The sequence below is a fragment of the Edwardsiella sp. EA181011 genome (assembly GCF_000800725.1).
GTDB classification, from domain to species: domain Bacteria; phylum Pseudomonadota; class Gammaproteobacteria; order Enterobacterales; family Enterobacteriaceae; genus Edwardsiella; species Edwardsiella anguillarum.
Window position 1 is genome coordinate 862289 of the sequence record NZ_CP011364.1, and the last position, 230686, is coordinate 1092974.

The 230686-nt window shown below is 57.2% G+C and carries 212 protein-coding genes, 3 tRNA genes, 6 rRNA genes and 9 pseudogenes (2 of these 230 cut by a window edge); 145 read left to right on the forward strand and 85 right to left on the reverse strand.

Going from position 1 to position 230686, the window contains the following annotated elements:
- The 5 genes and pseudogenes from ugpB to ugpQ form a co-directional block, all read left to right on the forward strand.
- On the forward strand, window positions 1-798 hold the 3' portion of the coding sequence (gene ugpB, locus QY76_RS03870; RefSeq protein WP_034163945.1) for a sn-glycerol-3-phosphate ABC transporter substrate-binding protein UgpB. Its footprint begins 522 nt before the window's first position; 798 of the gene's 1320 nt are visible here — the last part of the coding sequence; its start codon lies beyond the left edge, outside the window; its stop codon occupies window positions 796-798.
- Between the two features lie 66 nt (window positions 799-864).
- Window positions 865-1749, forward strand: coding sequence for a sn-glycerol-3-phosphate ABC transporter permease UgpA (gene ugpA / locus QY76_RS03875; RefSeq protein WP_034163944.1), 885 nt, complete (start codon window positions 865-867; stop codon window positions 1747-1749).
- A complete protein-coding gene (ugpE, locus tag QY76_RS03880) occupies window positions 1749-2591 on the forward strand; it encodes a sn-glycerol-3-phosphate ABC transporter permease UgpE (protein ID WP_045426065.1) in 843 nt (280 codons plus the stop codon). Before ugpA ends, ugpE begins: the two co-directional genes overlap by 1 nt.
- Window positions 2592-2615: 24 nt before the next feature.
- Complete coding sequence (locus tag QY76_RS03885; protein ID WP_045426068.1) at window positions 2616-3719, forward strand: sn-glycerol-3-phosphate import ATP-binding protein UgpC; 1104 nt, start codon at window positions 2616-2618, stop codon at window positions 3717-3719.
- A pseudogene (gene ugpQ / locus QY76_RS03890) lies at window positions 3713-4461 on the forward strand (glycerophosphodiester phosphodiesterase). Before QY76_RS03885 ends, ugpQ begins: the two are co-directional and overlap by 7 nt.
- Window positions 4462-4483: 22 nt before the next feature.
- On the opposite strand, the gene QY76_RS03895 reads toward ugpQ, so the two are convergent.
- A complete protein-coding gene (locus QY76_RS03895) occupies window positions 4484-4777 on the reverse strand; it encodes a hypothetical protein (RefSeq protein WP_034163940.1) in 294 nt (97 codons plus the stop codon).
- A gap of 295 nt (window positions 4778-5072) precedes the next feature.
- Between QY76_RS03895 and glpE the strand changes: the two genes are divergently transcribed.
- The 4 genes from glpE to glpD all read left to right on the forward strand — a co-directional run bounded on the left by glpE (window position 5073) and on the right by glpD (window position 8892).
- Window positions 5073-5402 (forward strand): thiosulfate sulfurtransferase GlpE, encoded by a 330-nt coding sequence (glpE, locus tag QY76_RS03900; RefSeq protein WP_034163938.1) that lies wholly within the window; start codon window positions 5073-5075, stop codon window positions 5400-5402.
- Window positions 5403-5442: 40 nt separating this feature from the next.
- Window positions 5443-6273, forward strand: a complete 831-nt coding sequence (gene glpG, locus QY76_RS03905; RefSeq protein WP_045426072.1) for a rhomboid family intramembrane serine protease GlpG — start codon at window positions 5443-5445, stop codon at window positions 6271-6273.
- 63 nt (window positions 6274-6336) lie between these two features.
- Complete coding sequence (locus QY76_RS03910; RefSeq protein ID WP_034163934.1) at window positions 6337-7095, forward strand: DeoR/GlpR family transcriptional regulator; 759 nt, start codon at window positions 6337-6339, stop codon at window positions 7093-7095.
- A gap of 288 nt (window positions 7096-7383) precedes the next feature.
- The gene (glpD, locus tag QY76_RS03915) at window positions 7384-8892 is read left to right on the forward strand and encodes a glycerol-3-phosphate dehydrogenase (protein ID WP_034163933.1); all 1509 of its coding nucleotides are present in this window, start codon (window positions 7384-7386) and stop codon (window positions 8890-8892) included.
- 45 nt (window positions 8893-8937) lie between these two features.
- Here glpD and glgP read toward each other — a convergent pair whose 3' ends face one another.
- The 8 genes and pseudogenes from glgP to malP all read right to left on the reverse strand — a co-directional run bounded on the left by glgP (window position 8938) and on the right by malP (window position 25057).
- The gene (glgP, locus tag QY76_RS03920; RefSeq protein WP_034164078.1) at window positions 8938-11385 is read right to left on the reverse strand and encodes a glycogen phosphorylase; all 2448 of its coding nucleotides are present in this window, start codon (window positions 11383-11385) and stop codon (window positions 8938-8940) included.
- A gap of 148 nt (window positions 11386-11533) precedes the next feature.
- Window positions 11534-12967 (reverse strand): glycogen synthase GlgA, encoded by a 1434-nt coding sequence (gene glgA / locus QY76_RS03925; RefSeq protein ID WP_034163932.1) that lies wholly within the window; start codon window positions 12965-12967, stop codon window positions 11534-11536.
- A gap of 24 nt (window positions 12968-12991) precedes the next feature.
- Window positions 12992-14290 carry a glucose-1-phosphate adenylyltransferase gene (gene glgC, locus QY76_RS03930; RefSeq protein WP_034163931.1) on the reverse strand — a complete coding sequence of 433 codons (1299 nt, stop codon included), beginning with the start codon at window positions 14288-14290 and terminating at the stop codon, window positions 12992-12994.
- Window positions 14291-14344: 54 nt separating this feature from the next.
- The gene (gene glgX, locus QY76_RS03935) at window positions 14345-16324 is read right to left on the reverse strand and encodes a glycogen debranching protein GlgX (RefSeq protein WP_045426075.1); all 1980 of its coding nucleotides are present in this window, start codon (window positions 16322-16324) and stop codon (window positions 14345-14347) included.
- Window positions 16308-18518, reverse strand: a complete 2211-nt coding sequence (gene glgB / locus QY76_RS03940; protein WP_045426078.1) for a 1,4-alpha-glucan branching protein GlgB — start codon at window positions 18516-18518, stop codon at window positions 16308-16310. Before glgB ends, glgX begins: the two co-directional genes overlap by 17 nt.
- A 234-nt stretch (window positions 18519-18752) precedes the next feature.
- Window positions 18753-20069 (reverse strand): glucose-1-phosphate adenylyltransferase, encoded by a 1317-nt coding sequence (gene glgC / locus QY76_RS03945; RefSeq protein ID WP_045426081.1) that lies wholly within the window; start codon window positions 20067-20069, stop codon window positions 18753-18755.
- A gap of 480 nt (window positions 20070-20549) precedes the next feature.
- Window positions 20550-22642: pseudogene (malQ, locus tag QY76_RS03950) on the reverse strand (4-alpha-glucanotransferase).
- Window positions 22643-22651: 9 nt separating this feature from the next.
- Complete coding sequence (gene malP, locus QY76_RS03955) at window positions 22652-25057, reverse strand: maltodextrin phosphorylase (RefSeq protein WP_034163924.1); 2406 nt, start codon at window positions 25055-25057, stop codon at window positions 22652-22654.
- Window positions 25058-25533: 476 nt separating this feature from the next.
- Here malP and malT point away from each other — a divergent pair, with 476 nt between their 5' ends.
- Window positions 25534-28248, forward strand: a complete 2715-nt coding sequence (gene malT / locus QY76_RS03960) for an HTH-type transcriptional regulator MalT (RefSeq protein ID WP_045426084.1) — start codon at window positions 25534-25536, stop codon at window positions 28246-28248.
- Here malT and QY76_RS03965 read toward each other — a convergent pair whose 3' ends face one another.
- Window positions 28249-28854 (reverse strand): LysE family translocator, encoded by a 606-nt coding sequence (locus QY76_RS03965; protein ID WP_045426087.1) that lies wholly within the window; start codon window positions 28852-28854, stop codon window positions 28249-28251. It lies immediately after the preceding gene.
- Between the two features lie 99 nt (window positions 28855-28953).
- On the opposite strand from QY76_RS03965, the gene QY76_RS03970 reads away from it, so the two are divergent.
- The 4 genes from QY76_RS03970 (at window position 28954) to QY76_RS03985 (ending at window position 33273) form a co-directional block, all read left to right on the forward strand.
- Window positions 28954-29928 carry a hydrolase gene (locus tag QY76_RS03970; RefSeq protein ID WP_045426090.1) on the forward strand — a complete coding sequence of 325 codons (975 nt, stop codon included), beginning with the start codon at window positions 28954-28956 and terminating at the stop codon, window positions 29926-29928.
- 5 nt (window positions 29929-29933) lie between these two features.
- Window positions 29934-30158: a YheU family protein gene (locus tag QY76_RS03975; RefSeq protein ID WP_045426093.1), complete on the forward strand. Its 225-nt coding sequence runs from the start codon at window positions 29934-29936 to the stop codon at window positions 30156-30158.
- A 349-nt stretch (window positions 30159-30507) separates the two neighbouring features.
- Window positions 30508-31140: a cAMP-activated global transcriptional regulator CRP gene (gene crp, locus QY76_RS03980; protein WP_000242755.1), complete on the forward strand. Its 633-nt coding sequence runs from the start codon at window positions 30508-30510 to the stop codon at window positions 31138-31140.
- A gap of 60 nt (window positions 31141-31200) precedes the next feature.
- The gene (locus tag QY76_RS03985; protein ID WP_045426098.1) at window positions 31201-33273 is read left to right on the forward strand and encodes a YccS/YhfK family putative transporter; all 2073 of its coding nucleotides are present in this window, start codon (window positions 31201-31203) and stop codon (window positions 33271-33273) included.
- A gap of 18 nt (window positions 33274-33291) precedes the next feature.
- Here the strand turns inward: QY76_RS03985 and QY76_RS03990 are convergent, their stop codons facing one another.
- From QY76_RS03990 to ulaA, 6 genes are read right to left on the reverse strand one after another with little or no spacing between them, the layout of a single operon-like run.
- Window positions 33292-33981: an L-ribulose-5-phosphate 4-epimerase gene (locus QY76_RS03990; protein ID WP_034163903.1), complete on the reverse strand. Its 690-nt coding sequence runs from the start codon at window positions 33979-33981 to the stop codon at window positions 33292-33294.
- Complete coding sequence (locus QY76_RS03995; protein WP_034163901.1) at window positions 33969-34841, reverse strand: L-ribulose-5-phosphate 3-epimerase; 873 nt, start codon at window positions 34839-34841, stop codon at window positions 33969-33971. The genes QY76_RS03990 and QY76_RS03995 overlap by 13 nt, the downstream gene beginning before the upstream one ends.
- A gap of 10 nt (window positions 34842-34851) precedes the next feature.
- Window positions 34852-35508, reverse strand: coding sequence for a 3-keto-L-gulonate-6-phosphate decarboxylase UlaD (locus QY76_RS04000; protein ID WP_034163900.1), 657 nt, complete (start codon window positions 35506-35508; stop codon window positions 34852-34854).
- On the reverse strand, window positions 35505-35990 hold the full coding sequence (gene ulaC / locus QY76_RS04005; RefSeq protein ID WP_034163899.1) for a PTS ascorbate transporter subunit IIA: 486 nt from the start codon (window positions 35988-35990) through the stop codon (window positions 35505-35507). The genes QY76_RS04000 and ulaC overlap by 4 nt, the downstream gene beginning before the upstream one ends.
- Before the next feature lie 9 nt (window positions 35991-35999).
- Window positions 36000-36305 carry a PTS ascorbate transporter subunit IIB gene (ulaB, locus tag QY76_RS04010; protein WP_045426101.1) on the reverse strand — a complete coding sequence of 102 codons (306 nt, stop codon included), beginning with the start codon at window positions 36303-36305 and terminating at the stop codon, window positions 36000-36002.
- 17 nt (window positions 36306-36322) lie between these two features.
- Entirely contained in the window at window positions 36323-37720 is a 1398-nt protein-coding gene (gene ulaA / locus QY76_RS04015; RefSeq protein WP_045426104.1) for a PTS ascorbate transporter subunit IIC, read from the reverse strand.
- Window positions 37721-38099: 379 nt separating this feature from the next.
- Between ulaA and ulaG the strand changes: the two are divergent.
- A pseudogene (gene ulaG, locus QY76_RS04020) lies at window positions 38100-39163 on the forward strand (L-ascorbate 6-phosphate lactonase).
- Window positions 39164-39263: 100 nt separating this feature from the next.
- The gene (ulaR, locus tag QY76_RS04025) at window positions 39264-40019 is read left to right on the forward strand and encodes an HTH-type transcriptional regulator UlaR (RefSeq protein ID WP_034163892.1); all 756 of its coding nucleotides are present in this window, start codon (window positions 39264-39266) and stop codon (window positions 40017-40019) included.
- A 77-nt stretch (window positions 40020-40096) separates the two neighbouring features.
- On the opposite strand, the gene nfuA is transcribed toward ulaR, so the two are convergent.
- Together nfuA and QY76_RS04035 are read right to left on the reverse strand one after the other, a co-directional pair.
- Window positions 40097-40672, reverse strand: coding sequence for a Fe-S biogenesis protein NfuA (nfuA, locus tag QY76_RS04030; protein WP_005290532.1), 576 nt, complete (start codon window positions 40670-40672; stop codon window positions 40097-40099).
- 58 nt (window positions 40673-40730) lie between these two features.
- Window positions 40731-41411 (reverse strand): phosphoribosyltransferase family protein, encoded by a 681-nt coding sequence (locus tag QY76_RS04035; RefSeq protein WP_045426107.1) that lies wholly within the window; start codon window positions 41409-41411, stop codon window positions 40731-40733.
- A 44-nt stretch (window positions 41412-41455) separates the two neighbouring features.
- Here QY76_RS04035 and bioH point away from each other — a divergent pair, with 44 nt between their 5' ends.
- Window positions 41456-42232, forward strand: a complete 777-nt coding sequence (gene bioH / locus QY76_RS04040; protein WP_034163891.1) for a pimeloyl-ACP methyl ester esterase BioH — start codon at window positions 41456-41458, stop codon at window positions 42230-42232.
- Window positions 42233-42304: 72 nt separating this feature from the next.
- On the opposite strand, the gene QY76_RS04045 is transcribed toward bioH, so the two are convergent.
- The 5 genes from QY76_RS04045 to greB all read right to left on the reverse strand — a co-directional run bounded on the left by QY76_RS04045 (window position 42305) and on the right by greB (window position 48778).
- A complete protein-coding gene (locus QY76_RS04045) occupies window positions 42305-42553 on the reverse strand; it encodes a FeoC-like transcriptional regulator (protein WP_015462440.1) in 249 nt (82 codons plus the stop codon).
- Window positions 42554-42574: 21 nt separating this feature from the next.
- Entirely contained in the window at window positions 42575-44890 is a 2316-nt protein-coding gene (gene feoB, locus QY76_RS04050) for a Fe(2+) transporter permease subunit FeoB (protein WP_034163890.1), read from the reverse strand.
- Between the two features lie 99 nt (window positions 44891-44989).
- Window positions 44990-45277, reverse strand: a complete 288-nt coding sequence (gene feoA, locus QY76_RS04055; RefSeq protein ID WP_034163888.1) for a ferrous iron transporter A — start codon at window positions 45275-45277, stop codon at window positions 44990-44992.
- A 602-nt stretch (window positions 45278-45879) separates the two neighbouring features.
- Window positions 45880-48219 carry a Tex family protein gene (locus tag QY76_RS04065; RefSeq protein ID WP_034163885.1) on the reverse strand — a complete coding sequence of 780 codons (2340 nt, stop codon included), beginning with the start codon at window positions 48217-48219 and terminating at the stop codon, window positions 45880-45882.
- Between the two features lie 82 nt (window positions 48220-48301).
- Complete coding sequence (gene greB, locus QY76_RS04070; protein ID WP_012850079.1) at window positions 48302-48778, reverse strand: transcription elongation factor GreB; 477 nt, start codon at window positions 48776-48778, stop codon at window positions 48302-48304.
- A gap of 340 nt (window positions 48779-49118) precedes the next feature.
- Between greB and ompR the strand changes: the two genes are divergently transcribed.
- Together ompR and envZ are read left to right on the forward strand one after the other, a co-directional pair.
- A complete protein-coding gene (gene ompR / locus QY76_RS04075) occupies window positions 49119-49838 on the forward strand; it encodes a two-component system response regulator OmpR (protein ID WP_005290509.1) in 720 nt (239 codons plus the stop codon).
- A complete protein-coding gene (gene envZ, locus QY76_RS04080; protein ID WP_034163882.1) occupies window positions 49835-51220 on the forward strand; it encodes a two-component system sensor histidine kinase EnvZ in 1386 nt (461 codons plus the stop codon). Before ompR ends, envZ begins: the two co-directional genes overlap by 4 nt.
- 88 nt (window positions 51221-51308) lie before the next feature.
- Here envZ and pckA read toward each other — a convergent pair whose 3' ends face one another.
- From pckA to QY76_RS04125, 10 genes are all read right to left on the reverse strand, one after another.
- Window positions 51309-52928 carry a phosphoenolpyruvate carboxykinase (ATP) gene (pckA, locus tag QY76_RS04085; protein WP_045426115.1) on the reverse strand — a complete coding sequence of 540 codons (1620 nt, stop codon included), beginning with the start codon at window positions 52926-52928 and terminating at the stop codon, window positions 51309-51311.
- A 277-nt stretch (window positions 52929-53205) separates the two neighbouring features.
- The gene (locus tag QY76_RS04090) at window positions 53206-53628 is read right to left on the reverse strand and encodes a rhodanese-like domain-containing protein (protein WP_045426118.1); all 423 of its coding nucleotides are present in this window, start codon (window positions 53626-53628) and stop codon (window positions 53206-53208) included.
- A gap of 57 nt (window positions 53629-53685) precedes the next feature.
- Window positions 53686-54501, reverse strand: a complete 816-nt coding sequence (locus QY76_RS19155) for a cytochrome c3 family protein (RefSeq protein ID WP_235439443.1) — start codon at window positions 54499-54501, stop codon at window positions 53686-53688.
- A gap of 59 nt (window positions 54502-54560) precedes the next feature.
- Window positions 54561-55688, reverse strand: a complete 1128-nt coding sequence (locus tag QY76_RS19160; RefSeq protein WP_235439444.1) for a cytochrome c family protein — start codon at window positions 55686-55688, stop codon at window positions 54561-54563.
- Window positions 55689-55767: 79 nt separating this feature from the next.
- Complete coding sequence (phsC, locus tag QY76_RS04100) at window positions 55768-56553, reverse strand: thiosulfate reductase cytochrome B subunit (protein WP_034163877.1); 786 nt, start codon at window positions 56551-56553, stop codon at window positions 55768-55770.
- 9 nt (window positions 56554-56562) lie between these two features.
- On the reverse strand, window positions 56563-57198 hold the full coding sequence (locus QY76_RS04105; protein WP_045426125.1) for a 4Fe-4S dicluster domain-containing protein: 636 nt from the start codon (window positions 57196-57198) through the stop codon (window positions 56563-56565).
- A gap of 233 nt (window positions 57199-57431) precedes the next feature.
- Window positions 57432-58313 carry an Hsp33 family molecular chaperone HslO gene (gene hslO, locus QY76_RS04110; protein ID WP_034163875.1) on the reverse strand — a complete coding sequence of 294 codons (882 nt, stop codon included), beginning with the start codon at window positions 58311-58313 and terminating at the stop codon, window positions 57432-57434.
- Between the two features lie 23 nt (window positions 58314-58336).
- Window positions 58337-58747 carry a ribosome-associated heat shock protein Hsp15 gene (gene hslR / locus QY76_RS04115; RefSeq protein ID WP_034163874.1) on the reverse strand — a complete coding sequence of 137 codons (411 nt, stop codon included), beginning with the start codon at window positions 58745-58747 and terminating at the stop codon, window positions 58337-58339.
- Entirely contained in the window at window positions 58744-59445 is a 702-nt protein-coding gene (gene yrfG, locus QY76_RS04120) for a GMP/IMP nucleotidase (protein WP_045426128.1), read from the reverse strand. Before yrfG ends, hslR begins: the two co-directional genes overlap by 4 nt.
- Window positions 59446-59526: 81 nt before the next feature.
- Complete coding sequence (locus tag QY76_RS04125; protein ID WP_034163872.1) at window positions 59527-61641, reverse strand: IgaA/UmoB family intracellular growth attenuator; 2115 nt, start codon at window positions 61639-61641, stop codon at window positions 59527-59529.
- Window positions 61642-62097: 456 nt separating this feature from the next.
- On the opposite strand from QY76_RS04125, the gene nudE reads away from it, so the two are divergent.
- Window positions 62098-62655 (forward strand): ADP compounds hydrolase NudE, encoded by a 558-nt coding sequence (nudE, locus tag QY76_RS04130; RefSeq protein WP_034163871.1) that lies wholly within the window; start codon window positions 62098-62100, stop codon window positions 62653-62655.
- An 84-nt stretch (window positions 62656-62739) separates the two neighbouring features.
- Here nudE and mrcA read toward each other — a convergent pair whose 3' ends face one another.
- The gene (gene mrcA / locus QY76_RS04135; protein WP_045426131.1) at window positions 62740-65304 is read right to left on the reverse strand and encodes a peptidoglycan glycosyltransferase/peptidoglycan DD-transpeptidase MrcA; all 2565 of its coding nucleotides are present in this window, start codon (window positions 65302-65304) and stop codon (window positions 62740-62742) included.
- Between the two features lie 117 nt (window positions 65305-65421).
- Here mrcA and QY76_RS04140 point away from each other — a divergent pair, with 117 nt between their 5' ends.
- The 12 genes from QY76_RS04140 (at window position 65422) to trpS (ending at window position 75160) form a co-directional block, all read left to right on the forward strand.
- On the forward strand, window positions 65422-66252 hold the full coding sequence (locus QY76_RS04140) for a hypothetical protein (protein WP_045426134.1): 831 nt from the start codon (window positions 65422-65424) through the stop codon (window positions 66250-66252).
- Window positions 66240-66770 (forward strand): hypothetical protein, encoded by a 531-nt coding sequence (locus tag QY76_RS04145; protein ID WP_235439445.1) that lies wholly within the window; start codon window positions 66240-66242, stop codon window positions 66768-66770. The genes QY76_RS04140 and QY76_RS04145 overlap by 13 nt, the downstream gene beginning before the upstream one ends.
- Window positions 66763-67236, forward strand: coding sequence for a hypothetical protein (locus QY76_RS04150; RefSeq protein WP_034163867.1), 474 nt, complete (start codon window positions 66763-66765; stop codon window positions 67234-67236). Before QY76_RS04145 ends, QY76_RS04150 begins: the two co-directional genes overlap by 8 nt.
- Entirely contained in the window at window positions 67233-67544 is a 312-nt protein-coding gene (locus tag QY76_RS04155; protein ID WP_034163866.1) for a hypothetical protein, read from the forward strand. The genes QY76_RS04150 and QY76_RS04155 overlap by 4 nt, the downstream gene beginning before the upstream one ends.
- Window positions 67541-68806, forward strand: coding sequence for a secretin N-terminal domain-containing protein (locus QY76_RS04160; protein WP_034163865.1), 1266 nt, complete (start codon window positions 67541-67543; stop codon window positions 68804-68806). Before QY76_RS04155 ends, QY76_RS04160 begins: the two co-directional genes overlap by 4 nt.
- A gap of 287 nt (window positions 68807-69093) precedes the next feature.
- Window positions 69094-69612 carry a shikimate kinase AroK gene (gene aroK, locus QY76_RS04165; RefSeq protein WP_005290467.1) on the forward strand — a complete coding sequence of 173 codons (519 nt, stop codon included), beginning with the start codon at window positions 69094-69096 and terminating at the stop codon, window positions 69610-69612.
- Between the two features lie 45 nt (window positions 69613-69657).
- On the forward strand, window positions 69658-70743 hold the full coding sequence (gene aroB, locus QY76_RS04170; protein ID WP_045426137.1) for a 3-dehydroquinate synthase: 1086 nt from the start codon (window positions 69658-69660) through the stop codon (window positions 70741-70743).
- Window positions 70744-70804: 61 nt separating this feature from the next.
- Window positions 70805-71830: an SPOR domain-containing protein gene (locus tag QY76_RS04175; protein WP_034163860.1), complete on the forward strand. Its 1026-nt coding sequence runs from the start codon at window positions 70805-70807 to the stop codon at window positions 71828-71830.
- A gap of 89 nt (window positions 71831-71919) precedes the next feature.
- Window positions 71920-72738, forward strand: a complete 819-nt coding sequence (gene dam / locus QY76_RS04180) for an adenine-specific DNA-methyltransferase (RefSeq protein ID WP_034163859.1) — start codon at window positions 71920-71922, stop codon at window positions 72736-72738.
- Window positions 72739-72774: 36 nt separating this feature from the next.
- Window positions 72775-73452, forward strand: coding sequence for a ribulose-phosphate 3-epimerase (gene rpe, locus QY76_RS04185; RefSeq protein WP_012850057.1), 678 nt, complete (start codon window positions 72775-72777; stop codon window positions 73450-73452).
- Window positions 73445-74131 carry a phosphoglycolate phosphatase gene (locus QY76_RS04190; RefSeq protein ID WP_034163858.1) on the forward strand — a complete coding sequence of 229 codons (687 nt, stop codon included), beginning with the start codon at window positions 73445-73447 and terminating at the stop codon, window positions 74129-74131. Before rpe ends, QY76_RS04190 begins: the two co-directional genes overlap by 8 nt.
- 24 nt (window positions 74132-74155) lie before the next feature.
- The gene (trpS, locus tag QY76_RS04195; RefSeq protein ID WP_034163856.1) at window positions 74156-75160 is read left to right on the forward strand and encodes a tryptophan--tRNA ligase; all 1005 of its coding nucleotides are present in this window, start codon (window positions 74156-74158) and stop codon (window positions 75158-75160) included.
- A gap of 60 nt (window positions 75161-75220) precedes the next feature.
- On the opposite strand, the gene cysG is transcribed toward trpS, so the two are convergent.
- A complete protein-coding gene (gene cysG, locus QY76_RS04200; RefSeq protein ID WP_034163855.1) occupies window positions 75221-76606 on the reverse strand; it encodes a siroheme synthase CysG in 1386 nt (461 codons plus the stop codon).
- A gap of 285 nt (window positions 76607-76891) precedes the next feature.
- Between cysG and codB the strand changes: the two genes are divergently transcribed.
- Window positions 76892-78142 (forward strand): cytosine permease, encoded by a 1251-nt coding sequence (gene codB / locus QY76_RS04205; RefSeq protein WP_034163854.1) that lies wholly within the window; start codon window positions 76892-76894, stop codon window positions 78140-78142.
- Entirely contained in the window at window positions 78132-79415 is a 1284-nt protein-coding gene (locus QY76_RS04210) for a cytosine deaminase (RefSeq protein WP_045426141.1), read from the forward strand. Before codB ends, QY76_RS04210 begins: the two co-directional genes overlap by 11 nt.
- A gap of 63 nt (window positions 79416-79478) precedes the next feature.
- On the opposite strand, the gene tsgA is transcribed toward QY76_RS04210, so the two are convergent.
- Entirely contained in the window at window positions 79479-80663 is a 1185-nt protein-coding gene (tsgA, locus tag QY76_RS04215) for an MFS transporter TsgA (RefSeq protein WP_034163852.1), read from the reverse strand.
- 459 nt (window positions 80664-81122) lie between these two features.
- On the opposite strand from tsgA, the gene ppiA reads away from it, so the two are divergent.
- Entirely contained in the window at window positions 81123-81689 is a 567-nt protein-coding gene (gene ppiA / locus QY76_RS04220; RefSeq protein WP_034163851.1) for a peptidylprolyl isomerase A, read from the forward strand.
- Between the two features lie 55 nt (window positions 81690-81744).
- Here ppiA and QY76_RS04225 read toward each other — a convergent pair whose 3' ends face one another.
- Window positions 81745-82320 carry an aminodeoxychorismate synthase component II gene (locus QY76_RS04225; protein WP_034163850.1) on the reverse strand — a complete coding sequence of 192 codons (576 nt, stop codon included), beginning with the start codon at window positions 82318-82320 and terminating at the stop codon, window positions 81745-81747.
- A 3-nt stretch (window positions 82321-82323) separates the two neighbouring features.
- Here QY76_RS04225 and QY76_RS18600 point away from each other — a divergent pair, with 3 nt between their 5' ends.
- Both QY76_RS18600 and QY76_RS04230 read left to right on the forward strand, forming a co-directional pair.
- Window positions 82324-82554, forward strand: a complete 231-nt coding sequence (locus tag QY76_RS18600; RefSeq protein ID WP_144242804.1) for a hypothetical protein — start codon at window positions 82324-82326, stop codon at window positions 82552-82554.
- The gene (locus QY76_RS04230) at window positions 82517-83731 is read left to right on the forward strand and encodes an aspartate aminotransferase family protein (protein WP_034163849.1); all 1215 of its coding nucleotides are present in this window, start codon (window positions 82517-82519) and stop codon (window positions 83729-83731) included. The genes QY76_RS18600 and QY76_RS04230 overlap by 38 nt, the downstream gene beginning before the upstream one ends.
- 7 nt (window positions 83732-83738) lie before the next feature.
- On the opposite strand, the gene QY76_RS04235 is transcribed toward QY76_RS04230, so the two are convergent.
- Complete coding sequence (locus tag QY76_RS04235; RefSeq protein WP_045426147.1) at window positions 83739-85667, reverse strand: ABC transporter ATP-binding protein; 1929 nt, start codon at window positions 85665-85667, stop codon at window positions 83739-83741.
- A 159-nt stretch (window positions 85668-85826) separates the two neighbouring features.
- Between QY76_RS04235 and kefG the strand changes: the two genes are divergently transcribed.
- From kefG to slyD, 4 genes are all read left to right on the forward strand, one after another.
- A complete protein-coding gene (gene kefG / locus QY76_RS04240; protein ID WP_034163846.1) occupies window positions 85827-86387 on the forward strand; it encodes a glutathione-regulated potassium-efflux system ancillary protein KefG in 561 nt (186 codons plus the stop codon).
- Window positions 86377-88203 (forward strand): glutathione-regulated potassium-efflux system protein KefB, encoded by a 1827-nt coding sequence (gene kefB, locus QY76_RS04245; protein WP_034163844.1) that lies wholly within the window; start codon window positions 86377-86379, stop codon window positions 88201-88203. Before kefG ends, kefB begins: the two co-directional genes overlap by 11 nt.
- Window positions 88200-88382 (forward strand): YheV family putative zinc ribbon protein, encoded by a 183-nt coding sequence (locus QY76_RS04250; protein ID WP_034163842.1) that lies wholly within the window; start codon window positions 88200-88202, stop codon window positions 88380-88382. Before kefB ends, QY76_RS04250 begins: the two co-directional genes overlap by 4 nt.
- Before the next feature lie 108 nt (window positions 88383-88490).
- Window positions 88491-89147 (forward strand): peptidylprolyl isomerase, encoded by a 657-nt coding sequence (gene slyD, locus QY76_RS04255; protein ID WP_034163841.1) that lies wholly within the window; start codon window positions 88491-88493, stop codon window positions 89145-89147.
- A 70-nt stretch (window positions 89148-89217) separates the two neighbouring features.
- Here slyD and QY76_RS04260 read toward each other — a convergent pair whose 3' ends face one another.
- Window positions 89218-89451 (reverse strand): SlyX family protein, encoded by a 234-nt coding sequence (locus QY76_RS04260; RefSeq protein WP_034163839.1) that lies wholly within the window; start codon window positions 89449-89451, stop codon window positions 89218-89220.
- A 276-nt stretch (window positions 89452-89727) separates the two neighbouring features.
- Here QY76_RS04260 and fkpA point away from each other — a divergent pair, with 276 nt between their 5' ends.
- From fkpA to zntR, 39 genes are all read left to right on the forward strand, one after another.
- Window positions 89728-90546: an FKBP-type peptidyl-prolyl cis-trans isomerase gene (gene fkpA, locus QY76_RS04265; RefSeq protein ID WP_034163838.1), complete on the forward strand. Its 819-nt coding sequence runs from the start codon at window positions 89728-89730 to the stop codon at window positions 90544-90546.
- Between the two features lie 209 nt (window positions 90547-90755).
- On the forward strand, window positions 90756-91472 hold the full coding sequence (locus tag QY76_RS04270) for a transcriptional regulator (protein WP_012850038.1): 717 nt from the start codon (window positions 90756-90758) through the stop codon (window positions 91470-91472).
- Window positions 91473-91475: 3 nt separating this feature from the next.
- Window positions 91476-91865, forward strand: coding sequence for a sulfurtransferase complex subunit TusD (tusD, locus tag QY76_RS04275; RefSeq protein ID WP_034163837.1), 390 nt, complete (start codon window positions 91476-91478; stop codon window positions 91863-91865).
- 8 nt (window positions 91866-91873) lie between these two features.
- Window positions 91874-92233, forward strand: coding sequence for a sulfurtransferase complex subunit TusC (gene tusC, locus QY76_RS04280; RefSeq protein ID WP_034163836.1), 360 nt, complete (start codon window positions 91874-91876; stop codon window positions 92231-92233).
- Window positions 92234-92249: 16 nt separating this feature from the next.
- A complete protein-coding gene (gene tusB / locus QY76_RS04285; protein ID WP_034163835.1) occupies window positions 92250-92540 on the forward strand; it encodes a sulfurtransferase complex subunit TusB in 291 nt (96 codons plus the stop codon).
- 174 nt (window positions 92541-92714) lie between these two features.
- Window positions 92715-93089, forward strand: a complete 375-nt coding sequence (gene rpsL, locus QY76_RS04290; protein WP_012850034.1) for a 30S ribosomal protein S12 — start codon at window positions 92715-92717, stop codon at window positions 93087-93089.
- Between the two features lie 96 nt (window positions 93090-93185).
- Window positions 93186-93656 carry a 30S ribosomal protein S7 gene (gene rpsG, locus QY76_RS04295; protein ID WP_012850033.1) on the forward strand — a complete coding sequence of 157 codons (471 nt, stop codon included), beginning with the start codon at window positions 93186-93188 and terminating at the stop codon, window positions 93654-93656.
- A 95-nt stretch (window positions 93657-93751) separates the two neighbouring features.
- On the forward strand, window positions 93752-95860 hold the full coding sequence (fusA, locus tag QY76_RS04300) for an elongation factor G (protein WP_034163833.1): 2109 nt from the start codon (window positions 93752-93754) through the stop codon (window positions 95858-95860).
- Window positions 95861-95928: 68 nt separating this feature from the next.
- Window positions 95929-97113 (forward strand): elongation factor Tu, encoded by a 1185-nt coding sequence (tuf, locus tag QY76_RS04305; RefSeq protein ID WP_038631315.1) that lies wholly within the window; start codon window positions 95929-95931, stop codon window positions 97111-97113.
- 290 nt (window positions 97114-97403) lie between these two features.
- A complete protein-coding gene (rpsJ, locus tag QY76_RS04310; protein ID WP_001181005.1) occupies window positions 97404-97715 on the forward strand; it encodes a 30S ribosomal protein S10 in 312 nt (103 codons plus the stop codon).
- A gap of 32 nt (window positions 97716-97747) precedes the next feature.
- Window positions 97748-98377, forward strand: coding sequence for a 50S ribosomal protein L3 (rplC, locus tag QY76_RS04315; protein WP_015872767.1), 630 nt, complete (start codon window positions 97748-97750; stop codon window positions 98375-98377).
- A 10-nt stretch (window positions 98378-98387) separates the two neighbouring features.
- Complete coding sequence (gene rplD / locus QY76_RS04320; RefSeq protein WP_012850030.1) at window positions 98388-98993, forward strand: 50S ribosomal protein L4; 606 nt, start codon at window positions 98388-98390, stop codon at window positions 98991-98993.
- Window positions 98990-99292, forward strand: a complete 303-nt coding sequence (gene rplW, locus QY76_RS04325) for a 50S ribosomal protein L23 (RefSeq protein WP_005290397.1) — start codon at window positions 98990-98992, stop codon at window positions 99290-99292. Before rplD ends, rplW begins: the two co-directional genes overlap by 4 nt.
- 19 nt (window positions 99293-99311) lie before the next feature.
- Window positions 99312-100136, forward strand: coding sequence for a 50S ribosomal protein L2 (gene rplB / locus QY76_RS04330; RefSeq protein ID WP_012850029.1), 825 nt, complete (start codon window positions 99312-99314; stop codon window positions 100134-100136).
- Between the two features lie 14 nt (window positions 100137-100150).
- The gene (gene rpsS, locus QY76_RS04335) at window positions 100151-100429 is read left to right on the forward strand and encodes a 30S ribosomal protein S19 (protein ID WP_005290393.1); all 279 of its coding nucleotides are present in this window, start codon (window positions 100151-100153) and stop codon (window positions 100427-100429) included.
- Window positions 100430-100443: 14 nt separating this feature from the next.
- Window positions 100444-100776, forward strand: coding sequence for a 50S ribosomal protein L22 (gene rplV, locus QY76_RS04340; RefSeq protein ID WP_012850028.1), 333 nt, complete (start codon window positions 100444-100446; stop codon window positions 100774-100776).
- A 17-nt stretch (window positions 100777-100793) separates the two neighbouring features.
- Window positions 100794-101495 carry a 30S ribosomal protein S3 gene (gene rpsC, locus QY76_RS04345; protein WP_005290389.1) on the forward strand — a complete coding sequence of 234 codons (702 nt, stop codon included), beginning with the start codon at window positions 100794-100796 and terminating at the stop codon, window positions 101493-101495.
- A 12-nt stretch (window positions 101496-101507) separates the two neighbouring features.
- On the forward strand, window positions 101508-101918 hold the full coding sequence (gene rplP, locus QY76_RS04350; RefSeq protein WP_005290387.1) for a 50S ribosomal protein L16: 411 nt from the start codon (window positions 101508-101510) through the stop codon (window positions 101916-101918).
- Window positions 101918-102109, forward strand: a complete 192-nt coding sequence (rpmC, locus tag QY76_RS04355) for a 50S ribosomal protein L29 (protein WP_005290385.1) — start codon at window positions 101918-101920, stop codon at window positions 102107-102109. Before rplP ends, rpmC begins: the two co-directional genes overlap by 1 nt.
- Window positions 102109-102363 carry a 30S ribosomal protein S17 gene (rpsQ, locus tag QY76_RS04360; RefSeq protein WP_012850026.1) on the forward strand — a complete coding sequence of 85 codons (255 nt, stop codon included), beginning with the start codon at window positions 102109-102111 and terminating at the stop codon, window positions 102361-102363. The genes rpmC and rpsQ overlap by 1 nt, the downstream gene beginning before the upstream one ends.
- A 166-nt stretch (window positions 102364-102529) precedes the next feature.
- Window positions 102530-102901 (forward strand): 50S ribosomal protein L14, encoded by a 372-nt coding sequence (gene rplN, locus QY76_RS04365; protein ID WP_005290380.1) that lies wholly within the window; start codon window positions 102530-102532, stop codon window positions 102899-102901.
- An 11-nt stretch (window positions 102902-102912) separates the two neighbouring features.
- Window positions 102913-103227, forward strand: coding sequence for a 50S ribosomal protein L24 (gene rplX / locus QY76_RS04370; RefSeq protein ID WP_005290378.1), 315 nt, complete (start codon window positions 102913-102915; stop codon window positions 103225-103227).
- A 14-nt stretch (window positions 103228-103241) separates the two neighbouring features.
- Window positions 103242-103781, forward strand: coding sequence for a 50S ribosomal protein L5 (rplE, locus tag QY76_RS04375; RefSeq protein ID WP_005290377.1), 540 nt, complete (start codon window positions 103242-103244; stop codon window positions 103779-103781).
- A gap of 13 nt (window positions 103782-103794) precedes the next feature.
- Window positions 103795-104100 carry a 30S ribosomal protein S14 gene (gene rpsN, locus QY76_RS04380; protein ID WP_015872764.1) on the forward strand — a complete coding sequence of 102 codons (306 nt, stop codon included), beginning with the start codon at window positions 103795-103797 and terminating at the stop codon, window positions 104098-104100.
- 33 nt (window positions 104101-104133) lie between these two features.
- Entirely contained in the window at window positions 104134-104526 is a 393-nt protein-coding gene (rpsH, locus tag QY76_RS04385) for a 30S ribosomal protein S8 (protein WP_005290373.1), read from the forward strand.
- Window positions 104527-104538: 12 nt separating this feature from the next.
- Entirely contained in the window at window positions 104539-105072 is a 534-nt protein-coding gene (gene rplF, locus QY76_RS04390) for a 50S ribosomal protein L6 (protein WP_012850021.1), read from the forward strand.
- A 9-nt stretch (window positions 105073-105081) separates the two neighbouring features.
- The gene (gene rplR, locus QY76_RS04395) at window positions 105082-105435 is read left to right on the forward strand and encodes a 50S ribosomal protein L18 (RefSeq protein WP_012850020.1); all 354 of its coding nucleotides are present in this window, start codon (window positions 105082-105084) and stop codon (window positions 105433-105435) included.
- 14 nt (window positions 105436-105449) lie between these two features.
- A complete protein-coding gene (rpsE, locus tag QY76_RS04400) occupies window positions 105450-105950 on the forward strand; it encodes a 30S ribosomal protein S5 (RefSeq protein WP_005290366.1) in 501 nt (166 codons plus the stop codon).
- A gap of 6 nt (window positions 105951-105956) precedes the next feature.
- Window positions 105957-106136 (forward strand): 50S ribosomal protein L30, encoded by a 180-nt coding sequence (gene rpmD, locus QY76_RS04405; protein WP_005290362.1) that lies wholly within the window; start codon window positions 105957-105959, stop codon window positions 106134-106136.
- A 3-nt stretch (window positions 106137-106139) separates the two neighbouring features.
- On the forward strand, window positions 106140-106574 hold the full coding sequence (rplO, locus tag QY76_RS04410) for a 50S ribosomal protein L15 (protein WP_005290360.1): 435 nt from the start codon (window positions 106140-106142) through the stop codon (window positions 106572-106574).
- Window positions 106575-106581: 7 nt separating this feature from the next.
- On the forward strand, window positions 106582-107913 hold the full coding sequence (gene secY / locus QY76_RS04415) for a preprotein translocase subunit SecY (protein WP_005290357.1): 1332 nt from the start codon (window positions 106582-106584) through the stop codon (window positions 107911-107913).
- A 33-nt stretch (window positions 107914-107946) separates the two neighbouring features.
- Window positions 107947-108063, forward strand: coding sequence for a 50S ribosomal protein L36 (gene rpmJ, locus QY76_RS17590; protein WP_008815462.1), 117 nt, complete (start codon window positions 107947-107949; stop codon window positions 108061-108063).
- Between the two features lie 146 nt (window positions 108064-108209).
- Window positions 108210-108566, forward strand: a complete 357-nt coding sequence (rpsM, locus tag QY76_RS04420) for a 30S ribosomal protein S13 (RefSeq protein ID WP_012850017.1) — start codon at window positions 108210-108212, stop codon at window positions 108564-108566.
- Between the two features lie 16 nt (window positions 108567-108582).
- Complete coding sequence (gene rpsK / locus QY76_RS04425) at window positions 108583-108972, forward strand: 30S ribosomal protein S11 (protein ID WP_002919257.1); 390 nt, start codon at window positions 108583-108585, stop codon at window positions 108970-108972.
- Window positions 108973-109002: 30 nt separating this feature from the next.
- On the forward strand, window positions 109003-109623 hold the full coding sequence (rpsD, locus tag QY76_RS04430) for a 30S ribosomal protein S4 (RefSeq protein WP_005290355.1): 621 nt from the start codon (window positions 109003-109005) through the stop codon (window positions 109621-109623).
- 25 nt (window positions 109624-109648) lie between these two features.
- The gene (rpoA, locus tag QY76_RS04435; RefSeq protein ID WP_005290354.1) at window positions 109649-110638 is read left to right on the forward strand and encodes a DNA-directed RNA polymerase subunit alpha; all 990 of its coding nucleotides are present in this window, start codon (window positions 109649-109651) and stop codon (window positions 110636-110638) included.
- A gap of 40 nt (window positions 110639-110678) precedes the next feature.
- Window positions 110679-111065: a 50S ribosomal protein L17 gene (rplQ, locus tag QY76_RS04440; RefSeq protein ID WP_015872763.1), complete on the forward strand. Its 387-nt coding sequence runs from the start codon at window positions 110679-110681 to the stop codon at window positions 111063-111065.
- A gap of 121 nt (window positions 111066-111186) precedes the next feature.
- On the forward strand, window positions 111187-111561 hold the full coding sequence (locus QY76_RS04445) for a DUF1992 domain-containing protein (protein WP_034165757.1): 375 nt from the start codon (window positions 111187-111189) through the stop codon (window positions 111559-111561).
- Between the two features lie 2 nt (window positions 111562-111563).
- Window positions 111564-112025, forward strand: coding sequence for a Zn(2+)-responsive transcriptional regulator (zntR, locus tag QY76_RS04450; protein ID WP_034165756.1), 462 nt, complete (start codon window positions 111564-111566; stop codon window positions 112023-112025).
- A 34-nt stretch (window positions 112026-112059) separates the two neighbouring features.
- Here the strand turns inward: zntR and mscL are convergent, their stop codons facing one another.
- The 6 genes and pseudogenes from mscL to def all read right to left on the reverse strand — a co-directional run bounded on the left by mscL (window position 112060) and on the right by def (window position 118344).
- Entirely contained in the window at window positions 112060-112467 is a 408-nt protein-coding gene (gene mscL, locus QY76_RS04455) for a large-conductance mechanosensitive channel protein MscL (protein WP_034165755.1), read from the reverse strand.
- A 76-nt stretch (window positions 112468-112543) separates the two neighbouring features.
- Complete coding sequence (locus tag QY76_RS04460; RefSeq protein ID WP_045428257.1) at window positions 112544-113989, reverse strand: TrkH family potassium uptake protein; 1446 nt, start codon at window positions 113987-113989, stop codon at window positions 112544-112546.
- Between the two features lie 8 nt (window positions 113990-113997).
- Window positions 113998-115373 (reverse strand): annotated as a pseudogene (gene trkA, locus QY76_RS04465) (Trk system potassium transporter TrkA).
- 52 nt (window positions 115374-115425) lie between these two features.
- The gene (gene rsmB / locus QY76_RS04470; RefSeq protein WP_045428254.1) at window positions 115426-116718 is read right to left on the reverse strand and encodes a 16S rRNA (cytosine(967)-C(5))-methyltransferase RsmB; all 1293 of its coding nucleotides are present in this window, start codon (window positions 116716-116718) and stop codon (window positions 115426-115428) included.
- Between the two features lie 143 nt (window positions 116719-116861).
- Window positions 116862-117809: a methionyl-tRNA formyltransferase gene (gene fmt, locus QY76_RS04475; RefSeq protein ID WP_034165752.1), complete on the reverse strand. Its 948-nt coding sequence runs from the start codon at window positions 117807-117809 to the stop codon at window positions 116862-116864.
- A gap of 19 nt (window positions 117810-117828) precedes the next feature.
- On the reverse strand, window positions 117829-118344 hold the full coding sequence (def, locus tag QY76_RS04480) for a peptide deformylase (RefSeq protein ID WP_034165751.1): 516 nt from the start codon (window positions 118342-118344) through the stop codon (window positions 117829-117831).
- A 122-nt stretch (window positions 118345-118466) separates the two neighbouring features.
- On the opposite strand from def, the pseudogene dprA reads away from it, so the two are divergent.
- The 6 genes and pseudogenes from dprA (at window position 118467) to QY76_RS04510 (ending at window position 122295) form a co-directional block, all read left to right on the forward strand.
- Window positions 118467-119578 (forward strand): annotated as a pseudogene (gene dprA, locus QY76_RS04485) (DNA-processing protein DprA).
- Entirely contained in the window at window positions 119550-120020 is a 471-nt protein-coding gene (locus tag QY76_RS04490) for a DUF494 family protein (protein WP_015462408.1), read from the forward strand. Before dprA ends, QY76_RS04490 begins: the two are co-directional and overlap by 29 nt.
- 37 nt (window positions 120021-120057) lie before the next feature.
- Window positions 120058-120618: a type I DNA topoisomerase gene (locus tag QY76_RS04495; protein ID WP_034165748.1), complete on the forward strand. Its 561-nt coding sequence runs from the start codon at window positions 120058-120060 to the stop codon at window positions 120616-120618.
- Window positions 120619-120628: 10 nt separating this feature from the next.
- On the forward strand, window positions 120629-121198 hold the full coding sequence (tsaC, locus tag QY76_RS04500) for an L-threonylcarbamoyladenylate synthase type 1 TsaC (protein WP_034165747.1): 570 nt from the start codon (window positions 120629-120631) through the stop codon (window positions 121196-121198).
- Between the two features lie 3 nt (window positions 121199-121201).
- Window positions 121202-122017, forward strand: coding sequence for a shikimate dehydrogenase (gene aroE, locus QY76_RS04505; RefSeq protein WP_045428251.1), 816 nt, complete (start codon window positions 121202-121204; stop codon window positions 122015-122017).
- Window positions 122014-122295 carry a DUF1488 domain-containing protein gene (locus tag QY76_RS04510; RefSeq protein WP_045428250.1) on the forward strand — a complete coding sequence of 94 codons (282 nt, stop codon included), beginning with the start codon at window positions 122014-122016 and terminating at the stop codon, window positions 122293-122295. Before aroE ends, QY76_RS04510 begins: the two co-directional genes overlap by 4 nt.
- On the opposite strand, the gene QY76_RS04515 is transcribed toward QY76_RS04510, so the two are convergent.
- On the reverse strand, window positions 122259-122813 hold the full coding sequence (locus QY76_RS04515; protein WP_045428264.1) for a gamma carbonic anhydrase family protein: 555 nt from the start codon (window positions 122811-122813) through the stop codon (window positions 122259-122261). The genes QY76_RS04510 and QY76_RS04515 overlap by 37 nt on opposite strands.
- Before the next feature lie 494 nt (window positions 122814-123307).
- Here QY76_RS04515 and QY76_RS04520 point away from each other — a divergent pair.
- From QY76_RS04520 to QY76_RS04575, 12 genes are all read left to right on the forward strand, one after another.
- Window positions 123308-124851: ribosomal RNA gene (locus QY76_RS04520) — 16S ribosomal RNA — on the forward strand.
- An 83-nt stretch (window positions 124852-124934) separates the two neighbouring features.
- A tRNA-Glu gene (locus QY76_RS04525) sits at window positions 124935-125010 on the forward strand.
- Window positions 125011-125200: 190 nt separating this feature from the next.
- Window positions 125201-128108: ribosomal RNA gene (locus QY76_RS04530) — 23S ribosomal RNA — on the forward strand.
- 91 nt (window positions 128109-128199) lie between these two features.
- Window positions 128200-128315 (forward strand): 5S ribosomal RNA (gene rrf / locus QY76_RS04535).
- A 419-nt stretch (window positions 128316-128734) separates the two neighbouring features.
- Window positions 128735-130278: ribosomal RNA gene (locus QY76_RS04540) — 16S ribosomal RNA — on the forward strand.
- Window positions 130279-130347: 69 nt separating this feature from the next.
- A tRNA-Ile gene (locus tag QY76_RS04545) sits at window positions 130348-130424 on the forward strand.
- Between the two features lie 55 nt (window positions 130425-130479).
- A tRNA-Ala gene (locus QY76_RS04550) sits at window positions 130480-130555 on the forward strand.
- A gap of 161 nt (window positions 130556-130716) precedes the next feature.
- Window positions 130717-133624 (forward strand): 23S ribosomal RNA (locus QY76_RS04555).
- A 90-nt stretch (window positions 133625-133714) separates the two neighbouring features.
- A 5S ribosomal RNA gene (rrf, locus tag QY76_RS04560) occupies window positions 133715-133830 on the forward strand.
- The 16S, 23S and 5S rRNA genes sit together here with 3 tRNA genes alongside, the layout of an rRNA operon.
- A 445-nt stretch (window positions 133831-134275) precedes the next feature.
- Window positions 134276-135436, forward strand: a complete 1161-nt coding sequence (gene ampC, locus QY76_RS04565) for a class C beta-lactamase (RefSeq protein WP_071844107.1) — start codon at window positions 134276-134278, stop codon at window positions 135434-135436.
- A 186-nt stretch (window positions 135437-135622) separates the two neighbouring features.
- Window positions 135623-136552 carry a homoserine O-succinyltransferase gene (gene metA / locus QY76_RS04570; protein ID WP_034165228.1) on the forward strand — a complete coding sequence of 310 codons (930 nt, stop codon included), beginning with the start codon at window positions 135623-135625 and terminating at the stop codon, window positions 136550-136552.
- 149 nt (window positions 136553-136701) lie between these two features.
- The gene (locus QY76_RS04575) at window positions 136702-138966 is read left to right on the forward strand and encodes a YgiQ family radical SAM protein (RefSeq protein ID WP_045427067.1); all 2265 of its coding nucleotides are present in this window, start codon (window positions 136702-136704) and stop codon (window positions 138964-138966) included.
- 50 nt (window positions 138967-139016) lie between these two features.
- Here QY76_RS04575 and dkgA read toward each other — a convergent pair whose 3' ends face one another.
- A complete protein-coding gene (gene dkgA, locus QY76_RS04580; protein WP_034165230.1) occupies window positions 139017-139847 on the reverse strand; it encodes a 2,5-didehydrogluconate reductase DkgA in 831 nt (276 codons plus the stop codon).
- A gap of 242 nt (window positions 139848-140089) precedes the next feature.
- Between dkgA and QY76_RS04585 the strand changes: the two are divergent.
- The 3 genes and pseudogenes from QY76_RS04585 (at window position 140090) to QY76_RS04595 (ending at window position 142213) form a co-directional block, all read left to right on the forward strand.
- Window positions 140090-141294 (forward strand): annotated as a pseudogene (locus QY76_RS04585) (aromatic amino acid transaminase).
- 153 nt (window positions 141295-141447) lie between these two features.
- Window positions 141448-141876, forward strand: coding sequence for a secondary thiamine-phosphate synthase enzyme YjbQ (locus QY76_RS04590; protein WP_034165232.1), 429 nt, complete (start codon window positions 141448-141450; stop codon window positions 141874-141876).
- The gene (locus tag QY76_RS04595; RefSeq protein WP_034165233.1) at window positions 141869-142213 is read left to right on the forward strand and encodes an MmcQ/YjbR family DNA-binding protein; all 345 of its coding nucleotides are present in this window, start codon (window positions 141869-141871) and stop codon (window positions 142211-142213) included. Before QY76_RS04590 ends, QY76_RS04595 begins: the two co-directional genes overlap by 8 nt.
- An 85-nt stretch (window positions 142214-142298) precedes the next feature.
- Here QY76_RS04595 and uvrA read toward each other — a convergent pair whose 3' ends face one another.
- A complete protein-coding gene (gene uvrA / locus QY76_RS04600) occupies window positions 142299-145130 on the reverse strand; it encodes an excinuclease ABC subunit UvrA (RefSeq protein ID WP_045427073.1) in 2832 nt (943 codons plus the stop codon).
- Window positions 145131-145357: 227 nt separating this feature from the next.
- On the opposite strand from uvrA, the gene QY76_RS04605 reads away from it, so the two are divergent.
- Window positions 145358-145918, forward strand: coding sequence for a single-stranded DNA-binding protein (locus QY76_RS04605; protein ID WP_034165235.1), 561 nt, complete (start codon window positions 145358-145360; stop codon window positions 145916-145918).
- A gap of 128 nt (window positions 145919-146046) precedes the next feature.
- Entirely contained in the window at window positions 146047-146376 is a 330-nt protein-coding gene (locus QY76_RS04610) for a hypothetical protein (protein ID WP_034165236.1), read from the forward strand.
- A gap of 37 nt (window positions 146377-146413) precedes the next feature.
- Here the strand turns inward: QY76_RS04610 and QY76_RS04615 are convergent, their stop codons facing one another.
- The gene (locus tag QY76_RS04615) at window positions 146414-148198 is read right to left on the reverse strand and encodes a sigma-54-dependent Fis family transcriptional regulator (protein ID WP_034165237.1); all 1785 of its coding nucleotides are present in this window, start codon (window positions 148196-148198) and stop codon (window positions 146414-146416) included.
- A gap of 546 nt (window positions 148199-148744) precedes the next feature.
- Between QY76_RS04615 and ygeW the strand changes: the two genes are divergently transcribed.
- The 5 genes from ygeW (at window position 148745) to arcC (ending at window position 154949) form a co-directional block, all read left to right on the forward strand.
- A complete protein-coding gene (gene ygeW / locus QY76_RS04620) occupies window positions 148745-149932 on the forward strand; it encodes a knotted carbamoyltransferase YgeW (protein ID WP_034165238.1) in 1188 nt (395 codons plus the stop codon).
- 72 nt (window positions 149933-150004) lie between these two features.
- Window positions 150005-151204, forward strand: a complete 1200-nt coding sequence (gene dpaL, locus QY76_RS04625; RefSeq protein WP_034165239.1) for a diaminopropionate ammonia-lyase — start codon at window positions 150005-150007, stop codon at window positions 151202-151204.
- Window positions 151205-151270: 66 nt separating this feature from the next.
- Window positions 151271-152488 (forward strand): YgeY family selenium metabolism-linked hydrolase, encoded by a 1218-nt coding sequence (locus QY76_RS04630; RefSeq protein WP_015462397.1) that lies wholly within the window; start codon window positions 151271-151273, stop codon window positions 152486-152488.
- A 59-nt stretch (window positions 152489-152547) separates the two neighbouring features.
- Window positions 152548-153933 carry a dihydropyrimidinase gene (gene hydA / locus QY76_RS04635; protein ID WP_034165240.1) on the forward strand — a complete coding sequence of 462 codons (1386 nt, stop codon included), beginning with the start codon at window positions 152548-152550 and terminating at the stop codon, window positions 153931-153933.
- Between the two features lie 83 nt (window positions 153934-154016).
- A complete protein-coding gene (arcC, locus tag QY76_RS04640) occupies window positions 154017-154949 on the forward strand; it encodes a carbamate kinase (RefSeq protein WP_045427076.1) in 933 nt (310 codons plus the stop codon).
- 64 nt (window positions 154950-155013) lie between these two features.
- Here arcC and yqeB read toward each other — a convergent pair whose 3' ends face one another.
- Both yqeB and yqeC read right to left on the reverse strand, forming a co-directional pair.
- Window positions 155014-156606, reverse strand: coding sequence for a selenium-dependent molybdenum cofactor biosynthesis protein YqeB (gene yqeB / locus QY76_RS04645; RefSeq protein WP_045427078.1), 1593 nt, complete (start codon window positions 156604-156606; stop codon window positions 155014-155016).
- 28 nt (window positions 156607-156634) lie between these two features.
- The gene (gene yqeC, locus QY76_RS04650; protein WP_045427212.1) at window positions 156635-157438 is read right to left on the reverse strand and encodes a selenium cofactor biosynthesis protein YqeC; all 804 of its coding nucleotides are present in this window, start codon (window positions 157436-157438) and stop codon (window positions 156635-156637) included.
- A 178-nt stretch (window positions 157439-157616) separates the two neighbouring features.
- Here yqeC and QY76_RS04655 point away from each other — a divergent pair, with 178 nt between their 5' ends.
- The 9 genes from QY76_RS04655 to QY76_RS04695 all read left to right on the forward strand — a co-directional run bounded on the left by QY76_RS04655 (window position 157617) and on the right by QY76_RS04695 (window position 173133).
- Window positions 157617-158210, forward strand: a complete 594-nt coding sequence (locus tag QY76_RS04655; protein ID WP_034165244.1) for an NTP transferase domain-containing protein — start codon at window positions 157617-157619, stop codon at window positions 158208-158210.
- 343 nt (window positions 158211-158553) lie between these two features.
- The gene (gene ygfK / locus QY76_RS04660) at window positions 158554-161661 is read left to right on the forward strand and encodes a putative selenate reductase subunit YgfK (RefSeq protein ID WP_045427081.1); all 3108 of its coding nucleotides are present in this window, start codon (window positions 158554-158556) and stop codon (window positions 161659-161661) included.
- A gap of 2 nt (window positions 161662-161663) precedes the next feature.
- Window positions 161664-162992, forward strand: coding sequence for a putative aminohydrolase SsnA (ssnA, locus tag QY76_RS04665; protein ID WP_045427084.1), 1329 nt, complete (start codon window positions 161664-161666; stop codon window positions 162990-162992).
- Between the two features lie 56 nt (window positions 162993-163048).
- The gene (ygfM, locus tag QY76_RS04670; protein WP_045427087.1) at window positions 163049-163828 is read left to right on the forward strand and encodes a molybdopterin-dependent oxidoreductase FAD-binding subunit; all 780 of its coding nucleotides are present in this window, start codon (window positions 163049-163051) and stop codon (window positions 163826-163828) included.
- On the forward strand, window positions 163825-166695 hold the full coding sequence (locus QY76_RS04675) for a molybdopterin-dependent oxidoreductase Mo/Fe-S-binding subunit (RefSeq protein WP_045427088.1): 2871 nt from the start codon (window positions 163825-163827) through the stop codon (window positions 166693-166695). Before ygfM ends, QY76_RS04675 begins: the two co-directional genes overlap by 4 nt.
- A 204-nt stretch (window positions 166696-166899) precedes the next feature.
- Entirely contained in the window at window positions 166900-168318 is a 1419-nt protein-coding gene (locus QY76_RS04680; protein ID WP_034165249.1) for a nucleobase:cation symporter-2 family protein, read from the forward strand.
- A gap of 30 nt (window positions 168319-168348) precedes the next feature.
- Window positions 168349-169665, forward strand: a complete 1317-nt coding sequence (guaD, locus tag QY76_RS04685; protein ID WP_045427089.1) for a guanine deaminase — start codon at window positions 168349-168351, stop codon at window positions 169663-169665.
- Between the two features lie 239 nt (window positions 169666-169904).
- The gene (locus QY76_RS04690; protein WP_034165251.1) at window positions 169905-171272 is read left to right on the forward strand and encodes an NCS2 family permease; all 1368 of its coding nucleotides are present in this window, start codon (window positions 169905-169907) and stop codon (window positions 171270-171272) included.
- A gap of 214 nt (window positions 171273-171486) precedes the next feature.
- Window positions 171487-173133: a Na+/H+ antiporter gene (locus QY76_RS04695; RefSeq protein ID WP_034165252.1), complete on the forward strand. Its 1647-nt coding sequence runs from the start codon at window positions 171487-171489 to the stop codon at window positions 173131-173133.
- 89 nt (window positions 173134-173222) lie between these two features.
- On the opposite strand, the gene QY76_RS04700 is transcribed toward QY76_RS04695, so the two are convergent.
- A complete protein-coding gene (locus tag QY76_RS04700) occupies window positions 173223-174164 on the reverse strand; it encodes a LysR family transcriptional regulator (protein ID WP_045427090.1) in 942 nt (313 codons plus the stop codon).
- A 130-nt stretch (window positions 174165-174294) separates the two neighbouring features.
- Here QY76_RS04700 and QY76_RS04705 point away from each other — a divergent pair, with 130 nt between their 5' ends.
- On the forward strand, window positions 174295-174720 hold the full coding sequence (locus QY76_RS04705; RefSeq protein ID WP_034165254.1) for a CidA/LrgA family protein: 426 nt from the start codon (window positions 174295-174297) through the stop codon (window positions 174718-174720).
- Complete coding sequence (locus tag QY76_RS04710; protein WP_034165255.1) at window positions 174720-175409, forward strand: LrgB family protein; 690 nt, start codon at window positions 174720-174722, stop codon at window positions 175407-175409. Before QY76_RS04705 ends, QY76_RS04710 begins: the two co-directional genes overlap by 1 nt.
- A gap of 183 nt (window positions 175410-175592) precedes the next feature.
- Here QY76_RS04710 and QY76_RS04715 read toward each other — a convergent pair whose 3' ends face one another.
- From QY76_RS04715 to QY76_RS18605, 4 genes are all read right to left on the reverse strand, one after another.
- Complete coding sequence (locus QY76_RS04715) at window positions 175593-176027, reverse strand: CesT family type III secretion system chaperone (RefSeq protein WP_034165256.1); 435 nt, start codon at window positions 176025-176027, stop codon at window positions 175593-175595.
- A gap of 182 nt (window positions 176028-176209) precedes the next feature.
- Window positions 176210-177907 (reverse strand): protein-tyrosine phosphatase family protein, encoded by a 1698-nt coding sequence (locus QY76_RS19665; RefSeq protein WP_081854117.1) that lies wholly within the window; start codon window positions 177905-177907, stop codon window positions 176210-176212.
- A gap of 32 nt (window positions 177908-177939) precedes the next feature.
- The gene (gene sctD / locus QY76_RS18390) at window positions 177940-178719 is read right to left on the reverse strand and encodes a type III secretion system inner membrane ring subunit SctD (protein ID WP_049703897.1); all 780 of its coding nucleotides are present in this window, start codon (window positions 178717-178719) and stop codon (window positions 177940-177942) included.
- A 14-nt stretch (window positions 178720-178733) separates the two neighbouring features.
- Window positions 178734-179207 (reverse strand): hypothetical protein, encoded by a 474-nt coding sequence (locus QY76_RS18605; RefSeq protein ID WP_144418092.1) that lies wholly within the window; start codon window positions 179205-179207, stop codon window positions 178734-178736.
- Between the two features lie 75 nt (window positions 179208-179282).
- Here QY76_RS18605 and QY76_RS04735 point away from each other — a divergent pair.
- From QY76_RS04735 to QY76_RS04760, 7 genes and pseudogenes are all read left to right on the forward strand, one after another.
- Window positions 179283-180313 (forward strand): annotated as a pseudogene (locus tag QY76_RS04735) (TyeA family type III secretion system gatekeeper subunit).
- 69 nt (window positions 180314-180382) lie between these two features.
- Window positions 180383-180952 (forward strand): secretion protein EspA, encoded by a 570-nt coding sequence (locus QY76_RS04740; RefSeq protein ID WP_117026449.1) that lies wholly within the window; start codon window positions 180383-180385, stop codon window positions 180950-180952.
- 251 nt (window positions 180953-181203) lie between these two features.
- On the forward strand, window positions 181204-182133 hold the full coding sequence (gene sctE, locus QY76_RS04745) for a type III secretion system translocon subunit SctE (protein WP_144418093.1): 930 nt from the start codon (window positions 181204-181206) through the stop codon (window positions 182131-182133).
- Window positions 182134-182151: 18 nt separating this feature from the next.
- Window positions 182152-183174 (forward strand): hypothetical protein, encoded by a 1023-nt coding sequence (locus QY76_RS04750; RefSeq protein WP_045427092.1) that lies wholly within the window; start codon window positions 182152-182154, stop codon window positions 183172-183174.
- A 3-nt stretch (window positions 183175-183177) separates the two neighbouring features.
- The gene (locus tag QY76_RS17605) at window positions 183178-183588 is read left to right on the forward strand and encodes a hypothetical protein (RefSeq protein WP_034165259.1); all 411 of its coding nucleotides are present in this window, start codon (window positions 183178-183180) and stop codon (window positions 183586-183588) included.
- Between the two features lie 22 nt (window positions 183589-183610).
- A complete protein-coding gene (gene sctF / locus QY76_RS04755) occupies window positions 183611-183835 on the forward strand; it encodes a type III secretion system needle filament subunit SctF (protein ID WP_045427098.1) in 225 nt (74 codons plus the stop codon).
- Window positions 183836-183837: 2 nt separating this feature from the next.
- Window positions 183838-184107 carry an EscG/YscG/SsaH family type III secretion system needle protein co-chaperone gene (locus tag QY76_RS04760; RefSeq protein WP_049648759.1) on the forward strand — a complete coding sequence of 90 codons (270 nt, stop codon included), beginning with the start codon at window positions 183838-183840 and terminating at the stop codon, window positions 184105-184107.
- 43 nt (window positions 184108-184150) lie between these two features.
- On the opposite strand, the gene QY76_RS04765 is transcribed toward QY76_RS04760, so the two are convergent.
- The 6 genes from QY76_RS04765 to QY76_RS18615 all read right to left on the reverse strand — a co-directional run bounded on the left by QY76_RS04765 (window position 184151) and on the right by QY76_RS18615 (window position 187939).
- Window positions 184151-184612, reverse strand: coding sequence for a SycD/LcrH family type III secretion system chaperone (locus QY76_RS04765; RefSeq protein ID WP_049648760.1), 462 nt, complete (start codon window positions 184610-184612; stop codon window positions 184151-184153).
- 20 nt (window positions 184613-184632) lie between these two features.
- On the reverse strand, window positions 184633-186144 hold the full coding sequence (locus QY76_RS17610) for an EscC/YscC/HrcC family type III secretion system outer membrane ring protein (RefSeq protein WP_071844110.1): 1512 nt from the start codon (window positions 186142-186144) through the stop codon (window positions 184633-184635).
- Window positions 186144-186575 carry a SepD gene (locus tag QY76_RS18610; protein WP_144418094.1) on the reverse strand — a complete coding sequence of 144 codons (432 nt, stop codon included), beginning with the start codon at window positions 186573-186575 and terminating at the stop codon, window positions 186144-186146. The genes QY76_RS17610 and QY76_RS18610 overlap by 1 nt, the downstream gene beginning before the upstream one ends.
- A gap of 31 nt (window positions 186576-186606) precedes the next feature.
- Window positions 186607-187170 carry a type III secretion system inner membrane ring lipoprotein SctJ gene (gene sctJ / locus QY76_RS04770; protein WP_049648761.1) on the reverse strand — a complete coding sequence of 188 codons (564 nt, stop codon included), beginning with the start codon at window positions 187168-187170 and terminating at the stop codon, window positions 186607-186609.
- Between the two features lie 7 nt (window positions 187171-187177).
- Window positions 187178-187570 (reverse strand): type III secretion system inner rod subunit SctI, encoded by a 393-nt coding sequence (sctI, locus tag QY76_RS17615; RefSeq protein WP_081854118.1) that lies wholly within the window; start codon window positions 187568-187570, stop codon window positions 187178-187180.
- Window positions 187571-187642: 72 nt separating this feature from the next.
- On the reverse strand, window positions 187643-187939 hold the full coding sequence (locus QY76_RS18615) for a hypothetical protein (RefSeq protein ID WP_144242802.1): 297 nt from the start codon (window positions 187937-187939) through the stop codon (window positions 187643-187645).
- A gap of 237 nt (window positions 187940-188176) precedes the next feature.
- Here QY76_RS18615 and QY76_RS18620 point away from each other — a divergent pair, with 237 nt between their 5' ends.
- The 7 genes from QY76_RS18620 to QY76_RS17625 are packed head-to-tail and all read left to right on the forward strand — an operon-like array spanning window position 188177 to window position 194026.
- Window positions 188177-188539, forward strand: a complete 363-nt coding sequence (locus QY76_RS18620; protein WP_144418095.1) for a hypothetical protein — start codon at window positions 188177-188179, stop codon at window positions 188537-188539.
- Window positions 188540-188541: 2 nt separating this feature from the next.
- Window positions 188542-190554: a type III secretion system export apparatus subunit SctV gene (gene sctV, locus QY76_RS04775; RefSeq protein WP_045427221.1), complete on the forward strand. Its 2013-nt coding sequence runs from the start codon at window positions 188542-188544 to the stop codon at window positions 190552-190554.
- Window positions 190547-191884, forward strand: a complete 1338-nt coding sequence (locus QY76_RS17620) for a FliI/YscN family ATPase (protein ID WP_117026452.1) — start codon at window positions 190547-190549, stop codon at window positions 191882-191884. The genes sctV and QY76_RS17620 overlap by 8 nt, the downstream gene beginning before the upstream one ends.
- 2 nt (window positions 191885-191886) lie before the next feature.
- Window positions 191887-192255 (forward strand): hypothetical protein, encoded by a 369-nt coding sequence (locus tag QY76_RS04780; RefSeq protein WP_034165263.1) that lies wholly within the window; start codon window positions 191887-191889, stop codon window positions 192253-192255.
- A complete protein-coding gene (locus QY76_RS18625; protein WP_117026446.1) occupies window positions 192245-192655 on the forward strand; it encodes a DUF1106 domain-containing protein in 411 nt (136 codons plus the stop codon). The genes QY76_RS04780 and QY76_RS18625 overlap by 11 nt, the downstream gene beginning before the upstream one ends.
- On the forward strand, window positions 192648-193541 hold the full coding sequence (locus QY76_RS04785; RefSeq protein ID WP_034171875.1) for a type III secretion system protein SepQ: 894 nt from the start codon (window positions 192648-192650) through the stop codon (window positions 193539-193541). Before QY76_RS18625 ends, QY76_RS04785 begins: the two co-directional genes overlap by 8 nt.
- A gap of 8 nt (window positions 193542-193549) precedes the next feature.
- A complete protein-coding gene (locus tag QY76_RS17625; RefSeq protein WP_071844112.1) occupies window positions 193550-194026 on the forward strand; it encodes a lytic transglycosylase domain-containing protein in 477 nt (158 codons plus the stop codon).
- Here the strand turns inward: QY76_RS17625 and QY76_RS04790 are convergent.
- From QY76_RS04790 to QY76_RS18640, 8 genes and pseudogenes are all read right to left on the reverse strand, one after another.
- On the reverse strand, window positions 194020-195057 hold the full coding sequence (locus tag QY76_RS04790; RefSeq protein WP_045427104.1) for an EscU/YscU/HrcU family type III secretion system export apparatus switch protein: 1038 nt from the start codon (window positions 195055-195057) through the stop codon (window positions 194020-194022). The genes QY76_RS17625 and QY76_RS04790 overlap by 7 nt on opposite strands.
- On the reverse strand, window positions 195054-195833 hold the full coding sequence (gene sctT / locus QY76_RS17630; protein ID WP_274554007.1) for a type III secretion system export apparatus subunit SctT: 780 nt from the start codon (window positions 195831-195833) through the stop codon (window positions 195054-195056). The genes QY76_RS04790 and sctT overlap by 4 nt, the downstream gene beginning before the upstream one ends.
- Window positions 195830-196099, reverse strand: coding sequence for a type III secretion system export apparatus subunit SctS (gene sctS, locus QY76_RS17635; RefSeq protein ID WP_071844113.1), 270 nt, complete (start codon window positions 196097-196099; stop codon window positions 195830-195832). Before sctS ends, sctT begins: the two co-directional genes overlap by 4 nt.
- Window positions 196099-196755, reverse strand: a complete 657-nt coding sequence (gene sctR, locus QY76_RS04800) for a type III secretion system export apparatus subunit SctR (protein ID WP_081926401.1) — start codon at window positions 196753-196755, stop codon at window positions 196099-196101. The genes sctS and sctR overlap by 1 nt, the downstream gene beginning before the upstream one ends.
- 212 nt (window positions 196756-196967) lie before the next feature.
- Window positions 196968-197378, reverse strand: coding sequence for a hypothetical protein (locus QY76_RS18630; RefSeq protein WP_158409686.1), 411 nt, complete (start codon window positions 197376-197378; stop codon window positions 196968-196970).
- Window positions 197379-197984: 606 nt separating this feature from the next.
- The gene (locus QY76_RS17390) at window positions 197985-198299 is read right to left on the reverse strand and encodes a type III secretion system filament chaperone (protein ID WP_034165269.1); all 315 of its coding nucleotides are present in this window, start codon (window positions 198297-198299) and stop codon (window positions 197985-197987) included.
- A gap of 210 nt (window positions 198300-198509) precedes the next feature.
- Window positions 198510-198899, reverse strand: coding sequence for an H-NS family nucleoid-associated regulatory protein (locus tag QY76_RS17640; RefSeq protein ID WP_045427118.1), 390 nt, complete (start codon window positions 198897-198899; stop codon window positions 198510-198512).
- Between the two features lie 347 nt (window positions 198900-199246).
- Window positions 199247-200349, reverse strand: a pseudogene (locus tag QY76_RS18640) (IS3 family transposase).
- 507 nt (window positions 200350-200856) lie between these two features.
- Here QY76_RS18640 and QY76_RS04820 point away from each other — a divergent pair.
- From QY76_RS04820 to QY76_RS17650, 3 genes are all read left to right on the forward strand, one after another.
- Window positions 200857-202446: a Tir intimin-binding domain-containing protein gene (locus QY76_RS04820; RefSeq protein WP_117026444.1), complete on the forward strand. Its 1590-nt coding sequence runs from the start codon at window positions 200857-200859 to the stop codon at window positions 202444-202446.
- A 104-nt stretch (window positions 202447-202550) separates the two neighbouring features.
- A complete protein-coding gene (locus QY76_RS04825) occupies window positions 202551-203021 on the forward strand; it encodes a CesT family type III secretion system chaperone (RefSeq protein ID WP_034164839.1) in 471 nt (156 codons plus the stop codon).
- A gap of 52 nt (window positions 203022-203073) precedes the next feature.
- Window positions 203074-207615 carry an Ig-like domain-containing protein gene (locus QY76_RS17650; protein ID WP_082171488.1) on the forward strand — a complete coding sequence of 1514 codons (4542 nt, stop codon included), beginning with the start codon at window positions 203074-203076 and terminating at the stop codon, window positions 207613-207615.
- A 384-nt stretch (window positions 207616-207999) separates the two neighbouring features.
- On the opposite strand, the gene QY76_RS04835 is transcribed toward QY76_RS17650, so the two are convergent.
- Window positions 208000-208335, reverse strand: a complete 336-nt coding sequence (locus tag QY76_RS04835; RefSeq protein ID WP_034164838.1) for a DUF2002 family protein — start codon at window positions 208333-208335, stop codon at window positions 208000-208002.
- Between the two features lie 187 nt (window positions 208336-208522).
- Window positions 208523-208915, reverse strand: a complete 393-nt coding sequence (locus tag QY76_RS04840) for a hypothetical protein (protein WP_225865122.1) — start codon at window positions 208913-208915, stop codon at window positions 208523-208525.
- Between the two features lie 368 nt (window positions 208916-209283).
- Here QY76_RS04840 and QY76_RS04845 point away from each other — a divergent pair, with 368 nt between their 5' ends.
- Both QY76_RS04845 and QY76_RS04850 read left to right on the forward strand, forming a co-directional pair.
- Entirely contained in the window at window positions 209284-209583 is a 300-nt protein-coding gene (locus QY76_RS04845; protein WP_225857362.1) for a DUF211 domain-containing protein, read from the forward strand.
- A gap of 2 nt (window positions 209584-209585) precedes the next feature.
- Entirely contained in the window at window positions 209586-210131 is a 546-nt protein-coding gene (locus QY76_RS04850; RefSeq protein WP_034164837.1) for a hypothetical protein, read from the forward strand.
- A gap of 37 nt (window positions 210132-210168) precedes the next feature.
- Here the strand turns inward: QY76_RS04850 and QY76_RS04855 are convergent, their stop codons facing one another.
- The 13 genes from QY76_RS04855 to QY76_RS04920 all read right to left on the reverse strand — a co-directional run bounded on the left by QY76_RS04855 (window position 210169) and on the right by QY76_RS04920 (window position 223039).
- A complete protein-coding gene (locus QY76_RS04855; protein WP_045427227.1) occupies window positions 210169-211656 on the reverse strand; it encodes a sulfatase in 1488 nt (495 codons plus the stop codon).
- A 712-nt stretch (window positions 211657-212368) separates the two neighbouring features.
- Window positions 212369-212665 carry a DNA-binding transcriptional regulator Fis gene (fis, locus tag QY76_RS04865; RefSeq protein WP_000462905.1) on the reverse strand — a complete coding sequence of 99 codons (297 nt, stop codon included), beginning with the start codon at window positions 212663-212665 and terminating at the stop codon, window positions 212369-212371.
- Complete coding sequence (gene dusB / locus QY76_RS04870; RefSeq protein ID WP_012849962.1) at window positions 212647-213651, reverse strand: tRNA dihydrouridine synthase DusB; 1005 nt, start codon at window positions 213649-213651, stop codon at window positions 212647-212649. The genes fis and dusB overlap by 19 nt, the downstream gene beginning before the upstream one ends.
- 714 nt (window positions 213652-214365) lie before the next feature.
- Window positions 214366-215247 carry a 50S ribosomal protein L11 methyltransferase gene (gene prmA / locus QY76_RS04875; RefSeq protein ID WP_034164823.1) on the reverse strand — a complete coding sequence of 294 codons (882 nt, stop codon included), beginning with the start codon at window positions 215245-215247 and terminating at the stop codon, window positions 214366-214368.
- Between the two features lie 13 nt (window positions 215248-215260).
- The gene (gene panF, locus QY76_RS04880) at window positions 215261-216715 is read right to left on the reverse strand and encodes a sodium/pantothenate symporter (RefSeq protein ID WP_045427133.1); all 1455 of its coding nucleotides are present in this window, start codon (window positions 216713-216715) and stop codon (window positions 215261-215263) included.
- Window positions 216705-216947 (reverse strand): YhdT family protein, encoded by a 243-nt coding sequence (locus tag QY76_RS04885; RefSeq protein WP_015872707.1) that lies wholly within the window; start codon window positions 216945-216947, stop codon window positions 216705-216707. Before QY76_RS04885 ends, panF begins: the two co-directional genes overlap by 11 nt.
- A gap of 141 nt (window positions 216948-217088) precedes the next feature.
- Window positions 217089-218438: an acetyl-CoA carboxylase biotin carboxylase subunit gene (gene accC, locus QY76_RS04890; protein WP_012849957.1), complete on the reverse strand. Its 1350-nt coding sequence runs from the start codon at window positions 218436-218438 to the stop codon at window positions 217089-217091.
- A 10-nt stretch (window positions 218439-218448) separates the two neighbouring features.
- Entirely contained in the window at window positions 218449-218913 is a 465-nt protein-coding gene (gene accB, locus QY76_RS04895) for an acetyl-CoA carboxylase biotin carboxyl carrier protein (RefSeq protein WP_034164819.1), read from the reverse strand.
- Between the two features lie 82 nt (window positions 218914-218995).
- Entirely contained in the window at window positions 218996-219445 is a 450-nt protein-coding gene (gene aroQ / locus QY76_RS04900) for a type II 3-dehydroquinate dehydratase (RefSeq protein WP_034164818.1), read from the reverse strand.
- 241 nt (window positions 219446-219686) lie between these two features.
- Window positions 219687-220286, reverse strand: a complete 600-nt coding sequence (gene msrQ, locus QY76_RS04905) for a protein-methionine-sulfoxide reductase heme-binding subunit MsrQ (protein WP_034164817.1) — start codon at window positions 220284-220286, stop codon at window positions 219687-219689.
- The gene (gene msrP, locus QY76_RS04910; RefSeq protein ID WP_034164816.1) at window positions 220286-221287 is read right to left on the reverse strand and encodes a protein-methionine-sulfoxide reductase catalytic subunit MsrP; all 1002 of its coding nucleotides are present in this window, start codon (window positions 221285-221287) and stop codon (window positions 220286-220288) included. The genes msrQ and msrP overlap by 1 nt, the downstream gene beginning before the upstream one ends.
- Window positions 221288-221402: 115 nt before the next feature.
- On the reverse strand, window positions 221403-222380 hold the full coding sequence (locus QY76_RS04915) for an oxidoreductase (RefSeq protein ID WP_034164815.1): 978 nt from the start codon (window positions 222378-222380) through the stop codon (window positions 221403-221405).
- Window positions 222381-222442: 62 nt separating this feature from the next.
- Complete coding sequence (locus QY76_RS04920) at window positions 222443-223039, reverse strand: HupE/UreJ family protein (RefSeq protein WP_034164813.1); 597 nt, start codon at window positions 223037-223039, stop codon at window positions 222443-222445.
- A 335-nt stretch (window positions 223040-223374) separates the two neighbouring features.
- Between QY76_RS04920 and csrD the strand changes: the two genes are divergently transcribed.
- The 7 genes and pseudogenes from csrD to yhdP form a co-directional block, all read left to right on the forward strand.
- Window positions 223375-225267 carry an RNase E specificity factor CsrD gene (csrD, locus tag QY76_RS04925; protein ID WP_049648764.1) on the forward strand — a complete coding sequence of 631 codons (1893 nt, stop codon included), beginning with the start codon at window positions 223375-223377 and terminating at the stop codon, window positions 225265-225267.
- 472 nt (window positions 225268-225739) lie between these two features.
- Window positions 225740-226783 (forward strand): rod shape-determining protein MreB, encoded by a 1044-nt coding sequence (gene mreB, locus QY76_RS04930; protein WP_045427138.1) that lies wholly within the window; start codon window positions 225740-225742, stop codon window positions 226781-226783.
- Window positions 226784-226938: 155 nt separating this feature from the next.
- A complete protein-coding gene (mreC, locus tag QY76_RS04935; RefSeq protein ID WP_045427142.1) occupies window positions 226939-227994 on the forward strand; it encodes a rod shape-determining protein MreC in 1056 nt (351 codons plus the stop codon).
- Window positions 227994-228481, forward strand: a pseudogene (gene mreD, locus QY76_RS04940) (rod shape-determining protein MreD). Before mreC ends, mreD begins: the two are co-directional and overlap by 1 nt.
- A 40-nt stretch (window positions 228482-228521) precedes the next feature.
- On the forward strand, window positions 228522-229115 hold the full coding sequence (locus QY76_RS04945) for a nucleoside triphosphate pyrophosphatase (protein ID WP_034164809.1): 594 nt from the start codon (window positions 228522-228524) through the stop codon (window positions 229113-229115).
- A complete protein-coding gene (gene rng / locus QY76_RS04950; RefSeq protein WP_034164808.1) occupies window positions 229105-230574 on the forward strand; it encodes a ribonuclease G in 1470 nt (489 codons plus the stop codon). Before QY76_RS04945 ends, rng begins: the two co-directional genes overlap by 11 nt.
- A 62-nt stretch (window positions 230575-230636) precedes the next feature.
- Window positions 230637-230686: the 5' portion of an AsmA2 domain-containing protein YhdP gene (gene yhdP, locus QY76_RS04955; protein WP_045427145.1), read on the forward strand. The gene runs 3733 nt beyond the window's last position; the window shows 50 of its 3783 coding nt (coding positions 1-50); the start codon lies at window positions 230637-230639; its stop codon lies off the right edge, out of view.

Below are 230686 nucleotides of genomic sequence, written 5' to 3' on the forward strand. Positions count from 1 at the left end.
GCGCAGTACGCCGCCATGCTGCGCCAGAGCGGGATGCGCTGCGGCTATGCCACCGGTTGGCAGGGCTGGGTACAGTTGGAAAACTTCAGCGCCTGGAACGGCCTGCCCTTTGCCTCGGAGAATAACGGCTTCGGCGGTCCGTCCGCGCGCCTGACCTTTAACCAGCCGCAGCAGGTGGCCCATATTCAGCGCCTAGCAGACATGCTGAAGCAGGGCGATTTTAGCTACTTCGGGCGCAAGGATGAGCCGACTGCCAAATTCTATAACGGTGACTGCGCGATGGTCACCGCCTCCTCCGGTTCGTTGGCCAATATTCGCGAGTACGCCAAGTTTGACTATGGCGTCGCCTTTATGCCCTACGACGAACGCATCGGCAGCGCGCCGCAGAATGCCATTATCGGTGGCGCCAGCCTGTGGGTCATGAACGGTAAGAGCCCGCAGATTTACCGCGGCGTCGCCGAGTTTCTTCACTTTCTCACCCGCCCGGAAAACGCGGCGGAGTGGCATCAAAAGACCGGCTATCTGCCGGTGACGACCGCCGCCTATGCGCTGACGCGGCAGCAGGGATTCTACGACCGTAATCCCGGCGCCGATACGGCGACGCGCCAGATGCTGAACAAAGCGCCGCTGCCGTTTACCAAAGGCGTACGCCTGGGCAACATGCCGCAGATCCGCACCGTGGTAGACGAAGAGCTAGAGGGGGTCTGGACCGGTAGACAGAGCGCCCAGCAGGCGCTGGATAACGCCGTGATGCGCGGCGATCGGCTGCTGGCGCGCTTTGAGCAGAGTACCCGTTAGTTTCATGGTGCGTTGGCCATGACGGCGCCGGGCGCGGCGTCATGGCATGAGATAGGCTGAGGTAAGATGAACTCCCCGATCCCCGTTTATGGCCGTAGCTGGCTGCCCTATGCGTTAATGGCGCCCCAGCTGGCGATCACCGCGATCTTTTTTCTGTGGCCCGCCGGCGAGGCGCTGTGGTACTCCCTGCAGCAGGTGGATCCCTTTGGTCTGTCCAGCCGCTTTGTCGGGCTGGCGAACTTTGTACAGCTGCTGGATGACCCCTACTACCTGGCATCGCTGCGTACCACCCTGTGGTTCAGTGCGCTGGTGACTGTCAGCGGCCTGGCTATTTCGCTGTTTTTTGCCGCGCTGGTGAACCAGGTGCTGCGCGGACGTCGCATTTACCAGACCCTGTTTATCCTGCCCTACGCCGTCGCCCCGACCATTGCGGCAGTGCTGTGGATGTTTTTGTTCAGCCCCGGCATGGGGCTGATCAGCCATGCGTTGGCCAGCGTCGGCTATGACTGGAACCATGCGCGCCACAGCGGGCAGGCGATGTTTCTGGTGGTGTTGGCCTCAGTATGGAAGCAGGTGAGTTATAACTTCCTGTTTTTTCTGGCTGCGTTACAGTCGGTTCCGCGCTCGCTGATCGAGGCGGCGGCCATCGACGGCGCCGGTCCACTGCGGCGCTTCTGGCATATCGTCCTGCCGCTGATCGCCCCGGTGAGCTTTTTCCTGCTGGTCGTCAATCTGGTCTACGCCTTTTTCGATACCTTTCCCGTTATTGATGCCGCCACCGGCGGTGGGCCGGGGCAATCCACCACCACCCTGATTTATAAGATCTACCGTGAAGGGTTCGCCGGGCTGGATTTGTCCAGCTCCGCGGCGCAGTCGGTGGTGCTGATGACGATGGTGATCGCGCTGACCCTGATCCAGTTTCGCTATGTTGAGCGTAAGGTACGCTACTGATGATAGAAAACCGTAGAGGGCTGACGTGGTTCAGCCACCTGATGCTCATCGCCGGGGCGCTGACGATCCTGTTTCCGCTGTATGTGGCGCTGGTGACGGCGACCCTGGATCGGGCCCAGGTCTTTCAGTCGCCGATGCCGCTGCTGCCCGGCGGCGAGCTGTGGAATAACATTCGTCACGTCTGGCAGCAGGGGATCGGCAACGGCGCCCCCTTTGGCCGCCAGCTGCTGAATAGCCTAGTAATGGCGCTGGTGATCACCGTGGGTAAGATCAGCGTATCGATGCTCTCGGCTTTCGCCATCGTTTATTTTCGTTTTCCGCTGCGTAACCTGTTTTTTTGGCTGATATTTATTACCCTGATGCTGCCGGTTGAGGTGCGTATTTTCCCGACGGTGGAGGTGATGGCCGGGCTGCAGCTGATGGACAGCTATACCGGACTGACGCTGCCTCTGATGGCGTCGGCGACCGCCACGTTTTTGTTCCGTCAGTTTTTTATGACGCTGCCGCCGCAGCTGGTTGAGGCGGCGCGCATCGACGGTGCTGGGCCAATGCGTTTTTTCCGCGACGTGCTGTTCCCCCTGTCGCGGACCAACCTGGCGGCGCTGTTTGTGATCACCTTTATCTATGGATGGAATCAATACTTATGGCCGCTGCTGATCGCCAGCGATCCGGGCATGGGGACGGCGATGGTGGGCATTAAAAGCGCCATCGCCAGCGGTGAGGGGGCGACCGAGTGGCAGCGCGTAATGGCGGCGCTGCTGCTGACGCTGCTCCCTCCGCTGCTGGTGGTGTTTACCATGCAGCGCTGGTTTGTGCGCGGCCTGGTCGATAGCGATAAATGATTGGATGAGAGAACGGATGACTCAATGGCGCGTTTAACATTACAGAATGTCAGTAAAAGCTATGATGGACGGCAGGCGATCATCAAAGGGATCGATCTGGAGGTAGAGGACGGTGAGTTTATCGTGATGGTCGGCCCCTCCGGCTGCGGTAAGTCCACCCTGCTGCGCATGGTGGCCGGTCTGGAGCAGGTCAGCGGCGGCGATATCTATATCGGCGATGAGCGGGTGACCCAGCGGGAGCCCAAAGATCGCGGCGTGGCGATGGTGTTCCAGAACTACGCGCTGTATCCCCATATGACGGTGGCGGACAACATGGGCTACGGTCTGAAGATCCGCGGGTTGGGTAAGCAGCAGATCCGGCGGCGGGTCGAGGAGGTCGCACAGATCCTTGAGCTGGGCACGCTGCTGGATCGGCGCCCCGGCGAGCTCTCCGGTGGTCAGCGCCAGCGCGTCGCGATGGGGCGGGCGATCGTCCGTGAGCCGGCGGTTTTCCTGTTTGATGAGCCGCTCTCCAACCTGGACGCCAAGCTGCGGGTGCAGATGCGATTGGAGCTGCAGCAGCTGCACCGGCGGTTGAAGACCACCAGTCTTTATGTCACCCACGATCAGGTGGAGGCGATGACGCTGGCCCAGCGGGTTATCGTGCTCAATAAAGGGGTTGCCGAGCAGATTGGTACCCCGACCGAGATCTATCACCGCCCGGCCAGCCGCTTTGTCGCCGGATTCATGGGGGCGCCGGTGATGAACCTGTTTGACGGCGCGCTGGCGGACGACGGACAGACCTTTTGCCTGGCGCAGGATCAGCGCATCCGGCTGCAGCGGCCGCTGCCGGGACTGGCCGGCCGATCGCTGACGCTCGGGATCCGGCCTGAACACCTGCGGCGCGCCGACGCGACGGAGGGCGAGACGGGGAATACGCTGACCATCGACACGCTGGAGCTGCTGGGTGCGGACAACCTGGCGCACGGGCGCTGGGGCGACCAGGGCGTCACCGTGCGTTTACCCTATCAGGCGGTGCCGGCTATCGGCAGCGTATTGCAGCTGGTGCTACCGCAGGATAACCTGCATTTCTTTGAACCTAGCGATGGGCGGCGTATCGCGCTGTCCGCAGAGGAACCATCATCATGAGTCACTGGCCTTATCCGGCCATCGTCGCCCACCGCGGCGGCGGCAAACTGGCGCCGGAGAATACCCTGGCGGCAATCGATGTGGGGGCCAGCCATGGCCATACCATGATTGAGTTCGACGCGAAGCTGAGCGCTGACGGGCAGATCTTTTTACTGCATGACGATACGCTGGAGCGAACCACCAACGGCTGGGGCGTGGCGGGGGAGCAGCCCTGGGAGCGGCTGGTGGGCCTGGATGCCGGGGGGGATTCAGCCGTCGCTTTGCCGGCGAGCCTCTGCCGCTGTTGAGCCAGGTCGCCGCGCGCTGCCGGCAGCATGGCATGATGGCCAATATCGAGATCAAGCCTACCCACGGCTGCGATGTCGACACCGGGCGGGCGGTGGCGCTGGCCGCCGCTGCCCTGTGGCAGGACGCCGCGGTGCCGCCGCTGCTGTCTTCCTTCTCGCAATCGGCGCTGGCCGAGGCTCAGCGCGTCGCGCCGCAGCTGCCGCGCGGGCTGCTACTGGAGGCGTGGGACGATGAGTGGCGGGCGCTGACACGGGCGCTGGGCTGCGTCGCGCTACATATCGATCACCATGCCCTGAACGCCGAACGCGTAGCGGCGATCCGCCGCGCCGGGCTGCATATCCTGGTATACACGGTGAATCAGCCGCAGCGGGCCCGCGAACTACTCGACTGGGGCGTCGATAGCATCTGTACCGATCGCATCGATCTTATCGGTCCTGACTTCGTCAAACGCTGAGGCGGACGGCGCCACGCGCCGGCTACGGCGCGCGCGGTGGGGTCGGCGCCGGCGTTACGCCCTGCGAGCTTTGCCACAGCGGATCGTTGCGCTGCATACGCTGATTCAGCTGCTGAATCTGCTGTGCCTGCGCGTCGCGCTGGATCTGCGTTTGGGTGTTGCGCAGGCTCTGCTGAGCGGCGTCGTTGCGCTGCTGCTGAAACTGCTGCTGCTGTTGCTGGATCATCTGCTGCTGCTGCTGCATCAGGGCGCTATCGGCATGGGCGGACAAGAGAGGCCCGCCCAGCAGGCTCAGGGTGAGGACGATGTATCTCATGGAAACGTCTCCGTCACGGCGGCACCGCCGGTATGGCCGCGCCTCTGCGTCAGTATAATCAACGGCGCGGCGGGGCGCGTGGCGCAAAGTGGGATGGCGGTGGGGGATTTTGCCCGTCGTCCGGCCGATCGCGCTTTTTGTGCTTGCTTTTTAATGTAAAAGCCGCAATCTCTGGGAGGCTTCAGCGAGCCTGCCCAGACACCTCTGTAGCGGGCGTTCGTGCACCGTTGTCGTATTCTGCATTTAACAAAACAGTTACAATGCGTCTCTTTTTGGGGAGAGGCAGAGGTAGAGTATGGAGCAGTTTGAGACGATCGCCGTCGCGCAGGCGCAGCACATGCTGGCGCAGAGGCAGGCGCTGTTGCTGGATATCCGGGATGCGCAGAGCTATGCCGCCGGACACGTGCCCGGGGCGTTTCATCTGACGGATGCGACGCTGCCCGCGCTGATGCGGCAGTATGACGGCGGTCAGCCGGTGATGGTGATGTGCTACCACGGCAATAGCAGCCGCGGCGCGGCGCAGTATCTGCTGCACCAGGGATTTGATGAGGTTTACAGTATTGACGGCGGCTTTGACGCCTGGCAGCGGGCTTACCCTGACGAGGTGGCTCGCGGCGGCGACTGAGGCGCGTACCGTCAGTGGTTATCGATATAAGCAGGTATTCATGGTTCGTGTGATCACATTGGCTAACCCGCGTTTGGCGCAGGCGTTTATTGACTATATGGCGACACAGGGCGTGCGTCTGGAGGCGGAGAGCGGGCAGCAGGGCGTGGCACTGTGGCTGGCCGATGATAGCCGTTTGGCGCAGGTCGAGCAGGAGCTGCAGCGTTTTTTGCAGGCGCCGCAGCACCCGCGCTATCAGGCCGCCAGCTGGCAAAGTGGCTCGACTCACAGCGGGCTGCGCTATGCCCGTTTTGGCTACCTGCGCAGCTTTGCCCGCCAGAGCGGCCCGCTGACGATCGGGGTGACGCTGCTGTGCTTCTTGGTGTATCTGCTGCAGCTGGCGCTGGGCGACGGTGCGGTGATGGCCTATCTGGCTTGGCCCGCGGATGCGGCGCAGCGCTATCAGCTGTGGCGCTACTTCACGCCGGCGCTGCTGCACTTTTCACCGCTGCACATCATCTTCAATCTGATGTGGTGGTGGTATCTGGGCGGCCAGGTTGAGAAGCGTCTGGGTGCCGCCAAGCTGGCGCAGATAGCGCTGGTTTCCGCGCTGATGAGCGCCTGGGCACAGTCGCTGTTCAGTGGGATTTTCTTCGGCGGCCTGTCCGGCGTCGTGTATGCCCTGATGGGCTATGTCTGGTGGTGCGGCGAACGAGCGCCGCAGTTTGGCGTCGCCATGCCGCGCGGCCTGATGCTGTTTTCGCTGCTGTGGCTGGTGGCCGGCTATTTCAACTGGTTTGGCCTGGCGATCGCCAATGCCGCTCACGCCGGTGGCCTGGTGATCGGTCTGCTGATGGCGTTTTGGGATATGCGCCATTTCCGCCGACAGTGAGGCTATTGCCCGCTGTTCCGTTTTAATGCTGCCGGGGGAGCCGGTAAACGCAGGGGAATTTTCGTGAAACAAACACAGCGCCATGAAGCGATTATCGATCTGGTCCGTCAGCGGGGCTATGTCAGCACCGAGGAGCTGGTCGAACACTTCGACGTGAGTCCGCAGACCATCCGCCGCGATCTGAATGACCTGGCTGAACAGAGTAAGATCCACCGCCATCACGGCGGCGCCGCGATGCCGTCGAGCTCGGTCAATGCGGCCTATCACGATCGCAAGGGAATGTGGTCGGAAGAGAAGGCGCGTATTGCCCGGCGGGTCGCCAGCATGATCCCCGACGGCGCCACCCTGTTCATCGACATCGGCACTACGCCGGAGGCCGTTGCTTATGCCCTGCTTAACCATCATAACCTGCGGGTGGTGACCAACAATCTCAACGTGGCCAGCCTGCTGATGGTGAAAGAGGATTTTCGCCTGATCTTGGCCGGCGGTGAAGTTCGCACCCGCGACGGCGGCATCGTCGGTGAGGCGACGCTCGACTTTATCTCCCAGTTTCGCCTGGACTACGGGATCCTGGGCATCAGCGGCATCGACATGGATGGCTCTCTGCTGGAGTTTGATTATCACGAGGTGCGTACCAAGCGGGCGATCATTGAGAACTCCCGCTGCGTGATGCTGGTAACGGATCACTCAAAATTTGGCCGCAACGCGATGGTGAATCTGGGGACCATGGAGCTGGTGGACTATCTGTTTACCGATCAGCAGCCGCCGCAGGGACTGCAAAAAGTGATCGAACAGCACAGCGTTCAGCTGGAGATCTGCTAGGAGATATCCCGTCACGCCGCATGGCCTCGAGGTCGATCCCATCACACCTCCGTCCGCAATGGGGACGCCGATAGCGTCCCCATTGGCCGGCCACCGCACCGCCCCCTCTTGTCTCCTCCGCCGACATGCCATTACCCATACCCAGTGTAATGATAATATCAACTTTGTGTTATCTGTATCGCGTAGCTGTGTTTTTATTTGGTTAACGGATGGTGTGTTTGTTGCTTATCGCATATTATAGTGCTCGAAAACGAACATTATGGCGTATGGCAGAGAGCGGGAGGAGTCGTGGACATCAAAGACGTAATCGTCATCGGTGGTGGTATTAACGGTGCGGGGATTGCGGCCGACGCCGCCGGTCGTGGGCTATCGGTCCTGATGCTGGAGGCGCGCGACCTGGCCTGCGCCACCTCGTCGGCTAGCTCGAAGCTGATCCATGGCGGCCTGCGCTATCTTGAGCACTATGAGTTTCGATTGGTGAGCGAGGCCTTGGCGGAGCGTGAGGTGCTGCTGAAGATGGCGCCGCACATCGCCTTTCCGCTGCGCTTTCGCCTGCCGCATCAGCCGCATTTACGCCCGGCCTGGATGATCCGCGCCGGCCTGTTTCTGTATGATCATCTCGGTAAACGCACCAGTCTGCCGGGCAGCTGCGCTCTGCGCTTTGGCGTTGGCTCCGTGCTGAAGCCTAGCCTGACGCGCGGCTTTGAGTACTCCGACTGCTGGGTGGACGATGCCCGCCTGGTGGTGCTGAACGCCATGGCGGTGGTGGAGCGCGGCGGCGAGGTACGCACGCGCACCGAGGTGACCCGCGCCTGGCGGGAGGCGGGCATATGGGTGGTAGAGGCGCGCGACATCGACAGCGGGGAGACGCTGACCTGGCGCGCCCGTGGTCTGGTCAATGCCACCGGCCCGTGGGTCAAGCAGTTGTTTGATGACGGACTGCAGCTCAAGTCCCCCTACGGCATTCGGTTGATCAAGGGGAGCCATATCGTGGTTCCGCGGGTGCATGACCAACCGCAGGCGTATATTTTGCAAAATGAGGATCAGCGCATTGTCTTCGTGATCCCGTGGCTGGATGCGTTCTCCATCATCGGCACCACCGACGTGGAGTATCACGGCGATCCGCGCGCGGTGCAGATTGACGAGGGCGAAATAGACTATCTGCTTCAGGTCTACAATAGCCACTTTGTGCGCCAGCTGAACCGGCAAGATATCGTCTGGACCTACTCCGGGGTGCGCCCGCTGTGCGACGATGAGTCGGATTCGCCGCAGGCGATCACCCGTGACTATACGCTGGATATTCACGATCGGGACGGCGTGGCGCCGCTGCTGTCGGTCTTCGGCGGTAAGCTGACCACCTACCGTAAGCTGGCGGAGCATGCGCTGGAAAAGCTGCGTCCCTACTATCCGCACTGCGGCGATGCCTGGACCAGGGGGGCTGTGCTGCCCGGCGGGGAGATGGGCTGCGATCGGGACAGCTATGCCGTCGCGCTGCGTCAGCGCCACGACTGGCTGCCGCAGGCGCTGGCGCGCCGCTACGCTCATACCTACGGCGCGCGCAGTGAGGCGTTAATCGGCGCCGCGGCGTCGCTGGCCGACTTAGGCGAACACTTCGGTCATGGGCTGTATGCGGCGGAGCTCGACTATCTGGCGGCGCACGAGTGGGTCGCGACGGCGGAGGATGCTCTGTGGCGCCGCACCAAGCTGGGGATGTGGCTCGATGACGCGCAGCGTCAGCGGGTGGTTGAGTGGCTGGCGGCCCGGCGTCCGGCGGCGGAGACACCGTCGTCCTCCTGAAAATAGCCAAGGCCTCCTGCGGGAGGCCTTGGCACGCTGGGCTACTCAGAGCTTGACCGGTTTGATCTGCCAGATCTCGTCGGCATACTCACGAATGGTGCGGTCAGACGAGAAATACCCCATGTTGGCGATATTCAGCAGCGCCTTACGCGCCCACTCGTCGGGGTGCGCATACACCTCATCCACCTGATCCTGCATATCGACATAGCTGCGGTAGTCCGCCAGCAGCTGATAGTGATCGCCGAAGTTAATCAGCGAATCAAACAGACTGGCGTAGCGCCGCGGCTCCTCTGGGCAGAACAGCCCGGAGGCTATCTGGTTCAGCGCCTGGTTCAGCTCCGGATCGCGTTCGTAGTAGTCGCGTGGGTTATAGCCGTTACGCCGCAGCGCCTCCACCTCCTCGGTGGTATTGCCGAAGATAAACATGTTTTCGGCGCCGACTCGCTCGCGGATCTCGACGTTGGCGCCGTCCAGGGTGCCGATAGTCAGCGCGCCGTTGAGGGCGAACTTCATGTTGCTGGTGCCGGAGGCCTCGGTGCCGGCGGTTGAGATCTGCTCCGACAGATCGGCCGCCGGAATGATCAGCTGCGCCAGGCTGACGCTGTAGTTGGGGATGAATACGACCTTCAGCTGACCGCCCAGCCGCTCGTCGGCGTTGATCACCCTGGCGACGTCGTTGATCAGGCGGATGATCAGCTTGGCATTGTAGTAGGCGGAGGCCGCCTTGCCGGCGAAGATTTTCACCCGCGGTACCCGCTCCGCGTCCGGCTCCTGCAGGATACGGTTATACAGCGTAATGATGTGCAGCACGTTGAGCAGCTGGCGCTTATATTCGTGAATGCGTTTGACCTGGACGTCAAACAGCGCCTTGGGATTAATCACCGTATTCAGGTGTAGCGCGACGTACATCGCCAGCTGGCGCTTATTGTGCTGCTTGGCCAGCTGAATTTCGCGGATAAAGGTGGGATAGTCGGCGTGCGGCAGCAGCTCGCTGAGCATGCTCAGGTCGGTGCGCCAGCGCTGACCGATAGCGCCGTCCAGCACCTTTGACAGGGACTGATTGGCCTGCGCCAGCCAGCGGCGGGGAGTGATTCCGTTGGTTTTATTACAGAAGCGCCCAGGGAACAGGCGGGCGAAGTCGGCGAACAGCGAGGTGACCATCAGCTCTGAGTGCAGCTTGGAGACGCCGTTGACCTTGTGGCTGGCAACCACCGCCAGCCAGGCCATGCGCACCTGACGGCCGTTGCTCTCATCGATGATCGACACCCGGCGCAGCAGGGCATCGTCGTCGGGGTAGGCGTTCTGCACCTCCTTGAGAAAGTGGTCGTTGATCTCAAAGATGATCTGTAGATGGCGTGGCAGAATACGCCCCAGCATATCCACCGGCCAGGTTTCCAGCGCCTCGCTCATCAGGGTGTGGTTGGTATAGGAGAATATCTGCATGACGGCCTGCCAGGCCTGCTCCCAGTCGTAGTGATGCTCGTCGATCAGCAGGCGCATCAGCTCCGGAATGGAGAGCACCGGATGGGTGTCATTCAGGTGGATGGCCACCTTGTCTGCCAGGTTGTCCAGCCGATGGTGGGTGAGCAGATGACGGCTGATGATGTCCTGTACCGTCGCCGAGACCAGAAAGTACTCCTGGCGCAGACGCAGTTCGCGCCCGCAGTAGGTCGAGTCGTCCGGGTAGAGTACGCGCGATACGTTTTCCGAGTGATTTTTATCCTCAACGGCGGCAAAGTAGTCTCCCTGGTTGAATTTACCCAGGTTAATCTCGCTGCTGGCGCGCGCCGACCACAGGCGCAGGGTATTGGTCGCGCAGATATCAAAGCCGGGGATTATCTGATCGTAGGCCAGCGCCAGGACCTCTTCGGTCTCCAGCCAGCGGCTGCGGTTGCCCTCCTGCTGGATACGGCCGCCAAAGCGAACCCGGTAGCGGGTATTGTGGCGGACGAACTCCCAGGCGTTGCCATACTCCAGCCAGTTGTCCGGTGATTCGGCCTGCTGCCCGTTGACGATATTCTGTTTGAACATGCCATATTCATAGCGGATGCCATAGCCGTTGGCCGGTAGACCCTGGGTCGCCATCGAGTCCAGGAAACAGGCCGCCAGCCGCCCCAGACCGCCGTTGCCAAGCCCCGGGTCCAGCTCCTCGTTCAGCAGCTCATCCAGATCGATGCCCATTTCATCGAGCGCTTTCTTGGTCTCGTCGTACACGCCGATCGCCATCAGGGCGTTGGAGAGGGTACGTCCCAGCAGGAACTCCATCGAAAGGTAGTAGACCTGGCGTAGATCCTGCGAGTACTGGGCGCGAACCGAGCGCAGCCAGCACTCAACGATACGGTCGCGAACGGCGAACAGGGTCGCATTCAGCCAGTCGTGCTGGTTGGCGACGGAGGGATCCTTGCCGACGGTAAACATCAGCTTATAGGCAATAGAGTGTTTGAGCGCCTCAACGCTGACCACGGGGGACGTATAGTTAAAGGGTGAGTTAATCATGACAGCTCCCGATCCTCGGTGCCGGGCCATGCCCGGTTATAGTAGTACGGCGTTGGCCCCCGCGCATATCCGTTTGCCGCCAGGGGGCGCTCCGCCAGAGGGCCGGCCTGCGCCGGCCTGCATCGTATGGCCGCGTAGGCGTCGCCTACAGCAGTTGGCGGTACAGCGCCAGATAGCGTTCGGCGGCCAAATCCCAGCCGAATGACTGCGCCATGGCCTGGCGCTGCACGTAGCGCCACAGGGTCGGACGGTTCCACAATACCAGCGCCCGACGGATGGCGCTGGCGAGGTCGGCGGCGTTGGCGTCATGGAAGACGAAGCCGGTGGCGCTGCCGTCGGCCAGGTTTTCCAGCGCACAGTCGCTGACCGTGTCGGCCAGGCCGCCGGTGTGACGCACCAGCGGCAGCGAGCCGTATTTAAGGCCGTACAGCTGGGTCAGCCCACAGGGCTCAAATCGACTGGGTACCACGATCACGTCGGCGCCGGCCATGATGCGGTGCGAGAAGGCTTCGTGGTAGCCGATCTGGACGCCGACCTGTCCGGGGTATTCTGCGGCGACGGCGAGAAACGCCTCCTGCAGCTGGGCGTCGCCGGCGCCGAGCAGCGCCAGCTGAGCACCGCCCTCCAGCAGCGTAGGCAGCGCCGCCAGCAGCAGATCAAGCCCTTTCTGACCGGTGAGGCGGCTGACCACAGCGAACAGCGGTTTGTCGGCGTCAACCTCCAGCCCCATGGCCGTCTGCAGATGCAGCTTGTTATCCGCCTTATCGCGCAGCGTCTCCCGCCGGTAGGTGCGGGCGATCAGCGCGTCACTGGCCGGGTTCCAAATGGTATCGTCTACGCCGTTGAGGATCCCGCTCAGGGTGCCCTCCCGGGCGCGCCACTGCAGCAGCCCCTCCATGCCATAGGCAAACTCGGGATGCGTTATCTCCTGCGCATAGGTCGGACTGACGGTGGTCACGTGGTCGGCATAGTACAGACCGGCCTTCATGAAGGAGATTTGGCCGTGAAACTCCAGCCCGTAAATTTGGAAGAAGTGATGGGGCAGGGCTAGCTCGTCCAGATGGCGGGCGTTGAACAGCCCCTGGTAGGCCAGGTTGTGTACGGTAAAGACCGAGCGGGCAGGGTTGCCGCGCGCCGCCAGGTAGGCACAGGCTAGACCGGCGTGCCAGTCGTGGGCGTGAACTACCTGTGGGCGCCAGAAGGGATCGCAGTTACAGGCCAGTTCGGCGGCGATCCAGCCGAGCAGCGCAAAGCGCAGGTGGTTGTCGCCATAGGCGTTCTGCCACTGATCGTGGTAGGGGCTGCCGGGGCGCTGATACAGATGGGGCGCGTCGATCAGATAGACCCCGACGCCGCGGTAGACCCCATAGCGCAGGGTTACTCGCCCAGCAAAGGTGTCCAGGGTAGCCACTTCATCGCTGTCCGGGATCCCGGCGCAGATGGCCGGGAACCCCGGCACCAGTACGCGCACGTTGGCGCCCTGGGCTATCTGGGCGGCGGGCATAGCGCCGACCACATCGGCCAGGCCGCCGGTTTTCAGCAGCGGAAAAAGTTCAGAACACACGTGTAAGACGTACATTATTGCTCCTGTGCCTGCGGCCGATCAGGCCGCAGGGGATGATGACAGACGCGCGAGCATTTCACGCGTGACCAATACGATGCCGCTTTCCGAACGGTAAAAACGGCGGCTGTCCTCTTCGGCGTTTTCACCGATGACCATGCCCTCCGGCAGATGGCAGGCGCGATCGACGATGCAGCGGCGCAGCCGACAGGAGCGTCCGATGTAGACATCCGGCAGCAGCACGGAGGAGTCGATGGTGCAGAAGGAGTTAATGCGAACGCGCGGGAACAGCACGGAGTGCACGACGACCGAGCCGGAGATGATGCAGCCGCCGGAGACCAGCGAGTTCATGGTCATACCGTGGCTCCCCGAGCGGTCCTGCACAAACTTGGCCGGCGGCAGCGACTCCATGTAGGTGCGGATCGGCCAGTGGTTATCGTACATATCCAGCTCCGGGGTGACCGATGCCAGATCGAGGTTGGCCCGCCAGTAGGCGTCCAAGGTGCCGACATCGCGCCAGTAGGGCGGGGTATCGGCGTTCCCGCTGGTGACGCAGGAGAGCGTGAACGGGTGCGCCCAGGCACGGCCCTGCGCGGTGGCCTTAGGGATCAAATCTTGGCCGAAGTCGTGGCAGGAGCCGGGGGTATGAATATCCTCCTCCAGCAGCTGAAACAGGTAATCGGCGTTGAATACATAGATCCCCATGCTGGCCAGGGACATTTCGGGATCGCCCGGCATGCCCGGCGGCTGGGCCGGTTTTTCTAAAAACTTGAGGATACGGTGGTCGTCGCTGACTTCCATCACCCCAAAGGCGTTGGCTTCGGCGCGCGGCACCGGGATACAGGCGACGGTGCAGCCGGCGCCGTTTTCCACGTGGTCGAGCAGCATGCGCGAGTAGTCCATCTTGTAAATATGGTCGCCGGCCAGGATCACCACGTAGTCCGCCTGATAGCGGCGGATGATGTCCAGGTTTTGGTAAACGGCGTCGGCGGTGCCGCGATACCAGGTTTCCGAGGCATCGCGCTGCTGGGCTGGCAGCAGATCGACAAACTCGTTCATGGATTCGTTGAGGATCGACCAGCCGCGCTGGATGTGCTGCACCAGCGTATGGGAGTGGTACTGGGTGATCACCCCAATGCGCCGAATGCCGGAGTTGATACAGTTGGAGAGCGCAAAGTCGATAATGCGGAACTTCCCGCCAAAGTGGACCGCCGGCTTGGCGCGGGTCTTGGTGAGATCTTTCAGGCGCGAGCCGCGGCCGCCGGCCAGGATCAGCGCAACGGACTGCTGCGGCAGCTGGCGGGCCAACATCAGTTTATTTTGATTGTCCGATTTCACCATTTCCGACTCCTTATAAAAGGCCGCTCGCGCCGTCAAGGACGCAGCGCCAGCGCGCTAAATGCGCATAAAAAGACAGCAGCTGCGCGCCGCAAGATGCTGGCATCCGCCCTGCATGTCTTCCCGTAATACGGCAAACGGCGGCGGAATATGCCAGTCGCCCGGCGGCAGGACGATCGCCTGCGCCTGTGGCCCGCCGTTGATCACTAATAACCACTGCTCCGCCAGCAGGATCTGCAGCGCCACGGGGGGCACCGCCTGCCACTGCGCCTCCGTCATGGGCTGGGCATCGGCATTCAGCCAGCGTACGCTGCCGTCATTCTCGTTCCACCAGCGATTGTCGGTCAGCGTCGCGATACGGCGGCGCAGGTGGATCAGCTGGGCGGTAAACTGCAGCAGTCCCTCGTCGGCCTGGCGCCAGTCGAGCCAGGTGATGGGGTTATCCTGACAGTAGGCGTTATTGTTGCCCTGCTGGCTATGGCCAATCTCATCCCCGGCCAGCAGCATTGGCGTCCCCTGCGCCAGCAGCAGCGCGGTGAGCAGCGCTCGGGCGCTGGCTTGGCGCCGCGCCTGGATCTCATCCTCGGCATCAATGCCCTCTACGCCATGGTTGTGGCTGTAATTGTGGGTATTACCGTCGCGGTTGTTCTCCCCGTTAGCCTGGTTATGGCGCTGGCTGTAGCTGAGCAGGTCGCGCAGGGTGAATCCATCATGGCAGGTGATGTGGTTGATGCTGGACGAGGGCGTGCGCCCGTGGTGACGAAACAGATCGCTGGAGGCGGCGAAACGGGTAGCGAAGAGGCCGTTGGGCAGATCGCTATGCAGCCAGAAACGGCGCATATCATCGCGGAAGCGATCGTTCCACTCGGCGAAGTATTGGGGAAAATGGCCCAGTTGGTAGCCGTTTGGACCGATATCCCAGGGCTCAGCAATAAATTTAACCCGCGCCAGCAGCGGATCCTGGGCGATGGCGACAAACAGGGGGGAGTGGCGGACAAAGTCCGGCGTCCGCCCCAGTACTGTTCCCAGATCGAAGCGGAATCCATCAACGTGACAGGTTTCTACCCAGTAGCGTAGGCAATCCATGACCCACTGCACGCTGTGGGTCTTGGTCAGCCGCAGGGTATTGCCGCAGCCGCTCCAGTTTTCCAAGGCACCCTGCCCGTTGCGCCAGTAGTAGCTGCGGTTATCGATGCCGCGCAGCGAGACCATCGGTCCGCGCTCGTCCAACTCTGCGGTATGGTTAAACACCACGTCGAGTATCACCTCGATCCCCGCACGGTGCAGGGTGTTGACGGCGGCGCAGAATTCGCTCAGCGGCGTGGTGCCGGGACGCCCGGAGTGGTAGCGCGGTTCAATGGCGAAGGGGGCCAGCACGTTGTACCCCCAGTAGTTGCTTAGCCCCAGCCGCTGCAGGCGGGGCTCATCCGCATGCAGCTGGATGGGGAGCAGTTCCAGGGCGGTGATCCCCAGACGGGCGTAATGCTCCAGCATGATGGGGTGGGCCAGCGCCGCGTAGCTGCCGCGCAGATCCGGCGGGATGCCGGGATGCAGCCGGGTCAGGCCGCGGACGTGGGCCTCGTAGATAACCGTGCTGCCCCAGGGCGTATTGGGCGGCGCATCCTCCCGCCAGGCATACTGCTCGTCGCTGACGATGCAGCGCGGTAGCAGGTCACGGTTGTCACGCCAGTCCGGATCGCTCAGGCCACCGCACAGGCGGTCGTCCGCCGGCAGCGTGTGGCTCAGCGCCCGCGCATAGGGATCCAGCACCATCTTGGCCGGGTTAAAACGCAGCCCTTTCTCCGGCTGCCAGGGGCCGTATACGCGGTAGGTGTACTCCAGCCCGGCGTATCCGCCGGGCAGTAGGCCGTGCCAAATATCGCCGCTGCGCGCCGGCAGTTCATAGGACTGTTGATGGCCGTCCCTATCGAACAGGCACAGCTCTATGCGCTGCGCGTGCGCCGAGTAGATGGCGAAGTTGACCCCCTGCGGCGTCAGATGCGCGCCCAGTGGGTAGGGTTTACCCGGCCTGAGCATCGTCTCCGTCCCCATTATCCAGACACAGATAGAGCGTCGACAGCGGCGGCAGGGTTAGCTGGATGGAGTACTCACAGCCGTGGCTGCCCACCGCCTCGCTGAGTACGCCGCCCTGATTGCCACTGTTGCTGCCGTGGTAGTGGCTGGAGTCGGTATTGAGAATTTCGCGATAGCGCCCCGGCAGATCGACGCCGATACGGTAGTGATGACGCGGAACCGGCGTAAAGTTACTGACCACCAGCACCTCATTGCCCATATCGTCGCGGCGGACAAAGGCGAAGACCGAGTTCTGATCGTCATCGACCACTCGCCAGCGGAAGCCGCGCGCGTCGCAGTCCCAGCGGTGTAGGGCGCCGCAGTTGCGATAGCAGAGGTTCAGATCCCGCACCAGTCGCTGGACGCCGTGGTGCTCGTTATCTTCGCCCTCCAGCAGGTGCCAGTCCAGGCTGGACTCGTGGTTCCATTCGCGCCCCTGGGCAAATTCCCCGCCCATAAACAGCAGCTTTTTGCCGGGATGCGCCCACATAAAGCCGTAGTAGGCGCGCAGGTTGGCGAATTTCTGCCAGGCGTCACCGGGCATTTTATCCAGCAGCGAGCCCTTGCCGTGCACGACCTCGTCGTGGGAGAGGGCCAGCACAAAGTTTTCGCTCCAGGCGTACAGCAGGCCGAAGGTCATCAGATTGTGATGGTATTTGCGATAGACCGGATCGTGCTTCATGTAGTTGAGGGTATCGTGCATCCAGCCCATGTTCCACTTGAAGTGGAAGCCCAGGCCGCCGGTGTCCGGCGGCAGGGTGACGCCGGAAAAGTCGGTGGACTCTTCGGCCATGCAGACGCTGCCGGGCTGCTGTTCTCCCAGGGTCCGGTTGGTATAGCGCAGGAACTCGATGGCCTCCAGATTCTGGTTTCCGCCGTGGCAGTTGGGAACCCATTCGCCCGCGGCGCGGCTGTAGTCGCGGTAGACCATCGAGGCCACGGCGTCGACGCGCAGGCCGTCGATGCCATAGCGCTCCTGCCAGAACAGGGCGTTGCCCGCCAGGAAGTTACGCACCTCATAGCGACCATAGTTGTAGATCAGGGTATTCCAGTCTTGGTGGAAGCCTTCGCGCGGATCGGCATATTCATACAGCGCGGTGCCGTCGAAGTTGGCCAGCCCCCACTCGTCGCTGGGAAAGTGGCCGGGAACCCAGTCGAGCAGGACGTTGATCCCGGCGGCGTGGGCGGCATCGATAAATTCGCGGAACTCCTGCGGCGTGCCATAGCGCCGGGTCGGTGCGTATAGCCCCAGCGGCTGATAGCCCCAGGAGCCGTCGAAGGGGTGTTCATTGATCGGCAGCAGCTCGATATGGGTAAAGCCCATCTCTTTGACATAGGGGATGAGCTGCTCGGCCATCTCCCGGTAGCTCAGCCAGTAGCCGTTGTCGCTGTGGCGTCGCCAGGAGCCGAGGTGCACCTCATAGATGGAGATCGGGGCGCTGAAGCCATTGGCGGCGCTTCGTTGGGCGCTGATGGCGCTTCTTTCCGGCAGCGGGGCGACCAGCGAGGCGGTATCCGGCCGCATCTGGGCTTCAAAGGCGTAGGGATCGGCTTTCAGCACCCGCTCGCCGCGGGCGTCGATCAGCTCAAACTTATACAGCTCACCCGCTTCTACGCCGGGGATGAACAGCTCCCAGATGCCGCTTTCCCGGCGCAGGCGCATCGGATGGCGGCGCCCGTCCCAGACGTTAAAGTTGCCGACCACCGAGATGCGCTGGGCGTTGGGTGCCCAGACGGCGAAGCTGACGCCGCGGATATCGGCCAGTTGGGTCAGGTGGGCGCCCAGCCGCTCATAGGGACGCAGATGGGTGCCCTCTTTAAGCAGCCAGTTATCGATCTCGCCTAACAATGGCCCGAAACGGTAGGGATCTTCCAGTAGCTGCTGATGATTGGCCCAGGTGACGCGCAGTAGATAAGGGAAGGGATTCTTACGCCGCGGCACTAGGCCGCAGAAGAAACCGCCCTCATGGAGCCGCTCCAGCGTAGCCAGCGTGCGCCCGTTTTTACGGTCGACCACCTGAACCGATTCTGCCTCGGGCATCAGCGCCCGCACGGCCAGCCCTTTGGCCGTCGTGTGCATCCCCAACAGAGCGAAGGGATCGGCGCACTGGCCGGCGAGCAGTTGTTGGATCTTGTGAGTGCTGGGAAGTTCGGACATGGCATTCTTCCTTTAATTGACGGCAGGGGGTGCGTTCTACCCTAAAAGCGACGGAGCAGGGGAACGGGGTGCATCCTCATGCCGGCCATTCAGTCTGGGCGCTGACAGGGGACATCGGCACCCCGCAGCGCAAAAATGTTTCCTTAATGCGCGATGGCGGGCTTTGGCCGCCGCGACCCTGATTAAGCATAGTCAGCTTTGGGCGGCGGATAAGGCCCGGCGCACTTTTTGCCGTCAGGCCGGTACGGCCATGATGGGCGCCGCCTGGCGCACCGCCGGCAGGTTGGCCAACGCCTCTTGCGTCACTAAGACGATCCCATTAGGGCTGCGGTGAAAATAACGCGCGTCCTGCTGGGGGTCTTCGCCGATGGTCAGGCCATCCGGCAGGCGGCAGCCGCGATCGATGACGCAGCGCTGCAGGCGGCAGCCGCGCCCGACATAGACCTCCGGCATCAGAACGCTGGCCTCAATTCGCGCCTCTGGGGCGACCTCGACACGCGCGGAGAGGATCGCGTTATGGATCTGGGCGCTGTCGATGACGCAGCCGCCGCCGATCAGGGCGTTTTCAATGACGTTACCGGCGTGGCGGGCCGACTGCTTGAAGCGGGCCGGCGCCAGCTGGGCATGTTTGCTGATGATGGGCCAGTTCGGATCGAACGGATCCAGGCGCGGCGGGGCGCTGATCAGATCGATGTTGGCTTCCCAGTAGGCGTCCAGAGTGCCGACATCGCGCCAATAGGCTTCGCCGTCGGCGGTAAACCCCATGCAGGAGCGGCCAAAGGGATGTGCATAGGCGACGCCTTCGCGTACTGCGGCCGGAATAATATCCTGGCCAAAGTCGAAGCTGGTTTCCGGATCGGTCTGCGCCTCTTCCAGCGCCTGATAGAGATAGTCGGCGTTGAAGATATAGATCCCCATCGATGCCAGCGAGCGCTGTGGGTTGCCCGGCATGGCCGGAGGGTGCGACGGTTTTTCTTCAAAACGGGTGATGCGGAACTGCTCATCGACCGCCATCACGCCAAAGGCGTGGGCCTGTTCGCGGGGAACCTCGATGCAGCCGACGGTGCAGCGTGCGCCGGACTTCACGTGATCCAACAGCATTTGGGCATAGTTCATTTTATAAATATGGTCGCCAGCCAGGATCACCACATATTCTGGCCGGTAATGACGCTGCATGATCTCTTTATTCTGGTATACCGCATCGGCGGTGCCGCGATACCAGCATCCCTCTTCCAGCTGCTGGCGGGCCGGCAGCAGATCGATAAACTCGTTGCGCTCGGCGTGCAGAAATGACCAGCCGTGCTGAATATGACGCAGCAGCGAGTGTGCCTTGTACTGGGTGATCACCCCTACGCGGCGCAGGCCGGAGTTAATACAGTTTGAAAGGGTGAAGTCGATGATGCGAAAACGGCTGCCAAAATAGACTGCGGGTTTGGCCCGGCCGTCGGTCAGGCCATTAAGACGGGTTCCCCGTCCGCCGGCTAATACCAGCGCCACCGTCCGTTGGGTTAATTGGCCGATCAGAGCAATATCTGTAACGCTATGAGTCATGGTCACTTCCTTTTTGACAATTCCATATGCCGCCCCGCCCGCCGCCAGGCAAGGGAAAGCGCGGATGGCGCCTGTCATCCGCAACAACAGTTTGGCGATCCAGTATTAGCGTACTGCGGTGTAATAATAACGGACATCATTGATATAAATGAAATAAACTGAATGCTTATTTAATACCAAAATAATACGTTAACTGCTCATGACAATCACACTGTGATCGATAATGTAAACTCACTCTTTTTTAAATTCAATGAGAGATTGTGCTATTGCGCAGGATGCCGGAATAAATGGATAGCGAGAGATATTACTTATATGGATAACATCTGCTAAATTAGCGTTAAATTTGAAGGTGGATATATATTGGTATTAAGTTGGGATGGGTTGATTTATAAGGAGGAATATTTTTTCTTAGCATAAAAAACGGAAGTTGCAAATAAATCACGGCTGTTTTTTAGCAGCCATGATTTATTGTTTTAGCCTCTAGCCCGCGGAAACTTTTTTACGGCGCTGATCCAAATCTTTTATCAATCGATTAATTTGCATATTATTAAACATATCCTCCAGCGTCACGCTCAGCTTGCGGCGCCAGTTCGGGTATTCATCACAGGTGCCGGGAACGTTGACCGGCGCCGCCATGTTCAGCCAATCCTCCGGCTGCAGTCCGAGCAGGGCGCTGGCGCTGTCGGCCACGTAGCGTTGGATCCCGCGGCTCAGGACGGGCGTCATCGCCATACGGTCCGCGTGCCGTCCGCTGCGCTGCGGCAGGCAGCCGTAGTGGTGCAGTCCGTCAAGCAGCCCCTGCTTGGCGGCGGCGCGGCCGCGGTACAGCCCGGCCAGAACCTCGGCGTCGGGATAGAGCCCCAGCCGCTCACCGAGCCGCAGATCGTCGGCCTGCCAATAGCCGTTCAGCGTCGGCAGGTCGTGGGTGGTCACCGTCGCCATGGCCTGTACGTTATAGGTCTGCGGCGCTCGAAAGACGTTTTCGCTATCGTGCTCAAAGTAGAGCACCTTGTAGGAGTACACGCCGTATTCGCGCAGCTTGGCGATGATTTCGACCGGTACGGTGCCGAGATCTTCGCCGATGACCATGCAGCGGCTACGCTGGCTTTCCAGCGCCAGAATGGCCAGCAGATCGTCGAGGGGATAGCCGACATAGGCGCCCTCTGATGCCGCCTCACCCTGCGGTATCCACCATAGCCGCAGCAGCGACATCACATGATCGATGCGCAGCGCGCCGCAGTGGCGCATGTTGGCGCGCAGCATGTCGATGAACGGTTGATAGGCGAGATCGCGCAGCGTATGGGGATCCATCGGCGGCAGTCCCCAGTTTTGCCCCAGCGGGCCGAGGATGTCGGGGGGGCGCCGACCGAGGCGCGCAGGCAGTAAAGCTCTGGTTCACTCCAGGTCTCCGCACCGCCCTCGGCGACGCCCACCGCCAGATCGCGGTACAGTCCGATCGGCATCGATTGGCGGCAGGCCTGCTGATAGCAGTCGGCCAGCTGGCTGTCTGCCAGCCACTGTAGCCACAGAAAAAACGTCACCTCCTGCGGATAGCGCTGACAGAAGCGGGCAACCTCCGGGCTATCGGCGCGGCGCAGGGACGGCGGCCAGACAGGCCACCCCCACATCTGCTCATCCTCACTGTGCAGGTGGCGGTGCAGGGCGTCAAACGCGGCCTGGTGGCGCAGGCTATCTCCCCCCTGGCGGACAAAGTGGCGGAAAGCGCTGGCCCGGGCATCGGCGCCCTGTGCGTCGAACGCGTGAAAGGCCAGGCGCAGCCCCTCCAGCTTCAGGGCGTATACGGCGGGATAATCGACCCAGTCGCTGGCGCGGGCGGCGTCCAGACGCTGACGGGTCGCGGGATCCTGCCACCATCGCTGGGCGGCGTCGCTGCGCTGGAACTCGTCGACCCGGTTGACATCAATATAGATGATGTTCAGCCAGCGACGTGATGACGGGCTGTAGGGGCTTATGCTGTGCGGGTTGGCGGGATACAGGGCATGGATGGGATTCAGGCCGACAAAGGCGCCGCCGCGCTGGGCGAGCTGTCCGATCAGCTGGGCCAGATCGCCGAAGTCACCGATCCCCCAGTTCTGCGCGGAGCGCAAGGTATACAGCTGTACGCAGGCGCCCCAGAGCTTTCGGCCGGTCAGCAGGGCGTCCGGCTCATGGCAGCGCGCCGGTGCAATAATGATCCGGCACGGCCACTGCTGCTGCCCGTCGCTGAGCAGCAGGCGGTGGTAGCCCAGCGGCAGGTCGTGCGGCAGCGCCAGATGCTTACGCCGGCTCAGTCGACCCTGATAGGCCGGCTGGGCGTCGTTTTCCAGCGTGAGGGACCAGTGGTAGTGGCCCCCCTGACGCAGGGCGATGACCGGCGTACTCCGCTGTCCGGCCACCAGGACGGCCGGTAGCGGCGCATCGGCGGGCGTACGCGGCGGCATGGCGTCGAGCAGGCGCCGTTTGGTCTGCGCGCTGATGGCCTGAACGCGGCCGTGCGCGTTGATATAGCTGTCGGCGATCCCCGCCTGGGCCGCCTGCTGCTCCAGGAGGGTGTGCGGCGTAGTGCGTTGCATGGCGACTCCTTAACGCTGGCGCTGCCAGATGCGCTGTTGATAGTCGCGGATGGCCCGATCGGCGCTGAACATGCCCACCCGTGCCGTGTTGAGGATGGTCTTCTCGGTCCACGCTTCGCTATCGCGGTAGAGGGTGTCCACCCGGGCCTGTGTCTGGCAGTAATCGGCGAAGTCAGCCAGCACCAGATAGGGGTCGCCGCCCTGCAGCAGGCTGTGCAGCATCATGTCAAAGGCGTGGCGGTCGCCCTGGCTGTAGTGGCCGGAGCCCAGCTCATCGATGATGGCCTTCAGACGTTTGTCCTGCCGATAGAGGCGGAGCGGGTCGTAGCCGGCGGCCAGGGTCGCCTTCACCTCTTCGACGGTCAGGCCGAAGATGAAGATATTCTCTTCTCCCACCTGCTCGGCGATCTCGACGTTGGCGCCGTCCAACGTACCCACGGTCAGCGCGCCGTTCAGGGCCAGCTTCATGTTACCAGTGCCGGAGGCCTCTTTCCCCGCGGTGGAGATCTGCTCTGATACGTCGGCCGCCGGGATCATCAGCTCGGCCAGGGAGACGCGGTAGTCGGGTAGAAAGGCGACCTGCAGGCGATCCTTGACCCGCGGGTCGCTGTTGATGACCTCTGCCACCCGGTTGATGGCATAGATGATGTTTTTGGCCAGGTAGTAGCCCGGCGCTGCCTTGGCCCCGAACAGGAAGACGCGCGGAGCTCGATCGGCGTTGGGATTGGCGCGCAGCTCATGGTACAGGGAGAGGATATGCAGCAGGTTGAGGTGCTGACGCTTGTACTCATGCAGCCGCTTGATCTGTACGTCGAAGATGGCGTCGGTATTCAGCGTCAGCCCCTGGGTCTGCCGAACGTAGTGGGCCAGCGCCGCTTTATTCTGCTGCTTGATCTGACGGTACGCCGCGCGGAACCCGGTCTGGCCGGCATAGGGCTCCAGCGCGCGGAGGGCATCCAGATCGTTGGCCCATTCGCGCCGTAGTGTATTGTCGATCAGCGTAGACAGGGCCGGGTTACACTGCTTGAGCCAGCGGCGCGGGGTGATCCCGTTGGTCACGTTATGGAATTTTTGCGGCCACAGCTGGTGGTACTCGGGGAACAGATCGCTTTTGACCAGCGCCGAGTGCAGCTGCGCGACGCCGTTGACGGCAAAGCCGGCGACGACGCACAGGTTGGCCATGCGCACCCGTCGATCGTGTACGATAGCGACGCGTTGCCACAGCGCCTTATCGCCCGGCCAGCGCTGCTCGACCAGCTCGCGGAAGCGGGCGTTGATCTGGCGGATGATGTCATGGTGGCGCGGGAGCAGGCTGCGGATCAGGCTTTCGCTCCAGCACTCCAGCGCCTCTGGCATCAGCGTATGGTTGGTGTAGGCAAAGGTCTGGCCGGTGATGGCCCAGGCCTGATCCCAGTCCATGCCGTGCTCATCGAGCAGAATGCGCATCAGCTCGGGGATGGCGATGGTCGGGTGCGTATCGTTGAGCTGGATGACCTCATACTGCGCCAGATCGTCGATACGGCGCCCGGCCAGATGGTGTCGGCGCAGGATATCGGCCAGCGAGCAGGCGCAGTGGAAGTATTGCTGCATCAGGCGCAGCCGTTTGCCGGCCGGGTGGTTATCGTTGGGATAGAGTATCTTGGTCAGCTTGGCGGCCTCTATTCCCTGGCGCTCGGCGCGCAAAAACTGCCCGCGATCAAAGCTGTCGAGATCGAAGGGATGATCGTGACAGGCGACCCACAGACGCAGCGGCTGGCTGATGCCGTTGCGGTAGCCGACTACCGGCAGATCGCGCGCGACGCCGCGCAGGGTTAGCGCCGGCTGCCAGCGCAGCGCGCCGTTTTCACGCAGCAGTTTGCCGCCCAGGCTGACGTGGACATCCCGCGCCCGATTGTGACGCATCCACGGGTAGTCGTCCCGCTCCCAGGCATCCGGGGCCTCCTGCTGCTGGCATGCCTGAAAGGACTGGCGGAACAGTCCATACTGGTAGCACAGGCCATAGCCGATGGCCGGCTGTTTAACGCAGGCCATGGCGTCGAGGAAGCAGGCCGCCAGGCGGCCGAGGCCGCCGTTGCCCAGCGCCGGATCGACCTCTTGCTCCAGCAGATCGCTTAACGCGATGTCATAGCGTTCAAGGGCCTGGGCGACGGCGGGATACCAGTCTAGATTGAGCAGATTATTGCCGGTCAGGCGGCCGATGAGAAACTCCATCGACAGATAGTTTACGCGGCGTTGGCCATCGTCGGACGCGCTGGCCGGGCGGGTTGCGGCCGCCAGCTGCGCCGAGCAGGCCAGGCTGACCGCCTGCCACCACTGATGCGGCGTCATTTGCGCTGCGCTCTCCATTCCCAATCCTTGCCAGTGGCGGGTCAGCGCCGCGTGGAAAGCCTGCTGATCGAACGGGGTATACGACATAGGCATCTCTCTCAAAGCGTCAAAATGAAAGTATTAAGTATGATGGCCATCCTGACGATCTCGCCGAGTGAAAACATCCTCCCGTCGTCGGCTGAGCTGGGGAGGAGCCACAGGGCGTAGTCAGAAGTGTGATCGGTGCCGCGCTATAGCAGGGCTATAATCACGTTACGTTACCGTTTCGCGCTGTACTGATCGTCGGGTTATAACAGCAAAATATGGACTATTAGCGGCGATTGAGCGGCAAATGAGATTAACTCGGTAAAAAATGTGATCAGCCGCAATTTCCTGTTATTGGGGGCTGAACCCCGGTTGCAATAGCGCGCGCATTGTCAGACCTTAAAGGACAGCTATTAATTACGAGGCGCAAAATAAATAGGCGCCCGTAGCGGCGATTTCTGGGGCAGGGTGTCGCTCCTGCGCGCGAACCGGCACGGGCCGAGCGCCGAGGAGGGACACCGGAAGGGGTACGGGTAACTATGCTGATTCCGTCGAAATTAAGCCGTCCGGCGCGGCTGCAGACTACGGTGGTGCGGGAACATTTACTGACCAGACTGGATGCGGCGCGTAATTACCGTCTGGTGTTGGTCAATGGCCCCGCAGGGTACGGTAAGACGACCCTGATGGCGCAGTGGGCGCAGGAGAAGGCACACCTGGGCTGGTATTCGCTGGATGAAAGCGACAACCAGCCGGAGCGCTTTGCCAGCTACCTGATTGCCGCCCTGCAGCAGGCCACCGGCGGCCACTGCGCTAAAAGCGAGGCGATGAGCCAGAAGCACCAGTATGCCACGCTGTCTGCGCTGTTCTCCCAGCTGTTCATTGAACTGGCCGATTGGCAGACGCCGCTGTATCTGGTGATCGACGATTATCATTTGCTCACCCATCCTCCGCTGCATGAGGCGATGCGCTTCTTCCTGCGTCATCAGCCCGATAATCTGACCCTGTGTCTGATGTCACGCACGCTGCCCCCGCTGGGGATTGCCAATTTGCGGGTGCGTGAGCAGCTGCTGGAGATCAATACCCGTCAGCTGGCCTTTAATCACCGCGAAGCCAGCCAGTTTTTTCATCAGCGTCTGAGTGCGCCGCTGGCCGATGACGAAATGCATGCGCTGTGCGATGAGGTAGAAGGCTGGCCGACGGCGCTGCAGCTGATCGCGCTGTCGGCGCGTCAGTCATCGGCCCAGGCTCAGGCATCGGCTCGCCGCCTGGCACGCATCAATGCTACGCATCTGGCGGACTACCTGGCGGATGAGGTGCTGGATCGGGTGGATGACGATACGCGCGGCTTTCTGCTGCAGTGTTCGGCGCTGCGTTCGATGAACGACGCGCTGATCTGCGCTCTGACCGGCGAGGAGGAGGGCCAGCTGCGTCTGGAGGAGCTGGAGCGGCAGGGGCTATTTATCCACCGTATGGACGGCGACGGGGAGTGGTTCTGTTTTCACCCGCTGTTCGCTCACTTCCTGCGCAGCCGTTGCCAGCGGGAGATGGCGAGCATACTGCCGCAGCTGCACCGCCGCGCGGCGCAGGGTTGGCTGGATCAGGGGTTTCCGGCGGAGGCGATCCACCACGCGCAGGCGGCCGGAGACACGGCGTTGCTGCGCGATATTCTGCTGCAGCACGCTTGGGCGCTCTTCCACCAGAGTGAGCTGGCGCTGCTGGAGTCCTGCCTGAATACCCTGCCGTACGACGTGTTGATCCAGAATCCCAGCCTGGCGCTGCTGCAGGCCTGGCTGGCGCAGAGTCAGCACCGCTACGGTGAGGTCAACACGCTGCTGGCGCGCGCCGAGCAGGAGATGGGGCTGCGTCAGATCTCGCTAGAGGCGGCGCTGCAGGCCGAGTTCGACGCGCTGCGAGCCCAGGTCGCGATCAATGGCGGGCGACCGCACGATGCCGAGCGCTTAGCGACTGAGGCGCTGCGCCATCTGCCGATCGGCAGCTATTACAGCCGGATCGTGAGCAGCTCCGTGTTAGGCGAGGTGCTGCACTGTAAAGGGGTTCTGGCGCGGGCGCTGCCGATGATGCAGCAGACCGAGCAGGTGGCTCGTCGCCACCAGACCTACCACTATGCTCTGTGGGCGCTGCTACAGCAGAGTGAGATCCTGATAGCCCAGGGGTTCTTGCAGGCCGCCTACGAGACCCAGGATAAGGCCTTTGAACTGGTCGACGAGCAGCATCTGCAGCAGCTGCCGATGCATGAGTTTTTACTGCGCATCCGCGCCCAGGTGCTGTGGTCGTGGATGCGGCTAGACGAGGCGGAGCGCGCGGCGCGCGATGGGCTGGCGGTGCTGGCCAACTTTGAACCGCAGCAGCAGCTGCAGTGTCTGGCGCTATTGGCCAAGTGCTCGCTGGCGCGCGGCGATCTGGATAACGCCGGACAGCATCTGCGCCGCTGCGAAACCCTGCTGCAGGCCGGAAACTATCACAGCGACTGGCTGGTGAATGCGGATAAGGCACGGGTGATCTACTGGCAGATTACCGGCGATCGTCAGGCGGCCAGTCGCTGGCTGCTGCAGGCGGTGCGCCCGGCGGCGTCGGATAACCACTTTTTACAAGGGCAGTGGCGTAATATCGCGCGGGTTCAGATCATGCTGGGACAGTATGATGAGGCTCAGGCGGTGCTAGAGCAGCTGAATGCGGCGGCGCGTCGGCTGCGCCTGGTCAGCGATCTGAACCGTAACCTGCTGCTGAGCAACCTGCTGTATTGGCACACGGATCGCAAAAGCGAAGCCCTGCGCGTGCTGATGGAGGCGCTGAGCCTGGCCAATCGCACCGGCTTTGTCAGCCACTTTGTCATTGAGGGTGAGGTGATGGCCCAGCAGCTGCGTCAGCTGCTGCAGCTCAATACCCTGCCGGAGATGGAGGTGCATCGTGCTCAGCGGATTCTGCGTGATATTAACCAGCATCACCGGCATAAGTTTGCCCATTTTGACGAACAGTTCGTCGAGCGTTTGCTGAACCATACCCAGGTGCCGGAGCTGATCCGTACCAGTCCGCTGACCCAGCGCGAATGGCAGGTGCTGGGGCTCATCTATTCGGGCTACAGCAACGAGCAAATCGCCGATGAGCTGGCGGTGGCGGCGACCACCATTAAAACCCATATCCGCAATCTGTATCAGAAACTGGGGGTGGCACACCGTCAGGAGGCCGTGCGTCAGGCGCAGGATATCATGCGTCTGATGGGCTATGGGGTCTGATCAGCGCCAGATCAGCAGTACGCAGGCGGCGGTCAGCGTCCCCATGGCCAGGTTAAAGGTGAACCAGGCGCGTCGGCTTTGCAGCAGGCGCCCGATCAGGGTGCCGAAGCCTAACCACAGCGCGCCGGCCAGCAGATTGACCAAGAGCATTCCCAGGCTGATGGCGGCGATGGTCATCAGATAGCGCTCGCCGGGCAGGCTAAAGCTGGTTACCGCGCCCAGGGCCATCAGCCAGGCCTTAGGGTTCAGAAACTGCAGCAGCCAGCCCTGTCGCCAGCTGACGGTGTCGTCTAAGGCGACGCTACCGTCGCTCAGGCGGGTATAGCGCGACGTCGCCACCTTCCAGGCGATATACAGCAGGTAGAGGCTGCCCGCGCCTTTGAGCAGGGTGTGCAGCGTCGGGTAGAGCAGCAGTAGGCTGCCAACGCCAAAGGCGATCAGCAGCAGCAGCGTTTGCATGCCTAGCATGATGCCGAGCATGAGCGGCAGCGAGCGGTAAAACCCCAGATTGGCGCTGGAGCTGGTCAACAGCATATTGTTGGGGCCTGGGGTCACGGCTGCAACCCACAGGAAACCCAGCAGGGAGAGAAACAGAGGGCTGTCCATGCTAAACCGGCTCCAATTTTGTGCCTAGGGGGTGTTTTGACCCTAACAGTGTGTTATTGATGGTACAAGTATTCCCCGGATGAATTTTCTTCACGCAGCATGAGTGTTTCCACCTTTTCACCGCCCCGCGCCCTACGCAATCCGCACCTGCAGACGATCTTGCCGCGGCTGCTGCGCCGGCGCGCCCTATTGACGCCGGTGTGGCAGCGTTTAACCCTACCGGACGGCGATTTTATCGATCTGGCCTGGAGCGAAGCTCCGCAGCCCGCCCGTCATAAACCGCGGGTGGTTCTGTTCCATGGTCTGGAGGGCAGCGTGCATAGCCCTTATGCCCACGGCCTGCTGCACGCCTGTCGGGAGGCCGGCTGGCTGGCGGTTGTGATGCACTTTCGTGGCTGCAGCGGTGAGCCCAACCTGACGCCGCGTTTTTACCACTCCGGGGAAACCGGGGACGCGCGCTTTTTTCTGGCGTGGCTGCGCCGCACTTTCGGTCAGGTGCCCACCGCGGCGGTCGGGTTTTCCCTGGGGGGTAATATGCTAGGTTGTTATCTGGCCGAAGAGCAGGCGCAGGCCCCGCTGGAGGCCGCGGTCATGGTCTCGGCGCCGCTGGTGCTGTCGGCCTGCGCGACGCATCTGGAGCACGGCGTGGCGCGGATTTACCAGCGTTACCTGTTACATGAGCTCAAGCAGAGCGCCCGGCGTAAGCTGCGCCGCTATCCGGAGATGCTGGATCTCGATCCGCTACAGCTGCGGCGTATGCGCAGGCTGCGCGAATTTGACGATCAGATCACCGCACGCCTGCACGGGTTTCGCGATGCGGATGACTACTATCGGCGCTGCAGTGCCCTGCCGCGGCTGCCGACGATCCGTCAGCCGCTGTTGATCATTCAGGCGCGCGACGATCCCTTTATGACGTCGGCGGTGATCCCGCCGCCGGGATCGCTGCCGTCCAATATCGAATACCAGCTGACGGCGTTTGGCGGCCACGTCGGCTTTATCGGCGGTACGCTGCGACATCCTCTTCCGTGGCTGGAGCAGCGCATTCCCGCCTGGTTAGCCCCCTATTTGGAGTAAAACGCGTGATCATTCCCTGGCAACTGATAGCCCCAGAGACGCTGGATAGCCTGATCGAGGCCTTCGTCCTGCGTGAGGGGACCGACTATGGCGAACAGGAGAGGTGCCTGGCGCAGAAGGTGGAAGATGTGCGGCGCCAGCTGAAGTGCGGTGAGGCGGTCGTGGTATGGTCCGAGCTGCATGAAAGCGTCAATATTATGCCGCGCAGCCAGTTTAAGGGCGCGGATTAGCGCACGTTGGCGTATTTTCCCCGCGGCGCCCGGCGCCGCACTGTGCAAATAAAAGGCAAAAGCGCCGCGAACGGAGAAAAAACGGCGGCGAACAGTGAGCTATTCCATGCTGAAGCGAGACAGTGCGAGACAGTAAGGCCAAGCTATGTTACAAACTAAGCCGACATGCACCTTTAATGGAATGAAGCGGGTATAGATCAAGATCGCCGGGGATCATCTCCCTTAGGCTATGGAAACTATATTCGACAAGTGCAGTGCTATAGCAGGTTACTAGGCAGTTTCCCGGCCCCGTCCGGCGGGGGTGCGTTTGGCGCACCGGGGATGCGATAACAACAGAGGATAATAGCGAATGGTTCTCGGCAAACCGCAAACAGATCCAACTCTCGAATGGTTCCTGTCCCATTGCCATATTCATAAATATCCGTCCAAAAGTACCTTGATTCACCAGGGTGAAAAAGCGGAGACGCTTTATTACATCGTAAAGGGATCTGTAGCGGTACTGATTAAGGATGAAGAGGGTAAGGAGATGATCCTCTCCTACCTGAACCAGGGCGACTTCATTGGCGAGCTGGGGCTGTTTGAGGAAGGGCAGGAGCGCAGTGCCTGGGTGCGGGCGAAGACCGCCTGTGAGGTGGCTGAAATTTCCTACAAGAAATTCCGTCAGCTGATCCAGGTTAACCCGGATATTCTGATGCGTCTGTCTGCCCAGATGGCGCGTCGTCTGCAGGTCACGTCAGAGAAAGTCGGTAACCTGGCCTTCCTGGATGTGACTGGCCGTATTGCCCAGACGTTGCTGAATCTGGCCAAGCAGCCGGATGCGATGACGCACCCAGACGGCATGCAGATTAAGATCACCCGTCAGGAGATCGGCCAGATCGTGGGCTGCTCCCGTGAAACGGTAGGACGTATTCTGAAGATGCTGGAGGATCAGAACCTGATCTCGGCACACGGTAAAACCATCGTCGTCTACGGGACGCGTTGATTTTGCGCCCGCGCCGCATGGGCGGCGCGGAATCTTCAACCCATCCCCAGGATGGTGCTCATGTGGCGGCGGTTTATCTACCACCCTGAAGTGAACTATGCACTGCGCCAGACGCTGGTTTTGTGTCTGCCGGTGCTGTTCGGGCTGATGGTAGGCCAGCTGCAGCAGGGGCTGCTGTTTTCTCTAGTCCCAGTCTGCTGCAATATCGCCGGTCTTGACACCCCCCATAAACGCTTCTTTAAACGCCTCGCGGTGGGCGGCACCCTGTTTGCGCTCGGCAGCCTGTTACTGCAGATGGCCCTGCTGTGGTCGGTGCCGCTGCCGCTAGCCATGCTGCTTTTGGCGCTGCTGTTTGGCGTCAACGGCGAGATCAGTCCGCTGCACGCCCGTTTACTGCCGGCAACGCTGGTTGCGGCCATCTTCACCCTCAGCATGGTGGGGATGGTGCCCGTCTGGCAGGGGCCGCTGCTGTATTTGGTCGGCACGATTTGGTATGGCGCCTTCACCTGGTTTTGGTTTGTCCTGTGGAAAGGGCAGCCGATCCGCGAAACTCTGAATCAGCTGTACCTGGAGCTGGCGGACTACATCGAGGCCAAGTATAGCCTGCTCACGCAGCACAGTGACCCGCAGACGGCGCTGCCGCCGCTGCTGAACCGCCAGCAAAAGGTGATGGACCTTATCAGCGTTATCTACCAGCAGATGCACATGCTGTCCCTGGTCCATAACCCGGAGTATAAGCGGTTGGTGCGCTACTTTCAGGTGGCGCTGGATTTACAGGAGCATATTACCGTCAGCCTCTCCCAGCCGGAGGAGGTACAAACGCTGGTGGCGCGGAGCCAGGCGGAGGCGATCATCCGCCGCAATGCGCAGGTGGTGGCCGGGCGTCTGCGGGTGCTGGCGGATGACATTCTGTACCACCGCTACCCACAGCATTTCTCTATGCGCAGCGAGGTGTCGGCGCTGGAAAAGCTGGCCAGCCGCTACCCGGAGAATCCAGTTGGGCAGTTCTGTCTGCACCACTTTAGCCGGATGGCGCGTTTGCTGGAGCGACAGCGTCCGCTCTATCAGCGTCAGCTGATGGCGACCCAGCAGCGGCTGCCGTTCTGGCCGGCGCTGCGCGCCTACTGCTCCCTGAGGTCGGGCGCGCTACGCAACGCGCTGCGTCTGGGGCTGACGTTGGCGGCCGGCAGCAGGCTGGGGATCCTGCTGGCGCTGCCTAAGCCCTATTGGATCATGCTGACCACCATGCTGGTGATCCAGAATGGCTATAACGCGACGCGGGTGCGTATTCAGCACCGGGCGATGGGCACCTTTGCCGGTCTGATCATCGCCGCCGGCCTGCTGCAGCTGACGCTGAGCGAATATGTGATGCTGCTGGTGATGCTGCTGGTGACGCTGGGCGCCTACCTGGTGCTGCGTAAGAATTACGGTCTGGCGGTGATTGGCTTTACTGTCAGCGCCGTATTCACCCTGCAGCTGCTGGCGCTGAACGGCTCGCACTTTCTGGTGCCGCGCCTGGTGGACACGCTGCTGGGCTGTATTCTGGCCTTCGCCAGCACTATCTGGCTGTGGCCGCAGTGGCAGAGCGGGCTGCTGCGTAAAAATGCCCATCAGGCGCTGGAGGCCTATCAGGATGAGCTGCGCCTGTTGCTCTCCGCCGAGCCGGGTGTCAGTGAGCTAGCCTATGCCCGGATGCGCAGCAATCAGGCACAGAACACGCTCTACTCCTCGCTGAGCCAGGCGATGCAGGAGCCGGGCTTTGATTCGCGCTACCTGGCGGACATGCGGCTGTGGATCAGCCACAGCCAGTTTATTGTCGAGCATTTGAATGCCATGACCATTCTGGCGCGCGAGCACTATATGCTGACGTCGCGCCTGGCGCAGGACTATCTGCAGTGCGGCGAGATCGCGCTGCAGCTGTGTCAGCAGCGTCTGGAGCACGATGGCCCGAGCAGCAACGACAGCCAGGCGGTGCCGATACCGGAGCCGTCGCAGGGGATGCCGATGACGCCGATGGAGGTGCATCTGCGCCGCATTCTGTCGCACCTGCGCACCATGCATACCATTTCATCTATCGCCTGGCGCCAGCGCCCGCATCATGGGCTGTGGCTCAGCCGTCGACTGCGTGACTGATCCGGGAGCGCCGGCGATTTAGCCGCGCTGGCCGTAGTAGGCCTCCGGCCCGTGCTTGCGCCGGAAATGCTTATCGCGCAGCGCCCGATCCAGCGGGGCGAGCCGTGGGTTCAGACTATGGGTAATCCAGGCCATTTTGGCCACTTCCTCCAGCACCACCGCGTTATGCACCGCCTGCGCCGCGCTCTCTCCCCACGCGAAGGGGCCGTGCTGGTGAACGACGATCCCTGGCATGTGGCCCGGATCGCGCTGCGCCAGCGTTTCGATGATGACCAGCCCGGTGTGATGCTCATAGTCGTGGTCGATCTCGGCGGCGCTCAGCGCGCGGGTGCAGGGAATATCGCCATCGAAGTAGTCGGCGTGGGTGGTGCCGAGCGCTGGGATTGCCCGCCCCGCCTGTGCCCAGGAGGTCGCATGGGTCGAGTGGGTATGCACGATACCGCCCAGCTGCGGGTAGCGGCGGTACAGCGCCAGGTGGGTCGGGGTGTCGGATGAGGGGCGCAGCGCGCCAGCGACGATCTGCCCGTCAAGATCGACGACGACCATCTCATCGGGGGTCAGCGCCTCATAGGCGACGCCGCTGGGTTTGATGACGACGTAGCCGCGTTGGCGATCGATGGCGCTGACGTTGCCCCAGGTAAAGGTGACCAGCCCGTGGCGCGGCAGGGCCATGTTGGCCTGGTAGACCTGCTGTTTCAGCCGTTCCATGAGGCCTCCCGCGTCACCGCCAGTCCGGCACGTCGCATCCGTTCCAGAACCCAGTCGCGCGCCTCGCGCACCGCCTGCAGGGGGTCTTGGGCGCTTTCGCTCCATATCTCGATCAGGTAGGGGCCGCGGTAGCCATGGCGATCCAGCGTGCGGAAACAGGCCTCAAAGTCGACCACGCCGCTGCCGAAGGGGACATCCCGAAACTGGCCCGGCCGGGTGTCTTTGACATGTACGGCGACGATGCGGTCGATGCCCGCCGCCAGCTCCAGTTCGACGTCATTATCCCAGGCCGAAAGGTTGCCGATATCCGGGTAGATCTGGAACCAGGGGCTGCGCAGATAGCGGCAGTAGCCGAGCGCTTTGCTGACGGAGTTGAGCAGCGGCGTGTCCATGGTTTCCATGGCCAGCGTGACCTGCGCCCGGCTGGCCAGGATGACGGCCTGGCTCAGCCCCTCGCGGAGCAGCTGGCGCGTCAGGGAATTGCCCTGCTGATAGTAGACGTCGTATCCCGCCAGCTGAATCACCCGGATCCCCAGATCCTGTGCGAGGGTAATCGCGTGGGCCAGCAGCCGCAGCGCCTGGCGTCTGACCTCCTGATCCTCGCTGCCCAGCGGAAACCGGCGGTGGGCGCTGAGGCACAGGGAGGGAATACGCACGCCGCTGTGCGCCATCGCCGCCAGCAGCTCCAGACGCTGCTGGCGTGACCAGGTCAGTCGGGCCAGGCGGCGATCGCTTTCATCGATAGACATTTCGACGAAGTCGAACCCGAGCTGCGCGGCCTGCGCCAGGCGTCGTGGCCAGTCTTCGCCGGCGGGCAGCGCCTTTTCATAGATGCCCAGCGGCACCGTGGAATGCAGCATGTCGCGCTCCTTAGCCCCACAGCTGGGCGATACGCTGTTGGAAATGGTGGGCGGCGGCCAGCGGATCGTCGGCCTCGCGGATGCTGCGCCCAGCGATGAAAACATGCACCGGGATCCCCTGAAACAGCGGCAGATCGTCCAGGGTGAGGCCACCGGTCACCGTGACGCGAAAGCCCATGTCGCTCAGGCGGCGTATGGCGTCGATATCCGCCTGCCCCCAGGCCACCCCCGTCGCCTGTGCGTCGCGGCTGCGGTGGTAGACCACCTGACCGATACCCGCCTGGCGCCAGGCCTGTGCCTGCTCCCAGGTCCAGTAGCCGGTCAGCTCTATCTGCAGATCGCCGCCGAACGCCTGCGCGACCGCCAGCGCGTTCTTGGTCGTAGCGATATCGGCGCAGCAGATCACGGTGATCCAGTCGGCGTTGGCCTCAAAACACATGCGCGCCAGGATGGCGCCGGCATCGGCAATTTTGGCGTCGGCCAGGATGATCTTGTGGGGATAGAGCGCCTTGAGATCGCGTATGGCGCGCACGCCCTCGCCGACGCACAGTATCGTGCCGACCTCGATGATATCGACGGCTTCGGCGATCTGCCGGGTAGTGAGGTAGGCCGCCTCCAGCGTCGGGTTATCCAGCGCGATTTGCAGCATAGGCAGGGACGGTATCATGAGGCGACTCCTTGGGGATGCGATGGGGTGGTTGCCGAATCGATGAGCGCCAGCACCTGCGCTGGCGTGCGGCAGGCGCGCAGGCGCGTAAAGTTGGCCTCATCCTCGAACAGGTCGACGATCTGACGGATACCGACCTCCTGATGGGTGTGGGCGTCGACGGCGGCCAGGGTGATCAGAATGTCCACCGGGTCGTTATCCTCATGGCCGAACGCGATCGGCGTACGCAGGGTGACCAGTGCAAAGCCGGTCTTGATCACACCCTCTTCCGGGCGCCCGTGCGGCATGGCCAGCCCCGGAGCCAGCACAAAGTAGGGGCCAAAGCGCGCGACGCTATCCAGGATGGCCCGGTAGTAGCGTGGCTCTACGACACCGGCGCTGACCAGGAGATCCACGCCGATCCTGACGGCCGCAGGCCAGTCCGCCGCCTCGGCCTGTAGGCGGATGCTGTGGTTTTCCTCCAGAGAGTCTCGCAGTTTCATCATGGCTCCTTAGCTGAGGTCCTGGGGGAAATGGGCGCGGATGACCTCCAGCAGCCTGGGGCCGAACTCTTCTGCCGACAGCATATTGCGCACCCCGACCACGTATTTATTGCCGCTGACGCTGATCTCGCCGGCGACGTGGGTGGAGGCAATGATGATATCTGCGCCGCTCAGCTCCGATTTATACTCGCCGACCGCGCAGCTGTTGATGCTGTGGTCAACGCCCTGCTGGGTTAGAAACTGATCCACCTTCATCTTCATGATCATTGAGCTGCCTTGGCCGTTACCGCAGACGGCGAGAATGCGTACTGTCATGATGTTTCTCCATGGAGTTAGTGTGTTGTGCCGCGCGCCGGATCGGTCTGCGCCGCCTCTTCTGCCCGCAGGCTGCGCCCGGCAACCAGCATGTAAGCCAGGGCGATCAGCAGCAGAACGCCCATAAACCACAGCCCCAGCGTCAGCCCCTGGATCATCGGCGGAGCCAGGATGGACCAGTCGGCCATCCCCATCCAGGCGCTGAGCCCGGTAAGTTTGACGGCCCAGACGCAGCCGAAGATTTCAATCATGCCCATGACCAGACAAATCTTGATGGCTGCCCGCCAGCCGCCGAAGTGGTTGGCAAAGACGCCGATCGTCGCGTTGGAGAAGAACATGGGGATAAAGCCGGGGATGATCAGGATAGGCGACCCCAGCAGGATCAGGATGCCGATGGCGATTAGCTGCCCGATGGTACCCCAGATAAATCCCCAAACGACGGCGTTGGGGGCAAAGCTGTAGATGGCCGCGCAGTCGATGGCCAGCACGGCGCCGGGGATCAGGCGCTGGGAGATGCCGGTGAAGGCCTCGGACAGCTCCGCGACAAACATGCGCACGCCCTGAACGATGATGAAGATCGCGACGGCGAACTGGAAACCGGTCTGCAGGATGTAGATACTCCAGTGGATTTTCCCCGCCATCAGCTGGACGGTGTCCAGCCCGAAAGAGCCGAGGATCAGCCCGAAGAACAGGGTCATCACGATCGCGGTCGAGACGATATTGTCGTGGAAGATATTCAGCCAGCCGGGCAGCCTGAGATCTTCCACGCTCTCCTCCCTGCGCCCCAGATAGGGGGCCAACCGATAGGCCAGCCAGGAGGCAAACTGCTGCTGATGGCCAATGGAGAAGCCGCAGCCGTCGGTGACCTCCTGAGAGGGGCGATACATCATGTTGGCGGTGATGCCCCAGTAGAGCGAGACCAGCAGCGCGCTGCACAGGATCGTGGTCCACATGGGATAGCCGAAGATATAGAACACCACGGCGATAAGCCCGGCCTGCTGAAACATGATGTGGCCGGTCAGCATGATGGTGCGGATGCCGGTGAGGCGGCGCAGCAGGACGTAGAGAATGTTCAGCGCCAGCGCCAGCAGCACGGTATAGCCTACCCAGCTGTAGGCGTCGCCCATGCGCTCGATGGTGGCCATCATCGAGGCGTAGGTGTCTGAAATGGCTCCGTTGATGTGATAGACCTCGGACATCTTGGCCACCACCGGTTTGAAGGTTGACGTCAGGATGCCGGAGCCCGCCTGCAGCAGCATAAAGCCGATGATGGTTTTGATCGTGCCTTTGATGATCACCGTCGCCGATTTACGCAGCAGCAGGTAGCCGAGGCAGGTGACAATCCCCAGCAGCAGGGGGGCATTGGTCATCACCTGATTGAAAAAAATCAGAAAGGCACGGTACAGAATATCCATAGCGTTCTCCGTTCGGCGTGGATCCTGAGCGCGGATCCGGGGGATCGCGCTCAGGGCTGTGTATAATTCGACCACTCTAGCAATCGTTAAAAATCACTTAAAGATTAAATATGATCATTTGTGATTGTGATCTCAACTTGTCGATCGCCTCGCGGGTGGGCGTTCCTTGGGCTTCATCGCACGTCGCTGTATTTTTATCTGCATGATTATAAATAATAATTTATTTTTTAGTGGCCGTTGCGCCGTAGTGCGGAGGGATAGCCTCTTGTATCGGGTATCCCTTGATCTCACGTCACTATGCTATTGCAATCAAAATTGATCTAAATATGATTAATATTGATTTTATGTGCTGCACTGGTGAGCCGATAGGAGGCCGACGATGAGTAAACTTGATGGCATTACCCGCGAGTCCTGGATCCTGAATACGTTTCCGGAGTGGGGAACTTGGCTGAACGAGGAGATAGAGCAGACGACGGTGGATCCCGGCAGCTTTGCGATGTGGTGGCTGGGCTGTACCGGGATCTGGCTGAAGTCGGAGGGGGGGCGAATCTGTGCGTCGATTTTTGGTGTGGAACCGGTAAGCGCAGCCACGCCAATCCGTGGATGGCGGCGGGGCACCAGATGCAGCGGATGGCTGGGGTGCAGAAGCTGCAGCCCAATCTGCGCACCTCGCCCTTTGTGCTCGATCCCTTTGCCATCCGCGAGATCGATGCGCTGCTGGCGACCCACGACCATAATGATCATATCGATATCAATGTGGCGGCCGCTGTGCTGCGCAATGCGGCGCCGGACGTCCCCTTCATCGGTCCGCAGCGCTGCGTCGATCTGTGGGTCTCTTGGGGGGTGCCGCGCGAGCGCTGCCGGGTGGTGGTCCCCGGCGATACGGTGCGAATCAAAGATACAGAGATCGTGGCGCTGGACGCCTTCGACCGCACCGCTCTGATCACGCTGCCGCCGTCGGAGCGGGCGCAGGGTACGCTGCCCGACGGTATGGATCTGCGAGCGGTTAACTACCTGTTTAAGACGCCTGCCGGTTCGCTGTATCACAGCGGCGACTCCCACTACTCTAACTATTATGCCAAGCACGGCAACGATCATCGCATCGACGTGGCGCTCGGCTCCTATGGCGAGAACCCGCGCGGGATCACCGATAAGATGACCAGCGCCGATGTCCTGCGGATGGCCGAGGCGCTGAAGGCCAAAGTGGTGATCCCGTTTCATCACGATATCTGGTCTAACTTCCAGGCCGATCCGCAGGAGATCCGGGTGCTGTGGCAGATGAAGAAAGATCGTTTGGGCTACGGCTTCACCCCCTTTATCTGGCAGGTGGGTGGTAAGTTTACCTGGCCACAGGATCAGGGGCGGCTGGAGTATCACTACCCGCGCGGCTTTGACGACTGCTTCACCCAGGAGCCAGACCTGCCCTTTAAGGCCTTTTTGTAGCCGGGCGGCGGCGGTATCTGCGGCAGGGATACCGCCCGATTTGTTTCCCCGCGGCTTTCAAATATACTCATGTTGTAATCATAACTGAGCCTGGATTTTCATGACGGAATCACAACGACATCAGACCCTGCTGGAGATGCTGCAGCAGGATGGCTTTGTCAGCGTTGAGCAGCTGATCGCGAGCCTGCAGATATCGCCGGCGACGGCGCGGCGCGATATCAATAAGCTGAATGACGCCGGTAAGCTGAAAAAGGTGCGCAACGGCGCGGAGGCCGTGAGCCCCAATCGTATGGCCTGGACGCCGATGAATATCCACCGGGCGCAGAATCACGATGAAAAGGTGCGCATTGCCCGCGCGGCCTCGCGGCTGGTACAGCCGGGTGAAAGCGTGGTGATCAACTGCGGCTCGACGGCGTTTTTGCTGGGGCGGGAGCTTTGCGGACGCGATGTGCAGGTGATTACCAACTATTTGCCGTTGGCTAACTACTTGATAGATCAAGAGCATGATAGCGTGGTGATCATGGGGGGACAGTATAATCGCACCCAGGCGATCACGCTGGCACCGGCGGACGGCGATGCCTCGCTGTATGCTGGACACTGGATGTTTACCAGCGGTAAGGGGTTGACCCCGGAGGGGCTGTACAAGACCGATATGCTGACGGCGATGGCAGAGCAGAAGATGCTGAGGTACGCCGGTAAGCTAGTGGCGCTGGTGGACAGCAGCAAGGTGGGACAGCGGGCCGGCATGCTGTTTGCGCGCGCCGGGCAGATCGACATCCTGATCACCGGTCATGATGCCCCGGCGGAGGTGGTCGCGCGCCTGCGCGAGTGCGGCGTGCGGGTTGAGTTAGTGTAAACGGGAAAGGCCAGAAAGCCGCGCGCCGCGCGGCAGATCACGCGATGGGGGCCGTCGTGCCGGCCCGCCTGACGGTATCAGTAGTAAGAGTGGTCGCCGCGCTGATGCTCGGTCAGATCGCGTACGCCCTTCAGCTCTGGGAAGCGCTGCAGCAGCTCTTTCTCGATCCCCTCTTTCAGAGTGTAGTCCACCATGGAGCAACCGTTGCAGCCGCCGCCGAACTGCAGAATGGCGTAGCCTTCATCGGTGATCTCCATCAGCGAGACGCGACCGCCGTGGCCCGCCAGCTGGGGGTTAATCTGCGATTGCAGAATATACTCCACGCGCTCGATCAGCGGCGCATCGTCGGCGACTTTACGCATCTTGGCGTTGGGGGCTTTTAGGGTCAGCTGCGAGCCGAGCTGATCGGTAACAAAGTCGATCTCGGCATCTTCAAGGAACGGGGCGCTGATTTCGTCGACATAGGCGCTCAGTTGCTCAAAGTCCAGCTTACGGTCATTGGCTTCTACGGCGTCCGGCGGGCAGTAGGATACGCCGCACTCCGCATTGGGCGTACCGGGGTTAATGACAAAAACGCGGATCTGGGTACCCGGCTCCTGGTTTGCCAGCAATTTGGCAAAGTGCTCTTGCGCTGCTTCGGTAATACGGATCATGGCATCTGCTCAATAGTTGACTTCTCCGGTCGGTTATAATACGCCGATCGTAAAATGCTCACAAGGTGCGGCATAGGCAGATCGTCTCTACCGACATCACACCCTGTGCTATCAGCAGGCGGGAGATTTCGCTCAGGGTACTGCCGGTGGTGATCACATCGTCGACCAGCAGCACCCGCCGCCCGGCCAGCGCCCGGTGCGCGGCGAAGGCACCGCGCAGGTTGCGCCGCCGCTGCGCCGCGCTGAGCCCCTGCTGGGGCGGGGTTCGCCGAGTGCGCCAGAGCCACTGCGGGCGGAACTCGGCCTGCAGCCAGCGCGCTAGCCAGCGGGCCAGTTCGGCGGCCTGGTTGTAGCCGCGCTGCCAGTGGCGTAGGCGGTGCAGCGGCACCGGCAGGATGATCTCGGGGCGCGCCCGCGGCGCGCTGCGGCGATCCTGCAGGTAGCGCAGCAGCATCAGCCGGGCCAACGGCACGGCCAGCGGCCATTCCGCGCGGTATTTCAAGCGCTGTACCAACGGCGCCAGCGGTGGTAGATAGCCGCTGACAAACGTCAGCCTCTGCCAGGGCGGCGGCCGCAGCAGGCAGCGGCCGCAGGGGTGATGGATATCTGCACTGGGCAGCCCACAGCGGGGACAGCAGGGCGGCGGCGCGGGCAGCGCCCGACGGCAGGCGCTACAGATACCGACCGGCGCCCGTAGGGGAAGGCGGCAGATCGCGCAGCGTCCGTGAAGTGATACCATAGGCACCGTCCTGAAAGGTCCAAGGTGAAAGGAGACCATAACCGATGAGTGCGCTGTTTTGGCATACCTGCGGCGCGGGTAAGCGCGATCTTGTGCTGCTGCACGGCTGGGGACTGAATGCCGAAGTGTGGCGTTGCATTGTCCCCCAGCTCTCTGCGCAGTTTCGCCTGCACCTGGTCGATCTGCCCGGCTATGGGCGCAGCGGCGGCGATACGCCGTATTCGCTGGCGGAGATGACGCAGCGGGTGCTGGCGCAGGCGCCGGAGCGGGCGCTATGGCTGGGCTGGTCGCTGGGGGGGCTCGTCGCGACTCAGGCGGCCCTGCATCACCCGCAGCGGGTCAGCGGTTTAATCACCGTCGCCTCTTCGCCCTGTTTTACGGCGCAGACGGCGTGGCCGGGGATCCGTGGCGATGTGCTGCATCATTTTCAATCACAGCTGCGTGATGATTTTCAGCGTACGGTGGAGCGTTTTCTGGCGCTGCAGACGCTGGGGACAGACAGCGCCCGGCAGGATGCCCGCGCGCTGAAGTCGGTGGTGCTGGCGCAGCCGATGCCGTCGGCGGCAGTCTTGAACGGGGGGCTGTCCCTGCTGCGCGAAACCGATCTGCGCCCGCAGCTGGCGACGCTGGCGCCGCCGTGGCTGCGCCTCTATGGCGCGCTGGACGGCCTGGTTCCGCGCCGGGTGGTGCCGCTGGTGGATGCGCTCAGCCCGCGCGGTCGCTCGCTGATTATTCCCGGTGCCGCCCATGCCCCCTTTATCTCTCATCCCGCGCCGTTTTGCGCCGCGCTGTGTGATTTTGCCGGCGGGGCGTCGGCATGATGGGATGAGACAAAAAAAAGCAGCCGTATCTGCGGCTGCCTGTCGAGGGGCGTCAATGGCTACGGCGCGCGTTTAGTGCAGCGTGCGTATCCGATAGACGACGGTTTCACATTTTTTCTGCGCTTCGGGGCAGCCTTTACAGCTGCCGCTCAGGCATCCGCTATCCATATCATCGACCTTTTCCACACATCCCATGTGCTCCAGGCGCTCCAGCATGGCGCGTACCAGGGCCGGCGTACCGCCGACCTCACGGCACAGGCGCTGTAGCTCAATGCGCCCATGCAGTGCGACGGTATCCCGGACTTGCAGTAAGGTAGTCATCATGGCGCTCCGTTAGGGGGATCAGTGGCAGCTGCCGCTATTATTGCAGCAGCAGCTGGCGCTGGCGGCGTTACTCAGGCGCACGGTAACCCGTTCGCGAGAGCGGCGCAGTACGATCAGCAGCGCCAGGTTAAATAGTATGACGATGCTGATGGCGATCAGGCTGTAGTCCGGATGGGCGCTGAAGTTGACCACCTGGTAGTACAGGGTCGCCAGTGAATAGGCTACGTTCAGCCCCCAGCCGATGGAGAACAGCATCCAGCCGCGGCTGCTTTCACGGGCGATGGCGCCCATGACCGATACGCAGGGGACGTACAGCAGCACGAAGATCAGGTAGGCATAGGCGGCGCTGGCGCTGCCAAATTTGCTGCTCATTACCCCCATGGAACCGCTGCCCATTTCACCGTCGCCCTTGCTGGCTTCGATGGGGTTGGAGAGGACGCTGATACTGAAGGTATCCTTCAGCCCCTGCCACGTCTCATCCAGCGCCTCTTTCAGGCCGCCGGCCAGGCTATAGCTCTGCGGATCGAACGTTTCTTCATTGATATGTTCGGCGGTATACAGGGTGTTCAGGGTGCCGACGACTACCTCTTTGGCCATGGCGCCGGTCACCAGACCGACGGTGGCCTGCCAGTTGTCCTCTTTGACGCCAATCGGCTGCAGCAGCGGCGTCAACACTTTACTGGTCGTGGCCAGCGCGGAATCGTTGAGGTCGCTGACCGGCTTACCGCTGAAGGAGAAGCTGTTCAGCGCGCCGATAAAGATACTGACGATGATGATCACGCGGCCGGCGCGGATCACAAAGCCCTTCAGGCGCTGCCAGGTCTGCAGCAGCAGACTTTTGAGATGGGGTACGTGGTAGACCGGCATCTCCATGACGAACGGCGAGGACTCCCCGCGCATCAGGGTATGCTTCAGCATCAGCCCGGTCAGGATGGCCATCACGATACCCAGCAGGTACAGCGAGAACACGACGAATGCGCCGTTCTGGCCAAAGAAGGCGGCGGAGAAGACGGCAAAGATGGCCAGCCGTGCGCCGCAGGACATAAAGGGTGCCATCAGTACGGTGATCAGCCGTTCACGCGGTGCATCCAGGGTTCGCGCCCCCATCACGGAGGGAACATTACAGCCGAATCCGACGATCAGCGGGACAAAGGATTTCCCGGGCAGCCCCAGCGCCTGCATCATCTTGTCGACGACAAACGCCGCGCGGGCCATGTAGCCGGAGTCCTCCAGAAAGGAGAGGAACAGGTACATCATGCCGATCTGCGGCACCAGCGGTAGTACGGTATTGATCCCGCCGCCGACCCCTTGGGCTAGGAAAATGGTCAGCCAGTCGGGGAAGTTCAGGGTTGCCCCCAGCCACTGGATCCCCTGAATAAACAGGGTGGCGGAGCCAATGTCAAACAGGGGCTGCAGTGCCCCGCCGATGTTGATGGCCAGCAGGAACATCAGGTACATCACCAGCAAGAAGATGGGGATCCCCAGCCAGCGGTTTAGGATCACCCGGTCGAGCTTTTCCGTCAGGTGGTTGGGCTGCGCCTGCTGGCTGTTACTGACGGCATCGCAGATATCGGTGATGCTTTGGTAGCGGGCGTTGGCGATGATCAGCGCCGGATCTTCGTTCAGGGTACGCTGCAGGGTGTCGCGCACCTCCGGCAGCAGCGCCAGCGCGTTGCTGGCCCGCGAGGAGCTGTAGATATCGCCCTCCAGCAGCTGCAGGGAAATCCAGCGGCGCTGCTGCATGGTCAGGGAGTCGGGCATCACCTGCGACAGGCGATCGACCTGGCTCAGCAGTAGCGGGGGATAGTCAACCAGCGCCTCCACCGCACAGACCGGCGGCATGTCGATGGCTCGCTTCAGGGCGCAGATCCCCTCGCTGCGGGTAGAGACCATCGGGATCACCGGGCAGCCCAGGCGCTTGGATAGGGCGTCGATGTCGATCTCAATCTGCTGGCTGCGGGCGATGTCCAGCATGTTGAGCGCGACGATGCAGGGGATACCCAGCTCCAGCAGCTGGAGCGTCAGGTAAAGGTTACGTTCCAGGTTTGCTGCATCCACCACGTTGACGATCAGGTCTGCGTCGCCGCTGAGGATGTAATGACAGGCGATCTGCTCATCCAGCGAGGTCTGTTCGGAGATGGTGGTCAGCGAATAGGTACCGGGCAGATCGACCAGCTTGACCTGATGCTGGGGCGTCGCGAACTGCCCCTCTTTACGTTCGACGGTGACGCCGGCCCAGTTGCCTACGCGCTGGCGCGCGCCGGTCAGCTGGTTGAACAGCGTGGTTTTCCCTGAGTTGGGGTTACCGATTAACCCGATGGTCAATTGTTTCATAATTTACTGTTTTTTTGGCGAAGACAGACACTGGCACGGGCGTGGCTCGCCCGCGCTATCCCTTGAGCATATGCCGATGAAGGTGGCTATGTGGTGCGTTCAGGCGCGCTGCTGCGCGCCGATGGTGGCGACGGCCGCGCTCTGCGGCGCAGGCTGCGGTTCACCCATCGGTTCAATATTCAGCAGTGCGAGATCTTTCTTACGCAGCACCAGGCTGACCCGGCGCGCCTTGACCTCAATGGGGTCGCCCAGCGGCGCGATACGCACCACCGTAAACGGCGAGCCGGGCAGGAATCCCAGCGAGAGCAGCTTTTGACGGTAGGCCGGACTGATATTCGGTGAAAAGCCCAATATTTTGTATTGATGACCCGGAAGAAGCCGATGCATATAAACCTTCTTACTGATTACGACAGTCATTGCGCTGAGCCTTCACTCGGGGACGCCGGCGGCATGGTGTTGGCTGGAGAGGGCGCCTGGGTGAACACGCAGTATAATAAAACTGATAATTGTTTTCATCTGTGTTTCAAGCCGAGCGTCACACGGCTTACGTCAACGGCGCCGTACGCTAAGGCGGCTACCGTCCTTACTATGGCTGTGTTTTAGCACTATTTTAAACAGTCCGCAAATGAGAATCATTCGTTAAAATGGTTAATGGAATGTGCCTATTTTTTGTATGGGATTGGGGGCGCCAGTGCCATCGTATGCTACCCGCCGTCGTGAGCGGCGGAGAAAGAGCGTCATTTCGACAATTTATTCAATAATATTATGTTGATATAGGATATTCATCCAGTGGATGAAAAGGCGCGCTGCGCGGGATGACGGTCAGCGCCGAGGCGGGGGCGCGCGGCGCTGGGTAACTTTGCGTAACACTTTCATTACATTTCCGCGCGGCGAGCGGAGGGCAAGATTATGAAATTGCGATGAAGTCTCATTTAGATTTGCATTATGTGATGAGCGTCACGCCCCACGGCGGGGGCATGACGTCGCTGTCAGCGCTTGTTTTTGCCCAGCGCTGCCGCCAGGGCATCCCCCATGGCGCTGTTGCCGCTGCTTCCCGGGCGCTCGGCGCGGCCGTGGCCCGTGCGCACCGGACGCTGCCCCGGCCGGGCGCGTTCACCGCTGCGATCGGCCGACGAGCGACGGCCGCCGCCTTCGCCGGGCTGCTCATCCAGACGCATCGTCAGGGCGATGCGTCGGCGGGCCTGATCGACCTCGAGGACTTTCACCTTAACGATGTCGCCGGCTTTAACCACCTTGTGCGGATCGTCAACAAACTTATGGGCGAGAGAGGAGATATGCACCAGGCCGTCCTGATGTACGCCGATATCGACAAAGGCGCCAAAGTTGGTGACGTTGGTGACCGTTCCCTCTAGGATCATGCCGATGCTGAGATCGGCCAGGGTCTCTACCCCTTCGGCAAACGTGGCGGTTTTAAATTCCGGACGCGGGTCGCGCCCCGGCTTTTCCAGCTCACGCAGAATATCGCTGACGGTCGGTACCCCGAAACGCTCATCGGTGAAGGCTTTCGGGCTCAGGCCGCGCAGCGCATCGGGGTTCCCCATCAGCATCGCCAGGCTCTGCTCGGTTTTCGCCAGGATCCGCTCAACCACCGGGTAGGCCTCTGGGTGCACCGTAGAGGCATCCAGCGGGTTATCTCCGTGGGTGATCCGCAGGAAGCCCGCGCACTGTTCGAAGGCTTTGGGCCCAAGCCGGCTGACCTTAAGCAGCTGTTCGCGATTGGAAAAGCGGCCGTTGGCGTCGCGCCAGCTGACGATGTTCTGGGCCATCAGGCGGCTCAAGCCCGCCACCCGGGTCAGCAGCGCGACCGAGGCGGTATTCAGGTCGACGCCCACGGCATTGACGCAGTCCTCTACTACGGCATCCAGCTTGCGAGCAAGCAGGCTTTGGCTGACGTCGTGCTGGTACTGACCCACGCCGATGGATTTGGGATCGATCTTCACCAGCTCCGCCAGCGGATCCTGCAGGCGACGGGCGATAGAGACGGCGCCGCGCAGGGAAACATCCAGCTCGGGAAACTCCTGCGCCGCCAGTTCGGAGGCGGAGTAGACCGAGGCGCCCGCTTCGCTGACGATCACCTTCTGGGCCGTCACCTGCGGGAACTGACGCTGTACGTCGGCATAGAAGCGATCCGTCTCGCGCGACGCCGTGCCGTTACCGATGGCCACCAGTTCGACGCCGTGCTTTTGGCACAGGTTAGCCACGCTGACGGCTGCCTTGGCCGCCTGACCGGTATGCGGATAAATTGTGTCGGTGGCAACCAGCTTACCGGTGGCGTCGACGACGGCCACCTTGACCCCGGTACGCAGGCCAGGATCCAGGCCCATGGTCGCGCGCAGCCCGGCCGGCGCCGCCATCAGCAGATCGTGCAGGTTACGGGCGAACACGTTGATGGCCTCATCTTCTGCCCGCTCGCGCAGGGTGCCCATCAGCTCGGTTTCCAGGTGCAGCAGCACCTTGATGCGCCAGGTCCAGCTGACCACGGCCTTGCGCCAGGCATCCGCCGGCGCCTGCGTCAATCGTAGCCCGAGATGATCGCAGACAATCTGTTCGCCATAGCTCTCTTTCGGCGGCTCGTCGCACTGCGGGTCGGGGTTGAGGGAGAGCTGTAAAATGCCCTCGTTACGTCCGCGGAACATCGCCAGCGCCCGGTGGGAGGGCACGGCGGCGAGAGGCTCATGGTGGTCGAAGTAGTCGCGAAACTTGGCGCCTTCGTCCTCTTTGTCTTCATTGACCCGTGAGACCAGATGGGCATTTTTCCACAGGTAGTCGCGCACTTTGCCCAGCAGCGCGGCGTCTTCGGCAAAGCGCTCCATCAGGATATAGCGGGCGCCGTCCAGCGCCGCCTTGGCGTCGGCCACCCCTTTTTCGGCATCGACATACCGTAGCGCTAGGGTCTGCGGATCGTGCTGCGGCTGCTGCCACAGCGTATCGGCCAGCGGCGCCAGCCCGGCCTCAATGGCGATTTGTCCCCGGGTACGCCGCTTCGGCTTATAGGGGAGATAGAGATCTTCCAGTTCGGTTTTGCTTTGGGTGGTGCGGATGGCGCTTTCCAGCGGCGCATCCAGCTTACCCTGTTCTGCGATCGACTTAAGGATGGTGGCGCGGCGCTCCTCCAGCTCCCGCAGGTAAATCAGGCGGCTCTCCAGCTGACGCAGCTGTGTATCGTCCAGCCCGCCGGTAACTTCTTTGCGGTAGCGTGCGATAAACGGCACGGTATTGCCTTCGTCCAGCAGGCGGATGGCGGCGTCAACCTGCTCAGTACGCGCCTGCAGTTCTGTTGCGATAATACGGCTTAATGCGTCATTCATAGCGTTAGATAGTCTTGATGGATAAAAGCCAAGTCCCCGTTATACGGAGTCAGCCAAGAAAATACCAGCCCGCGCGGGCGGACTATGGCGTGACGTAGTCGATGGCATTGACATACCACTCTGCGTCACCCTGCGGCGTTGCCACGGTCGCGGCATCGCCCACCTCTTTTTTCAGCAGCGCGCGGGCCATTGGCGAGTCAATGGAGATATAGTCGTTACGGCCAAAGATTTCATCATAGCCGACGATGCGAAAGCGCTTGATATCGCCCCGTTCGTTTTCCACCTCGACCCAGGCGCCGAAGAAGACCTTACCGTCTTGCTGTGGGGAGTAATCGACAATTTTAAGTATACTCATGCACTTACGCAGATAACGTACGCGTCTGTCAATTTCGCGCAGGCGCTTCTTGTTGTACTGATAATCTGCGTTTTCGCTGCGATCGCCCAGGCTCGCTGCCCAGGTCACCTTTTTGGTGACCTCCGGGCGTTCTTCGCGCCACAGGTAATCCAGCTCCTGTTTGAGTTTTTCATAACCTTCTCGGGTAATCAGCGGGGTTTTCATCTGTTATAACCTGAAGTGGATGCCACATCGTCCAGTGCCGCGCCGTGCGGCCCTGTCATTACGCAGGCGCTGCGCGCGCGGCGGCGCAGCACAGCCTATCCCATTTTGCCCGCGTGGGCGAATAAATGGCGTGATGGTGCATTCAAGCTCGCGTAAGCATAAGATAAATAACCTTTGTAACAATTTAGGCTAGAATATAAACCATTATCTGCTGTCTGAATAAAGAGACTTTTCTGACAATAGATCGCTTGGGGTGCGCGCGATATCGGCGGCCCATAACCTGATTGCCATATACCGCTATACAGATAAGCACCGGGCTTTCTGCCTTTGGGAGTAAACCATGCAAGAAAATTACAAAATTCTCGTTGTTGATGATGATATGCGCCTGCGGGCTCTGCTGGAGCGCTATCTGACTGAACAGGGATTCCAGGTGCGCAGCGTCGCTAACGCGGAGCAGATGGATCGTCTGCTGACGCGTGAATCTTTCCACCTGATGGTGCTGGACCTGATGCTGCCGGGCGAAGATGGTCTGTCTATCTGCCGCCGCCTGCGCAGCCAGAGCAACCCGATGCCGATCATTATGGTGACCGCCAAAGGAGAGGAGGTGGATCGCATCGTGGGCCTGGAAATTGGCGCAGATGACTATATTCCCAAGCCGTTTAACCCGCGTGAGCTGCTGGCCCGCATCCGCGCGGTGCTGCGCCGTCAGGCCAACGAACTGCCCGGCGCGCCCTCCCAAGAGGACGCCGTGATTAACTTTGGCAAGTTCAAGCTCAACCTGGGTACGCGTGAAATGTTCCGTGACGATGAGCCGATGCCATTGACCAGCGGCGAGTTCGCCGTGCTCAAGGCGCTGGTGAGCCATCCGCGTGAGCCGCTGTCGCGCGATAAGCTGATGAATCTGGCGCGCGGGCGCGAGTACAGCGCTATGGAGCGCTCCATCGACGTGCAGATTTCCCGCCTGCGTCGGATGGTCGAAGAGGACCCGGCGCATCCGCGCTACATTCAGACCGTATGGGGTCTGGGGTATGTCTTTGTCCCGGACGGCAGTAAAGCATGAGACGACTGCGTTTCTCGCCGCGCAGCTCTTTTGCCCGCACCCTGTTGCTGATCGTTACCCTGCTGTTCGTCAGCCTGGTGACGACCTACCTGGTCGTGTTGAACTTTGCCATTCTGCCCAGTTTGCAACAGTTCAATAAGGTGCTGGCCTATGAGGTGCGGATGCTGATGACGGATAAGCTGCAGCTGGAGGATGGTACCCAGCTGGAGGTTCCGCCGGCGTTTCGCCGCGAGATTTACCGCGAGCTTGGTATTTCGCTGTACACCAATTCAGCGGCGGAGGAGAACGGGCTGCGCTGGGCGCAACATTACCAGTTCCTTAGCCAGCAGATGGCTCAGCAGCTGGGCGGTCCGACGGACGTGCGGGTTGAAATCAGCAAGAATACGCCGGTGGTCTGGCTCAAGACCTGGCTATCGCCTGATATCTGGGTGCGGGTGCCGCTGACGGAGATCCATCAGGGTGATTTTTCACCGCTGTTCCGCTACACGCTGGCGATTATGCTGCTGGCGATCGGCGGAGCCTGGCTGTTTATTCGGATACAAAATCGGCCGTTGGTCGAGCTGGAGCATGCCGCCCTGCAGGTTGGCAAGGGGCAGATCCCGCCGCCGCTGCGTGAGTATGGCGCCTCGGAGGTGCGCTCGGTGACCCGGGCGTTTAATCAGATGGCGGCGGGGGTTAAGCAGCTGGCCGACGATAGGACCCTGCTGATGGCCGGGGTCAGCCACGATCTGCGTACCCCGCTGACGCGTATTCGTCTGGCGACAGAGATGATGAGTCCGCAGGATGCCTATCTGGCGGAGTCGATCAACAAGGATACGGAAGAGTGTAACGCCATTATTGAGCAGTTTATCGACTATCTGCGCACTGGTCAGGAGATGCAGACCGAGGCGTGCGATCTGAACGGTATCCTGACCGAGGTCGTGGCGGCGGAGAGCGGCTATGAGCGCGAGATCGATACCGATCTGGCCGACGGTGAGCTGTTGATCGATGCGCATCCGCTGTCGATTAAGCGGGCCGTCGTCAATATGGTGGTGAACGCAACCCGCTACGGTAATGGTTGGATCAAGGTCAGCAGCGGCATGGAGGGGGTGCGTGCCTGGTTCCAGGTGGAGGATGACGGCCCAGGGATCGACGATGCGCACCTGGCCCATCTGTTCCAGCCCTTTGTCCGCGGTGAAAGCGCGAGAACCACCAGCGGAACCGGCCTGGGGCTGGCGATCATTCAGCGTATTATCGATGCCCATCACGGTTCGCTGGATATTGGTCGCAGCGAGCGCGGTGGACTGAAGATCCGTGCCTATTTACGACGGGTCAATATGATCGCGACCGCGGCGCCCGAGACCGCGCCGCGCAGCGGCGGGCGGCGTAAAGAGCGCGTCTGATGCACCGCCAGAGAGCCTCTGGACAGTAAAAAGGATGCCCTGGGGCATCCTTTTTTACGTCGGCGGCGTATCTCCGCGTGGGCGTGAGCTAGCGCTGGGGGCCAGCGTGAACCAGCGCGGCGCCCGCCGGCGTATCGGTGTACTTGTCAAAGTTGGCGATGAAACGCTGCGCCAGATCCTGAGCCTTCTCTTGCCATTGCTCGCGATTGGCGTAGGTATCGCGCGGATCGAGGATCGCCGGATTGACGCCGGGCAGCTCGGTCGGCACCGCCAGGTTAAAGATCGGCAGAGTAAAGGTTTCCACCCGATCGATATCGCCGTTGAGGATGGCATCGATAATGGCGCGGGTATCCTGGATGGAGATCCGTTTGCCGCTGCCGTTCCAGCCGGTGTTGACCAGGTAGGCCTGAGCCCCGGCCGCCTGCATCCGTTTGACCAGCACCTCGGCGTACTGGGTGGGGTGCAGCGTCAGGAATGCGGCGCCGAAGCAGGCGGAGAAGGTCGGCGTCGGTTCGGTTACGCCGCGTTCGGTACCGGCCAGCTTGGCCGTGAAGCCGGACAGGAAGTGATACTGCGTCTGATCCGCGGTCAGGCGGGAGACCGGCGGCAGGACGCCGAAGGCGTCGGCGGTAAGGAAAATGACCTTCTTGGCCGCCCCGGCTTTGGATACCGGCTTCACGATGTTTTTGATGTGGTAGATGGGGTAGGAGACGCGGGTGTTTTCGGTCTTGCTGCCGTCGTCAAAGTCGACGCTGCCATCCGCCCGCACCGTGACGTTTTCCAACAGCGCATCGCGGGTGATGGCGCCGTAGATGTCGGGTTCGGCGTCGGCGGAGAGTTTAATGGTCTTCGCGTAGCAGCCGCCCTCAAAGTTAAACACGCCGTCATCGTCCCAGCCGTGCTCATCATCGCCGATCAGGCGGCGCTTGGGATCGGTTGAGAGCGTGGTTTTCCCGGTGCCGGAGAGGCCAAAGAAGATCGCCACGTCGCCCTGTTCGCCCACGTTGGCGGAGCAGTGCATGGAGGCGATGCCCTTTAACGGCAGCAGGTAGTTCATGATGGAGAACATCCCCTTCTTCATCTCGCCGCCGTACCAGGTTCCCCCGATCAGCTGAATGCGTTCGGTCAGGTTAAAGGCGACAAAGTTTTCGGAGTTCAGCCCCTGCGCCTGCCACTGCGGATTGGTGCATTTGGCACCGTTCATCACGATGAAATCGGGTTCAAAACCGGCCAGTTCATCCGCCTCTGGACGGATGAACATATTTTTGACGAAGTGGGCCTGCCAGGCCACCTCGGTAATAAAGCGGACCTTCAGGCGGCTGTCCGGGTTGGCGCCGCAGTAGGCATCGACGACGAACAGGCGCTTGTTGGAGAGCTGGCGGGTCACCAGCCCCTTCAGATGCTGCCAGACTTCCGGCGACAGCGGGCGGTTGTCATTCTTGCCTTTGCCCTGATCGGACCACCAGACGGTATCGCGGGTGGTGTCGTCGCGCACCAGGTACTTATCCTTGGGGGAACGGCCGGTAAAAATACCGGTATCCACGGCAACGGCGCCCAGAGAGGTAACGGTACCGCGTTCATAGCCCTGTAGGCCAGGGGCGGTTTCTTCCTTGAATAAGAGGTCGTAATCGGGATTATGGACGATTTCAGTAACGTCAGAAATGCCGTAGGAGGCGAGATCAGCTGCGGTTAAGCCTTTGGCATGCATTGAACTACTCCTTGTAGGTTATTTTTATCTGCGTTTACTGTATGTGGTCGCTTTTTTGTTAACCGAGATAGTCATCAAAAAAACAAAAATTCAGCGGAATCCATTTTGTGGTAGATCCTTCCATTTTGATAATCCCTGCCGGGATCAATTATTAGTTGATCTCCCGTGGTGACACGCCGCCCTGACGCGGCATCGGCCGCAGATCATCGGCCCCGCTCTGGAGAGCCTCCGCGGCCCAGCGTCCGGGGGCGGAGATGCCCCGCTGGCGACCCTGACGCTATGCGGTATCCGCCTTTTCGATGGCGCGGCCGGAGGTGATCCAGCCGAAGATACCGTCCGCCATATGAAAGACCTGCCGATAGCCGAGGCTCATCGCCGTGCCGGCGGCATCGTAGCTGGCCATACACAGCCGGTTGGCACAGTAAAAGATCAGCGTGGCCCGGCGATCGGCCGGCAGCAGCACCGGCCAGTTGGCCTGGTTGATGTAGATCGCACCGGGAATATGCCCCTGTTGCCAGATCTCCGGCGTGTTGGCGTCAAGGAAATAGACGTTGGGTTTGCCCAGCAGTGCCTCGGCTGCCCGCATACTGATAACGGATGGCTCATGGGCCTCCGGCGTTGGCGCATCGGCGGCGCAGACCGTGCCGGAGACGATGGTCAGCACCAGCAGCATCGCGGTCGGTGACGGGGAACGTATCATGATGATCTCCTTGGTGATGGGTGTCGCCGGGCGGCGCGGGGCCTCCGGCGACCGACCTTATTTGGGCGCCTTGCCTTCATTGAGGATCGTTTCAGCCTGTTCGATATACAGCAGGGCCTCTTCCATACGGGTCTTGGCGTAGTTGGGCGCGTGCAGTCCCCAGGAGCCGTCTTTTTCGATCAGATCTGCCTGCGAACGCGCCTGACCGCTGAGCAGCCGGATTTGTACCCTATCGCTCAGAGCCAGCGTGGGTGCCTTCGCCAGACGTTTTTCGATGCGTGCCAGCCCGCTGCGAATACGCACGTAGCCGTCCCTGACCGGCGTTTGCCACTCCACCACCTTGGCATAGATGCTCTCCTGATCCTTAAACTGCAGCCGCTCAGAAAATACCGTCTGCACCGGGCTGTGGCATCCGCCGCCTTCGACCACGTCGCTATCGCTGAACGCTGTCCGTCCGCAGGACCACATCAGATCCAGGTAAGGTTTGCCATCCTGTTTGGCGATGCTCCAGCCTTTGATATCGGCGGTACGGGGTTTTCCCTCCGGGGGATTGAGGGTCTTTGCCGTCTCGTCTACCCGGATTTTCCAGATATGGGCGCGCCGTACGTTGTCGAATCCGGCCATATCGGGGAACTGGATCGTGGCAAAGTTTTCACAGCTTCCCATGTTGGGCATATGACAGGCGGTACAGCTGCTTTGCCCGTGGGTATCGCCCTGAGCGAAGAATTCGGCCTGCTCGGTGTGGCAATCCTGGCACTGCTTTTTCAGCGTGGTCTTGGTAAACCCCTCCTTCCAGTCATTGGCTGTGACGGCATGGGGATCGTGGCAGGTACTGCAGCGCATGCCTTTCTCATAGTGGACGGTGCTGTACATCTGCGAACCCTCGGTGCCGCAGGAGGGGCAGGATGATTTGAAATAGCTGTTAAATGGTTTTAGCGGGTTGGCCTCGGCATCGGCCTCATTGTATGCGAAGCGCTGATGGCAGCGCTCGCAGTTCGAGGGGATACCGGCCCCGCGGGCGCCGTACAGATGGGCGCCCGCGCCATGGCACTCTTCGCAGCTAATCCCTTGGCGATGGTATGCTTGCGCAGCTCCTCCGGTTTGCCCAGCGCGGCGATAAACTCCTCGCTGCTGTTGAAGTCAAACTTCATGGAGTGGCACACCTCACAGTAGGCGCTGGCAGGCTGAAACAGCATTCGGGTGCGGTTGGATGCTCCGTAAGAGGTCATCCCCCAGACGCTGGACCCCTGGGAGCCGAAGTCCTCCAGCTTGGTGGGGAATCCCGGGACGAAGCTGGCGATCTTTTTCGCCATGTCCGGCGTGATGAACTGGGCCCACCCGCGGGAGAACTGATTACCGCCGGCAACCATGGTGCCGGTGCCGTCCCTGAGCAGTCCGTCCTCGATATGGTAGGTTCCGCGGACCATCCAGCCGTCGATAAACCCATATTTGGTCCGCGGCGTTCCGATCACTGCGTAAATGGCGTCTGCCGTAATGCCCTGGGGTAAGACGGAAGCCTTGCTACCGTACAGTCCACGGTTCAGATCGCCGTCGGGAATTTCAACCATTTCGCTGGGGAATCGGACGGTTTTGGCGTGGCGTGAACGTTCCCAGGCTTGGTACTGGGCTGGGTGGCACTCGCCACACTTCTCCGGGCCGACATATTTATTGGGGAAGTCGAGGATAGACTCAAAGCCGAGCCGGTAGGTGATCGCGGTTGGGCGACCCTGCTTGGCGGCATATTTATCGCCGCCGCCGAAGTCGACAAACTCCTCCTGGCGATCGCTGATGCTGTATTGTCCAACCAGGCGCCCGGCGGACTCGTACTTGAACATCGGGTGATGTTCACGCAGATAGGCGAAAAAATCCTTTTCTTGTCCTACGTACTCCAGCAGAGTACGAGGCTTTTCTGGAATACCGTCGTTGCGGTTGAGGTCGATACGCGCCGTCGATGCCGTCTCGGTCTGCGGTGACGGTTGGGCGACCAGCTCTGACGCCGCCATTAATGACGTACAGCACATTCCTATAATGAGACAGATTAAGCGGGTGGGTATTTTCATCGTCAGCTCCTTGACTTAATAAAGCGCGGTGCGATGGAGAGTTATATTCAGCGGTGTGGTGTTTTTTATTTTCCGCCATTTATTCATTTTCTGTTGCATGGTGGCGGTGATAGCCATCCACCATGGCCATAAAAATTTCTCCGGGCGTGTCACCCAGCGTGCAGAGATAAATATGTACGCTAATAAACATTAAAATAAAGAATGAGAGTAAAAGGTGTCCCTGTAATACCCAGTAGGCGGTTCCTTCGGGCAGGAATAGGGGATGGGCGAGACCGAGACCGCTGAGCAATAGCGCAGGCACCATGAGATACATCACCGCGCAGTAGCCTAGCTGCTGTAGCGGGTTAAACTTTTGCGTTGGGCTGGCGTGGAAGGGGTGCGGTGCGGCGCGAAAAATACCGAACAGGTAAAAGTAGGCCTGGCACCGGCAGCGCGCCGCGATCCCCCGCCAGCGGATGCGGTAGTGAACGCCGTTGGCTCCCAGCGCGTTGAGCAGGATAAAGCCGCACCATAGCCCCAGCAGTAGATAGCCCGCGTAGGGATGCCAGCGCACCAGCCAGCGGGTGGCTGCCAGGGGGAGCGGGGCCGCGTGGAGCAACAGCCCGCTGAACAGCAAAAACAGGAACAGCAGCGCATTGAGTAGGTGCCACAGCCGCAGGACACGCGGGTAAAGATAGAGGCGCTCAGCGTCGCGCCGCTGCGCTGGCGGGGGGCAAAGACGGCGGTGTAGCAGGGCGTGCAGCGTCAGCAGCGCGCACAGCCCAAGCCAGGCCAGAGTCAGCGCTATCAGCCATCCGGGCCACGCATCGGGCGAATCGGCGACGGTGCGTTGCATGAGGTAGGATTGCAGTTGTTCGGCGGTCATCGGCGGCTCCTAGTCATCGGCGGTGAGGCGGTAGACGCGGCTGTGACGCGTGCCAGCCAGGTGGTGCTGATAGTGGGGCGCCAACGCCAGCTTCAGATCGAATGCCGCGGAGCCCATCTCACCGAAGCTGAGCGCATGATAGGGGCAGATGCGTACGCAGATGGGGATATAGCCATGGCGCAGGCGCGTCGCGCTGCAGAAGTCGCACTTATCGGCGACGCGGCGCTGCGGGTGCAGATAGCGCGCCTGGTAGGGGCAGGCGCGGATACAGTAGCCGCAGCCTGAGCAGCGTCGGGCATCGATTTGTATCAGACCATGCGCATCGCGGTAGGTCGCCTGACTGGGGCAGACCTCCTGGCAGGGTGCCGGATCGCAGTGCTGGCAGCCGTGGCGAAAGTGGGGCGGCGTGGTCGCATGCGGATCATCGGCGGGCAGCGGGATGATGGCCAGCCGGGCATAGCCGGGGGCGACCCGGTTGAGGCGGTTGCAAGCGTGGATACACTCATTGCAGCCGACGCACTTTGACTGATCGTGGATCAGGGCAAACTGCTGCTGTTTGCGCGTGGGGCTGGATAGCAGTATGCCAGGCGCTAGCAAAATAAATCCGGCGCCAGCAATAATGCTGCGGCGTGAATAATATTTCATAGATTATCCCATTAAATATAAATATAAATATATTCTGTTTTTATTTTTATTTTCTGGCAGGCGGATTAAATTCTAGGTGGCGTGGGCGTAGAGAACAGAGAGAGGGATCAAAAAATGGCGGATCATTAAAAAGAGGTAGGGGATAATCTGCGTTTAATATTATTTGGCTTAATCAAAATAAAATAATGAATAAAAACGGGGGATAATTCCCCCGTGGAAAGGTGATGAGATGATTAGTGCAGCGGGCCCGCTTCGCCCGGCTGTGCACCGGCGCGTAACGCGTCGATATCGACCCGATCGAACAGGTAGTGGCTACCGCAGTAGTCGCAGTGGATATCGATGCTGCCGCGCTCCGCCAACAGCTCTTCCAGCTGCTGGGGCGGCAGGCTCATCAGCGCGCTGGCGCTGCGCTCGCGGGAGCAGCCGCAGCGGAAGGTGATCGGCTGTGGTTCAAACAGGGTTACCTGCTCCTGATTGTACAGGCGGTACAGCACCTCGTCGGCGGGCAGCGTAAACAGCTCCTGCGGGGTTACGGTCGCGGTCAGGTGCGACAGGTGAGTCAGGTCGTCGAGGTTATTGGGCTGCGTCGGCAGGATCTGCAGCAGCATACCGGCCGCCGCCGGTTGACCGTCCTGCTCCCCGGTGAACATAAACAGGCGGGTCGGCAGCTGCTCGGACTGCATGAAGTAGGCCTCCAGGCAGCTGGCCAGCGTCTCGCCCTCCAGCGCCACGACGCCCTGATAGCGCTCCCCCTCTTTCGGCGTAATGGTGATCACCATTACGCCATTGCCCAGCATGTGCTTCAGGCTGCTGCCGTCGGCGATATCGCCCTGCAGACGGGCGACGCCGCGCATCTCCTGACGATGGTTGCCATTGATCACCGCCAGCTTCAGCGGGCCGTCACCCTGCAGCTGTACCGTGATATCGCCGTCGAACTTCAGGGTGGCGGTCAGCAGACTGGTGGCGACCAACAGTTCGCCCAGCAGCACGCGTACCGCGGCCGGGTAGTCGTGATTTTCCAGTATGCGAGTATAGGTGGCGCTGGCGTTGACCAGCTCGCCGCGTACGGCCAGATGGTCAAACAGGTAGCGATGTAATTGGTCGTGATGGGACATAGTTATCTCTCTTCAGGCGCCGGTCATTCCGACTGGCCGTGTTTAAATTTAAGCAGATTGCGACGCTCTTTTTTATCGGGACGCCGATCCGGGTGCGGCATGCTCAGCGCGTTCATCTTGCGGGCCTGGGCAATCGCCTCGCGCTTGGCAATGCTCTGCGCGGTCTCTTGATACAGCAGACGAGCCTGCTCCGCGCCGCCGCGCTGGGCGCTGAGGGCGGTCACGATGATCGTACGATCGTCATTGCCCTGACGCAGGCGGATCTCGGCGCCGATCTCTACGCTGCGGCTCGGCTTGCCGCGCACCCCGTTGTAGTGCACCTTGCCGCCATCGATCATGTCGCGGGCAACGGCGCGGGTTTTATAAAAGCGGGCCGCCCACAGCCATTTATCCAGGCGGACGCCCTCCTGCTCCTGTTGGGCGCTGGCTTTCATTGTGCCCTCCTGTCGTTCTCGGGCCCACCGGCGGTGATGGCCGGCAGTAGGGCGCGGTAGTCGCTCATCGCCGGATGGCGGGCAAAGCGTTTTTCCGGCCTACCGGAGTCGGGATTACTGACGCCCAGGCAGTAGCGGATACCGAACTGGTGCGCGGCGTCGAGGATCGGTTCGGCATCGTCAATAAACAGCGTTCTGGCTGGATCCAGCCCGCACTGATGCTGTACCGCTCGCCACAGGCGCTGATCCTCTTTGGGATAGCCAAAGCGGTGGGTGGAATAGAGTATATCAAGGTGGCTATCCAGCCCGGTCTGCGCCATCTTCATCGCCAACCCGTGCGGGTGGGCGTTGGTCAGCAGAATGGTACGGCGCCCGCTGGCGCGCAGGGCATCCAGGAACGGCAGCGTATCCTGACGCACCCGTACCCGCGCGCCCTGCTCAAGGGTCATGCGGTGAATATCCAGCCCCAGGCGCTCACGCCAGTAGTCGAAACAGTACCAGTTTAGCGTATGGGCTACCGCCTGGTACTCCCGCAGGATCAGCGCCTGAGCATCGGCGCGGGAAATGCCGCGCGTCTCGCTTAAGGTCTGCGGTACCAGCGTTAGCCAAAAGTAGTTGTCAAAGGCCAGATCGATCAGCGTGCCGTCCATATCCAGCAGGACGGTGTCGATGTCATTCCAGTCGAGGGTGGGAACCATGGGCGTACTCCGGAAAACGCATGTAGGGCGGGATCGCGTCGCCCAGTATATTTTCCTGGCGCCACCTTGTCATGCCGCACGTTAAGGGCGCGGCGGCAGATCGAACGGCATGATCTTATGATTGATGCACTGCTCGTAGTAACGTTGGATCGCCGGAATACGCGCCAGCGCGCCGCGTAGGCGTCGCACGAACAGCGTGGCGTTGACCGCCAGGGTCACGCAGAGCGCCAGCAGTAGCGGCGTCATTAACAGATAGCGCCACAGGGTTAATCCGTCCGGCTGGCTGTGCAGCATGATACGACGCGTGCCGTTGGCATCCGTGCTGATCTCCGTGATCACGCCGTGGGCCCGGAAAGGGGTATTCAGCAGCAGGCGCGACAGATTTTCCAGCTCGCGCCACTGATCGACCGGACTGTAGTCATACAGTGAAACGCTGGGCTGTGGGTGAGATACCCACTGATGGCCCTCATCGCTGCTGATTAAAAATCCCCCCGGCGGCGTAACGGCTAGCAGCTGCGCCGCCTTATGGGTTTCACGATAATAAAATGAAGATACCGCGCTGTTGACGATATTGGTCAGCTGGCGGGCGCTGGCCGGTCGCATGAGAACATTGACCCCCTCCAGTCCTCCGCCGTGCGCTTTTTTCAGCAGCGCGGGCCATGATTTGCTGTTGCCCAGGTTCACCAGTGAGTTCTTGAGCCGGGTACATTCATTTTTCTGCGCGCACAGGGCCTCGGTCTTGAGGACGATCCCGGCAAAGTCATCCAGCAGGATCATCCCCGATTTCTGAATGGCGCTGGCCAGGGCCGGACTCACCTTGCTATCGCTGTCGCTGGCGGTTAGCTGGCGGGTGACGGTAGACTGCAGCGCGGCGGCATTATTGATGGTATCGGAGCTCGGATCCGCCATCGGCGAGGCGGTGCCCCAATAAATGGTGCTGCAGTCGAAGGGCATGAAGGGGTAGCGTTCGCCCTCTTGATAGAAGGCGGGTACGTGGCACATTCCGTTGCCGCGCAGATCCAGGATATCCCCGACCTGCAGCGGCATCTCCGTCAGCTGCTTCACGCTGGTGGCGGAGAGGGTTTGGGCGCCGTGTAGCCAGGCGGAGCTGATCTTCAGGGGGATACTCAGCGACTGCGTGGTCAGCAGGAGCAGCAGCGCGATCAGCGCAGCGGCCCCCAGCAGCGCACTGCGCCCCCACGGCTGTAGCGGAAACTGGGTGGCCTCATCGCTGAGGGAGAGGAAGCGCCCCTGGCGTACCACCTGACGGTTTTGGTAAATCTCGATATCGGTCGGATGACCGATATCCGGGTGGATATAGGGCTGCCAGTGGGGCGGATACAGGAGATCCAGGGTGCCGACGGAGACGTTGCTCAGCTGTTCGCCGCAGGATTCGCCAAACAGCCCCCAGCGCTTGGGGGTCCCGCGCAGCAGGTGGATCTCTTTACGCTGCTCGGCGCCGGGTTTGCGGTATAGGCACCAGAGCCCCCAGCCCAGAAGCGGCACGGCCAACGCCAGCAGCCATGGCATCAGGGTCGGGGGAACGATCAGGGCCACGCTGAGCAGAATCAGGGCCAGCGCCGTCGGGATGGCGCGGCGGGCACCGCTGCGCTGGTGCAGCTGATATTCGGCCAGGGTTTCTCTGCGTACGCCGCACAGATCGACCTGATCGCCTTCGCTGCGGCGGATCGAGGCGGTGCCGCTCTGCGTCGGCGTCGGGAGCTGCTGGCTGTGCAGGCTCTCGGCTAGCGTATGGCCATTAATGGCTATGACCAGCGGCAGCGTTGCGGTTTTGATCAGCTCCAGGCTGTTTTCATCGGCGATGTACTTTTCCCAGAACGCGGGCAGGTGGATTTCTTGGTTATCCAAGAAGTAGCGGTGCTGGCTGGGCGTATCGCCAGCCAGGGCATAGCGGGTGATCGCGTGGGTCACGGAGTACACCCGATCCCCTTGCGGCATCAGACGTTGGTGCAGCAGCGTCAGCGCCGGGTCGGCGCTCTCTGTCGCGGTATCCAGTCCACGCAGGTAGGCCGCAATCGCCTGGCGCTCTTCCGGATTCAGTTTACGCTGTTTGGTTTTGACAAAGGGAAAGGATGCAGACAACCGCGACGCTCTCTTCGTTGTGTACCAATAGATATACCCGATAATAACCGCTGTGGGGATAAGATACAGGAGTGCTGCGATGGATACATTCACGCCGACTCTCCCACGGTGATCATCGCGCTGCTGTCTTGCCCTTTCTCTGCCCGGCAACGCGGATATGGCCGCGAAGAACGCCGCGTACCATCGGAAGACGATAGAGAAAGTGTAACGGCAGTGATTATTGCGAATATAACTATATGTTATGGAATGAGTTTACTTTTTCTGGGTCGCTCGCTTTCCCATGACTCAGCCTAACATACCCGCCTGGCGATCATATCGGTATTGTCCGATTTTTCCTACCGCCGGGAAGGGATTATCGCAACAAATCTCCTGTCTGGCGGCGTTATGGCCCGACATCGCCGGTGAGGTAAAATAATGGCAACATATGTTGCGAAAATATGAGCATCTGCGCACAATGCCGCAAGGTGCCTTTGCGATCCCAAACGGTTTATCATGCCGGGCCCGCCGTCGGCCGGGGCGAACGCATATCTTTAGGATGTCGGGTTGAGTATGGATAGTTCCACTAAGAAGCCCAGGATCTTGGGCGTTGAAACCGTGGCGCACTCACGCTTATTTAACGTCGAGTCCGTCGATCTGGAGTTTAGCAACGGGGTGCGTCGGGTGTATGAGCGTATGCGCCCGTCGGGCCGCGAGGCGGTGATGATCGTGCCTATTCTAGGGGACGATCTGCTGCTGATCCGTGAATATGCCGTCGGTATTGAGGAGTATGAGCTGGGTTTCCCCAAGGGACTGATCGATCCCGGCGAGCGGGTGTTCCAGGCGGCCAACCGTGAGCTGATGGAAGAGGCCGGTTTTGGGGCGCAGCGTTTTACCCTGCTGCATAAGCTCACGATGGCCCCCTCCTATTTTTCCAGTCAGATGAACGTGGTGGTAGCGGAAGATCTTTTCGCTCAGCGCCTGCAGGGCGATGAACCTGAGGTGATGCCGGTGATCCGCTGGCCGCTGACCCAGATGATGGCACTGCTGCAGGAGCCCGATTTTCACGAGGCGCGCAACGTGAGCGCGTTGTTTCTGCTGCGGGAGTATCTACAGCGCCAGTGCGCCTAGGACGATGCGGGTCAGCGTTGGTAAAGTAAAAAAGGAGCCTGATGGCTCCTTTTTATTTGATGAAGACGAGGGGGAAGGCGGGTATCAGAATAGCTCCTGACTCTGCCCCTCATTGTTGATGATCACGGTGCCGGCATCCGGCGTGGCGTAGTCCGTCGGCTGGGTTCCCCCAATGAAGTACTCGCTGCGGCTGTTACCGCTGCCGGTGGCCAGCTTGCCGGTCACCCTGTCGATAACGACACTGACAATGCCCGGCGGCGGCGGCAGCGGCTGCTCGGGGATTCCGGTCAGCGCCGACTTCATGAAGTCGTCCCACGCCGGCTGGGCACTTTTGGCCCCGCCCTCGCCGCCGGAGATCTGATCCTTCAGAGCACCAGACACGGTGGTGCGTCCCAGATCGCGCCGATGATCGTCAAAGCCTATCCAGACGCTGGTGACAATGCCCGGACCGTAGCCGGAGAACCAGGCGTCTTTGGAGCTGTTGGTGGTACCGGTTTTCCCGCCGATATCATGGCGCTTCAGATCGCGCATCGCGCGCCACCCGGTTCCCATCCAGCCCGGCTCGCCCCAGATGTTGCTGCTCAGCGCATCGTGCATCAGGAAGGCCAGCGGCGTGCTGATAACGTGCGGCGCATAGCGCTGATCGCTATCTTGGCTGACCTGACCCGGCGTGACCTGCTCCAGCTCCGGCATCGGTACGCTGCCGTTCACGCTCGGGGTTGTCGAGACGGCGACGTTTTCTACGCTGTCGTCGCTTAATACCGCCGACTTCGGCGTCGGGCCATAGATAACCGGCAGGTTACAGCTGTCGCATACGACCTTCGGATGAGCTTCATAGATCGTCTGATCGCTGCCGTCGACGACCTTGGTGATGAAGTAGGGGTCGACCAGATAGCCGCCGTTGGCAAAGACGGCGTAGCCGCGCACCAGCTGCAGCGGGGTAAAGTTGGCTGAGCCCAGCGCCAGGGATTCGGTCTTCACGATGTTCTGCGCCGGGAAGCCGAAGCGCAGCAGATAGTCTGCGGCGTAATCGACGCCCATGGCACGCATGGCGCGCACCATCACCACGTTTTTCGACTCACCGAGCCCCTGACGCAGGCGGATGGGACCGGCATAGGTCGGCGGTGAGTTTTTCGGTCGCCAATCGGTACCGGCGCCGGCATCCCAACGGGAGATGGGTAGATCGTTGAGGATGGTCGCCAACGTCAACCCCTTATCCATGGCGGCGGTGTACAGGAACGGCTTGATATTGGAGCCGACCTGGCGTACCGACTGGGTGACGCGGTTGAATTTGCTCTGATTAAAGTCAAAACCGCCGACCAGCGCCTTGATGGCGCCATCCTGCGGGCTGATGGAGACCAGGGCGGAGTTGACGTCCGGCACCTGCGCCAGCCACCAACGCTTATCGCTGTCCTGACGCACCCAAATTTGCTGTCCCGGCTGCAGGACGTCGCTGACTTTCCGCGGCGTGGCACCCTGGACGCGATCGCTGCGGTAAGGGCGGGCCCAGCGCACGGTGGCCAGCGGCAGCGAGACGCCGTTGCCGTTGGCCAGCATAGCCGTGGCGCCGTCGGCATTGGCCGACATCACGACGGCCGGCAGCAGCGGGCCATAGGAGGGCAGGGCGTTGAGCGTATCGGCGATCCGCTGCTGGCTCCAGGCCGGCTGCCCGACCTTCCACAGTACGTTGGCGGGGCCGCGGTAGCCGTGGCGCATATCGTAGTTGATCACGTTATCGCGCAGGGCCGTTTGGGCGGCAACCTGCAGGTGTTTGGTGATGGTGGTGTAGACCTTAAAGCCGTCGGTATAGGCGTTTTCACCATATTTATCCACCATCTGCTGGCGCACCATTTCGGCCAGATAGGGGGCGGAGAAGTCGATCTCCGGCCCATGATAGCGGGAGACCAGCGGTTCGCTGCGCGCCTGATCGTACTGTGCCTGGGTGATGTAGTGTTCATCCAGCATCCGGCTAAGCACGACGTTGCGGCGGGCGACGGCGCGATCGTGGGAGTAGAGCGGATTAAAGGTGGATGGCGCTTTGGGCAGGCCCGCGATCATGGCCATTTCACTCAGCGTGAGCTGATCGACGGATTTGCCGAAGTAGACCTGCGCGGCTGCGCCGACGCCGTAGGCGCGGTAGCCCAGATAAATTTTATTGAGATAGAGATCGAGAATTTCGTCTTTATTCAACAGCTGCTCGATGCGAATGGCGAGAAAGGCCTCCTTTACTTTACGCATCAGCGTTCGCTCTGGGCTGAGGAAGAAGTTCCTGGCCAGCTGCTGGGTGATGGTGCTGGCGCCCTGCGAGGCATGTCCGGTAAACAGGGCGACGGAGGCCGCACGGAAGATGCCGATAGGATCAACGCCGTGGTGTTCGAAGAAACGGCTGTCTTCGGTGGCGATAAACGCCTTGACCATCAGCGGGGGGATCTGCGTGAGCGGCAGCGGAATACGGCGCTTTTCACCATATTGGGCGATGAGATAGCCGTCGGCGCTGTACACCTGCATCGGTGTCTGTAGCCGCACGTCTTTCAGCGTTGCAACGTCCGGGAGCTGCGGCTCAACGTATTTGTACAGTCCAAATACCGCAGCGACTCCCAGCAGAATGCAACAGACCGCGAGGATGATTAAATACTTTACGAACTTCACCTGGAATTTCCCATTACATGTCAGTTGGGCAGTTTATAAACAAACGGGCAGTAGTATAAAGGCTAGCAGACACAGAGGATACGTTCTTTTAGTAAGTTGATGATAAGGAGACGCGGCATGGGGAGCGGTCATTGGCGCTTGGGGATCGATATTCAGCCCGCTCAGCTGATCGCCGTGGCGCTCTCGGCGCGCCGCGACGGCATCCAGCTGCGCGGTTGGTGGCGATTGCCGCTGACGGCTGACCCGGATCGGGACGGGCTTTCCCCCTCGCTGCCCGCGGCGCTGGCTGCGCTGCGCGCCCGTTTGCCGCGTCGGCTGTCGGTGCGGGCGGCCTTTCCCGCTGAGCGGGCGATCCGCGATACGCTAGCGGGTAGCGCGCTTCCCCTGACACCTTGGCAGCGGCATCGCCTGCTGCTGGCGCAGGGAGAGCGCCAGCTGATGCTTCCCGCGCACCAGATGGTCTGTGACTTCGCCCCCGCGCCTGAGGGGGGCGGGCGCTGGCAGGTGTGTGCCGTGCACCGCGCGCAGCGCGATCGGTGGTGCGCGCTGTTCGACAGCGCGGGTTTACCGCTGCAGCGCTTAACGCTGGCGCCTTGCGCGCTGCACCGCTTGGCGCGTCTGGCGGGAGAGAGCCCCGCGGCGCCGCTGATCTACGGCGATGGGCGCCGTTTCTGCTGGATAGCGCCCTGGGGATCGCCGCTGCAGTATGGGTTTGTTTCCTTAGCCGACGGCCCGGAGGCGGCCTGTGCCCAGGCCGTGGCCGCGCTGCCGCCCGGTGTGGCCGACGGCGTTGCACCGCTGCGCTGCGGTAGCGATAGCGGCCGCCGGGGGTGGTCTGGCCTACGCGCTGTACGTCATCTCGTCTCTCCGCTGCCCACCGATCCCGCGGCGTTTAGCCTCGCGCTGGGGCTGGCCGTGATGCCGGAGTCACCGCCGTGGATGATATAGATCTGCTGCCCTGGCGCGAGGCCCGGCGTCGGGCGCGTCTTCGTATGCTGTGGCTGACGTTGGCGCTGGGAATCCCTGCGTTTGCTGCGTTGGGGATGAGCGCCGGGCGCCTGCTGTACCAGCGTAGGGCGCCGTTGATCGGGCAGATTGCTGAGCAGGCCCGTCTGCGGGAGGCCGCGTATCGCCAGCTTCAGCAGAGAATGGCCGCGCTGCCCGCGCCGCTGCGGCATGAGTCGGGGCCCGGGGCCTCGGGGGCGCCGTCGTCGGACGCGCCGGTAACGCGGTTGGCACAGCAGCTGCGTCTGGTGCAGGCCACGATCCCTGATGCGGTATGGCTGACGCGCCTGAGCCATCTACCGCCGTACTGGCTCTTGGAGGGGCAGGGCGTCTCCCGGCAGGTGGTGGCCGATTTTGCCCTACGTATGGCGGCGTGGCGCTGGCAGGGGCTGCATCGCGCCGCCGACGGTCGCTGGCAGTTTACGCTGCGCCTCTGTGCGACGGAGGCGTGCCGTGGCTGAGCTGCTGCTGTCGCTGCAGGGTAGGCTGTATACCCTCTCGCCCCGGGCGCTGCGTCAATGGCTGTGGGGGAGCACGTTGTTGCTTCTGACCTCGCTGCTGGCCGGGCTGTGGCTATGGCATACGCTGGAGCGGCAGAGGCTGCGCGTTCGATTGACGGAGGGCGCCGCGCAGATGGCGATGCTGCGAGTTCAGCGCTGGGCGACCGAACTGCGCCTCTGGCAGGCGGATATCGACGCGACAGCACAGGCCGTGCGCCAGGCGCGCTGTGCCCCAGAGCATAACGCCGCGTTTTCTTGGCAGATCCAGCGTGATGGGCAGCGTCATGTCTCTGCCGACATGACGTTCAGCGCCCTGCTGCAGACGCTGGATACCCTGTCCGACTGCGGTCAGCGCGTGAGTTCGCTGACGATCACGCCGCGCGCGCAGGGGGTGCATATAACCTGGGTGGAGCAGGAGGACGAATGAGGGCGAAAGGCGTCGGATGGGGAACGCTGCTGCTGGCGTGTGGCGGCGATGCCGCACGGGATCCATTTCAGCCTCCCGAACTGGCCCCGGCGGCGGCCAGCGCCGTCGGGATCGTCGGTCGGGCGCCTTGCTTTTCGCTGTGGCGGCGCGATGAACAGGGCCGCTGGCGTCCTGCGGCCCTGCCCGCCTCTCCGCGCCCCGCCGCGTTGGGCCCACCGGCGCTGCGCTTTACGCCGCTGGCGCTGTATCCCTTTCGCTGTCCGCGCCTTATCCCTTTGGCGGCGCGTCGGGAGGGGACGGAGAGATGAGATGCCACTCCGCGTATGCCGCGGCTATCGCGGCGCTGCTGGCCATGAGCCCGGCTGGACTGGCGATGCCTCTGACGCTCTGGTTCGATCGCGCGCCCCTGCCCAGCGTGCTGCAGGCGGTGGCGGAGTTTGCTGGGCTAAACCTGATCCTCAGTGAGGAGGTGCGCGGCGAGGCGACGGTGCATATTGCCCATACTCCGTGGCCACGGGTGCTCGACGCCCTGGCGGAGATCCACGATCTCAGCGTGATACGGCGCGATGGGATCCTGCTGATCCAAAGCCGCGCGCGCGCGGCGCGGCAGGCGGGGTCCGCCGCGGCGCCTGCGCCGCTCAAACCGCCGCAGATGCGGAGTCAGCGCGTGGTGCTGCGCCATGCCGACGCGGCGACGGTAGAGAAAAGTCTGCGTCAGCGCCGCGATTTGCTGGGCGAGACGGGCAGCGCGGTGGCGGACAGCCGCACCAATGCCCTGCTGCTGCGGGCGGAGGCAGCCCGTCTGGCGGCGCTGCGCGACTGGATTGCGCAGCTGGATGTGCCGCTGTCGCAGGTACAGCTGGCAGCCCATATCGTTTCTATCAGCCAAGAGGGGCTGCGTGAGTTGGGGATCCGCTGGTACAGCGGAGACGAGCGCTCACGCGGACAGGATACGCTACGCGGCGCGGCGGATGCCTATTTCAGCGCGGGGTTTCAGGTGGCCCGCATCGGGGGGCAGGCGCTGGCGGTGGCGCTTGCGGCGCTGGAGCGACAGGATAAGGTGACGATCATCGCCAGTCCGCATCTGATGGCAGCCCATGGGCAGACGGCCAGCATAAAACAGGGCAGTGAGCTCCCCTATGCCGTCTCCGGCGGCGAGCGCGGCGTGAGCACCATGGAGTTTAAGGAGGCGGTGCTGGGTATGTCGGTCACGCCGCGGGTATTGGCCGATGCGCATATTGAGCTGGCGCTGCAGATAAGTCAGAACATGCCCGGGCGAGTAGTGCGCCAGGGTGACAGCGAAGCGCTGGCGATCGATAAACAGGAGATTACGACCCAGGTCACGTTGAGCGACGGCGACACGGCGATGCTGGGCGGTATCTTTCAGTATCAGCGTCAAGTGGATAGCATCGGCTTTCCCTGGCTTGCCGAGGTGCCGCTGCTGGGCCATCTGCTGCGCAGCGACAGCCAGCGCAGCGGGCGGCGCGAGTTGGTGATTTTTATTACGCCGACCCTGCTTTCTCCCGCCTCTCCCACCTCCCAATCGCTGCGCCAGTCGGCGCGCGGCTAAAAATTTTTATCACATGAATGGTTTCCGCGTTTGACGCTGGGATGGATTTGGCATACAAGGTTAGCGGTTTGCGCCTTGTTCCGTCCCGTATTTCCCGCCGTACACCGGGTCTTCTTTGTGTATCGTGCCGCGCGGAAATTTATTCGGTTGCCAAACAGCCTTGAGTGTTGAGATAATTTTTCGTCTGATCTCGCACTATCTTCATGAGGTTTCAGTTTCGGTCCCGTCGCTAATTTGATTGGCGGGGCGGGTTATCATTAACGTATTGTCTTAGTAGTACCGAAAACATGGCAGAGAAACGCAATATCTTTCTGGTTGGGCCTATGGGTGCCGGCAAAAGTACTATTGGCCGTCAGTTAGCGCAGCAGCTGAACATGGAATTCTTCGACTCCGACCAGGAGATCGAACGTCGTACCGGCGCCGATGTGAGCTGGGTCTTTGACGTTGAGGGCGAAGAGGGCTTTCGCGATCGCGAAGAGAAAGTCATCAATGAACTGACGGAGAAGCAAGGCATCGTGCTGGCGACCGGGGGCGGCTCCGTCAAATCTCGCGAGACCCGTAATCGCCTGTCCGCGAGGGGCGTGGTCGTCTATCTGGAAACTACCATTGAAAAACAGCTGGCGCGTACGCAGCGTGACAAAAAACGCCCGTTGCTACAGGTAGATACGCCGCGCGAGGTGCTGGAGCAGCTGGCGCAGGAACGCAATCCGCTGTATGAAGAGATTGCCGACGTGACTATCCGCACGGATGAGCAGAGCGCCAAAGTGGTGGCCAACCAGATTATCCATTTGCTGGAAAACAACTGAACGGTTGGCTGAGGAACTAGCGTTGTAACAGGGGGCAGGCAGGCCGTGGAAAGGATCACCGTAACGCTCGGGGAGCGTAGCTACCCGATCAGCATCGCCAGTGGGCTTTTTTCACAGGAGGCGGCTTTCTGGCCGCTGCACTCCGGCGAGCAGGCCATGCTGATCACCAACGAAACCCTGGCTAAACTGTACCTGGCGCCGGTGCAGCGTACGCTGGAGCGGGCAGGCGTACGCGTCGGGCTGGTGATCCTGCCCGACGGTGAGCAGTTTAAGTCACTGAGCGTACTGGATCGGGTATTCAGCGCGCTGCTGGAGAACAACCACGGGCGGGATACCACGTTAGTGGCGCTGGGGGGCGGCGTGATCGGCGATCTGACCGGTTTTGCCGCCGCGTGCTATCAGCGCGGCGTCCGCTTCATTCAGGTGCCGACAACGCTGTTGGCGCAGGTGGACTCCTCGGTGGGCGGAAAGACCGCGGTCAATCATCCGCTGGGTAAGAATATGATCGGCGCATTTTATCAGCCGGCCAGCGTGACGATCGACATCGACTGTCTGCAGACCCTACCGCCGCGCGAGCTCGCCTCCGGGCTGGCGGAGGTCATTAAATACGGCATCATCATGGATGCCGATTTTTTCCGTTGGCTTGAGACGCAGATGGATGCGCTGCTGCGTCTGGAGCCGTCCGCGCTGGCCTACTGTATCCGCCGCTGCTGCGAGCTGAAGGCGCAGGTGGTGGCGGAGGATGAGCGTGAACAGGGCCGCCGGGCGCTGTTGAATCTCGGCCATACGTTTGGTCATGCCATCGAGGCTGAGATGGGCTATGGCAACTGGCTGCACGGCGAGGCTGTGGCCGTGGGGACGATGATGGCGGCCCGCGTAGCCTGCCGTCTGGGCTATCTGCAGCCGCCGCAGGCCGAGCGTATGTCGGCGCTGCTGACGCGCGCCGGGCTGCCGGTGCTAGGGCCGGCCGGTATGGCCCCTGACGCCTATCTACCGCATATGCTGCGTGATAAGAAGGTGCTGGGCGGAACCCTGCGGCTGGTGTTGCCGACCGCTATCGGCAGCGCGGAGGTGTTCGCCGGGGTAAGCCATGATGTCGTGCGGGATGCGATTGCGGACTGCCTGGCCTGAGCGGTTAATTTGCGAGTCTCCGGCGCGGTACGGCCGGCTTTGCCTCTAAGTGGAGGGTGAGATGGATCAAGAAGAGTTTAAAGCAGACGATGAGTTAAAACCGGACGCCAGCGATCGTCGTCCGCCGCGTGCGCGCGGCCGACGTCCCGCGACGCCGCGTCTGACGGTATCGCGTCAGCATCTGATGATCGGCGCCGGCGTCCTGGTATTGCTGGTGGTGATCGTGGCGATCGGATCGGCGCTGAAATCGCCCTCCAAGGGGAGCTCTGCCCAGTCTACGGCTACGGCGGGCAGTGCCAGAGAGATCAATCTGTCCGGTGCATCTTCCATGACTAACGGCAGCGCCGGAAGCAACGTGACCGACGTTCAGGACGGTAGTGGGGTCAATAACTCCGCGCAGCCAGGTCAGCCGCAGCCGATCACGATGCCCTCCGTATCGCCTACGCCAACGCAGTCTGCTCCGGCGCTTCAGGAGAGCGGGCAGCAGCGGATCGATCTGGCGGGGAACTCTGTTTCCGATGCGCTGACCCAGCAGCAAGGCGCGCTAGATGCGATGTCGCAGGCTGGCACGCTACCGACGGCCCCGGCAACGCTGGCCGGCGGCGCAGCGCGTATCGCGCCGAAAGCGGCGGTCGAATCGACGCCGCGGCCTAAGACGCCGACGCGTCGGGAGGAGCGGGCGCCGGTCCGCCACAGCGAGAAGAGCGTAGCGCAGACACCCAGCGCGCCGAAGCAAACGGCGCACCTGCCGGTGGTGGGCAGCAATGGTAAACCGGCGGCGCATCTGCCGCAAAGTGCCGGCAGCAGCGCTGGTGCGCTGAAGAGCGCCCCGGGCAGCCACTATACCCTACAGCTGAGCGGCGCCTCGCAGCCCACTACGCTGAACGCGTTTGCCCGTCGCCAGAGCCTGAGCCACTATTGGGTATATGAAACGTCCCGCAACGGTAAGCCTTGGTATGTGCTGGTAAGCGGCAGCTATGCGACGCCGGCGGATGCCCGGCGGGCGATTGCGACGCTGCCGGCAGAGGTGCAGGCGATGAAGCCCTGGGCTCGCCCGCTGAGCCAGGTGCAAAAGGATGCAAAGTAAGCGGTCACCCATAAAACGCGCGCGATGTGCTGTCTGAAAAGGTACGCCCTGGCGAATTGAAAGAGTAGAAATAACTGACTGGCGACGGCATGAAGAAGAAGCGCGCATTTTTGAAATGGGCCGGCGGGAAATATCCTTTGATTGAAGAGATCCGTCGGCACCTGCCGGCGGGCGAAAGACTGGTAGAGCCTTTCGTCGGCGCTGGCTCTGTGTTTTTAAACACGGATTACGATGAGTACCTGTTGGCGGACATTAACGCCGATCTGGTCGGGTTGTACAATATTGTGAAAGATGAGACGGATCGCTTTATCGGCGATGCCCGTCAGATGTTTTGCCCTGAACTGAACGTCTCGGAGGAGTATTACCGCATCCGTGAGGCCTTTAACCTGTGCGACGATCGTTACCAGCGGGCGCTGTACTTCCTCTATCTGAACCGGCACTGCTATAACGGTCTGTGCCGCTATAATGCCAAGGGGGAGTTCAACGTCCCCTTCGGGCGCTATAAAAAGCCCTACTTCCCTCAAGAGGAGCTGGAGTTTTTTGCCCGCAAGGCCGAGCGTGCGGTGTTTGTCTGCGAACATTATCAGCAGACGATGCTGCGCGCGCAGCCGGGTGCCGTGGTGTATTGCGATCCACCCTACGCCCCGCTGTCCGCTACCGCCAATTTTACCGCCTACCACGTCAACGGCTTTGGCTTTGCCGAGCAGGAGCGCCTGGCGGAGCTGGCCGGTGAACTGGCCCAGCGTCAGGTGCCGGTGCTGATCTCTAACCATGAAACCCCGCTGACGCGGGAGTGGTACGCGCAGGCCGATGCGCTGCACGTCGTGAAAGTTCGGCGCACCATCAGCAGAAAAACTGACGGGCGCAGCAAAGTGAACGAATTATTGGCGCTGTACGGCAAGCGCTAAGCGCGGCCGTCGGCCCCCCGAGCTCAGGAGAAACGGATGAACCCGTATTTAATTGCCCCGTCGATTTTGTCCGCAGACTTTGCCCGGCTGGGCGAAGATACTGCCAAGGTATTGGCCGCCGGTGCCGATGTGGTGCACTTTGATGTCATGGATAACCACTATGTGCCGAATTTGACTATTGGCCCGATGGTCTGTAAAGCGCTGCGGGACTATGGCATCACCGCCCCGATCGATGTTCACCTGATGGTGAAGCCGGTCGATCGGATCATCCCGGATTTCGCCGATGCCGGTGCCAGCATTATTACCTTCCATCCGGAGGCATCGGAGCACGTCGATCGCACTCTGCAGCTGATCCGCGCCTGTGGCTGTAAGGCGGGGCTGGTTCTGAACCCGGCAACGCCGCTGAGCTGTCTGGATTACGTGATGGATCGCCTCGATACCATCCTGCTGATGTCCGTAAACCCGGGCTTTGGTGGCCAGTCCTTTATTCCGTCGACCCTCGATAAGCTGCGTCAGGTGCGTCAGCGCATTGATGCCAGCGGTCTGGATATTCGCCTGGAGGTTGACGGTGGCGTGAAGGTGGACAACATCGGCGCTATCGCCGCGGCCGGCGCCGATATGTTTGTCGCAGGCTCGGCTATTTTCGGCCACGCTGACTATGCGGCGGTGATCACGGATATGCGTCGTGAAATTGCGCAGGCCTGCCATGAATAAAGGTATTCCGGTACAGGCACTGGCCTTTGATTTGGACGGCACGCTGGTGGATAGCGCGCCGGGTCTGGCGGCGGCTACGGACGCGGCGCTGCTGGCGCTGGGCTACCCGGCGCCGGGCGTGGAACGGGTGAAGCTGTGGCTGGGAAATGGCGCAGATGTTCTGATGCAGCGCGCCTTGAGCTGGGCCGGAGCCTCACAGGATGCCGCGCTGTGTCAGCGTGCGCGGCGTGCATTTGACGCGCACTACGCCGAGAGCGCCAATCAGGGATGTCAGCTGTTTCCCGGCGTCCGGGAGACGCTGGGGGTACTGGCGGCCCAGGGATTTCCGCTGGCGGTTATCACCAATAAGCCCTCGCCCTTTGTCCGCCCGATGCTGGAGAGCCTGGGGATCGATACGCTCTTCGGTCAGGTGATCGGCGGCGACGATGTCGCTAAGCGTAAGCCCCATCCGGCCCCGCTCTATCTGGTGCTGTCCCGTCTGGGGCTGCGGGCCGATGAGATGCTGTTTGTCGGTGACTCGCGCAATGATATCCAAGCTGGCCAGTCGGCCGGCTGTCCTACCGTCGGCTTGACCTACGGTTATAACTATGGCGAACCTATCGCTGCCAGCGAGCCCTGCCGCGTGCTGGATGATTTTGCCGGACTGCTGCCCTTGGTAGGGCTGGCGCCGCTGAACTGAATTGATAAGGACAGGAATGTGACCATGAGTAAGCCCATTGTTTTCAGCGGCGCGCAGCCGTCTGGTGAACTCACCATCGGTAACTATATGGGCGCGCTGCGCCAGTGGGTACAGATGCAGGATGAGTATGACTGCATTTACTGTATCGTCGATCAGCACGCCATCACCGTGCGTCAAGACGCAGAGAAACTGCGCAGCGCGACGCTGGATACGCTGGCCCTGTACCTGGCCTGCGGTATCGATCCGCAGAAGAGCACGATTTTTGTGCAGTCTCATGTTCCAGAGCATGCCCAGCTGGGCTGGGTTCTGAACTGTTACACCTATTTCGGCGAACTGAGCCGCATGACTCAGTTCAAGGATAAATCGGCGCGCTACGCAGAGAACATTAACGCCGGCCTGTTTGATTACCCGGTGCTGATGGCGGCGGACATCCTGTTGTACCAGACTCATCAGGTCCCGGTAGGGGAAGATCAGAAACAGCACCTGGAGCTGAGCCGTGATGTCGCGGCGCGCTTCAACGCGCTGTATGGTGACATCTTTAAGGTGCCGGAGCCGTTTATTCCCAAGTCGGGCGCGCGCGTCATGTCGCTGCTGGAGCCGACCAAAAAGATGTCTAAGTCGGATGAGAACCGCAACAACGTGATCGGCCTGCTGGAAGATCCCAAGGCGGTGACCAAGAAGATCAAGCGCGCGGTGACCGACTCCGATGAGCCGCCGGTCGTGCGTTACGACGTGGTCAATAAGGCCGGCGTCTCCAATCTGCTGGATATTCTTTCCGGAGTGACCGGTAAGCGTATCGAGGATCTGGAGGCCGAGTTTGCGGGCAAGATGTACGGCCACCTGAAGGGTGCCGTTGCCGATGCGGTCTCCGGGATGCTGTCTGAGCTGCAGGAGCGGTATCACCGTTTCCGCAATGATGAGGCCTACCTGCAGGAAGTGATGCGCGATGGCGCCGCCAAAGCGCGCGCGCGCGCCGCGCAGACCCTGGACAAGGTCTACGATGCGATCGGGTTTGTCGCGCGGCCGTAAGCGGCGCGGCGATCTGAACGTGAAGAGGAGGGCGATGGCCCTCCTTTTTTTTGCGCCGTGTTATGCGCTCGCCGCTTCGCTGCGGAACCAGTTGAGGTGTGGCCGCAGGGTGACGACGTCGCCGACGATGATCAGGCTGGGGCTGGCAACGCGCGTTGCCAGCGTCTCCAACTGAGTCAGCGTTCCGCTGACGACCCGCTGGCGAACCGTGGTGCCGTTTTCAACCAGGGCGACGGGGGTATCTGGCAGCATGCCGTGCTGTAGGAGGCGATGCTGAATGGTCGCAGCCTGGCTCAGTCCCATATAAAACACGAGCGTTTGTCCTGCGGCCGCCAGGCAGGACCAATCCAGTTGGCCATCCTGGCGGGTATGGCCGGTGACCAGGCGGACGCTTTGGGCATGGTCGCGGTGAGTCAGCGGAATACCGCTATAGGCGGAGCAGCCGGAGGCGGCGGTAATACCGGGCACCACCGAGAAGGCGATCCCCGCGGCGGCCAGCGCCTCAAGCTCTTCGCCTCCCCGGCCAAAGATGAAGGGATCGCCGCCCTTGAGGCGCACCACCCGTTTTCCATCACGCGCGTGATCCAGCAGGGTCTGATTGATCTCCTCCTGGGGAACGCAGTGATGACCGGCGCGTTTGCCGACGAAGATACGCGTTGCGTCGCGTCGCACCAGCGACATGACCTCATCGGATACCAGGCGATCATAGATGATCACGTCCGCCCGCTGGATCTGCTGTAGCCCTTTGAGGGTCAACAGCCCTGCATCCCCCGGCCCGGCGCCGACTAGCGTCACCTCGCCGCGATCCGCCGGCGCCGCGCTGAACAGCGCATCCACCTGTTGCTGTGTCTGTGCGGTGTCGCCGTTGGCCAGCGACTGTGCCAGACGATCTTGGGCGAACAGTCGCTCCCAAAAGCGGCGGCGCAGCGACAGGGTGGGAAAGTGCGCCTTGACGCGCTGGCGCAGGTGGCCAGCCAGGTGTGCCAGCTGGCCGAGATGCTGCGGTAGCTGCGCCTCCAGCTTTTCGCGCAGAATCCTGGCCAGCACCGGTGCGCTGCCGCCGGAGGAGACGGCGACCATCAACGGCGAGCGATCGACGATCGACGGCATGATGAAGCCCGTCTGTTGCGCGGCATCGACCACGTTACAAAAGATACAGCGCGCCTCGGACTGGGCCAGCACCTGCTGATTTACCCGGCTGTCGTCGGTGGCGGCGATAGCCAGCCACTTGCCCGTGAGCAGCGCGGGGTCGAAGTCGCCGGCGATCAGCGTCAGCTGACCATCCCGCTGCCACTGTTCAAACTGGGGCGTGAAGCGCCCGGCGTTCACCGTCAAAATCGCGCCCGCCTCCATCAACAGACGGGCCTTACGCTCGGCTACCTCGCCGCCGCCGACCAGCAGGCAGGGCTTAGTACGCAGCTGACAAAATATCGGAAAGTAATCCATCAGAGATCCTCAAGGGGGTTCCTGTTGTGGGGCGGTCATATACCGCGAGCGGGGATAGTACGCCAAGGGGCAGAGACTCTCCAGCTTGCCAGACTCGTTGCCAGCCTGCAGCGGACTTGTTTAAAGAAACGGCCACTGCGGGTTGGCGTCAGCGCCGGGGCGGGATCGCAGGGAATCCGTCCGACAGAATAAATAATCAGCAAAGAAAACGTTTGCTTTTTGGCGCGAACTCTTTAGAATGCGCCAGATTTTTTTGTCTACTGCACAGAGATTAAGGAGGATTGCGTGTCGCAGGATAACAATTTCAGTCAGGGGCCCGTCCCGCCATCGGCGCGCAAGGGGGTACTGGCATTAAGCTGTGTCATGCTGGGGCTAACCTTCTTTTCCGCCAGTATGTGGACCGGCGGCACGCTCGGCACCGGCCTTGGCTATCACGATTTTCTTCTGGCCGTATTCGTCGGTAATCTCCTCCTCGGTATCTATACCTCCACGCTTGGCTATATCGGTGCAAAAACCGGTCTGACGACGCACCTGCTAGCGCGCTTCTCCTTTGGTGTTAAAGGCTCTTGGCTGCCTTCGCTGCTGCTGGGCGGCACGCAGGTGGGATGGTTTGGCGTCGGGGTCGCCATGTTCGCGATTCCGGTCAGTAAGGCGACCGGTCTGAATACCGATCTGCTGATCGCGCTTTCCGGACTGCTGATGACCGTGACGGTGTTCTTTGGCATCTCGGCGTTGACGCTGCTGTCGGCGATCGCGGTACCGGCAATCGCGCTGCTCGGCGGCTACTCGGTGTGGTTGGCGATCGATGGTATGGGCGGGATGGATGCCCTGCGTGAGGTGGTTCCCGCGCAGCCGCTGGATTTCAATTTGGCGCTGGCACTGGTGGTCGGCTCCTTTATCAGCGCAGGCACGCTGACGGCGGACTTTGTCCGCTTTGGCCGCAGCGCCAAGGTGGCGGTGCTGGTGACGATGGTGGCGTTCTTTCTCGGTAACTCGCTGATGTTTATCTTTGGCGCGACCGGAGCCGCGGCGCTGGGGATGTCTGACATCTCCGACGTCATGATAGCTCAAGGGCTGTTGCTGCCCGCGATTGCGGTGCTGGGGCTAAATATCTGGACCACCAATGATAATGCACTGTATGCCTCCGGTCTGGGATTCGCCAATATCACCGGGTTGTCGAGCAAGACGCTGTCGGTTGCCAACGGGATCATCGGGACCCTGTGCGCGCTGTGGCTGTATAACAACTTTGTCGGCTGGCTGACCTTCCTCTCCGCCGCCATTCCGCCGGTCGGCGGGGTGATCATTGCGGATTACCTGATGAACCGGCGCCGTTACAGCAACTTTGCGGAGGCGGATAGGGTCGCGGTAAACTGGAACGCCATTGCCGCCGTCGCCCTGGGCGTCGCCGCGGGTCACGGGTTGCCGGGGATCGTTCCGCTGAACGCCGTATTGGGCGGCGCCCTGAGCTACGTGGTTCTCAGCCGCAGGGCGAGTCGTCAGAGAGAAAATAGACTGGAGATCAGCCATGCAGAATAACGTACTGCGCGCCGTGATCAATGCCCGCCTGCCCGCGCGCGACGGGTGGTGGCAAATTACCTTGGAGCATGGCCTGATCGCGGCCATTACGCCGCAGCCCGCGCTACGGGCTGCGCAGCCGGATGAGCTGGATGCACAGCAGGGGCTGGTGGTGCCGCCCTTTGTCGAACCGCATATTCATCTGGATACGACGCAGACGGCGGGGCAGCCAGCGTGGAACCAGTCGGGAACTCTGTTTGAAGGGATCGAGCGCTGGGCCGAGCGCAAGGCGCAGCTGACCCACGATGACGTGAAACAGCGTGCCTGGCAGACCCTAAAGTGGCAGATAGCGAACGGTATCCAGCACGTGCGCAGCCACGTGGACGTCTCCGATCCGTCGCTGACGGCGCTAAAGGCGATGCTGGAGGTACGCCAGGAGGCGGCGCCCTGGGTCGATCTGCAGCTGGTCGCTTTTCCACAAGAGGGGATCCTCTCCTATCCAAACGGCGAAGCCCTGCTGGAGGAGGCGCTGCGACTGGGCGCCGATGTGGTGGGGGCTATTCCGCATTTTGAGTTTACCCGCGAATATGGCGTGGAGTCGCTGCATAAGGCCTTCGCGCTGGCCGCGCGCTATGACCGCCTGATCGATGTTCACTGTGATGAAATAGACGATGAGCAGTCGCGCTTCGTGGAAACCGTGGCGGCGCTGGCGCACCGCGAAGGCATGGGGGCACGGGTGACCGCCAGCCATACCACGGCGATGCACTCTTACAACGGCGCCTATACCTCGCGGCTATTCCGGCTGCTGAAGATGTCGCAGATTAACTTTGTCGCTAATCCGTTGGTCAACATCCATCTGCAGGGGCGTTTCGACGACTATCCCAAGCGGCGCGGCATCACCCGGGTGAAGGAGATGCTGCAGGCCGGGATCAACGTCTGCTTCGGCCATGATGATGTGTTTGACCCCTGGTACCCGCTGGGCACCGCCAATATGCTGCAGGTGCTGCACATGGGGCTGCATGTCTACCAACTGATGGGCTACGCCCAGATTGACGAGGGGCTGGCACTGATCGGTTCGCACAGCGCCAAAACGCTCGGTCTGCAGGGATATGGGGTGGCGCCGGGCTGCCGCGCCAGTCTGCTGGTGCTGCCGGCGGAGAGCGGGTTTGACGCGGTGCGCCGACAGGTGCCGGTGCGTTACTCCCTGCGTGATGGCTGCCTGATCGCGGAGACCCGTCCGGCGCAGAGCCAGATTTATCTGCGGCAGGCGGAGCGCGTCGACTTCCGCCGCTGAGTTCGGCGCGCGCAAAAAAACGGGGCCTGCATGCAGGCCCCGTTGTTATGGGTATGGCGCAGTCTACTTGGCCGCGTGACCATGCAGGCGGTGCTTGGTGACAAACCCCAGCAGGACGCACATGACAAAAACGACCAGATAGAGACCGTTGGCCGTCGCCAGCGCGGCATGGGCTCCGCTGTGAGCGACGATGGGGCCGGTGACGACGAAGGTCAGCATGGTGCCGATGGTGCCGCAGGTCAGGATAAAGTTCACCAGCTTCGGCGAGGAGACCTTGGTCTGCTGCGATCCCAGCGTAATCAGCGTGGTATAGATAGCGCTGCTGACAAAGCCCAGGCCCAGAATATACATGCTCAGCATGGCGCCCTGCTGGCTGCTGACGAACATGTACATCATAAAGGTGGAAAGGGCGGCCAATACCGTGACGATGCGCTGCAGATCGAAGAAGCGCAGCGCGACGCTGAAGAACCACATGCCGACCATATAGGCGGTCCAGAAGTTACTGACCAGCCCGCCGCTCTCTTCAATGCTCATGCCGAAGCGCTTGGCGGCATACTCCGGTACCCACTGAATAAAGCCCAGCTGACCGAGGATGTAGCAGAGCGCCGCGATCGACAGGAACAGAACGCCGATCCCCCACTTTTCCTTGCTGACCGGCTGGCTGTCGCCGACGGCCTGCTTACCCAGCTGCGGGAAGTCAGAGCACAGCGTCAGGATAAAGATGGCCAGATACAGAACGCCGATGCAGGCGTAGACCCAATACCATGCCACGTGCTGTGCCAGCAGGGTGGCGGCGATGATGGGGAACACCATCCCGGCCATGCTGAAGAAGGAGTCGGTAAACAGCAGGCGAGAGCCGCGCTGACGCCCGGTATAGATATGGGTGATCAGGAAGGTTCCGATCGACATGGTGATCCCGCTGACCACGCCCAGCACGAACATGCAGGCGGAGAAGATGGCCAGATTGTGCCCGACCATCAGACCGGCGATGGCAAGGATCATCAGGATAAAGCCAAAAATGAGCTGACGTTTGAGCGGAATGATCTCCATCAGCCAGGCGTTAAGGAAAATGGAAACCAAAATCCCGGTGTTGAGGAACGTAAAGGTATTACTCATGCTGGAGATCGGCAGATTAAAGTACTCTGCGATATTTCCCATCACCATCCCGGTGACAATCACCAATGCGCCGGTAAGCGCATAGGAGAAGAAACTGATCCATGTTAGGCGGATGCGATTGCTGTCGGTCATAGCAAGGCCTGTATCAGTATATAAGGTAAAAAGAAGCGTGTTTGTGGGAAGATCCGACAAGAAGGGTCGATTTCACCAAGCGTGCGCATCCTAACATAGCCACGCCGACGTTTTGTGATATGAATCTTCTTTTTATTGCAATGCAATAATTTTTTGCTTAAAAAATGAGATCTTTTGCGAATTTGTCTCCGGATGGTCGCCGCTTCGGCAGCGTATGGGGGGCGTCGTCTCCTCAACGCGCCCGTTTGTTGCGGGTGGCGCTCGGTGATTCGGATTGGGAGCGCTTGTCCTGTGCGTCAATTCCGCTAATGTAGGGATAGGCCGGGCGCAAAACGTGGCGTGGCGGCTCGGTAAATCTGAGTAAATGGGTGGCGATTATGCTAAGGGCTATTTAGAATCGTTACGCCATTTTGTTGTTTTTACGCTTTTGACAAAGCCCGTCAGAGAAAGGAAGTTTTCATGTTCAAAAGAATCGTCATTACCCTGGTCACCCTCTTCTCGCTGGCCGTCATGGCCCCCGCCGCGCTGGCGGCCAACACGCGGGTCATGCTGACGACCAGCGTAGGCAATATTGAGCTGGAGCTGTATAACCAGAAGGCGCCGGTAACCGTTGATAACTTTCTTGGCTACGTTAACAGCGGTTATTACAACGACACTATTTTTCACCGTGTGATCCCGGGCTTTATGATCCAGGGCGGCGGTTTTACAGGTGATATGCAGCAGAAAGCGACACAGCCGCCGATCAAGAACGAGGCGGACAACGGGCTGCGCAACCTGCGCGGTACTATCGCGATGGCGCGCACCGCGGAGAAAGATAGCGCGACCAGCCAGTTTTTTATCAACGTGGCGGACAACGCCTTTCTCGACCATGGGCAGCGTGACTTTGGCTATGCTGTCTTCGGCAAAGTGATTAAGGGGATGGATGTCGTCGACAAGATCTCCCAGGCGCGTACCGAAAACGTCGGCCCTTATCAGAATGTGCCGGCCAAGCCGATTGTGATCACCTCGGCCAGCGTTATGAAGTAAGGCCGCGCGTCTCTGCACGGTTTCACACAGCGGGCGCCGGATGGCGCCCGCTGTGTTACTGACGCAGAAAGTTGCGCAGCAGGGCGTGTCCCTGCTCGCTAAGAATGCTTTCCGGATGGAACTGAACCCCCTCCAGGGCCATGCCGGTATGACGGATCCCCATAATCTCATCGACCGCGCCATCGCGCTCGCTCCAGGCGGTCACCTCCAGGCAGTCGGGCAGGCTCTCCTTATCCAGAATCAGCGAGTGGTAGCGGGTGACCGTTAGCGGGTTATTCAGCCCCTGGAATACGCCGCGATTGCGGTGGCGGATAGCGCTGGTCTTGCCGTGCATCACCTGTCGCGCCCGGATCACCCGCGCGCCGAAAACCTGTCCCAGCGCCTGGTGCCCCAGGCAGACCCCCAATAGCGGAACGCGCCCCGCCAGATGACGGATGGCCGCAAGGGAAATACCGGCCTGATCGGGCGTACCCGGTCCGGGAGAGATCACCACGTGCGATGGACGCAGGGCATCGATCTGCGCCAGCGTCAGCGCATCGTTGCGTTTGACCATGACCTCGGCGTCGAGCTGGCAAAAGTACTGGTACAGATTGTAGGTAAAGGAGTCGTAGTTATCGATAAGCAGCAGCATGGCATGGCACTGGCGTTACGGGAAAGCGGTGATGATAAAGCATACGCCGGACAAATTCAGCCCCGCCGGGCCGGACGCGAAGGGGCTTGCACGGCGTTGACGCTGAAAATAGGGTTGCCGCCAATTGATTTATTATTCATATTTTATGATTATAAAATCACTTTAACTTGGCCGATGCAAACGGAGATGACGCGGGATGACGCAGAAAAATACAGTGGAAAGGGGCAACTTTGAAAAGGTGATGTTGCCGGTTTATGCACCCGCAGAGTTTGTGCCAGTGCGTGGCCAAGGCAGCCGGGTGTGGGATCAGCAGGGGCGCGACTATATCGACTTTGCCGGCGGTATTGCGGTGACGGCGCTGGGGCATTGCCACCCGGCACTGGTGGCCGCGTTACAGGAGCAGGGGAGCCGCCTGTGGCATACCAGCAATGTCTTTACTAATGAGCCCGCGCTGCGCCTGGCGCAGAAGCTGATCGATGCCACCTTTGCCGAGCGGGTATTTTTTGCCAACTCCGGCGCAGAGGCCAATGAGGCGGCGTTAAAGCTGGCCCGCTACCACGCCGCGACGCGTATCAGTCCTCATAAAAGCCAGATTATCGCCTTCAAGCAGGGGTTTCACGGCCGTACCCTGTTTACCGTGTCGGTGGGAGGCCAGCCCAAGTACTCGGATGGCTTCGGACCGAAGCTGGCGGATATTGTACACTTGCCGTTCAACGATCTGGCGGCGGTGGAGGCGATTATCGGTGAACAGACCTGTGCGGTGATCGTCGAGCCCGTTCAGGGCGAGGGCGGGGTATTGCCGGCCAGCGCCGCGTTTCTGCAGGGGCTGCGAACGCTGTGCGATCGCCATCGGGCGCTGCTGATTTTTGATGAGGTACAAAGCGGGATAGGACGCAGCGGTAGGCTGTTTAGTTACATGCACTACGGCGTGACGCCGGACATTCTGACCAGCGCCAAGGCATTGGGCGGCGGTTTTCCTATCAGCGCCATGCTGACCACCGAAGCGATCGCCTCAGCGATGACGGTGGGCTGCCACGGCACGACCTATGGCGGCAATCCGCTGGCCTGTGCGGTGGCGGAAGCGGCGTTCGATATCATCAGCCAGCCGCAGATCCTCGCCGGGGTGGCGACGCGCCGACAGGCCATGGTTAGCCATTTGCAGGCCCTTAACCGGCGTCACGGGACGTTTAGCGACATCCGCGGACAGGGGCTGCTGCTGGGGGCGGCCTTGTCGCCCGCCTACCGTGGACGTGCCCGAGACATTCTGCACGCGGCGGCGGAGCAGGGGGTGATGCTGCTGAACGCCGGCGCCGATACGCTGCGCTTTACGCCGTCTCTGGTGATCGAGACGGCGGAGATCGACGAGGGAATGGCCCGCCTGGGGCGAGCGCTGGGTACGCTGGCGGCCTAGGCGACGCTCAGGCGTTATCGCTCTCCGTGAAGGCGCGAGACATCGCTTCGAGCTGCTCTTGCGCATCGAGCCAGCACAGCTCCGCCTCCTCCAGACCGAGCTTGGTCTGACTTTGGCGCTGCAGAATGTCGTTCAGCTCCTCTTTATGCGCCGGATCGTACAGCGCGCCGTCGGCGAGGCGTTCCTCCAGCGTATTGAGCTGGGCGCTCAGGGTCTCCATACGCTTTTCCTGCGCGGCGATCTGCTTGCGCAGCGGCTGAGTCTGGCTGCGGAACTCGGCCTCGCGACGCTTCTGATCCTTTCTGGCCTGGGCGCTGTTGGTCGTTTGCGCGCCATCCTGATCCGCCGGCGCCTGGTTTTCCTGGCGCTGCAGATCGATCATCCAGCGCTGGTAGTCGTCCAGATCACCGGCGAACGGCTCGACCTGGCCGTCGTGCACCAGATAGAGATCGTCGGTGGTGGATCGCAGCAGATGGCGATCGTGCGAGACTACCACCAGCGCGCCCTCGAAATCGATCAGCGCTTCGGTTAGCGCCTGGCGCATGTCCAGATCCAGATGGTTGGTCGGTTCGTCGAGCAGCAGCAGGTTCGGACGCTGCCAGACGATCAGCGCCAGTACCAGGCGCGCCTTCTCGCCGCCGGAAAAGCGCGCGGTCGCCTCGCTGACTTTATCGCCGTTAAAACCGAAGCCCCCTAAATAGTCGCGCAGCTGCTGTTCGCTCTCCTGCGGCGCCAGGCGGGCTAAGTGCTGCAGTGGCGATTCGTCGGCGCGAAGATACTCTAGCTGATGCTGGGCGAAGTATCCCAGACGAACGCCCTTGGCCAGCCCGACCTCCCCCTGCTGCGGCGCTAGCTCGCCGGCCAGCAGCTTGATCAGGGTGGATTTACCGGCGCCGTTACGTCCCAGCAGACCGATGCGCGAACCGGGTACCAGGTTGAGCTTAATCGAGGCGAGTACGGTGCGCTCGCCGTAGCCGGCGCTGACGTGCTCCATACGCAGCAGCGGCGTTGGTAGGCTTTCCGGCGCGCGGAAGCTGAAGTGGAACGGGTTATCGACGTGGGCCGGCGCGATGCGTTCCATACGTTCCAGCATTTTTACCCGGCTCTGCGCCTGCTTGGCCTTACTGGCCTTGGCCTTGAAGCGGTCGATATAGCTTTGCAGATGGGCGATACGCTGCTGCTGGCTCTGATACATCGCCTGCTGCTGCGCCAGTTTCCCGGCGCGCTGCAGTTCGAAAGAGGAGTAGTTTCCGCTGTATTCAAACAGCTGCTGCTGTTCGATATGTACAATTTTGTCCACGATAGGATCGAGGAAGTCACGGTCGTGTGAAATCAGGATCAGTGTGCCCGGATAGCTTTTCAGCCAGCGCTCCAGCCAGATCACCGCGTCCAGATCCAGGTGGTTGGTCGGTTCGTCGAGCAGCAGCAGATCGGAGCGGCACAGCAGCGCCTGTGCCAGGTTCAGGCGCATGCGCCAGCCGCCGGAGAAGGATTTCACCGGCTGCATGAGCTGTTCCTGGCTGAAGCCGAGGCCGTGCAGCAGACTGGAGGCTCGGGCGCGAATGGTCCAGGCGGCAATGGCGTCCAGCTTGCCGTGGATCAGCGCGATCGTGTTGCCATCGTTACGCTGGTTGGCATCATCGAGCTGCTGCTCCAGCTGGCGGAACTCGCGATCGCCGTCGAGCACATACTCCAGCGCCGGCGTTTCCAGCGCCGGCGTCTCCTGGTTAACCCAGGCCATGGCCCAGTTGCCGGGCAGGGTCAGATTACCGCCGTCGGCGCTCAGCTCATTTTTCAACAGCGCCAGCAGCGTTGATTTCCCACAGCCATTTTTGCCGACCAGGCCCACCTTTTGGCCGGGGTTGATCGTTGCCGAGGCATTGTCCAGCAGCACCCGGGTGCCGCGACGAATTTGGAGCGATGAGAAAACAATCATAAAGCGTCGTCTATTGAGTGTGTGTTAAATTGGCGTTGTGGCGACGTAAATAACGCGGCGGGCTAATGGCGATGTGCGGCGTTATTCCGTCATTCAGGGTCGCATGGTAGCTGAAAAGTCCGGCAATGACGACGTTCGGACGCACGAGGAGAAGGAAGCATGGCGCACCCGCCGAAGGTGTTACTGATTTATGCTCATCCCGAGTCACCGTCATCCGTGGCCAATCAGCTGTTGCTGCAGGCCGCCCGGCGCCTGAGTAACGTGACGGTGCATGACCTGTACGCCCACTATCCAGATTTTTTTATCGATATTCATCATGAGCAGCATCTGCTGCGCAATCATCAGGTCATCGTGTTTCAACACCCCCTGTATAATTACAGTTGTCCGGCCCTGCTTAAAGAGTGGCTGGATCGCGTGTTAGCGCGCGGTTTCGCCAGCGGCGTGGGGGGGTATGCCCTGCGCGATAAGTATTGGCGCTCGGTGGTCACTACCGGCGAGCCTGAGGGGGCCTATCAGTTGGGTGGCTATAACCATTACACCATGGGCGAGGTGTTGCGTCCGTTTGAGCTGACGGCGCTGCGCTGCCATATGCGCTGGCTGGCGCCGCTGACGATCTATTGGGCGCGGCGCCAGAAGCTGGAGATGCTGCACGCCCAGGCGCATGACTATGCCACATGGTTAGCGGCGCCGCTGCCCGCCGGAGATGATGATGAATGCTGAGCCCTCCCTGCTACCGGCGGTGGTGCTGTTTTTGTTTGCCGCGGTGCTGGCGGTGCCCATCGCCCGCCGTTTGGGCATCGGTGCCGTGCTCGGCTTTCTGATCGCCGGGATCGCCATCGGTCCCTGGGGTATCGGTTTGATCCGGGATGTGGAGGAGATCCTGCACTTTTCGGAGATGGGCGTGGTCTTCCTGCTGTTTATCATCGGGCTGGAGTTGAACCCGGGCAAGCTGTGGCGTCTGCGGCGGCTGATCTTCGGCGCCGGTGCCGCCCAGTTGCTGCTGAGCGCGCTGCTGCTCGGCGGGCTGTTGGTCGCCAGCGGGTTTGCCTGGCAGGCGGCGGTCATCGGCGGGATTGGTCTGGCCATGTCGTCGACGGCCATGGCGCTGCAGCTGATGCGCGAAAAGGGGATGAACCGCAATCAGGGCGGCCGTCTCGGGTTTGCCGTGCTGCTGTTCCAGGATATCGCCGTCGTGCCGGCGCTGGCTCTGATGCCGATCTTGGCCGGGGGGGCCGATCACGCCATCAGCTGGGGACACATTGCGCTGAAGCTCGGCGCACTGGCCGGTATCTGGATCGGCGGACGGCTACTGCTGCGCCCGCTGTTTCACTATATCGCCGCCACCGGTGTGCGTGAAATTTTTACCGCTGCGGCACTGTTGGTGGTGCTCGGCTCCGCGCTCCTGATGGATATGCTGGGCTTTTCAATGGCGCTGGGGACCTTTATCGCCGGGGTGCTGTTGGCGGAGAGCGAGTTTCAGCACGAGCTTGAGATCGCCATTGAGCCCTTTAAGGGACTGCTGCTGGGGCTATTTTTTATTTCGGTCGGTATGGCGCTCAACCTGGGCGTGCTGTATGCCTACTGGGCGCAGATCCTGGCCGCGGTCGTCGCGCTGGTGGTGGTCAAAAGTGCCGTGCTGTATCTGCTGGCGCGATTGTCGCGGATACGCAGCGCGGTGCGGCTGCAGTTTGCGGCGGTGCTCAGCCAGGGGGGCGAGTTCGCCTTTGTGCTGTTTTCCGCCGCCGCCGCCCAGCACCTGCTGAGCGCCCAACAGAGCGCGCTGCTGCTGGTGGTGGTGACGCTGTCGATGGTGACTACCCCGCTGCTGATGCAGGCGCTCGATCGCCTGCTGGCCCAGCGGTTGAACCCGGCGGAGGAGAGTGCGGAAAAACCCTATGTCGCCGATGATGAGCCACAGGTGATCCTGGTCGGTTTTGGCCGTTTCGGCCAGGTTATCGGTCGGCTGCTGATGGCCAATCAAACGCGGGTCACCGTACTGGAGCGCGACGTCAGCGTGGTCAGCATGATGCGCCGCTACGGTTACAAGGTGTATTACGGCGACGCCACCCACCTGGATCTGCTGCATGCGGCGGGCGCGGCGCGGGCAGAGGCTATCGTCATCACCTGCAACGAGCCGGAGGAGACCATGGCGGTGGTTCGCTTGTGTCAACAGCACTTTCCACGGCTGCGCATTCTGGCGCGCGCCCGCGGGCGGGTCGAGGCCCACGAGCTGCTGCAGGCCGGCGTGACGCAGTTTAGCCGGGAGACCTTTTCCAGCGCGCTGGAGCTGGGGCGTAAGAGCCTGATTGAAACCGGAATGCACCCGCATCAGGCCTACCGGGCCCAGCAGCATTTCCGCCGTTTGGATATGCGTATGCTGCGCGAACTGATGCCGCATCGGCAGGGGGAGATCGCGCAAATCTCCCGCATTCGCGAGGCGCGGCGTGAGCTGGAGGAGATCTTTCAGCGCGAGATGCTGCATGAGCAGCATCAAATGAATGGCTGGGATGATGAGTGGCCGGAGGATGAAGCGTGAAGAAGCGATTTATTGCCGGGGCGCGCTGCCCCGCCTGTCACGCCATAGATAGCCTGGCGCTGTGGCAGGCCAATGAGGATGAGCCGGTACAGGCGCAGTGTGTGCGCTGCGGCCATCGAATGACGCCATCGGCACCGGTGGGGGCGTCTGGCCGGATCATTGGCCGTTTTAAACCCTGAAGGGGCAAAGCGGGTGCGGCGGCGCAGCTTTTTTTATCCTGAACCGTACAGTGGCGCGAAATTCCGCTACAATCCGCTCGGATTTAGTTTCAAACGCTAGGAGATATCATGAAAGTAGCTAAAGACCTGGTGGTCAGTCTGGCCTATCAGGTGCGTACGGAAGACGGGGTATTGGTTGATGAGTCTCCGGTGTCAGCACCGCTGGACTACCTGCACGGCCATGGCTCTCTGATTGCCGGTCTGGAAAAAGCGCTGGAAGGTCACGTCGTCGGCGATCGTTTCGACGTGCATGTTCCGGCTAATGATGCCTACGGCCAGTATGATGACAACCTGGTACAGCGTGTACCGAAGGATGTCTTCATGGGGGTTGACGAGCTGCAGGTTGGCATGCGTTTCCTGGCGGAAACCGATCAGGGCCCGGTACCGGTTGAAATCACCGAGGTGGGCGATGACTATGTCGTGGTTGACGGTAACCACATGTTGGCGGGTCAGAACCTGAACTTCAACGTCGAAGTTGTCGCCATTCGTGAAGCGACCGCTGAAGAGCTGGAGCACGGTCATGTGCATGGCGCGCACGATCATGGTGAAGGCTGCTGCGGCGGCCACGGTCACGGCGAGGGTGAGTGCTGCGGCGGTCACGGTCATAGCCACGGCGAAGGCGAATGCTGCGGCGGTCATGACCACGATCACGAGCACGCAGAAGGCGATACCTGCTGCGGCGGCCAGGGCAAAGGTAAAGGCCACGGCGGCTGCGGCTGCCACTGATGCTTTTGTGCTTGCCCCTGTAAAAAAAGCGGTCAAATGACCGCTTTTTTATTGTCTGCGCCGCGCCGCCTCAGTAGTGGGGCGGCGGCGTCTCTTCTGACGGGTGCGCCATCATTGAGGGCTGCACGGCCCTGAACTTGTCGAGCAGCAGGCGCATTTGCTCGCGGTATTTCCCGAGCTCCAGCTGCAGTGCGATCACCGTCTGGTTAAGATCCTCAATGGTGATCTCCTGAAAAGCGATCCGGCTCTCCATCTGCTCCAGACGGCGCTCCAGCTCAGTCAGTCCGTTGGACGATGATTCCATAAAAAATTCCTCTATTTTCCGATTATTACATTCTTGCTCTTTTTTGATTACGCCAGGATGGGGCGATGAGCGGGCTATGGTAGCGCGAATTGTATGGATTTGCGTAGTCGTCTACCGCTATCAGCGCGTCGCGAGAAACTTTTTTACGTAACATAGGTCTGAATTTACACTGTATGCTGGCTTATTGATTGTTTTCTGGTAAGGGCGCCAGCTATAGTAGCCCAGTACTGTTGCTCATCGTGATTTAAGGCAAGTGCCTTAATTTTGGAGAAATGGATGAAATCTTTTTTTAAAGTTACCGCGCTAGCCACGACCATGGCTCTGGCGCTGAATGCCTCGGCGTTTGCAGCGGACGCAGCCAAGGCGGATACCGCTGCTCCGGCTGCCGCCAATAGCCAGTTCAAGAATGACGATCAGCAGGCCGCTTACGCACTGGGTGCCTCTCTGGGTCGTTATATGGACAACTCACTGAAAGAGCAAGAGAAGCTGGGTATCAAGCTAGATAAAGATCAGCTGATCGCCGGGGTACAGGATGCGTTTGCCGGTAAGAGCAAGCTCAGCGATCAGCAGATCGAGCAGACGCTGCAGTCTTTCGAGAGCCGTGTGAAGAGCGCGGCCCAGGCGAAGATGGAGCAGGAAGCCAAAGAGAACGCGGAGGCGGGGCAGAAGTTCCGCGCGGCGTTTGCCAAAGAAAAAGGGGTGAAAACCACCGCTAGCGGCCTGATGTATCTGGTCCAGAAAGAGGGGACCGGGCCAGTGCCGACGGATAGCGATACCGTGGTGGTGAACTATAAGGGTTCGCTGATCAATGGTACCGAGTTCGATAACTCCTACAGCCGCGGTGAGCCGCTCTCCTTCCGTCTGGACGGGGTGATCCCGGGTTGGACCGAAGGTCTGAAACACATCAAGAAAGGCGGCAAGATCAAGCTGGTTATCCCGCCGGATCTGGCCTACGGTAAAACCGGCGTTCCGGGGATCCCGGCTAACTCTACGCTGGTCTTTGAGGTTGAGCTGCTGGACGTGAAGCCGGCGGCGAAGGCGGATGCTGCGCCGGGCGCGAAAGACGAAGCAGCTGCTGCGACCTCTGCTAAATAAATCGCGCGCTGATTAGACAAACCCCCTGAGGGCACCGCTCTCAGGGGGTTTTTGTTGCGTGTCTGCATCGCCGGCGGGTAAAAAGACATTTACCTTGGCGCCATCAAGGATTTAAATAGAGCGTCTTTGCTAAAATTTTTTAAAAATTACGCTATTTTTTCCGGACCAGTCAGGGATGGGTGAGTCTGGTTCGACGATGGGAGTGGTTAATGTCAAATACGCTTGTTACGGCTGATATCAGTGAGCTGGATCTGTTGGATGAACGCCCTTTCACCCCGCTCGATCAGGCGATCCTTAAATCCTACGAGGCCGTGGTGGATGGCTTGGCGATGCTGATCGGCCCGCACTGTGAGATCGTTCTGCACTCGCTGGAGGATCTGAAGTGTTCGGCGGTGCGGATCGCCAACGGTGAACACACCGGGCGTAAAATTGGCTCTCCGATAACCGATCTGGCCCTGCGCATGCTGCACGATATGGCCGGGGAGGACAGCAGCGTCTCGCGCGCCTATTTTACCCGCGCCAAAAGCGGCGATCTGATGAAGTCGGTGACCATCGCCATCCGCAACCGAGAGCAGAGGGTGATCGGCTTGCTGTGTATTAACATGAATCTGGATGTGCCGTTTTCCCAGATCATGGAGACCTTTATCCCCAAAGCGACCCAGGAGGTCTCTTCGGCGGTGAACTTTGCCTCATCGGTGGATGAGCTGGTGGCCCAGACGCTGGAGTACACCATCGAAGAGGTGAACGCCGACCGGACGGTATCCAACAATGCCAAGAATCGCCAGATCGTGTTTACGCTGCATGAGAAGGGGATCTTTGATATCAAGGATGCGATCAACCAGGTGGCCGATCGCCTGAATATTTCCAAGCATACGGTCTATCTCTACATTCGCCAGTTTAAGAACGGCGACGTGCAGGGTAACTGAGCCATGCTGAGCTACTCACTGGTCGTGAATGGGCCGGCCTACGGTACGCAGGCTGCCAGCAGCGCCTATCAGTTTGCCCTCGCGCTGCTGGCGGCGGGGCATACGCTGCACAGCGTTTTCTTCTATCGCGAAGGGGTGCTCAACGCCAATCAGCTGACGCAGCCGGCGGCGGATGAGTTTGATCTGGTGCGGGCCTGGCAACAGCTCTCGCAGCAGCACGGCGTGACGCTGAATGTCTGCGTCGCCGCCGCGCTGCGCCGCGGCGTTGTATCGACAGCGGCGGCCGAACAGCGAGGGCTGACGTCGGGTAATCTGCAGCCCGGTTTTACGCTGAGCGGCCTGGGTGCGCTGGCGGAAGCGATGCTGGTGTGCGATCGCACCATGCAGTTCTAGGGGGAGAGATGAGACGGCTTGCCTTTGTTTTTACCCAGCCCCCCCATACGACGAGCGCCGGGCGAGAGGGACTGGATGCGCTGCTGGCGGCCTCCGCATTCTGCGAGGATATTGCCGTGTTCTTTATCGGCGATGCGGTCTTCCAGCTGCTGCCCGATCAGCAGCCGTCGGCTATTCTGGCGCGCGATTACGTCGCCACGTTTGGCGTGATGGCGCTGTATGATATCGAGCAGATCTACCTGTGCGCCGCGTCGTTGGCCGCGCGGGGGCTAAGCAGTGACGCCGGCTGGGTTATCCCCGCCGAGGCGCTGGCGGCCGATACGCTGCGCGCGCGTCTGGATGAGTGCGATGTCATTTTGACCTTTTAACGCTGGGGACTCCGCGATGTTACATACCTTGACCCGCTCACCGCAGGGGGGCGTCGATTTCACGGCGCTGGCGGCGCTGGTGCGCCCCGGCGATGCGCTGGTTCTGCTGCAGGACGGCGTTCTGTGCGCGCTGACGGGCAGCGCAGGGTTGACGGCGCTGAGCGCTCTGCCGGTGGCGCTGCATGTGCTGCGGGAGGATGTGCTCGCGCGGGGGCTGACGGCGTATGTCGCACCCGCGTGTCAGCTGATCGGCTATAGCGAATTTGTCGCGCTGAGCGAGGCGCATCCGCGTCAGATGGCCTGGTGACGGTACAGACCGTGTTTGTTGACAGTATCGCGCCGAATATCTTGTATATTTCTTGACACCCTTCCGACTCAGCCATAAAATTCTGCGTCCCCATATTTTGCCCTTGGTCTATCCAGTGTGCAGTATGGGGCGATTTATTACGTGTTTACGAAAAGCAAAAACCAGGAGCTTTTAATGGCAACTATCAACCAGCTGGTTCGCAAGCCACGCGCTAAGAAAGTTGAGAAAAGCAACGTTCCAGCGCTGGAAGCCTGCCCGCAGAAACGTGGCGTATGTACCCGTGTATATACCACCACTCCGAAAAAACCGAACTCCGCACTGCGTAAAGTATGCCGTGTTCGTCTGACCAACGGTTTCGAAGTGACTTCCTACATCGGTGGTGAAGGTCACAACCTGCAGGAGCACTCCGTGATCCTGATCCGTGGTGGTCGTGTTAAAGACCTGCCGGGTGTGCGTTATCACACCGTGCGCGGTGCTCTGGACTGCTCCGGTGTTAAAGACCGTAAGCAATCCCGCTCTAAGTACGGCGTTAAGCGTCCTAAGGCTTAATGGTTCTCCGTTAAGTAAGGCCAAACGTTTTAACTTTAATGTCAAAATAAACTCGTAGAGTTTTGGACAATCCTGAATTCACAACGGAGTATTTCCATGCCACGTCGTCGCGTAATTGGTCAGCGTAAAATCCTGCCGGATCCGAAGTTCGGATCAGAACTGCTGGCTAAATTTGTTAATATCCTGATGGTAGATGGTAAAAAATCTACTGCAGAATCAATCGTATACAGCGCGCTGGAGACCCTGGCTCAGCGCTCTGGCAAAACTGAACTGGAAGCTTTCGAGACCGCTCTCGAAAACGTGCGCCCGACCGTCGAAGTTAAATCTCGTCGCGTTGGTGGCTCCACCTACCAGGTTCCGGTTGAAGTTCGTCCGGTCCGTCGTAATGCCCTGGCAATGCGTTGGATCGTAGAAGCTGCTCGTAAACGCGGTGATAAATCCATGGCTCTGCGTCTGGCGAACGAACTTTCTGACGCTGCAGAAAACAAAGGTACTGCAGTTAAGAAACGTGAAGACGTTCACCGTATGGCAGAAGCCAACAAGGCGTTCGCTCACTACCGCTGGTAATATCATCGGTATGTTAGTCACCAAGCGGGCGCTTAGGCTTAAGCAGCCCGCTTTGGGTAACTTAACTTGAACGTCCTAGGATATAGAGGAATCAAATGGCTCGTACAACACCCATTTCGCGTTACCGTAACATCGGTATCAGCGCACACATCGACGCCGGTAAAACCACTACTACCGAACGTATCCTGTTCTACACCGGTGTAAACCACAAGATCGGTGAAGTTCATGATGGCGCTGCCACCATGGACTGGATGGAGCAGGAGCAGGAGCGTGGTATTACCATTACCTCCGCTGCGACCACCGCTTTCTGGTCCGGTATGGCCAAACAGTTTGAACCGCACCGTGTCAACATCATCGACACCCCGGGGCACGTTGACTTCACCATCGAAGTAGAACGTTCCATGCGTGTACTGGATGGTGCGGTAATGGTTTACTGCGCCGTTGGTGGTGTTCAGCCGCAGTCTGAAACCGTATGGCGTCAGGCAAACAAATATCAGGTTCCGCGCATCGCGTTCGTCAATAAAATGGACCGCATGGGTGCGAACTTCCTGAAAGTTGTTAACCAGATCAAAACCCGTCTGGGCGCGAACCCGGTTCCGCTGCAGCTGGCTATCGGTGCTGAAGACGGATTCACCGGTGTCGTTGACCTGGTTAAAATGAAAGCCATCAACTGGAATGAAGCCGATCAGGGCGTGACCTTCACCTATGAAGAGATCCCGGCTGATATGGCTGAGCTGGCTAACGAATGGCACCAGTTCCTGGTTGAGTCCGCCGCTGAAGCTTCTGAAGAGCTGATGGACAAATACCTGGGTGGTGAAGCGCTGTCTGAAGAAGAGATCAAAAAAGCTCTGCGTCAGCGCGTACTGAACAACGAAATCATCCTGGTTACCTGCGGCTCCGCGTTCAAGAACAAGGGCGTGCAGGCAATGCTGGATGCGGTCATCGAATACCTGCCGGCACCGACTGACGTTCCGGCGATCAAAGGTATTTTGGACGACGGTAAAGATACCCCGGCTGAGCGTCACTCTGACGACAACGAGCCGTTCGCGGCGCTGGCGTTCAAAATCGCTACCGACCCGTTTGTGGGTAACCTGACCTTCTTCCGCGTGTACTCCGGTGTGGTTAACTCCGGTGATACCGTACTGAACTCTGTGAAGTCTGCGCGTGAGCGTTTCGGCCGTATCGTTCAGATGCATGCCAACAAGCGTGAAGAAATCAAAGAAGTTCGCGCGGGCGACATCGCTGCAGCAATCGGTCTGAAGGACGTCACCACCGGTGATACCCTGTGCGACCAGAACGCACCGATCATCCTGGAGCGTATGGAATTCCCTGAGCCGGTAATCTCCATCGCCGTTGAGCCGAAAACCAAGGCTGACCAGGAGAAAATGGGCCTAGCACTGGGCCGTCTGGCCAAGGAAGACCCGTCTTTCCGCGTATGGACTGATGAAGAATCTAACCAGACCATCATCGCCGGTATGGGTGAACTGCACCTGGAAATCATCGTTGACCGTATGAAGCGCGAGTTCAACGTTGAAGCCAACGTCGGTAAACCGCAGGTTGCTTACCGTGAAACCATCCGTGACACCGTCAAGGATGTGGAAGGTAAACACGCCAAACAGTCCGGTGGTCGCGGTCAGTACGGTCATGTCGTTATCGACATGTTCCCGCTGGAGCCGGGTGGCGAAGGCTACACCTTCACCAACGACATCAAGGGCGGCGTGATTCCGGGTGAATACATCCCGGCAGTTGACAAGGGTATCCAAGAGCAGCTGAAGTCGGGTCCGATGGCCGGTTATCCGGTAGTAGATCTGGGCGTACGTCTGCACTTCGGTTCTTACCATGACGTTGACTCCTCTGAACTGGCGTTCAAACTGGCTGCTTCTCTCGCGTTTAAAGAAGCCTTCAAACGCGCTAAGCCGGTTCTGCTCGAGCCGATCATGAAGGTTGAAGTAGAAACTCCGGAAGATTACATGGGTGACGTTATCGGTGACTTGAACCGTCGTCGCGGCATGATCGAAGGTATGGAAGATACTGCGACTGGCAAGACTGTTCGTGCGCAGGTTCCGTTGTCTGAAATGTTTGGTTATGCTACTGACCTGCGTTCTCAGACCCAGGGCCGTGCTTCATACTCCATGGAGTTCCTGAAGTATGCTGAAGCACCGACTAACGTCGCTCAGGCCGTTATTGAAGCACGTGGCAAATAAGCCTCTGCTTTAACATATTGATCCCGCGCCCTCTCCTTCGGTGAGGGCGCAAGATAAGGAATATAACCGTGTCTAAAGAAAAATTTGAACGTTCTAAACCGCACGTTAACGTCGGTACTATCGGCCACGTTGACCACGGTAAAACTACCCTGACCGCTGCTATCACCACCGTTCTGGCTAAAACCTACGGCGGTAGCGCTCGCGCATTCGATCAGATCGATAACGCGCCGGAAGAAAAAGCACGTGGTATCACCATCAACACCTCTCACGTTGAATACGATACCCCGACCCGTCACTACGCTCACGTAGACTGCCCGGGGCACGCCGACTATGTTAAAAACATGATCACCGGTGCGGCTCAGATGGACGGCGCAATCCTGGTTGTTGCTGCGACTGACGGCCCGATGCCGCAGACCCGTGAGCACATCCTGCTGGGTCGCCAGGTAGGCGTTCCGTACATCATCGTGTTCCTGAACAAGTGCGACATGGTTGATGACGAAGAGCTGCTGGAACTGGTTGAGATGGAAGTGCGTGAGCTGCTGTCTCAGTACGACTTCCCGGGCGACGATACCCCGGTAATCCGCGGTTCTGCGCTGAAAGCGCTGGAAGGCGAAGCCGAGTGGGAAGCCAAGATCATCGAACTGGCCGAGACGCTGGACTCCTACATCCCGGAACCTGAGCGTGACATCGACAAGCCGTTCCTGCTGCCGATCGAAGACGTATTCTCTATCTCTGGCCGTGGTACCGTTGTTACCGGTCGTGTAGAGCGCGGTATCATCAAGGTGGGTGACGAAGTTGAAATCGTTGGTATCAAGCCGACTACCAAAACCACCTGTACCGGCGTGGAAATGTTCCGCAAACTGCTGGACGAAGGTCGTGCCGGTGAGAACGTTGGCGTTCTGCTGCGTGGTACCAAGCGTGACGAGATCGAACGTGGTCAGGTACTGGCTAAGCCGGGCTCCATCACTCCGCACACCAAGTTCGAATCCGAAGTGTATATCCTGAGCAAGGATGAAGGCGGCCGTCATACTCCGTTCTTCAAAGGCTACCGTCCGCAGTTCTACTTCCGTACTACTGACGTAACGGGCACCATCGAACTGCCGGAAGGCGTAGAGATGGTAATGCCGGGCGACAACATCAAGATGGTTGTTACCCTGATCCACCCGATCGCCATGGACGATGGTCTGCGCTTCGCAATCCGCGAAGGTGGCCGTACCGTTGGTGCGGGCGTTGTTGCTAAAGTTATCGAGTAATCGATAGCCAGCAATAACACCAGAAAGAGGGCGCTACGGCGCCCTTTTTCACGGCGTTTTGTCGCCTGTCGCTGGTTATTTTGCATCCGGCCTTGCTTCCTGGCCAGATCTAAGTATAATGCGCGGGCTGCCTAATATTGGCAGCCTGATTTCGATCAGCGGCGGCGCGTTCCGCCAAACAATACTCCCGATATGGGGGTTATGAAATGAACGATTACACTCCCCCGTCAATCGAAATGGGTGCGAGGAGTAATTTTCTACGTTTATAAAATAATTGGAGCTCTGGTCTCATGCAGAACCAAAGAATCCGTATCCGCCTGAAAGCATTTGATCATCGTCTGATCGATCAATCAACCGCGGAAATCGTCGAGACTGCCAAGCGCACTGGTGCGCAGGTTCGTGGTCCGATCCCGCTGCCGACCCGCAAAGAGCGCTTTACCGTTCTGATCTCTCCGCACGTTAACAAAGACGCGCGCGATCAGTACGAAATCCGCACTCACAAGCGTCTGGTTGACATCGTTGAGCCAACCGAGAAAACCGTTGATGCTCTGATGCGTCTGGATCTGGCTGCCGGTGTAGACGTGCAGATCAGCCTGGGTTAATCAGGACATTGAGCGATTGAGAGGTTGAAACAATGATTGGTTTAGTCGGGAAAAAAGTGGGTATGACCCGCATCTTCACTGAAGATGGCGTTTCTATCCCTGTAACCGTTATCGAAATCGAAGCAAACCGCGTTACTCAGGTCAAAGATCTGGACAACGACGGCTACCGCGCCATCCAGGTTACCACTGGTAGCAAAAAAGCTAACCGTGTAACCAAACCGGAAGCGGGTCACTTCGCGAAAGCTGGCGTTGAAGCCGGCCGCGTTCTGCGTGAATTCCGTCTGTCTGAAGGTGAAGAGTTCACCATCGGTCAGAACATCTCCGTAGAAATCTTCGCTGACGTTAAAAAAGTAGACGTTACCGGTATCTCCAAAGGTAAAGGTTTCGCCGGCACCGTTAAGCGCTGGAACTTCCGTACCCAGGACGCTACTCACGGTAACTCCCTGTCTCACCGCGTACCGGGTTCTATCGGTCAGAACCAGACTCCGGGCAAAGTGTTCAAGGGTAAGAAAATGGCAGGTCAGCTGGGTAACGAGCGTGTAACCGTTCAGAGCCTGGACGTAGTACGTGTTGACGCTGAGCGCAACCTGCTGCTGGTTAAAGGTGCAGTCCCGGGTGCTACCGGTGGCGACCTGATCGTTAAACCAGCTGTGAAGGCGTGAGGAGATAGCAATGGAATTAGTATTGAAAGACGCGCAAAGCGCGCTGACTGTTTCCGAAACTACCTTCGGTCGTGATTTCAACGAAGCGCTGGTTCACCAGGTTGTTGTGGCTTATGCAGCCGGTGCCCGTCAGGGTACTCGTGCTCAGAAGACCCGTGCTGAAGTTACTGGCTCCGGTAAAAAACCGTGGCGCCAGAAAGGCACCGGCCGTGCGCGTTCTGGCTCTATCAAGAGCCCGATCTGGCGCTCTGGTGGCGTGACCTTCGCTGCTCGTCCGCAGGACCACAGTCAAAAAGTTAACAAAAAGATGTACCGCGGCGCGCTGAAAAGCATCCTGTCCGAACTGGTACGTCAAGATCGTCTGATCGTCGTCGAGAAGTTCTCTGTTGAAGCGCCGAAAACCAAGCTGCTGGCACAGAAACTGAAAGACATGGCGCTGGACGATGTGCTGATTGTAACCAGCGAAGTCGACGAGAACCTGTTCCTGGCCGCTCGCAACCTGTTCAAGGTTGACGTACGCGACGTAGCAGGCATCGACCCGGTTAGCCTGATCGCCTTCGACAAAGTGGTTATGACTGCTGATGCTGTTAAGCAAGTTGAGGAGATGCTGGCATGATCCGTGAAGAACGTCTGCTGAAAGTACTGCGCGCGCCGCACGTTTCTGAAAAAGCGTCTATGGCGATGGAAAAGAACAACACCATCGTTCTCAAAGTTGCTACAGATGCAACCAAAGCAGAAATCAAAGCCGCAGTTAAGAAACTGTTCGAAGTTGAAGTTGACACCGTTCGCACCCTGGTTGTTAAAGGGAAAGTGAAGCGTCACGGTCAGCGTATCGGTCGTCGTAGCGACTGGAAAAAAGCTTACGTCACCCTGAAAGAAGGCCAGAATCTGGACTTCATCGGCGGCGCAGAGTAAGTCGGAGGAGTAGCGAACAATGGCAATTGTTAAATGTAAACCGACATCTCCGGGTCGTCGCCACGTTGTTAAAGTGGTTAACCCTGAGCTGCACAAGGGCAAACCGTTCGCCCCGCTGCTGGAGAAAAACAGCAAGACCGGTGGTCGTAACAACAACGGCCGCATCACCACCCGTCACATCGGTGGTGGTCACAAGCAGCAGTATCGTCTGATTGACTTCAAACGCAATAAAGACGGTATCCCGGCTGTTGTCGAGCGTCTGGAGTACGATCCGAACCGTTCCGCGAACATCGCGCTGGTTCTGTACAAAGACGGCGAACGCCGTTACATCCTGGCGGCGAAAGGCCTGAAAGCTGGCGATCAGATTCAGTCTGGCGTCGACGCTGCGATCAAAGCGGGTAACACCCTGCCGATGCGCAATATCCCGGTTGGTTCTACCGTTCATAACGTAGAAATGAAGCCGGGCAAAGGCGGCCAGCTGGCGCGTTCCGCTGGTGCTTACGTTCAGATCGTTGCACGCGATGGTGCCTATGTCACCCTGCGTCTGCGCTCTGGCGAAATGCGTAAAATCCCGGCTGACTGCCGCGCCACGCTGGGCGAAGTCGGTAACGCTGAGCATATGCTGCGCGTTCTGGGTAAAGCAGGTGCTGCACGCTGGCGTGGTGTTCGTCCGACCGTTCGCGGTACTGCGATGAACCCGGTAGACCACCCGCACGGTGGTGGTGAAGGTCGTAACTTTGGTAAGCACCCGGTAACCCCGTGGGGCGTTCAGACCAAAGGTAAGAAGACCCGCAGCAATAAGCGTACTGATAAATTCATCGTACGTCGCCGTAGTAAAAAATAATTAGAGGATAAACCATGCCACGTTCTCTCAAGAAAGGTCCTTTTATTGACCTGCACTTGCTGAAGAAGGTAGAGAAAGCGGTGGAAAGCGGAGACAAAAAGCCACTTAAGACTTGGTCCCGTCGTTCAACGGTCTTTCCAAACATGATCGGTTTGACCATCGCTGTCCATAATGGTCGTCAGCACGTTCCGGTATTTGTCGTCGATGAAATGGTCGGCCACAAACTGGGTGAATTCGCGCCGACTCGTACTTATCGCGGCCATGCGGCTGATAAAAAAGCCAAAAAGAAATAAGGTAGGAGGAAGAGATGGAAACTATTGCTAAGCATTGCCATGCTCGCTCTTCTGCTCAGAAGGTTCGCCTGGTGGCTGACCTGATCCGCGGTAAGAAAGTGTCACAGGCTCTGGAAGTTCTGACCTACACCAACAAGAAAGCGGCTGTACTGGTCAAAAAGGTTCTGGAATCTGCCATTGCTAACGCAGAACACAACGATGGCGCTGACATCGATGATCTGAAAGTATCCAAGATCTTCGTCGACGAAGGCCCGACCATGAAGCGCATCATGCCGCGTGCAAAAGGTCGCGCTGATCGTATCCTGAAGCGCACCAGCCACATTACTGTGGTTGTGTCCGATCGCTGAGACTCTGGAGACTAGCAATGGGTCAGAAAGTACATCCTAATGGTATTCGCCTGGGTATTGTGAAGCCTTGGAACTCTACCTGGTATGCGAATACTAAAGAATTCGCTGACAACCTGGACAGCGACTTTAAAGTTCGTCAGTTCCTGAACAAAGAGCTGGAAAAAGCGTCCGTTTCTCGCATCGTTATCGAGCGTCCGGCGAAGAGCATCCGTGTGACCATTCACACCGCTCGCCCGGGTATCGTTATCGGTAAGAAAGGCGAAGACGTAGAAAAACTGCGCAAGGGCGTTGCAGAGATTGCAGGCGTACCGGCACAGATCAACATCGCCGAAGTGCGTAAACCGGAACTGGACGCCAAACTGGTGGCTGACAGCATCACTTCACAGCTGGAACGTCGCGTTATGTTCCGTCGTGCTATGAAGCGTGCTGTACAGAACGCTATGCGTCTGGGCGCTAAAGGTATCAAAGTTGAAGTCAGCGGCCGCCTGGGCGGTGCTGAGATCGCGCGTACCGAATGGTACCGTGAAGGTCGTGTTCCGCTGCACACGCTGCGTGCGGACATCGACTACAACACCTCTGAAGCGCACACCACCTATGGTGTAATCGGCGTTAAGGTATGGATCTTCAAAGGTGAGATCCTGGGTGGTATGGCTGCTGTTGAACAACCGGAAAAACCGGCTGCTCAGCCTAAGAAGCAGCAGCGTAAAGGCCGCAAGTAAGGAGAGTCGCTGATGTTACAACCTAAGCGTACAAAATTCCGTAAAGTGCATAAAGGCCGTAACCGCGGTCTGGCGCAGGGTACGGATGTTAGCTTCGGCACTTTCGGTCTGAAAGCTGTTGGCCGTGGCCGTTTGACTGCCCGCCAAATCGAAGCAGCACGTCGTGCTATGACCCGTGCTGTTAAGCGTCAGGGTAAAATCTGGATCCGCGTGTTCCCGGACAAGCCGATCACGGAAAAACCGCTGGCCGTTCGTATGGGTAAAGGTAAAGGTAACGTTGAGTACTGGGTAGCCCTGATTCAGCCGGGTAAAGTCCTGTACGAAATGGACGGTGTGCCTGAAGAGCTGGCCCGTGAGGCCTTCAAACTGGCAGCAGCGAAACTGCCTATCAAAACCACCTTTGTAACTAAGACGGTGATGTAATGAAAGCAAACGAGCTGCGTGAGAAGAGTGTTGAAGAGCTGAACACCGAGCTGCTGAATCTGCTGCGCGAAGAGTTTAATCTGCGCATGCAGGCGGCGGGCGGCCAGCTGCAACAGTCTCACCTGTTGAAGCAAGTGCGTCGTAATATCGCACGTGTTAAGACTTTACTGAACGAGAAGGCGGGTGCGTAATGACCGATAAAATCCGTACTCTGCAAGGTCGCGTAGTTAGCAACAAAATGGAGAAATCCATGGTTGTTGCTATCGAGCGCATGGTGAAGCACCCGATCTACGGTAAATTCATCAAACGTACGACCAAACTGCACGTACATGACGAGAACAACGAATGCGGTATCGGTGACGTGGTTGAAATCCGCGAATGCCGCCCGCTGTCCAAGACCAAATCCTGGACGCTGGTTCGCGTTGTAGAGAAAGCGGTACTGTAATACAGTACACTCTCTCAGCAATGATAAACGGCTCAGATTTTGAGCCGTTTATTTTTTCTACCCATATTCTGGAAGCAGTGTTATAATGCTGCGCCCTCAATTATGGGGATTTTTAACGGCCCACACTGGGTCTCGAAGTAGTAGTTGACATTAGCGGAGCACTGAAATGATCCAAGAACAGACTATGCTGAACGTCGCCGATAACTCCGGCGCGCGTCGCGTAATGTGTATCAAGGTTCTGGGTGGCTCGCACCGTCGCTACGCAGGCATCGGCGATATCATCAAGATCACCATCAAGGAAGCAATTCCGCGTGGTAAGGTCAAAAAAGGTGATGTGCTGAAGGCGGTAGTGGTGCGCACCAAGAAGGGTGTACGTCGCCCTGACGGATCTGTCGTTCGCTTTGACGGCAATGCTTGTGTACTGTTGAACAACAACAGTGAGCAGCCGATCGGTACGCGTATTTTTGGGCCGGTGACACGTGAACTGCGTTCTGAAAAGTTCATGAAAATCATCTCTCTGGCACCAGAAGTACTCTAAGGAGCGAATCCATGGCAGCGAAAATCCGTCGTGATGACGAAGTAATCGTGCTGACCGGCAAAGACAAAGGTAAGCGCGGTAAAGTAAAAAACGTCCTGTCTTCTGGTAAAGTTGTCGTTGAAGGCATCAACCTGGTTAAGAAACATCAGAAGCCGGTTCCGGCCCTGAACCAACCGGGTGGCATCGTTGAAAAAGAAGCCGCTATTCAGGTTTCCAACGTTGCAATCTTCAATGCGGCGACCGGTAAAGCGGACCGTGTAGGCTTTCGGTTTGAAGACGGCAAAAAAGTCCGTTTCTTCAAGTCCAATGGCGAAACTATCAAGTAATTTGGAGTAGTACGATGGCGAAACTGCATGATTACTACAAAGACGAAGTAGTTAAAAAGCTCATGACTGAGTTTAACTACAATTCTGTCATGCAAGTCCCTCGGGTCGAGAAGATCACCCTGAACATGGGTGTTGGTGAAGCGATCGCTGACAAGAAACTGCTGGATAACGCAGCAGCTGACCTGGCAGCAATCTCCGGTCAAAAACCGCTGATCACCAAAGCACGCAAATCAGTTGCAGGCTTCAAAATCCGTCAGGGCTATCCGATCGGCTGTAAAGTAACTCTGCGTGGCGAACGCATGTGGGAGTTCTTTGAGCGTCTGATCTCTATTGCTGTACCGCGTATCCGTGACTTCCGTGGCCTGTCCGCGAAGTCTTTCGACGGCCGTGGTAACTACAGCATGGGCGTACGTGAGCAGATTATCTTCCCAGAAATCGACTATGACAAAGTCGATCGCGTTCGTGGTTTGGACATCACCATTACCACTACTGCGAAATCTGACGAAGAAGGCCGTGCGCTGCTGACTGCTTTTAACTTCCCGTTCCGCAAGTAAGGTAGGGTTACTAATGGCTAAGCAATCCATGAAAGCACGCGAAGTCAAGCGCGTGAAATTAGCTGATAAGTTCTTTGCCAAACGCGTTGAACTGAAAGCGATCATCTCTGATGTCAACGTATCCGACGAAGATCGTTGGAATGCGGTACTTAAGCTGCAGACTCTGCCGCGTGATTCCAGCCCAAGCCGTCAGCGTAATCGCTGCCGCCAAACTGGCCGTCCGCACGCTTTCCTGCGTAAGTTCGGGTTGAGCCGTATCAAGGTCCGTGAAGCCGCTATGCGCGGTGAAATTCCGGGTCTGAAAAAGGCTAGCTGGTAATTGTCACCAATTGAATCACGGGAGTAAAGACAGATGAGCATGCAAGATCCGATCGCGGATATGCTGACCCGTATCCGTAACGGTCAGGCCGCGAACAAAGTTGCGGTCACCATGCCTTCCTCCAAGCTGAAAGTGGCAATTGCCAACGTGCTGAAGGAAGAAGGTTTTATTGAAGATTTCAAAATCGAAGGCGACGCCAAGCCTGTTCTGGAACTGGTACTGAAGTACTTCCAGGGCAAGCCGGTAGTAGAAAGCATTCAGCGTATCAGCCGCCCTGGTCTGCGCATCTATAAGAAAAAAGATGAGCTGCCGAAAGTTATGGCCGGTCTGGGTATCGCAGTTGTTTCTACCTCTAAAGGTGTCATGACTGATCGTGCTGCCCGCCAAGCTGGCCTGGGTGGCGAGATTATCTGCTACGTAGCGTAATCGGAGGAAAGAATGTCTCGTGTTGCAAAAGCACCCGTCGTCATTCCTGCCGGCGTAGAGGTAAAACTCAACGGTCAGGTTATTTCGATCAAGGGTAAAAACGGCGAGCTGACTCGTACTATCAACGACGCTGTTGAAATTAAGCATGCTGATAACGCACTGACCTTTGGTCCGCGCGACGGCTTCGTGGACGGCTGGGCCCAGGCGGGTACCGCGCGTGCACTGCTGAACTCAATGGTTATCGGTGTTACCGAAGGCTTCACTAAGAAGCTGCAGCTGGTAGGTGTTGGTTATCGTGCAGCAGTTAAAGGCAACGTGGTGAATCTGGCCCTGGGCTTCTCTCACCCTGTTGACCATGAGCTGCCGGCAGGCATCACTGCTGAATGTCCGTCTCAGACTGAAATCGTGCTGAAAGGCGCTGATAAGCAGCTGATCGGTCAGGTTGCAGCGGATCTGCGCGCTTACCGTCGTCCTGAGCCGTACAAAGGCAAAGGTGTCCGTTACGCCGACGAAGTCGTGCGTACCAAAGAGGCTAAGAAGAAGTAAGGTAACACTATGGATAAGAAATCTGCTCGTATCCGTCGTGCGACCCGCGCACGCCGCAAGCTCAAAGAGCTGGGTGCAACTCGCCTGGTGGTACATCGTACCCCGCGTCACATCTACGCACAGGTTATTGCCCCGAATGGTTCTGAAGTCCTGGTTGCCGCTTCTACCGTAGAAAAAGCAATCAGTGAACAACTGAAATACACTGGGAACAAAGAAGCCGCAGCAGCTGTAGGTAAAGCTATCGCTGAACGCGCGCTGGAAAAAGGCGTCAAGGACGTGTCCTTCGACCGCTCTGGTTTCCAATATCATGGTCGTGTCCAGGCACTGGCAGATGCTGCCCGTGAAGCTGGCCTTCAGTTCTAAGGTAGAGGTGTAAGATGTCGCACATCGAAAAACAAGCTGGCGAACTGCAGGAAAAGCTGATCGCGGTAAATCGCGTATCTAAGACTGTTAAAGGTGGCCGTATTTTTAGCTTCACCGCACTGACTGTAGTGGGTGATGGCAACGGTCGCGTCGGTTTTGGCTACGGCAAAGCCCGTGAAGTTCCGGCAGCGATCCAGAAAGCGATGGAGAAAGCCCGTCGTAACATGATCAACGTCGCGCTGAACAGCGGCACCCTGCAGCACCCGGTTAAGGGCGCTCACACGGGTTCTCGTGTGTTCATGCAGCCGGCTTCTGAAGGTACCGGTATCATCGCCGGTGGTGCAATGCGCGCCGTCCTGGAAGTCGCTGGAGTTCGTAACGTTCTGGCTAAAGCATATGGTTCCACCAACCCGATTAACGTGGTTCGTGCAACTATCGACGGTCTGGAAAGTATGAAATCTCCGGAAATGGTCGCTGCCAAGCGTGGTAAATCCGTTGAAGAAATTCTGGGGTAATAGACCATGGCAAAGACTATCAAAATTACTCAAACCCGCAGTGCGATCGGCCGTCTGCCGAAACATAAGGCAACGCTGCTTGGCCTGGGTCTGCGTCGCATCGGTCACACCGTAGAGCGTGAGGATACTCCTGCCGTTCGTGGTATGATCAACGCGGTTTCCTACATGGTTAAAGTTGAGGAGTAACAGATGCGTTTGAATACTCTGTCTCCGGCCGAAGGCTCCAAGCACGCTTCCAAGCGTCTGGGTCGTGGTATCGGTTCTGGCCTGGGTAAAACCGGCGGTCGTGGTCACAAAGGTCAGAAGTCTCGTTCTGGCGGTGGCGTACGTCGCGGTTTCGAAGGTGGCCAGATGCCGCTGTACCGTCGTCTGCCGAAGTTTGGCTTCACCTCGCGTAAAGCGATGGTGACGGCTGAAATTCGTCTGTCTGAGATCGCGCTGATCGAAGGCGACGTTATCGACCTGAACGTGCTGAAAGCGGCTAACGTTATTGGCCCGCAGATCGAATTCGCCAAAGTTATGCTGTCTGGTGAAATCAATCGTGCAGTAACCCTGCGCGGTCTGCGTGTGTCCAAAGGCGCACGTGCTGCGATTGAAGCTGCTGGCGGTAAAATCGAGGAATAAGTAGCAGATGGCTAAACAACCGGGATTAGATTTTCAAAGTGCCAAGGGTGGACTGGGCGAGCTCAAGCGCAGACTGTTGTTTGTTATTGGGGCGCTGATTGTTTTCCGTATTGGCTCTTTTATTCCGATCCCTGGTATTGATGCCGCTGTACTTGCCAAACTGCTCGAGCAACAGCAGGGCACCATCATCGACATGTTTAACATGTTCTCCGGTGGTGCTCTGAGCCGTGCTTCTATCTTTGCTCTGGGGATCATGCCGTATATTTCGGCGTCGATCATTATCCAGCTGCTGACGGTGGTTCACCCCACCCTGGCGGAAATAAAGAAAGAAGGGGAGGCTGGCCGTCGCAAGATTAGCCAGTACACCCGCTACGGTACGTTGGTACTGGCCATATTCCAGTCGATCGGTATCGCTACCGGTTTGCCGAATATGCCTGGAATGCAGGGCCTGGTGATTAATCCGGGCTTTGCTTTCTACTTCACTGCGGTTGTGAGCCTGGTTACCGGGACGATGTTCCTGATGTGGCTGGGCGAACAGATCACTGAGCGTGGTATCGGTAACGGTATCTCGATCATTATCTTCGCAGGGATTGTGGCGGGGCTTCCGCCGGCGATTGGCCATACTATCGAGCAAGCGCGGCAGGGCGACCTGCACTTCCTTCTGTTGCTGTTGGTTGCAGTGTTAGTATTCGCAGTAACCTTCTTCGTTGTTTTCGTGGAGCGTGGTCAGCGTCGTATCGTCGTTAACTATGCCAAGCGTCAGCAAGGTCGTCGTGTTTACGCAGCACAGAGCACACATTTGCCGTTGAAAGTGAATATGGCAGGGGTTATCCCGGCAATCTTCGCTTCCAGCATCATTCTGTTCCCGGCCACGATCGCATCTTGGTTTGGGGGCGGTACAGGTTGGAACTGGCTGACTACAATTTCGCTGTATTTGCAGCCTGGGCAACCGCTTTATGTGTTACTCTATGCGTCTGCAATCATCTTCTTCTGTTTCTTCTACACGGCGTTGGTTTTCAACCCGCGTGAAACAGCGGATAACCTGAAGAAGTCCGGTGCATTTGTACCAGGAATTCGTCCGGGAGAGCAAACGGCGAAGTACATCGATAAGGTAATGACCCGTCTGACTCTGGTTGGTGCGCTGTACATTACATTTATCTGCCTGATCCCGGAGTTCATGCGTGATGCGATGAAAGTACCATTCTATTTCGGTGGTACCTCACTACTCATCGTAGTAGTCGTCATCATGGACTTTATGGCTCAAGTGCAAACTCTGATGATGTCCAGTCAGTACGAGTCTGCATTGAAGAAAGCGAACCTGAAAGGCTATAACCGCTAATCCAGGTGAGTTTGAGAAGTTACGGAGAGTAAAATGAAAGTTCGTGCTTCCGTCAAGAAATTATGCCGTAACTGCAAAATCGTTAAGCGCAACGGTGTTGTGCGTGTGATTTGCAGCGTAGAACCGAAGCATAAGCAGCGTCAAGGCTGATTATCTCGCATATTTTTCTTGCAAAGTTGGGTTGAGCTGGCTAGATTAGCCAGCCAATCTTTTGTTTGTTGCAACGGCGCCATTTGAGTATCCTGAAAACGGGCTTTTCAGAGTGGTGCCGTCGTATATTAATCTAGGAGTGCATAGTGGCCCGTATAGCAGGCATTAACATTCCTGATCAAAAGCATACCGTGATCGCGCTGACCGCGATCTTCGGCATCGGCAAAACCCGTTCACAGGCTATCTGCGCCGCTGCGGGCATTGCTGAAAATGTTAAGATCAGTGAGCTGTCTGAAGAGCAAATCGAAACGCTGCGTGACGAAGTCGCCAAATACACCGTAGAAGGCGATCTGCGTCGTGAAGTTACCCTGAGCATCAAGCGTCTGATGGACATTGGTTGCTATCGTGGTTTGCGTCATCGTCGTGGTCTGCCGGTTCGCGGTCAGCGTACTAAGACCAACGCACGTACCCGCAAGGGTCCGCGTAAACCGATCAAGAAATAGTCGGGGTGATTGAACAATGGCAAAAGCACCAATTCGTGCACGTAAGCGCGTAAGAAAGCAAGTATCTGACGGTGTGGCTCACATCCATGCTTCTTTCAACAACACCATCGTTACCATTACTGATCGTCAGGGTAACGCACTGGGTTGGGCAACAGCCGGTGGTTCCGGTTTCCGTGGTTCTCGTAAATCCACTCCGTTTGCCGCTCAGGTTGCAGCAGAGCGCTGCGCTGAAGCTGTAAAAGAGTACGGTATCAAGAATCTGGAAGTTATGGTTAAAGGACCGGGTCCGGGTCGCGAATCTACCATCCGCGCACTGAACGCGGCCGGTTTCCGCATCACGAACATCACTGATGTGACTCCGATCCCTCATAACGGTTGTCGTCCGCCGAAGAAACGTCGCGTATAACGTCGTTTCTCGGATAGTTGGAGAAAGAAAATGGCAAGATATTTGGGTCCTAAGCTCAAGCTGAGCCGTCGTGAGGGCACCGACCTGTTCCTGAAGTCAGGTGTTCGCGCGATCGATTCCAAGTGTAAAATTGAACAGGCACCTGGCCAGCACGGTGCGCGCAAGCCGCGTCTGTCTGACTATGGTGTTCAGTTGCGTGAGAAGCAAAAAGTTCGTCGTATCTACGGCGTTCTGGAGCGTCAGTTCCGTAACTACTACAAAGAAGCAGCACGTCTGAAAGGCAACACCGGTGAAAACCTGTTGGCTCTGCTGGAAGGTCGTCTGGACAACGTTGTTTACCGCATGGGCTTTGGCGCTACCCGCGCAGAAGCACGTCAGCTGGTTAGCCACAAGGCTATCGTAGTAAACGGTCGCGTTGTTAACATCGCTTCTTATCAGGTATCTCCGAATGACGTAGTCAGCGTCCGTGAGAAAGCGAAGAAGCAGTCTCGCGTTAAAGCCGCTCTGGAGCTGGCTGAGCAGCGTGAAAAGCCGACTTGGCTGGAAGTTGATGCTGCTAAAATGGAAGGTGTGTTCAAGCGTCAGCCTGAACGTTCCGACCTGTCTGCGGACATTAACGAACACCTGATCGTCGAGCTTTACTCCAAGTAAAGCTTAGTACCAAAGAGAGGACACAATGCAGGGTTCTGTGACAGAGTTTCTAAAACCGCGCCTGGTAGATATCGAGCAACTGAGTTCGACGCACGCCAAGGTGACCCTTGAGCCGTTAGAGCGTGGCTTTGGCCATACTCTTGGTAACGCACTGCGCCGTATTCTGCTTTCATCTATGCCGGGTTGCGCGGTGACCGAGGTTGAGATTGATGGTGTACTGCACGAGTACAGCACCAAAGAAGGCGTACAGGAAGATATCCTGGAAATCCTGCTCAACCTGAAAGGGCTGGCGGTGAAAGTTCAAGGCAAAGATGAAGTAATTCTTACCCTGAATAAATCTGGCATTGGCCCTGTGACTGCAGCCGATATCACCCATGATGGTGATGTCGAAATCGTCAAGCCGCACCATGTGATCTGCCATCTGACCGATGAAAACGCATCTATCAATATGCGTATCAAAGTTCAGCGTGGTCGTGGTTATGTGCCGGCGTCTGCCCGAATTCATTCGGAAGAAGATGAGCGCCCGATCGGCCGTCTGTTGGTCGACGCCTGCTACAGCCCTGTAGAGCGTATTGCCTACAATGTTGAAGCAGCGCGCGTTGAACAGCGTACCGACCTGGACAAGCTGGTCATCGAGATGGAAACCAACGGTACCATTGACCCGGAAGAGTCAATTCGCCGTGCGGCAACTATCCTGGCTGAACAACTTGAAGCTTTCGTTGACCTGCGTGATGTACGTCAGCCGGAAGTGAAAGAAGAGAAGCCTGAGTTCGATCCGATCCTGCTGCGCCCTGTTGACGATCTGGAATTGACTGTCCGCTCTGCGAACTGCCTGAAGGCAGAAGCTATCCACTACATCGGTGATCTGGTACAGCGTACCGAGGTTGAGTTGCTGAAAACGCCGAACCTGGGTAAAAAATCTCTTACTGAGATTAAAGACGTGCTGGCCTCTCGCGGTCTCTCTCTAGGCATGCGCCTGGAAAATTGGCCGCCGGCAAGTATCGCTGACGAGTAACTGGATCACAGGTTAAGGTTTTACTGAGAAGGATAAGGTCATGCGCCATCGTAAGAGTGGTCGTCAACTGAACCGCAACAGCAGCCATCGCCAGGCTATGTTCCGCAACATGGCCGGTTCTCTGGTTCGTCATGAGATCATCAAGACGACCCTGCCGAAAGCGAAAGAGCTGCGTCGCGTGGTTGAGCCGCTGATTACTCTTGCCAAGACCGACAGCGTTGCTAACCGTCGTCTGGCATTCGCCCGTACTCGTGATAACGAGATCGTGGCAAAACTGTTTAACGAGCTGGGCCCGCGCTTCGCGAGCCGTGCCGGTGGCTACACTCGCATTCTGAAGTGTGGCTTCCGTGCAGGCGACAACGCGCCGATGGCTTACATCGAGCTGGTTGATCGTTCTGCATCTGAAGCAGAAGCTGCAGCAGAGTAATCTGCTAATGCATAGGAAAGCCGGGCCTTGGCCCGGTTTTTTTATTGCCTGAATACCCACCCCGCTTTATTTTCCCACCGTCTGGCTTTACCCTGCATACAGATACCTAACCGGAATCACTATGTCGATTATCGATGATTGGGCTGAACGCCATATCGCCGACGCTCAGGCGCGCGGTGAGCTCTCTGCGCTGCCCGGCGAGGGAAGACCGCTGATCCTGGACGATGACAGTCATGTTCCTGCCGAGCTGCGCTCCGGCTATCGTCTGCTGAAGAATGCGGGCTGCCTACCGCCGCCGCTGGAGCAGCGCCGCGAGGCGATTACGCTGCTGGAGATGCTGCGGGGGATCGACGGCGATCATCCCGACTATCGTGCGCTGAGTAAGCGACTGACACTGCTGGAGCTGCGCCTGCAGCAGGCCGGCATGGATACCGCGTTTCTGCGCGGAGCCTACGGCGAGCCGCTGCGTCGGCAGCTGACACCGACGGGAGAGTAACCATGTACCGTATCGGTCAACTGGCGAAGCTGGCCGGCGTGACGCCGGATACTATCCGCTACTATGAAAAGCAGCAGATGATGTCTCACGCGGTGCGTACCGAGGGCGGCTATCGCTTATACGGCGACGCCGACTTGCAGCGCCTGCGCTTCATTCGCTATGCCCAGCGCCTGGGGTTATCGCTGGAGGCCATTCGGGAACTGCTCTCGATCCGGGTCGACCCGGCCCACCACACGTGTCAGGAGTCGAAGTCTATCGTCGAACGGCGTCTGCGTGAGGTGGAGGGTAAGCTGCGGGAGCTGGAGTATATGCGCGATTCTCTGCGGCGTCTGAGTGATGCCTGCTGCGGTACGGCGCACAGCAGCGCCTACTGCTCTATTCTCGAAGCGCTGGAGGCGGGGGCCGAGGCGTTTTTGCCACGGGTGGATTTACGGGGTTACTTTACTCCGCGCTCGGATCGCTAGCGGCAGAGAAGCCTGCCGCCCGGCGGTGTCCGGTTTATTTGTCTTGCTGCTGCGCTTTAAGCAAGTCGCGGATCTCCGTGAGCAGTACCGCTTCTGCGCTGGGTGCCGGCGGCGTTGCTGCCGCCTTTTGGCGCCGCAGTTTGTTCATCAGCTTGATCGCCATAAAAATGGCGAATGCGACGATGATAAAGTCGAAGATGGTCTGTATAAACTGTCCATAGTTGACGACCACGGCCGGGGTGCTGCCGACGGCCTCGTGTATCACCCAGTGAAACTGTTTAAAGTCGACGCCGCCGATCAACAGCCCGAGCAGCGGCATGACCACATCCCCGACCAGCGAGGAGACGATTTTGCCGAACGCGGCGCCGATGATAACCCCGACGGCCATATCCACGACGTTGCCGCGCATGGCAAATTCACGAAACTCTTTCAGTAGGCTCATAACTACCCCCTAAATTATTCATACTATAAGTGTAATCACTTACCGCCGCTTTGCTAGGCGAAGCGCGTTGGGAGTCTCAGCGCCGCCAGAAGCTGGGGAAGAACAGCACCAGCATGGTCATGACCTCTAGCCGTCCCAAGAGCATACCGAGCGCCAGGGCCCACTTGGCAACGTCGGGCAGCGGTGCAAAGTTGCCGCTGGGACCGATCAGCGGCCCCATTCCCGGGCCGACGTTGGCCATCGCGGTCATGGCGCCGGTGATCGCCGAAAGTGCATCGACGCCGCACAGCCCGAGGACGGCGGCAATCAGCATGGTGATCGCAATAAACGCCATCATAAAGGCGATCACCGAGCGGCTGACTTCGTTGGTAATTGGCCGGTTATTGTAACGGCGTGGGAATACGGCATTGGGATGGATCAGCTTGCGTACCTCTATATGCAGGCTTTCGAAGCCAATCTGTACTCGGAACATTTTGATCCCGCCGGCGGTAGAGCCGGAGCAGCCGCCCAACAGCATGACCGAGGCGAACAGCACCGTGGTGAATGGCGTCCACTGATCGAAGTTACCCAGCGAGTAGCCGGTGGTCGACAGAATATTGATCAAATTGAAAAACGCGATGCGCAGGCTATCTTCAAAATCAAAGATGTGCTTGTGCCATAGCCACAGCGTGAGAACCAGGCCGGTGATCAGCACAAAGCGGCTAAAGCCAACCAGCTGCTGGTCGCGCATCAGGGTTTTGAGACTGCGCTGACGCAGCGCCTGTACGAACAGCAGAAAGGGCAGGGAACCGAGGAACATAAACAGGATCGCGTTCCACTGTGCCAGTACGGAGTACGCCGCCATGGATTTGTCGTTAGTTGAAAATCCACCGGTGGAGATGGTTGCGAAGGCGTGGTTGACCGCATCGAAGTTGCTCATCCCCGCGTAGCGATAGCCGAGGTAGCATAGGAACGTCAGCACCGCATAGACCGCCATGATGCTTTTGGCTACGTCTTTCATCCGCGGCGAGGATTTCTCTGACCAATCGGAGGATTCGGTATGGAACAGGCGCATACCGCCGACGTCCAGAAACGGCAGAATGGCGACCGCCATCACGATAAACCCGACGCCGCCCATCCACTGCAGCAGCGAGCGCCACAGTAAGACGCTGGGTTCCATCTGGTTGAGATTGGACAGCACCGAAGAGCCAGTGGTAGTCAGCCCGGACATGGTCTCAAAGAAGGCATCGGTAAAGGTGATATGTTTGATGAACACAAAGGGCAGCGCGCCGAAGCAGCAGGCCGTCAGCCACGCCAGGGTCGTGGTCAGAAACATATCGCGGATACGCAGGTAGAATTTCTGGCTGCGCCCTTGGGCGATCAAAAACAGGGAGATCAGGTGGGTGATGATCACCGCCTGCAGAAATTCGTAAACCCCACCGGTGCCGGTGAGCAGGGCATACAGCAGCGGCACGTACATCAGCAGCGCCACTTTCGACAGCATCATCCCAAGGATGTACAGCACGGAGCGATAGTTGAGCATAGCCGTAGTTACAAAAAGAAAGGACTTGGCTGAAACAGGCGCTCCACGTCGGATATAAATTTCTTGTCCGTCAGGAACATGATCACGTGGTCTCCCTGTTCAATTTTGGACTCACGGCTGGCAATCAGCACGTCGTCCCCCCGTACGATGGCACCGATGGTGGTACCCGGCGGCAGCTTAATCTCCTCTACGCGCCGTCCGACCACCTTCGAGGTGCTTTCGTCGCCGTGCGCGATGGCTTCAATCGCCTCTGCCACGCCGCGTCGCAGGGAGGAGACGCTGACGATATCCGCCTTGCGCACATGGCCGAGCAGAGCGGAAATGGTGGCCTGCTGCGGTGAGATGGCGATATCGATAACGCTGCCCTGGACCAGATCGACGTAGGCGCTGCGCTGGATCAGTACCATTACCTTTTTGGCACCAAGGCGTTTGGCCAGCATAGCCGACATAATATTGGCTTCATCATCGTTGGTCAGGGCGATGAAAACATCCACCTGATCGATGTGCTCTTCGGTCAGCAGCTCCTGATCGGAGGCGTCGCCATAGAAGACGATGGTGTCATGCAGCTTCTCGGCCAGTTCGGCCGCGCGCTGAGCATTGTGTTCGATCAGCTTGACGCTGTAGTCCTTCTCCAGTCGCTGGGCCAACCCGGCGCCGACGTTGCCGCCGCCGACGATCATGATACGTTTATAGGGTTTCTCCAGCCGCTGCAGCTCACTCATTACCGCCCGGATGTTATGCGATGCCGCGACAAAGAAGACCTCGTCGCCGGCCTCGATCACCGTGGATCCCTGCGGGCGGATTGGCCGATCCTGACGGAAGATCGCCGCCACGCGCGTATCGATATGCGGCATATGCTCCTTCAGCGAGGTCAGGGCATTGCCCACCAACGGCCCACCGTAGTAGGCCTTGACCGCTACCAGGCTGACCTTACCCCCGGCAAAGTTCACCACCTGCAGCGCCCCAGGATATTCGATCAGCCGGTAGACATAGTCGGTGACCAGCTGTTCGGGCGCGATCAGGTGATCGATGGGAACCGCCTCCGGGTTGAATAACCGCTCGTGCTCGCGGATATATTCGGTCGAGCGGATGCGGGCGATCCGGTTTGGGGTGCTGAACAGGGAATAAGCGACCTGGCAGGCGATCATGTTGGTTTCGTCCGAGCTGGTCACGGCGACCAGCATATCGGCGTCGTCCGCGCCGGCTTCACGCAGTACCCGCGGATGGGAGCCATAGCCCTGCACGACGCGCAGATCGAACTTATCCTGTAGCTGACGCAGGCGATCGCTGTTGGTGTCGACGATGGTGATATCGTTATTCTCACCTACCAGGTTTTCCGCTAGGGTCCCCCCACCTGGCCGGCACCTAAAATGATAATTTTCATGATGCTGTTCTCTGCTTGGCGAGCGCCGGCCGCCTGGCGGGCGGCCTGCGGATTATGCTTTTATCAGCTTAGCGTAAAAGAAGCCGTCGCCCGCGTCGGGCTGCGGCAAAAACTGAAGGCCGGGCCGCTGTATATCGCCGCTGTCGCTCAGGCGCGCATCCGGGTGGCGAGACAGGAAGGCGAGGATCTGCTCCTGGTTTTCCTGCGGCAGAATGGAGCAGGTGGCGTAGACCATCACGCCGCCGGATTTCAAGAAAGGCCAGATGGCATCGATGATCTCGCGCTGCAGTGCGGCCAGCTCGGCGATATCGCTGTCGCGGCGCAGCCATTTGATGTCCGGATGGCGGCGTATGACGCCGGTCGCTGAGCAGGGGGCGTCCAACAGAATCCGGTCGAACTGCCGGCCGCTGGCCCATGCGTCAGGGGTGCGCCCATCGCCGCAGCGGATCTCGGCATGCTGCTGCAGCCGCTGCAGGTTTTCGCGGACCCGCTTGAGGCGGCTCTCATCGACGTCGACAGCCAGTACGTGGGCCTTAGGCGCCGCCTCCAGAATATGGGTGGTTTTGCCACCCGGCGCGCAGCACAGATCAAGGATCTGTTCGCCGTCCTGCGGATCGAGCAGATCCACGCTGTGCTGTGCGCTGGCGTCCTGCACCGTAACCCATCCCTGCTCGAAGCCCGGCAGGCGTGACACCGGCTGGGGATCCTGCAGGCGGAGGGCGTCAGGAAAAGTTTCGTGGGGGACGGCCTCAATACCGGCCTGCTGCAGCAGCGCCAGATAGGCGTCGCGGGCGTGGTGGCGCCGATTGACCCGTAGCCACATCGGCGGGCGCTGATTATTGGCGTCCGCGATACTTTGCCACTGCGCCGGATAGGCCTGCTGCAGACGCTTAAGCAGCCATGAGGGATGCAGCCAATGGCTGGCATGCTGCTGTGACTGTAAAAGCAGTGGCTGCTGCTGGCGCTGAAACTGGCGCAGCACGCCGTTGATCAGCCCCTTTAACTGCGGGCGCTTGAGCGCAACGGCGCCGTCAACGGTTTCTGCCAGCGCGGCGTGGGGAGGGATACGCGTATAAATCAGCTGATATAGCCCGACCAGCAGCAGATAGTGCAGCGGACGCTGTTTGCCCGTCAGGACCTTGGCCATCAGCTGCTGCACTATCCACTCCAGCTGCGGCAGTACCCGCAGCGTGCCAAAGCACAGCTCCTGTAACAGGGCTCGGTCTTTATCGCTGAGAGGCTGGGCGGCGCCGGGCAGTACACTGCTCAGGGACTGTCCTTGATCGAGGACTGCGCTCAGCGTGCGGGCCGCGATGGCACGCAGGTTATAGGGAGTATTTTTCATTGACACAAGGGACCGTCGCTGCGAGTAAATCGGATATTGTTCGAAGTTTATCACGGTTTGCGGGGGAAATACCCCACCGCCGCTGACGTCAGGGGACAGGAAAGTAGACGATCTCCGCCCGGACGGCGCCGGGCGGACGGAGCTTATGCCAGAACGGTGCCTGGCAGAAAGCTCTCTTTACGTGAGTTGAGCAGGTCACGGGCCGCCATGATTTTCTTGCCGGCCGGCTGCAGCTGGGTTAACAGCAGTATCCCCTGCGCAGTGGCGACGGCGATCCCCTGTTTGTCGGCGCTGACGATGGTTCCCGGTGCGGTGTTGGCATACTGGGAAAGCGCCGTTGCCTCCCAGACTTTCACCGGCTGCTCCTCCAGCATAAAGAAGCTGACCGGCCAGGGATTAAAGGCGCGTACGCAGCGCGCCAGCTGCTCGGCGGAGAGCGACCAGTCCAGCCGCGCCTCCTCCTTGCTCAGCTTCTCCGCATAGGTGCTCAGCGCATCATCCTGCTGCTGGGCCTTTGCGGTGCCGTCAGCCAGTTGGGACAGCGTGGTCAGCAGGCCCTGCGGTCCCAGCGCGGCCAGCTTATCGTACAGCGTGGCGCTGGTGTCGTCCTGGGTGATGGGGCAAGACAGCTTCAACAGCATATCACCGGTATCTAGCCCGACGTCCATCTGCATGATGGTGACGCCGGTTGCGCTATCGCCCGCCCATAGCGCCCGCTGGATCGGCGCCGCGCCGCGCCAGCGCGGCAGCAGAGAGCCATGTACGTTAATACAGCCCAGGCGCGGCATATCCAGCACCGCCTGGGGCAGGATCAGCCCGTAGGCGACCACGACCATGACGTCGGCCTGCAGTGAGGAGACCAGGCACTGATTTTCAGCCGGCCGCAGAGAGGCCGGCTGAAAGACCGGCAGATCATGCTGCAGCGCCAGGGCCTTGACCGGGCTCGGCGTCAGCTTGTTACCGCGCCCTGACGGTCGATCCGGCTGGGTAAAGACGCCGACGATCTGATGATCCGAGGCCAGGAGCGCCTCAAGATGGCGGGCGGCAAAATCGGGCGTACCCGCAAAAATGATACGGAGCGAATGAGACACGGGAGTATCCTGCCTTGGGTTAGTTAACGGCGCGGGCCTGCTGCTTATACAGCTTTTCCAGTTTTTGGCGGATGCGTTGACGCTTCAGCGGCGACAGATAGTCAATAAACAGCTTACCCATCAGGTGATCCATCTCGTGCTGAATGCAGATGGCGAGCAGACCATCGGTCTCCAGCTCAAAGAGCTTACCGTCGCGATCCAGGGCGCGCACTTTGATGTGTTCCGCACGGGTCACCAGCGCCCGCTGTTCAGGAACGGAGAGACAGCCTTCTTCGATACCGGCCTCCCCCTCATGCTGCAGCAGCTCCGGGTTGATCAATACCAGGCGCTGATCGCGATTCTCTGACACGTCAATGACGATAATACGCTGGTGAATGTCCACCTGTGTCGCAGCTAGGCCAATGCCCTCTTCCGCGTACATAGTCTCGAACATATCGTCCACAATACGCTGGATGTCGGGCGTAACGTCGTGTACCGGCTTGGCAATAGTGCGAAGCCGCTCATCGGGGAAATGTAATACCTGCAATACCGCCATAAATCTCTTTAAACGTCCTCTGAGCTAGGGAATGATTTTCACTCCTATTCTAGACAGTTCTCCCCCTGATTGACAGTATTGTTCACCTATTGAACACATCGGTCGAGAGCCGCGGGAGCGCAATGGAAGGTCACGAAATCTGGCTGCGTCTCGCGCAGGTTCGCGGGCTGGGGGCGCCCCATATCGTTAATGCGGCGAAGATATTGGCGCAGCAGGGCGTATCGGCGCAGGGGATGGCGTCCGGCGGGCTGACCTCTGCGCAGCAGCGGCAGTTTCATGGCGCTACGGGTATCGCTGAGGCGCTGGCGTGGTTGGACGGCGGTCGGGGGGGATGCTGACGCTGGCCGACGGTGCCTACCCCGATCGCCTGCGCCAGATCGCCGGCGCCCCTGCGCTGCTGTTTGTTTGCGGCGATCCCCACCTGCTGTCAACGGCGGCGCTGGCCATTGTCGGTAGCCGTGCGCCCAGCCGCTATGGCGATAGCCAGGCGTCGTTTTTTGCCCGGGTACTGGCGGCGAGCGGATTGACGATCGTCAGCGGCCTTGCGCTGGGAATCGATGGTCTGGCGCACCGCGGTGCGCTGTCGGCGCAGGGAAAAACCATCGCGGTACTGGGTAGTGGGCCAGACTGCGTGGCGCCGCGGACGCACCGCTGGCTGGCGCAGGCCATTCTAGAGGCAGACGGTGCGCTGGTGTCTGAGTTTTTTCCCGGGACAGAGGCGCGTCCCGCCTATTTTCCGCAGCGTAACCGTATCATCAGCGGGTTGAGTCTGGGGGTGCTAGTGGTCGAGGCGACGCTGCGCAGCGGTTCGCTGATCACGGCGCGTCTGGCATTGGATCAGGGGAGGGAGGTGTTCGCCATTCCCGGCTCGCTAGACAGCCCGCAGAGTGCAGGGTGCCATTGGCTGATCCAACAGGGCGCCTCTCTTATCGCGGCGCCGGCGGATATCCTTGAGCAACTGAACAGCCCGCTGCATTGGTTGGCACCGCTCACAGAAGGGAATATTTCTGCCGGTGAAGACGATGCTCAATTGCCATTTGCCGAGGTGTTGGCTAACGTAGGGGATGAGGTGACAACCGTTGACGCTGTCGCCGAACGCATCGGTCGATCTGTGCCAGACGTAGCAGTAGCCCTGCTCGAACTGGAGTTAGCAGGATGGATTAAGGTAGTGTCCGGCGGCTATGTCCGTGTGAAGAGGGCTGGCCATGTTCGATGTACTCATGTATCTGTTTGAGACCTATATCCACACGACGGCCGGGATGCACATCGATCAGGATAAGCTAACTGACGATTTGACCAGCGCGGGCTTTGAGCGTGGGGATATCTTTCGGGCGCTGAACTGGCTGGAAAAGCTGGCGATGATGCAGGAAGAGGGAGATGTAGTTCTGCCGGTGGACGATCCGCATGCGCTGCGCCTCTACACCGCGGATGAAATGGCCTGCTTGGACAGTGAGTGCCGTGGATTCCTGCTGTTCTTGGAGCAGATTCAGCTATTGACGCCGGAGATCCGTGAGATGGTTATCGATCGGGTGATGGCGCTGGAGATCGAGCAGTTTGAGCTGGACGATCTGAAGTGGGTGGTGCTGATGGTGCTGTTTAACGCGCCGGGACATGAGCACACCTACCGGCAGATGGAAGAGCTGCTTTTTGAGGTTCATGAAGGCTACCTGCATTGAGCGGGGGGCCAGTTCGTTTATTGAAAGAAATAAGATTATGACGCAAGGCCCATTATTTGGTGCCAAGAAAAGTGAGCCATGCCCCGAGTGCGGCGCCGAACTGGTGATCCGCAGCGGTAAGCATGGCCCTTTTCTGGGCTGTTCCCGCTATCCTGCCTGCCAGTATATCCGTGCGCTGAAGTCGGCCGACGGACATATTGTTAAGGTGCTTGAGGGACAGCGATGTCCACTGTGTGGCGATGTGCTGGTGCTGCGTCAGGGGCGCTACGGTATGTTTATCGGGTGCCACGGTTATCCTCAGTGTGAACATACTGAGGCTATCGATAAGCCGGATGAGACGCAGTTAGCGTGTCCCCAGTGTGGCAAGGGTAACCTGCTGCAGCGCCGCTCGCGCTACGGTAAAACATTCTATGCCTGTGAGCGCTACCCAGACTGCCAGTTCAGCGTGAATTTGAAACCCGTCTCCGGCGTTTGCCCACATTGCCACTACCCGCTCCTGGTGGAAAAGAAAAGCGCAGGCGGCGTGCGTCTCTATTGCGCCAGCAAGCTGTGTGGGAAAGCGGCCGAGCCGCCTGACGGTACCCCAATAGATCAATAATAAAGAAGCTATGGATACAGAACTGAGTGATTCACTGGCCGCCGCGGTGGCGGCCCTGCGCCAGCAGCGTGTTATTGCCTATCCCACGGAGGCGGTCTTCGGCCTCGGGTGCGATCCGGACAGCGAGCTTGCGGTGCAGGCTCTATTGGATCTTAAGCAGCGCCCGTGGGACAAAGGGCTGATTCTTATTGCGGCTGATTATCAGCAGCTATTGCCTTATGTCTGCGATGAGGCGCTGCAGGGGGAGCTTCGCGCTGCCGTTTTCTCCCGCTGGCCTGGGCCGGTGACCTGGGTAATGCCTGCCCGGGCGGATACGCCGCGCTGGCTGACCGGACGCTTTAGCACGCTGGCCGTGCGGGTCAGCGCGCACCCGCAGGTTCAGCAGCTATGCCGCTCCTATGGCAAACCTTTGGTTTCGACCAGTGCCAACCTCAGCGGGCTGCCCCCTTGCCGTACGGCCGCCGAGGTACGCCAACAGTTTGGCTCGGCTTTTCCGGTGCTGGATGCGCCGGTCGGCGGCCGCCAAAACCCATCAGAAATCCGCGATGCACTGAGCGGTGAACTGTTACGTCAGGGGTAAGCGATGCAGCAATTTGCCGTTTTTGGTCACCCGATAAAGCACAGCCAGTCGCCGCGTATCCATCGGCTCTTTGCTCAACAAACCGGCATTGCGCTCAGCTATGAGGCGATGCTGGCGCCGCTGGATGATTTCCCCGCCTTTGCCATAGCCTTTTTTCAGCAGGGCGGGCGGGGCGCTAACGTCACGACCCCCTTTAAAGAGCAGGCTTGGCAGATGGCGGATGTCTTGACGCCGCGGGCCCGTCTGGCCGGCGCGGTGAATACGCTGCATTGGCAAAACGCCCGTCTGCTGGGGGATAACACGGACGGGGTTGGGCTGGTCAGTGATTTACATCGGCTGGCGATGATCGGTGATGCGAGTCGGGTTTTGCTGCTGGGCGCCGGTGGGGCCGCTCGCGGCGTGATCCTGCCGCTGTTGGAACAGGGGTGCCGGATCGCGCTGGCCAACCGAACCCATGCTCGGGCACAGGCGCTGGCCGCTGCATTTCAGACGCAGGGGGCGATTGAGGCATTACCCTATGACGCGCTTGGCTCCCACACCTTCGATCTCATTATTAACGCGACCGCCTCAGGGCTGCAGGGTGAGGTACCGCCGCTGCCGCGCTCGATCATTCGCCCGGATTGTGCCTGTTATGACATGTTTTATCGCGCGGGGGTGACGCCGTTTCTGGCCTGGGCTCAGCAGCAGGGCGCGGTACGCTTGGCTGATGGCTTCGGCATGCTGGTGGCGCAGGCGGCACACGCCTTCTCGCTGTGGCATGGCATCATGCCGCAGATAGCGCCGGTGCTGATACAGCTACGCCAGGAGCAGGCGGGATGAATCAGTCGATCCTCTTTCCCGAACTGGAGCAGTGGCAGGCACCGTCATCGACCATCACCTTTCCGGCGATGGTCAACGGCTTTCAGATCACCTGTGCTATTCGGCTGGCGGATCTGCAGGTCTTGGCCACCCGCGCGGGGGCGGAGGGGGTGCATCAGGCGCCGCTGACGATGTTTCAGGCCCTGCGCTGGCAGCTGGAGGAGTATGCCGAGCGAGAAATTATCGCTGAAGCGTATGACGATCAGGGCTGGGTGTGGATTTCCGCCTGTGAGAGATAGTCGTTCTTCCAGTTAACGTAGTTGTCGGCCGACTGGCGCAGCCCTGCCCGCTCCCGCGTCGTCAGTGGCCGGATTTGGCGAGCCGGGCTGCCCAGATATAAAAAGCCGCTCTCCAGCCGTTTTCCCGGCGGAACCAGACTTCCCGCACCCAGAATGACCTCATCTTCTATCTGTACACCATCCAGAACGATGGCGCCCATACCGATCAGAACTCTATCGCCAATACAGCAACCGTGCAGCATCACCTTATGGCCAACCGTCACGTCGCTGCCGACAATGGTCGAGTGACCCTGGGTTGACGTGGAACGGTTGCCTACATGGATCACGCTGCCGTCTTGGATATTGCTGCGCTCGCCAATGACAATAGAGTTAACATCGCCACGGATCACGACCTGAGGCCAGATACTGACGTCATCACCCAGCGTGACCTGTCCAATCACGGTTGCGGTTGCATCTATAAAGAGGCGTTCGCCTAAGATCGGCATAAAAGAGAGATAGGGACGTACGGATAGAGACATGGTGACCGCCTGAAAAATGGAAGGGATGTTGGCGATACTAGCGCGCCGGTGGGGGAATTCAATCGATAACGTCTGCCGATATGTGGATAACTCTGTGCGTAATGAGGTATAAGCAGTTCAATTGCTGTGTAATGCGCCATTCGGTTCATTTGGGGCAAAATAGCGGTTGCGCCCGGTAAAACAGGCCCTATAATGCGCCTCCATCGACACGGCACATGTGAACAACATCACAGGATGAGCCGGGGAGAGTGAGAGTGAAACGGTAAATTAAACGTTGACTCTCACCGAGGAAAGCGTAATATACGCCACCTCGACTTGGTAAGGAGAACTTGCTAAGTCACTGCTCTTTAACAAATTATCAGACAATCTGTGTGGGCACTCGCAAGATTCGTATTAAGCATTCCTCGGAATGCCAAAATATTTAAAGTCTTGAAGAGTGACAGCAGTTAATTCATTACGAATAAACAGTTTAATTTCTTTGAGCATCAAGCTTTTAATTGAAGAGTTTGATCATGGCTCAGATTGAACGCTGGCGGCAGGCTTAACACATGCAAGTCGAGCGGTAGCAGGGAGAAAGCTTGCTTTCTCCGCTGACGAGCGGCGGACGGGTGAGTAATGTCTGGGGATCTGCCTGATGGAGGGGGATAACTACTGGAAACGGTAGCTAATACCGCATAACGTCGCAAGACCAAAGTGGGGGACCTTCGGGCCTCATGCCATCAGATGAACCCAGATGGGATTAGCTAGTAGGTGGGGTAATGGCTCACCTAGGCGACGATCCCTAGCTGGTCTGAGAGGATGACCAGCCACACTGGAACTGAGACACGGTCCAGACTCCTACGGGAGGCAGCAGTGGGGAATATTGCACAATGGGCGCAAGCCTGATGCAGCCATGCCGCGTGTATGAAGAAGGCCTTCGGGTTGTAAAGTACTTTCAGTAGGGAGGAAGGTGTGAACGTTAATAGCGCTCACAATTGACGTTACCTACAGAAGAAGCACCGGCTAACTCCGTGCCAGCAGCCGCGGTAATACGGAGGGTGCAAGCGTTAATCGGAATTACTGGGCGTAAAGCGCACGCAGGCGGTTTGTTAAGTTGGATGTGAAATCCCCGGGCTTAACCTGGGAACTGCATCCAAGACTGGCAAGCTAGAGTCTCGTAGAGGGAGGTAGAATTCCAGGTGTAGCGGTGAAATGCGTAGAGATCTGGAGGAATACCGGTGGCGAAGGCGGCCTCCTGGACGAAGACTGACGCTCAGGTGCGAAAGCGTGGGGAGCAAACAGGATTAGATACCCTGGTAGTCCACGCTGTAAACGATGTCGATTTGGAGGTTGTGCCCTTGAGGCGTGGCTTCCGAAGCTAACGCGTTAAATCGACCGCCTGGGGAGTACGGCCGCAAGGTTAAAACTCAAATGAATTGACGGGGGCCCGCACAAGCGGTGGAGCATGTGGTTTAATTCGATGCAACGCGAAGAACCTTACCTACTCTTGACATCCAGCGAATCCTGTAGAGATACGGGAGTGCCTTCGGGAACGCTGAGACAGGTGCTGCATGGCTGTCGTCAGCTCGTGTTGTGAAATGTTGGGTTAAGTCCCGCAACGAGCGCAACCCTTATCCTTTGTTGCCAGCGGTTCGGCCGGGAACTCAAAGGAGACTGCCAGTGATAAACTGGAGGAAGGTGGGGATGACGTCAAGTCATCATGGCCCTTACGAGTAGGGCTACACACGTGCTACAATGGCGTATACAAAGAGAAGCGACCTCGCGAGAGCAAGCGGACCTCATAAAGTACGTCGTAGTCCGGATTGGAGTCTGCAACTCGACTCCATGAAGTCGGAATCGCTAGTAATCGTGGATCAGAATGCCACGGTGAATACGTTCCCGGGCCTTGTACACACCGCCCGTCACACCATGGGAGTGGGTTGCAAAAGAAGTAGGTAGCTTAACCTTCGGGAGGGCGCTTACCACTTTGTGATTCATGACTGGGGTGAAGTCGTAACAAGGTAACCGTAGGGGAACCTGCGGTTGGATCACCTCCTTACCTGAAGATACGAAATTGTGTAGTGCTCACACAGATTGTCTGATAGATGTTCGAGCAAACGCGTCTGCGAAGCCGACCCTTGTGTCCCCTTCGTCTAGAGGCCTAGGACACCGCCCTTTCACGGCGGTAACAGGGGTTCGAATCCCCTAGGGGACGCCATTTGCGGTATCGGGTGAAAGACGGTGCCAACAGTATTGCAAAACGGACTTACGAGTCATGTTTGCAATATTTTGCTCTTTAACAATCTGGAACAAGTTGAAAATTCGAAAACAATCGAATTGCTTTTAATAAGTGATTCGAGAGTCTCTCAAATGCTTACAGCACGAAGTGAAACATCTTCGGGTTGTGAGGTTAAGTGACTAAGCGTACACGGTGGATGCCTAGGCAGTCAGAGGCGATGAAGGACGTGCTAATCTGCGATAAGCGTCGGTGAGCTGATATGAAGTGTTATTAGCCGGCGATGTCCGAATGGGGAAACCCAGTGCAATCCGTTGCACTATCGTTAAGTGAATACATAGCTTAACGAGGCGAACCAGGGGAACTGAAACATCTAAGTACCCTGAGGAAAAGAAATCAACCGAGATTCCCCTAGTAGCGGCGAGCGAACGGGGAAGAGCCCAGAACCTGAATCAGTTTGTGCATTAGTGGAAGCGTCTGGAAAGTCGCGCGATACAGGGTGATAGCCCCGTACACGAAGGTGCACAGCTGTGAGTTCGATGAGTAGGGCGGGACACGTGTTATCCTGTCTGAATATGGGGGGACCATCCTCCAAGGCTAAATACTCCTGACTGACCGATAGTGAACCAGTACCGTGAGGGAAAGGCGAAAAGAACCCCGGCGAGGGGAGTGAAATAGAACCTGAAACCGTGTACGTACAAGCAGTGGGAGCATCCTTCGGGGTGTGACTGCGTACCTTTTGTATAATGGGTCAGCGACTTATATTTTGTAGCAAGGTTAACCGAATAGGGGAGCCGTAGGGAAACCGAGTCTTAACTGGGCGTCTAGTTGCAAGGTATAGACCCGAAACCCGGTGATCTAGCCATGGGCAGGTTGAAGGTTGGGTAACACTAACTGGAGGACCGAACCGACTAATGTTGAAAAATTAGCGGATGACTTGTGGCTGGGGGTGAAAGGCCAATCAAACCGGGAGATAGCTGGTTCTCCCCGAAAGCTATTTAGGTAGCGCCTCGTGAACTCATCTTCGGGGGTAGAGCACTGTTTCGGCTAGGGGGTCATCCCGACTTACCAACCCGATGCAAACTACGAATACCGAAGAATGTTATCACGGGAGACACACGGCGGGTGCTAACGTCCGTCGTGAAGAGGGAAACAACCCAGACCGCCAGCTAAGGTCCCAAAGTCATGGTTAAGTGGGAAACGATGTGGGAAGGCATAGACAGCCAGGATGTTGGCTTAGAAGCAGCCATCATTTAAAGAAAGCGTAATAGCTCACTGGTCGAGTCGGCCTGCGCGGAAGATGTAACGGGGCTAAACCATGCACCGAAGCTGCGGCAGCGACGCTTAGGCGTTGTTGGGTAGGGGAGCGTTCTGTAAGCCGTTGAAGGTGGCCTGTGAGGGCTGCTGGAGGTATCAGAAGTGCGAATGCTGACATAAGTAACGATAAAGCGGGTGAAAAGCCCGCTCGCCGGAAGACCAAGGGTTCCTGTCCAACGTTAATCGGGGCAGGGTAAGTCGACCCCTAAGGCGAGGCCGAAAGGCGTAGTCGATGGGAAACAGGTTAATATTCCTGTACTTGGTGTTATTGCGAAGGGGGGACGGAGAAGGCTAGACCGGCCGGGCGACGGTTGTCCCGGTTTAAGCGTGTAGGTGTGATGACCTGGCAAATCCGGTCATCTTTAACACTGAGGCGTGATGACGAGGCACTACGGTGCTGAAGTGGTTAATGCCCTGCTTCCAGGAAAAGCCTCTAAGCTCCAGATAACACTGAATCGTACCCCAAACCGACACAGGTGGTCAGGTAGAGAATACCAAGGCGCTTGAGAGAACTCGGGTGAAGGAACTAGGCAAAATGGTGCCGTAACTTCGGGAGAAGGCACGCTGGCATGTAGGTGAAGTCCTTCGCGGATGGAGCCGAAGCCAGTCGAAGATACCAGCTGGCTGCAACTGTTTAATAAAAACACAGCACTCTGCAAACACGAAAGTGGACGTATAGGGTGTGACGCCTGCCCGGTGCTGGAAGGTTAATTGATGGGGTCAGCCGCAAGGCGAAGCTCTTGATCGAAGCCCCAGTAAACGGCGGCCGTAACTATAACGGTCCTAAGGTAGCGAAATTCCTTGTCGGGTAAGTTCCGACCTGCACGAATGGCGTAATGATGGCCAGGCTGTCTCCACCCGAGACTCAGTGAAATTGAACTCGCTGTGAAGATGCAGTGTACCCGCGGCAAGACGGAAAGACCCCGTGAACCTTTACTATAGCTTGACACTGAACATTGAACCTTGATGTGTAGGATAGGTGGGAGGCTTTGAAGTGTGGACGCCAGTCTGCATGGAGCCGACCTTGAAATACCACCCTTTAATGTTTGATGTTCTAACCTGGCCCCGTGATCCGGGGTAGGGACAGTGTCTGGTGGGTAGTTTGACTGGGGCGGTCTCCTCCCAAAGAGTAACGGAGGAGCACGAAGGTTAGCTAATCCTGGTCGGACATCAGGAGGTTAGTGCAAAGGCATAAGCTAGCTTGACTGCGAGAGTGACGGCTCGAGCAGGTGCGAAAGCAGGTCTTAGTGATCCGGTGGTTCTGAATGGAAGGGCCATCGCTCAACGGATAAAAGGTACTCCGGGGATAACAGGCTGATACCGCCCAAGAGTTCATATCGACGGCGGTGTTTGGCACCTCGATGTCGGCTCATCACATCCTGGGGCTGAAGTAGGTCCCAAGGGTATGGCTGTTCGCCATTTAAAGTGGTACGCGAGCTGGGTTTAGAACGTCGTGAGACAGTTCGGTCCCTATCTGCCGTGGGCGTTGGAAGATTGAGAGGGGCTGCTCCTAGTACGAGAGGACCGGAGTGGACGCACCGCTGGTGTTCGGGTTGTGATGCCAATTGCATTGCCCGGTAGCTACGTGCGGAAAAGATAAGCGCTGAAAGCATCTAAGCGCGAAACTTGCCTCGAGATGAGTCTTCCCTTGGACCTTGAGTCCACTGAAGGAACGTTTAAGACTAAGACGTTGATAGGCTGGGTGTGTAAGCGTAGCGATACGTTGAGCTAACCAGTACTAATGATCCGTGAGACTTAACCTTACAACACCGAAGGTGTTTTTAGAGAGACGAATTTAGCTTGTTCAAGATTGGAACCGATGGCCAGTGATGGCGGTTGGTAAAACAGAATTTGCCTGGCGGCGATAGCGCGGTGGTCCCACCTGACCCCATGCCGAACTCAGAAGTGAAACGCCGTAGCGCCGATGGTAGTGTGGGGTCTCCCCATGCGAGAGTAGGGAACTGCCAGGCACCCAATTTATGTTCTTGCGCAGAGTACGGTGCAGTCCGCTACTCGAAAGAGAGTAGGACAAACGCGTTAGCGTTTGAACGTCGCGAGCGACGGCCCGTAGTGTGGTTCATTTAGTGAACCATAAACTGCCAGGCATCCATTTCCAAAGATCATTGTTTAGTGATCTTTCGAAATGAGGTGAAACTGCTAAATTAGCGGTTGACACTCAGCGAGGAAAGCGTAATATACGCCACCTCGACTTGGTAAGGAGAACTTGCTAAGTCACTGCTCTTTAACAAATTATCAGACAATCTGTGTGGGCACTCGCAAGATTCGTATTAAGCATTCCTCGGAATGCCAAAATATTTAAAGTCTTGAAGAGTGACAGCAGTTAATTCATTACGAATAAACAGTTTAATTTCTTTGAGCATCAAGCTTTTAATTGAAGAGTTTGATCATGGCTCAGATTGAACGCTGGCGGCAGGCTTAACACATGCAAGTCGAGCGGTAGCAGGGAGAAAGCTTGCTTTCTCCGCTGACGAGCGGCGGACGGGTGAGTAATGTCTGGGGATCTGCCTGATGGAGGGGGATAACTACTGGAAACGGTAGCTAATACCGCATAACGTCGCAAGACCAAAGTGGGGGACCTTCGGGCCTCATGCCATCAGATGAACCCAGATGGGATTAGCTAGTAGGTGGGGTAATGGCTCACCTAGGCGACGATCCCTAGCTGGTCTGAGAGGATGACCAGCCACACTGGAACTGAGACACGGTCCAGACTCCTACGGGAGGCAGCAGTGGGGAATATTGCACAATGGGCGCAAGCCTGATGCAGCCATGCCGCGTGTATGAAGAAGGCCTTCGGGTTGTAAAGTACTTTCAGTAGGGAGGAAGGTGTGAGCGTTAATAGCGTTCACAATTGACGTTACCTACAGAAGAAGCACCGGCTAACTCCGTGCCAGCAGCCGCGGTAATACGGAGGGTGCAAGCGTTAATCGGAATTACTGGGCGTAAAGCGCACGCAGGCGGTTTGTTAAGTTGGATGTGAAATCCCCGGGCTTAACCTGGGAACTGCATCCAAGACTGGCAAGCTAGAGTCTCGTAGAGGGAGGTAGAATTCCAGGTGTAGCGGTGAAATGCGTAGAGATCTGGAGGAATACCGGTGGCGAAGGCGGCCTCCTGGACGAAGACTGACGCTCAGGTGCGAAAGCGTGGGGAGCAAACAGGATTAGATACCCTGGTAGTCCACGCTGTAAACGATGTCGATTTGGAGGTTGTGCCCTTGAGGCGTGGCTTCCGAAGCTAACGCGTTAAATCGACCGCCTGGGGAGTACGGCCGCAAGGTTAAAACTCAAATGAATTGACGGGGGCCCGCACAAGCGGTGGAGCATGTGGTTTAATTCGATGCAACGCGAAGAACCTTACCTACTCTTGACATCCAGCGAATCCTGTAGAGATACAGGAGTGCCTTCGGGAACGCTGAGACAGGTGCTGCATGGCTGTCGTCAGCTCGTGTTGTGAAATGTTGGGTTAAGTCCCGCAACGAGCGCAACCCTTATCCTTTGTTGCCAGCGGTTCGGCCGGGAACTCAAAGGAGACTGCCAGTGATAAACTGGAGGAAGGTGGGGATGACGTCAAGTCATCATGGCCCTTACGAGTAGGGCTACACACGTGCTACAATGGCGTATACAAAGAGAAGCGACCTCGCGAGAGCAAGCGGACCTCATAAAGTACGTCGTAGTCCGGATTGGAGTCTGCAACTCGACTCCATGAAGTCGGAATCGCTAGTAATCGTGGATCAGAATGCCACGGTGAATACGTTCCCGGGCCTTGTACACACCGCCCGTCACACCATGGGAGTGGGTTGCAAAAGAAGTAGGTAGCTTAACCTTCGGGAGGGCGCTTACCACTTTGTGATTCATGACTGGGGTGAAGTCGTAACAAGGTAACCGTAGGGGAACCTGCGGTTGGATCACCTCCTTACCTGAAGATACGAAATTGTGTAGTGCTCACACAGATTGTCTGATAGATGTTCGAGCAAATACCTTATGCAGGCTTGTAGCTCAGGTGGTTAGAGCGCACCCCTGATAAGGGTGAGGTCGGTGGTTCGAGTCCACTCAGGCCTACCAACTCCCTTCCTGGGTGAAGCGGACGGTGGTAATAAGGTATCGGCAGTAAAGTCATGGGGCTATAGCTCAGCTGGGAGAGCGCCTGCTTTGCACGCAGGAGGTCTGCGGTTCGATCCCGCATAGCTCCACCATATTTCAGAACATACTGAGAAATCAGCATGTTGTGAAATATTTTGCTCTTTAACAATCTGGAACAAGTTGAAAATTCGAAAACAATCGAATTGCTTTTAATAAGTGATTCGAGAGTCTCTCAAATGCTTACAGCACGAAGTGAAACACCTTCGGGTTGTGAGGTTAAGTGACTAAGCGTACACGGTGGATGCCTAGGCAGTCAGAGGCGATGAAGGACGTGCTAATCTGCGATAAGCGTCGGTGAGCTGATATGAAGCATTATTAGCCGGCGATGTCCGAATGGGGAAACCCAGTGCAATCCGTTGCACTATCGTTAAGTGAATACATAGCTTAACGAGGCGAACCAGGGGAACTGAAACATCTAAGTACCCTGAGGAAAAGAAATCAACCGAGATTCCCCCAGTAGCGGCGAGCGAACGGGGAAGAGCCCAGAACCTGAATCAGTTTGTGCATTAGTGGAAGCGTCTGGAAAGTCGCGCGATACAGGGTGATAGCCCCGTACACGAAGGTGCACAGCTGTGAGTTCGATGAGTAGGGCGGGACACGTGTTATCCTGTCTGAATATGGGGGGACCATCCTCCAAGGCTAAATACTCCTGACTGACCGATAGTGAACCAGTACCGTGAGGGAAAGGCGAAAAGAACCCCGGCGAGGGGAGTGAAATAGAACCTGAAACCGTGTACGTACAAGCAGTGGGAGCATCCTTCGGGGTGTGACTGCGTACCTTTTGTATAATGGGTCAGCGACTTATATTTTGTAGCAAGGTTAACCGAATAGGGGAGCCGTAGGGAAACCGAGTCTTAACTGGGCGTCTAGTTGCAAGGTATAGACCCGAAACCCGGTGATCTAGCCATGGGCAGGTTGAAGGTTGGGTAACACTAACTGGAGGACCGAACCGACTAATGTTGAAAAATTAGCGGATGACTTGTGGCTGGGGGTGAAAGGCCAATCAAACCGGGAGATAGCTGGTTCTCCCCGAAAGCTATTTAGGTAGCGCCTCGTGAATTCATCTTCGGGGGTAGAGCACTGTTTCGGCTAGGGGGTCATCCCGACTTACCAACCCGATGCAAACTACGAATACCGAAGAATGTTATCACGGGAGACACACGGCGGGTGCTAACGTCCGTCGTGAAGAGGGAAACAACCCAGACCGCCAGCTAAGGTCCCAAAGTCATGGTTAAGTGGGAAACGATGTGGGAAGGCATAGACAGCCAGGATGTTGGCTTAGAAGCAGCCATCATTTAAAGAAAGCGTAATAGCTCACTGGTCGAGTCGGCCTGCGCGGAAGATGTAACGGGGCTAAACCATGCACCGAAGCTGCGGCAGCGACGCTTAGGCGTTGTTGGGTAGGGGAGCGTTCTGTAAGCCGTTGAAGGTGGCCTGTGAGGGCTGCTGGAGGTATCAGAAGTGCGAATGCTGACATAAGTAACGATAAAGCGGGTGAAAAGCCCGCTCGCCGGAAGACCAAGGGTTCCTGTCCAACGTTAATCGGGGCAGGGTAAGTCGACCCCTAAGGCGAGGCCGAAAGGCGTAGTCGATGGGAAACAGGTTAATATTCCTGTACTTGGTGTTATTGCGAAGGGGGGACGGAGAAGGCTAGACCGGCCGGGCGACGGTTGTCCCGGTTTAAGCGTGTAGGTGTGATGACCTGGCAAATCCGGTCATCTTTAACACTGAGGCGTGATGACGAGGCACTACGGTGCTAAAGTGGTTAATGCCCTGCTTCCAGGAAAAGCCTCTAAGCTCCAGATAACACTGAATCGTACCCCAAACCGACACAGGTGGTCAGGTAGAGAATACCAAGGCGCTTGAGAGAACTCGGGTGAAGGAACTAGGCAAAATGGTGCCGTAACTTCGGGAGAAGGCACGCTGGCATGTAGGTGAAGTCCCTTGCGGATGGAGCCGAAGCCAGTCGAAGATACCAACTGGCTGCAACTGTTTAATAAAAACACAGCACTCTGCAAACACGAAAGTGGACGTATAGGGTGTGACGCCTGCCCGGTGCTGGAAGGTTAATTGATGGGGTCAGCCGCAAGGCGAAGCTCTTGATCGAAGCCCCAGTAAACGGCGGCCGTAACTATAACGGTCCTAAGGTAGCGAAATTCCTTGTCGGGTAAGTTCCGACCTGCACGAATGGCGTAATGATGGCCAGGCTGTCTCCACCCGAGACTCAGTGAAATTGAACTCGCTGTGAAGATGCAGTGTACCCGCGGCAAGACGGAAAGACCCCGTGAACCTTTACTATAGCTTGACACTGAACATTGAACCTTGATGTGTAGGATAGGTGGGAGGCTTTGAAGTGTGGACGCCAGTCTGCATGGAGCCGACCTTGAAATACCACCCTTTAATGTTTGATGTTCTAACCTGGCCCCGTGATCCGGGGTAGGGACAGTGTCTGGTGGGTAGTTTGACTGGGGCGGTCTCCTCCCAAAGAGTAACGGAGGAGCACGAAGGTTAGCTAATCCTGGTCGGACATCAGGAGGTTAGTGCAAAGGCATAAGCTAGCTTGACTGCGAGAGTGACGGCTCGAGCAGGTGCGAAAGCAGGTCTTAGTGATCCGGTGGTTCTGAATGGAAGGGCCATCGCTCAACGGATAAAAGGTACTCCGGGGATAACAGGCTGATACCGCCCAAGAGTTCATATCGACGGCGGTGTTTGGCACCTCGATGTCGGCTCATCACATCCTGGGGCTGAAGTAGGTCCCAAGGGTATGGCTGTTCGCCATTTAAAGTGGTACGCGAGCTGGGTTTAGAACGTCGTGAGACAGTTCGGTCCCTATCTGCCGTGGGCGTTGGAAGATTGAGAGGGGCTGCTCCTAGTACGAGAGGACCGGAGTGGACGCACCGCTGGTGTTCGGGTTGTGATGCCAATTGCATTGCCCGGTAGCTACGTGCGGAAAAGATAAGCGCTGAAAGCATCTAAGCGCGAAACTTGCCTCGAGATGAGTCTTCCCTTGGACCTTGAGTCCACTGAAGGAACGTTTAAGACTAAGACGTTGATAGGCTGGGTGTGTAAGCGTAGCGATACGTTGAGCTAACCAGTACTAATGATCCGTGAGACTTAACCTTACAACACCGAAGGTGTTTTAGAGAGACGAATTTAGCTTGTTCAAGATTGGAACCGATGGCCAGTGATGGCGGTTGGTAAAACAGAATTTGCCTGGCGGCGATAGCGCGGTGGTCCCACCTGACCCCATGCCGAACTCAGAAGTGAAACGCCGTAGCGCCGATGGTAGTGTGGGGTCTCCCCATGCGAGAGTAGGGAACTGCCAGGCATCAAACAAACGGAAAGACCCCATGCGCAAGCATGGGGTCTTTTTGTTTATCGAGGTTTTGCCGGGCAGTGGGTGACTCCTGAGGCGAACCGCGGCGCCGGCCGTGGAGCAGAACGGAACGTCTAGGAAGCGATGTCTGAAAGCCGGGGGCCTTGGGTTTATCCGCCCGGCGGCTTTTTGCCCTACCGTGGGCAGGGCTCCCCCGTAGGGTTAGCCCACCTGTCTCTGCGCACTGTCGCTGGCTTAAGGGAAATCGGTTGACCTAATACTATTCACACCGTTAAATGCAGCGGCGTACACTATGCGTTTTCCTATACGTATTCGATGGCCGTATCGCTATCGTGCTCGGTCAGACGCGCCGTTGGCGAGATCTGCCGCCGCATCTTCGCTGCAGTAGGATCTGCGTGATACGGCACTCAACGTTGGCTTTGATGATGGGTTGGTGATGATGAACACGCGATTATCCTGCACACTGGCGCTCTCCGCGCTGCTGCTCTCCCCGGTAACCCAGGCCTCTACGCCGCCGTCGGCAGCGATGCGGGTTACCGAGGCCGTGAGGCAGACGATCCCTGCGCTGATGCAGCAGCAGCAGATCCCCGGCATGGCCGTGGCCGTAATCTATCAGGGAACTCCTTACTATTTCAGCTATGGCGTCGCCGATAAGGCTACGCGGCGGGAGGTGACGCCACAGACGTTGTTTGAGCTGGGATCCGTGAGCAAGACCTTTACCGGCGTGCTGGGAGGCTATGCGCTGCAGCGTGGCGATATCCGCCTGCAGGATACGGTCGCGTCCCAATGGCCGGCGTTAAACGGCCCGCAGTGGCGGGCGATAACCCTGCAGCAGCTGGCGACCTACACCGCGGGCGGTCTACCGCTGCAGGTGCCCGATGCCGTTACCGATACGGCGCAGCTGCTCGACTTTTATCAGCGCTGGCAGCCACGCTGGGCTCCGGGAACGATGCGCAGCTACTCCAATGCCAGCATTGGACTTTTTGGCATGCTGGCGGTGCGGCCCAGCGGGATGGATTTTAGCCAGGCGATGACGCGCTGGGTGCTGCAGCCGCTAGGGTTGAAGTATACCTATTTCCGTGTACCGCCTGTTGCTGAGGGTGAGTATGCCTGGGGATACCGCGAGGGTAGGGCATTGCGCGTGAGCCCGGGCATGCTGGAACAGGAGGCCTACGGCATTAAATCCAGCGCGCAGGATATGGCCGTCTGGCTGCAGGCTAACCTGGATCCCGCCGCGGTACCGCAGGCTACGCTGCGTCAGGCCTTGCTGCGGGCGCAGTCGCGCTACTACCAGTCTGGTGAGATGTATCAAGGGCTCGGCTGGGAGATGCTCAGCTGGCCCCTGAAGGCGCAGACTTTGATAGACGGCAGCGATAATCGTGTGGCTCTGCAGCCCCAGCAGGTTCATCCGCTCGTGCCGCCTACGCCGCCGCAGGCGGCTTCCTGGGTACACAAGACCGGTTCAACCAATGGATTTGGCGCCTATATTGCCTTTATTCCCGGATCGCGGCTGGGGATCGTGATGCTGGCCAATAAAAACTACCCGAACCCGGCACGGGTTCAGGCCGCCTATACCATCCTGCAGCAGCTGCAGTAATGCCCGTTGAGGGCGGCGCCGTAACGCCCCCCTCAGCCTAGATGAAAATTTCTCAACGCGTCTGCGCTGTACAAACGGTGTAAAACTGATTAATTTGGCTATCCAGATGTCCAGATGTCCAGATGTCCAGATGTCCAGATGTCCAAATGGACAAGGATCGCCTTTGATCGCCGCAGGAGAGCGTTTATGCCAATCAGGATCCCCGACGCGTTGCCCGCCGTTAATTTTTTGCGTAATGAAAATGTCTTTGTCATGACCGACTCCCGGGCCGCGGTGCAGGAGATTCGTCCGCTGAAGGTGCTGTTGCTGAATCTGATGCCGAAGAAAATCGAGACTGAAAATCAGTTTCTGCGCCTGCTGTCGAACTCATCACTGCAGATTGATATTCAGCTGCTACGCATCGATCGGCGAGAGTCAAAAAATACGCCGGCGGAGCACCTGAATAACTTTTACTGCCATTTTGAGGACATTCAGCAAGAAAACTTTGATGGGCTTATCGTAACCGGCGCGCCGCTGGGACAGGTGGACTTTGGCGACGTTGCCTATTGGTCGCAGATCGTACGGGTTATTACCTGGGCACGGGCGCACGTGACGTCGACCCTGTTCGTCTGTTGGGCCGCGCAGGCGGCGCTCAATGTACTGTATGGGCTACCGAAGATGACGCGGACGCAGAAGCTCTCCGGAGTGTATGCGCACAAGACGCTCGATCCATTGGCGCTGCTGACCCGCGGCTTTGACGACGGCTTTTTGGCGCCGCACTCGCGCTATGCCGACTTTCCGTCGCAGGCGATCCGCACGCATACCGATCTGCAGATCTTTGCCGAGTCTGCGCAGGCCGGCGCCTACCTGTTTGCCAGCGCCGATAAGCGGACGGTGTTTGTGACGGGCCATCCGGAGTATGATGCCCATACGCTGGGCGCGGAGTATTGGCGCGATCTGCACGCGGGTCTGGCGCCGGCGCTGCCGTTTAACTATTTTCCCCGCGACAACCCAGACGATGCGCCGTCGGCGACCTGGCGCAGCCACGGTCACCTGTTGTTCAGTAACTGGCTGAACTACTGCGTTTACCAGATAACCCCTTACGATCTGCGTCAGATGAATCCCACTCTGGAGTAAGCTCTGCTCGCCATTTCCCCGGGCTAGCAGTAGACGGGGGAATGACAAATAACCCTCACATTTCTCCGCCGTAATGCGTATAATCGCCGCCCTGATCCTGATGATTTGTTCACCAGACCTGCCTGTCTTATCAATACAAGAGTACCGTCATGAGTAGTGTCAGCCTGATCCAACCGGAGCGCGATCTGTTCTCCTATACCCCTTATTGGGCCGAATGTTTCGGCACCGCGCCTTTTTTACCGATGTCGCGTGCAGAGATGGATAAGCTGGGCTGGGACAGCTGTGACATTATCATCGTGACCGGGGATGCCTACGTGGATCATCCCAGCTTTGGCATGGCGATTGTTGGCCGCATGCTGGAGGCGCAGGGTTTCCGGGTCGGCATCATCGCCCAGCCGGACTGGACCAGCAAAGACGATTTTATGCGTCTGGGTAAGCCGAACCTGTTCTTTGGCGTCACCGCCGGGAACATGGATTCGATGATTAACCGCTATACGGCCGATCGTAAGCTGCGCCACGATGATGCCTACACGCCGAACAACGAAGGCGGCAAGCGCCCGGATCGCGCCACGCTGGTATACAGCCAGCGCTGCAAAGAGGCTTTCAGCGATGTCCCGGTTATCCTTGGGGGCATCGAGGCTAGCCTGCGCCGCGTGGCGCACTATGACTATTGGTCGGATACGGTACGCCGCTCTGTGTTGGTGGATGCCAAGGCGGATATGCTGATGTATGGCAACGGCGAACGCCCGCTGGTTGAGGTTGCGCATCGTTTAGCGGCGGGTGAGCCCATCGCCTCTATCTGCGACGTGCGCAATACCGCCGTCATGCGCAAAGAGGCCCTGCCGGGCTGGAGCGGAGTGGACTCGACCCGTATCGATATGCCGGGGCGCATTGATCCCATTCCGAACCCCTACGGCGATGATTTGGCCTGCTCGCCCAAGGCCGCGGATGAGGCGACGCCGATCAGCGTACGCGCCCCTAAGCCAAAGCCGTGGGAGAAGACCTATGTGCTGCTGCCGTCGTTTGAGAAGGTGAAGGGCGATAAGGTGATGTATGCCCACGCCTCGCGTATTTTGCATCATGAAACCAACCCCGGCTGCGCACGCGCCCTGATGCAGAAGCACGGCGATCGCTACGTGTGGGTCAACCCGCCTGCGATCCCGCTGAGCACCGAGGAGATGGACAGCGTCTATGCCCTGCCGTTCCAGCGCGTACCGCATCCCGCTTACGGCAAGGCCCGCCTACCGGCCTATGACATGATCCGCTTCTCCGTCAACATCATGCGCGGCTGCTATGGCGGCTGTGCCTTCTGCTCTATCACTGAGCACGAGGGCCGCATCATTCAGAGTCGCTCTGAGGACTCCATCATTCGCGAGATCGAGGAGATCCGCGATAAGGTTCCCGGATTTACCGGCATCATCTCCGATCTGGGCGGTCCGACCGCCAACATGTATATGCTGCGCTGCCAGTCGCCGCGCGCGGAGCAGACCTGCCGCCGCGCCTCCTGCGTCTATCCGGATATCTGTCGTCATATGGACACCAACCATGAGCCGACCATTAAGCTCTACCGGCGTGCCCGCGATCTGCAGGGGGTGAAAAAGATCCTGATCGCCTCCGGGGTACGTTACGATCTGGCGGTACAGGATCCGCGCTATATCAAAGAGCTGGCCACGCATCACGTCGGCGGCTATCTGAAGATCGCGCCGGAGCATACGGAAGAGGGGCCGCTGTCCAAGATGATGAAGCCGGGGATGGGCAGCTACTACCGTTTTAAGGAGCTGTTTGACGCCTATTCGAAGCAGGCCGGGAAAGAGCAGTACCTCATCCCCTACTTTATCTCCGCGCACCCGGGGACCCGGGATGAGGATATGGTCAATCTGGCGCTGTGGCTAAAACAGCACCGCTTCCGCCTCGATCAGGTGCAGAATTTCTATCCATCACCGCTGGCCAACTCGACCACCATGTATTACACCGGCAAGAACCCGCTGGCTAAGGTGGACTATAAGAGCGAAGATGTGGTGGTGCCGAAGGGCGAGCGTCAGCGCAGGCTGCATAAGGCGCTGCTGCGCTATCACGATCCGGCCAACTGGCCGATGATCCGCACCGCGCTGGAGGAGATGGGGCTACAGCACCTGATCGGCAATCGTCGCGAGTGTCTGGTACCTGCGCCGACGCTGGAGGAGCAGCGCGCCGCGCGCCGCGGCTACCAGCGCAACATGACGCCAGCCATGACCAAGCATACCGGCGCACATCCTCAGGGTAGCGGACGACCAGCAACGCGCGGGGCCGCGAAGGGCGCCGCACAGCCTGCCGCCCGTCCGGGCGGAAAGGGAAATAATGGCCGTCCTGCTCGCCCCGAAGGGCGTAACGCCCGACCGGCGCGTCCCGCCGGACAGGCTAAAAAGCCGCGCTAACGCCCTTGCCGACAGCCTTGATGCTTTAGCATCAGGGCTGCGCTCACCGGCTACAGGCGCATATAGGTGGCGGGATCGGAGCCTAATCGCTTGCCGCACTCCAGGCGGGCGATCTGCGCCCGTTCGCTCGCCTCCAGCGTAAAGTCAAATACGTTGATATTTTCCCTCAGGCGTATCGCCGAGACCGTTTTGGGGATCACTATCCTCCCGCAGTCCAGATGCCAGCGGATCACGATCTGCGCCGGCGTCTTGCCATATTTGGCCGCCAAACGGCGGATCGGCTCCGCGTCAAATACGCCCTCTCCTCCCTGCGCCAGCGGGCTCCAGGCCTCCGTGGCAATACCGTGGTGATGATTCCATGACTGTAGCTCCCGCTGCTGCATCAGTGGGTGTAGCTCAATTTGGTTGATGGTCGGCACCACGCCGGTTTCATCCAGCAGGCGCTGGAGATGGTCAATATTGAAGTTGCAGACCCCGATGCTTTTCACCACTCCTTGGCGTCGCAGGTCGATCAGCCGACGCCAGGCGTGAACAAAGGTATCCTGCAGCGCCATCGGCCAGTGGATCAGGTACAGATCAACATACTCAAGGCGCAGCTTGTGCAGGCTGGCGTGAAAGGCCTGATCGACCGCCATGTGATCCGCGTTCCACAGCTTGGTGGTGATAAACAGCGACTCTCGTGCCAGGCCGCTGTGCTGCAGCGCCTGGCCGACGCCGCTCTCATTGCCATAGATCGCGGCGGTATCGATGGCGCGATAGCCGACGCGCAGCGCCTCGCTGACCACGTCACGGGCCAGCGTATCGCTGACCTGCCAGACGCCGAGCCCCAGCTGGGGAATGCGGTTACCGTCATTCAGCGTAATAAAGGGAGGGGTGGACATGGGGCATCTCCGTTGCGGATGGGTAGGGAATAGGCCGTCAGATTTTCACCTTAGCATATTCATCTCAGCGATGGAGCTCCGCGCAGAGGCGGCGCCGCGAGAGCGTGACCCCGCTGGTGTTTTCCCTTCGGTTAAGGGTATGTTATGACGAGGAGCGCGCCGACGTTCTGCCCCGGCCAGTGCCGGGCTGACCGTCGGTGATGGCTCCCTTACCGTAGGACCGTGCCAACAAGGAGCCCCCCGTGTTTGAACATGTAGATGACTATGCCGGCGATCCGATCCTCTCCCTGATGGAGAGCTATAAGCGGGACGCCCGCGCGCAAAAAGTGAATCTGAGTATCGGCCTGTACTATGACTCGCGGGGGGAGGTGCCGATGCTGGCCTCCGTCGCTACGGCGCAGGCCCGGCTGAACGCCGCGGCGCCGGCGGCGCCGCTCTATCTGCCGATGGAGGGGATGGCAGACTACCGCAGCGCGGTACAGTCGCTGCTGCTGGGGGGGATCATCCCGCGCTGCGCGCGCGGCGGGTGGCGACCATTCAGACTCTGGGGGGGTCAGGCGCACTCAAGGTGGGCGCAGACTTTCTGCGGCGATATTTTCCCCGTGCCGAGGTCTGGGTCAGCGATCCTACCTGGGAGAATCATGTCGCGATTTTCGAGGGCGCGGGTTTCCGGGTACATCGCTATCCCTATTTTGATCCCCAGACGCTGGGCGTGTGCTTCGATGCCATGCTGGAGACGTTGGCGCAGCTGCCGCCCCACAGCATCGTGCTACTTCCCCCCTGCTGCCATAACCCCACCGGTTCGGATCTGACGCCGGCGCAGTGGGATAGTCTGGTGTCGCTGCTGCGACGTCGGGCGCTGATCCCGTTTCTGGATATTGCCTATCAGGGGTTCGGCGGCGGCATGGAGCAGGATGCCTATGCTATCCGGACGATGGCCGCCGCAGGGCTGCCCTGCCTGGTCAGCAACTCGTTCTCTAAAATTTTCTCGCTGTACGGTGAGCGCGTCGGCGGTCTGTCGGTCATGTGCAGCGATGAGGTCGAGGCCGGGCGGGTGCTGGGACAGCTGAAGGCGACGGTGCGGCGCAACTACTCCAGCCCGCCGTTGCACGGCGCCGCCCTTGTGGCTACGGTGCTGAATGACGCCGATTTACAGCGCCAGTGGCGCGAAGAGGTAGAGGCGATGCGCCTGCGCATCATCGCCATGCGCGGGCAGCTGGCGTCGCGCCTCAACCTGGCGCTGCCGTCGCGTCGCTTTGACTACCTGTGTCAGCAGCGGGGCATGTTCAGCTATACCGGACTCAGTGCGCAGCAGGTCGGCGATCTGCGCCGGCGCGACGGCGTTTACCTGGTCGGCAGCGGGCGTATGTGCATGGCGGGACTCAACGAGAGTAACCTCGATCGCGTGGCCACCGCGCTGGTTCGCGTGATGGCGCCGCAGGAATAATGGCCGGCGCTGCGTAGATTCTGCGTTTAGGCACGCGTATCTCCCCGTGTCTACGCGTTACTGACGCGGCGTCTGGCTATCTTTACAGAACTTTCCGCTGCGTTTTCTTGCCGCCGGCTGTACAAAGAATATACTTATTGAGGACGTCGCAAGATGTGGTATCAGCATACCCTGGTTCTGCGGGCGAGAGCGCGTGGTTTCCACCTGATTACTGCCGAGATTATTGCCGGCCTGCCCGCGCTGCGTCAGGTGCGGGTCGGGCTGTTGCACCTGCTGTTACAGCACACCTCTGCGTCGCTTACCCTCAATGAAAACTGTGATCCCACAGTGCGCTATGACATGGAAGGTTATTTTTCGCGCACGGTGCCGGATGGCGCTCCCTATGCGCACGACGATGAAGGCGCGGACGATATGCCCGCCCATATTGCGTCGTCTCTGCTGGGCGTCTCGCTGACGGTGCCGGTGCGCCAGGGCGCGTTACAGCTTGGAACCTGGCAGGGTATTTGGCTTGGCGAACACCGCATACAGGGCGGCGCGCGCCGTATTGTAGCAACCATACAAGGGGATAGGATTGATGAATGATTCGGCTTTTATGCAATACTGCCTGTCAAAGCCCGGCGCGCAGCAGAGCCAGCAAAACCGCTGGCGGACGCACCAGGCGCGCGTCGGCGGTATTTTGTTCGCCATGGTTGAAAACGGCGAAGGGCGTCCGGCGGTCGCGGTGAAAACTAGCTGCGAGCAGGCCACCCGACTGCGCAGCCAGCATAAAGACATCGTGCCCAGCCGTCGGCTGAACAAGGCGCACTGGAGCACTGTGTTTCTGGACGGCGCTATCAACGACTCGCTGCTGTATCAGCTGGTGGACAGTTCCTATCAGCTGGCGCTGCACCAGGCCAGCGACGCGCACCCGCTGCAGTAGCCCCTCCGTCGGCGCCCCGTCGCCGGTGCGTGGCATCCGGCGTAGGGGCGGATGACAGCGTGTTTTTCCACGCCGTCAGGTTCCCTTAGGCATTGTCCAGGATCGGACGCAGGAAGCGGGCCGTATGGGAGGCTTCACAGCGGGCGACGGTCTCCGGCGTGCCGGCGACCAAGATCTCGCCGCCGCCGCTGCCGCCTTCCGGCCCCAGATCCACGATCCAGTCCGCCGTTTTGATCACGTCCAGATTGTGCTCGATAACCACGATGGTGTTGCCCTGATCGCGTAGCTGGTGCAGTACCGCCAGCAGCTGCTGAATGTCGGCAAAGTGCAGACCGGTGGTCGGCTCATCCAGGATATACAGTGTTTGTCCGGTGCCACGCTTGGAGAGCTCGCGTGAGAGTTTGACCCGCTGAGCCTCGCCGCCGGAGAGGGTGGTGGCCGACTGCCCCAGGCGAATATAGCCCAGGCCGACGTCCATCAGGGTCTGCAGCTTGCGCGCCAGCGCAGGAACGGCGTCAAAAAAGCTGCGCGCCTCCTCAATGGTCATCTCCAGCACCTCGTGGATGCTTTTGCCCTTGTACTTGATCTCCAGCGTTTCACGGTTGTAGCGCTTGCCCTTGCACTGGTCGCACGGCACATAGATGTCCGGCAGGAAGTGCATCTCCACCTTGATGACCCCATCGCCCTGACAGGCCTCACAGCGCCCGCCGCGCACGTTAAAGCTGAAGCGTCCCGGGGTATAGCCGCGCGCCCGCGACTCCGGCACCCCGGAAAATAGCTCGCGGATCGGGGTAAAGATGCCGGTGTAGGTCGCCGGATTAGAGCGCGGGGTTCGCCCGATGGGGCTCTGATCGATGTCGATCACCTTATCGAAATGCTCCAGCCCCTCGATGCTGCGGTAGGGGGCCGGTTCGCCCAGCGTAGCGCCGTTTAGCTGGCGCTGGGCGATGGGGAACAGCGTATCGTTGATCAGGGTGGACTTGCCGGAGCCGGAAACGCCGGTGATGCAGGTGAACAGCCCGACCGGCAGGGTCAAGGTCACCTCTTTCAGGTTATTGCCGCGTGCGCCGCTCAGCTTGAGCACCCGCGTCGGATCGGCGGCGATCCGCTCGCTGGGGATGGCGATCTTACGTTGTCCACTCAGATATTGGCCGGTCAGGGAGGCTGGCGTCGCCATGATCTGCTCCACGTTGCCCTGGGCGACGATCTTGCCGCCGTGCACCCCGGCGCCCGGGCCGATATCGATAACGTGGTCGGCGGCGCGGATGGCGTCCTCGTCGTGTTCGACCACGATCACCGTGTTGCCCAGGTTGCGCAGATGCATCAGCGTATCGAGCAGGCGTTCGTTATCGCGCTGATGCAGACCGATGGAGGGTTCATCGAGCACGTACATCACCCCGACCAGCCCGGCGCCGATCTGGCTGGCTAGACGAATGCGCTGCGCTTCGCCGCCGGACAGGGTCTCGGCGGAGCGGGACAGGCTCAGGTAGTTCAGGCCGACGTTGACCAAAAACTGCAGGCGCTCGCCGATCTCTTTCAGCACCTTCTCGGCGATTTTGGCGCGCTGTCCCTCTAGCGCCAGTCCGTGAAAGAAGCGCAGCGCAGCGCCGATGCTGAGGTCGGCTATCTGCGGCAGCGTGGTGTCTTCAATGAAGACGTTGCGCGCCTCTTCACGCAGACGCGTCCCGCCGCAGGTGGCGCAGGGACGGTTGCTGATGAATTTGGCCAGCTCCTCGCGCACCGCGCTGGACTCAGTCTCTTTGTAGCGACGCTCCATGTTGTGCAGCACCCCCTCGAAGGGGTGACGGCGTACGGTGGTATCGCCGCGATCGTTAATGTACTTGAATTCGATCTCGTCTTTGCCGGAGCCGTACAGCACCACGTGGCGTACCGTTTCATCCAGGGAGTCGAAGGGCGCCTCAATATCAAAATGATAATGGTCGGCCAGCGAGCGCAGCATCTGGAAATAGTAGAAGTTGCGGCGATCCCAGCCGCGAATGGCGCCGCCCGCCAGCGACAGTTCGCCGTTTTGTACCACCCGCTCCGGATCGAAATATTGCTGTACCCCGAGGCCGTCGCAGGTGGGGCAGGCGCCCGCCGGGTTATTGAAGGAGAACAGCCGTGGCTCCAGCTCCCGCATGCTGTAACCGCACAGCGGGCAGGCGAAGTTGGCGGAAAATAGCATCTCTTCCGCCTGGGGATCGTCCATATCGGCGACCACCGCGCTGCCGCCGGAGAGTTCCAGGGTGGTTTCAAACGATTCCGCCAGGCGCTGGGCCATGTCGGCCTTCACTCGGAAGCGATCGACGACCACGTCGATGCTGTGTTTTTTCTGCAGCTCCAGCTTCGGCGGATCGGAGAGATCGCACACCTCGCCGTCGATTCGGGCGCGGATGTAGCCCTGCGCCGCCAGGTTTTCCAGCGTCTTGCTGTGCTCCCCCTTGCGATCCTTGATGATCGGGGCCAGCAGCATCAGACGTTTCCCCTCCGGCTGGGCCAGAACGTTGTCCACCATCTGGCTGACGGTCTGCGCCGCCAGCGGCATGCCGTGCTGCGGACAGCGCGGCTCACCGACGCGGGCGAACAGCAGGCGCAGGTAGTCATGAATTTCAGTGATGGTTCCCACGGTGGATCTCGGGTTGTGGGAGGTGGATTTCTGCTCGATGGAGATGGCCGGAGAGAGCCCCTCGATATGGTCGACGTCCGGCTTTTCCATCAGCGACAGGAACTGGCGGGCGTAGGCAGAAAGGGATTCGACGTAGCGCCGCTGCCCTTCGGCATACAGGGTATCGAACGCCAGAGAGGATTTGCCGGATCCGGACAGACCGGTGATGACCACCAGTTTGTCGCGGGGGATAATCAGATTGATATTCTTGAGATTATGGGTGCGAGCACCGCGTATTTCTATTTTATCCATTACCTACTTCCCGGATTAACAGTTACCGATCTCACCGTGCACACGCTGGATCATTGATTATGACATATCCGAAACTGAATGGATATCCAGTATTCAATAACCGAAGTGGTGCGCCTTAAACCGGATCTCGAACGCCTGCACAAAACGATGATGAGTGCTCAAGCGTCGCTGGCGTGTTAGAATTTACGGTTTAGACTGAATAAATTTACTTCATCAGGAGAGTCGACATGGCCAGCAGAGGCGTAAATAAAGTGATTCTTATCGGGAATCTGGGTCAGGACCCGGAGGTCCGCTATATGCCGAACGGCGGCGCCGTTGCCAATTTGACGCTGGCAACTTCTGACAGCTGGCGTGACAAGCAGACCGGTGAGCAGAAAGAGCGCACCGAATGGCACCGTGTTGCGCTGTACGGCAAGCTGGCGGAGATCGCTGGTGAGTACCTGCGCAAAGGCTCTCAGGTGTACATCGAAGGTCAGCTGCGTACCCGTAAGTGGCAGGATCAGAGCGGCCAGGATCGCTACACCACGGAAGTCGTGGTCGATATCAGCGGCTCCATGCAGATGCTGGGCGGTCGCCAGGGCGGCGGTGCGCCGATGGGCAACCAGGGGCAGCAGGGCGGCTGGGGTCAGCCGCAGCAGCCGCAGGGCGCCGCGTTCAGCGGCGGCCAGGCGGCACCGCGTCAGCAGTCACAGCAGGGCGGCTATTCCGCGCCGGCCCAGCCGGCTCAGCCGGCAGCGCCGCAGAGCAGCGAACCGCCGATGGACTTTGACGACGATATCCCGTTCTGATAGCGCGCGGGTATTCCCCTTTAAAGCCCCGCAGCGCGGGGCTTTTTACTATTTTTCCGCCAGAGAGCGGACACCACCCGGCATAACCGTTCCATAAGAGACGGGCGACATGGGATGAGGGAGAACATATGGTATTACGACGGCTTTCCTGGATGGTCGGCAGCGGCGCCTGGCTGATGCCCTGGGTACTGCTGCTGTGGCAGTGGCTGGAGACCGGGCAGCATCAGGCGGCGATCTCGCCGCAGGCCTACAACGGCTGGAAGATGACGGTGCTGCTGGCCGATGCCGCCTTCGCCGGCGCGCTCTCGCTGCTGGCGCTGCTGGTCGGCGCGGTCGCGCTGGCGCGAACCCCGCAGGAGACGCTGCGTCCGCTGCAGCGAATGGTGGAGTTGCTGGTGCTGGCGCTGCCGCTGTTGTTTTGCCTGTTTGTCGCCGGTCTGTTCTGGGTGCACGGCTAAGCAGCGGGCGGCCCGGGTAAACGGGCCGCGCGGCGCATCAACCGGCCGTTAGCTCATACTTCTTTATCTTGCGGTAGAGGGTGGCAATACCGATACCCAGCTCCTCCGCTGCCTGCTTCTTATTGCTGTAGCGCGCTAGCGCCTCGCGGATCATCTGCTTTTCCATCTCCTCCAGCGCCGTGCTGCCGTGGTCGTCGCCGCAGGCTACGCTACTCTGATAGGCGCTGTTATCCTCCCGATAGTTCAGGGTAACCTGCCCATTGATCAGGTTGGGCGGCAGCAGCGCGGTGTCGATCACCTCGCCGCTGGGCACGACGTTGATCAGGTACTCCATCAGGTTACTCAGCTCGCGCACGTTGCCCGGCCAGCGGTAGCGCTTGAGCAGCATCATGACCTCCGGCGAAATGCCGGGATAGACCAGGCCGATGCGCTTGGTGTGCAGGTTAAGGAAGTAGTGGATCAGCAGCTCAATGTCGCCCTGCCGCTCGCGCAGCGGCGGCAGGGCCATCGGGATCACATTCAGGCGATAGTAGAGGTCTTCGCGGAACTTACCGTCGGCGATGTACTGCTCTAGGTTCTGGTTGGTGGCGGAGATAATGCGGATATCGACGGCGATGGGGCTGCTGGAGCCGATGGGCTGCACCTCGCGCGACTCGATGGCGCGTAGCAGTTTGGCCTGCAGGGTCAGCGGCATGTCGCCGATTTCGTCCAGAAACAGCGTTCCGTGGTTGGCGGCCTGGATCAGCCCCATTTTACCGTTGGCGGAGGCGCCGGTGAAGGCGCCCTTCACGTAGCCGAACAGTTCGCTCTCCAGCAGCTGATCCGGAATGGCGGCGCAGTTGATGGCGATAAACGGCTTGTTATTGCGATCGCTGAGCTGGTGGATGGCGCGAGCCACCACCTCTTTACCGGTACCGCTCTCGCCCACGATCAGCACGCTCGACGGGCTGGACGCGATGCGGCTGATCAGCCGCTTCAGGTTGCGCATCGGGCGGCACTCTCCGACCAAATGCTCGATGCGCGGATCGTCGGGGTTCAGTTCGACGTTCATCGGTGAATGGGACTGATGGAACGTCATCAAAAAGAGCTGGTGGTCCTGAATGTCATGCAGCTGGCCGATAATCAGCTCTTGGTGCTGATCGAAAGCGACAATATGCTGTAGATGACCGCTGAGGTAGTTCTGCTGATAGGTCAGGGGGCGAATATTAAATGTCTTACCAATAACTTGCTCATTAATGGCGTTCAGCTGTTTTAATGCCGTGGCATTGGCAAACTGCGCCTGGTTATTTTCATCCAATACCAATACGCCTTGATCCATATTCTCGATCAGACTGAGTAATATTTTGCTGACGCCATCGTTCCCTCCCTGGCTTTCCAAGAGTTTAGAAACAAATATGTTGGATATATGCCGGACATAATCGGAAAACTCATGTAAATTATCCTTTATTCGCTCCTGCTGCTCCTGGGTAAAGGCCACCAGGCTGATAACGCCGATGCAGTTCCCCTGGAACAGGATCGGCGTTCCGAGAAAAGCCTTTTCCTTACAGTTGTCCTTACTGTTGCATCCCTCGCAGACCGGATCGAAGCGGGAGCGGATCACCACTTTTTCCTGCTTGGTATCTAGCACATAGCGCAGCAGGCGCGAGTTGCTGTTGAGCTTGCGGCCAAAGAATTTACCGTAGGGGCCGGTGCCGGCGACGCGCGTCATGGTGGCATCGACGATCTCGACCTCCAGCTGCAGTACGCTGGAAAGCATTTTGGTAAAGCGCAGGATAGTAGGCTGGATCTGCATTAAAACGGATTGAGTGTTTGCGGGTGTCATAATTGAACCTTTCTTTAGCACTTAACCAGTTACCCTGCATTACGGGTATGTTGGCTGATGTTAGAACCTATTCCATTAGGCCATAAGCGTGTTCTTTTATCGCATGATACTAACTCAGCAATATTGAAGTTTGATAAGGAAGCGTTTCTTTTCGCTCGCGATACGACAAATATGTAAGAGCCATCACACTTTATTATCAAAATGAGAGATACGCCCTTAACGTTATCAATATGGGTTGAGGGTGGAGGGGGAATAGCGCGGAAATATTCCACGCGTGGTCGGTCATCTGTATATTTACTCTGCTGATAATATGCATTCAATAGATAAAAACCGTCGTTTCCCGCTGCTGGTAAGCGCTATTTTGTGATGGCTCTCGCACAATGTTATGGGATCTCCGTTGGCCCTTCTGCAGAAAACAAATTTGGCACAGTTATTGTTTAAGTATTGCCAGTCGCTGTTATCGGCTGTTTGCAGGTCGGACTCTCACCACCTGGGCGGCGTAGCAGGTTGTCAGGTAGCCAGTCACTTACTCATTAGGGCCATACGATGAAAACTGTTAATGAAATTATCAAGGATATCAACGCGCTCAAGTCTAACCTTCATGACAAGGACTTTCTGTTGACCTGGGAGCAGAGTCCGGAGGAGCTGAAGCTGGTGCTGGATGTCGCTGAGGCGCTGAAGACCATGCGCGCTGAAAATATCGCGACCAAAATCTTTAACAGCGGGCTGGGTATCTCCGTGTTCCGCGATAACTCGACCCGTACCCGTTTCTCCTATGCGTCTGCCCTGAACCTGCTGGGTTTGGCCCAGCAGGATCTGGATGAAGGCAAATCCCAAATCGCCCACGGTGAGACCGTGCGTGAAACCGCCAACATGATCTCCTTCTGCGCCGATGCCATCGGCATCCGTGACGATATGTTCCTGGGCGCCGGTAACGCCTATATGCGTGAGGTCGGCGCGGCGCTGGATGAAGGCTACGAGCAGGGCGTTCTGCCGCAGCGTCCGGCGCTGGTCAACCTGCAATGCGATATCGACCACCCGACCCAGTCCATGGCCGATCTGGCCTGGCTGCGCGAGCACTTCGGCAGCCTGGAAAACCTGAAAGGCAAGAAGATCGCCATGACCTGGGCCTATTCACCGAGCTATGGCAAGCCGCTGTCCGTGCCGCAGGGCATCATCGGCTTGATGACCCGCTTTGGGATGGACGTCACGCTGGCCCATCCGGAAGGCTATGACCTGATCCCCGACGTGGTGGAGGTCGCCCACAACAACGCCAAGGCGTCCGGCGGCAGCTTCCGTCAGGTGAGCTCCATGGAAGAGGCCTTCAAGGATGCGGATATCGTGTATCCCAAGTCCTGGGCGCCTTACAAGGTGATGGAGCAGCGCACCGAGCTGCTGCGCGCCAATGATCACGATGGCCTGAAGGCCCTGGAGAAACAGTGCCTGGCGCAGAACGCCAATCATAAAGATTGGCACTGCACCGAAGAGATGATGAAGCTGACCCGCGGCGGCGAAGCGCTGTATATGCACTGCCTGCCGGCCGATATCTCCGGCGTCTCCTGTAAGGAGGGTGAGGTGACGGAAGGGGTATTCGAGAAATACCGCATCGCTACCTATAAAGAGGCCAGCTGGAAGCCGTACATCATCGCCGCGATGATCGTCGCCCGTAAATTCCCGAAACCGGGCCTGGTGCTGGAGCAGCTGCTCAAGGAAGCCCAGAAGCGTATTAAGTAACACCGTCGGCCGGCCGAGTGGGCCGGCCTCTCCGCCAGCGCGGATTTCTTATTCGATGGATGAGGTTGGGTTATGTCTGTTTTCTCGCTGAAGGTGGATGTTGCGCAAAACCGTTTCTTCAATGGTGAAACGTCGCCACTGTTCTCCCGCGCCGAAGCGCAGAAAGCGCGGGCCTTTCATAAAAAAATCACCGGCTACCGTCCAACGCCGCTGTATGCCCTGGACGAACTGTCGCACCTGTTTGGCATCGGCAAGATCCTGGTGAAGGATGAGTCGCAGCGCTTTGGCCTGAATGCCTTCAAGATGCTGGGCGGTGCCTACGCCATTGCACGCCTGCTGTGCGAAAAGTATCACATGGATATCAATGACTTCTCCTTCGAGAAGCTCAAATCCACCCTGACCGAGCGAATGACCTTTGCCACCACCACCGACGGCAACCACGGTCGCGGCGTGGCCTGGGCAGCGCAGCAGCTGGGACAGCATGCCGTGGTGTACATGCCCAAGGGATCGGCGCGCGAACGCGTGGAGCATATCCGGAACCTGGGCGCCGAGTGCATCGTCACGGACATGAACTATGACGACACCGTGCGTCTGACCATGAAGACGGCGCAGGAGCGCGGCTGGGAGGTGGTACAGGATACTGCCTGGGAGGGCTACACCAAGATCCCGACCTGGATCATGCAGGGGTATGCCACGCTAGCGGATGAGGCGGTGGAGCAGATGACGCAGATGGGCATTGCCCGTCCGACCCACGTCTTCCTGCAGGCCGGCGTGGGCGCCATGGCCGGCGGGGTGCTGGGCTATCTGGTCGACGTCTACGGTGCACAGAACCTGCACTCGGTGATCGTCGAGCCGGATCTGGCGGACTGCGTGTTCCGCTCCGGCGTGAAGGGCGAGATCGTCAACGTCGGCGGCGATATGGCCACCATCATGGCCGGTCTGGCCTGCGGCGAGCCTAACCCGCTGGGCTGGCCGCTGCTGCGCAACTGCGCCACCCAGTTTATCTCCTGTCAGGACAAGGTGGCGGCGCTGGGGATGCGCGTGCTGGGCAACCCGCTGGGTCAGGATGCTCGCATCATCTCCGGCGAGTCGGGCGCCGTCGGCCTGGGGGTTCTGGCCGCCGTCCATCACCATCCGCGCCGCGAAGAGCTGATGAAGACGCTGGGGCTGAACCGTGACTCCGTGGTGCTGTTGATCAGCACCGAAGGGGATACCGACGTGAAGCACTACCGTGAAGTGGTTTGGGAAGGGAAATACCCGGCGTGTGAATAAGCGCGGGGGCATCGTTGAATTCATGCTCCCCGCCCAGCGGGGGGATCACCACTGGAGAAGAATATAATGGCTAAGCAAGTTCCGTTCGATATGATTCTGGAGAAGGCGCATCAGTATAAAGACGACATGTCCCGTTTCCTGCGCGACATGATTGCCATCCCCAGTGAAAGCTGTGATGAAAAGCGCGTCGTGCAGCGCATCAAAGAAGAGATGGAGAAGGTGGGCTTCGATCGGGTTGAGATCGACCCGATGGGCAACGTGCTGGGCTATGTGGGCCACGGTCCGCACCTGATCGCCATGGATGCCCACATCGACACCGTCGGCATCGGCAACATCAAAAACTGGACCTTCGACCCCTATGAGGGGATGGAGACCGACGATCTGATCGGCGGGCGCGGCGCGTCGGATCAGGAAGGGGGCATGGCCTCCATGGTGTATGCCGGCAAGATCATCAAGGATCTGGGGCTGGAGGATCAGTATACCCTGCTGGTGACCGGTACCGTTCAGGAGGAGGACTGCGACGGCCTGTGCTGGCAGTACATCATCGAGCAATCTAAGATCCGCCCGGAGTTTGTGGTCAGCACCGAGCCGACCGATTGCCAGATCTATCGCGGCCAGCGCGGACGCATGGAGATCCGTATCGACGTGCAGGGCGTCAGCTGTCACGGCTCCGCGCCGGAGCGCGGCGACAATGCCATCTTCAAGATGGGGCCGATCCTCAACGAACTGCAGGAGCTGTCGCAGAGCCTGGGGTATGATGAGTTCCTCGGCAAGGGGACCCTGACCGTCTCCGAGATCTTCTTCACCTCACCGAGCCGCTGCGCTGTGGCCGACAGCTGTGCCGTCTCCATCGACCGCCGCCTGACCTGGGGCGAGACCTGGGAAGGGGCGCTGGAGGAGATCCGCGCGCTGCCGGCGGTGCAGGCGGCCAACGCCACCGTCTCCATGTATAACTACGATCGTCCCTCCTACACCGGGCTGGTCTATCCGACCGAATGCTACTTCCCCACCTGGAAGGTCGAAGAGGATCATGTCACGGTGAAAACCCTGAGCCAGGCTTACCAGGGGCTGTTCCATAAGCAGCCGGTGGTCGACAAGTGGACCTTCTCCACCAACGGCGTCTCCATCATGGGCCGCCACGGTATCCCGGTGATCGGCTTTGGTCCGGGTAAAGAGCCGGAGGCGCACGCGCCGAACGAGAAGACCTGGAAGGATCACCTGGTGACCTGCGCGGCGATGTATGCCGCCATCCCGCTGACCTATCTTGAGCAGTTGAAGAAGTAATTCTGACGCTATCTGCCCCGGCACCGTGCGTGCCGGGGTCTCTTTGCGGAGTCTCGACGATGAAAAGCCTGATTAAAAACGGCACGGTGGTGAATCACGACGGCGAACGGCGCGCGGACGTGCTGATCGAACACGGCATTATCAGCCGTCTGGAGCCCGGCCTGTCGGAGGACGAGGCAGATGAAGTGATCGACGCCGACGGGTGCTATGTGATGCCCGGCGGGGTGGACGTACATACCCACTTTAATATCGATGTCGGTCTGGCCCGCAGCTGTGATGATTTTTTTACCGGTACCCGCGCGGCGGCGTGTGGCGGTACAACAACCATTATCGACCATATGGGCTTTGGCCCGAAGGGCTGCTCTCTGCACCATCAGCTGGCAGCCTATCACGGCTACGCCGCGGATAAGGCGGTGATCGACTACAGTTTCCACGGGGTGATCCAGCATATCGACGAGGCGATCCTCGACGAGATGGCCTCGATGGTGCATGAAGAGGGGATCAGCAGCTTTAAGCTCTATCTGACCTACGGTTTCAAGCTGGACGACGATGCGGTGCTACGCGCGCTGCGCCGTCTGCACCAGGTCGGCGCGCTGACCACGGTGCACCCGGAGAACGATGCCGCCATCGCCCAGCGGCGCGCCCATTATCTGGCGCAAGGCGAGGTCGCGCCGATCTTTCACGCCCGCAGCCGTCCCTTGGAGTGCGAGGCGGAGGCCATCGCCCGGATGATTAACCTGGCGCAGCTGGCCGGCAATGCACCGCTGTATATCGTTCACCTGTCCAACGGGCTGGGGCTGGACTACCTGCGTCTGGCCCGCGCGCGCCATCAGCCGGTGTGGGTCGAGACCTGCCCGCAGTATCTGCTGCTGGATGAACGCAGCTATCTGCGTGAGGACGGCCTGAAGTTTATTCTCAGTCCGCCGCTGCGCAACCTGCGCGAACAGGACGCCCTGTGGTGCGGCATCAGCGACGGCGCCATCGACGTGGTGGCCACCGACCACTGCACTTTCCCCTACCGCCAGCGTCTGGCGCTCTCCAGCGGCAACTTCAGTCGCTGTCCTAACGGCCTGCCGGGGGTGGAGAACCGGATGCTGCTGCTGTTCTCCGCCGGGGTGATGACCGGGCGTATCTCGCTGGCGCATTTCGTGTCGCTAACTAGCGCGACCCCAGCGCGCCTGTTTGGGCTGTGGCCGCAGAAGGGGGTGATCGCGCCGGGCGCCGACGCCGACGTAGTGATCATCGATCCGCGCCGGACGACGACGGTGCGACACGGCGACTTACATGACAACGCCGACTACAGCCCCTATGAGGGCATGGTATGCCGGGGAGCCATTCGCCATACCCTGGCGCGCGGCGAGCGTATTTTCAGTGAGGGTGAGTTTAGCGCCGAGCCGGGGCGCGGGCGTTTCCTGAAGCGGAAGGCGTTTCAGGCACCGGTATAAGCAGTACGGCTGCGCCCGCATACCGCCGGGAAGCTTGCGCGACGGGATGCAGTCCGGTCCAACAACATACGAGTGAGGATATGATGAAGAAAAAAATCGTGCTCGCGCTGGGGGGCAACGCACTGGGCGAGGGGCTGGCCGAACAGATGAAGGCGGTGAAGACCACGGCGCGGGCGATTGTCGATTTGATCGCCCAGGGGCACCAGGTGGTGGTCACCCACGGCAACGGTCCGCAGGTGGGGATGATCAACCAGGCGTTTGAGGCGGCGGCGAAAACCGAGGCCCATACGCCGATGCTGCCGATGTCGGTCTGCGTCGCGTTGAGTCAAGGATATATCGGCTACGATCTGCAGAATGCGCTACGTGAGGAGCTGCGGGATCGGGGGATGGATACGCCGGTAGCGACGCTGATCACTCAGGTTGAGGTGAATGGTAAGGATCCTGCCTTCCTCAATCCGTGCAAGCCGATCGGCTCCTTCTTCACGCAGCAGGAGGCGGAGATCCTGACGCGCAACGGCTACAACATGAAAGAGGACGCCGGGCGCGGCTATCGCCGCGTTGTCGCCTCGCCGAAGCCGGTGGACATTATTGAGAAAGAGACCGTCAAGGCGATGATCAACGCCGGCCAGGTAGTGATCACCGTCGGCGGCGGCGGGATCCCGGTGATCCGCGAGGGTAATCACCTACGCGGCGCCAGCGCGGTGATCGACAAGGACTGGGCCAGCGCCAAGCTGGCGGAGATGATCGATGCCGACATGCTGATCATCCTGACGGCGGTGGAGAAGGTCGCCATCAACTTTGGTAAGCCGAACCAGCAGTGGCTCGATCGCCTGAGCCTGGAGGATGCCCAGCGCTTTATCGATGAGGGGCACTTCGCCAAGGGCTCCATGCTGCCCAAGGTCGAGGCGGCGCTCTCCTTTGCGCGCACCCGTCCGGGGCGCGAGGCGCTGATCACCGTATTGGATAAAGCCAAAGAGGGGATCGAGGGGAAAACCGGCACCGTGGTGTGCCAGTAAGCGCAGGGAAAAACGAAAGGGGCGCTTGGCGCCCCTTTTTACTGTCTGACTCTCCGGTCGCGCACTAGGGGCGCGGGCTCAGCTTCATCATCGCCTCCAGCACCGCGCCGCCGATGGCGCGCGCTTTATCGGAGACGGTGGTGTAGTCGGCCTGCGCGCCGCGCGGATCGACGTCGCCGATCTTAAACCCGGCGCTGACCTCCAGCCCCTCGCTCAGCAGGCCGCGTACCATACCCTGCAGCGGAGAGACCACCGGCGTCGTATCGATATGGGCGATAATATCGCCCTCGTTGACCAGATCGCCCAGCTTAACGCAGCAGTGCATAATGCCGGCGTGCGGGGCGCGGATCACCCGGCGGGTGGTATGACCGTTAATGTTGCCCGGGATCCCGGTATTGGCCTGGGCAAAGCCGCGGTAGATCACCCGCCCCAGGTGGTGTCCGCGGTTGGTTTCGATCACCGCATCGCAGTCTTGGCCGGCCTCGAAGCCGGGACCGAGGGCGACGGTCACCGGGGCCATATCGCGCCGCGTCCCCAGATTCTGCTTAGCCAGGATCGCATCGACCAGATAGTGGGGCTGCAGCTCAGCCAGCGTGAGGCACTGCGGATCGACCAGTACCGGGATGATCCCCTGTTCGATCAGGCTGAAGGCCTGCTCTGCGCCATCGGCGCGGCGGGCGGTGACGCCCTCGACCGTACTCTCCCCGTCGAAGACGGCCTGGGCAAAGGCGACGCTGCGGCGGATCACCGTCGGCTTGGCCACCTCCAGCATCAGTACCTGAAACCCGGCGTGGTACAGCCTCAGCGCCACGCCGGTAGCGATATCGCCGGCGCCGCGGATCGCCACCAGGCGGTTGCGCTGCAGACGGATATTCTGTTTCATCAGGCCGCCGGCGGCGCGGTTTTTGATCTGCAGCACTTCGGCCAGAATGCTGACGGCGATCTCTTCCGGTGTTTCGGCGCCGATGTTATAGCCTATGGGGGCGTGCAGGCGTGCTAAGTGCTCCTCGTCGATACCGCTCTGGCGCAGCTGCTGGCAGAAGGTCTGCACCTTGCGACGACTACCTAACAGCCCTAGGTAATACAGCGGCTTATCGATCAGACAGTCGAGGGCTTCCTTATCCTGGCTGTTGGTGGCGATGATGACAAAGCTCTCCGCTTCGATCTGCATCGCCGCGATGAGATGGGTATAGCTGTCGGCGTGGTGTAGGCGAGTGCCCGCAGGAAAGAGTGCCGGATCCAGACTCTCCTGATAAGTATCGCCGACGTGGATGTCAAAGCCCAGCGAGGCGGCGGCGTGGGCGATGGCACGGTTGACGTGGCCGGCGCCGATCAGTACCAGACGCGGGCGTAGGCCGTGCACGTCGATATAGACCGACATGGCGCCGCCGCAGTCAGAGCCGACGGCGTCCTGACCACTGCGCGCCATGCGTCCGTGGAATACGCGCGGCTTGCGTTCGGCCAGCGCCTGCATGGCCTGTTCAATGACCAGCCGTTCGATCATGCCGCCGCCGATGGTGCCGATGATGCCGCCGTCTTTCAGTACCAGCATCTGCGCCGAATGGCGCGGCGTGGAGCCACGGCTCTCGATAATTTGGGCCATGGCGAACGGGCGGTTTTGTTCCTCGAGTTGCGCAGCTTGTGCAAAGATATTCATAACGACCTCAATGTCGACTGCCTTGTTGTTATTCCCGGCGCGGCGGCGGGCCTGCGCGGGGATCGTTGTTGTCATGGCGCTGCAGAATGCGCGTAATCGGGGGCTGTTCACGGACGGCGCCGAGCCAGACGGCGTCCAGCGTCCCGTCGTTAAGCAGGGCATACAGGCTGGCGTCCGTGACGTTATCAGATTGATAAAAGCGGTTGATCAGCCAGACCCGCCGAGCCCCATCGGGGACGCCCTTAAACATACCGTTCGGATGGCGAATGAAGCGGCTCATCGCCGCCATATCCAGGCGTTCTCCCTCCGCCAGGCCGCTGCGGGCGGCGAACAGCGGCCAACGGTGTACGTTCTGTGCGCCGACGGGATGCCCTAGCGTTTGTCCCCCGCTCACCGCGATCACGCAATGGCTACGCTCAGGGATGCAAGGTTCGTGCCCCGCAGGCGCCTTCATCGCTAAGTGATGTGCCCCATCGGCCTCCACCAAGATCACATCGGCCAGACGGCACTGGGACAGGGCATCGATCTGGGCCGGGGTAAAGCCTCGCACCTTACCCTGGACAGGGTCCCAGGTGGCGAAGCAGGCGGTGATCGCCGCGCGCAGCGCGTCAGCCGGTAAGGCTGCTGGCTGATGGCAAAACAGAGTGGGGAGCGTGTCGGGCAGATACATGCGGGTGGTGGTGGTGACCATCACTCGCTGGCCGCGTTCGGCAAAGGCGCGCGCTAGCCAGCGTAGGGCGCTGGTTTTTCCGCCGGCGCCGATCAGGCTGATCAGCAGCGGACCGGTCTCCGCATGGCAGTCCCTCAGTACGTCCTGCAGTTCGGGTATCATGGCATTCGGCATATGTGCTATTAATAGAACCGGTTCCCTGCGGCCATTTTTATTCATCGCGTTGCGTCCGCGCGCCGCCTTCGGCGGCGGTGCGTGACGTCGATGTCTGCGGGCTGCAATTGCCATCATGATGCCGACAGGGCGCGGCGCTATGCTCCTAATCCAGTGGAAAAATAGAATGATGCAGCTAACAGAGAATATTATTCCCGAGGCGGTCGAGGGGATCATTACCGCCGCGGGGCTCTCTTCGCGGATGGGACAGTGGAAAATGATGCTGCCCTATCGCGGTGGCACCCTTCTGGATGCCAGTATTAATAACGCATTGGGGTTTTGTCAGCAAATTATATTAGTGGTTGGCTTTCGTGCAGACGAATTGCTGCAGCGCTACGGGGACCATCCGAGAATTCGTACGGTGGTTAATCTGGATTATCGCAGCGGGTTATTTTCCTCCGTTCGCTGCGGCGCGGCGGCGGTGCAAAGCGACTACTGCTTTATTAGCCATGGCGATATTCCCTGTTTGACGCCGGCGCTGTTTTCCCTCCTGTGGCAGCGGCGCGGCCCCTATGCCCTGATGCCGCGCTATCGGGGGATACCCGGCCATCCTGTGCTGCTGCCGCGTGCGCTGCTGCCGCAGACCGAGCAGGCTTATCCTCAGCGCAGCATGCGTGAATATTTGTTAGCAAAGGATTATCGTTATCTTGATATAAATGCGCCTGAAATTATTCTGGATGTCGATACTCCGCAGGCCTATCAATTGCTGTTGGGTAAGTAAGACGTTTACTTTTTATATTTAAGCGATTGCGTTCACAGTTAAAATAATTATCGCGGAATTCGCATATCAAAGTGATACAGCCTCTCTTTTTTTGATAATCTCTCCGTCGCTGAATAAGCGGCGCGGAGGCCGTCGTGGTTTATTGATTTATATTCTCATTTGGCTCATGTGAGCTATTTCACAAATAGATAAAACAATTAGATATTACTCACGATTTTTATCATCCAAGGAATAGGAATAAACATCTGGCGTGATTGTTGCTGATATCTGGGTAGCCGCCGGTGTGCGCAGGACGCACCCCGGTAAATCGATATCAGCGTTATGTCGCAGCAAGGAGAGAGTCATGGGTGATATTATGCGTCCCGTTCCGTTTGAGGAGCTTCTGACGCGCATTTTTGATGAATACCATCAAAGCCGCTCTATCTTTGGTATTCCCGAGCAGCAGTTTTACCGTAAGGATAATCAGCGCCTGATCAAGGTGTTCGGTGAAACCTGTGAGACCCCCATCGGCCCTGCCGCCGGCCCCCATACCCAGCTGGCGCAAAACATCATCGTCTCCTGGCTGACCGGCGGTCGTTTTATCGAACTGAAGACCGTGCAGATCCTCGATCGGCTGGAGCTGGATAAACCCTGTATCGATGCGGAAGACGAGTGCTTCAACACCGAGTGGTCCACCGAGTTCACGCTGCTGAAGGCGCACGATGAGTACCTGAAAGCCTGGTTTGCCCTGCATCTGCTGGAGGAGATCTTCGATCCGCGCACCCGGGGCGAGGCCAAATCCTTCATTTTCAATATGAGCGTGGGGTATAATCTCGACGGCATCAAGCAGCCGCCGATGCAGCAATTCATCCACGACATGATGGACTCCGCCAAGCATCCTAAGTTTGCCGAATATCGCCGCATCCTGGCGCGCTGGGTCGGCGACGAGGCTTTCCTGTCCCGGCTGGGGCTGGCTGAGCGGCGCGATCGTCTGGCGGCGCTGGCCGCGGGTATCCCCGCGGACATGGCGCACGGCGTCACCCTGTCGACCATGCACGGCTGTCCGCCGGACGAGATTGAAGCGATCTGCCGCTACATGCTGGAAGAGAAGCATCTGAACACCTTTGTGAAGCTGAATCCGACCCTGTTGGGCTATGCGCGGGTGCGCGAGATCCTCGATACCTGTGGCTTTGACTACATCGGTCTGAAAGAGGAGTCCTTCGATCACGATCTGAAGCTGGCGCAGGCGCTGGAGATGCTGCAGCGTCTGATGACACTGGGGCGGGAGAAGCAGTTGAGCTTTGGCGTTAAGCTGACCAATACCCTGGGCACCATCAACAATAAAGGGGCGCTGCCCGGCGGAGAGATGTACATGTCCGGCCGCGCGCTGTTCCCGCTCTCCATCAACGTGGCGGCGGTGCTGTCGCGTGCCTTTAACGGCGAGCTGCCGATCTCCTACTCCGGCGGCGCCAGTAAATTCAACATCCGCGATATCTTCGAGACCGGTATCCGGCCGATCACCATGGCGACCGACCTGCTGAAGCCGGGCGGCTACCTGCGCCTGACCGAATGCATGCGCGAGCTGGATCGCTCTGAATATTGGGATATGCCGAAGGTGGACGTCGCCCGGCTGGAGGCGTTGGCCGCCCGCGCGGTCAGCATGGAGTACACCCAGAAGCAGTGGAAGTCCGACGATCGCATCGACGCCGGCGGCCCGCTGCCGCAGACCGACTGCTATGTGGCGCCCTGCGTCACCGCCTGCGCCATTAAGCAGGACATTCCGGAATATATCCGCCTGATGGGCGAAGGGCGCTATGCCGACGCGCTGGCGGTGATCTATCAGCGTAACGCGCTGCCGGCGATTACCGGCCATATCTGCGACCACCAGTGTCAGTACAACTGTACCCGCCTGGACTATGACAGTGCGCTGAATATCCGCGAGCTGAAGAAGGTGGCACTGGAGCGCGGCTGGCAGGAGTACAAGCAGCGCTGGCACAAGCCGGCCGGCTCTGGGAACAAGCACCCGGTGGCGGTGATCGGCGCCGGTCCCGCCGGCCTCTCCGCCGGTTACTTCCTGGCGCGCGCCGGGCATCCAGTGACCCTGTTTGAGCGCGAGGCCAACGCCGGAGGGGTGGTGAAGAACATCATTCCGCAGTTCCGCATCCCGGGAGAACTGATCGCCCACGATATCGAGTTTGTCGCCGATCACGGCGTGAAGTTTGTGTTTGGCTGCGATCCGCAGCTGACGGTCGAGCAGCTGCAGCAGCAGGGCTTCGCCTACGTGCTGGTGGGGGTCGGGACCGATAAGAACAGCGGCGTGCGCCTGGCGGGCGACAACCGCAACGTCTATCGCTCTCTGCCGTTCCTGCGCGACTACAACCGCGGCGTCGCGCTGACGCTGGGCAAACACGTGGCGGTGGTCGGCGCCGGTAATACGGCGATGGACTGCGCCCGTGCCGCCCTGCGGGTGCCGGGGGTCGAGGATGTCACGGTGTTGTACCGCCGTACCCTGAATGAGATGCCGGCCTATCGCGAGGAGTACCAGGAGGCGCTGGAGGACGGGGTGAAGTTCATGTTCCTGACCAACCCTGAGCGTTTCGATCAGGACGGCACCCTGGTGGCGCGTGTCATGGCGCTCGGTGAGCCGGATGCGCAGGGGCGTCGTCGCCCGGTGGCGACCGAGCAGACCGTCACCCTGCAGATGGATGCTCTGATCACCGCTATCGGTGAACAGGCCGACTGTGAGCACTTGGCCGCCATCGGCGTGCCGTTGGACGATAGCGGCTGGCCGGCGGTGCGTGACGCCAGCGGCGAGACCACGCGTGAGAACGTATTCCTGATCGGTGACGTGCAAAGTGGACCGTCATCCATCGTGGCCGCCATCGGCACCGCCCGCCGGGCGACGGATGCGATTCTGGCGCGGGAGAGCATTGCGAGCAGCTACGGCGATAAGTACTGGAACAACGTCGATCCGGCGCGCATCTACCAGCGTAAGGGGGCGATCGCCGTCACGCTGATGGATAAAGATGACCGCGACGCCTTCGTGGCGCAGGAGGCGCAGCGCTGCCTGGAGTGTAACTACGTCTGTAGCAAGTGCGTGGATGTCTGTCCAAACCGCGCCAACGTCTCCATCGCGGTGCCGGGATTCCAAAACCGTTTCCAGACCCTGCATATTGACGCCTATTGCAACGAATGCGGCAACTGCGCCCAGTTCTGTCCGTGGCAGGGGAAACCCTACAAGGACAAGATCACCATCTTCAGCCTGGCGCAGGATTTTACTAACAGCACCAATCCCGGCTTCCTGGTGGAGGGATCTCAGGTGAGCGTGCGCCAGGACGCACAGATCTGGCAGCTGCGCATCGACGAGGTGGGCGAATTCGCCGAGGTGCCGCCGGTATTGAGCGACATGTGCCGTATCATCAGCCATGTTCACAACCACCACCATTATCTGCTTGGCCGCGTGGAGGAATAACCATGCTGATTCTGAAGAATGTCACTGCCGTACAGTTTGAGCCGGCGCGTGTCCTGGAAGGGGTCGATATCGCCATCGACGGCGCGGAGATCCGCGCCGTGGGCGACAACCTGCGTGCGCAGTACCCCGAGGCCCGGGTTAAGGAGATGCACGGGCGTCTGGTGATGCCGGGCATCGTCTGCGCCCACAACCATTTCTACTCCGGTCTGTCGCGAGGCATCATGGCCAACATTGCGCCGTGCCCGGACTTCATCTCCACCCTGAAGAACCTGTGGTGGCGCCTGGATCGGGCATTGGATGAGGAGTCGCTGTACTACAGCGGGCTGATCTGCTCGCTGGAGGCGATTAAGAGCGGCTGTACCGCGGTGATCGACCATCACGCCTCGCCCAACTATATAGCTGGCTCTCTGGCGACCCTGCGCCAGGGATTTCTGAAGGCCGGTCTGCGCGGCATGACCTGCTTCGAGACCACCGACCGCAACGGCGGCACCCGTGAGCTGCAGGCGGGGGTAGAGGAGAATATCCGCTTCGCCCACCTGATCGACGACGCCAAGGCAAAGGGGAGCGAGCCCTACCTGGTGGAGGCGCACATCGGTGCCCACGCGCCCTTTACCGTCTCCAACGCCGGTCTGGATATGCTGCGAGAGGCCCTGCGCGCCACCGGGCGCGGGCTGCATATTCACGCGGCGGAGGATCGCTATGATGTCTCCCACAGCCATGACAAGTATGGTCAGGATCTGGTAGTGCGCCTGGCCGAGTATGACCTGATTAACGATAAGACCCTGTTGGCCCACGGTCTGTATCTCTCCGGTGAGGACATCCGCATCCTCAACGAGCAGGATGCTTTCCTGGTACACAACGCCCGCTCCAATATGAATAACCACGTAGGCTACAACCAGCGTCTGGCGCAGTATCGCAACCTGGCGCTCGGCACCGACGGCATCGGCGCGGACATGTTTGAAGAGCTGAAGTTTGCCTTTTTTAAACACCGCGACGCCGGCGGCCCGCTGTGGCCGGATAGCTTTACCCGCTTCCTGTACAACGGCAACCAGCTGCTTGACCGCAACTTTGGCGCCCGCTTTGGCCGTCTGGAGGCGGGCTATAAGGCGGATCTGACCATCTGCGACTATCCGTCACCGACGCCGCTAGCGGCGCAGAACATCGGTGGACATCTGGCCTTCGGCCTGGGCTCATCCAGCGTGCACAGCGTGATGGTCGAAGGGGTGATGGTGTATGAGGATCGTGCGTTCCCGTTTGACGTCGAGCCGATTTACGCCGAGGCCCGCAGGGTCGCCGCCAAGATGTGGCAGCGTATGGATGCACTGAACTGAGACCATAAAACCGCGCGGGCTTTGGCCCGTGCGGTTTTGCACAAAGAGGGTGGAACATGATTGAGCAATTTTTCCGGCCGGACTCCATAGAGCAGGCGTTGGAGCTTAAGCGCCGCTTTCAGGACGAGGCCGTCTACTTCGCCGGAGGAAGTAAATTAAACGCCACGCCCACGCGCACCGAGAAGACGGTGGCTATCTCCCTGAAGGGGCTGGGATTGGATCGGGTCACCTGGCATGACGGGGCACTGCACCTCGGCGCCCTGACGACGCTGCAGCAGCTGCGCGATACGGCGCGGCTGCCCCAGGCGCTGCAGGACGCGCTGGGCTTTGTCTATTCACGCCATCTGCGTAACCAGTCGACGCTGGGCGGCGAGCTGGCGGCTCGTCAGGCCGAATCGGTGTTGGCGCCGGTGCTGCTGGCGCTGGATGCCCGTCTGCAGAGCGCCGACGGCGCGGCGATCGCGCTGGAGGAGTATCTGGCCGCGCCGGACGATCGTCTGTTAACGGCGGTGATCATCGACGATCCCCTGCGCTGCTGCGCGACCCGCAAGGTGAGCCGTTCGGCGGCGGGCTGGTCGGTAGTGACGGCGGCCGTCGCTATCCCAGGCGACGGGGGGCGGCGTATCGCCCTGGACGGCGTTGCCTCTCGCCCGCAGCGTCTGCGCGACGTGGAGGGGCTGGCCCTTGAGGGCGAGCCGCTGGCGCAGGCGGTCAGCGCCGCGATCGCGCCGAGCGCGGATCTGGGCGGCAGCGAAGCGTATAAGCGCTACATCGCGGGCGTAGTGGTGGCTGAACTGTTGGCGGACTGCCAGCAGATGAGGGAGGAAGCAAAATGACAATTCGCTTTACGCTGAACGGCACTCCGCGCACGCTGGCGTGTCAGCCGGGCGACAATGTGCAGCAGCTCTTGTTTGGACTCGGCATGCACTCTGTTCGCAACAGCGACGATGGATTCGGCTTTGCCGGCTCCGATGCCATTATCTTCGACGGGGTGGTGATCAACGCCTCCCTGCTGATCGCCGCCCAGTTAGAGGGCGCGGTGGTGCGCACCGCCGAATCGCTCGGTGCCTGGAATCAACTGAGTCCGGTGCAGCAGGCGATGGTCGACGTCGGCGTGGTGCAGTCCGGCTATAACGATCCGGCGGCGGCGCTGATCCTGACCGATCTGCTGGAGCGTATTCCGGCGCCGAGTCGTCAGGATATCGATGACGCCCTCTCCGGGCTGTTTAGCCGCGACGCCGGTTACCAGCAGTTCTACCAGGTGGTGGCGCTGGCGGCGGCGCGGATGCGCGATCCGCTGTATCAGATGGAGGTGGCGCCCGAGTTTCGCGACGATCTGAGCGTGGTTGGTAAAAACTGTCCGAAGGTGGATGCGGCCAAGATGGTGCAGGCTAAGCCCTGCTACGTCGAGGATCGCATTGCGGCGGACGCCTGCGTGATCAAGATGCTGCGCTGTCCCCATCCCCATGCGTTGATCACGCATCTGGATGTCAGCCGCGCCGAGGCGTTGCCAGGGGTGGTGCACGTCATTACCCATCTGAACTGTCCGGATGTCTATTACACCCCCGGTGGACAGAGTGCCCCGGAGCCGTCGCCGCTCGATCGCCGCATGTTCGGCAAGAAGATGCGCCACGTCGGCGATCGCGTCGCCGCCGTGGTGGCGGAGAGCGAGGCGATCGCGCTACAGGCGCTGCAGCTGATCGAGGTGGAGTACCAGATCCTGCGCCCGGTGATGTCCATCGACGAGGCGATGGCCGACGATGCGCCGCTGATCCACGACGAACCCATCGTGTATATGAACGGGGCTCCTAGCGATCTGGAGGTGCAGAATCGGGGCTCGGCGCAGCGCGGCGAGCACATGATCATCAACTTCCCGATCGGGGCGCGTCCGCATGACAATATCGCCGCCAGCGTTCACGGCCGTATTGGGGATGTTGAGCAAGGCTTCGCTCAGGCGGATGTCGTCATCGAACGCACCTACGAGTCAACCCAGGCTCAGCAGTGCCCGACCGAGCCGCACGTCTGTTATACCTACATGGATGGTGACCGCCTGGTGGTTCACGCCTCCACCCAGGTGCCGTGGCACGTACGCCGCCAGGTGGCGCGTATCGTGGGGATGAAACAGAACAAGGTTCACATCATCAAGGAGCGCGTCGGCGGCGGCTTCGGCTCCAAGCAGGATATCCTGTTGGAAGAGGTGTGCGCCTGGGCGACCTGCGTCACCGGGCGTCCGGTCTACTTCCGCTATACCCGTGAAGAGGAGTTTATCGCCAACACCTCGCGCCACGTCGCCAAGGTGAAGGTGAAGATCGGCGCCACCAAAGAGGGGCGTCTGACCGCCATCGACATGGACTTCCGCGCCAACACCGGCCCCTATGGCAACCATTCCCTGACGGTGCCGAGTAACGGCCCGGCGCTGTCGCTGCCGCTGTATCCTTGCGATAACGTCAACTTCCAGGTCACCACCTATTACAGCAACATCTGTCCGACCGGGGCCTATCAGGGCTACGGGGCGCCGAAGGGGAACTTCGCCCTGACCATGGCGCTGGCCGAGCTGGCCGATCAGCTGGGCATCGACCTGCTGGATATCATCGAACTGAACCGGGTGCATGAGGGACAGGAGCTGAAGATTCTGGGCGCCATCGGCGAAGGCAAGATGCCGACCTCGGTCCCCTCTGCCGCCAGCTGTGCGCTGGAGCCGATCCTGCGCAAAGGGCGTGAGCTGATCGACTGGGACGCGCCGAAGCCGGCCGAGGGTGACTGGCGCATCGGACGCGGGGTAGCGATCATCATGCAGAAGTCGGGCATTCCGGACATCGATCAGGCCAACTGCATGATAAAACTGGAGTCTGATGGCACCTTTATCGTGCACTCCGGCGGTGCCGACATCGGGACCGGGTTGGATACGGTGGTCAACAAGCTGGCGGCCGAGGTGCTGATGTGCCCGATGTCCGAGGTGCATGTCATCTCCGGCGATACCGACCACGCGCTGTTCGACAAGGGGGCTTACGCCTCATCCGGCACCTGCTTCTCCGGTAACGCCGCCAAGAAGGCGGCGGAGAATCTGCGCGAGAAGATCCTGTTCCACGGCGCGCAGATGCTGGGTGAGTCGCAAGAGGATGTCGTGTTGGTCGCACCGGGGATCGTGCGCGGCAAGCGTGGTGAAGTCAGCTATGCCGATATCGCCCATAAGGCGGAAACCGGTACCGGCTTCGGTACGCTGGTGGCAACGGCCAGCTACATCACGCCGGAGTTTGCCTTCCCCTATGGGGCCAACTTCGCCGAGGTGGCGGTGAACGTACGCACCGGCGAGATCCGGCTGGACAAGTTCTATGCCCTGCTGGACTGCGGTACCCCGGTGAACCCCGAGCTGGCGCTGGGGCAGATCTATGGCGCCACCATGCGCGCCATCGGCCACAGCATGAGCGAGGCGATCCGCTATGACCGCGAGGGGCGCCCGATCACCCGCGATCTGCGCACCTACGGTGCGCCGATGATCGGCGATATCCCGCGTGACTTCCGCGCTTTCCTGGTGCCAAGCGACGATCAGGTCGGCCCGTACGGCGCCAAGTCGATCTCGGAGATCGGGGTGAACGGCGCCGCCCCGGCCATCGCCACCGCGATTCACGACGCCTGCGGGGTTTGGCTGCGTGAATGGCACTTTACACCGGAGAAGATACTGAGCGCGTTAGGAAAACTGTAAGACCGCGTGCGGGCCGCTCCGCCGGGGCGGCCCTGCGCCAACGATTCAATTAGCCGTTGGATAATGAATATCTGAACTGCACAGCCACAGACGGAATTAGGGGGAACACACCCTCAGGGGCGCCCCTTGCCGCGCGGCGGGAAAACCGGTAGGCGGATATTTATTAATTGGATCAGATGATCAAATTTACCAAGGAGTAAAGGGATGTCTGATATACCGCGTGCTGGATCCGATCTTATTTATCAGCTAGAGGATAAACCGCCCTTTCACCAGCTCATGGTGGGTGCGGTGACTCACCTGCTGGCGATTTTTGTCCCCATGGTGGCACCGGCGCTGATCGTCGGTACTGCGCTGGGCCTCTCCACCGAAATTACCGCCTATCTGGTCTCCATGGCGATGATCGCCTCCGGCGTCGGCACCTGGCTGCAGGTGAACCGCTATGGCTGCGTCGGCTCCGGCCTGCTGTCGATCCAGTCAGTGAACTTCTCCTTCGTTACCGTGATGATCGCCCTGGGCGGCGCCATGAAACACGATGGCCTGCATGAGGAACTGATCATCTCGACCCTGCTGGGGGTCTCCTTTGTCGGTGCCTTCCTGGTGGTAGGTGCCTCGTTTATCCTGCCCTACCTACGCCGGGTGATCACCCCGACGGTAAGCGGGGTGGTGGTGCTGATGATCGGCCTGAGCCTGATCAAGGTTGGCATCATCGACTTCGGCGGCGGCTTCGCCGCCAAGAGCAGCGGCACGTTTGGCAACTATGAAAACATCGGCGTCGGTCTGCTGGTACTACTGGTGGTGATCGGCTTTAACTGTGCGCGCCACCCCTTGCTGCGGATGGGCGGCATCGCCATCGGGCTGATTGCCGGCTATATCGTGGCGCTGTGCCTGGGCATGGTGGACTTCAGCGCCCTGCGCGACCTGCCGCTGGTGACCGTGCCGGTTCCCTTTAAATATGGCTTTACCTTTGACATGCACGCTTTCCTGGTGGCCGGCACCATCTATCTGCTCAGCGTGCTGGAGGCGGTGGGGGATATTACCGCGACGGCGATGGTCTCGAATCGCCCCATCGAAGGGCCGGAGTATCAGTCGCGTCTGAGCGGCGGGGTGCTGGCCGATGGGCTGGTGTCGGTCATCGCCTCTGCCCTGGGGTCGCTGCCGCTGACCACCTTCGCCCAGAATAACGGGGTGATCCAGATGACCGGCGTGGCCTCGCGCTATGTCGGTCGGGCTATCGCCGTGATGCTGGTGCTGCTGGGGCTGTTCCCGGTGATCGGCCGTTTCTTTACCACCATTCCGGCCCCAGTACTGGGCGGCGCGATGACGCTGATGTTCTCAATGATCGCCATCGCCGGGATCCGCATCATCATTTCCAACGGACTGCGTCGCCGCGAGACCATTATCGTCGCCACCTCCCTTGGGTTGGGGCTGGGGGTTTCGTACGATCCGGCCGTATTCCGAGTATTGCCGGATTCGCTGTATGTCCTGGTAGAGAACCCCATTTGCGCCGGTGGTCTGACGGCTATCATCCTGAATTTGCTGATCCCGATGCGGAAAAAGGCCGAGGTTCGCGAAGAGAGGGATACGGTGGTCGAGCCGTTACGCGGCGAAGAAGAGATGGATTGAGTCGATGTCTTGGCTGATTAGGAGTTAATCATGGTTTGTGAACATACCCTCAAGGCAGTACGCGGCAGCATTCTAGATGTCACCCGCACGGTAACCGATCCGCAGGAGGTCGAGTCCGCGCTGCGTTTTATTGAGGACGGGCTACTGTTGATCCGTAACGGCAAGGTGGACTGGTGTGGTAGCTGGGAAGAGGGGCGGGAGCGTATTCCCGCCTCGATCCGAGTGCGAGACTACCGCGGCAAGCTGATCGTCCCCGGCTTTGTCGATACCCATATTCACTATCCGCAGAGCGAGATGGTCGGGGCCTATGGCGAACAGCTGTTGGAGTGGCTGAACAAGCACACTTTCCCCACCGAGCGGCGCTATAACGATCTCGATTACGCCCGCGAGATGTCTAACTTTTTCCTTAAGCAGCTGCTGCGTAACGGTACCACCACCGCCTTGGTGTTCGGCACCGTGCACCCCGAGTCGGTGGACGCGCTGTTTGAGGCTGCCAGCCATATCAACATGCGCATGATCGCCGGCAAGGTGATGATGGATCGCAATGCGCCGGACTATCTGCTGGACGATGCGCAGAGCAGCTACGAACAGAGCAAGGCGCTGATCGAGCGTTGGCACAAGAATGGCCGCCTGCTGTATGCGGTGACGCCGCGCTTCGCGCCGACCTCCAGCCCGGAGCAGCTGGCGATGGCTCAGCGCCTGCGCGAAGAGTACCCCGACACCTATCTGCATACCCACCTGTGTGAAAACCGCGACGAGATCGCCTGGGTCAAGTCGCTGTACCCGCACCATGACGGTTATCTGGATGTGTATCACCAGTATGGCCTGACCGGGAAGAACTGCGTGTTCGCCCACTGTATCCACCTGGAGGAGAAAGAGTGGGACTGCCTGAGCGATACCGGCTCTTCGATCGCCTTCTGCCCGACCTCTAACCTGTACCTCGGCAGCGGCCTGTTTAACCTGCAAAAGGCCTGGCGCAAGCGGGTGAAGGTGGGGATGGGAACCGACATCGGCGCCGGGACCACCTTTAACATGCTGCAGACGCTGAATGAGGCCTACAAGGTGATGCAGCTGCAGGGCTGCCGCCTGTCCGCCTATGAGGCGTTCTACCTGGCAACCCTGGGCGGCGCGGCCTCTCTGGGGCTGGACGATCGCATCGGTAACTTCCTGGTCGGTAAAGAGGCCGACTTTGTGGTGCTGGAGCCGACGGCGACGCCGCTGCAACAGCTGCGCTATGACAACTCGGTCTCTTTGGTGGATAAGCTGTTTGTCATCATGACACTGGGCGACGATCGCACCATATATCGTACCTATGTCGATGGTCGTTTAGTGTACGAACGCACCTAAAATGTCGCGTTTGTGGGTTGAAATGACGAGGTATTAGGTCAGATAATCGTTTGCCTTTTACTTCCGTCCCATTTTTACCCGAATTTGGTCGCAGGATGTAGTGGCAGGGAGTAGCGGCTGCCCACGGGGGCAGCCGGATGGGGCGGAGGGCAGACACAGCATTATGGGCCGCTCTGCAATAACAGACGTAATCGATTACGTTACAGAAAAGTTTTTTAAATCACTCAGAGGACATCATCATGTCTAGCGATTCTTCTCAGGTATCAGCGGCAGGGAAGTCACGGGGATCACTCGATACATTTTTTAAGATCTCGGTGCGTGGTAGCAGCGTGCGCCAAGAAGTGCTCGCCGGTTTAACGACGTTTTTGGCGATGGTTTATTCGGTGATCGTGGTACCGGGCATGCTGGGCAAGGCTGGCTTTCCGCCGAGTGCGGTATTTGTGGCGACCTGTCTGGTGGCTGGCTGCGGCTCTTTGCTGATGGGGCTGTGGGCCAACCTGCCGATGGCGATTGGCTGTGCCATCTCCCTCACTGCGTTTACCGCCTTCAGCCTGGTGCTGGGGCAGCATATCAGCGTGCCGGTGGCGCTGGGCGCCGTATTCCTGATGGGTATTCTGTTTACCGCCATCTCGGTGACCGGGATTCGAACCTGGATCCTGCGCAATCTGCCGATGGGGATCGCCCACGGCACCGGTATCGGTATCGGCCTGTTCCTGCTGCTGATCGCCGCCAACGGCGTCGGCCTGGTGGTGAAAAACCCGCTGGAGGGACTGCCGGTCGCGCTGGGCGCCTTTACCTCGTTCCCTGTGATGATGTCCCTGCTGGGGCTGGCGGTGATCTTCGGTCTGGAAAAGCTGAAGGTGCCGGGCGGCATTCTGCTGGTGATTATCGGTATCTCCATCGTCGGCCTGATCTTTGATCCCAGCGTGAAGTACCACGGTCTGGTTGCGATGCCGAGCCTGGCCGGCGCCGACGGTCAGTCCCTGATCTTTAGCCTGGATATCATGGGCGCCCTGCAGCCGGTGGTCTTGCCGAGCGTACTGGCCCTGGTGATGACCGCGGTGTTTGACGCCACCGGAACCATCCGCGCGGTGGCCGGTCAGGCGAACCTGCTGGACAAGGATGGCCAGATCATCAGCGGCGGTAAGGCGCTGACCGCGGACTCCGTCAGCTCGATCTTCTCCGGTCTGGTCGGCGCGGCGCCGGCGGCGGTGTATATCGAGTCTGCCGCCGGTACCGCGGCCGGTGGGAAAACCGGTCTGACCGCTGTGGTGGTCGGGGTGCTGTTCCTGCTGATCCTGTTCCTCTCGCCGCTCTCCTATCTGGTTCCGGGCTACGCGACGGCGCCGGCGCTGATGTATGTCGGCCTACTGATGCTGAGCAACGTCGCCAAGCTGGACTTCAACGACTTCGTCGATGCGATGTCCGGTCTGGTGTGCGCGGTGTTTATCGTGCTGACCTGTAACATCGTGACCGGTATCATGCTCGGCTTTAGCACCCTGGTGATCGGCCGCGTATGCTCCAAAGAGTGGAACCGTCTGAACATCGGTACCGTGGCGATCGCAGTGGTGCTGGTGGCGTTCTACGCCGGCGGCTGGGCGATTTAAGCGGCTTTGGCATCCTCCTGTGGAAAAGCGCCTACGGGCGCTTTTCTGCTGTCTGGGCGGCACGAATATCAACGGCGGCGCTACCGCAGTGCATTTTCCGTGTTATCTCGGTCTTTCAGGGGATATTTCTCTTCGGCTCAAAATTCATAAGATGATATTTTATAAAGCGTTGCGTTAGTCCTGTTGGCCCTGTTGGCATTGAGTCTGAAAGAACATGGAAATATTCTTCACAATCCTGATCCTGATTTTGGTGGTATCGCTCTCCGGCGTGGTAACGCGCCTGCTGCCGTTTCAAATCCCGCTGCCGCTGATGCAGATCGCCATCGGGGCGCTGCTGGCCTGGCCCCACTTTGGCCTGCACGTGGATTTTGACCCTGAGCTGTTCCTGGTGCTGTTTATTCCGCCGTTGCTGTTTGCCGACGGTTGGAAAACCCCGACGCGGGAGTTTTTGCACCACGGTAGGGAGATCCTGGGGCTGGCGCTGGTGCTGGTGTTGATTACCGTGGTCGGCGTCGGCTACTTTCTGCACCTGCTGCTGCCGGAGGTTCCGCTGGTGGCGGCCTTTGCGCTGGCCGCCGTGCTGTCACCCACCGACGCCGTCGCGCTCGGTGGTATCGTCGGCCAGGGACGGATCCCCAAGAGCATCATGGGGGTGCTAGAGGGGGAGGCGCTGATGAACGACGCCTCCGGCCTGGTCTCCCTGAAGTTCGCTATCGCGGTGGCGATGGGTACCATGGTGTTCACCGTCTCCGGCGCGACGCTGGAATTTCTCAAGGTGGCGCTGGGCGGTCTGCTGACCGGCGCGGCGGTCACCTGGCTGTACAGCAAGTCCCTGCGGGTGATGAGCCGCTGGGCGGGGGATGATCCGGCGACCCAGATCGTCCTTCTGATGCTGCTGCCCTTCGCTAGTTACCTGATCGCCGAACATATCGGCGTCTCCGGCATCTTGGCCGCCGTCGCGGCGGGGATGACCATCAGTCAGTCTGGGGTGATCCGCAACGCGCCGCTGACCATGCGCCTGCGCGCCAACAGCGTGTGGGCGATGCTGGAGTTCGTGTTCAATGGCATGGTGTTTATCATGCTGGGCCTGCAGCTGCCGGGGATCCTGGAAAACTCAATTATCCAGGCCGATCGCGACCCAAATATCGAAACCTGGTATCTGTTCGCCGACGTGGTGCTGGTGTATGCGCTGCTGCTGGCGCTGCGTTTCCTGTGGCTGTGGGGGATGAAGCGTATCAGCCTGCGCTTCTTTAAGCACAACCCGCTGCAGTTCGCCTCCTACGGCATGCGCGATCTGTGGATTGCCTCGTTTGCCGGCGTTCGCGGAGCCATCACGCTGGCCGGTGTACTCTCTATTCCGTTGTTCCTGACCGACGGTACGCCGTTCCCCGGCCGCTATCAGCTGGTGTTTCTGGCCGCCGGGGTAATTCTGTTCTCCCTGCTGGTGGGGGTGGTGGCGCTGCCGCTGCTGCTGCGCGGCGTCGAGATCACCGACGGCGTGGCCTACCGCGATGAGGAGCTGATGGCGAAGTCGGTCAGCGCCGAGGTGGCCATCGAGAGTCTGAAGAAGATGCAGGAGCGCCTTGAGGCCGACACCGAGGAGAACATCGATCCGCAACTGCTGACCGAGGTCAGCTCGCGGGTCATCGGCAGTCTGCGGCGACGGGTGATGACCAAGGAGAACGCCGACGAAATCCTGGAGGTGGAGAATCTGGAGCGCCGTTTCCGCTTAACGGCGCTGCGCGCCGAACGCGGAGAGCTGTATCACCTGCGCGCCACCCAGAAGATCAGTAACGAGACGCTGCAGAAGATGCTGCACGATCTGGATCTGCTGGAGGCGCTGCTGGTCGAAAAAAACTAAGGGTTAGCGCTGAGCCTTCCTGCCCTGGACGCCTTGCGTCCGGGGCTTTTTTACCTCTAGGGCCCCGGCGAGAGCGGGGGAACGTGATGCTATGCCGTCGGCGGCGGCGTCTCGTTACCGCGCAGGGTTAGGCGCTCGGGGTGCATTTCCCCCTCCGGCCAGAACGCGCGGCAGCGGGCGATCCACGCCTGAGCGCTGTGCGACAGATAGCGGCCATGGCACCAGATCAGCCCCAGTCGCCACATGAGCGCCGGTGCGAGCGGCAGCCACAGCAGGCTGTGCGGATCGAGGCGCTGGCAGATCGGCTGCGGCAGGATAGCGATCCCCACCCCGGCCTGTACCATGGCGGCCAGAAAGTCCCACTGGCCGCTGCGCACCGCGATTTGCGGCTTCACGCCGGCGGTGGAAAAGGCCTGCATCAGCTGCTGATAGAGGGCGAAGTCCTCGTTGTACAGCAGGATGTTTTGCTGGGCCAGATCGGCTATGCTCAGGGCAGAGCGGGTCAGCCAGGGCGCCTGGCGCGGCAGCAGCACATACAGCGGGTGGCTGAACAGCGGCAGCGAGGCGATGGCTGGATCGGGCTGGGCAGAGAGGGCGGTGAGCGCCAGATCCAGCTCGCCGGAGAGCACCGCCTGCTCGACGGTCAGCCCGCCGAACTCGGCGATGTGCAGCTCGATTCCCGGGTAGCGCTGGCGGAATTCGCCGATCAGGCCGGCCATTTGGGTACCGACCATCGGTGGGATGCCCAGCTTCAGGCTCCCCTTCTTCAGGGTGCCCAAATCGTCCAGCTCGGTTCTCAGTTGGCTAAACTGATCGAGGATCATCTGCGCTCGCTGATAGACTACGCCGCCGCTGTCGGTCAGGCGCAGGCCACGCCCCTCACGGATCAGCAGGGTACACCCCAGCTCCTCTTCCAAATTGCGCAGCATTTTGCTGATGGTCGGCTGGGTGACAAACAGCTTTTCCGCCGCTCGGGTGAAGCTCTGTTGGCGCACCACCTCAACAAAGTAACGTAACGTTCTCACGTCCATGCAGGACTCCGCTTTACAGGATAGGTATGCCATTTATCAATGATGGCAATAATTTTAATTCATTTTATGCCAGGGATCCTCTTTGCCTATACTGTGCTTCTTATCACATTAATCCCCTTCTGAGGTTTGTATGTCTCTGGCGTTGCGCCCCGTTATGGCGCACCTGCGCACCCACGCCCGGGTGCCGTTGCAGGTGGCGCTGTATGCGCTGCTGTTTCTCTTTTCCCAATGGCTGGTCAGCCGCTTTTCACTGCCGCTGCCGGCCAATATCATCGGTATGCTGCTGCTGTTGGCGCTGATTGCGCTGCGTATTTTGCCGCTGGCGTGGGTGAAGGCGGGCTCCCGCTGGCTGCTGGCCGAGATGCTGCTATTTTTTGTCCCGGCGGTGGTGGCAGTGGTGAACTATGCCTCGCTGCTGATGGTCGAGGGGTGGCGTATCGTGGCGGTGATCGCCCTGAGCACCCTGTTAACGCTGGGGATGACGGCGCTGGTGGTGGATAGGATCTACCGGCTGGAGCTGTGGCTACAGCGGCGCCGCGCCGGGATGGTGCGCTGATGAACGGTCTGGGGATCGGCATGCTGTGTCTGGCGGTGACGCTGGCGCTCTATTTCGCCAATAAACGGCTGTACCGTCGGGTTCACCGTATCTGGCTGATGCCGCTGGTGCTGACGCCGCTGCTGTTGGTGCTGCTGTTGGTTCTGGGGCATATCTCTTACCGTGATTATATGGGGGAGAATCACTGGTTACTCTGGCTCTTGGGGCCGGCGACCATCGCCTTTGCTGTGCCGGTATATGAGAACCTGGCGATTATCCGTCGTCACTGGCTGTCGCTGACGGCCGGCGTACTGACCTCGACGCTGGTGGCGGTACTCAGCTCGGTGTGGCTGGCGCGGCTGTTGACCCTGCCAGAAAGCATCCAGCGTAGCCTGGCGGTACGCTCGATTACCACGCCGTTCGCCATTGAGGCGGCCAAGCGCCTGGGGGGGCAGCCGGATCTGGTGGCGCTGTTTGTGGTGCTGACCGGGGTGTTTGGTATGGCGGTGGGGGACATGCTGCTGCTGCGCCTCTCCGTACGTAGCGGCATGGCCAAGGGCGCCGGACTCGGCGCATCGTCCCACGGCGCCGGGACGGCCAAGGCCTATGAGATGGGGCAGACCGAAGGCGTCGTCTCCAGCCTGGTCATGATGCTGGCCGGCGTGGTGACGGTGCTGCTTTCGCCGCTGATCGGCCGCCTACTGTGGTAGGGTATTATTGATTAAAGTAGATGCACTCACAGTGAATGACGATACACATATACTGTGAGTGTGATAGCTTATCTACCTTGGCCAATATACTGTATGTTGGCCTCCTTCTGTATTTGGGAACGGTACTTTCAATATCGATAAGGTTATAAAGGCGCTAACGCTATAAAACAGTAGCCAACCTTACTAAACCAATGGTGTCCACACCTCCGCTTTGGACTCGGATTCAGTTATCTCCTCACTTTTTTGTACCATTTGCTCTATCTCTTCAGCTTTGTGGATCAGCGATAGTAATACCTGATAAAGCTCACCCCCATCAGTATTGCTGATGCTTTGCTGATTCCATAATATAATACTCTGCATATTGTCAAGTCCGCAGCGTATCATCCTATTTGATAGCGTGAATAGATTCTCCTGTAATAATGATACTGCCAGCAATGGCGAGGAGAGTGGTGCAACCCGTAAAAACAATACGATTTCCCGTAGATCCAACGCCACAATATGTACGTTCCAGCGTTGATCTATTTCCAGGCTCCAGCTGGATTGATCTTCTTGGAATACTGTGTTATCCAACTCCAGTAAGGAGGCTAGTTGATGCAGTATTGCATGAAAATGTTGCATAATTATCACATTGAGTTTGATGATTTTTTAGCGATACGCCTAGCATAGGCCCTTTGTCGCACGTTACCTTATGACGACAGTAAGGGACGATGTTGTTCTGTGGCGATATCCATTAAAATACCCAGCTGTTCCGGCGTTTGTACCATGACTGGATTGCGGCTAGTACGCATATCGGAAATGATTTATTGCAGGCTCAAAGGGGACGATTGATCCTGGGTCTGCTGCATTGCCATGGCTCCAAGAAGTTGGCCAGTACGGCCGACGCCAGCGCGACAGTGAATGACTGGCAGCATTTTGTCGGTGTCATACTGCGCACTGCTTTTGGAATTAATGTAAACCTGTTTACGCTCTGCTGCAGTATCATTGACTAACTTGGCAAGCGCTTGAATAGCTTTGCTGTCCAATTCCGTATGATCCCCCCAGTTGGTTACATGAATCAGACTTAGGGCAATACCTCTTCCTGGTCCATCTGGTTTTATCGTCAATCGATAGCGGTCCAGTAGTATGTCATTGTCTTTGAGTAACGATTGGTTAGATGCAAGCCTTTCTGATGTCATCGTTATAGCATCATATTTTTGTTTCGGGACGCTAAAGTAATCAGGGAGTATTTTAGGATCCATCGGGTCTTTTTTTGCAAGCTCTGCTGTTCTATCGATTTCTGTGCGTGACGATAGCACTACGAGTACTGTCGCGCGTTGTTCCATAATCATACGTAAATGTGATTCTACCTGTGTAGGAATAGGATATTGGCATGCGATAGCGCATCGTTTTCCACCAACATCGATAAAGTTAGCGTTTAAATCTGATCTAACCTGGGTAGTTGCCCTAGAGCGAATGTCTGGGAATCGGTTTTGTGCGCTTGTCGAAAAAGAGCTAGGATCATTTAATAGCAGTTTCTCCTGCTTTAATCGATTTTGTAACTCTTGACGAGGTGTCTGAGATATTGAATCTATATTGTGTAATTCGAGTCTAGTCGGCCGAGATATAGGGAGCTGCGGTTTTTCTGACGTTTCTGCATGAGTTCTAATTTTAGCTCGGACAGCGCTACTGGTGTCGGATGGGCGCGGAGAAGGCTGCGGGGACATGCCTGCCTGGGGGGCGTGATGTGGCTGCGAGGCCGCATGAGCTCCATGTCCTAATAAAGGGGGGCGTGGGGGAGGCGGCGGAGGCATGCCAGCCCGGAGGGCGCTATGTGGCTGCAAGGCCGCATGAGCTCCATGTCCTAATAAAGGGGGGCGTGGGGGAGGCGGCGGTGGCATGCCAGCCCGGGGGGCGCTATGTGGCTGCAAGGCTGCATGAGCTCCATGTCCTAATAAAGGGGGGCGTGGGGGAGGCGGCGGAGGCATGCCAGCCCGGGGGGCGTGATGTGGCTGCAAGGCCGCATGAGCTCCATGTCCTAATAAAGGGGGGCGTGGGGGAGGCGGCGGTGGCATGCCAGCCTGGGGAGAGGTATATGGACGCGATGCTATATGCGCCGCGTTGGCAAGCGGAGTGGGCGTTCGAGACCTGTCTGTAACGGGGGAGGATGCGGACCTAGGCGGTTGAGACTCATATGCAGCATCCAATAATAATTTTGCTAATCCTAATGGTATAGAGGTTATGCCGGGTTTGAGCTCTGTAAATACTGCTTTGAATTTTTGTGTGGAGGTTGTGTCATGAGTGACTTTAATCATTTCATGAAACCGATATAGTTCGGTCACATTCTTCTCTGTTAATGGGGTATTAGACACGTGCTCCATTATTTGCCGTGTGAATGCTTCCTCTTGCTGTTGTTGTGATGTATTGACTGAGTACCCTGCCAGGCGACCGTTGGTTGTGTCAGGGGTCGTTGTTTGGTCTATCTGCGTTTGTACTATTTTTTGCAACTGTGTTATTTGCATGAAAGTATTTCCCTCCAGTCTAGACTGTACTTTTACTTATCATAAGAGATTGGGATATGGATTAATTCATTTTCCCTCGAGATACTAATACCATTTTCTAGGCTGATTTCGTTGATTATGTAGCCATTGTTTAGGGCGCTGCCGACAGTGAGAGTGCTCCCATTATCTAATGTAATCATTGGCGCATTTTTTGTTCCACTCACTCTGATGATCTTTCCTGAAAATAGGTTTTTGGGAATATAGGGTGGTATATTTTGAAAAATTATTTTATTGTTATTTAGCCTGTCGATAATATTTATTATTTTTTGCTCTTCTACTGCTGAAACTAAGCCGTCAATGATTATTGCTTTATCACGCTTATGAATGCTTAACTTGTTGATTAATTTGTTTTTCGATAGTTCATCAACTAATGAATTGATGATGGCGTCGGCTTTGTTTCGTACTTGCCATCCTCTGACGCCTGGCATAGTTAAGAGCTGGCCTTCTACTTTTTTCCACTGTAGCGGTGACTGAATGTAACCCGATAGGATGAAGAATCCGGGGCTACCACCATAAGATACATCTATATTGTCATAGCCATACTGAACTAAAACATCATTAATTCCACTGATTATTTGGTCATTACAAATAATATTATTTATATATCTTATGTTATTTTTATAAAGAAAATTAAAGAAAGTCTGCAATTGAGATGATTGCTCGCATCGACCGTATAAAGCAATGCTACTCCCATGCCAGACGGGTACAATAGCAAAAAGCTTTTCTTTTTTTAGTGATTGATAAACGTCTTCTCTGCTGATGAGACTAATCATAGAATCTTGTTTTTTTATATAAAAAAAGCAAAAATCGATAAAGAAAGTGTTAAAAATAGCAATGATGCGATTACTACAATGTTTTTCTTATCTATATGTGCGTTTTTTTTTCGTTTGGGTAATGATACTAGCGACGTTTCTTGATCTGCGCTAAGTAGAATAAATCCGCAGCCGGCAATATCAATTGGTTGATTGAGTGGAAGCAAAATTGAATCAGCGTTAGACGTCTGAATACCATTAATCCAAAATGTAGTGGGGGTATTTAGCCAAACACCATCATCATTAGTGCTAAGAGTGAAATTTTGCAATGGATTTTCAAGTTGGTATGTGATGAGACTATCATCGTTTTTACCAATAGAAAATGACTCTATAGGTACAATCAACTCTCTACCACTCAGTGGCCAAGTCAGAAATCTTATTTTATAATCAGATCGCATGTTGATGATTGCTGCTAATAGTATAAAGTAGCTTGATAGTACGGTTAGCATAAATTATGCTGAGTGCGCTTGTACAGCTGAATATTATAAATAATTCAATGTTTATTTATATAAAAGGTTCTTAAAATGGCTTCTGGTATTGATTTTAATGTATCTGTAATTCCAGTGTTTAACGATATAAATGATTTTTCGAATAAACAAAATAATAATTTATCGTTAAATACACCATTAGCTAATATGCAAAATGAGTTAGCAATAATCAATGCAGCCTCTATGGCTGAAACGGCTGAGGGGATCAGCTTAGGGTTCCGTCGACCTACGGGACGTAGGGTGGAGGAAGATGGGGGTAATGATAATATAATCAATAAAATGCAAGATATCATTAACTTAGCTGGTGAGGATGCGTTGCAGGATATTGCGTTGCACACCGCTATTCAGCTGGATCAGCATGACCCCCAGTTGGCGATGTTTGGCGCAATGCCGAAAGGCGAGATTATTGCATTAATATCGTCCCTACTGCATTTGAATACGATTACCTTAGCGCAAAAAAAAAGTACGCCAAATTGCTCTTGGAACTACTCGGTGAAGAGGAATGGGAGCTGGCTTTGCTGGCCTGGTTGGGGGTCGGTGGGATAACGCATGAAAAACTAAAGAAAATAAAAAACCTCTATCAGAAGGCAAAAGATCAGGAGGATTATGAAGGAAGTACACTGCTTACATGGTTCTTAGAGATAAAGGATTTGCCTGATAGAGATAACTACCTTAAAGTAATAATTCGTGCATTGTCATTTGAGCTATCTTATTTACCACAGGTCGAGGATAGAGAAAGAACGTCATCTGTCATTACTGATCTGTATAGAATTATAGTTTTTTTATCATTAAATAATTATAGCGAAATAGTTTCTTTATCCTTAAAAAAGGATGCTGATATTATTCTTAGTGAGCTGATTAGCACGTTGGAACAAACTTGGTTGACCGAAGAGTGGTTTGCGGGGAGTCCAAGCCGGGTTGGTGTTATTGATGGACAGAAACTATATTATTATCATTTAATAAAAGATTTTTATCAAACGTTGCCCCACTCTTGTTTTATGACTGAAGAACAGCGAGAAAGTATTATTAATGGTATTTCAGATGTTATAGATAGAGACTCGGAGTAAGTTGGTGTTGATTTTGAGTTTAATTTTAAATGTTGTTTAATGTTTCTAATATATAGAAGGATAGATGATATGAGTGATATTTCAGTAGGCGGTGGTTTTCAGGTAGACGGTACCCTAGGGTATGATCTATCAAGCATGTCAAAAGCTGATGTACAAGCGCTGTTTGAAAAAGTAGGGGCATTTCAAGCCGCGATTATGTTGTTTTCTAGTATGTACTCTGCGCAGAGTAAAATGACGACTAAAGTTTTTGCCGAGATGAATGAGGCGTCGAAGGCTTCGACTGAAGCGCAGAAAATGGAAAATTTGGTTGATGCCAAAATTGCCGATGTGCAAAGTAGCAGTGATAAGAATACAAAAGTAAAACTCCCGCAGGAGGTGATTGATTATATTAACGATCCATCCAATGAGATAAAAATTTCCGGGCTGAGCGTAGGGTTAACTGAGGCGATGGGCGCTGGCGATCTACAGACCGTGAAGGCTGCATTAGGGGCAAAGGCGAATAACCTGACCTCCGTTGTTAATAGCAATCAGCTACAAATCCAGCAGCTGTCTAACACGCTAAACCTTATGACCAGTACTCGTTCTGATTTACAATCATTGCAATACCGAACGATTTCAGGAATTACGATAGGAAAATAATTTTTTAATATAATAGGTGAATAATGATGGATACTAATTTAACTATATCCTCCGTTGGCCCTAGTATGGCATTGGATGCTGTAGCCCCAGGGGGCAACAGTCTAAAATCCTCCGTCATCCCCCTAACACAACCTATCCTACAGCCAAGAGCACAGGTAGATGAGGGTTCATCCTCTTTTAATAGTAGCCCATTACCGCTGCCTCCTGGCAGTGTCGCGCACCGTATGGTGACACCTTCAGCGGCAGAGGATGTGCTAGATAAGCTTTTTGGTGGGATATCCGGCGAGCGAAGTGGTAGCGATAGCACCGGGTTGTTTGCTGATAAAGGGGAAGATAAAACGGCGCTACCGATCTTGGCACGTCTCAGTCAGGTTGATCCTATTGCAATGATGCTGATGGTAACCTCACTGTCGATGGAAACCTCTACACAAAAAATCGGTAGCCTGAAAGATTCAAATCGAATCTATGCCGATGGGCAAGATAAAGCGCTCGCGAGTAAGTTAGAAGAGTTTAAAAAACAGCTTGAAGAACAACAAAAAGCGGAAGAGAAAGCGCAAAAATCGAAAGTTTTAGGTCAGGTTTTTGGTTGGCTGGGTGTGCTGGCGACCGCCATAGCCGCCCTCTTTAACCCTGCTCTATGGGTCGTGGTTGCGATCAGTGCAACATCAATGGCACTGCAAACTGCCGTTGATGTTATGGGTGATAAAGCTCCGCAGGCGTTGAAAAGCGCAGCGCAGGTATTCGGAGGGATCTCTATGGCTGCCGGTTTGGCGACGGCTGGCGTAGGGGCCCTGTCCTCAATTCTTAAAAGCGCGAGCTCAGTGGCGCAGAAATTGGGTGAGACGGTAACGAAAGTCGTTGCCAAGGTAACTGAAAAGTTCGTTGAAAATACTGCAGCAAAGGTTGGTGCTATCGCGACGGGATTGACAGAGTCGAGTAAAAGCATAGGGACTACCGTATTGAATAAGGAGTCCTCAGACGCACTTATCGACTCTTTAGCTGCAGCGTTTAGCGTTAAGAATTTGGATATGAATTACCGCTTAATGGGTGAGAGTACTGGCTCAATGCTGCGTAGAGCTGCGGACGAGGGCAATGATCTGGTTCGCTTTTTACAAGGAACCTCTAATGTTATGTCTGACACTGCGCGTGTTAATTCGCGCATTATTCGTGGTTTGGCGTGATCTTAAGGATAATAAAATATGATTAATACTGTAGATGGTTCTGCGAATAACGCGTCAGGTATCAATAGCGTTAATACTGCGTTAGGTGTAAGTCCTACACCATCCGAGACCTTACCTGCGGGTGCGTTGGATCTCAATGAGCTGCTGTTGCAGATTCAAGTGCTGCTGCGTAAGGCATTAAGAGTCCTACAGGAGTACCAGCAGCAACAGGTTGGACAGAGCTTTAAGATCCAGGAGGCAGCGTTTGCTAGCCAGGATAAGGCTATTGAAGAAAGACGAAAAGGTGCGACTACTGCGCTGATTGGTGGAATTATTGGTTCCACATTGGGTGTGTTAGGGTCTTTTGCCGGAATAACCCAAGCGCGGGAGGCTGTAAAGGCGGGTAGTGCTGCTGCGAAGATTGCCGACTCAACCGGTGATGTGACGAGTGAGCTGGCTAAATCTACGGCTCAGCTGAGTAAGGTGGCAGATGCTGCTGCTGATACAGCGCAAAGCACGCAGCAAGCATTATCTCGTACAGCGTCAATTACAAGCCGTGCATCTGATATTGCTGATGATATGGCACAAAATACACAGCAGGCTGTATCGCGTGCGGCCTCGTTAACCCGCCGAGCAGCTGATGTGGCTGAAGATGCTGTGACAAGTACAGCGCCAATGGCCGCTGTCGCTAATGACGTAGCCAGTGCTACAGACGATGTGGTCGAGCTGAGTAGCCGCTTGAAGTGTATGGCTGAAAGTGTAACTAATAAATTTGATAGTATTTCACAGAATGGGGCATTCATTGCTGGAGTTCATTTAGCTCAAGGGGTAAAAGAGCTACCTGGTACTATCTCCGCTGGGCTGAAAGTATCTAATGATTTGGCGGCTGATCGAGCTAAAAATCTAGAGGATTACCAGCAGCAGAGCCGTAATATCTATCAGCAAGATGTTCAGGGAAGTAAAGATGAAGTTCGTCAGCGTTTAAATGATATCACCGAAGTTACTCGTAACATTAATGATATATTGACTCGACAAGGACAAGCTGTACGTATTGCGGGATAAGTTATGAATGATACGTTTAATGATACTGTAATCAATCGCTATCTAGCCAGTAAGGGATATCATCTTCGCCATGAATATTTAATGGGAAGCGGTTTTTTTATTGGTTGGTGTATTGAGACATCTCATTTTTCATTAACGTATCGACTTGATGGCGATGAGCTTATCCTGTGTTATTTTGTTTCACAGGTTAACCAAACAGGGCTGAAAAGCCCTGTTTTATCATTGAGTCGATTCTTACAGGATCTTTGCTCACGGTTTATAGAGATTAAAGTGATTTCAGCGATGCAGGCAATGTCAGGGAACCCTGATGAGAAAGAGAGGAGAGCCGGTCTATTCGACTTTTTCCAAAGTAAAGGCGCAAGGATTTTTAGTACTGAGCAAGAGACTTGGTTTAAGCTTTTTGTTAACAATTGATAAATTATAGAAGGTTATTCGCATGAATCTGATTGATGTGACTACACAAATGGGACAGTTTGGGCAACGAATTAGCGACTCAATTCAGCCATTGCTAGCGAGTGGCGAGGATGTTGTTAACAACCCTGAGAGAATGCTGCAGTTACAGTTTGCTGTTCAACAATATTCTGCCTATATTAACGTAGAGAGTGGAATGCTGAAAACGGTAAAAGATATTATTTCTACAATAGCTAACAGGAGTTTTTAATTATGTTAGACGGCGCTCAGCGTATGACGGCAAATCAAATTTTAATATTTTCTGCTATTGCTGCAGTTAACCATAATTTGAGGCATGATGCAGTGGCCATGTTATCTGCGCTTGAGTATGTCATTCCCAATAAGAAGGATTTAGCACAAATTGAATGTATTATTCTTTTTGGATTAAATAGAGAAGATGAGGCAAGGCAGAGAGTTTCTGCCTATGCAGATGATGAAATTAGCCAGTCTTTATTAAAGATATGCCAAAGTGGTTCTCATTAGATGATAGAGTAGTGGGCTGTTGATATATTAAACAGCCCACTTTTTATGTCTTTTCCTTGCAATCTTTTAGAAGTTTTTTAGCACTATCCTCAATGCTCTTGTACTCTTCTTTGCCATTGCACCACAATAAACAAGCCTTGAAAGCCTTTTTAGCCATTACATTGTTTTTGGTGAGAGCATAGCTTATTCCGGCATAATATGGCGCTCGAGGATCTTGCATGATCAATGTAGCACAGCGCGCGAAGCAAAGTTGTGCATCCTCATGGTCAGCAAGGCGTTGATGACAGATACCTAAAGAAAGAGTATAGTCATAATTCCAATGTTCTAGATAAGATAATAACATAAATATGTTTCTAGCTGTCGTGAAGTCGCCCGCTTGAAACGTATTGTAGGCATAACCATGCAATACATTAAGATCTTGCTGTGTCATTGATGTCAATGCCGCAAGTGTCCCACCACTTTTATAAAACTTAATAATTTCCTGGATTGACTTTATATTATTCATCGCTGGATACACTGTGGTTACTAGTTATTAATTGGCGTTGCTTTGATAAGGAAAAGTCGCATGACGCTATGTTTCTCCTGCGTTGAACTGCTAAAAAGATGCCCAATCAAAGGTATGTCACGCAATAATGGTATCCCTGCTTTTCCTGAAATTTCTCTATCTTGAATAAATCCTCCAAGCAGCAAGCTTTCACCTGCGTTCAGTGTCGCTTCTGTGGTTATCTCTGAGTTTTGAACTTGAGGGAGAGCCTCCTGATTATTCTGTGTTGATGGTGACTGACTGCCATCTTGAATATCAAGGAGCAGCCGGACCTTTTCATTCTTTAAAACATCTGAATTATTTTGACTATTAATTATTCGTGGGGTTACTCGTAATAACGTACCGCTGGTAATACTTTCCAAAGATGCGCTACGCTCACTGGATACCTTAGTAAAGAAGGTCACATTTTTATCTAAAATAGCTTGCATATTATTTAATGTTATCACCGATGGTTGCGATAATATTTTTGCCTTTGAGTTTTTCTGCAATGCATTGACGCGAATAAGGAAGTTATTTGCATTGCTGATCACTGCAGTGCTGAGAGTAGCTGAAGTATTTTGTGAGTTAAAACTGACTGAGCTGTTACCAAAACTCATGGAGCCAGACCAATTAACTCCTAGTTGTTGTAGATCGTTTGCATCTACATCGATAATTGATACTGATATTTCAATCTGCCGTTGCTCCACGTCAAGATGGGTAATAAGTTGTTGATAGATATCCATAGTAATCTCACGATCCTTAACGATGATAGCATTTTGTCTTGGATCGGCAGAGATCTGGGCCTGTCCACCAGAGAGTAATTTACTTGAATCCGTTGCATTATTCCCTTGGCTGGGCAGCGTACCATCATTCGCCATTGTTTTAAGAATCGAGATAACGCCTGGAACTGTTACGCTTTGATCTCTATATTTATAATTTATATCTACAGCAGATGCATATTTTAGTTTGAAAACTCTGATTACATCTTTATTTGTTGCTTTGGTTTGAGACTCTTTATCCAAGTTACTAGCCAAGTTAGTGATATACTTTATACATTCTGGCACGCCCCTCACCTCAAGCGAGTTAAAGGAACTTATTTTTTTTATCTGGCATGATGCATTATTATTTTGCGTAGGCTTTTTTAAGTATGAAATTAATGTATTAGTATCTAGATAGTTTGGTGTGATAATACTCCGGGTAATTTCATCTGATTTATACACATAAAGGATATTTTCATCATAATATAGTGATAGATGATACATTTTTGCAAGTTTATCTAATATTATTAATGCATTATCGGCTTTAAGTTCTCCAAGAAAACTATCGGTTATTTTAGGGCTTATAAATACTGGCAAACTATAGTTTGCTGCGATATCATTGATGATTATGCTAACGTCAGTTTTTGGTGTGACAATAAAATAATCGCCAGCCAAACGTTGGCTGAGTGTGTTAGCCGATACGTTTAAATAAGGTAGCATGCCAATTGTAAACAAGAATATATATGATTTTTTCATTATGCTAAGTTTATAATATTAGAGTAAGAAGAGTGGCTGTGTGATTCTTCATCATCTATTTTGGCAAAATTTTTATCCAGTAAAACTGCAAATGTATGCTGCATAATAATTAAACTAATATGAGATCTGTGATTACCATTCTTTAGATAGCTACGGCATAGAAAACAATTGTTATTTGATAGATAGACACCCATGTGTCGATATTCTTTTCCTGCAGTTAATATACTACATAATTTATTTAATCTTGCTGTGTCCATCTGTTTATAGTCTACATTAAGCTTCATGTAGAGAATCCAGCTGTGACCAAAATCGCGAAGAATAGCGTCTTTTTTATAAATGGTAAAGAATATCTGAGAGCTATCACCACTAACATTATTAATAAACTCTAATGAACTTAGCCATTCGATAGAGAAATCATTACTATTACTCATTAATGTTGTCTCATTATATATATTCTGATGTTTATATGGCTAGTTTCTTTATCACTACAGTAATGTTTTCAATGCTGAGTTCATCAACGCTATTTTTCACCAGTCCTTTGATCTGATTGATTGATGGTTCTAAATTAGCCTGTGGTGCAGTGATGATGAGAACGGATGCTGTTGATACTCCTGAGGAACCGTCGGTTTTTAATGCATTTAATGTAACGCTACTATCAACGACGCCAGGTATTTTATTAAGAAACTTCTCAATGCTTTGCTCTTTAATGAAATTGAGTTTAGCACTTTCCTGCATAGGCGATGAAATTAATTGGCTAGCGGGAAAAATAGTTTCAATGCTTACCAGTTTCTTTTTCGGGAATCCATTATCATTGAGTATTTTTATCGATTTTACAAAATCCTTTTTGTCTACACTTAACGATATCGCTTTGGATTTCTCAATGGTTTTATCGACGTCTATGTTGTTTGTTAATAATAATGCTTGCATTTGATTTGCTTCAGCTTCAGATAACTCAGAATATAATATCTCTTTGCATCCTGTAATAAGGAAAATAAAAATCATTAATATTATTTTTTTTGTTTTCATGTATTTTTTATTGCATTGATGTTAGTTTTGTAATAGATGTAGAAAACAGACTGGCTAATTTTGAAATAACATCTATATTCACATTTGCATTCAGTACAGAGCGCTGTAGCTGTAGCATGTCTGTTGGCGATAGCTTACCTGCGGCAAGATCATCAAAGTTAAGATCCGGGGCATTGAGTGCATTGAAATGTCTACGCTTGATCTCTTCTATTAGGACTTGTTCAGGAGAAGCTACGCTAGCTGTACTGGGTAACAGTTGCGATAAAAACTGAGAAGCTGCGGTCATTTCTACCGGCTGAGCAGGCATGTTTGTCAACTGAACTGATGATGGAATGGTAGAGGCCTCCGCTGAGTGGGGTAAGATAGATGAAAGCGCGTTAGTCTGCAGTATTGGGTCCATTTTACATTACCTTATTACCGGCCAAAGCTATAGCTTGGCCGGCATTAATTATTTTCTTTGCTAACAATATCGTTAGCTGTTATTGCTACTATTATTGTCTAATTTTTTTGCTACGATGGAACCGAGAACACCTGCGCCAAGGCCAACAAAACCTAACACTCCAGCGCTGACACCCAGAGCCATAGATGAATCGGCATCTCCGTTGTCTCCCGTCACTTTAGCGGCAATGCCTGTTCCAATTGCCCCTAATACTAGGGTAAGGGAACTCGCTAAGGTTACTATCTTAATGGTTCTGGACGTATTAGTAGAGGACTCTGAATTTAACACGCCGACTGCATTGGTTGACTCATGTGTGTTGATCGGTCGCATAGGCAGAGCATTGCTAGGGAGAGTCCCTATTGTACCTGTAGTCATAGCTGAATATTCCAACAAGTCATATATAAGTGCTGCTAGTATCAACATCCCTTTGATAACTTACGACATCTATAACTTTTAAAGGATGGGTGCTATACCTTGCATATAGATGCGTTGTCATGTATATAATATTCTCAAGGCGATTTCAAGACGATGTTTATATTTTTACGAGGTCAGTAAGGATGGTGTGTTTTGAATTTATTTCTAAAAAGAAATGTAGAATCGTTTTTAATGGCTATAAATGAAAATGAAGTATGCAATAATAATGATGTTTTTTTTGTTGTTAAATCTAATTTGTTTGATCTTTTTATTGAGAGTGACGCTGATGGTGGCGTCTTTTTTACTTACTCAATAGGATATCGATGTGATAATCTAGTAAAGTTTCTTAGTGAGTTATCACCAGAGCGTATTAATGGTTTTATTATTCATGTGTTTATTTATCGAGAAAATCTATGTATATGCTATCAGATAGATGATCTTTCAAGTCGTTATGAAAAATTACTATTAATGAATCACAATAAAATAAAATCAATTATAGAAAGGCTATGCCGTTAAAAATGAAAAGTTATATTTCTTTTTTGAATTCATTTTCCAAATATCAAGATCTCGTTCTGGCTATTTTTTTCTTTATGGCAGTAATGATGATGATCATTCCACTGCCAACGATTGTTGTTGATATAATTATTGCGATAAATATATCAACAGCATTATTGTTGTTGATGCTATCTATATACATCAAGAGACCGCTAGACTTATCCGTCTTCCCAACTATTCTGTTGATAACAACTCTGATGCGTTTGTCTCTCAGTGTCAGTACCACTCGATTGATACTTCTACAACATGATGCCGGTGAAATAATCTATTCATTTGGTAACTTTGTCGTTGGAGGTAATATTGTCGTTGGTCTGATTATTTTTGTTATTATCACAATAGTGCAATTTTTAGTGATAACTAAAGGCGCTGAACGTGTTGCAGAGGTTGGCGCGCGTTTTTCTCTTGATGGAATGCCTGGCAAGCAAATGAGTATAGATGGTGATATGCGTGCTGGTATTATTGATGCGCAGGAGGCAAAGAAACAGCGGGCTGAGGTACAAAAAGAGAGTCAACTTTATGGCGCAATGGATGGGGCTATGAAGTTTGTTAAAGGTGATGCTATTGCCAGTATTATCATTATTGTTGTGAATCTCCTCGGCGGTGTGTTGATCGGTATGTGGCAGTTTAACATGAGTTTCAGTGATGCCTTAGCGCTCTTCTCGGTACTCTCTGTTGGTGATGCTTTGGTAGCTCAGATTCCTGCATTGTTGATTTCTGTGACTGCGGGTATTGTAGTAACGAGAGTTCCTGGTGAGATTAATAATAATTTGGCGGGTGATATAATTGGTCAAGTATCAGGGAATAGTCGCCCTTTCTTTATCAGTGCCGGCTTGATGCTAGTGATGGCATCTATTCCAGGGTTCCCTGTTCTGGTTTTTATTTTACTTTCATTAGCTATGGGTGTTATTGGTTGGCGGGTTAATAAAAAACAGGTTTTTGATAGCCATAGTTCTTTAGGTCCTGAGGAGCGGATAGGCTCTGAAAATGTGACATCTGGTGCAGTCCCTCTGCGTTTAAAAATAGGTGCAAGAATCTTCAACGCAGAATTAAAACAGTTTATTGATATGATGCGCTGGCGTTTTTTTGATGAAAGAGGAATTCCTCTTCCTGAGATTGTTTTAGAATGCTCAAGCATCAAGGATGATGCTATAGAGGTCTATCTGTATCAAGAGTTAGTCTATAAGACATTTTGGGAGAATGAAAAAATAATATTTTTCCCTAACAGTAATGATTTTTCGTTTGAGTATCAAAAGGAGTTATTACCATATGGAAGAAAGGTTTATAAAACTCCGCTGGCTAATGAGGAGATAGCAATATCATTGGGTATTAAGGTAGTTAATAATGTAAATGATGCCGTTGTTTTTTATAGTAAACTGATCGTTTCATGCTGTGCTAGAGAGTTTATCGGAGTGCAAGAAACACGATATCTTATGGATATTATGGAAAGGCAATATAGCGAGTTGGTGAAAGAGTTACAGCGTCAGTTAGGGTTGAGTAAGATTGTAGATATATTACAACGCTTAGTTGATGAAGAGATATCCATCCGTGATTTACGTACTATATTTGAAACACTAATTTTGTGGTCTGTAAAAGAAAAAGATGTGGTGATTCTTTGTGAGTATGTTCGGGTAGCATTGCGGCGACATATTATCTCTAAACATAGTAATCATGGTGAGATGCTATCCGTTTGGTTGATTGGTAGCGAGTTAGAAAACGAAATGCGAGAGGCTATTCGTCAGACATCTTCGGGGTCTTACCTTAACCTTAGTGCTGAAAGAAGTTCGCAACTCATTGCAAGCATGAATACTATAATCGATAGTAATATTAATGGCGTAATATTGACATCGCTCGATATCCGCCGTTATATGAAAAAGCTTATTGAGGGCACAATTCCAACTATCTCCGTTCTTTCTTTTCAGGAGGTAGGAAATGATATCGGTCTTAAAGTTTTGGGGACAATTAATGGATATGAATAATGAATATGTTCCTAAGTTATGTTGTGAAAATATAAAAAAACTATTGAGGCATGATGATGTTGTGATATCAATAGAGAATACTGCAACTTATGAAGGTAAAATAATAGAAATTGGAGCTATTTTTATAAAGGCATATTTGCCTTTGGCGAAAATTGGTTCAATCTATCAGATTAAACCCAGTGATGAATTTGCTGAAGTGATCTCAATAAATGAAATGAGCGTCACACTTTTACCATTCTGTGACATGAGCGGTATGTTTTTAGGACAGTGGCTTAGTTTTTATCAAAGTGAATTTTTTATCTCTGTGGGCTATGGTTTATTGGGCCGCGTTGTTAATGGATTAGGTCACCCTTTGGCCGCTGGGGATAAATTGACTAATATACCTTATCAGCGCTCTTTATTTATAGAGCCTCCCGACCCGTTATCAAGAGCCATTATTGATAAGCCACTATCCGTAGGCGTTAAAGCGATTGACGGATTATTAACCTGCGGCGTAGGCCAGCGTATCGGTATTTTCGCTGGTTCTGGCGTTGGGAAAAGTACCTTGTTAGGTATGATATGTAATGGTGCTCAGGCCGATATTATCGTGATGGCCTTGATCGGTGAAAGAGGCAGAGAGGTTAATGAGTTTCTTGCTTTGCTACCAGAGGAAACCAGGCTACGTTCTGTCTTTGTAGTCACTACATCGGATCGTCCACCATTGGAAAGAATGAAAGCTGCATTTACTGCTACTACGATCGCTGAGTTTTTCCGTGATCAGGGAAAACATGTATTATTGATAATGGATTCAGTTACTCGTTATGCTCGAGCCGCTAGGGATGTTGGGTTATCGATTGGCGAGCCTGATATACGCGGTGGTTTTCCACCTAGCGTCTTTGCTACCTTACCACGCTTACTTGAAAGGGCAGGTCCTGCAGCTGTTGGTGCCATAACAGCTATTTATAGCGTGCTGATAGAAAATGATGATGCTAACGATCCTATTGCTGATGAGGTAAGATCTATTTTAGATGGACATATTATTTTAAGTAGGAAGCTTGCTGAAGAGAATCATTATCCTGCTATTGATGTTGGTTTGAGTGCTAGTCGTATTATGATTAATGTTACCTCTCGTGAGCAGTCAAATGCTGCCGCTACACTAAAATCAATGATTGCTACCTATAAGGATGTTGAGTTGTTGCTGCGAATTGGTGAGTATAAGCATGGTGAAGATCCTCAGGTCGATCGCGCTATACATCTGTGGCCGCAGATTCAATCTTTTTGTCGTCAGCCATTTGATTCTGTTATGGAATTTAATACAACTATAAATGAACTATTCAGAACGGTAGGCTAATCATGCTTAATGATATTTTAGCGATAAAAAAACGACGAATTCTAAAAAAGAAAAAAAATCTTGCTGATGTTGAAACACAAAAGCAACAAGCTTTTATTGATTTGGATACCTATCAACGTAGGCTCACGAGCAATATTCAAGTCTATAAAAATTTTTGCGATAATCTTACTTCGATAGAGTTCATATCATTATTCGAGTATCGTAAAAAACAAGCTGACTTTGAATATGATATGAAACAGTTAATTTTAGACAAAAAAGAGTGTGAAAATAATATTTGTGTTTTATCAAAAAATATTAACTCACTAACGGAAGATATAAAAAAAATTAATATTTCTATCGAAAAGATAAAGTATGTACTGAATGATGAATAATATAGATAAAATAGAAAGAAACCTTTTTTTTAAAAGTTACCCAGTAGAGTCTCCAACTGAGAAGCAAGATTCTTTTTATAATTTATTAATGAAGAAAAGAAGTGCTGACCGATGGGTTATTCGTGGTGCTGAACTATGGTTTTCGATGTTTCATTCTGGAGACAACCTTTTCGCTCATATCCCTTATGGAATAAGAACTTTTAGATTATATAATCGAGTATTAAAAGATATTATTATTGCGATTGAACGCAATAACCAAGGTGGATTTATCACTCTGAAAGTAAGTCGCAATAGGATCGAGCATAAGGTAATTATCGATAATGCTACTATTATCATAGAAAAAATAAAAAATATTTTTGACTCATGTTCTATTCAATTTGGTATAACTTATTATGATTAAATTAGAGTATTTAAGCCTTTTTTCTAAAATTGGTAGTGGGAGAGTATATCATCGTGATGAGAGCGGATCTATTTATCTCCATTTCTCTCACGGTGCAGGGCGGGGGGTTGTAATCGATTTGGTTGTTGATAGCGTGCCAGGTCAGATTTGGTTTTCGGAGTCGGAGTGGTTAGAATGGTGTAATGACATTGTACATTTTTCTGACATTGAGGCTATTCCCATTAGTTTGAAGGATATTCTTGCTACATGGGTACTCGGTGATTTTTTTTTCGGGCATAAAATTATTATAAAGCAAATAACTACTCTGGTGCTGTTAGATGGTTTTTATCCACAGGCAACAATAAACTCAGAGGATAAAAATATAGCCATGGTTATGCTTAGCACTCCATTATCTTTTTTGTCTTTTTTTGGGAATGGTGATTCTGAAATATATCCTTATGGTCAATTTAAGCTATTTGATTTTGAGTTTTATCTTGCTATTGGATATGATGAAATTGTGATAAGTCAGTTGGAGTTAGGTGGCGCGATAAGAGTTAATAATATATCAAATATTGACGATGATCAGGTTTGGATTTCTTACGGCTCTCCACTTGGTATTGTTCGCGTTGAGAATAGTAAGTTGAATATTATTGAGACATTATATTCACCGGCTGCTATAGTTTTAGATGATGCCCATGATTATGAACATATGTATTATTATTGCGTAGGCAAGGTTACATTAAACATCAGTGAGCTTGATCGATTCTTAGTTAGCGGGGCTGTTAATTACAATAAAATAATGTATTTCCCTAATGTGAAAATTATAAATGGTAAATCTTGTATAGCTGAAGGTGAGTTGGTTAAAATAAATGATGCGTTTTATGTTGAATTACTTAACCTTGAGTGATTAATGATATGCGTAATTTTATTTTTATTTGTCTTTTCGTTTTTTCATTTTCATCGGCTTATGCGGCTAAAAGTGATTTTTTAAATGATTGCTTCGTTCGGGCTGGACAAAGTTATAATATCTCACCAATTTTATTGAAAGCTATAGCGATACAAGAGTCAAATTTATCAAGTCATGTGGTCAGTAAGATGAATGCGAATGGAACATATGATGTCGGTATCATGCAAATAAATTCATTTCATTTTGAAAAATTAAAAAAAATGGGAATTACAGAGGATGATCTTATTAATGATCCCTGTGTTAATATTTTCGTAGGAGCCTATATCCTTGCTATGAACATAAAAAGTAATGGTGCAACATGGGAGTCTGTTGGGGCATATAATGCGGGGTACGGGAAGAGTTTAACCTCTATTCTTAACAAAGAAAAGTATGCAAGGCTAGTATTTGAGTCCTATCAAAAAATAAGTCCGAAAGGGCCTCAATAATCTAGATTCATGGCTATACGAAGTATTTCCGCTACAGGTTCAAAAAAATCTTCTGTAATATAATCTCCGGGAGCTATATTGGCATGGATTCCTCGTGCTAAGGAAATCTCTTCAACTATGGGTATGTTATTATCTTCAGCTATTTTTAGTATATGTAAGGCTAACTTCCCTATGCCTATTTCTAATATTTGAGGGACGGGGGTCTCACCTAATTTATAGTATATACATACAGCAATATGTGTGGGGTTTTTTACTATTACTGTTGATTTTCGTACGTTGTTACCCAGGCTTCCACTTTGTATTTCCGCATGGATTTTTTTTCTTTCTGATTTTACTTCTGGGTTGCCATCGCTATCTTTTGATTCACGCTTTACTTCATCTTTAGTCATCATTATTTTCTTTTCTCCATTTCTTCTTTGGAACCAAAAATCAAATATGGAAAAGATAAGATAACCGACTAGTATTCCTTTCCAAAGGAGTGAAATAATATAAAAAGAATAATCAAATGCTACTGTATTAGAGGCATATGGTAAATTTGAGAAATCGCGTACGTGCTCACGAATTATGACGTAGCTAACTAGGCTAATGAAGGCTAACTTTAATATTGATTTTAAAAGCTCAAAGACATTTTTAAGTGAAAAAATATTTTTTATGTTATTTTTAACGCTAAGTTTTTGCAGGCTCGGCTTGATTTTTTCAACTGCAAAAACAAATCCAATTTGTGAAACTATAGAGAGGATGTCACCGATAAAAATAACTGCAACTAGAGGGAGTATGTATTTTATTGATAAGTCTAATGCCATTCCAGTAATTTTTCCAGCGGAATAAGATAATTCATAGTTAATTGACTCGATAGATGTATTTATTAGTTCTATTATTTCAGATAAAAATGAATTACCATACAGATATAAATATGTAAATATAAATATAGATTGTACGGCTGAAACAACCTCTTCACTTTTTATAACATCGCCTTTCTCTTTTAGATCCCGTAATTTTTTTGTTGTCGGCTTTTCTGTTTTTTCACTCATATAGCTTTCTCTAGTAGTAAGGTAATTAAGTTTTTATTGAGCGCTATTGCTTCTTTTACTAAGGATGGATATGTATGAAGTACAATGATTAAAATAAAGAATGCGATTAAGCTTTTAATCGGTAACGATAGCGTGAATACGTTTAGCTGCTGTGCCGTTTTATTCAAGAATCCAAAGGCTATATCTGTCAGCAAAATACCGACGATCATAGGAATTGAGAAGCTAACCAGAAGTTTTAAAAATGAGTTCCATAAGGAGTATATGAAACTAATAAGCTGACCGTTGATTTCAATAGATTGTGATATGGGTAATGTTTGGTATGATGAATATAATGTGCTGAGTATATCTTCTATACCTCCATGTATTATAAAAATAATGTTAACAAAATGATATAAAAATACACCGGTTACAGATGAGGAATCGTTTATTGCAGGGTTAAGTATTGAAGCGATGGTTGAACCGCGCAAGGTATCAATAAGTTGGCTTGCGGAGTCTATAGCCCAGAAGATGATAGTAAACGATAGTCCGATAAAGAATCCAATCATTAATTCTTTTAGTACAAATAGAGATAAAGACGATATCTCATGTGGCATAACCTCAGTGATATTTATATTTTGATGTATTATTGGGAGTGATATTGCTAATGTGAATGCATTCCGGATTAGCGGTGACAGGAAGTTTCCCAAAGAAAAGATGGGAATAATTAGGAATGCGCCCAAAGGGCGTAATATACATATAAATATAGTGATGATGATGTCAACAGTATCTTTCATCATTTTACCAATAGATTAAGGTGTTCAAAAATTAATGATGAAAAATTAAGAATGACATTCCCCATCCAATGGTATGTAAGTGCTAGTGTGGCAAATACAGCTAATATCTTTAGTAAGAAGGGTAAAGTTTGGTCCTGAAGTTGAGTGAGTGCTTGAATTAGGCTTATTAATATACCAACGATAGAGGCAGCAGCTACTGTTGGAAGCGATAATAATAGTACCACCCATAGCATTTCTATACTGACTTGAACTAATGTTCCACTGTTCATTAATTAACCACCAGAAGGTATTCGAATAATTTTTGCCAACCACCAATCAATATAAATAATAATATTTTAAATGGAATTGAAATGGTTATTGGTGAGACCATCATCATACCTAATGCCAATAGGATATTTGATATAATTAAATCTATTGCAATAAAAGGAAGATAGAGCAAAAATCCTATCTTAAAAGCAGATTCAAGCTGCCCCAATGTAAAGGCGGGAAGAAGAATGAATATAGACTCTTTAGATGCTACATCACTGTGTGCACCCCATTTTTCCTGTGCTTTTTTCTCAAAGAAGTCGATTTTTTTTACATCTGTATTTTTTATTAGGAAGTCTTTATAAGGTGAGAGTATGTTTTTATCTACACTCTCGAAGTAGTTATTGTTGTTTATATCTATGGGGTTTGTTTCTAGATTTTTTTTTACTTGAAGTATTGTTGGTGACATTATAAATATGGTTAATGTTAAAGCTACTGAGGTAATCGCCATATTAGGAGGTACTTGCTGGATTCCAAGAGCATTTTTAAGGATGCCTAATATGATGACAATCTTAAGAAATGAGGTTCCTATGACAACGAAAATCGGAAGCAGTGATAGGAGGAAGAATATAACGATCAGCGTGATAGGCTGACTTCCTATAGATATAAGTTGTGTCATGGTTTATTATTCGTCTAATAAAGTGTTATATTTTAGTTTGAAGTTTGCTAACGCGTTTTCTATTTGTTTTTTGGGCGATAGTGTTATTCTTATATATTGATTTTCCATTACTATGGTATCGATGTCCATGTTGCTATCATTAGTAATCGTTGCATTAATACTATCTGTATTAATTATGAGATTTTCGTTCTTTGTTATTTCTATATCTCCATTTAACTTGTTTTTTTAATTTTGTCACTAATTATTTCTGATAGAATTTGTGGCCAGTCGATGCGTTTAGCCAAAAGTTCAGGGAGTGCGCGGCTCAATGATAACTGCGCCTGCTCTATGGCTTTTAGAAAAAGATAACGCTCAGCATTCTGAGTATCGAGTAGTAGTTGAATGGATTGGTTTATTTTTTCATTAAATCTCATTTGATAATGCGTGTTAATATTGTTACGATATCTCCATAGTCTAATTGCGAGTCTTCTGCGAATGTTTGCTTTTATCTGATGTTTCTTTTTTCTTGCTGATAATAATATATTGCATGCTGTTTCTCTAGATTCTTTAATGTTGTTATTTTCAATATTTAATATACTGATCTCACTGGCGCTTAAGTGTTTTTTTTCATTAAAATTACTCAATTTTATTTTTCTGTAGCGTGTTGTTTTCATTTTTAAATAATAATTTATTTAGTTGTATAATTAATGATATGTGATCACTATTAGATAATGTTATTTTGGTGTAACCTTTAGGAAAGTAATACTTTGCTATTTTCCACGCAAGATCGTCGGGAAATAAAGTTTCAAATATTGTTACCCCATATCTAGTTAGGTGTTTGATAATATCCTCAGGGGATGTGTTGGGTTCACTCTGTCCATTTTTCCAATAAAAAGTTAACTGTGTAAGATTTTGCTCTCCGATAAAGTATTTTATTTTTTCTCTATATTAGCTAATAAACAAATAGTCTGGGCAACGAATATCTAATAGTGCAACACAGACCATAATTATGTCTAGTTTACCTATGGCTTGATAGACAAAAGAACCATGGAGCGTATATGTTCCTCCTGATGGTGTGAGTTGGTTTCTTATTACTTTATTGATTTTCCTTTTTGTATTCGACTCTTTAATTAGTTTTTGAATTCCATCTTTTGGTAATTCAATGAATTTAGAGATCCACTCAGGATGAATATATTCGATCGGATTTTCTATTAGCGAGTAAAAACTTACCTCGTTTTTTTTTATTCCATTCATATGATGTTTTTAATTTTGCGCCTTTTATTTGTATTGTTGGGGAGGCTAGCGCTTGGATTATTGATTAGTTTATCTATATTGAACATGGCTCTTTCGTATAGAATTCTCTCCTCTCCATGTTGATAACCATGAATGAGTTTATTCAATTTCTGTTGTGCCTGGGGATCTGTCTTGGCTTGATTCTCCAATACTTTAATGTGCTCCATTATGTGATCAAATGACTTTATCATCTCATTGATAATTTTAATTTCCTGATCCATTTTTTGCATAATTACTGTTTTTTTTATTAATTGATTATCTGTTTTTTTCATTTTTGATTCTCGACTTTATTGTGGTAATTGTTGATATTGCTGATAAATATGCAATGTTTAGCTTATCTCTTTTTTTATACTCCGCATTGCATTTTATCATTTTCATTTCATGATTGTTTTTTTCTATCTCATACTCTAGTGTTTTGATAAGTTCAGATGTCGACTGTTCAGGATCCTCTATAATTATATCCTCAAGTAATGTAATCGATATCATAATTGTCCATCATCTGTTTTATTTGATTGATTTAATTCACTGGAAAAACAGTTTGTGGATTGATTGCAAACTAAAAAATCCTCCTTTTTATGCCCGTGATCTAATGCAATTTTAAGCCACTTCGGTTGTCTTCCGACTCCGGACCAGGTTTGCCCATCAGCATTACGGTAATAGCTTTTTCGTTCCAACATCTTCTTCGATGCCGGACTGAGGATTTCAGGATGGAACCCTAGTTCAGATGGTGTAATATTATACTCGGAGATTTGCTGTTGTATTGTATTGATAACATTATGAATTTCCTGGTCTCGCAGGCGTTGGGCCTCCTTAGTCAACTGTTCAATTTCTTTTATGAGCTGTGTGTAGTTGCTTGCTTGGCTATTGTCCATGTTTTTCCCCTTAGATAGATTTATTAAGTTAATTAATAAGTAGTAACAATGTATCCATATCTTGTTATGTTATTTCTAATGTATGGACTTCTCGGAAGTCAATACTAAATTCAAACTAAAATAAATTTTTATTAAAAGTTTCGTTAAATCATTTGGTTAGTGCTAGCTTAGTGTTTCTGGGCATTATAGGAAATGATTTTTATGGTGCTTGTCAATTACAATTATTGGTCTTGATATGATATCAATATAGATGTTTTTAGCATGACCGGCTCCCCGTATGTGATCCACTCATAATTAGGAATAACTGGCCTCATTCTGGCTGCATATTCTGGCAACCGGCAGATTTTTCAGTAAATTTGGCGGGGCGTCCAGCTCTGTGCACAATGGGGATGACTCTGACTATCGTGTATGCGGCCGGCCTCAATTTTGCACCGTGCATCCTCTAGAGACATGAACCTGTTCTCATTCAGGCATTCCTGCCTTAACCAACCAACCAACCAACCTTCCGTTGAAGGATTCCAGCGTCGCGTTGTCCATCGCTGTTTCTGGGCGTGAGAAGTCGAGCCTGATCCCTTTTTCATACACCTATTTGTTCAATATTTTCCCTGCAAATTCAGGGCCGTTATCGGTTTTCAGCAACTGCAGTCAAAGACGCCTGAGCGCTATGCTACCCAGCATCCCAGCATCCCAGCATCCCAGCATCCCAGCATCCCAGCATCCCAATATTCCAGCTATTTCTGTCGAACGCAGATTCTATATCGCGCATATTTCCAGACATTCGCGGGTGTAAAGGTCGATAGCGGTCAGCCGGTGCTGTCGCCGCCCGTCAAACAGGGCGTCAGAGACAAAATCCATGCTCCACGTAGTTTGGATACAGTCCCTGAGGCAGCGGCTGTCGACGCTGTGCCGATTTATTGCGGCGTGGGCGTTTGAGACGCAGGGACAGGCCCTGCTCACTGTAGAGTCGATAAATGCGTTTGTGATTATCCCACCAAGCCCTCCCGCCTGAGCATGACATGAACCCGGCGATAGCGATAGTGGATCCGGGTTTCGATGATCTCCTTGATTCGAAGGCGTAGCGCACTGTCGTCTGCTGCCACAAAGCGGCAACGGAAAGAGCTGCTGCTGACCTGTTGTGCAAAGCAGACCTGCCTCTCGCTGGCCCCGTAGCGTGCTTGCAGGTCCCGGGGCCATTCACGCAGACGTGCCAGCGTCAGCGCTTTTTTGCCAATATGTCCTGCAGCATGGCTTTGTCGAGGTTGAGATCGGCAACCCGCCTCTTTAGCCGCAGATTTACCTTTTCCAACTGCCGCATATTCTTCAGTTCTGAAGGAGAAATCCCACCATATTTTTTGAGCCATGTATAGAGCGTGGCATCAGAAACTCCCAGCTTACGGCAGACACCCGGCACGGACGTCCCCAGCTCAGCCTGCTTCAGGGCAAAGAAAATCTACTCTTCGGTAAATCGTGATTTTTTCATCGGCACCACCTCGTTCGGGGGAGTGTTTATCATGCCGGCATTCTGTTTCTGAATGGAGCAGGATTTTGGGGTAGGTTCCGGTGATTTATTCTCTGCCGTTTAGTGAAAATCACTTTATTAAAAAAACGGAATAATGAATGCCGATATTAATAATGTATTGTTTTTATCTTGTTTTCTTTTTTTGTTTAATCTTCGGTTAGTAGTGATATTTATGACTGGTGAATTTGTTTTTTATTTATTATTTTCTATTTGCTATTGAGTTTGTTGGTTGTTGGTTTTTTTTCATGATAAAAATCAATTGGTTGTGATTTTATTTTTCTGCTGTTTTTCCTCTTGCAGGCGTATTTTCATACTGTATGATCATGGTTGTAATAAGATCGCGAGGATTATGTTGTAATTATTTATCATAACTGATAAATAATGTGATTAATACCTATTTTTAAAGCATATTAATATAGTCATAATGAGGTAGATATTATGAAGCTGGAGTCTGCTGCAAACTCTCCTCTAATCAATCCTTATGCCCCTTCTGAATCAGGAACCCAAAATACGGCTAATTTGGGGCGCTTGGGGGATAGGGCTATAGCTGTTAACGCTGATTCTTCAGCAAGAGATGGAGGCCAACTGCCAGGTCTGCCTAGCTCTCCTGTGGCGTTACAGCCTTCCAGAGGGAGCGATCCTGTCTATCGCCATACTAATGTGTACACCGCGCAAGATAGCTTTGAGGCGATAAAGGGAATGTCGCTCAACATGCTATTTGAGCGTGTCGGTAATGCGACATTTTCTCGTAGAACTACGCCCGAGGGAAACGTTGAGGCCGTTAGTACTAGGGGGCAACATGAGATGGCGGTGCTCTTACCGCAAGATGAACAGTATGCATTGAATAGTTTAAGTCCCGATCCCGAGGCTAATTTTGTTTTTATTGGTGGATCGCGTTCCCATCCCCTGGTCTCGCTGGCCGGAGAGAGTTCCGAGGTTATTTCCGTTAGGCAGACGTTAGAGCGGGGACAGGGACTAAGCGATAGGCCAGGAGGAGTATCGCCTCTGGATTCTAGCCTGTTTAGAGGGCAGCTTGAGCATTCGCTTGGAAATCGAACGGGCGTAGACCGCGAGATGACGGGAGGAACGGGTTTCCTGCATTCATCCCATAGTGAGCTCGGGGCCACGGGTCAAACTGATATGAGGGGCTCTGCAACGACTCAGGCGCTTGCTGGCCAGGCCGATACTATAAATCAGGGTCCGCAGATTGACGGGGGAGAAAGGCTAAGAGAGCTAACTCATCCACAACTTGTTGAAATTAATAATTATATAGCGGTTAACCCTCCAGCAATGAGTCGAAGCCACTTATATGTGGCGCTTGGCACGGCGGCAGCCGTGGGGCTTACTGCGCTGGCGACCGGGTTGTCTCAGGCGTTTGCTATCACTCCTGCTCCGGATGATGCTCTGGTGGTCGATCCTAATCAGGCGCAGCAGGATGCCGTAACGAATACGAGAAATGAGTTAACGAGTGAGGCGCTGAAGGATCCTGCTAATCAGAAGGTTGAGGTTGATGAGATGGGTAATCAGCGGCCGACCGGGATACTGCTAGATAATGTGGCCGCGGAGATCGAGGTTAAGGCGCAGGAGGCCGGAGAGGCAGCCAAACAGCAGGCTATTACTGATAATGCGGTCGCGCAAGAACGACACGATACGCAACAGGAAAAGCGGGATAAAGAGCTGGCCATTTCCGGCGGCGCTGGCTACGGGGCGGCAGCCTTGATCGGCGCGGGGGGATTTACGGCGGCTGGTGTGCTGTATCGGCGAAATAAGGAGACGCATGAGGAGGCGATGGAACTCCATCGTGCATTGCCACAGGCTGAGCCACCGGTGGGTAACCGGACGGAGACGGGGACTCGTAGTGAGAGGTTTACCTTTCCGAGAGCGGTAGTGCTAGATCAACCGCCGAGGGAGCCTGGCGCAGTGGGAGGGATATATCAGGGGTTACAGAGGGGCGAATGGAGTGCAGCCTCTTCCACGTGGGACAGTGCGAGTCAAACCTCGCTAGCGGGTAACGTCACCTTAGTATAAGTAATATATACCATAATTTATTAACGGTTTTCCAAATATCGCCAATTAATATCTCGCAATATTAATTTATTAAATGCATTGATCAATTATTTATAGGGACAGTTATGTCATCTCGCGCTCAGGTACTGCTTGAGAGTCTATCGAAACGCGTTGGTATCGATGGACTTTGCTTTAATGAATATAAGTTATGCTCCTTTTTTATTGATGATCTCTATTGTGTTTCTTTATCGGATGCTAGTGATGAGCACATGATGATCTATGGGGTATGTGGTAAGTTTCCCATTAATGAACAGGGCTTTGCTTTAGAGATTCTTAACGCCAATCTGTGGTTCGCTGAGAGTGGGGGGCCTCACTTGTGCTATGAGTCAGGCTCTGAGTCGTTGCTATTAGCACTACGTGTTAATTTAGATCACTGTACCACCGATAAATTGGAAAATGAGATAGAGCATGTTGTAAATGCGATGGAAAACCTTTACTTGGTATTTCATAACCAAGGGATTGAGCTAAAGAATGATTTACTTAACGTTTCCCCATTCGAAAAAATGGAAATAAAGAACTATTTTTCTGCGCGTTAGCTACGTGCTTTTTTTGAATGTGCTCAGGTGAAAATAGATTGAGGGTGTATAAATGAGTGAATATTCATTTATGAGTGGGGGTGTACTAAAAAGTAAAATAAAAAACATATTGTTTTTTATATTTATTTTATTATCTTTTGTTTGTGTTGCTTATGCTGGGCAAACAAATTATTACACTCTGTACCAAGATAGTAAGCTGATTCCTAATAGTAATATTAACTCCGGTAATATTATCTATTATACTTTAAAGAAAGGAGAGAATGCTGCCTATATCGCCAAAAAGAATGGCATTAGTATTGATGCGATTTGGTCAATTAATAAATCTTATTACTCCAGTCGTCAGTCGATGCTGAGTGCGGGGAGCGGGGATATACTGCGTTTGCCGTTGAAGTCATTGGGTGCTTTGGATGGACTCCCTGCGCTGGGGTCAATAGAGATGACCGATAACTTTCAAACTGTTCGTCAGGGCATGCCGGGCGAGCGCTCTGTACTGTGGCAACCGAGCGAAGTAGGGAGTACAGTTTCGGCCGATAGACTGTATGGGGGGCGTGCGCAGCCAACGTCAGCGCAGACGTTGAATGGTCAGCAAACCGGGAGCATGGCGTTGGCAATGGCTAGCGGGCAGGCCAGCGGTGCTCTTCAAGCCTGGATGAGTCAGTTTGGTACTGCTGAAGTGAACCTGCAGGCCGGAAATGGCTGGGATGGCTCTTCTCTGGATTGGCTACTGCCTTTTTATGATACCCCTGCGATGCTGGCGTTTAGCCAGGTTGGTGCTCGTTATATTAACTCCCGCTTTACAGCAAACGTGGGTGGTGGGCAGCGTTTCTTTTTTGATCATGGAATGGTTGGCTATAACACTTTTATCGATCAGGATATCTCAGGGAACAATTCACGTCTGGGGGTCGGGATTGAGTACTGGCGTGATTATTTAAAAACGAGCTTAAATACCTATTTTAGGTTATCCGGCTGGCATCAGTCTTATGATCAGAGTGATTATTATGAGCGTCCAGCGAATGGGTTTGATCTTCGTGTGAATGCTTACTTGCCAAGTTACCCTGCACTCGGGACAAAACTTATTTTTGAGCAATATTATGGTAATAATGTTGCACTTTTTGATCGCGATAGTAAGCAGTCTAATCCTTCAGCATTTACGATGGGGGTGAATTATACACCGATCCCCTTGGTGACCTTCGGCGCAGACTACCGGTTGGGCGCGGGGGGGCGGAATGATACGCTGTATTCCTTACAATTTAACTATCGTTTTGGTGACTCTTGGCAGCAACAAATATCGCCACAGAACGTCGCGAATCTGCGTAGTCTGCAGGGCAGTCGTTATGATCTAGTACAGCGTAATAATAATATCGTATTAGATTATAAAAAGCAGGATGTCATTTCGCTGACTATTCCGGATGGAATGTCGGGTCTCGAGGGGACAGTTCGGAGTATTACCTACTCAGTAAAAAGCAAGCATGCGGTTAGCCGGATTGATTGGCATGATGTCGAGCTAGTGAGGTATGGTGGGAAGATTAATAAGGTGGGGGAAGGTTACCAGCTTGAATTCCCAAAATACATCAAGAATGGCAATAATACCTATCAAGTCAATGCACGCGCGATTGACTCTCAGGGGAACATATCGAATGTGGCGGTTTTGTTGGTCACTGTATTGTCGGATTCTGGCAGCGGTGGCACGATCGTCGATACGTTGACTGCAAATAAAATATCAGCGATTGCAGATGGCACGGATGAGATTACGTATACCGCATTGGTACAGTCGGGAGGAAAACCACAGGCAAATGTGGATGTCGATTTCTCTATTCAGCGCGGTGTTGGCACATTAAGTACCGTTCAGGCAAAGAGCGATGCTCAAGGGCGAGCGATGGTTCGTTTGACTGCAACTGAAGTGGGTGAAGTGGTTGTTGCAGCAAAGACGGCAGATATGTCAGCACCTCTCGCAGCTGCCCCCGTTAACTTTATTGCGGGCGGCGCTATTGTTGTTCATGAGATTACGGCGGATAAGTCGACGGCGTTGGCAAATGGTACCGATGCTATCAGCTATACCATTCGCGTGAGTAAAAATGGGGTTTCCCAGGCTAACACTGATGTTGATGTGACGACGACGGCGGGTTCGCTGAGTTCGCCTCGAGTGACGACGGGCGCAGATGGTGTAGCTACTGTAAAACTGACCTCTAACGCAGTGGCCAATAACGTCATCGTCTCCGCCAAAACGGCCGAGATGACGACGGCGTTGGATGCCAGCCCGGTCAACTTCGTTAACGTTGAGCCTACCGTTGTCAGCAGTATCACGGCGGATAAAACTCAGGCGTTGGCCGACGGCGTCGATGCGATTACCTACACCGTCGAGGTCACTCAGAACCATATTGCGCAGCCTAACGTAGAGGTCACCTTTACTACGGCGGCGGGGACGCTGAGCGCGACCAAGGCGGTGACGGATGCCGCGGGCCGTGCCACGGTCAGTCTGACCTCTAACGCGGTGGCCAATAACGTCATCGTCTCTGCCAAAACGGCCGAGATGGCGACGGCGCTGGATGCCAGCCCGGTCAACTTCGTTAACGTCGAGCCTACCGTTGTCAGCAGTATCACGGCGGATAAAACTCAGGCGTTGCCCGACGGCGTCGATGCGATTACCTACACCGTCGAGGTCACTCAGAACCATATTGCGCAGCCTAACGTAGAGGTCACCTTTACTACGACGGCGGGGACGCTGAGCGCGACCAAGGCGGTGACGGATGCCGCGGGCCGTGCCACGGTCAGTCTGACCTCTAACGCGGTGGCCAATAACGTCATCGTCTCCGCCAAAACGGCCGAGATGACGACGGCGCTGGATGCCAGCCCGGTCAACTTCGTTAACGTTGAGCCTACCGTTGTCAGCAGTATCTCGGCGGATAAAACTCAGGCGTTGGCCGACGGTGTCGATGCGATTACCTACACCGTCGAGGTCACTCAGAACCATATTGCGCAGCCTAACGTAGAGGTCACCTTTACTACGGCGGCGGGGACGCTGAGTGCGACCAAGGCGGTGACGGATGCCGCGGGCCGTGCCACGGTCAGTCTGACCTCTAACGCGGTGGCCAATAACGTCATCGTCTCTGCCAAAACGGCCGAGATGGCGACGGCGCTGGATGCCAGCCCGGTCAACTTCGTTAACGTCGAGCCTACCGTTGTCAGCAGTATCACGGCGGATAAAACTCAGGCGTTGGCCGACGGCGTCGATGCGATTACCTACACCGTCGAGGTCACTCAGAACCATATTGCGCAGCCTAACGTAGAGGTCACCTTTACTACGGCGGCGGGGACGCTGAGCGCGACCAAGGCGGTGACGGATGCCGCGGGCCGTGCCACGGTCAGTCTGACCTCTAACGCGGTGGCCAATAACGTCATCGTCTCTGCCAAAACGGCCGAGATGGCGACGGCGCTGGATGCCAGCCCGGTCAACTTCGTTAACGTCGAGCCTACCGTTGTCAGCAGTATCACGGCGGATAAAACTCAGGCGTTGGCCGACGGCGTCGATGCGATTACCTACACCGTCGAGGTCACTCAGAACCATATTGCGCAGCCTAACGTAGAGGTCAACTTTACTACGACGGCGGGGACGCTGAGCGCGACCAAGGCGGTGACGGATGCCGCGGGTCGTGTCACGGTCAGTCTGACCTCTAACGCGGTGGCCAATAACGTCATCGTCTCCGCCAAAACGGCCGAGATGACGACGGCGCTGGATGCCAGCCCGGTCAACTTTAGCAATAATCCCAGCGTGGCAACGCTGACCGCCGATAATGAGTTTGCCGTAGCAAATGGCACCAGTGGAGTCACGTTCACTGCAACGGTAATGCGTGATGGTGCACCCGCTGCTGGGATCCCGGTGACCTTTGCGACGTCGGGAGGGACTTTATCGGCAACCGATGTGACTACGGAGGCTGATGGTACCGCCCGGGTCATTCTGACCAGCGTGACTGCAGGTCAGGCGACCGTGTCCGCCACTACGGCGGGGGGGACGCCAGCGACGAAGACGGTGACATTTAACGCGGTTCTGGAGATCACCGGCGTATTGATTCCTGGTTCTGGTGGAACCTCGGTGCCGAGCGTCTGGTTAGAAGGGGGGCAAATTCAGCTGGTGGTCCGAGGCGGTGGTGCGGGACTGCAATATGCGTCTTCCGCTGCAAGCGCGACCGTCAATGATAGTGGCCTGATTACGCTGGATTCCGCCGGTGACGCGACGATCCAGGTCACCTCTCCTGAGGATGGACAAACGGCCTCTTATACGCTGAATACGCCGGCCGTATTTGTGCGACCAGAGTTCGCCACGCAAAGAAATTACTCGGCGGCGAGAACCTACTGTATTGCTCAGGGCGGGGCGTTGGCGGCTGATCAGAGCGTATTGCAGAATGTGCGTATGCTGTGGGGGGACGCTAACCGTTATCCGGCCTATGCCGGGCTGGTTGCAAGGCAGGCCTGGGTTGAGCAAACGCCTACTGATATTGCGGGTGGTGTCGGGAAAACATATGATTTGATAAGAGGAAATCCTCAGAGTAATGTCAATGTGAGTACGGCAAATGTGTATGCGGTGTGCATACACTAATCAGCGCCATCTTTATCATTGAATAGTCATAAAGCTCCGATAAATTTCTATCGGAGCTTTATTATTTATAGCCCCCGCGCTGTAGCTCCCACCCGAATGAATTGTGCACTTTAGCGTGCCCCCAGCATGCCGATGATCCTCCTGTGTCATGCCTGACTCGCCGACTGTAGTGACGAATAAAGCTAGGCTATAGGAGGAGTCTACCGCCATTCTGTCTTGTGTTAGTAACGCGATACGCGCCTCGGCCCGGGTGAGGGCGATAATCAGTTTTGATCATGCGTATATCCTCATGTATCAGATGCGGTTAGATGCGGCGGTAAACTGACCGATCGTCTCGATTATCATGTCTTTCGCCGCTGATCGGCCGCCTGCTGTGGTCGGGGCTCAGGGAAACATCTGCGCCAGATAGTGATTCAAGCGTTCGCGTGAGGTAAAGCCGTGGGGCACGCCGATAAAAGCCGGTGACGCGGCGTCGGGATCGGGCGGAAAGCGGACGTAGGCCGGGCTGCTGCGTTGGGCGGCAGAGGGCTGGGCAAAGCGTAGGCTACGCTGGGCCAGCGCCGGGTGGATCAACAGCGCGGTTCGCCCGAGCCGCACCTCGCGATTGACATACACATAGTGCTCTCCCTTGTGAAAACCATAGGCCTGATCGCTGACTGAATCGCGGGTAAATCCGGCGCGCTGCAGCACCTGCGCGACCTCATCGGGGCGTAAATACATCGTCATTCTCCCTGTTTATTGCTGTCCTATGACCTTAACGGATAGGCCGCACGTCACAAGCGGACTTTTCTGGAACGCCTGCGATCCACGGCGATCGCCGGTAAAACACGGGGCTCTGTGCCAGAAGTCGAGGCCGAACGGTGGCGGGCGCTGGGCTACGCGGGCGCGCGGCGGCGCCCGCGAAGGCTCAGGGGAAGATGGTGAACGGTGAGCAGACGAACTGCTGGTTGCCGATGGTCATGTTATAGCGATCGGTGCCCGGTACGCCGGTCTGCATCTTGATCCCGAAACGGATGGTAATGTGCGCCGGATCCGGCGTGAAGCGGCCGCTGGCCTCGTCATAGCGCGACAGGGTATAGGCTACCTTGTCGGACATATCCTCGGTGCGCTTGGCCAAATAGAGTTGGGTCAGGTTATTCGACGGATCGGTGATTTTCAGCGCCATCATGTTATCGCTATTGATGGCGGTAGAGAGCACTTTCAGCCCGCCGCAGTTCGTTTCACCCACGGCCGGATAGGGGCCGATCATCTCCGCGGCCTGCGCGATACCTGAGCAGGAAGCCACCGTCAGTAAAGCCATACAAGTTTTTTTCATCATCGTCATGTTTGCCTGATGTGATAAAGGACGTCATGTCGTCAAAGTGCAGCCGGGGCAACGACGCCCCATGGCAGCCGAAAAGCGCCGCCAACGTCATCCGTGGCGAAGCAAAAAGCATCACCCAGTGTATGAATACGCGCCGTGGCGTCTACGGGGGCAATGCAAAAATTTATGACAACGGCGGGCGGCCGGGGTTCCGTCTATCCGCCGCGCCGGTCTATGAGTGTCAAGCAGGGTCAGGGCGAGAAATATTTATTTGCCAAAAAGGGGCGTTGGGGGCGGCTCGTTGGCGTAGGATCGCGCTATTGCGCCGGCGGAGCCCGACCGTCGAGCGGGCTACAGAGGAGTATATGATGCCTGATGCCATGAATATTCGCCGCCTGACGTTCGACGTCGATAAAGCGATGTCGCAGCCCACGATCCTGGAGATAGCCCAGGCCATTCACGGCTGTCCGGGCGTGAGCGCCTTTAATATTACGGTGAGCGATATCGATATCGAAACCGTCGGTATGGACATAACCATCGTCGGGAACTACCTCGATCACGATCGGCTGGTCGAGGCGATGGAGAATACCGGCGCCGCGGTGCACAGCGTCGATCAGATCGTCTGCGGCAGCGATATCGTTGAGCGTATCGCGCGGGTGCGCTGAGCATGCGCCTGCTGCGGCGGGAGAATCGGAACTACAACCTGGTCGCTCTGCTGGGCGGCGCAGTCTCCGGCACCCTGACGGCCGCGCTGCTCTCCCTGGGAACCCTGTGCGCCGGACGGGCGCTGCCCGCCTGGCCGACGCTGATGTCCATCGGGATCATCAGCGCCCTCTCCAGCGCCTTTGCCTTTTTGCTGTCGCACTATGCCGGTCTGCGCGACAGTCTGCTGCACGCCGAGCATCAGCTAAACCTGACGGTCTCCGGGCGGCTGGCCAGCGGCGTCCTGGGGCGCAAGATCCTGCGCCAGACCCTGCTGGCCACCCTGTATGCCGCGGTGTGCTATCTGCTGTTTTTCAGCCTGCCGTTTTTGATTTCCAGGCCGTTCCCGGCGCTGGCGTGGCTGCCGGGCGCCGTGACCCTGCTGCTGATCGCGGTGATCTCCGCGGCGCTGGCGCGGGTGATGCAGTCGCGTCTGCCGGCCACGCTGGGGCTGGTGCTGTCCGGCTTTGCCCTGTGCGTCCTGATTGGGACGCTGCTGCGCTACCGCTAGGACGCGCGACGGCCCGCCGCCGTTTCCGCACAGCGGCTTAGTTCCAGTCTACCGGCGTTGGCGTTTCAGCGCGGGCGCGCATGACCGCATCCTGTTCGATGCTGTGGCGATAGTCGTCCAGCGCGCTCTGCAGGCGGGCCTCGATCTGTGGTTGTTTTCCCAGTTGGTTATCGATCTCCCAGGGATCGCGTTGCAGGTTGTACAGGTATTTTGCCTGCGACTGACGATCGAAGATCATCTTCCACTCATCCTGACGCAGTGCCCACATGTCGGTGGGATCGTCCTGTTGCGGCATATCGATGGCCCAGATCATCGGGTGACGGCGATCGACGGTGCCGCCGAGAAGCAGCGATGTGATGGACTCACCGTCGATGACACGATCGTTCGCGAGGGGAAAGCCGATCAGCTCGGCCAGGGTGGGGAGGATATCGAGCCCGCTGGCCGGGGTATCGCTGACACTGCCGGGGGGAATGTGACCGCGATACTGCACGATCGCCGGTACGCGGATACCGCCCTCCCACAGGTTATCTTTACGTCCGCGTAGCCCGCCGGTTTCCCCGGCCATATTCAGCTCATACCACTTGCGGGCCTCACGGGTGACCGGGCCATTATCGCTGGTAAACAGGATCAGGGTATTCTCTTGCGCCCCCATGCGCTCGACCTGGCGCAGGATTTTACCGACCTGTGCATCCAGATAGCTAATGTTCGCGTAGTACTCCCCCGGGCCGCGATAGGGCGTATCGGCCCAGTCGGCGTAAAACAGATGAGGATGCTGGCGGGCAAAGGCGCTGATGTAGGGCTGGTACATATCGAGATACCGCTGTGGCGAGGCCAGCGGTGTGTGGACTTCAGTAAAGGCGACGTACAGGAAAAAGGGATCGCCGGGCTGTTTCCGCGCTAACCAGCTGACGGCTTCGTCGCTGACAAACTCACCGCTGATGCGCTGCACATTACCCAGTGGTTTACCGTTGCGATAAAAGTCATTGGGGTAGACCACGCCATAGCGTGGCCTTTCGGGCGCCCGATCGAGATCGCTGGTGACAAAGCCGGCCGCGTTGACCAGGGAATAGTTAAAGCCCATCTCTGCGGCCTGCGGTTGGTCGCGCCGATCGGCGCCCGCGTTAAGGTGCCACTTGCCCACCACCGCCGTATCATAGCCCTGCGCCTTCAAATAGTGGGCGATGGTCTGTTCATTACGCCCCAGCGCCACGTTTTTATTGGCCGGGATCCAGGAGCGGATGCCGGTGCGGAAAGGAGTACGTCCGGTAAGCAGACCGGCGCGTGACGGTGAACAGAGCGGTGCAGGGGCATAATATTGGGTCAGGCGTAGACCGTTAGCGGCCATGGCGTCCAGATGGGGGGTCTGTACGATGGGGTGCCCATAGCTCCCCAGATCGCCATAGCCCAGATCGTCGGCCATGATAATAATGACATTGGGGCGTTCCGCTGGCGCGGCTGCGGAGGCACTCAGCGCGGCAGCGTACAGGATGACCCCGAGCGTCGCCGCCAGCCGTGTTTTTTGCATAGTAATCACCTCTGATAACATGATGGCTTTATCCTTTAAACATCGGCGTTGAGCGTAGCGACCATCGGATCGCCCGCTCCCTATGCGCCCATTCTGTTATAACAATAACGTCAGGTGATTTCCGCCGTGAAATAACGGACGGCGCCGTTAGGCCTGCGCTAATTCCCCCTTCGCCTCCAGCCTGCCGTTGTTTGGCATCGTTATTATGATGGCCAATGATAAATTCACTCCAGCAGGGCAAAATAAAACCTTGCTCAGGCGCACGGAAAAAAATAGGCGGGATGCCGAGGGGATATGGCCGCGCCTGGCGTGGTGGAGATATGCGCGACGGCGGGCGTTGTGCCCCTCCTGGCCTCTGAGCCGGGGGTGGCTGCGAGCCGTGTGGGCGCCGACGAGGGAAGCGCCGCGCGACGTCGGGCCGCCGTGAGCGCTATTTGTCCGTTGCAACTGCGATTCCGGATAAAGGGATATAAGTATTTATTAAAATTAACTCAAGAAATGAATAATATGGAAACGATAATGCTATAAGTAAAATAAATAATCTTTTGATGTTTTATATTTTTCCTTAGTGTATTCATCCGTCGCGCGGGCGTTATTCACGTCGGGCGTCGCGTCGGGAGCCTTGCGGCTCTCCTCTTGCGGTGCAGAAAAGAGAAAAGGCGCCCCATCTTGCGATAGAGGCGCCTTTTTTCAATACATCAACCGACCGAAATCAGTTCATGCCGTATTTTTTCAGCTTCTTGCGCAGCGTGCCGCGGTTGATCCCCATCATCAGGGCCGCACGGGTCTGGTTGCCGCGGGTGTACTGCATCACCATGTCTAACAGAGGCTGTTCCACTTCAGCCAGTACCAGCTCATACAGGTCGTTGACGTCCTGACCGTTCAGTTGAGCAAAATAGTTCTTCAGTGCCTGTTTAACCGAGTCACGCAGGGGTTTTTGAGTCACCTGATCCTGAGAGTTAACGGTAGAAACGGTCAGTACGTCAGAATTTACGCGTTGTTCGAACATAGTTCTGTCAGCTCTTTTTTTACGCTAAGTTTTTCGAAGTATGCCTCCAACGCCTCCAGCTGCTCGCTGGCGTCCTCAATGGCGTTGAATGTGCGCCGAAACTGGTCATTCGGGGCGTGCGCCTGGAGATACCAGGACACGTGTTTACGGGCGATGCGCAGTCCTTTTCCCGAGCCATAAAAATCATGTAGCTCTTTGACATGCCCGGCCAATAGCCGCTTTATCTCGCCCAATGGCATGGGCGGCAGCAGCTCCCCTGTGTCCAGATAATGCTGGATTTCCCGGAAGATCCAGGGTCTTCCCTGAGCGGCGCGACCAATCATCAGAGCATCAGCTCCGGTGTAGTCGAGTACCGCCCTGGCTTTATGCGGGTCAGTTATGTCTCCGTTCGCGATGATCGGAATGGAAACATGCTGCTTAACTGTCCGAATGCTGTCGTACTCGGCCTCGCCGTTAAACAGGCAGGCACGGGTTCGGCCATGAATGGTCAGGGCCTGAATGCCACAGCGTTCAGCCAATTGGGCAATCTCGACACAGTTACGGTGCGCAGGATCCCAACCGGTGCGTATCTTGAGCGTCACCGGAACATCCACCGCGTCCACGACGGCCCGCAGGATCTGTTCCACCAGACCGGGATACTGCAGCAGGGCAGAACCGGCCAGCTTGCGATTCACTTTCTTTGCCGGACAACCCATATTGATATCGATGATCTGCGCGCCGTTATCAGCATTGATGCGGGCTGCCGCGGCCATTTCATCGGGGTCGTTACCGGCGATCTGCACGGCTCGGATACCTGGCTCATCCATATGTACCATGCGCAGACGTGACTTATCCGTCCGCCATACTTCCGGGTTGGAAGAGAGCATCTCAGAAACCGCCATGCCGACGCCCATCTCATAGCACAGGGTGCGAAAGGGCCGATCGGTAATGCCCGCCATGGGCGCGGCGATCAGACGATTTTTAAGTTGGATATTTCCGATGCGCATAGACAAAGAGTGACCATACTGTGTCCGCAAGGGCGCGTATATTACGCATTTTTGCACGGATATGAAAGGCCAAACTTTGAACAATCGACTGTTGCAGATCAATGAAATCCGTGCGCTCCGCTCGTATTTTGAAATTATTTGTTTAAAATCAATCGATTGATATAAAATGATTAAAAAGTGCGCCGATGTATTTTCTGCAAAGTTATTGCGACTGTCACGCAGGGGAAACAGTGTGTCCGAGTGAAAACGCTGCTTTTATCCGCAATTATTCGCTATTTTATGCGAGTTGAGTCTCATTTTTCTGCTTAATCTGCCGCGAAACCGTGTGGTAACCCACGGAGGGCCTCGAGGGCGGGCGGCCGCACAGCGCACCCGGCGCCTGCCTGCGCCTGAACCGGCGAGGAGGGTGCGCGCGGCGGCGCGGGTATCGTTGCACCGCCGGGCTTCCCGGGCGTAAACGGGGCGCTGTGCGCCTGAGGGCTGCCGGAGCGCTATTGCCGCAGGCGGGCGTGGTGAGGCTGATACGGGGCGCTACAGGGCGTGTGACGGCGGCGCAGACGCAGGGTGCATCGATGAGGCCCCTGTGGCGTAGGGAGAGAGTCAGCGGGCCCGCGGGCGTCGATGCCGTTGGCCGACGGACTCTGCCGGGGCGGATCTCCTGCGCGATGGGTCAATTGGCGGGGCTGACGGCGCCTGTGCGCCGTCAGTGTGGCGTCAGCGGCGTACGCCGGTGATGCGGCACCACTCCTCGCGTTCGGCCACCGGGTCCAGGGCGAACTTCTCGCGGTAGGCTTCGCAGACGCTCTCGGCCTGGCTTGCCAGAATGCCGGACAGGCCCAGCAGACCGCCCTGACGCGGCAGGCAGCCGATCAGCGGCGCCAGCTCGCGCAGCGGGCCGGCCAGGATATTGGCGACCACCACATCGGCGCTGAGAGCGGCGGGCTGATCCTTGGGCAGATAGAGCTCTAGGCGCTCGGAGACGCCGTTGCGCTCGGCGTTGTCACGGCTGGCCTGGATCGCCTGCGGATCGATGTCGATACCGATGGCGCGCGCGGCGCCCAGCTTCAGGGCGGCGATGGCCAAAATACCGGAGCCACAGCCGAAGTCGATCACCGTCTTCCCGGCCAGATCCAGACCGTCCAGCCACTGTAGGCACAGGGCAGTGGTCGGGTGGGTACCGGTACCGAAGGCCAGGCCCGGATCCAGCATCACGTTCACGGCGTCGGGCTCGGGGATCTCGCGCCAGCTCGGGCAGATCCACAGGCGGCGGCCAAACTGCATCGGGTGGAAGTTATCCATCCACTCGCGCTCCCAGTCTTTATCCTCGATCTGCTCTATCTTGTGGCGAAAGCCTGCGCCCAGCGCCGGATGGTTTTCCAGTTCGGCGATCACCGCAGACATCTCGGTCTCGGCGTCGAACAGGCCGATGACGTCGGTATCGCCCCACAGCAGGGTTTCGCCCGGCAGCGGCTCAAAGACCGGGTTGTCGTGGCTGTCCTGAAAGGTGACGGAGACGGCGCCGCTCTCCATCAGCGCATCGCTCAGGGTCTCCGCCTGGTCGCCGGTTGAGTTGATTTTAATTTGGATCCAAGGCATGGCATGTCTCTTTTTAGTCAGTTGATTCGCTGGCAGCGACCGCGGGATTCGGACGGCTGCCAAAATGGTTGCCTGCCCAGAAGGCCAGCAGGCCCAGCAGCAGGGAAGGTACGATCGGGTGCAGGTGGAATAGCTGGATCTTCAGGCTGGCCAGCAGCGCGTAGCTGGCGGCGCCGACGATCATGGAGCTCAGGGCGCCGTGCGCATTGGCCCGCTCCCAGTAGAGTCCCAGCACCAGCGGCCACAGGAACACCGCCTCCAGGCCGCCGAAGGCCAGCAGGTTAAGCCAAATGATCATCTCCGGCGGACGCCAGGCTGCCAGCAGCAGCAGGGCGCCGAGGATCAGGGTCGAAGCGGCCGAGAGGCGGGCCAGACGGCGCTCATTGTGCAGCGCCTGAGGACGCAGCCCCAGATAGAGATCTTTGACGATGGTCGCCGAGGATTGTAGCAGCTGGGCGTTGATCGTCGACATGATCGCCGCCATCGGCGCCGCTAGGAAGATCCCGGCGGCGAAGGGGGGCAGCACCCGCACCATCAGCGTGGGGATCACCATATCCGGCACCGTCAGATCCGGCAGCACCGCCCGGCCAAGGGCGCCGGCCAGGTGCATGCCGAGCATCAGCAGCGCCACCACGATGGTGCCGATGATGATGGCGCGGTGAACCGCCTTGCTGTCTTTGTAGGAGATGCAGCGGACGGCGGTATGCGGCAGACCGATGACGCCAAAGCAGACCAGGATCCAGAACGACGCCATAAACGGCAGGCTCAGGATATCGTCGGCCCCGTGGGGGGAGACCAGCTTGGGATCGATGCGCTGCAGGGTCTCTACGGCGGCGTGCATACCGCCGGCGGCGTGGATGATGCCGATCAACAGCAGCAGGGTGCCCAGCAGCATCACTACGCCCTGCATGGCATCGTTGAGCACGCTGGCGCGAAAGCCGCCGAAGGCGGTGTATAGGGCGATGGTGACCCCGAAGATCAGCAGCCCGGCGTCATAGGGAATACCGGCGGCGCTCTCCAGCAGGCGCGCGCCGCCGATAAACTGCACCGTCATCGCCCCGATAAAGGCGACCAGCAGGCTGAGGCTAGCGACCCATACCAGCAGACGGCTGCCGTAGCGCGCGTACAGCATGTCATTGAGGGTGACCGCCTGGTAGCGGCGCGCCAGAATGGCGAACTTCTTGCCCAATATGCCCAGCGAGAGCCATACGGCGGGCAGCTGGATCATCGCCAGCAGCACCCAGCCAAGACCGTATTTATAGGCCGCCCCCGGGCCGCCGATAAAGGAGCTGGCGCTGATGTAGGTGGCGGTCAGGGTCATCGCCAGGACAAATCCGCCCATCGAGCGGTCGCCCAGAAAATAGTCGTTGAGGAAGTTGCCTTTCTGGCGGCGGCGATAGGCATAAATCGACAGGCCGAACACCAAGGCGAGGTAGCCTACCAGTGGCAGGATTACGTCAGTCTGCATCATCGCTCCCCAGCGGTATGGACTTGAATATCAGGCGGACCATGGTCCAGCACAGCAGAATAAACAGCAGCGGCAGCAGCAGGCAGGCCATTTCGAACCAGTGCGGCAGACCGGTGATGCCCAGCAGGCTGTTGGGCAGGTAGCCTGCGGCAATCCAGGCGAACAGATAGACCAGCGTTAGCCCTAAGGCCCAGCGGGCTTCACGGTGCGCCTGCGCGAAACGTGCATCCATGGGATCTCCCAGTATCGGTAAGCAAACAAGCAAAAAGCAGGGAATTGTACGGCAATGCGCACACAGATGCAGCGTCGGGTTTACGCAGGAAAAACAAAAGGCCGGTTACCCGGCCTTTGAGGAACGGAGCCTAACGGAGCGTTACTTCTCCTGCAGGCCCAGCTTTTTCTCCAGGTAGTGAATGTTGCTGCCGCCGGCCTGGAAGTTGGCATCGTTCATGATCGACTGCTGCAGCTCGATGTTGGTCTTGATGCCGTCGATGATCAGCTCTGCCAGCGCATTCTTCATGCGGGCGATGGCGACGTCACGGTTTTCACCGTAGCAGATAAGCTTGCCGATCATGGAGTCATAGTACGGCGGTACGGTATAACCGGCGTAGATATGGGACTCCCAGCGAACGCCGAAGCCGCCCGGCGCATGGAAGCGGGTGATCTTACCCGGGCTGGGCAGGAAGCTCTTCGGATCCTCGGCGTTGATGCGGCATTCGATCGCGTGACCGCGCACCTGCACCTCGTGCTGTTTGATGGACAGCGGCTGACCGGCGGCGATACGCAGTTGCTCTTTGATCAGATCCACCCCGGTGATCATCTCGGTCACCGGATGCTCAACCTGGATACGGGTGTTCATCTCAATGAAATAGAACTCGCCGTTCTCAAACAGAAACTCAAAGGTCCCCGCGCCGCGGTAGCCGATATCGACGCAGGCCTTGGCGCAGCGTTCGCCGATGTAGCGGCGCAGCTCCGGGGTAATGCCCGGCGCTGGCGCCTCTTCCACCACTTTCTGGTGGCGGCGCTGCATGGAGCAGTCGCGCTCGGCCAGATAGATGGCGTTACCCTGGCCGTCGGCCAGTACCTGGATCTCGATGTGGCGCGGATTCTCCAGGTACTTCTCCATGTAGACCATGTCGTTGTTGAACGCCGCTTTGGCTTCCGCCTTGGTCATCAGGATCGACTGGGCCAGATCCTTATCGCTGCGTACGACGCGCATGCCGCGACCGCCGCCGCCGCCGGAGGCCTTGATTATCACCGGATAACCGATGCGCTTGGCGAAGGCACGGTTTTTATCCATGTCGTCGTCCAGCGGGCCATCGGAGCCGGGAACGCACGGCACGCCGGCTTTCTTCATTGCGCTGATGGCAGAGACTTTGTCCCCCATCAGACGGATGGTCTCCGCTTTGGGGCCGATGAAGATAAAACCGGAACGCTCCACCTGTTCAGCGAAGTCGGCGTTTTCAGACAGGAACCCGTATCCCGGATGGATCGCCACCGCGCCGGTGATTTCCGCCGCGGAGATGATGGCCGGGATATTGAGGTAACTTTTAACGGACTGCGCCGGGCCGATACAGATGGTTTCGTCCGCCAGCAGTACGTGTTTTAGATCGCGATCCGCCGTGGAGTGCACCGCTACGGTTTTGATCCCCAGCTCCTTACAGGCGCGCAGGATCCGCAGGGCGATTTCACCACGGTTAGCGATAACAATTTTATCTAGCATGTTCGCCCCGTTATTCGATGACCACCAACGGCTCGTCAAACTCAACCGGTTGGCCGTTTTCTACCAGGATCGCCTTAACGACGCCGGACTTATCGGCTTCGATCTGGTTCATCATTTTCATCGCTTCAACGATGCACAGCGGATCGCCGGCGTTGACCTTCTGGCCCACTTCGACGAACGCTTTGGCTTCCGGGCTCGGGGTGCGGTAGAAAGTACCGACCATCGGAGAACGGACGACATGACCGCTCAGGGCCGCGCTGCCGTTGTCGGCTGCGGCGGGGGCTGCCACGGCTGGCGCGGCGGCGACCGGGGCGGCAACCGGAGCCGGGGCTGCGGCGTAGAACGGTTGCATGGCCGGCATGGCGGCCGGGGCACGACTGATGCGTACTGATTCTTCACCTTCAGAGATTTCCAGCTCGGCGATGCCGGATTCTTCAACCAGTTCGATCAGTTTCTTGATTTTACGAATATCCATGTGTGATTCCGTACTCGTTGTTGTTACGAAGATTGTGGACGCGCGCCGCGCACAGCGGCAGACGGGCGCACGTCCCGGTTTATCATGATGCGTTCAGGCGATTAACCGCCGCCTGCAGGGCATACTCATATCCCTCGGCACCCAGACCACAAATGACCCCCACGGCGATATCGGACAGATAGGAGTGGTGGCGGAACGGCTCCCGGGCGTGCACGTTGGAGAGATGGATCTCGATAAACGGGATCTGCACCGCCAACAGGGCATCGCGCAGCGCTACGCTGGTGTGGGTAAACGCCGCCGGGTTAATCAGAATAAAATCGGTATTGCCAAACGCGGCATGGATCTGGGCGATCAGCTCATGCTCTGCATTGGACTGAACATGGCGCAGCGAAACGCCGAGCGTCTGCGCGCGCCGATCCAGGCGCGCCGCAATCTGCGCTAGCGTCAGGGTGCCGTATTTTTCCGGCTCGCGGACGCCCAGCATATTCAGATTGGGACCGTTAAGAAGCAAAATGTTGAACTTATCTGCCATTGTGCTGCTATCTCCGGCAATCAGACGAATTTTGCCAAAATAACCCGATGTCGCCGCGTTGTCACTCTTTCTCTGCCAATTTGTGGCATCGATCGGCGTATAAAGTCGGGCATTATAATGATTTCGGATCAATTCGCAGCTGAATACTGGTCGAATCAGCGAAGATATGCAACCCGCCGCCGCGGCGATCGCGACGGCACGTTAGAGGTTAGATTCTAAAAATGGCTGCAAGTTCCACTGGTTATCGCCACCATTGGCGGATTTTTTGATAACGCAATGCTAACAAGATGAGGGCGCCGAGTGCGTAAAAAAACGGCAGAGGGGAGAGCGTCTTGACCGACCACAGGTAGTGCAGCGGAGCGATAATCGCCGCCAGATAGACCAGGTTATGCAGCTTTTGCCAGCGGGGGCCCAGGGCGGACATGGCGCGCCGGGTCGAGGTCAGGGTCAGGGCCAGCAGGATCAGCCAGGCAACCAGCCCCAGCGTGAGGTAGGGACGGCGCAGCAGCTCGCTGCCCAGCAGCGCGACGTTGCCGCCCAGCTCCAGCAGCAGGTAGCTCAGCAGGTGCAGCGAAGCCCAGACAAAGCACCATATCCCCAGCAGGCGGCGGGTTCGCATCAGCAGGCTCTGGCGGGTCAGCCGCGCCAGCGGCGATACCAGCAGGGTCGCCAGCAGCAGCTTTAGCGCCATCAGTCCGGTCATGTGCTGAATGTCCTTGGCCGGATCGGCGCTGAGCCAGCCCTGGCTTGCCGCCAGCGGCAGCCACAGCAGCGGCAGGCCCGCCGCTAGCCAAATCAGCCACTTCAGCGCGGTAATCTGGGCAGGGCTCAGGCGTTTCATCAGTAGTATTTCCTCAGATCCATCCCCTGATACAGCGAGGCGACCTGATCGGCATAGCCGTTAAACGGCAGCGTCGGCTGTCGCTTGACGTCCAGAATTCCGCCGCTGCCGATCAGCCGCTCGCTGGCCTGGGACCAGCGCGGGTGGTCAACCTGCGGGTTGACGTTGGCATAAAAGCCGTACTCTTTAGGGGCGAGCAGATTCCAGGTGGTGGGCGGCGCATTTTCCACCAGACGGATATGCACGATCGATTTGATACCCTTAAAACCGTATTTCCACGGTACCGTCAGGCGGATCGGCGCCCCGTTCTGCGGCGGCAGCCCCTTGCCGTAGACCCCGACGCTGAGCAGGGTCAGCGGGTGCATGGCCTCGTCTATCCGCAGCCCTTCGACATAGGGGTACTTCAGGCCGCCGCCGATAAAGCGATCCTTTTGGCCTGGCATCTGTTCGGGATCGTACAGGGTGGTAAAGGCGACATAGCGCGCCCGGCTGGTGGGCTCAGCCTGGCGCAGCAGTTCTCCCAGCTCAAAGCCGACCCAGGGGATCACCATGGACCAGGCCTCTACGCAGCGCATGCGGTAGATGCGCTCCTGCAGCGGGAAGCGGCGCAGGATATCGTCCATATCCAGGGTCATCGGTTTGGCCACCTCGCCGTCGAGGGTGATCGTCCAGCCGTCGGTGCGCAGGGATCCCGCGTTGGCGGCCGGATCAGCCTTGTCCAGGCCAAACTCGTAGAAGTTATTGTAACCGCTGACCTTGTCTTCCGGGGTCAGCGGTAGATCGGCCTGCCAGGCGGGAGGACGGGTGAACTCCAGCGGCTTGCCCGGCGGCGCGGGCGGACGATCGTTCCCCTTAAACCAGCTGAGCAGATCGGCGTGGGCCGACGGGGTGATGGCCAGCGCTGCGGCGCTGATGCCGAGCGCTTTGAGTACGCGGCGCCGCTGGTAGAACAGATCTTCCGGGGTGACATCGGCATCGCGCAGTGTCGGGTATCGGGCCATGGTCGCACTCCTTGATAATGGGTCTTATGTGCATCATGGCAGGAAAGAGACCTGCGGTGGCGAGTATCACAAAATTGTTATACTTGGCGGCGGGAGTTCCCGCCGCGCGGTGGGGTTAGCGCAGGCGCACCAGCGTGCGTCCGGTGATGCGGTTTGCCATCAGATCGGCCGCGGCCGGGATCGCCTGCTCCAGGGTGATCTCGTTGGCGCAGCGACGGTAGAAGTCGGCCGGCAGCAGCTCGGCCAGACGCTGCCAGGCCAGGGTGCGGCGTTCGGGCGAGGCCATCACCGAGTCCACGCCCTGCAGCCGCACGTTGCGCAGAATGAACGGCATCACGGTGGTCGGCAGAGTAAAGCCGCCTGCCAGCCCACAGGCGGCGACCGTGCCGTTGCTGTCCATCTGCGCCAGCGTTTTGGCCAGCACCTCGCCGCCGACGGTGTCAACGGCGCCGCTCCAGCGCTGTTTTTCCAGCGGGCGGGCCGGGGTCTGGAAATCGGCCCGTGGCAGCACCTGCTGCGCGCCGAGCGCCAGCAGATAGTCGTGGTTCTCCTCCCGTCCGCTGACGGCCGTCACCCGATAGCCCAGGCGGCTGAGTAGCGCGACGGCGGTGCTGCCGACGCCGCCGCTGGCGCCGGTGACCAACACGTCGCCCTGCTCAGGGGGAACGCCTCCCTCTTCCAGCGCCATCACGCACAGCATGGCGGTCAGGCCGGCGGTGCCGATAATCATCGCCCGGCGGCCATCCAGCCCCTGCGGCATCGGCAGCAGCCAGTCGGCGGCGACCCGCGCCTGCTGCGCCAGCCCGCCCCAGTGATGCTCCCCGACGCCCCAGCCGGTCAGCAGTACCTCCTGGCCGGGGGCGAAGCGCGCGTCGGTACTCTGGTTCACGACCCCGGCAAAATCGATACCCGGCACCATGGGAAACTGGCGCACGATCTTGCCCTTGCCGGTGATGGCCAGCGCATCTTTGTAGTTAAGACCGGACCAGTGCACGTCGACCAGAACCTCCCCGGCGGGCAGGTCGTCGCTGTTCAGCTGTTGAATATGGGCATGGGTCTGACCGTCACGGTTGTCGAGTAGCAGCGCTTTCATGATGGGATCCTGTTGATTGAGTGGCTGAATGCCGACGCGTTTCTGCGGCGGCGATGCCTATTCTATAACAGGAATAGGGCGCCGCCCGCTACGGCAACCATCCCACCGGTGAGCGGCGTCAGATAATGTAGCCCGCGCCGCTCTATGTGCCCGAACAGCAGCCCCAGCGTCAGCCCGGCCCCGTGCAGCAGGGCGGTCACCAGGGCAAATCCCAGGCTGTAGCTCAGCCCGCCGGCGTCGGCCGGCATCTCCATACCGTGGGCATAGCCGTGGAACAGGGCGAACAGCCCGACCAGCAGGCAGCTGGGCAGCAGAGGTAGGCGTACCCGGGCGGCGACCAGCAGCCCCAGCGCCAGCACTGAGGCGGTGATGCCGAACTCGACGGCTTGCCCGGGCACCCGGTCGGTCACCTGGGTCAGGGCGCCGCCGGCGATCATGGTGAGAACGAAGGCGGCGGGCACCCACCACAGCGCCTTGCCGCCGCGCTGGGCGGCCCACAGCCCCACCGTCAGCATCGCCAACAGGTGATCGAGACCGGACAGCGGGTGGTAGACACCCGCCCAGAAGCCGTGGGTCGTCCCGGCGCCGGTGTGGGCCAGCGCCGGCGCCGCGGCGCACAGCAGCAGGCTCAGGCCGCCCGTGAAAGATAATTTTTTCATAGGATATCCCTGTCAGTTAATCATTGTGTTTATGTGTAATCCATTGTATTGCAAGGTGATTTTTTGCAATCCTTCCCGGTGTTGTAAAGCGCGGCGGCGATGAACCCGGACGGTAAATGTCAAAACTGTGGCGTATCCGACATTTTGTGCGCCCTCTGAGGTCGTTTGTATTAAAAGGAAAAATTAGATCTGCAAAAACAATTTATATAAATGATGATATGGTCGACGTCGGAATTGTTTACTATTGAGGCAGACGCCTCTCCCGGGCGGCGGCGCGCGCAGAGGGCGTCTTTTTTTCACGGCGATGACGCTTAACGGAATGGGCAGGGTCAGGGATGCGTATTACAACCAAATTCTTTGCCTTCATTACCTTACTGGTGGCATTAGGGATGTTTCTGATGCTGCTGGGCAGCACCTATAGCTTTTACAACCAGACCCACCAGCGCGCGGAGACCCAGCTTAATATCCTGACGGCGATGATCGACCAGCAGCTGTTGACCGAATCCCGCGACAGCGTAAAGCGCTGGCTGCCGGTGATGATGCGATCGGCCGGTGCCGTTGAGCTGGCGGTTTATCACGATGATCGCCAGGTCTATTACCATCACCTGCCCGCGCTGTATAACCCGTGGCGTACCAACGATAACCTGCGTAGCTTTGAGTCGCCGCTGCTGCAGCACCCGGGCTATCGCCTGAAGATGGTCTACATTGAGCCGACGGCCAGCTACAGCCACTCGCTGGAGCGCATGTTCCCGCTCTCGCTCTCCATTGGGGTTATGGTGATCATGCTGTTTATCGCCTATCGCTGGCTGCGTGGACAGACCCAGGGGATCGAGCGGCTGGAGCGCCGGGCGCGTCGCATTCTGTCCGGCGATCGCGATCTGCGGGCGGGCGGGGTCGGCGAGTTTCCCGCCAGCGCCAGCAGCGCGCTCGACTGCCTGCTCTCCGAGCTGTCCGATGCGCGCGAAGAGCGCAGCCGGATCGATTCGCTGATCCGTGCTTTTGCCGCGCAGGACTCACGCACCGGGTTGAATAACCGCCTGTTCTTCGATAATCAGCTGACCACCCTGCTGGAGGATGACGGAGCCCACGGCGTGGTGATGATCCTGCGCCTGCCGGATCTGGAGGCGTTGGCCAGCCAGCCGGGACGGCGCCAGCGCGAAGAGTTTCGCTATGCGCTGACCAATATGCTGTCGACCTATGTCATGCGCTATCCCTCCGGCCTGCTGGCCCACTATTTTCAGAATAACTTTGCCGTACTGCTGCCGCATCGCTCGTTGAAAGAGGCGGAGGGCTTCGCCGCCCAGCTGTTGGCCTCGCTGGCGGCCATCCCCTCCGCGCCGGGGGTGATTGCCGATGAGGTGCTGCATATCGGGATCACCCTGTACCGCGCCGGCGAGCAGGTGGAGTCGGTGATGGATCGCGCCGAGCAGGCGGCGCGCAGCGCGACCCTGCAGGGTGGTAACGGATGGTTTGTCGATCCGATTCCACAGCCGGAGATGGTGCGCGGCAGCGTGCGCTGGCGTACCCTGCTGGAGCAGACCCTGGCGCGCGGCGGGGCGCGGCTGTTCCACAAACCCGCGGTGACGGTGGATGGGCGGGTGCATCACCATTACATCTTGCCGTACATCTATGACGGCAATCAGCCGATCCCCAGCGCCGAATTTATGCCGCTGGTACAGCAGCTGGGGCTGGCGGAACGCTTCGATCGTCAGATGGTCAGTCAGATTATTCCGTTGTTGCGTCGCCTGCCGGGACAAAGGCTGGCCTTTCCACTGACGGTTGACTCATTATTACAGCGCAGCTTTCAGCGCTGGCTGCGTGACACCCTGCTGCAGAGTGAGCGCCCGCTGCGCCAGCGCATCCTGATCGAGCTGAGCGAGGCGGACGTCTGCGCCCACCAGGCGCGGCTGGCCCCGATCCTGCGTCTGCTGCGCGGACTGGAGTGTCAGGTGGTAGTCTCTCAGGCTGGGCTGCGCATCGTCAGCACCACCTATATCAAGCCGCTGCAGGTGGCGCTGGTGAAGCTGCACCCGGCGCTAGTGCGCAATATTGACCGGCGTATCGAAAACCAGCTGTTTGTGCAGAGTATCACCGGCGCCTGCGAGGGCACCATCGCGCAGGTCTTCGCCACCGGGGTGCGCAGCAAAGAGGAGTGGCGAGTCCTCAGGGAAAAAGGGATCGCCGGCGGGCAGGGGGATTTTTTTGCAAAATCGCGACCGGTTCTCTAGTTGGAAAAAATATTGTGACGGATAATGAATTGCGCTTTTTGTCAGGGAAAATTCACGTAGAATAGCGTGTAATCTGCGCTTATACGGTTGGTGGGCGCTTACGCGCCGCCCGGCGCATATCGTCGGAGTCCTCCCGAAGCGCGGGAAAACGACGCAGGTTTCCCGCACGCTGTGCCGTTGAAATATGATTTATCTGAATTATTGATGCGCTGTGTTGCGGCCGGTAACGGATGCGTGGTGCGGTAACGTGGCGATGTGGGGCGTGCTATCGTCTTCGGGGCAGCGTTTCCCCGTTTGCGTCGGCGTTCCAGCGTGGTGTCATGATAAATACCACTCTAATCTGTTGAATGGTAAACGCGGTGTAATTTTTCACCGGAGCAGGACGTTTTTGCGCCTTGTCGCTGTTCCGCGTGGTTGGTAAAGTAAGCGGATTTTATTTTTCGCCTCCAGCTTTCAGGATTATCCTTCAGTTATGTTTAAAAAATTTCGTGGCATGTTTTCCAATGACTTGTCCATCGACCTGGGTACTGCCAATACCCTGATTTATGTTAAAGGACAAGGCATTGTTTTGAATGAGTCTTCCGTGGTCGCCATTCGCCAGGACCGCGCCGGTTCTCCGAAAAGCGTTGCCGCCGTGGGGCATGAAGCGAAGCAGATGCTCGGCCGTACGCCGGGTAATATCGCCGCCATCCGCCCGATGAAAGACGGCGTGATTGCCGACTTCTTTGTCACCGAGAAGATGCTGCAGTACTTCATCAAGCAGGTGCACAGCAATAGCTTCATGCGCCCGAGCCCGCGCGTGCTGGTGTGCGTGCCGGTCGGCGCCACGCAGGTTGAGCGCCGCGCCATCCGTGAGTCTGCCCAGGGTGCCGGTGCCCGCGAGGTGTTCCTGATCGAAGAGCCGATGGCGGCCGCGATCGGCGCCGGCCTGCCGGTTTCCGAGGCGACGGGATCCATGGTGGTGGATATCGGCGGCGGTACCACGGAAGTGGCGGTGATCTCCCTCAACGGCGTGGTGTACTCCTCCTCCGTTCGCATCGGCGGCGACCGCTTTGACGAAGCGATCACTAATTATGTGCGCCGTAACTACGGTTCGCTGATCGGCGAGGCGACCGCGGAGCGCATCAAGCATGAGATCGGCTCCGCCTATCCGGGCGATGAGGTGCGTGAGATCGAAGTGCGCGGCCGTAACCTGGCTGAAGGGGTTCCGCGCGGCTTTACCCTCAACTCCAATGAAATCCTGGAGGCGCTGCAGGAGCCGCTGACCGGCATCGTTAGCGCGGTGATGGTGGCGCTGGAGCAGTGCCCGCCGGAGCTGGCCTCCGATATCTCCGAACGCGGCATGGTGCTGACCGGCGGCGGCGCGCTGCTGCGTAACCTGGACCGTCTGCTGATGGAAGAGACTGGGATCCCGGTCGTGGTGGCCGAAGATCCGCTGACCTGCGTGGCGCGCGGCGGCGGCAAGGCGTTGGAAATGATCGACATGCATGGCGGTGATCTGTTCAGCGAAGAGTAATCTCTCTGCGGCGGGCGCGGGCGTCCGCCGGGGATGATATGAATGCCGGACACCGGGCGGGGCGATCTCCCTGTCCGGTGTTCGTGTATCGCGCGATCGCTACATGCGCGGGGCTGCGCGCGGCGCGGCCCCGACGTCGAGGATAACGCAATTTTATGAAGCCGATATTCAGCAGGGGTCCTTCCCTGCAACTGCGACTTTTTTTGGCGGTGGTGGTGGCGGTAGGACTGGTGGTGGCTGACAGCCGTTTGGGCATGTTTCAGCAGATCCGCGCCTACCTCGATACCTCCGTGAGTCCGTTCTATTATCTGTCCAACGGTCCCCGTCAGTTCCTGGATACCCTCTCCAATACCTTCGCCACCCGCGATCGGCTGGAGCTGGAGAACCGGGCGCTTCGTCAAGAACTCTTATTAAAAAACAGCGATCTGCTGCTACAGGGACAATTGAAGCAGGAAAACGCGCGCCTGCGCGAACTGTTGGGGTCGCCGCTGCGTCAGGATGAACACAAGATGGTGACCCAGGTCATCTCTGCGCTGCCCGATCCCTACAGCGATCAGGTGGTGATCGATAAGGGCAGCAGCAGCGGTGTTTACTTCGGTCAGCCGGTGATCAGCGACAAAGGGGTGGTCGGCCAGGTAGTGGCGGTCGGTAAAGCGACCAGCCGGGTGCTGCTGATCTGCAACGCCTCCCATGCGCTGCCGATCCAGGTGCTGCGCAACGATATCCGCGTGCTGGCCGCCGGTAACGGCTGCAGCGACGATCTGCAGCTGGAGCACCTGCCGGCGAATACCGATATTCGCGTCGGCGATGTGCTGGTGACCTCCGGCCTGGGCGGCCGCTTCCCGGAGGGCTACCCAGTGGCGGTGGTTTCATCGGTGAAGGTGGATAACCAGCGGGCCTATACGGTGATCAAGGCGCGGCCGACCGCCGGTCTGCAGCGCCTGCGCTACCTGCTGCTGCTGTGGAGCGGCGATCGCGACGGCACCCTGCCGCTGCCGCCGGATGCGGTACAGCGGGTGGCCAACGAGCGCCTGATGCAGATGATGCCGCAGGTGCTGCCGCCGCCGTCGGCGATGGGGCCACCGGCGCCGCCGCCCGCATCGAACGCCGGATCTGCGCCGACGCCTCCCGCCGCCCCCGCGGCGGGAAGTGCGAAGCCGGCCGTCGCGCCGGGTACGGCGGCACAGGGCCGTAAACAGGAGGTGCGTTGATGTCGGGATACCGTAGCCATGGACGCTGGATTATCTGGCTGTTCTTCCTGCTGGCCTATGTGCTTCAGATCATGCCCTGGCCGGATAATATCGCCATGTTTCGCCCCAACTGGCTGGCGCTGTTTCTGATTTACTGGACCATGGCGCTGCCGCACCGGGTTAACGTCGGCACCGGCTTTCTGCTGGGGCTGGGGTGGGATCTGATCCTGGGGTCAACTCTGGGGATCCGCGCGCTGGCCTTTAGCCTGCTGGCCTATCTGGTGGCCTTTAAGTTTCAGCTGCTGCGCAATATGGCGCTGTGGCAGCAGGCCCTGATGGTCATGGTGCTGACGGCGGCGATGGACATCGTGATTTTCTGGGGGAGTTTGTGGTCACGAGCGCAGCATTCCGCCCGGAAGTATTCTGGAGTAGTGTAGTGAACGGGCTGCTATGGCCGTGGCTGTTCCTGCTGATGCGTAAGGTGCGCCGCCAGTTTGCCGTGCAGTGACGGCGCGCGGCGGCGCTGAATACAGGGTTATCGAAAGCGTATGTGTGAAATCTATCTGGCCTCTGGCTCCCCGCGTCGGCGCGAACTGCTGACGCTGATGGCGATTCCCTTTGAGCGTTTAACGCTGACAGTGGAGGAGCAGCGCCGCCAGAACGAGGCGCCGCTGGCGTATGTTTGTCGCCTGTCGCGTGACAAGGCGCAGGCCGGCGTGGCCGCCGCGGCGCAGGATCGTCCGGTGCTGGGGGCGGATACCATCGTGGTACTCGACGGCGAGGTGCTGGAGAAGCCGCAGGATCCGGCGCAGGCGGCGCTGATGCTGCGGCGCCTGTCCGGGCGTAGCCATCAGGTGATCACGGCGCTGACCCTGGCCGATCGGCGAGACTGCCTCAGCTGTCACGTGGCGACCGAGGTGACCTTCTGTCCCCTGAGCGAGGCGCAGATCGCCGACTATGTGGCCAGCGGCGAGCCGCTGGACAAGGCCGGCGCCTACGGCATTCAGGGCAAGGGGGGCTGTTTCGTCCGCGCGATCAACGGCAGTTACCATGCGGTGGTGGGACTGCCGCTGGTGGAGACCCGCGAGCTGCTGGCACGCTTTATGGCGTTAAAGGATGTGAGGAGAGAGCATGACAACTGAACTGTTGGTTAACGTTACCCCATCGGAAACGCGCGTAGCCTATATCGATGGCGGTATCCTGCAGGAGATCCATATTGAGCGCGAGTCCAAGCGCGGCATCGTCGGCAATATATACAAAGGGCGCGTGAGCCGGGTTTTGCCCGGAATGCAGGCGGCCTTTGTAGATATTGGTCTGGAGAAGGCGGCGTTTCTGCACGCCTCCGATATCATGCCGCACACCGAGTGCGTTGCCGGTGACGAACAGAAGAACTTTCACGTGCGCGATATCGCCGAGCTGGTGCGTCAGGGACAGGATCTGATGGTGCAGGTGGTGAAGGATCCGCTGGGGACCAAGGGGGCGCGGCTGACCACCGATATTACCCTGCCGTCGCGCTATCTGGTGTTTATGCCGGGGGCCAGCCACGTCGGGGTATCGCAGCGCATCGACAGCGAGGCGGAGCGTGAGCGCCTGAAGGCGATCGTCGCCCCGCACTGCGACGAACTGGGCGGCTTTATTATCCGCACGGCGGCGGAGGGGGCCGACGACGAGGAGCTGGCGCAGGACGCCGCTTTTCTCAAGCGCCTGTGGATCAAGGTGATGGAGCGCAAGCGGCGCAATAAGACCAAGTGCACGCTGTACGGTGAGCTGGCGCTGGCGCAGCGGGTGCTGCGCGACTTTGCCGGGGCTCCGCTGGATCGCATCCGGGTGGACTCGCGTCTGACCTACGATCTGCTGCAGGACTTCACCCGCGAATACATGCCGGAGATGACCCCCTGCCTGGAGCTGTACAGCGGTAAGCAGCCGATCTTTGACATGTACGATGTGGAGAACGAGATCCAGCGGGCGCTGGAGCGTCGGGTGGAGCTGAAGTCGGGCGGCTATCTGATCATCGATCAGACCGAGGCGATGACCACCATCGACATTAACACCGGCGCCTTCGTCGGCCACCGCAATCTGGATGAGACCATCTTCAATACCAACATAGAGGCGACCCAGGCCATTGCCCGCCAGCTGCGCCTGCGTAACCTGGGCGGCATCATCATCATCGACTTTATCGACATGAGCGGCGAGGATCACCGGCGCCGGGTGCTGCACTCCCTGGAGCAGGCTCTCAGTAAGGATCGGGCAAAAACCAGCATCAATGGCTTTTCGCAGCTAGGCTTGGTAGAGATGACCCGTAAGCGTACCCGTGAGAGCATCGAGCACGTGCTGTGCGGCGAGTGCCCTACCTGTCACGGCCGCGGTACGGTGAAAACCGTGGAGACGGTGTGCTACGAGATCCTGCGCGAGATCGTGCGGGTACACCATGCCTATGACAGCGATCGCTTCCTGGTGTATGCCTCCCCGGCGGTGGGCGAGGCGCTGAAGAGCGAAGAGTCCCACGCTCTGGCGGAGGTCGAGCTGTTTGTCGGCAAACAGGTTAAAGTACAGATTGAGCCGCTCTACAGTCAGGAGCAGTTCGACGTGGTGATGATGTAACGGCGCTGACGCCGGGGACGGGATCGATCCGCTGGGTCATGTTTGAACGATAGGAGAACTGCGTGAGGCGACTGCCCGGTTACCTGCTGGCAACGCTGGCGACCCTGATAGT

Coding starts and splice junctions, on each gene's coding strand:
- ugpA (WP_034163944.1), top strand. CDS start 865: ATGAACTCCCCGATCCCCGTTTATGGCCGTAGCTGGCTGCCCTATGCG.
- QY76_RS04850 (WP_034164837.1), top strand. CDS start 209,586: ATGCGCCTGCTGCGGCGGGAGAATCGGAACTACAACCTGGTCGCTCTG.
- QY76_RS18600 (WP_144242804.1), top strand. CDS start 82,324: ATGGCACTGGCGTTACGGGAAAGCGGTGATGATAAAGCATACGCCGGA.
- QY76_RS04045 (WP_015462440.1), bottom strand. CDS start 42,553: ATGACTACCTTACTGCAAGTCCGGGATACCGTCGCACTGCATGGGCGC.
- QY76_RS04510 (WP_045428250.1), top strand. CDS start 122,014: ATGAATCAGTCGATCCTCTTTCCCGAACTGGAGCAGTGGCAGGCACCG.
- QY76_RS18615 (WP_144242802.1), bottom strand. CDS start 187,939: ATGCGACCGATCAACACACATGAGTCAACCAATGCAGTCGGCGTGTTA.
- rpsG (WP_012850033.1), top strand. CDS start 93,186: ATGCCACGTCGTCGCGTAATTGGTCAGCGTAAAATCCTGCCGGATCCG.
- QY76_RS03990 (WP_034163903.1), bottom strand. CDS start 33,981: ATGGAACGGCTGAAACAGCAGGTCTACCAGGCCAACATGGCCCTGCCG.
- rplB (WP_012850029.1), top strand. CDS start 99,312: ATGGCAATTGTTAAATGTAAACCGACATCTCCGGGTCGTCGCCACGTT.
- kefG (WP_034163846.1), top strand. CDS start 85,827: ATGGCGCACCCGCCGAAGGTGTTACTGATTTATGCTCATCCCGAGTCA.
- msrP (WP_034164816.1), bottom strand. CDS start 221,287: ATGGCCCGATACCCGACACTGCGCGATGCCGATGTCACCCCGGAAGAT.
- glgC (WP_045426081.1), bottom strand. CDS start 20,069: ATGACTCATAGCGTTACAGATATTGCTCTGATCGGCCAATTAACCCAA.
- rplF (WP_012850021.1), top strand. CDS start 104,539: ATGTCTCGTGTTGCAAAAGCACCCGTCGTCATTCCTGCCGGCGTAGAG.
- QY76_RS04845 (WP_225857362.1), top strand. CDS start 209,284: ATGATGCCTGATGCCATGAATATTCGCCGCCTGACGTTCGACGTCGAT.
- envZ (WP_034163882.1), top strand. CDS start 49,835: ATGAGACGACTGCGTTTCTCGCCGCGCAGCTCTTTTGCCCGCACCCTG.
- kefB (WP_034163844.1), top strand. CDS start 86,377: ATGAATGCTGAGCCCTCCCTGCTACCGGCGGTGGTGCTGTTTTTGTTT.
- QY76_RS04035 (WP_045426107.1), bottom strand. CDS start 41,411: ATGGTATCACTTCACGGACGCTGCGCGATCTGCCGCCTTCCCCTACGG.
- bioH (WP_034163891.1), top strand. CDS start 41,456: ATGAGTGCGCTGTTTTGGCATACCTGCGGCGCGGGTAAGCGCGATCTT.
- QY76_RS04090 (WP_045426118.1), bottom strand. CDS start 53,628: ATGATACGTTCCCCGTCACCGACCGCGATGCTGCTGGTGCTGACCATC.
- feoA (WP_034163888.1), bottom strand. CDS start 45,277: ATGCATCGGCTTCTTCCGGGTCATCAATACAAAATATTGGGCTTTTCA.
- rplN (WP_005290380.1), top strand. CDS start 102,530: ATGATCCAAGAACAGACTATGCTGAACGTCGCCGATAACTCCGGCGCG.
- csrD (WP_049648764.1), top strand. CDS start 223,375: ATGCGTATTACAACCAAATTCTTTGCCTTCATTACCTTACTGGTGGCA.
- def (WP_034165751.1), bottom strand. CDS start 118,344: ATGGCGGTATTGCAGGTATTACATTTCCCCGATGAGCGGCTTCGCACT.
- rplX (WP_005290378.1), top strand. CDS start 102,913: ATGGCAGCGAAAATCCGTCGTGATGACGAAGTAATCGTGCTGACCGGC.
- tsgA (WP_034163852.1), bottom strand. CDS start 80,663: ATGACCGACAGCAATCGCATCCGCCTAACATGGATCAGTTTCTTCTCC.
- QY76_RS04675 (WP_045427088.1), top strand. CDS start 163,825: ATGACAATTCGCTTTACGCTGAACGGCACTCCGCGCACGCTGGCGTGT.
- ampC (WP_071844107.1), top strand. CDS start 134,276: ATGATGAACACGCGATTATCCTGCACACTGGCGCTCTCCGCGCTGCTG.
- mreC (WP_045427142.1), top strand. CDS start 226,939: ATGAAGCCGATATTCAGCAGGGGTCCTTCCCTGCAACTGCGACTTTTT.
- QY76_RS04825 (WP_034164839.1), top strand. CDS start 202,551: ATGTCATCTCGCGCTCAGGTACTGCTTGAGAGTCTATCGAAACGCGTT.
- sctV (WP_045427221.1), top strand. CDS start 188,542: ATGAAAAGTTATATTTCTTTTTTGAATTCATTTTCCAAATATCAAGAT.
- QY76_RS19155 (WP_235439443.1), bottom strand. CDS start 54,501: ATGTACAGCACCGTCCACTATGAGAAAGGCATGCGCTGCAGTACCTGC.
- QY76_RS04790 (WP_045427104.1), bottom strand. CDS start 195,057: ATGAGTGAAAAAACAGAAAAGCCGACAACAAAAAAATTACGGGATCTA.
- rpmC (WP_005290385.1), top strand. CDS start 101,918: ATGAAAGCAAACGAGCTGCGTGAGAAGAGTGTTGAAGAGCTGAACACC.
- hslO (WP_034163875.1), bottom strand. CDS start 58,313: ATGTCCCATCACGACCAATTACATCGCTACCTGTTTGACCATCTGGCC.
- QY76_RS04490 (WP_015462408.1), top strand. CDS start 119,550: ATGTTCGATGTACTCATGTATCTGTTTGAGACCTATATCCACACGACG.
- rplR (WP_012850020.1), top strand. CDS start 105,082: ATGGATAAGAAATCTGCTCGTATCCGTCGTGCGACCCGCGCACGCCGC.
- ulaA (WP_045426104.1), bottom strand. CDS start 37,720: ATGGATATTCTGTACCGTGCCTTTCTGATTTTTTTCAATCAGGTGATG.
- QY76_RS04915 (WP_034164815.1), bottom strand. CDS start 222,380: ATGAAAGCGCTGCTACTCGACAACCGTGACGGTCAGACCCATGCCCAT.
- QY76_RS04945 (WP_034164809.1), top strand. CDS start 228,522: ATGTGTGAAATCTATCTGGCCTCTGGCTCCCCGCGTCGGCGCGAACTG.
- QY76_RS04175 (WP_034163860.1), top strand. CDS start 70,805: ATGGATCAAGAAGAGTTTAAAGCAGACGATGAGTTAAAACCGGACGCC.
- malT (WP_045426084.1), top strand. CDS start 25,534: ATGCTGATTCCGTCGAAATTAAGCCGTCCGGCGCGGCTGCAGACTACG.
- ygfM (WP_045427087.1), top strand. CDS start 163,049: ATGATTGAGCAATTTTTCCGGCCGGACTCCATAGAGCAGGCGTTGGAG.
- dusB (WP_012849962.1), bottom strand. CDS start 213,651: ATGCGCATCGGAAATATCCAACTTAAAAATCGTCTGATCGCCGCGCCC.
- rpsS (WP_005290393.1), top strand. CDS start 100,151: ATGCCACGTTCTCTCAAGAAAGGTCCTTTTATTGACCTGCACTTGCTG.
- hslR (WP_034163874.1), bottom strand. CDS start 58,747: ATGAAAGCCAGCGCCCAACAGGAGCAGGAGGGCGTCCGCCTGGATAAA.
- malP (WP_034163924.1), bottom strand. CDS start 25,057: ATGTCGTATACCCCGTTCGATCAGCAGGCTTTCCACGCGGCGCTGACC.
- QY76_RS04710 (WP_034165255.1), top strand. CDS start 174,720: ATGAACGGTCTGGGGATCGGCATGCTGTGTCTGGCGGTGACGCTGGCG.
- crp (WP_000242755.1), top strand. CDS start 30,508: ATGGTTCTCGGCAAACCGCAAACAGATCCAACTCTCGAATGGTTCCTG.
- QY76_RS04155 (WP_034163866.1), top strand. CDS start 67,233: ATGAGGGCGAAAGGCGTCGGATGGGGAACGCTGCTGCTGGCGTGTGGC.
- fkpA (WP_034163838.1), top strand. CDS start 89,728: ATGAAATCTTTTTTTAAAGTTACCGCGCTAGCCACGACCATGGCTCTG.
- secY (WP_005290357.1), top strand. CDS start 106,582: ATGGCTAAACAACCGGGATTAGATTTTCAAAGTGCCAAGGGTGGACTG.
- rpsL (WP_012850034.1), top strand. CDS start 92,715: ATGGCAACTATCAACCAGCTGGTTCGCAAGCCACGCGCTAAGAAAGTT.
- QY76_RS04495 (WP_034165748.1), top strand. CDS start 120,058: ATGACGCAAGGCCCATTATTTGGTGCCAAGAAAAGTGAGCCATGCCCC.
- dam (WP_034163859.1), top strand. CDS start 71,920: ATGAAGAAGAAGCGCGCATTTTTGAAATGGGCCGGCGGGAAATATCCT.
- QY76_RS19665 (WP_081854117.1), bottom strand. CDS start 177,907: ATGCAAATAACACAGTTGCAAAAAATAGTACAAACGCAGATAGACCAA.
- QY76_RS04855 (WP_045427227.1), bottom strand. CDS start 211,656: ATGCAAAAAACACGGCTGGCGGCGACGCTCGGGGTCATCCTGTACGCT.
- ssnA (WP_045427084.1), top strand. CDS start 161,664: ATGCTGATTCTGAAGAATGTCACTGCCGTACAGTTTGAGCCGGCGCGT.
- rpsN (WP_015872764.1), top strand. CDS start 103,795: ATGGCTAAGCAATCCATGAAAGCACGCGAAGTCAAGCGCGTGAAATTA.
- QY76_RS04515 (WP_045428264.1), bottom strand. CDS start 122,813: ATGTCTCTATCCGTACGTCCCTATCTCTCTTTTATGCCGATCTTAGGC.
- msrQ (WP_034164817.1), bottom strand. CDS start 220,286: ATGAAACGCCTGAGCCCTGCCCAGATTACCGCGCTGAAGTGGCTGATT.
- rplD (WP_012850030.1), top strand. CDS start 98,388: ATGGAATTAGTATTGAAAGACGCGCAAAGCGCGCTGACTGTTTCCGAA.
- hydA (WP_034165240.1), top strand. CDS start 152,548: ATGAAAAGCCTGATTAAAAACGGCACGGTGGTGAATCACGACGGCGAA.
- QY76_RS04590 (WP_034165232.1), top strand. CDS start 141,448: ATGTGGTATCAGCATACCCTGGTTCTGCGGGCGAGAGCGCGTGGTTTC.
- rplO (WP_005290360.1), top strand. CDS start 106,140: ATGCGTTTGAATACTCTGTCTCCGGCCGAAGGCTCCAAGCACGCTTCC.
- prmA (WP_034164823.1), bottom strand. CDS start 215,247: ATGCCTTGGATCCAAATTAAAATCAACTCAACCGGCGACCAGGCGGAG.
- QY76_RS17640 (WP_045427118.1), bottom strand. CDS start 198,899: ATGGACAATAGCCAAGCAAGCAACTACACACAGCTCATAAAAGAAATT.
- rplW (WP_005290397.1), top strand. CDS start 98,990: ATGATCCGTGAAGAACGTCTGCTGAAAGTACTGCGCGCGCCGCACGTT.
- QY76_RS03985 (WP_045426098.1), top strand. CDS start 31,201: ATGTGGCGGCGGTTTATCTACCACCCTGAAGTGAACTATGCACTGCGC.
- ygfK (WP_045427081.1), top strand. CDS start 158,554: ATGGGTGATATTATGCGTCCCGTTCCGTTTGAGGAGCTTCTGACGCGC.
- QY76_RS17650 (WP_082171488.1), top strand. CDS start 203,074: ATGAGTGAATATTCATTTATGAGTGGGGGTGTACTAAAAAGTAAAATA.
- QY76_RS03895 (WP_034163940.1), bottom strand. CDS start 4,777: ATGAGATACATCGTCCTCACCCTGAGCCTGCTGGGCGGGCCTCTCTTG.
- rpsQ (WP_012850026.1), top strand. CDS start 102,109: ATGACCGATAAAATCCGTACTCTGCAAGGTCGCGTAGTTAGCAACAAA.
- nudE (WP_034163871.1), top strand. CDS start 62,098: ATGGATAGTTCCACTAAGAAGCCCAGGATCTTGGGCGTTGAAACCGTG.
- ulaB (WP_045426101.1), bottom strand. CDS start 36,305: ATGACAGTACGCATTCTCGCCGTCTGCGGTAACGGCCAAGGCAGCTCA.
- QY76_RS03970 (WP_045426090.1), top strand. CDS start 28,954: ATGAGTGTTTCCACCTTTTCACCGCCCCGCGCCCTACGCAATCCGCAC.
- fusA (WP_034163833.1), top strand. CDS start 93,752: ATGGCTCGTACAACACCCATTTCGCGTTACCGTAACATCGGTATCAGC.
- QY76_RS17610 (WP_071844110.1), bottom strand. CDS start 186,144: ATGAAAAAATCATATATATTCTTGTTTACAATTGGCATGCTACCTTAT.
- nfuA (WP_005290532.1), bottom strand. CDS start 40,672: ATGATCCGTATTACCGAAGCAGCGCAAGAGCACTTTGCCAAATTGCTG.
- tusB (WP_034163835.1), top strand. CDS start 92,250: ATGTTACATACCTTGACCCGCTCACCGCAGGGGGGCGTCGATTTCACG.
- QY76_RS04715 (WP_034165256.1), bottom strand. CDS start 176,027: ATGCAACATTTTCATGCAATACTGCATCAACTAGCCTCCTTACTGGAG.
- QY76_RS03885 (WP_045426068.1), top strand. CDS start 2,616: ATGGCGCGTTTAACATTACAGAATGTCAGTAAAAGCTATGATGGACGG.
- fis (WP_000462905.1), bottom strand. CDS start 212,665: ATGTTCGAACAACGCGTAAATTCTGACGTACTGACCGTTTCTACCGTT.
- QY76_RS04840 (WP_225865122.1), bottom strand. CDS start 208,915: ATGGCTTTACTGACGGTGGCTTCCTGCTCAGGTATCGCGCAGGCCGCG.
- aroQ (WP_034164818.1), bottom strand. CDS start 219,445: ATGGCAGATAAGTTCAACATTTTGCTTCTTAACGGTCCCAATCTGAAT.
- sctT (WP_274554007.1), bottom strand. CDS start 195,833: ATGATGAAAGATACTGTTGACATCATCATCACTATATTTATATGTATA.
- glpE (WP_034163938.1), top strand. CDS start 5,073: ATGGAGCAGTTTGAGACGATCGCCGTCGCGCAGGCGCAGCACATGCTG.
- QY76_RS03995 (WP_034163901.1), bottom strand. CDS start 34,841: ATGCTGCATTCCACGGTGCCGCTGGGCATCTATGAAAAGGCGCTGCCC.
- QY76_RS04460 (WP_045428257.1), bottom strand. CDS start 113,989: ATGCTCAACTATCGCTCCGTGCTGTACATCCTTGGGATGATGCTGTCG.
- QY76_RS04690 (WP_034165251.1), top strand. CDS start 169,905: ATGTCTAGCGATTCTTCTCAGGTATCAGCGGCAGGGAAGTCACGGGGA.
- feoB (WP_034163890.1), bottom strand. CDS start 44,890: ATGAAACAATTGACCATCGGGTTAATCGGTAACCCCAACTCAGGGAAA.
- QY76_RS19160 (WP_235439444.1), bottom strand. CDS start 55,688: ATGAAAATACCCACCCGCTTAATCTGTCTCATTATAGGAATGTGCTGT.
- tsaC (WP_034165747.1), top strand. CDS start 120,629: ATGGATACAGAACTGAGTGATTCACTGGCCGCCGCGGTGGCGGCCCTG.
- QY76_RS04705 (WP_034165254.1), top strand. CDS start 174,295: ATGTCTCTGGCGTTGCGCCCCGTTATGGCGCACCTGCGCACCCACGCC.
- rplE (WP_005290377.1), top strand. CDS start 103,242: ATGGCGAAACTGCATGATTACTACAAAGACGAAGTAGTTAAAAAGCTC.
- rplC (WP_015872767.1), top strand. CDS start 97,748: ATGATTGGTTTAGTCGGGAAAAAAGTGGGTATGACCCGCATCTTCACT.
- QY76_RS04750 (WP_045427092.1), top strand. CDS start 182,152: ATGATTAATACTGTAGATGGTTCTGCGAATAACGCGTCAGGTATCAAT.
- cysG (WP_034163855.1), bottom strand. CDS start 76,606: ATGGATTACTTTCCGATATTTTGTCAGCTGCGTACTAAGCCCTGCCTG.
- mscL (WP_034165755.1), bottom strand. CDS start 112,467: ATGAGCCTACTGAAAGAGTTTCGTGAATTTGCCATGCGCGGCAACGTC.
- QY76_RS04700 (WP_045427090.1), bottom strand. CDS start 174,164: ATGGACGTGAGAACGTTACGTTACTTTGTTGAGGTGGTGCGCCAACAG.
- ulaC (WP_034163899.1), bottom strand. CDS start 35,990: ATGAAACTGCGAGACTCTCTGGAGGAAAACCACAGCATCCGCCTACAG.
- glgA (WP_034163932.1), bottom strand. CDS start 12,967: ATGTACGTCTTACACGTGTGTTCTGAACTTTTTCCGCTGCTGAAAACC.
- rpoA (WP_005290354.1), top strand. CDS start 109,649: ATGCAGGGTTCTGTGACAGAGTTTCTAAAACCGCGCCTGGTAGATATC.
- QY76_RS04445 (WP_034165757.1), top strand. CDS start 111,187: ATGTCGATTATCGATGATTGGGCTGAACGCCATATCGCCGACGCTCAG.
- rplP (WP_005290387.1), top strand. CDS start 101,508: ATGTTACAACCTAAGCGTACAAAATTCCGTAAAGTGCATAAAGGCCGT.
- QY76_RS04695 (WP_034165252.1), top strand. CDS start 171,487: ATGGAAATATTCTTCACAATCCTGATCCTGATTTTGGTGGTATCGCTC.
- sctR (WP_081926401.1), bottom strand. CDS start 196,755: ATGACACAACTTATATCTATAGGAAGTCAGCCTATCACGCTGATCGTT.
- rsmB (WP_045428254.1), bottom strand. CDS start 116,718: ATGAAAAATACTCCCTATAACCTGCGTGCCATCGCGGCCCGCACGCTG.
- tusC (WP_034163836.1), top strand. CDS start 91,874: ATGAGACGGCTTGCCTTTGTTTTTACCCAGCCCCCCCATACGACGAGC.
- tusD (WP_034163837.1), top strand. CDS start 91,476: ATGCTGAGCTACTCACTGGTCGTGAATGGGCCGGCCTACGGTACGCAG.
- sctF (WP_045427098.1), top strand. CDS start 183,611: ATGAATCTGATTGATGTGACTACACAAATGGGACAGTTTGGGCAACGA.
- yqeC (WP_045427212.1), bottom strand. CDS start 157,438: ATGATACCCGAACTGCAGGACGTACTGAGGGACTGCCATGCGGAGACC.
- glgB (WP_045426078.1), bottom strand. CDS start 18,518: ATGTCCGAACTTCCCAGCACTCACAAGATCCAACAACTGCTCGCCGGC.
- slyD (WP_034163841.1), top strand. CDS start 88,491: ATGAAAGTAGCTAAAGACCTGGTGGTCAGTCTGGCCTATCAGGTGCGT.
- QY76_RS04000 (WP_034163900.1), bottom strand. CDS start 35,508: ATGATACCGTCCCTGCCTATGCTGCAAATCGCGCTGGATAACCCGACG.
- QY76_RS04160 (WP_034163865.1), top strand. CDS start 67,541: ATGAGATGCCACTCCGCGTATGCCGCGGCTATCGCGGCGCTGCTGGCC.
- QY76_RS04190 (WP_034163858.1), top strand. CDS start 73,445: ATGAATAAAGGTATTCCGGTACAGGCACTGGCCTTTGATTTGGACGGC.
- QY76_RS04785 (WP_034171875.1), top strand. CDS start 192,648: ATGATTAAATTAGAGTATTTAAGCCTTTTTTCTAAAATTGGTAGTGGG.
- QY76_RS04230 (WP_034163849.1), top strand. CDS start 82,517: ATGACGCAGAAAAATACAGTGGAAAGGGGCAACTTTGAAAAGGTGATG.
- QY76_RS04885 (WP_015872707.1), bottom strand. CDS start 216,947: ATGGATGCACGTTTCGCGCAGGCGCACCGTGAAGCCCGCTGGGCCTTA.
- QY76_RS04820 (WP_117026444.1), top strand. CDS start 200,857: ATGAAGCTGGAGTCTGCTGCAAACTCTCCTCTAATCAATCCTTATGCC.
- aroK (WP_005290467.1), top strand. CDS start 69,094: ATGGCAGAGAAACGCAATATCTTTCTGGTTGGGCCTATGGGTGCCGGC.
- rng (WP_034164808.1), top strand. CDS start 229,105: ATGACAACTGAACTGTTGGTTAACGTTACCCCATCGGAAACGCGCGTA.
- QY76_RS17620 (WP_117026452.1), top strand. CDS start 190,547: ATGAATAATGAATATGTTCCTAAGTTATGTTGTGAAAATATAAAAAAA.
- QY76_RS04615 (WP_034165237.1), bottom strand. CDS start 148,198: ATGACACCCGCAAACACTCAATCCGTTTTAATGCAGATCCAGCCTACT.
- QY76_RS04835 (WP_034164838.1), bottom strand. CDS start 208,335: ATGTATTTACGCCCCGATGAGGTCGCGCAGGTGCTGCAGCGCGCCGGA.
- QY76_RS04140 (WP_045426134.1), top strand. CDS start 65,422: ATGGGGAGCGGTCATTGGCGCTTGGGGATCGATATTCAGCCCGCTCAG.
- QY76_RS17625 (WP_071844112.1), top strand. CDS start 193,550: ATGCGTAATTTTATTTTTATTTGTCTTTTCGTTTTTTCATTTTCATCG.
- greB (WP_012850079.1), bottom strand. CDS start 48,778: ATGAAAACCCCGCTGATTACCCGAGAAGGTTATGAAAAACTCAAACAG.
- glpG (WP_045426072.1), top strand. CDS start 5,443: ATGGTTCGTGTGATCACATTGGCTAACCCGCGTTTGGCGCAGGCGTTT.
- sctS (WP_071844113.1), bottom strand. CDS start 196,099: ATGAACAGTGGAACATTAGTTCAAGTCAGTATAGAAATGCTATGGGTG.
- QY76_RS04235 (WP_045426147.1), bottom strand. CDS start 85,667: ATGATTGTTTTCTCATCGCTCCAAATTCGTCGCGGCACCCGGGTGCTG.
- guaD (WP_045427089.1), top strand. CDS start 168,349: ATGGTTTGTGAACATACCCTCAAGGCAGTACGCGGCAGCATTCTAGAT.
- sctJ (WP_049648761.1), bottom strand. CDS start 187,170: ATGAAAACAAAAAAAATAATATTAATGATTTTTATTTTCCTTATTACA.
- uvrA (WP_045427073.1), bottom strand. CDS start 145,130: ATGGATAAAATAGAAATACGCGGTGCTCGCACCCATAATCTCAAGAAT.
- ompR (WP_005290509.1), top strand. CDS start 49,119: ATGCAAGAAAATTACAAAATTCTCGTTGTTGATGATGATATGCGCCTG.
- rpsD (WP_005290355.1), top strand. CDS start 109,003: ATGGCAAGATATTTGGGTCCTAAGCTCAAGCTGAGCCGTCGTGAGGGC.
- rpsE (WP_005290366.1), top strand. CDS start 105,450: ATGTCGCACATCGAAAAACAAGCTGGCGAACTGCAGGAAAAGCTGATC.
- dkgA (WP_034165230.1), bottom strand. CDS start 139,847: ATGTCCACCCCTCCCTTTATTACGCTGAATGACGGTAACCGCATTCCC.
- panF (WP_045427133.1), bottom strand. CDS start 216,715: ATGCAGACTGACGTAATCCTGCCACTGGTAGGCTACCTCGCCTTGGTG.
- QY76_RS17605 (WP_034165259.1), top strand. CDS start 183,178: ATGAATGATACGTTTAATGATACTGTAATCAATCGCTATCTAGCCAGT.
- yrfG (WP_045426128.1), bottom strand. CDS start 59,445: ATGGTTCCCACCCTCGACTGGAATGACATCGACACCGTCCTGCTGGAT.
- QY76_RS18610 (WP_144418094.1), bottom strand. CDS start 186,575: ATGAGTAATAGTAATGATTTCTCTATCGAATGGCTAAGTTCATTAGAG.
- dpaL (WP_034165239.1), top strand. CDS start 150,005: ATGTCTGTTTTCTCGCTGAAGGTGGATGTTGCGCAAAACCGTTTCTTC.
- QY76_RS04065 (WP_034163885.1), bottom strand. CDS start 48,219: ATGAATGACGCATTAAGCCGTATTATCGCAACAGAACTGCAGGCGCGT.
- aroE (WP_045428251.1), top strand. CDS start 121,202: ATGCAGCAATTTGCCGTTTTTGGTCACCCGATAAAGCACAGCCAGTCG.
- QY76_RS04610 (WP_034165236.1), top strand. CDS start 146,047: ATGGTATTACGACGGCTTTCCTGGATGGTCGGCAGCGGCGCCTGGCTG.
- QY76_RS03965 (WP_045426087.1), bottom strand. CDS start 28,854: ATGGACAGCCCTCTGTTTCTCTCCCTGCTGGGTTTCCTGTGGGTTGCA.
- QY76_RS04760 (WP_049648759.1), top strand. CDS start 183,838: ATGTTAGACGGCGCTCAGCGTATGACGGCAAATCAAATTTTAATATTT.
- accB (WP_034164819.1), bottom strand. CDS start 218,913: ATGGATATTCGTAAAATCAAGAAACTGATCGAACTGGTTGAAGAATCC.
- ulaR (WP_034163892.1), top strand. CDS start 39,264: ATGACGGAATCACAACGACATCAGACCCTGCTGGAGATGCTGCAGCAG.
- rpe (WP_012850057.1), top strand. CDS start 72,775: ATGAACCCGTATTTAATTGCCCCGTCGATTTTGTCCGCAGACTTTGCC.
- metA (WP_034165228.1), top strand. CDS start 135,623: ATGCCAATCAGGATCCCCGACGCGTTGCCCGCCGTTAATTTTTTGCGT.
- QY76_RS04210 (WP_045426141.1), top strand. CDS start 78,132: ATGCAGAATAACGTACTGCGCGCCGTGATCAATGCCCGCCTGCCCGCG.
- QY76_RS04105 (WP_045426125.1), bottom strand. CDS start 57,198: ATGAAATATTATTCACGCCGCAGCATTATTGCTGGCGCCGGATTTATT.
- yqeB (WP_045427078.1), bottom strand. CDS start 156,606: ATGAATATCTTTGCACAAGCTGCGCAACTCGAGGAACAAAACCGCCCG.
- QY76_RS04575 (WP_045427067.1), top strand. CDS start 136,702: ATGAGTAGTGTCAGCCTGATCCAACCGGAGCGCGATCTGTTCTCCTAT.
- QY76_RS04780 (WP_034165263.1), top strand. CDS start 191,887: ATGCTTAATGATATTTTAGCGATAAAAAAACGACGAATTCTAAAAAAG.
- ygeW (WP_034165238.1), top strand. CDS start 148,745: ATGAAAACTGTTAATGAAATTATCAAGGATATCAACGCGCTCAAGTCT.
- trpS (WP_034163856.1), top strand. CDS start 74,156: ATGAGTAAGCCCATTGTTTTCAGCGGCGCGCAGCCGTCTGGTGAACTC.
- QY76_RS04225 (WP_034163850.1), bottom strand. CDS start 82,320: ATGCTGCTGCTTATCGATAACTACGACTCCTTTACCTACAATCTGTAC.
- zntR (WP_034165756.1), top strand. CDS start 111,564: ATGTACCGTATCGGTCAACTGGCGAAGCTGGCCGGCGTGACGCCGGAT.
- QY76_RS04630 (WP_015462397.1), top strand. CDS start 151,271: ATGGCTAAGCAAGTTCCGTTCGATATGATTCTGGAGAAGGCGCATCAG.
- rpsJ (WP_001181005.1), top strand. CDS start 97,404: ATGCAGAACCAAAGAATCCGTATCCGCCTGAAAGCATTTGATCATCGT.
- QY76_RS04920 (WP_034164813.1), bottom strand. CDS start 223,039: ATGAAAAAATTATCTTTCACGGGCGGCCTGAGCCTGCTGCTGTGCGCC.
- glgX (WP_045426075.1), bottom strand. CDS start 16,324: ATGCTCAGGCCGGGTAAACCCTACCCACTGGGCGCGCATCTGACGCCG.
- QY76_RS04655 (WP_034165244.1), top strand. CDS start 157,617: ATGATGCAGCTAACAGAGAATATTATTCCCGAGGCGGTCGAGGGGATC.
- rplQ (WP_015872763.1), top strand. CDS start 110,679: ATGCGCCATCGTAAGAGTGGTCGTCAACTGAACCGCAACAGCAGCCAT.
- QY76_RS17390 (WP_034165269.1), bottom strand. CDS start 198,299: ATGAAAAAAACAGATAATCAATTAATAAAAAAAACAGTAATTATGCAA.
- QY76_RS04740 (WP_117026449.1), top strand. CDS start 180,383: ATGAGTGATATTTCAGTAGGCGGTGGTTTTCAGGTAGACGGTACCCTA.
- sctI (WP_081854118.1), bottom strand. CDS start 187,570: ATGGACCCAATACTGCAGACTAACGCGCTTTCATCTATCTTACCCCAC.
- ppiA (WP_034163851.1), top strand. CDS start 81,123: ATGTTCAAAAGAATCGTCATTACCCTGGTCACCCTCTTCTCGCTGGCC.
- mreB (WP_045427138.1), top strand. CDS start 225,740: ATGTTTAAAAAATTTCGTGGCATGTTTTCCAATGACTTGTCCATCGAC.
- pckA (WP_045426115.1), bottom strand. CDS start 52,928: ATGCATGCCAAAGGCTTAACCGCAGCTGATCTCGCCTCCTACGGCATT.
- rpsC (WP_005290389.1), top strand. CDS start 100,794: ATGGGTCAGAAAGTACATCCTAATGGTATTCGCCTGGGTATTGTGAAG.
- QY76_RS04270 (WP_012850038.1), top strand. CDS start 90,756: ATGTCAAATACGCTTGTTACGGCTGATATCAGTGAGCTGGATCTGTTG.
- QY76_RS04765 (WP_049648760.1), bottom strand. CDS start 184,612: ATGAATAATATAAAGTCAATCCAGGAAATTATTAAGTTTTATAAAAGT.
- rpsH (WP_005290373.1), top strand. CDS start 104,134: ATGAGCATGCAAGATCCGATCGCGGATATGCTGACCCGTATCCGTAAC.
- glgC (WP_034163931.1), bottom strand. CDS start 14,290: ATGGTGAAATCGGACAATCAAAATAAACTGATGTTGGCCCGCCAGCTG.
- rpmJ (WP_008815462.1), top strand. CDS start 107,947: ATGAAAGTTCGTGCTTCCGTCAAGAAATTATGCCGTAACTGCAAAATC.
- accC (WP_012849957.1), bottom strand. CDS start 218,438: ATGCTAGATAAAATTGTTATCGCTAACCGTGGTGAAATCGCCCTGCGG.
- QY76_RS04605 (WP_034165235.1), top strand. CDS start 145,358: ATGGCCAGCAGAGGCGTAAATAAAGTGATTCTTATCGGGAATCTGGGT.
- ugpE (WP_045426065.1), top strand. CDS start 1,749: ATGATAGAAAACCGTAGAGGGCTGACGTGGTTCAGCCACCTGATGCTC.
- rplV (WP_012850028.1), top strand. CDS start 100,444: ATGGAAACTATTGCTAAGCATTGCCATGCTCGCTCTTCTGCTCAGAAG.
- QY76_RS18605 (WP_144418092.1), bottom strand. CDS start 179,207: ATGCTAACCGTACTATCAAGCTACTTTATACTATTAGCAGCAATCATC.
- arcC (WP_045427076.1), top strand. CDS start 154,017: ATGAAGAAAAAAATCGTGCTCGCGCTGGGGGGCAACGCACTGGGCGAG.
- phsC (WP_034163877.1), bottom strand. CDS start 56,553: ATGACCGCCGAACAACTGCAATCCTACCTCATGCAACGCACCGTCGCC.
- QY76_RS04595 (WP_034165233.1), top strand. CDS start 141,869: ATGAATGATTCGGCTTTTATGCAATACTGCCTGTCAAAGCCCGGCGCG.
- QY76_RS04680 (WP_034165249.1), top strand. CDS start 166,900: ATGTCTGATATACCGCGTGCTGGATCCGATCTTATTTATCAGCTAGAG.
- sctD (WP_049703897.1), bottom strand. CDS start 178,719: ATGATTAGTCTCATCAGCAGAGAAGACGTTTATCAATCACTAAAAAAA.
- rpsK (WP_002919257.1), top strand. CDS start 108,583: ATGGCAAAAGCACCAATTCGTGCACGTAAGCGCGTAAGAAAGCAAGTA.
- rpmD (WP_005290362.1), top strand. CDS start 105,957: ATGGCAAAGACTATCAAAATTACTCAAACCCGCAGTGCGATCGGCCGT.
- QY76_RS18625 (WP_117026446.1), top strand. CDS start 192,245: ATGATGAATAATATAGATAAAATAGAAAGAAACCTTTTTTTTAAAAGT.
- QY76_RS04260 (WP_034163839.1), bottom strand. CDS start 89,451: ATGGAATCATCGTCCAACGGACTGACTGAGCTGGAGCGCCGTCTGGAG.